General features: G+C 65.6%; 200 protein-coding genes and 6 pseudogenes (2 of these 206 cut by a window edge). 106 read left to right on the top strand and 100 right to left on the bottom strand.

Annotation, left to right across the window (positions count from 1 at the left end):
* The 6 genes in view from ACAM57_RS33665 to ACAM57_RS33640 are tightly spaced (at most 43 nt apart) and all read left to right on the top strand, a layout consistent with a single transcriptional unit that may run on beyond the window.
* Positions 1-1,087 carry the 3' portion of a hydantoinase B/oxoprolinase family protein gene (locus tag ACAM57_RS33665; protein WP_369662543.1) on the top strand. The gene continues 701 nt to the left of window position 1, outside the view, so 1,087 of the gene's 1,788 nt are visible here — the last part of the coding sequence; the start codon falls outside the window, past its left edge; the stop codon is at positions 1,085-1,087.
* Between the two features lie 8 nt (positions 1,088-1,095).
* Positions 1,096-1,464 (top strand): hypothetical protein, encoded by a 369-nt coding sequence (locus ACAM57_RS33660; RefSeq protein WP_369662542.1) that lies wholly within the window; start codon positions 1,096-1,098, stop codon positions 1,462-1,464.
* A 2-nt stretch (positions 1,465-1,466) separates the two neighbouring features.
* On the top strand, positions 1,467-2,537 hold the full coding sequence (locus tag ACAM57_RS33655; protein WP_369662541.1) for a GTP-binding protein: 1,071 nt from the start codon (positions 1,467-1,469) through the stop codon (positions 2,535-2,537).
* Between the two features lie 43 nt (positions 2,538-2,580).
* The gene (locus tag ACAM57_RS33650; RefSeq protein WP_369662540.1) at positions 2,581-3,993 is read left to right on the top strand and encodes an MFS transporter; all 1,413 of its coding nucleotides are present in this window, start codon (positions 2,581-2,583) and stop codon (positions 3,991-3,993) included.
* A gap of 32 nt (positions 3,994-4,025) precedes the next feature.
* A complete protein-coding gene (locus ACAM57_RS33645; RefSeq protein ID WP_369662539.1) occupies positions 4,026-4,982 on the top strand; it encodes a Bug family tripartite tricarboxylate transporter substrate binding protein in 957 nt (318 codons plus the stop codon).
* 43 nt (positions 4,983-5,025) lie between these two features.
* On the top strand, positions 5,026-6,315 hold the full coding sequence (locus ACAM57_RS33640; protein ID WP_369662538.1) for a porin: 1,290 nt from the start codon (positions 5,026-5,028) through the stop codon (positions 6,313-6,315).
* Between the two features lie 124 nt (positions 6,316-6,439).
* Here ACAM57_RS33640 and ACAM57_RS33635 read toward each other — a convergent pair whose 3' ends face one another.
* From ACAM57_RS33635 to ACAM57_RS33625, 3 genes are read right to left on the bottom strand one after another with little or no spacing between them, the layout of a single operon-like run.
* A complete protein-coding gene (locus tag ACAM57_RS33635) occupies positions 6,440-7,891 on the bottom strand; it encodes an APC family permease (protein ID WP_369662537.1) in 1,452 nt (483 codons plus the stop codon).
* A gap of 41 nt (positions 7,892-7,932) precedes the next feature.
* Positions 7,933-8,310: a nuclear transport factor 2 family protein gene (locus ACAM57_RS33630; protein WP_369662536.1), complete on the bottom strand. Its 378-nt coding sequence runs from the start codon at positions 8,308-8,310 to the stop codon at positions 7,933-7,935.
* 59 nt (positions 8,311-8,369) lie between these two features.
* Entirely contained in the window at positions 8,370-9,725 is a 1,356-nt protein-coding gene (locus tag ACAM57_RS33625; RefSeq protein ID WP_369662535.1) for a flavin monoamine oxidase family protein, read from the bottom strand.
* A gap of 327 nt (positions 9,726-10,052) precedes the next feature.
* On the opposite strand from ACAM57_RS33625, the gene ACAM57_RS33620 reads away from it, so the two are divergent.
* Positions 10,053-11,375 (top strand): aspartate aminotransferase family protein, encoded by a 1,323-nt coding sequence (locus tag ACAM57_RS33620; protein WP_369662909.1) that lies wholly within the window; start codon positions 10,053-10,055, stop codon positions 11,373-11,375.
* 34 nt (positions 11,376-11,409) lie between these two features.
* Here ACAM57_RS33620 and ACAM57_RS33615 read toward each other — a convergent pair whose 3' ends face one another.
* Positions 11,410-12,150 carry an IclR family transcriptional regulator gene (locus tag ACAM57_RS33615; RefSeq protein WP_176666459.1) on the bottom strand — a complete coding sequence of 247 codons (741 nt, stop codon included), beginning with the start codon at positions 12,148-12,150 and terminating at the stop codon, positions 11,410-11,412.
* A gap of 158 nt (positions 12,151-12,308) precedes the next feature.
* Here ACAM57_RS33615 and ACAM57_RS33610 point away from each other — a divergent pair, with 158 nt between their 5' ends.
* The gene (locus tag ACAM57_RS33610; RefSeq protein ID WP_369662534.1) at positions 12,309-12,863 is read left to right on the top strand and encodes a GNAT family N-acetyltransferase; all 555 of its coding nucleotides are present in this window, start codon (positions 12,309-12,311) and stop codon (positions 12,861-12,863) included.
* 18 nt (positions 12,864-12,881) lie between these two features.
* On the opposite strand, the gene ACAM57_RS33605 is transcribed toward ACAM57_RS33610, so the two are convergent.
* Positions 12,882-14,354 carry an APC family permease gene (locus ACAM57_RS33605; protein ID WP_369662533.1) on the bottom strand — a complete coding sequence of 491 codons (1,473 nt, stop codon included), beginning with the start codon at positions 14,352-14,354 and terminating at the stop codon, positions 12,882-12,884.
* 154 nt (positions 14,355-14,508) lie between these two features.
* A complete protein-coding gene (locus tag ACAM57_RS33600; RefSeq protein ID WP_369662532.1) occupies positions 14,509-15,471 on the bottom strand; it encodes a helix-turn-helix domain-containing protein in 963 nt (320 codons plus the stop codon).
* Positions 15,472-15,764: 293 nt separating this feature from the next.
* Here ACAM57_RS33600 and ACAM57_RS33595 point away from each other — a divergent pair, with 293 nt between their 5' ends.
* The 6 genes from ACAM57_RS33595 (at position 15,765) to ACAM57_RS33570 (ending at position 24,770) form a co-directional block, all read left to right on the top strand.
* Positions 15,765-17,219 carry an aldehyde dehydrogenase gene (locus ACAM57_RS33595; protein ID WP_369662531.1) on the top strand — a complete coding sequence of 485 codons (1,455 nt, stop codon included), beginning with the start codon at positions 15,765-15,767 and terminating at the stop codon, positions 17,217-17,219.
* A gap of 38 nt (positions 17,220-17,257) precedes the next feature.
* Positions 17,258-17,887, top strand: a complete 630-nt coding sequence (locus ACAM57_RS33590; protein WP_369662530.1) for a cytochrome b — start codon at positions 17,258-17,260, stop codon at positions 17,885-17,887.
* Positions 17,888-18,159: 272 nt separating this feature from the next.
* On the top strand, positions 18,160-19,560 hold the full coding sequence (locus tag ACAM57_RS33585) for a DUF1329 domain-containing protein (protein ID WP_369662529.1): 1,401 nt from the start codon (positions 18,160-18,162) through the stop codon (positions 19,558-19,560).
* A 46-nt stretch (positions 19,561-19,606) separates the two neighbouring features.
* A complete protein-coding gene (locus ACAM57_RS33580) occupies positions 19,607-21,271 on the top strand; it encodes a DUF1302 domain-containing protein (protein WP_184641825.1) in 1,665 nt (554 codons plus the stop codon).
* Between the two features lie 179 nt (positions 21,272-21,450).
* The gene (locus ACAM57_RS33575) at positions 21,451-23,721 is read left to right on the top strand and encodes an RND family transporter (RefSeq protein WP_369662908.1); all 2,271 of its coding nucleotides are present in this window, start codon (positions 21,451-21,453) and stop codon (positions 23,719-23,721) included.
* Between the two features lie 20 nt (positions 23,722-23,741).
* Positions 23,742-24,770 (top strand): WD40/YVTN/BNR-like repeat-containing protein, encoded by a 1,029-nt coding sequence (locus ACAM57_RS33570; RefSeq protein WP_369662528.1) that lies wholly within the window; start codon positions 23,742-23,744, stop codon positions 24,768-24,770.
* Between the two features lie 27 nt (positions 24,771-24,797).
* On the opposite strand, the gene ACAM57_RS33565 is transcribed toward ACAM57_RS33570, so the two are convergent.
* From ACAM57_RS33565 to ACAM57_RS33510, 12 genes are all read right to left on the bottom strand, one after another.
* Entirely contained in the window at positions 24,798-25,388 is a 591-nt protein-coding gene (locus ACAM57_RS33565; protein WP_184641823.1) for a nitroreductase family protein, read from the bottom strand.
* Between the two features lie 117 nt (positions 25,389-25,505).
* Positions 25,506-26,957: an NAD-dependent succinate-semialdehyde dehydrogenase gene (locus tag ACAM57_RS33560; protein WP_369662527.1), complete on the bottom strand. Its 1,452-nt coding sequence runs from the start codon at positions 26,955-26,957 to the stop codon at positions 25,506-25,508.
* An 11-nt stretch (positions 26,958-26,968) separates the two neighbouring features.
* The gene (locus ACAM57_RS33555; protein WP_369662526.1) at positions 26,969-28,420 is read right to left on the bottom strand and encodes an NAD-dependent succinate-semialdehyde dehydrogenase; all 1,452 of its coding nucleotides are present in this window, start codon (positions 28,418-28,420) and stop codon (positions 26,969-26,971) included.
* A gap of 77 nt (positions 28,421-28,497) precedes the next feature.
* Positions 28,498-30,180, bottom strand: a complete 1,683-nt coding sequence (locus ACAM57_RS33550; protein WP_369662525.1) for a bifunctional 3-(3-hydroxy-phenyl)propionate/3-hydroxycinnamic acid hydroxylase — start codon at positions 30,178-30,180, stop codon at positions 28,498-28,500.
* 47 nt (positions 30,181-30,227) lie between these two features.
* Positions 30,228-30,524 carry an NIPSNAP family protein gene (locus tag ACAM57_RS33545; protein ID WP_369662524.1) on the bottom strand — a complete coding sequence of 99 codons (297 nt, stop codon included), beginning with the start codon at positions 30,522-30,524 and terminating at the stop codon, positions 30,228-30,230.
* A 27-nt stretch (positions 30,525-30,551) separates the two neighbouring features.
* Complete coding sequence (locus tag ACAM57_RS33540; protein ID WP_369662523.1) at positions 30,552-31,403, bottom strand: alpha/beta fold hydrolase; 852 nt, start codon at positions 31,401-31,403, stop codon at positions 30,552-30,554.
* A gap of 20 nt (positions 31,404-31,423) precedes the next feature.
* A complete protein-coding gene (locus ACAM57_RS33535) occupies positions 31,424-32,026 on the bottom strand; it encodes an amino acid synthesis family protein (RefSeq protein WP_369662522.1) in 603 nt (200 codons plus the stop codon).
* A 55-nt stretch (positions 32,027-32,081) separates the two neighbouring features.
* Positions 32,082-32,600 (bottom strand): VOC family protein, encoded by a 519-nt coding sequence (locus ACAM57_RS33530; protein WP_369662521.1) that lies wholly within the window; start codon positions 32,598-32,600, stop codon positions 32,082-32,084.
* A gap of 16 nt (positions 32,601-32,616) precedes the next feature.
* Positions 32,617-33,654, bottom strand: a complete 1,038-nt coding sequence (locus ACAM57_RS33525; RefSeq protein ID WP_369662520.1) for a WD40/YVTN/BNR-like repeat-containing protein — start codon at positions 33,652-33,654, stop codon at positions 32,617-32,619.
* A 25-nt stretch (positions 33,655-33,679) separates the two neighbouring features.
* The gene (locus ACAM57_RS33520; protein ID WP_184641816.1) at positions 33,680-34,474 is read right to left on the bottom strand and encodes an SDR family NAD(P)-dependent oxidoreductase; all 795 of its coding nucleotides are present in this window, start codon (positions 34,472-34,474) and stop codon (positions 33,680-33,682) included.
* 43 nt (positions 34,475-34,517) lie between these two features.
* Entirely contained in the window at positions 34,518-36,077 is a 1,560-nt protein-coding gene (locus tag ACAM57_RS33515) for an acetolactate synthase large subunit (RefSeq protein ID WP_369662519.1), read from the bottom strand.
* A gap of 50 nt (positions 36,078-36,127) precedes the next feature.
* Positions 36,128-37,114 carry a Bug family tripartite tricarboxylate transporter substrate binding protein gene (locus ACAM57_RS33510; RefSeq protein ID WP_369662518.1) on the bottom strand — a complete coding sequence of 329 codons (987 nt, stop codon included), beginning with the start codon at positions 37,112-37,114 and terminating at the stop codon, positions 36,128-36,130.
* A gap of 582 nt (positions 37,115-37,696) precedes the next feature.
* On the opposite strand from ACAM57_RS33510, the gene gstA (ACAM57_RS33505) reads away from it, so the two are divergent.
* The 5 genes from gstA (ACAM57_RS33505) to ACAM57_RS33485 are packed head-to-tail and all read left to right on the top strand — an operon-like array spanning position 37,697 to position 42,074.
* Complete coding sequence (gstA, locus tag ACAM57_RS33505; RefSeq protein WP_369662517.1) at positions 37,697-38,323, top strand: glutathione transferase GstA; 627 nt, start codon at positions 37,697-37,699, stop codon at positions 38,321-38,323.
* A 31-nt stretch (positions 38,324-38,354) separates the two neighbouring features.
* Positions 38,355-39,002 (top strand): glutathione transferase GstA, encoded by a 648-nt coding sequence (gene gstA, locus ACAM57_RS33500; protein ID WP_369662898.1) that lies wholly within the window; start codon positions 38,355-38,357, stop codon positions 39,000-39,002.
* A gap of 32 nt (positions 39,003-39,034) precedes the next feature.
* Positions 39,035-40,012 carry a Bug family tripartite tricarboxylate transporter substrate binding protein gene (locus tag ACAM57_RS33495; RefSeq protein ID WP_369662897.1) on the top strand — a complete coding sequence of 326 codons (978 nt, stop codon included), beginning with the start codon at positions 39,035-39,037 and terminating at the stop codon, positions 40,010-40,012.
* 35 nt (positions 40,013-40,047) lie between these two features.
* Positions 40,048-41,031, top strand: a complete 984-nt coding sequence (locus ACAM57_RS33490) for a Bug family tripartite tricarboxylate transporter substrate binding protein (protein ID WP_369662896.1) — start codon at positions 40,048-40,050, stop codon at positions 41,029-41,031.
* 38 nt (positions 41,032-41,069) lie between these two features.
* A complete protein-coding gene (locus tag ACAM57_RS33485; RefSeq protein WP_369662895.1) occupies positions 41,070-42,074 on the top strand; it encodes a Bug family tripartite tricarboxylate transporter substrate binding protein in 1,005 nt (334 codons plus the stop codon).
* Between the two features lie 18 nt (positions 42,075-42,092).
* Here ACAM57_RS33485 and ACAM57_RS33480 read toward each other — a convergent pair whose 3' ends face one another.
* The gene (locus tag ACAM57_RS33480; protein ID WP_369662894.1) at positions 42,093-42,911 is read right to left on the bottom strand and encodes an IclR family transcriptional regulator; all 819 of its coding nucleotides are present in this window, start codon (positions 42,909-42,911) and stop codon (positions 42,093-42,095) included.
* Positions 42,912-43,347: 436 nt separating this feature from the next.
* On the opposite strand from ACAM57_RS33480, the gene ACAM57_RS33475 reads away from it, so the two are divergent.
* A complete protein-coding gene (locus tag ACAM57_RS33475) occupies positions 43,348-44,367 on the top strand; it encodes a YihY/virulence factor BrkB family protein (RefSeq protein ID WP_369662893.1) in 1,020 nt (339 codons plus the stop codon).
* A gap of 240 nt (positions 44,368-44,607) precedes the next feature.
* Here the strand turns inward: ACAM57_RS33475 and ACAM57_RS33470 are convergent, their stop codons facing one another.
* Together ACAM57_RS33470 and ACAM57_RS33465 are read right to left on the bottom strand one after the other, a co-directional pair.
* The gene (locus ACAM57_RS33470; RefSeq protein ID WP_369662892.1) at positions 44,608-44,808 is read right to left on the bottom strand and encodes a hypothetical protein; all 201 of its coding nucleotides are present in this window, start codon (positions 44,806-44,808) and stop codon (positions 44,608-44,610) included.
* Between the two features lie 74 nt (positions 44,809-44,882).
* On the bottom strand, positions 44,883-45,122 hold the full coding sequence (locus ACAM57_RS33465; RefSeq protein ID WP_369662907.1) for a hypothetical protein: 240 nt from the start codon (positions 45,120-45,122) through the stop codon (positions 44,883-44,885).
* A gap of 1,067 nt (positions 45,123-46,189) precedes the next feature.
* Between ACAM57_RS33465 and ACAM57_RS33460 the strand changes: the two genes are divergently transcribed.
* Complete coding sequence (locus ACAM57_RS33460; protein ID WP_369662891.1) at positions 46,190-46,396, top strand: hypothetical protein; 207 nt, start codon at positions 46,190-46,192, stop codon at positions 46,394-46,396.
* Here the strand turns inward: ACAM57_RS33460 and ACAM57_RS33455 are convergent, their stop codons facing one another.
* From ACAM57_RS33455 to ACAM57_RS33430, 6 genes are all read right to left on the bottom strand, one after another.
* Entirely contained in the window at positions 46,397-47,572 is a 1,176-nt protein-coding gene (locus ACAM57_RS33455; RefSeq protein ID WP_369662890.1) for a branched-chain amino acid ABC transporter substrate-binding protein, read from the bottom strand.
* A gap of 163 nt (positions 47,573-47,735) precedes the next feature.
* Positions 47,736-49,169 (bottom strand): NAD-dependent succinate-semialdehyde dehydrogenase, encoded by a 1,434-nt coding sequence (locus ACAM57_RS33450; RefSeq protein ID WP_369662889.1) that lies wholly within the window; start codon positions 49,167-49,169, stop codon positions 47,736-47,738.
* Between the two features lie 82 nt (positions 49,170-49,251).
* Positions 49,252-49,797: a 3-hydroxyanthranilate 3,4-dioxygenase gene (locus tag ACAM57_RS33445; RefSeq protein ID WP_369662888.1), complete on the bottom strand. Its 546-nt coding sequence runs from the start codon at positions 49,795-49,797 to the stop codon at positions 49,252-49,254.
* Positions 49,798-49,823: 26 nt separating this feature from the next.
* Complete coding sequence (locus ACAM57_RS33440) at positions 49,824-50,627, bottom strand: aspartate dehydrogenase (protein ID WP_369662887.1); 804 nt, start codon at positions 50,625-50,627, stop codon at positions 49,824-49,826.
* A 29-nt stretch (positions 50,628-50,656) separates the two neighbouring features.
* Positions 50,657-51,619 (bottom strand): dihydrodipicolinate synthase family protein, encoded by a 963-nt coding sequence (locus tag ACAM57_RS33435; RefSeq protein WP_369662886.1) that lies wholly within the window; start codon positions 51,617-51,619, stop codon positions 50,657-50,659.
* Positions 51,620-52,075: 456 nt separating this feature from the next.
* Positions 52,076-52,546 (bottom strand): Lrp/AsnC family transcriptional regulator, encoded by a 471-nt coding sequence (locus ACAM57_RS33430; protein WP_369662885.1) that lies wholly within the window; start codon positions 52,544-52,546, stop codon positions 52,076-52,078.
* Positions 52,547-52,655: 109 nt separating this feature from the next.
* Between ACAM57_RS33430 and kynU the strand changes: the two genes are divergently transcribed.
* The 6 genes from kynU to ACAM57_RS33400 are packed head-to-tail and all read left to right on the top strand — an operon-like array spanning position 52,656 to position 59,191.
* Positions 52,656-53,909: a kynureninase gene (gene kynU, locus ACAM57_RS33425; protein WP_369662884.1), complete on the top strand. Its 1,254-nt coding sequence runs from the start codon at positions 52,656-52,658 to the stop codon at positions 53,907-53,909.
* Between the two features lie 51 nt (positions 53,910-53,960).
* Positions 53,961-55,358, top strand: a complete 1,398-nt coding sequence (locus ACAM57_RS33420; protein WP_369662883.1) for an FAD-binding oxidoreductase — start codon at positions 53,961-53,963, stop codon at positions 55,356-55,358.
* A 49-nt stretch (positions 55,359-55,407) separates the two neighbouring features.
* Positions 55,408-56,397 (top strand): tripartite tricarboxylate transporter substrate-binding protein, encoded by a 990-nt coding sequence (locus ACAM57_RS33415; protein ID WP_369662882.1) that lies wholly within the window; start codon positions 55,408-55,410, stop codon positions 56,395-56,397.
* Positions 56,394-57,281 carry an alpha/beta hydrolase gene (locus ACAM57_RS33410; protein WP_369662881.1) on the top strand — a complete coding sequence of 296 codons (888 nt, stop codon included), beginning with the start codon at positions 56,394-56,396 and terminating at the stop codon, positions 57,279-57,281. Before ACAM57_RS33415 ends, ACAM57_RS33410 begins: the two co-directional genes overlap by 4 nt.
* Before the next feature lie 17 nt (positions 57,282-57,298).
* Positions 57,299-58,237 carry a tryptophan 2,3-dioxygenase gene (locus ACAM57_RS33405; RefSeq protein WP_369662880.1) on the top strand — a complete coding sequence of 313 codons (939 nt, stop codon included), beginning with the start codon at positions 57,299-57,301 and terminating at the stop codon, positions 58,235-58,237.
* A 33-nt stretch (positions 58,238-58,270) separates the two neighbouring features.
* Positions 58,271-59,191 carry a LysR family transcriptional regulator gene (locus ACAM57_RS33400; protein ID WP_369662906.1) on the top strand — a complete coding sequence of 307 codons (921 nt, stop codon included), beginning with the start codon at positions 58,271-58,273 and terminating at the stop codon, positions 59,189-59,191.
* A 351-nt stretch (positions 59,192-59,542) separates the two neighbouring features.
* On the opposite strand, the gene ACAM57_RS33395 is transcribed toward ACAM57_RS33400, so the two are convergent.
* From ACAM57_RS33395 to ACAM57_RS33320, 16 genes are read right to left on the bottom strand one after another with little or no spacing between them, the layout of a single operon-like run.
* Complete coding sequence (locus ACAM57_RS33395) at positions 59,543-60,598, bottom strand: NAD-dependent epimerase/dehydratase family protein (RefSeq protein ID WP_369662879.1); 1,056 nt, start codon at positions 60,596-60,598, stop codon at positions 59,543-59,545.
* Positions 60,595-61,797 carry a glycine C-acetyltransferase gene (gene kbl / locus ACAM57_RS33390; protein WP_369662878.1) on the bottom strand — a complete coding sequence of 401 codons (1,203 nt, stop codon included), beginning with the start codon at positions 61,795-61,797 and terminating at the stop codon, positions 60,595-60,597. Before kbl ends, ACAM57_RS33395 begins: the two co-directional genes overlap by 4 nt.
* A gap of 19 nt (positions 61,798-61,816) precedes the next feature.
* Complete coding sequence (locus ACAM57_RS33385; protein WP_369662877.1) at positions 61,817-62,770, bottom strand: homoserine kinase; 954 nt, start codon at positions 62,768-62,770, stop codon at positions 61,817-61,819.
* Positions 62,771-62,777: 7 nt separating this feature from the next.
* Positions 62,778-64,172, bottom strand: coding sequence for a threonine synthase (gene thrC / locus ACAM57_RS33380; protein ID WP_369662905.1), 1,395 nt, complete (start codon positions 64,170-64,172; stop codon positions 62,778-62,780).
* The gene (locus ACAM57_RS33375; RefSeq protein ID WP_369662876.1) at positions 64,172-65,347 is read right to left on the bottom strand and encodes a M20 aminoacylase family protein; all 1,176 of its coding nucleotides are present in this window, start codon (positions 65,345-65,347) and stop codon (positions 64,172-64,174) included. The genes thrC and ACAM57_RS33375 overlap by 1 nt, the downstream gene beginning before the upstream one ends.
* 3 nt (positions 65,348-65,350) lie before the next feature.
* Complete coding sequence (locus ACAM57_RS33370) at positions 65,351-66,277, bottom strand: 2-hydroxyacid dehydrogenase (RefSeq protein ID WP_369662875.1); 927 nt, start codon at positions 66,275-66,277, stop codon at positions 65,351-65,353.
* Between the two features lie 2 nt (positions 66,278-66,279).
* Positions 66,280-66,636: a cupin domain-containing protein gene (locus ACAM57_RS33365; protein ID WP_369662874.1), complete on the bottom strand. Its 357-nt coding sequence runs from the start codon at positions 66,634-66,636 to the stop codon at positions 66,280-66,282.
* A gap of 30 nt (positions 66,637-66,666) precedes the next feature.
* Positions 66,667-67,995, bottom strand: a complete 1,329-nt coding sequence (locus ACAM57_RS33360; protein WP_369662873.1) for an NAD(P)/FAD-dependent oxidoreductase — start codon at positions 67,993-67,995, stop codon at positions 66,667-66,669.
* A gap of 9 nt (positions 67,996-68,004) precedes the next feature.
* Positions 68,005-68,994: an ABC transporter ATP-binding protein gene (locus ACAM57_RS33355; protein ID WP_369662872.1), complete on the bottom strand. Its 990-nt coding sequence runs from the start codon at positions 68,992-68,994 to the stop codon at positions 68,005-68,007.
* Positions 68,994-70,055 (bottom strand): ABC transporter ATP-binding protein, encoded by a 1,062-nt coding sequence (locus tag ACAM57_RS33350; RefSeq protein ID WP_369662871.1) that lies wholly within the window; start codon positions 70,053-70,055, stop codon positions 68,994-68,996. Before ACAM57_RS33350 ends, ACAM57_RS33355 begins: the two co-directional genes overlap by 1 nt.
* Positions 70,056-70,066: 11 nt before the next feature.
* Positions 70,067-70,954 (bottom strand): ABC transporter permease, encoded by an 888-nt coding sequence (locus ACAM57_RS33345; RefSeq protein ID WP_369662870.1) that lies wholly within the window; start codon positions 70,952-70,954, stop codon positions 70,067-70,069.
* On the bottom strand, positions 70,951-71,907 hold the full coding sequence (locus ACAM57_RS33340) for an ABC transporter permease (RefSeq protein WP_369662869.1): 957 nt from the start codon (positions 71,905-71,907) through the stop codon (positions 70,951-70,953). The genes ACAM57_RS33345 and ACAM57_RS33340 overlap by 4 nt, the downstream gene beginning before the upstream one ends.
* A gap of 14 nt (positions 71,908-71,921) precedes the next feature.
* Positions 71,922-73,607 (bottom strand): peptide ABC transporter substrate-binding protein, encoded by a 1,686-nt coding sequence (locus ACAM57_RS33335; RefSeq protein ID WP_369662868.1) that lies wholly within the window; start codon positions 73,605-73,607, stop codon positions 71,922-71,924.
* 30 nt (positions 73,608-73,637) lie between these two features.
* Positions 73,638-74,807 (bottom strand): NAD(P)/FAD-dependent oxidoreductase, encoded by a 1,170-nt coding sequence (locus tag ACAM57_RS33330; RefSeq protein ID WP_369662867.1) that lies wholly within the window; start codon positions 74,805-74,807, stop codon positions 73,638-73,640.
* Positions 74,804-76,189, bottom strand: coding sequence for an FAD-dependent oxidoreductase (locus ACAM57_RS33325; RefSeq protein ID WP_369662866.1), 1,386 nt, complete (start codon positions 76,187-76,189; stop codon positions 74,804-74,806). Before ACAM57_RS33325 ends, ACAM57_RS33330 begins: the two co-directional genes overlap by 4 nt.
* Entirely contained in the window at positions 76,171-76,497 is a 327-nt protein-coding gene (locus tag ACAM57_RS33320; RefSeq protein ID WP_369662865.1) for a (2Fe-2S)-binding protein, read from the bottom strand. The genes ACAM57_RS33325 and ACAM57_RS33320 overlap by 19 nt, the downstream gene beginning before the upstream one ends.
* Before the next feature lie 509 nt (positions 76,498-77,006).
* Here ACAM57_RS33320 and ACAM57_RS33315 point away from each other — a divergent pair.
* Entirely contained in the window at positions 77,007-77,924 is a 918-nt protein-coding gene (locus ACAM57_RS33315; RefSeq protein WP_369662864.1) for a LysR substrate-binding domain-containing protein, read from the top strand.
* Here ACAM57_RS33315 and ACAM57_RS33310 read toward each other — a convergent pair.
* Positions 77,905-78,756: a GNAT family N-acetyltransferase gene (locus ACAM57_RS33310; RefSeq protein ID WP_369662863.1), complete on the bottom strand. Its 852-nt coding sequence runs from the start codon at positions 78,754-78,756 to the stop codon at positions 77,905-77,907. The two genes, ACAM57_RS33315 and ACAM57_RS33310, sit on opposite strands and share 20 nt — an antisense overlap.
* A 129-nt stretch (positions 78,757-78,885) precedes the next feature.
* Here ACAM57_RS33310 and ACAM57_RS33305 point away from each other — a divergent pair, with 129 nt between their 5' ends.
* Genes ACAM57_RS33305 through ACAM57_RS33280 form a run of 6 tightly spaced genes read left to right on the top strand, consistent with a single transcriptional unit; the run spans position 78,886 to position 86,088 of the window.
* Entirely contained in the window at positions 78,886-80,346 is a 1,461-nt protein-coding gene (locus ACAM57_RS33305; RefSeq protein WP_369662862.1) for an aldehyde dehydrogenase family protein, read from the top strand.
* Positions 80,347-80,375: 29 nt separating this feature from the next.
* Positions 80,376-81,095, top strand: a complete 720-nt coding sequence (locus ACAM57_RS33300; RefSeq protein WP_369662861.1) for a cupin domain-containing protein — start codon at positions 80,376-80,378, stop codon at positions 81,093-81,095.
* A 19-nt stretch (positions 81,096-81,114) separates the two neighbouring features.
* A complete protein-coding gene (locus ACAM57_RS33295) occupies positions 81,115-82,440 on the top strand; it encodes an NAD(P)/FAD-dependent oxidoreductase (RefSeq protein ID WP_369662860.1) in 1,326 nt (441 codons plus the stop codon).
* A 24-nt stretch (positions 82,441-82,464) separates the two neighbouring features.
* Positions 82,465-83,913: an NAD-dependent succinate-semialdehyde dehydrogenase gene (locus ACAM57_RS33290; RefSeq protein ID WP_369662859.1), complete on the top strand. Its 1,449-nt coding sequence runs from the start codon at positions 82,465-82,467 to the stop codon at positions 83,911-83,913.
* A 15-nt stretch (positions 83,914-83,928) separates the two neighbouring features.
* Positions 83,929-85,092 carry a DSD1 family PLP-dependent enzyme gene (locus tag ACAM57_RS33285; protein ID WP_369662858.1) on the top strand — a complete coding sequence of 388 codons (1,164 nt, stop codon included), beginning with the start codon at positions 83,929-83,931 and terminating at the stop codon, positions 85,090-85,092.
* 15 nt (positions 85,093-85,107) lie between these two features.
* Positions 85,108-86,088 (top strand): ornithine cyclodeaminase family protein, encoded by a 981-nt coding sequence (locus ACAM57_RS33280; protein WP_369662857.1) that lies wholly within the window; start codon positions 85,108-85,110, stop codon positions 86,086-86,088.
* Between the two features lie 39 nt (positions 86,089-86,127).
* Here the strand turns inward: ACAM57_RS33280 and ACAM57_RS33275 are convergent, their stop codons facing one another.
* From ACAM57_RS33275 to ltaE, 4 genes are read right to left on the bottom strand one after another with little or no spacing between them, the layout of a single operon-like run.
* The gene (locus ACAM57_RS33275; RefSeq protein ID WP_369662856.1) at positions 86,128-86,799 is read right to left on the bottom strand and encodes a 4-hydroxythreonine-4-phosphate dehydrogenase; all 672 of its coding nucleotides are present in this window, start codon (positions 86,797-86,799) and stop codon (positions 86,128-86,130) included.
* Positions 86,800-86,810: 11 nt separating this feature from the next.
* Positions 86,811-87,809, bottom strand: a complete 999-nt coding sequence (gene pdxA, locus ACAM57_RS33270) for a 4-hydroxythreonine-4-phosphate dehydrogenase PdxA (protein WP_369662855.1) — start codon at positions 87,807-87,809, stop codon at positions 86,811-86,813.
* A complete protein-coding gene (locus ACAM57_RS33265) occupies positions 87,809-88,912 on the bottom strand; it encodes a four-carbon acid sugar kinase family protein (protein ID WP_369662854.1) in 1,104 nt (367 codons plus the stop codon). Before ACAM57_RS33265 ends, pdxA begins: the two co-directional genes overlap by 1 nt.
* Positions 88,905-89,951, bottom strand: a complete 1,047-nt coding sequence (gene ltaE, locus ACAM57_RS33260) for a low-specificity L-threonine aldolase (RefSeq protein WP_369662853.1) — start codon at positions 89,949-89,951, stop codon at positions 88,905-88,907. Before ltaE ends, ACAM57_RS33265 begins: the two co-directional genes overlap by 8 nt.
* A 124-nt stretch (positions 89,952-90,075) precedes the next feature.
* Here ltaE and ACAM57_RS33255 point away from each other — a divergent pair, with 124 nt between their 5' ends.
* The gene (locus tag ACAM57_RS33255; RefSeq protein ID WP_369662852.1) at positions 90,076-91,557 is read left to right on the top strand and encodes a PLP-dependent aminotransferase family protein; all 1,482 of its coding nucleotides are present in this window, start codon (positions 90,076-90,078) and stop codon (positions 91,555-91,557) included.
* A gap of 291 nt (positions 91,558-91,848) precedes the next feature.
* Positions 91,849-92,414 (top strand): annotated as a pseudogene (locus tag ACAM57_RS33250) (efflux RND transporter permease subunit); the annotation flags it as partial.
* Positions 92,415-92,686: 272 nt separating this feature from the next.
* Here the strand turns inward: ACAM57_RS33250 and ACAM57_RS33245 are convergent.
* The 5 genes from ACAM57_RS33245 to ACAM57_RS33225 form a co-directional block, all read right to left on the bottom strand.
* Positions 92,687-93,973 carry a sensor histidine kinase gene (locus tag ACAM57_RS33245; RefSeq protein WP_369662851.1) on the bottom strand — a complete coding sequence of 429 codons (1,287 nt, stop codon included), beginning with the start codon at positions 93,971-93,973 and terminating at the stop codon, positions 92,687-92,689.
* Positions 93,963-94,631 (bottom strand): response regulator transcription factor, encoded by a 669-nt coding sequence (locus ACAM57_RS33240; RefSeq protein WP_369662850.1) that lies wholly within the window; start codon positions 94,629-94,631, stop codon positions 93,963-93,965. The genes ACAM57_RS33245 and ACAM57_RS33240 overlap by 11 nt, the downstream gene beginning before the upstream one ends.
* Positions 94,632-94,895: 264 nt before the next feature.
* The gene (locus tag ACAM57_RS33235) at positions 94,896-95,234 is read right to left on the bottom strand and encodes a hypothetical protein (RefSeq protein WP_369662849.1); all 339 of its coding nucleotides are present in this window, start codon (positions 95,232-95,234) and stop codon (positions 94,896-94,898) included.
* Between the two features lie 5 nt (positions 95,235-95,239).
* Positions 95,240-96,049 (bottom strand): MipA/OmpV family protein, encoded by an 810-nt coding sequence (locus tag ACAM57_RS33230; RefSeq protein ID WP_369662848.1) that lies wholly within the window; start codon positions 96,047-96,049, stop codon positions 95,240-95,242.
* Between the two features lie 91 nt (positions 96,050-96,140).
* Positions 96,141-96,431, bottom strand: coding sequence for a hypothetical protein (locus ACAM57_RS33225; protein WP_369662847.1), 291 nt, complete (start codon positions 96,429-96,431; stop codon positions 96,141-96,143).
* 196 nt (positions 96,432-96,627) lie between these two features.
* On the opposite strand from ACAM57_RS33225, the gene ACAM57_RS33220 reads away from it, so the two are divergent.
* From ACAM57_RS33220 to ACAM57_RS33195, 6 genes are all read left to right on the top strand, one after another.
* On the top strand, positions 96,628-97,233 hold the full coding sequence (locus tag ACAM57_RS33220) for an isoprenylcysteine carboxylmethyltransferase family protein (protein WP_369662846.1): 606 nt from the start codon (positions 96,628-96,630) through the stop codon (positions 97,231-97,233).
* 217 nt (positions 97,234-97,450) lie between these two features.
* Positions 97,451-97,918 carry a hypothetical protein gene (locus tag ACAM57_RS33215; protein ID WP_369662845.1) on the top strand — a complete coding sequence of 156 codons (468 nt, stop codon included), beginning with the start codon at positions 97,451-97,453 and terminating at the stop codon, positions 97,916-97,918.
* Positions 97,919-98,056: 138 nt separating this feature from the next.
* Positions 98,057-98,641 (top strand): phosphatase PAP2 family protein, encoded by a 585-nt coding sequence (locus ACAM57_RS33210; RefSeq protein WP_369662844.1) that lies wholly within the window; start codon positions 98,057-98,059, stop codon positions 98,639-98,641.
* Positions 98,638-99,705 carry a glycosyltransferase family 2 protein gene (locus ACAM57_RS33205; protein ID WP_369662843.1) on the top strand — a complete coding sequence of 356 codons (1,068 nt, stop codon included), beginning with the start codon at positions 98,638-98,640 and terminating at the stop codon, positions 99,703-99,705. Before ACAM57_RS33210 ends, ACAM57_RS33205 begins: the two co-directional genes overlap by 4 nt.
* Before the next feature lie 23 nt (positions 99,706-99,728).
* Positions 99,729-101,288: an ArnT family glycosyltransferase gene (locus ACAM57_RS33200; protein WP_369662842.1), complete on the top strand. Its 1,560-nt coding sequence runs from the start codon at positions 99,729-99,731 to the stop codon at positions 101,286-101,288.
* Positions 101,281-102,174 (top strand): ChbG/HpnK family deacetylase, encoded by an 894-nt coding sequence (locus tag ACAM57_RS33195; protein WP_369662841.1) that lies wholly within the window; start codon positions 101,281-101,283, stop codon positions 102,172-102,174. Before ACAM57_RS33200 ends, ACAM57_RS33195 begins: the two co-directional genes overlap by 8 nt.
* A 75-nt stretch (positions 102,175-102,249) precedes the next feature.
* On the opposite strand, the gene ACAM57_RS33190 is transcribed toward ACAM57_RS33195, so the two are convergent.
* From ACAM57_RS33190 to ACAM57_RS33175, 4 genes and pseudogenes are all read right to left on the bottom strand, one after another.
* A complete protein-coding gene (locus ACAM57_RS33190) occupies positions 102,250-102,735 on the bottom strand; it encodes a hypothetical protein (RefSeq protein ID WP_369662840.1) in 486 nt (161 codons plus the stop codon).
* Between the two features lie 156 nt (positions 102,736-102,891).
* The gene (locus ACAM57_RS33185; protein ID WP_369662904.1) at positions 102,892-104,040 is read right to left on the bottom strand and encodes a HEAT repeat domain-containing protein; all 1,149 of its coding nucleotides are present in this window, start codon (positions 104,038-104,040) and stop codon (positions 102,892-102,894) included.
* Between the two features lie 54 nt (positions 104,041-104,094).
* Positions 104,095-104,425 (bottom strand): annotated as a pseudogene (locus ACAM57_RS33180) (IS3 family transposase); the annotation flags it as partial.
* Between the two features lie 120 nt (positions 104,426-104,545).
* The gene (locus ACAM57_RS33175) at positions 104,546-105,475 is read right to left on the bottom strand and encodes a LysR family transcriptional regulator (protein WP_369662839.1); all 930 of its coding nucleotides are present in this window, start codon (positions 105,473-105,475) and stop codon (positions 104,546-104,548) included.
* 186 nt (positions 105,476-105,661) lie between these two features.
* On the opposite strand from ACAM57_RS33175, the gene ACAM57_RS33170 reads away from it, so the two are divergent.
* The 14 genes and pseudogenes from ACAM57_RS33170 (at position 105,662) to ACAM57_RS33105 (ending at position 115,442) form a co-directional block, all read left to right on the top strand.
* Positions 105,662-106,198 (top strand): cupin, encoded by a 537-nt coding sequence (locus ACAM57_RS33170; protein ID WP_184641791.1) that lies wholly within the window; start codon positions 105,662-105,664, stop codon positions 106,196-106,198.
* A 61-nt stretch (positions 106,199-106,259) separates the two neighbouring features.
* On the top strand, positions 106,260-107,294 hold the full coding sequence (locus ACAM57_RS33165) for a tripartite tricarboxylate transporter substrate binding protein (protein ID WP_369662838.1): 1,035 nt from the start codon (positions 106,260-106,262) through the stop codon (positions 107,292-107,294).
* 90 nt (positions 107,295-107,384) lie between these two features.
* Positions 107,385-108,305, top strand: coding sequence for a dioxygenase (locus tag ACAM57_RS33160; protein ID WP_369662837.1), 921 nt, complete (start codon positions 107,385-107,387; stop codon positions 108,303-108,305).
* 49 nt (positions 108,306-108,354) lie between these two features.
* A complete protein-coding gene (locus tag ACAM57_RS33155; RefSeq protein WP_369662836.1) occupies positions 108,355-109,344 on the top strand; it encodes a zinc-binding alcohol dehydrogenase family protein in 990 nt (329 codons plus the stop codon).
* 84 nt (positions 109,345-109,428) lie between these two features.
* Positions 109,429-110,415, top strand: a complete 987-nt coding sequence (locus ACAM57_RS33150; protein ID WP_369662835.1) for a Bug family tripartite tricarboxylate transporter substrate binding protein — start codon at positions 109,429-109,431, stop codon at positions 110,413-110,415.
* A 34-nt stretch (positions 110,416-110,449) separates the two neighbouring features.
* On the top strand, positions 110,450-111,472 hold the full coding sequence (locus ACAM57_RS33145) for a porin (protein WP_369662834.1): 1,023 nt from the start codon (positions 110,450-110,452) through the stop codon (positions 111,470-111,472).
* 53 nt (positions 111,473-111,525) lie between these two features.
* Positions 111,526-111,885, top strand: a pseudogene (locus ACAM57_RS33140) (SDR family oxidoreductase); the annotation flags it as partial.
* 143 nt (positions 111,886-112,028) lie between these two features.
* A pseudogene (locus ACAM57_RS33135) lies at positions 112,029-112,213 on the top strand (transporter); the annotation flags it as partial.
* Positions 112,214-112,317: 104 nt separating this feature from the next.
* Positions 112,318-112,617 carry a prevent-host-death protein gene (locus ACAM57_RS33130; protein WP_369662833.1) on the top strand — a complete coding sequence of 100 codons (300 nt, stop codon included), beginning with the start codon at positions 112,318-112,320 and terminating at the stop codon, positions 112,615-112,617.
* Positions 112,541-113,188 carry a CcdB family protein gene (locus ACAM57_RS33125; RefSeq protein ID WP_369662832.1) on the top strand — a complete coding sequence of 216 codons (648 nt, stop codon included), beginning with the start codon at positions 112,541-112,543 and terminating at the stop codon, positions 113,186-113,188. The genes ACAM57_RS33130 and ACAM57_RS33125 overlap by 77 nt, the downstream gene beginning before the upstream one ends.
* Positions 113,189-113,229: 41 nt before the next feature.
* Entirely contained in the window at positions 113,230-114,165 is a 936-nt protein-coding gene (locus tag ACAM57_RS33120) for a hypothetical protein (RefSeq protein ID WP_369662831.1), read from the top strand.
* 99 nt (positions 114,166-114,264) lie between these two features.
* Positions 114,265-114,405 carry a hypothetical protein gene (locus ACAM57_RS33115; protein ID WP_369662830.1) on the top strand — a complete coding sequence of 47 codons (141 nt, stop codon included), beginning with the start codon at positions 114,265-114,267 and terminating at the stop codon, positions 114,403-114,405.
* 222 nt (positions 114,406-114,627) lie between these two features.
* The gene (locus ACAM57_RS33110) at positions 114,628-114,837 is read left to right on the top strand and encodes a hypothetical protein (protein WP_369662829.1); all 210 of its coding nucleotides are present in this window, start codon (positions 114,628-114,630) and stop codon (positions 114,835-114,837) included.
* 65 nt (positions 114,838-114,902) lie between these two features.
* Entirely contained in the window at positions 114,903-115,442 is a 540-nt protein-coding gene (locus tag ACAM57_RS33105) for a hypothetical protein (RefSeq protein WP_369662828.1), read from the top strand.
* 24 nt (positions 115,443-115,466) lie between these two features.
* Here ACAM57_RS33105 and ACAM57_RS33100 read toward each other — a convergent pair whose 3' ends face one another.
* Positions 115,467-115,988, bottom strand: coding sequence for a helix-turn-helix domain-containing protein (locus tag ACAM57_RS33100; protein WP_369662903.1), 522 nt, complete (start codon positions 115,986-115,988; stop codon positions 115,467-115,469).
* 306 nt (positions 115,989-116,294) lie between these two features.
* Here ACAM57_RS33100 and ACAM57_RS33095 point away from each other — a divergent pair, with 306 nt between their 5' ends.
* Positions 116,295-116,567, top strand: a complete 273-nt coding sequence (locus ACAM57_RS33095; RefSeq protein WP_369662827.1) for a helix-turn-helix domain-containing protein — start codon at positions 116,295-116,297, stop codon at positions 116,565-116,567.
* A 274-nt stretch (positions 116,568-116,841) separates the two neighbouring features.
* On the opposite strand, the gene ACAM57_RS33090 is transcribed toward ACAM57_RS33095, so the two are convergent.
* The gene (locus ACAM57_RS33090; protein WP_369662826.1) at positions 116,842-117,036 is read right to left on the bottom strand and encodes a YqaE/Pmp3 family membrane protein; all 195 of its coding nucleotides are present in this window, start codon (positions 117,034-117,036) and stop codon (positions 116,842-116,844) included.
* A gap of 198 nt (positions 117,037-117,234) precedes the next feature.
* Positions 117,235-117,723: a helix-turn-helix domain-containing protein gene (locus ACAM57_RS33085; protein ID WP_369662902.1), complete on the bottom strand. Its 489-nt coding sequence runs from the start codon at positions 117,721-117,723 to the stop codon at positions 117,235-117,237.
* 286 nt (positions 117,724-118,009) lie between these two features.
* On the opposite strand from ACAM57_RS33085, the gene ACAM57_RS33080 reads away from it, so the two are divergent.
* Positions 118,010-118,255: a helix-turn-helix domain-containing protein gene (locus ACAM57_RS33080; protein ID WP_369662825.1), complete on the top strand. Its 246-nt coding sequence runs from the start codon at positions 118,010-118,012 to the stop codon at positions 118,253-118,255.
* 258 nt (positions 118,256-118,513) lie between these two features.
* On the opposite strand, the gene ACAM57_RS33075 is transcribed toward ACAM57_RS33080, so the two are convergent.
* From ACAM57_RS33075 to ACAM57_RS33060, 4 genes are all read right to left on the bottom strand, one after another.
* Entirely contained in the window at positions 118,514-119,023 is a 510-nt protein-coding gene (locus tag ACAM57_RS33075) for a hypothetical protein (RefSeq protein WP_369662824.1), read from the bottom strand.
* A 62-nt stretch (positions 119,024-119,085) separates the two neighbouring features.
* Complete coding sequence (locus ACAM57_RS33070; RefSeq protein ID WP_369662823.1) at positions 119,086-121,047, bottom strand: ATP-dependent endonuclease; 1,962 nt, start codon at positions 121,045-121,047, stop codon at positions 119,086-119,088.
* Between the two features lie 586 nt (positions 121,048-121,633).
* Positions 121,634-123,061 carry an SEFIR domain-containing protein gene (locus ACAM57_RS33065; protein WP_369662822.1) on the bottom strand — a complete coding sequence of 476 codons (1,428 nt, stop codon included), beginning with the start codon at positions 123,059-123,061 and terminating at the stop codon, positions 121,634-121,636.
* A gap of 25 nt (positions 123,062-123,086) precedes the next feature.
* Positions 123,087-123,647: a hypothetical protein gene (locus ACAM57_RS33060; RefSeq protein WP_369662821.1), complete on the bottom strand. Its 561-nt coding sequence runs from the start codon at positions 123,645-123,647 to the stop codon at positions 123,087-123,089.
* A gap of 170 nt (positions 123,648-123,817) precedes the next feature.
* On the opposite strand from ACAM57_RS33060, the gene ACAM57_RS33055 reads away from it, so the two are divergent.
* A complete protein-coding gene (locus tag ACAM57_RS33055) occupies positions 123,818-124,828 on the top strand; it encodes a restriction endonuclease (protein WP_369662820.1) in 1,011 nt (336 codons plus the stop codon).
* Positions 124,829-125,378: 550 nt separating this feature from the next.
* On the top strand, positions 125,379-128,435 hold the full coding sequence (locus tag ACAM57_RS33050; protein ID WP_369662819.1) for a TrlF family AAA-like ATPase: 3,057 nt from the start codon (positions 125,379-125,381) through the stop codon (positions 128,433-128,435).
* Between the two features lie 174 nt (positions 128,436-128,609).
* Here ACAM57_RS33050 and ACAM57_RS33045 read toward each other — a convergent pair whose 3' ends face one another.
* The 11 genes from ACAM57_RS33045 to ACAM57_RS32995 all read right to left on the bottom strand — a co-directional run bounded on the left by ACAM57_RS33045 (position 128,610) and on the right by ACAM57_RS32995 (position 152,389).
* The gene (locus tag ACAM57_RS33045) at positions 128,610-129,299 is read right to left on the bottom strand and encodes a PIN domain-containing protein (protein WP_369662818.1); all 690 of its coding nucleotides are present in this window, start codon (positions 129,297-129,299) and stop codon (positions 128,610-128,612) included.
* The gene (locus tag ACAM57_RS33040; protein ID WP_369662817.1) at positions 129,296-131,113 is read right to left on the bottom strand and encodes a 3'-5' exonuclease; all 1,818 of its coding nucleotides are present in this window, start codon (positions 131,111-131,113) and stop codon (positions 129,296-129,298) included. The genes ACAM57_RS33045 and ACAM57_RS33040 overlap by 4 nt, the downstream gene beginning before the upstream one ends.
* A gap of 276 nt (positions 131,114-131,389) precedes the next feature.
* Positions 131,390-132,169 carry a hypothetical protein gene (locus ACAM57_RS33035; RefSeq protein ID WP_369662816.1) on the bottom strand — a complete coding sequence of 260 codons (780 nt, stop codon included), beginning with the start codon at positions 132,167-132,169 and terminating at the stop codon, positions 131,390-131,392.
* Positions 132,169-134,166, bottom strand: coding sequence for a phospholipase D-like domain-containing protein (locus ACAM57_RS33030; protein ID WP_369662815.1), 1,998 nt, complete (start codon positions 134,164-134,166; stop codon positions 132,169-132,171). Before ACAM57_RS33030 ends, ACAM57_RS33035 begins: the two co-directional genes overlap by 1 nt.
* A gap of 700 nt (positions 134,167-134,866) precedes the next feature.
* Positions 134,867-135,931: a hypothetical protein gene (locus ACAM57_RS33025; RefSeq protein ID WP_369662814.1), complete on the bottom strand. Its 1,065-nt coding sequence runs from the start codon at positions 135,929-135,931 to the stop codon at positions 134,867-134,869.
* Positions 135,932-136,238: 307 nt separating this feature from the next.
* Positions 136,239-137,804, bottom strand: a complete 1,566-nt coding sequence (locus tag ACAM57_RS33020) for a hypothetical protein (RefSeq protein WP_369662813.1) — start codon at positions 137,802-137,804, stop codon at positions 136,239-136,241.
* 355 nt (positions 137,805-138,159) lie between these two features.
* Positions 138,160-146,559 (bottom strand): putative Ig domain-containing protein, encoded by an 8,400-nt coding sequence (locus ACAM57_RS33015; RefSeq protein WP_369662812.1) that lies wholly within the window; start codon positions 146,557-146,559, stop codon positions 138,160-138,162.
* Positions 146,560-146,579: 20 nt separating this feature from the next.
* Entirely contained in the window at positions 146,580-147,431 is an 852-nt protein-coding gene (locus tag ACAM57_RS33010; protein WP_369662811.1) for a hypothetical protein, read from the bottom strand.
* 47 nt (positions 147,432-147,478) lie between these two features.
* On the bottom strand, positions 147,479-148,951 hold the full coding sequence (locus ACAM57_RS33005; RefSeq protein ID WP_369662810.1) for an HlyD family type I secretion periplasmic adaptor subunit: 1,473 nt from the start codon (positions 148,949-148,951) through the stop codon (positions 147,479-147,481).
* Complete coding sequence (locus ACAM57_RS33000) at positions 148,948-151,200, bottom strand: type I secretion system permease/ATPase (RefSeq protein ID WP_369662809.1); 2,253 nt, start codon at positions 151,198-151,200, stop codon at positions 148,948-148,950. Before ACAM57_RS33000 ends, ACAM57_RS33005 begins: the two co-directional genes overlap by 4 nt.
* Positions 151,201-151,753: 553 nt before the next feature.
* Entirely contained in the window at positions 151,754-152,389 is a 636-nt protein-coding gene (locus ACAM57_RS32995) for a hypothetical protein (protein ID WP_369662808.1), read from the bottom strand.
* 360 nt (positions 152,390-152,749) lie between these two features.
* Between ACAM57_RS32995 and ACAM57_RS32990 the strand changes: the two genes are divergently transcribed.
* Both ACAM57_RS32990 and ACAM57_RS32985 read left to right on the top strand, forming a co-directional pair.
* On the top strand, positions 152,750-152,995 hold the full coding sequence (locus ACAM57_RS32990; RefSeq protein WP_369662807.1) for a hypothetical protein: 246 nt from the start codon (positions 152,750-152,752) through the stop codon (positions 152,993-152,995).
* Between the two features lie 94 nt (positions 152,996-153,089).
* Positions 153,090-153,209 (top strand): annotated as a pseudogene (locus tag ACAM57_RS32985) (metallophosphoesterase); the annotation flags it as partial.
* 144 nt (positions 153,210-153,353) lie between these two features.
* Here ACAM57_RS32985 and ACAM57_RS32980 read toward each other — a convergent pair.
* Positions 153,354-154,385, bottom strand: a complete 1,032-nt coding sequence (locus ACAM57_RS32980; RefSeq protein ID WP_369662806.1) for a hypothetical protein — start codon at positions 154,383-154,385, stop codon at positions 153,354-153,356.
* A gap of 522 nt (positions 154,386-154,907) precedes the next feature.
* Entirely contained in the window at positions 154,908-155,312 is a 405-nt protein-coding gene (locus tag ACAM57_RS32975) for a hypothetical protein (protein ID WP_369662805.1), read from the bottom strand.
* 465 nt (positions 155,313-155,777) lie between these two features.
* Here ACAM57_RS32975 and rrtA point away from each other — a divergent pair, with 465 nt between their 5' ends.
* Positions 155,778-156,371, top strand: coding sequence for a rhombosortase (gene rrtA, locus ACAM57_RS32970; RefSeq protein ID WP_369662804.1), 594 nt, complete (start codon positions 155,778-155,780; stop codon positions 156,369-156,371).
* Positions 156,372-156,655: 284 nt separating this feature from the next.
* Here the strand turns inward: rrtA and ACAM57_RS32965 are convergent, their stop codons facing one another.
* The gene (locus tag ACAM57_RS32965) at positions 156,656-159,424 is read right to left on the bottom strand and encodes an endo-1,4-beta-xylanase (RefSeq protein ID WP_369662803.1); all 2,769 of its coding nucleotides are present in this window, start codon (positions 159,422-159,424) and stop codon (positions 156,656-156,658) included.
* Positions 159,425-159,734: 310 nt separating this feature from the next.
* On the opposite strand from ACAM57_RS32965, the gene ACAM57_RS32960 reads away from it, so the two are divergent.
* Complete coding sequence (locus tag ACAM57_RS32960; RefSeq protein ID WP_369662802.1) at positions 159,735-160,679, top strand: LysR family transcriptional regulator; 945 nt, start codon at positions 159,735-159,737, stop codon at positions 160,677-160,679.
* A 616-nt stretch (positions 160,680-161,295) separates the two neighbouring features.
* Positions 161,296-162,102 carry a transglutaminase family protein gene (locus tag ACAM57_RS32955; protein ID WP_369662801.1) on the top strand — a complete coding sequence of 269 codons (807 nt, stop codon included), beginning with the start codon at positions 161,296-161,298 and terminating at the stop codon, positions 162,100-162,102.
* An 83-nt stretch (positions 162,103-162,185) separates the two neighbouring features.
* On the opposite strand, the gene ACAM57_RS32950 is transcribed toward ACAM57_RS32955, so the two are convergent.
* Positions 162,186-162,380, bottom strand: coding sequence for a hypothetical protein (locus tag ACAM57_RS32950; RefSeq protein WP_369662800.1), 195 nt, complete (start codon positions 162,378-162,380; stop codon positions 162,186-162,188).
* A 15-nt stretch (positions 162,381-162,395) separates the two neighbouring features.
* A complete protein-coding gene (locus tag ACAM57_RS32945; RefSeq protein ID WP_184641722.1) occupies positions 162,396-162,608 on the bottom strand; it encodes a hypothetical protein in 213 nt (70 codons plus the stop codon).
* A 369-nt stretch (positions 162,609-162,977) separates the two neighbouring features.
* Here ACAM57_RS32945 and ACAM57_RS32940 point away from each other — a divergent pair, with 369 nt between their 5' ends.
* The 7 genes and pseudogenes from ACAM57_RS32940 to ACAM57_RS32910 all read left to right on the top strand — a co-directional run bounded on the left by ACAM57_RS32940 (position 162,978) and on the right by ACAM57_RS32910 (position 169,291).
* Positions 162,978-163,193 (top strand): hypothetical protein, encoded by a 216-nt coding sequence (locus ACAM57_RS32940; protein ID WP_184641721.1) that lies wholly within the window; start codon positions 162,978-162,980, stop codon positions 163,191-163,193.
* Positions 163,194-163,221: 28 nt separating this feature from the next.
* Positions 163,222-163,488: a translation initiation factor IF-1 gene (infA, locus tag ACAM57_RS32935; RefSeq protein WP_369662799.1), complete on the top strand. Its 267-nt coding sequence runs from the start codon at positions 163,222-163,224 to the stop codon at positions 163,486-163,488.
* Between the two features lie 61 nt (positions 163,489-163,549).
* Positions 163,550-163,825: pseudogene (locus tag ACAM57_RS32930) on the top strand (RNA recognition motif domain-containing protein); the annotation flags it as partial.
* 18 nt (positions 163,826-163,843) lie between these two features.
* A complete protein-coding gene (locus ACAM57_RS32925; RefSeq protein WP_369662798.1) occupies positions 163,844-164,164 on the top strand; it encodes a hypothetical protein in 321 nt (106 codons plus the stop codon).
* 266 nt (positions 164,165-164,430) lie between these two features.
* Positions 164,431-164,748 (top strand): hypothetical protein, encoded by a 318-nt coding sequence (locus ACAM57_RS32920; RefSeq protein ID WP_369662797.1) that lies wholly within the window; start codon positions 164,431-164,433, stop codon positions 164,746-164,748.
* 422 nt (positions 164,749-165,170) lie between these two features.
* Complete coding sequence (locus ACAM57_RS32915) at positions 165,171-166,190, top strand: TRAP transporter substrate-binding protein (RefSeq protein WP_369662901.1); 1,020 nt, start codon at positions 165,171-165,173, stop codon at positions 166,188-166,190.
* On the top strand, positions 166,187-169,291 hold the full coding sequence (locus ACAM57_RS32910) for an EAL domain-containing protein (RefSeq protein WP_369662796.1): 3,105 nt from the start codon (positions 166,187-166,189) through the stop codon (positions 169,289-169,291). Before ACAM57_RS32915 ends, ACAM57_RS32910 begins: the two co-directional genes overlap by 4 nt.
* A gap of 37 nt (positions 169,292-169,328) precedes the next feature.
* Here ACAM57_RS32910 and ACAM57_RS32905 read toward each other — a convergent pair whose 3' ends face one another.
* Both ACAM57_RS32905 and ACAM57_RS32900 read right to left on the bottom strand, forming a co-directional pair.
* Positions 169,329-169,481 carry a LysR family transcriptional regulator gene (locus tag ACAM57_RS32905; protein WP_369662795.1) on the bottom strand — a complete coding sequence of 51 codons (153 nt, stop codon included), beginning with the start codon at positions 169,479-169,481 and terminating at the stop codon, positions 169,329-169,331.
* Between the two features lie 650 nt (positions 169,482-170,131).
* A complete protein-coding gene (locus tag ACAM57_RS32900; RefSeq protein ID WP_369662794.1) occupies positions 170,132-171,205 on the bottom strand; it encodes a serine hydrolase domain-containing protein in 1,074 nt (357 codons plus the stop codon).
* A 185-nt stretch (positions 171,206-171,390) separates the two neighbouring features.
* Between ACAM57_RS32900 and ACAM57_RS32895 the strand changes: the two genes are divergently transcribed.
* The 4 genes from ACAM57_RS32895 to ACAM57_RS32880 all read left to right on the top strand — a co-directional run bounded on the left by ACAM57_RS32895 (position 171,391) and on the right by ACAM57_RS32880 (position 176,774).
* Positions 171,391-172,320 (top strand): Ku protein, encoded by a 930-nt coding sequence (locus ACAM57_RS32895; protein ID WP_369662793.1) that lies wholly within the window; start codon positions 171,391-171,393, stop codon positions 172,318-172,320.
* A gap of 48 nt (positions 172,321-172,368) precedes the next feature.
* A complete protein-coding gene (gene ligD / locus ACAM57_RS32890; RefSeq protein ID WP_369662792.1) occupies positions 172,369-174,903 on the top strand; it encodes a DNA ligase D in 2,535 nt (844 codons plus the stop codon).
* Between the two features lie 96 nt (positions 174,904-174,999).
* Positions 175,000-175,932, top strand: coding sequence for a Ku protein (locus tag ACAM57_RS32885; RefSeq protein WP_369662791.1), 933 nt, complete (start codon positions 175,000-175,002; stop codon positions 175,930-175,932).
* Positions 175,929-176,774: a tetratricopeptide repeat protein gene (locus ACAM57_RS32880; RefSeq protein WP_369662790.1), complete on the top strand. Its 846-nt coding sequence runs from the start codon at positions 175,929-175,931 to the stop codon at positions 176,772-176,774. Before ACAM57_RS32885 ends, ACAM57_RS32880 begins: the two co-directional genes overlap by 4 nt.
* Before the next feature lie 206 nt (positions 176,775-176,980).
* Here the strand turns inward: ACAM57_RS32880 and ACAM57_RS32875 are convergent, their stop codons facing one another.
* A complete protein-coding gene (locus tag ACAM57_RS32875; RefSeq protein ID WP_369662789.1) occupies positions 176,981-177,877 on the bottom strand; it encodes an oxidoreductase in 897 nt (298 codons plus the stop codon).
* Positions 177,878-177,962: 85 nt separating this feature from the next.
* Between ACAM57_RS32875 and ACAM57_RS32870 the strand changes: the two genes are divergently transcribed.
* Both ACAM57_RS32870 and ACAM57_RS32865 read left to right on the top strand, forming a co-directional pair.
* Positions 177,963-178,847, top strand: coding sequence for a MurR/RpiR family transcriptional regulator (locus tag ACAM57_RS32870; protein WP_369662788.1), 885 nt, complete (start codon positions 177,963-177,965; stop codon positions 178,845-178,847).
* Complete coding sequence (locus ACAM57_RS32865) at positions 178,847-179,707, top strand: EamA family transporter (protein ID WP_369662787.1); 861 nt, start codon at positions 178,847-178,849, stop codon at positions 179,705-179,707. The genes ACAM57_RS32870 and ACAM57_RS32865 overlap by 1 nt, the downstream gene beginning before the upstream one ends.
* Before the next feature lie 113 nt (positions 179,708-179,820).
* On the opposite strand, the gene ACAM57_RS32860 is transcribed toward ACAM57_RS32865, so the two are convergent.
* The 6 genes from ACAM57_RS32860 to ACAM57_RS32835 form a co-directional block, all read right to left on the bottom strand.
* Positions 179,821-181,611: an acyl-CoA dehydrogenase gene (locus tag ACAM57_RS32860; RefSeq protein ID WP_369662786.1), complete on the bottom strand. Its 1,791-nt coding sequence runs from the start codon at positions 181,609-181,611 to the stop codon at positions 179,821-179,823.
* A 107-nt stretch (positions 181,612-181,718) separates the two neighbouring features.
* Positions 181,719-182,255, bottom strand: a complete 537-nt coding sequence (locus tag ACAM57_RS32855; protein WP_369662785.1) for a MarR family winged helix-turn-helix transcriptional regulator — start codon at positions 182,253-182,255, stop codon at positions 181,719-181,721.
* Between the two features lie 74 nt (positions 182,256-182,329).
* Positions 182,330-183,136, bottom strand: coding sequence for an alpha/beta fold hydrolase (locus ACAM57_RS32850; protein ID WP_369662784.1), 807 nt, complete (start codon positions 183,134-183,136; stop codon positions 182,330-182,332).
* Entirely contained in the window at positions 183,133-184,338 is a 1,206-nt protein-coding gene (locus tag ACAM57_RS32845) for a 2Fe-2S iron-sulfur cluster-binding protein (protein WP_369662783.1), read from the bottom strand. The genes ACAM57_RS32850 and ACAM57_RS32845 overlap by 4 nt, the downstream gene beginning before the upstream one ends.
* Positions 184,339-184,344: 6 nt before the next feature.
* Complete coding sequence (locus ACAM57_RS32840) at positions 184,345-185,196, bottom strand: xanthine dehydrogenase family protein subunit M (RefSeq protein ID WP_369662782.1); 852 nt, start codon at positions 185,194-185,196, stop codon at positions 184,345-184,347.
* Entirely contained in the window at positions 185,193-187,574 is a 2,382-nt protein-coding gene (locus ACAM57_RS32835; RefSeq protein WP_369662781.1) for a xanthine dehydrogenase family protein molybdopterin-binding subunit, read from the bottom strand. Before ACAM57_RS32835 ends, ACAM57_RS32840 begins: the two co-directional genes overlap by 4 nt.
* Positions 187,575-188,004: 430 nt before the next feature.
* On the opposite strand from ACAM57_RS32835, the gene ACAM57_RS32830 reads away from it, so the two are divergent.
* The 13 genes from ACAM57_RS32830 to ACAM57_RS32770 all read left to right on the top strand — a co-directional run bounded on the left by ACAM57_RS32830 (position 188,005) and on the right by ACAM57_RS32770 (position 199,757).
* A complete protein-coding gene (locus ACAM57_RS32830; protein ID WP_369662780.1) occupies positions 188,005-188,322 on the top strand; it encodes a non-heme iron oxygenase ferredoxin subunit in 318 nt (105 codons plus the stop codon).
* A complete protein-coding gene (locus ACAM57_RS32825; RefSeq protein ID WP_369662779.1) occupies positions 188,319-189,590 on the top strand; it encodes an NAD(P)/FAD-dependent oxidoreductase in 1,272 nt (423 codons plus the stop codon). The genes ACAM57_RS32830 and ACAM57_RS32825 overlap by 4 nt, the downstream gene beginning before the upstream one ends.
* A gap of 9 nt (positions 189,591-189,599) precedes the next feature.
* Positions 189,600-190,910, top strand: a complete 1,311-nt coding sequence (locus ACAM57_RS32820) for a Rieske 2Fe-2S domain-containing protein (RefSeq protein WP_369662778.1) — start codon at positions 189,600-189,602, stop codon at positions 190,908-190,910.
* Entirely contained in the window at positions 190,907-191,422 is a 516-nt protein-coding gene (locus ACAM57_RS32815) for a nuclear transport factor 2 family protein (RefSeq protein ID WP_369662777.1), read from the top strand. Before ACAM57_RS32820 ends, ACAM57_RS32815 begins: the two co-directional genes overlap by 4 nt.
* Positions 191,423-191,439: 17 nt before the next feature.
* A complete protein-coding gene (locus ACAM57_RS32810; RefSeq protein WP_369662776.1) occupies positions 191,440-192,435 on the top strand; it encodes an amidohydrolase family protein in 996 nt (331 codons plus the stop codon).
* A gap of 23 nt (positions 192,436-192,458) precedes the next feature.
* Positions 192,459-193,502 (top strand): peptidase M29, encoded by a 1,044-nt coding sequence (locus ACAM57_RS32805; protein ID WP_019657120.1) that lies wholly within the window; start codon positions 192,459-192,461, stop codon positions 193,500-193,502.
* Positions 193,499-194,143, top strand: a complete 645-nt coding sequence (locus ACAM57_RS32800) for an isochorismatase family protein (protein ID WP_369662775.1) — start codon at positions 193,499-193,501, stop codon at positions 194,141-194,143. The genes ACAM57_RS32805 and ACAM57_RS32800 overlap by 4 nt, the downstream gene beginning before the upstream one ends.
* Positions 194,144-194,234: 91 nt before the next feature.
* On the top strand, positions 194,235-195,413 hold the full coding sequence (locus ACAM57_RS32795; RefSeq protein ID WP_369662774.1) for an ABC transporter substrate-binding protein: 1,179 nt from the start codon (positions 194,235-194,237) through the stop codon (positions 195,411-195,413).
* A 15-nt stretch (positions 195,414-195,428) separates the two neighbouring features.
* Entirely contained in the window at positions 195,429-196,298 is an 870-nt protein-coding gene (locus ACAM57_RS32790) for a branched-chain amino acid ABC transporter permease (RefSeq protein ID WP_369662773.1), read from the top strand.
* The gene (locus ACAM57_RS32785) at positions 196,295-197,308 is read left to right on the top strand and encodes a branched-chain amino acid ABC transporter permease (protein WP_369662772.1); all 1,014 of its coding nucleotides are present in this window, start codon (positions 196,295-196,297) and stop codon (positions 197,306-197,308) included. The genes ACAM57_RS32790 and ACAM57_RS32785 overlap by 4 nt, the downstream gene beginning before the upstream one ends.
* Positions 197,305-198,072: an ABC transporter ATP-binding protein gene (locus ACAM57_RS32780; RefSeq protein ID WP_369662771.1), complete on the top strand. Its 768-nt coding sequence runs from the start codon at positions 197,305-197,307 to the stop codon at positions 198,070-198,072. The genes ACAM57_RS32785 and ACAM57_RS32780 overlap by 4 nt, the downstream gene beginning before the upstream one ends.
* A complete protein-coding gene (locus ACAM57_RS32775) occupies positions 198,053-198,775 on the top strand; it encodes an ABC transporter ATP-binding protein (protein WP_184642426.1) in 723 nt (240 codons plus the stop codon). Before ACAM57_RS32780 ends, ACAM57_RS32775 begins: the two co-directional genes overlap by 20 nt.
* Positions 198,776-198,884: 109 nt before the next feature.
* Positions 198,885-199,757, top strand: coding sequence for a LysR substrate-binding domain-containing protein (locus tag ACAM57_RS32770; protein ID WP_369662770.1), 873 nt, complete (start codon positions 198,885-198,887; stop codon positions 199,755-199,757).
* A gap of 18 nt (positions 199,758-199,775) precedes the next feature.
* Here the strand turns inward: ACAM57_RS32770 and ACAM57_RS32765 are convergent, their stop codons facing one another.
* The 6 genes from ACAM57_RS32765 to ACAM57_RS32740 all read right to left on the bottom strand — a co-directional run bounded on the left by ACAM57_RS32765 (position 199,776) and on the right by ACAM57_RS32740 (position 205,154).
* Positions 199,776-200,759, bottom strand: coding sequence for a Bug family tripartite tricarboxylate transporter substrate binding protein (locus tag ACAM57_RS32765; RefSeq protein ID WP_369662769.1), 984 nt, complete (start codon positions 200,757-200,759; stop codon positions 199,776-199,778).
* A 113-nt stretch (positions 200,760-200,872) separates the two neighbouring features.
* Entirely contained in the window at positions 200,873-201,649 is a 777-nt protein-coding gene (locus ACAM57_RS32760) for an enoyl-CoA hydratase/isomerase family protein (RefSeq protein WP_369662768.1), read from the bottom strand.
* A 13-nt stretch (positions 201,650-201,662) separates the two neighbouring features.
* Positions 201,663-202,823: a CaiB/BaiF CoA transferase family protein gene (locus tag ACAM57_RS32755; RefSeq protein WP_369662900.1), complete on the bottom strand. Its 1,161-nt coding sequence runs from the start codon at positions 202,821-202,823 to the stop codon at positions 201,663-201,665.
* Between the two features lie 42 nt (positions 202,824-202,865).
* Entirely contained in the window at positions 202,866-203,645 is a 780-nt protein-coding gene (locus tag ACAM57_RS32750) for an SDR family NAD(P)-dependent oxidoreductase (protein WP_369662767.1), read from the bottom strand.
* A 9-nt stretch (positions 203,646-203,654) separates the two neighbouring features.
* A complete protein-coding gene (locus ACAM57_RS32745) occupies positions 203,655-204,791 on the bottom strand; it encodes a thiolase family protein (protein ID WP_369662766.1) in 1,137 nt (378 codons plus the stop codon).
* A gap of 6 nt (positions 204,792-204,797) precedes the next feature.
* Complete coding sequence (locus ACAM57_RS32740) at positions 204,798-205,154, bottom strand: Zn-ribbon domain-containing OB-fold protein (RefSeq protein WP_260319635.1); 357 nt, start codon at positions 205,152-205,154, stop codon at positions 204,798-204,800.
* A 187-nt stretch (positions 205,155-205,341) separates the two neighbouring features.
* Here ACAM57_RS32740 and ACAM57_RS32735 point away from each other — a divergent pair, with 187 nt between their 5' ends.
* Both ACAM57_RS32735 and ACAM57_RS32730 read left to right on the top strand, forming a co-directional pair.
* A complete protein-coding gene (locus ACAM57_RS32735) occupies positions 205,342-206,505 on the top strand; it encodes a 2-methylaconitate cis-trans isomerase PrpF family protein (RefSeq protein ID WP_369662765.1) in 1,164 nt (387 codons plus the stop codon).
* Positions 206,502-207,281, top strand: coding sequence for an SDR family oxidoreductase (locus tag ACAM57_RS32730; RefSeq protein ID WP_369662764.1), 780 nt, complete (start codon positions 206,502-206,504; stop codon positions 207,279-207,281). Before ACAM57_RS32735 ends, ACAM57_RS32730 begins: the two co-directional genes overlap by 4 nt.
* Before the next feature lie 17 nt (positions 207,282-207,298).
* Here ACAM57_RS32730 and ACAM57_RS32725 read toward each other — a convergent pair whose 3' ends face one another.
* On the bottom strand, positions 207,299-208,081 hold the full coding sequence (locus ACAM57_RS32725) for a helix-turn-helix transcriptional regulator (RefSeq protein WP_369662899.1): 783 nt from the start codon (positions 208,079-208,081) through the stop codon (positions 207,299-207,301).
* A 279-nt stretch (positions 208,082-208,360) separates the two neighbouring features.
* Here ACAM57_RS32725 and ACAM57_RS32720 point away from each other — a divergent pair, with 279 nt between their 5' ends.
* The 6 genes from ACAM57_RS32720 (at position 208,361) to ACAM57_RS32695 (ending at position 214,935) form a co-directional block, all read left to right on the top strand.
* The gene (locus ACAM57_RS32720) at positions 208,361-210,319 is read left to right on the top strand and encodes an FUSC family protein (protein WP_369662763.1); all 1,959 of its coding nucleotides are present in this window, start codon (positions 208,361-208,363) and stop codon (positions 210,317-210,319) included.
* Positions 210,316-210,522, top strand: coding sequence for a DUF1656 domain-containing protein (locus ACAM57_RS32715; RefSeq protein ID WP_184642437.1), 207 nt, complete (start codon positions 210,316-210,318; stop codon positions 210,520-210,522). Before ACAM57_RS32720 ends, ACAM57_RS32715 begins: the two co-directional genes overlap by 4 nt.
* Before the next feature lie 26 nt (positions 210,523-210,548).
* Positions 210,549-211,532, top strand: coding sequence for a biotin/lipoyl-binding protein (locus ACAM57_RS32710; protein ID WP_369662762.1), 984 nt, complete (start codon positions 210,549-210,551; stop codon positions 211,530-211,532).
* A complete protein-coding gene (locus tag ACAM57_RS32705) occupies positions 211,529-212,983 on the top strand; it encodes an efflux transporter outer membrane subunit (protein WP_369662761.1) in 1,455 nt (484 codons plus the stop codon). Before ACAM57_RS32710 ends, ACAM57_RS32705 begins: the two co-directional genes overlap by 4 nt.
* Before the next feature lie 27 nt (positions 212,984-213,010).
* A complete protein-coding gene (locus ACAM57_RS32700; protein ID WP_184642440.1) occupies positions 213,011-213,943 on the top strand; it encodes a LysR family transcriptional regulator in 933 nt (310 codons plus the stop codon).
* 707 nt (positions 213,944-214,650) lie between these two features.
* Positions 214,651-214,935, top strand: coding sequence for a hypothetical protein (locus ACAM57_RS32695; protein ID WP_369662760.1), 285 nt, complete (start codon positions 214,651-214,653; stop codon positions 214,933-214,935).
* 137 nt (positions 214,936-215,072) lie between these two features.
* Here ACAM57_RS32695 and ACAM57_RS32690 read toward each other — a convergent pair whose 3' ends face one another.
* Positions 215,073-215,957 carry an MBL fold metallo-hydrolase gene (locus ACAM57_RS32690; protein ID WP_369662759.1) on the bottom strand — a complete coding sequence of 295 codons (885 nt, stop codon included), beginning with the start codon at positions 215,955-215,957 and terminating at the stop codon, positions 215,073-215,075.
* A gap of 36 nt (positions 215,958-215,993) precedes the next feature.
* Between ACAM57_RS32690 and ACAM57_RS32685 the strand changes: the two genes are divergently transcribed.
* Positions 215,994-217,364, top strand: coding sequence for an MmgE/PrpD family protein (locus ACAM57_RS32685; protein ID WP_369662758.1), 1,371 nt, complete (start codon positions 215,994-215,996; stop codon positions 217,362-217,364).
* A 13-nt stretch (positions 217,365-217,377) separates the two neighbouring features.
* Here the strand turns inward: ACAM57_RS32685 and ACAM57_RS32680 are convergent, their stop codons facing one another.
* The gene (locus tag ACAM57_RS32680; RefSeq protein ID WP_221297855.1) at positions 217,378-218,124 is read right to left on the bottom strand and encodes an IclR family transcriptional regulator; all 747 of its coding nucleotides are present in this window, start codon (positions 218,122-218,124) and stop codon (positions 217,378-217,380) included.
* A 155-nt stretch (positions 218,125-218,279) separates the two neighbouring features.
* On the opposite strand from ACAM57_RS32680, the gene ACAM57_RS32675 reads away from it, so the two are divergent.
* From ACAM57_RS32675 to ACAM57_RS32650, 6 genes are read left to right on the top strand one after another with little or no spacing between them, the layout of a single operon-like run.
* Complete coding sequence (locus tag ACAM57_RS32675) at positions 218,280-219,737, top strand: FAD-binding oxidoreductase (protein ID WP_369662757.1); 1,458 nt, start codon at positions 218,280-218,282, stop codon at positions 219,735-219,737.
* Between the two features lie 15 nt (positions 219,738-219,752).
* Entirely contained in the window at positions 219,753-221,114 is a 1,362-nt protein-coding gene (gene purB / locus ACAM57_RS32670; protein WP_369662756.1) for an adenylosuccinate lyase, read from the top strand.
* A gap of 56 nt (positions 221,115-221,170) precedes the next feature.
* The gene (locus tag ACAM57_RS32665) at positions 221,171-222,163 is read left to right on the top strand and encodes a Bug family tripartite tricarboxylate transporter substrate binding protein (RefSeq protein WP_369662755.1); all 993 of its coding nucleotides are present in this window, start codon (positions 221,171-221,173) and stop codon (positions 222,161-222,163) included.
* A gap of 55 nt (positions 222,164-222,218) precedes the next feature.
* On the top strand, positions 222,219-223,076 hold the full coding sequence (locus ACAM57_RS32660; RefSeq protein ID WP_369662754.1) for a sulfurtransferase: 858 nt from the start codon (positions 222,219-222,221) through the stop codon (positions 223,074-223,076).
* A gap of 45 nt (positions 223,077-223,121) precedes the next feature.
* Positions 223,122-224,099, top strand: a complete 978-nt coding sequence (locus tag ACAM57_RS32655) for a Bug family tripartite tricarboxylate transporter substrate binding protein (RefSeq protein ID WP_369662753.1) — start codon at positions 223,122-223,124, stop codon at positions 224,097-224,099.
* A 9-nt stretch (positions 224,100-224,108) separates the two neighbouring features.
* Positions 224,109-226,397 (top strand): molybdopterin-dependent oxidoreductase, encoded by a 2,289-nt coding sequence (locus tag ACAM57_RS32650; protein WP_369662752.1) that lies wholly within the window; start codon positions 224,109-224,111, stop codon positions 226,395-226,397.
* 189 nt (positions 226,398-226,586) lie between these two features.
* On the opposite strand, the gene ACAM57_RS32645 is transcribed toward ACAM57_RS32650, so the two are convergent.
* Both ACAM57_RS32645 and ACAM57_RS32640 read right to left on the bottom strand, forming a co-directional pair.
* Positions 226,587-227,012, bottom strand: a complete 426-nt coding sequence (locus ACAM57_RS32645) for a heme-binding protein (protein ID WP_369662751.1) — start codon at positions 227,010-227,012, stop codon at positions 226,587-226,589.
* Positions 227,013-227,020: 8 nt separating this feature from the next.
* On the bottom strand, positions 227,021-227,249 hold the final stretch of the coding sequence (locus ACAM57_RS32640) for a thiamine pyrophosphate-binding protein (RefSeq protein WP_369662750.1). The gene runs 1,523 nt beyond the window's last position; only the last 229 of its 1,752 coding nucleotides appear in the window; the start codon falls outside the window, past its right edge; the stop codon is at positions 227,021-227,023.

The raw sequence follows: 227,249 nt of genomic DNA, 5'->3' as shown, positions 1-227,249 counted from the left end.
AGACGGAGTCTATGAAGCCGAGTCGTTCATGGATGACGACGGCCTGGAGATCGGCAAGCGCATTCCGATCCGCGTCAAGGTGACGGTCGCGGGCGACGAGATGACCGTGGACCTGTCGGACGTCAGCAAGCAGGTGCGCGGTTTCTACAACTCCGGCTTCACGACCGGCATCGCTTGTGCGCAGGTGGCCTACAAGTGTCTGACCACGCCCACCGACTACCCGGTCAACGACGGCAGCTTCCGGTCACTCAAGGTGGTCATGCCGATGGGCACGGTGATCAGTGCCGAGCGGCCATACCCGATGCGGGTGTGGATGACGTTCCCGATGACGGTGATCGACACCATCTTCAAGGCACTCGCACCAGCCATTCCCGACCGCTCCATTGCCGGCCACCATGCCGACCTGGTGTTCCCCAATATCCACGGCATTTCGCCGGAGGATGGGAGACTGTTCATCGTGGGCATTGGCCCGCTGGGCGGCGGCTGGGGTGCCAAGAGCACCGAGGACGGCGTCTCGGTCACCGTCTGCATCAACGATGGCGACACGCACAACAGCCCGACCGAGCAGCTGGAAGCCAAGTACCCGGTGCTCGTGGAGAAGTACGAGATCCGCAGGGACAGCGCCGGCGCCGGCAAGTACCGTGGCGGGCTGGGCGCCGAGATGGTGGTGCAGGCGCTGTCGCCGTTCACCGTCACCACGCGCATCGACCGGGTGCATTGCAAGCCCTGGGGGTTGGAGGGCGGTGGCGATGCCATGGGCAACGGCCTGGCGGTGCGCCACAAGGGCGAGTGGAAGACCGACCACCTGAACGCCAAGATCTTCAATGTGCGGCTGGAGCGCGGAGACGCCTACAAGATGCTGTCGGGCGGCGGCGGCGGCTTCGGTGACCCGTTGGAGCGTGACGTCGACCTGGTGGCCGAGGACGTGCGCGAAGGCTATGTGAGCGCGGAAGTCGCCCGCGAGGTCTACCGTGTGGCGCTGGATTCGCGCGGCGAGGTGGACAGGAACGCCACGCAAGGTCTGCGCCGCGCTCCTGGGAAAGCCGCGAGCATCCCGTCGCCTGCGGTCGCCTGGGACGGTCAGTGATCGCAGTCATGGCCGACGAGGTCTCGCAGCGCGCCGACCGCCTGTTGTCGCTGTGGAGCGAACTGTCGATGCTCCATGTGGCGTTGGGCGGTGCCTGTGCTTGCGGCACAGGCGGCATCAGCCTGCGGCTCGATGACTTCGAACTCGACATCGTCGGCTACCTCGAAGACAACGGCCTGCGGTCAGGCATTGCGGAGGTGATCGATTTCTTCAGTGACCTGCAGAAGGCAGGGATGCCGTCGCAACCGTTGCGCCAGATTCTGGAAGACGCTCGCAACGACCAGCTCTCGGCGGCGGTGGCCGAATGGCTCCTGCCCAGGCTGGAGAAGACCTTGCGCTCCTTCGCAGAGCTGCACGGACCCAAGGCGCGGGGCTGACCATGGGCGGACATTTCTCCTCCTTGCTGGCCGAGCCTGAAGCGCTTGCCGCCCGGGTGCCGGTGACCGTGCTCACGGGTTTCCTCGGCAGCGGCAAGACCACGCTGCTGAACGCGCTGCTGCGCGAGCCTGAGCTCCATGGCGTCGCCGTCATCGTCAACGAATTCGGCGAAGTGGGGATCGACCACGACCTGATCGCGCAAGCCCATGACGACACCCTGCTGCTCGCCAACGGCTGCCTGTGTTGTGCCGTACGGGGTGATCTTGTCGACGCGCTGGGCCGGCTCGTCGCGCGAACGGATCGCCCATTGCGCCATGTGCTGATCGAAACCAGCGGCTTGGCCGACCCCGGTCCGATCATCCGTACGCTGACGGGCGACGCCGGAATCCGCGCGCGATTCGCACTGGGTCGGCTGGTGTGCACCGTCGATGCGGTGCTGGCCATGGGGACGCTGGACCGTCACCCGGAATCGGTTCGGCAGATCGCGATCGCGGATGACCTGTTCCTCACGAAGACAGATTTGCTGGAAGCCGCAGCACCTCCAACGGCCCTGCTCGAGCGCGTGCGTGGCATCAACGCCGCGGCGCCTTGGCGTACCAGCCGTGAGGAACAGCTGCGTTTGCTCGCTCATCTCGTTCGCACGGCCTCAGGCAGCAATGAGGATGTGAGCGACACGCCTTTCTACAGGCCGGCAGCGCAGGCCGCGCAGCCTGCCACACGGCACAGGGATGGCATCTCGTCGTTCATGGTGGTTCGCGACGTCGCGTTGCCGCGCGCTGCGTTTTCCGCCTGGCTGGACATGGTCATCGCGATGCGCGGGGAGGACCTGCTGCGCGTCAAGGGGCTGGTGCACCTTGCCGACGAGCCCGATCGCCCCATGGTCATCCACGGCGTGCAGCACCTCTTTGCACCGCCGCAATTTCTTGCGGCCTGGCCCAGCCCGGACCGGCGTACGCGGATCGTCTTCATTACCCGCGGCGTCGATGCGGAGTCTCTGGACGAGACATTGGACGTGATGGTGCGCCGGCATATCCGGCGAGACGGCCCCGGGTTGGCAGGCGCGCCGCCCTGATCCGCCGCTCCAACACTCAAACAGAAAAGATTCCGGAGACAAGATGACAGTCGATTCGACCCAGACGGGACAGAGCGGGGGCGCCATTCAACAGGCTGCCGGACTGCTGTTTCGCATCGAGAACGTGCCGTTCAGCCGCTGGCACACCAAGGCCCGCATCATCATGGGCAGCGCCACTTTCTTCGACGCGTTCGATGCGCTTGCATTGGCGTTCGTGCTGCCGGTCCTGATCGGGCTCTGGCACCTCTCGCCCCTGCAGGTGGGCATGCTGATCGCCTCTGGCTACGCGGGTCAGGTCATCGGTGCTCTCCTGTTCGGATGGCTCGCGGAACGCTACGGCCGGGTGCCGAGCGTCACCGCGACCGTGGCCCTCATGTCGGTGATGAGCATCGCATGCGCGACGGCCGGCAGTTTCGACGTGCTGTTTGCACTGCGCTTTTTGCAAGGGATCGGCGTCGGCGGCGAGGTGCCTATCGCGGCCGCCTACATCAACGAACTCTCCCAGGCGAAGGGACGCGGCCGCTTCTTCATCCTCTATGAACTGATCTTTCCTTTGGGGCTGCTCGCGGCGGCCCAGGTCGGCGCATTCGTTGTGCCTCGCTTCGGCTGGGAATACATGTTTCTCGCCGGCGGCATCCCGGGGCTGCTCATCCTGGTCTTCATGGCGCGTCTGCCGGAATCTCCCCGCTGGCTCACCTCGAAGGGAAGATTTGCCGACGCCGAGCGCGTGATCGCCGGCATCGAGGCGAGCACCACGAAGAGGAGCCTGGACATCACGCGAGAGAAGGACCAGGTCGCGGCGCGCGTTGCCGCCCTCGAGACCGGGTTGGCCAACACCCGAAAGGGATCGTGGAAGGAACTGTTCTCACCGCTGTACCGACCGCGCACGCTGGTCGTCTGGGTGCTGTGGGCATCCTCCTACTTTGTGGCCAACGGCATCAACAACTGGTTGCCCACGCTCTACCGCACGGTCTATCACCTGCCGCTTCAGGAGTCGCTGCGCATGGCGTCCCTGACGAATGTTCTCAGTACCTGCGCCGTGTTGGCATGCGCCTTGATGGTCGATCGCGTCGGCCGGCGCCGATGGGCGACCTCCAGCTTCCTGGTCAGTGGCCTGTTGCTGGGCCTCCTCGCCGCGATCGGGGCCGGCAGCCCTTGGTCGGTGGTGGTGCTGGCGTCCACGGCCTACGCGGTGATGGGAACGACCACCGTCCTGCTCTATCTCTACACGCCGGAGATCTACCCGACCCGGATGCGCGCGATCGGAACCGGACTGGCGACATCGTGGTTGCGCGTGGCATCGGCTACCGCTCCCGCCATCGTCGGGATCGTCCTGACTTCCCATGGCATCGCGACGGTCTTCCTGATGTTCGCGCTGGCCAACGTGGCCGGCTTCTTCGCGGCGCAGCGCATGGTCGAGACGGCCAACCGAGCGCTCGAGGAGATCTCGCCGTGACCAACCCAAAACCAAAACGAACTGGAGACGTGATGAAAATCCCAAGCCTGATTGCCCTCGCTGCGATCTTTGCGGCACCCGCGGGCGCGCAGACTGCCAAGTTCCCGGATCGAATGATCCGGATCATTGTTCCCTTTGCCGCAGGCGGCGGGGTCGACTCTACGGCTCGGCTGGTCGCCAACAGGTTGCAAACCCAGCTCGGTGTCTCGGTGATCGTGGAGAACCGCGCCGGCGCGAACGGTGTGCTTGGCGGCAAGGCAGTGCAGACAGCGGCCAACGATGGCTACACGCTGCTGTTCTCGGCGGCCACCCATGTCCTCGCCAAACAGGTGCTGAGCAACGCACCTTACGACCCGGTCGTCGATTTCGCCCCCGTGGCACGCGTCGCCGAGGCGCCGTTGATGCTGGTGATCGCGCCGCAACTCGAAGTGCAGAAGCTGCCGGAACTGCTCGCCGCCGCGAAGCAGACGACGTGGACGGCCGCGATCCCGGCGGCTGGCGCGCCGAGCCACCTGGCCACGCTTCTGCTGGCCAAGCAGGGCAACGTCACCTTCAGCCTCGTTCCCTACAAGGGCACGCAGCCCGCGCTGGTCGATGTCGCGGGTGGCCATGTGCAGCTGATGCTGGACTCGATGATCTCGGTGCTGCCGCTGGCGAAAGCCGGCCGCGTCAAGCCCGTCGCGATCACCTCGCCGAAACGCAGTCCGCTCGCGCCGGAGGTACCGACAGCGCAAGAAAGCGGGTTGCCCGGCTTGACCTATGCGTCCTGGTACGGCGTCTGGGCGCCGAAGGGCACGGCACCGGAGCGCGTGCAACTTCTCAACAAGGCGATCAACGCCTCGGTCAACGAGCTCACCAGATCCGGCGCATTCGCGGGCCTGGGCATCGACCCCGTGAGCCAGGACGCGGACCAATTCGCTCGGTACATCACAGGGTACGTAACCCAGAGCGCCGACCTCCTGAAAAGCGCGGGCTTCAAGCCCGAGTGACGTCCCTCTTGTTTTTTCCGACCACCAGAAAAAGGAGACATCCATGAAGACCGCCTTCGTGGCAACAGCGCTGCTGTCCTCTGCCGCCGCTGCTTCCGCCCAATCGTCCGTGACGCTTTTTGGCGTTGTGGACGCTGCCATCAGTCACTACACAGCTCGAAGCGAGTTCTACAACGACTCCGGCCGCATCGTGCCGCTCCCCGCAAATGGCAATGCGGTCACCCGCACTCAAACGGTCCTGTCCAATAGCGCCAACTCGAACAGCCGGCTGGGATTGCGCGGAACCGAAGACCTGGGCGGAGGCCTGGCCGCCAGCTTCTGGCTTGAATCTCCACTCGCCAACGATTCGGGTGCTGGCGGACTGACCAGCTTCTCGCGTCGCTCGACAATGAGTCTCTCCGGCGGCTTTGGTGAAGTCCGGCTCGGGCGCGATTTCACGCCGACCTTCTGGAACGACTCGGTGTTCAGTCCGTTCAGCACGATCGGCGTCGGGGCAAACGTCGTATCCACGGTAGGAACGAATCTGGCCATCGCCAGGGGACCGGGTTCCGCTGTCGCGGCTTCCGACAACTACCTGCGCGCCAGCAACAGCATCGGCTACTTCCTGCCGCCCAACCTCGGTGGCTTTTACGGCCAGCTGCAATATGCGCTGCACGAGAACGTTGCGCAGAGCGGCTTGCCTGGAAGCCCGACACGAAAAGGGCAGTTTGCCGGCGGGCGTTTCGGCTATGCCTCCGGACCTCTCGATGTCGCTGTGGCCTATGGGCAAAGCACCGCGGCGGATGCCACTGCCGTGAATGCGCTCGGACTCCCCACCGGCGTGGGAGCGAACGAAAAGATCAAGACGTTCAATCTCGGAGCCTCCTACAACTTCGGGGTTGTCAAACTCTTCGGTGAACTGTCGCGGGTCAGGGATCAGTCGACCACGACAGCGCCATCTGGTTTGGGGGCCCTGCTCATCGCCCGCGACGTCGACAAGTACAACGGTGGTCTCGTCGGGGTCACGGTTCCGGTGGGCCCCGGGTTGATCAAAGCAGCCTATTCCCGGGTCAAGTTCGACAACGACCTGGGGCCGCTGGCGACGCCATTCATGCCGCGTCGCGACGCTTACGTCAGCAAGCTCGCGATCGGATTCGAACATAACCTTTCAAAGCGGACCACACTGTATGCAACGGTTGCCTGGATCCGGGCAAAGGATGCGCAGAACAATGCCGCGATCATCGGCGCCGCCACCGGAACTGCGCCCTATCTGTCGACCGGTGCGGCGGGTGGTTCGGGCTACGCACCGAGCCGGTCTACGGGATACGACTTCGGGATCCGGCACGTGTTTTGAGGTGCGCCGACATTTGGGTGCGTTCCACAGTCACACTGGTCGGCTATCGATCGATCTCGAGTTCATCATTCGCATGCTCATCACGCTGATCTATAAGTTCCTTTCGGACCCAGTTGGCATGGCATCACTGCAGCCGGACCAGCGATGACAGCTGCGCAAACCGCTGCGGAGATCGGAAGCGCAGATGGAGCGCATAGATCGCCGCCAGCAATCCGGCTGCCAGCACGCTGAAGGCCAATGCGTAGCTCGGGCCGGCCGGCAGCCCTGACAGGAGCTGGACGTGGGTGATCATCTGCCACAGGAAGAACGTCAGCACGGCCGCGCTGATCACCGGTGCAAGCAGCGATCGCCACCGCGAGACCTTCATCGGATGCTTCCGGAAGAACGCGATGACGGCCAGCGCGGCGAGCACCTGGCAGGTCAACACGCCGATCGCCGACGGGACGCTCGCCCAGGGCAGGGCCTGGAGCATCGGATCCAGGCCCGCCATTGCACACAGCAGAACCAGCATCACCGATATGCACAGCGTTGCGGCGGACGCCACGTGCGGGGATCTGTGCCTGTGGTGCGTGCGGGACAGCCGGCTCCAGACAAGGCCGCAGACGGCGAGCGCGTGCCAGTATCTCGCCAGCACGTTCGTGAAACTCAGGACGGCGGCAAAGAGGCTGGTGATGACCAGCACCGCGCCGATCCTGGCTGCGGTGGGTCCGGCCAGGGTCGAGAACATCGACAGCCACATGCCGCCGGGGTCGCTTGTTGCCACGACCACCGCCTGCGAGAGGCCGAAATGGTTCAGCATCAGCAGGATGGACCCCGCATACAGAATGCCGATGAATGCGATCGACAGGTACATCGCTCGAGGCACCGAGCGTCGAGGGTCTCTGGCTTCCTGCGAGTAGATCGCCGCGGTTTCGAAACCCATGAACGATGCGACGACGAAGATCAGCGAAGGCCCGAACCCGGGGGTGAACACGGCCTGCGGCGAGAACGGCGCGAAGGACAGCGCGTGGCCGGCGAGCAGCAGGTTGAAGACTTCGAGAAGGTCCGCCAACAATATGGCGCCGACCTCCGACAGCATCAGGATCAGGAGCAGCCGCCCGCTGAACTCGATGCCGCGTACGCAAAGCAGGTGTGCGCCCACGGCGCAGCCCATTGCCCAGGCCCACCAAGGCGCGTCAAGGCCCAGTGAAGCCATCGCCATGTGGACGAAGTGCCCCAGCATCGCATAGCAGGCCAGCAGGATCGCGATGTACGACAACACCGCAATGCATGCGCCCCCGATGCCCGGAATGGTGCCCAGGCCCTTGGTGATGTAGGCGTAGAAGGCTCCGCCGTTCTCCACATGGGGACTCATGGCGCAGAAGCCGACGGCGAAGAGCAGATACGCGGCACAGACGATGGCGTAGGAGCCCGGAAGGCCGATGCCATTGCCCAGCGTGATGCTCACGGGTACACCGCCGCCCATGGAGGTCAGCGGACCATTCGTCGTGATCACCATCAGGAAGATGCCGAACCAACCGATCGCATCCCGCTTGAGGCCCGTGTGTTCCGCTGGCGGACTCGCTGGTTCAGACATCGCATGCTCCTTGCACATAAATCAGGGGTCTGGCCGCCGGCCTAGGAGGTACCGAAATCGCCCATGCCATACATGTCGGCCGCGATGACCCAGGAAGCCCCTTGCCTGCGCCAGGCCGTGAGAGATCGCAATGCGATCACCTCGCCGGCCGGCCCGTCTGCCGGCGGGGAAGTCCACTCCAGCCAGGTGACCGCCGCGCCTTCCGAGAGCTCCATCGTCCGCACGGAGCGAATCGAGAGCTTGGGCGTCATCTTGAGCATTTCCGTGAGCGCTGGCAGCAAGTCGGCACCCACGGTGATGCCGGGAGCGCCCTCGCCGCTGACGCTCGCGTCCGGCGCGAACATCTCCTGCTGCAGCAAACGAGCGTCGCCTTGGCGGCACAAGCTCTGAAGTCTTTCGATGGCCTGTTCCAGTGTCATTGCTTTGTTTTCCTTTGAAAAATGGTGTGTCGGATCGTGAGCTCTTGGGACTCTTGTTGCTACTGCGACCGCAAGAATTCGAGTGCATCCCTGGCACCTCGAATCCCGTCCTCGATCGCGCCGTCGATGAATCCTCTCCAGCCGGTGGCCCAATCGGTGCTGGCGAAAAAGAGCGGCGGTGCCTGGGTCTGGAGCGTTGCCAAAACCCTGGAGGTCTGGTTTGGCGAGAACCAGGTCCAGCCTCCCTTGGCATACGGGTCGTGCGTCCAATCGTGCGCAACGACCTCCTGCACATTGATTTCCGGTATGAATTTGCGCAGTTCTGCTTCGACCACGCGGATGTCCCGAAGGTCGACCGCATCGTCCGGCCCGAAGCCGACCAGGACGGACTTGCCGTCGACCTCGCGATCGGCAACCACCATGGTCAGCGGATTGGGATAAGGCGCAAAGCCGACCCACGCGCCGACATTGCGATCGACACGGGCGATGAATTTCGTGCCCGCGCAGACATGTCGTTCGCGATGTGCAGCCGAGCGTGGCTCCGGCAGCTTCGGCACGAAGTCGATGTCGCTCAACACGTTCATAGGAACCGCGGCGATCACCGCCTTGCATCCGACGGAAAAGCTCTTCGCCTGGATCCGGACCTTGCCTTCCACCGTTTCGATGCTGGAGACCGGCTCTCCGAGCGCCAGATCGGCATTCGAATCCTTCAGCAGCGCAAGCGCCAGTGCGGACGTGCCTTTCGCGATCTTGTAGCGCCCCAGACGCTTGAGCAGCGAGTCCGCCGAGTAGTCGCCCAGCGCCCACCAGCGCAGCTGGTCATACAGGCCGCCTTTTGCGGGATCGGTCGCGGCGTTCATGGAGATGAACGAGAGCAGCAGGTCGCGCTGCCGTCCGGAGACGGGCATGTCCCTGAATCGATCCGCCAGGCTCTGGCCATCGAAGTCCGACAGCAGGTTGGTGGAATCGACATGAGGGTTCGCGAATGCGATCCGGCCGTTCGCTCCATCCACATTGCAGTACGCGCTCAGCGCTGCGTCGAGGTCATTGCCCATCGCTTCCGCGGAGTCCGTCACCAGACCCTCGGCAGTCAGCAGGCTGATCGAATCGGCCGTGCCGCTGACGGACTCGGTGGTGTCCAGCCCGTATCGATGCAGCTCATTCCAAACGTATGGCTGGCCCCAGTGAACCCAGGTGCCGCCGACTTCGAATTTCTGGCCGTCCTGCTCCGCGGTGAAGGTCCGGCCACCGATTCGATCGCGCGCCTCGATGATGGCCACGCGCAGGCCCCTCAGGCCCAGCTCTCTGGCCGCCGTCAGGCCGGCAAACCCGGCGCCGATCACGACCACGTCGTAGTCGTCGTGCGGCAGGCCTTTTGCAGAAAGCGCCGCGGGCGAAGTCAGACCGCGGCTCAATGGGAGTCCTGGCTTGATGTTGAATCCGTCTGAAGTTTTTTTCACGGGATGAATGGATGGTGTTGTGTCGGGAATGGGCGCAATGATTGCGAATCCCGCCGGGTGCAAGTAGCCGAAATCGGCAAGCGCTGCGGGGCGCGTTGCGGGCCATCGGCAGGGCAGCGGACTTGCCGATTCGGGCTAACGGACTCCGGTGATCGATGCAACCATGACTGCAGCCGGCGTGCTGAACGCGCCAGCACTCAAGCACCCAGAGACTCAACGAGGCATGTTGTGACCGACATCGAATCCATTCTTGAAACCCTGCACTTCCCGGACGCACCGAAGATGGTTGCGGGCCCCTATCCCGGACCGCGCGCGGCCGAAGCCCTGGCGCTGTCTGCGCGCACCGAATCCATGGCGCGCGGCGGCGGCCGCATGCCGGTCGTGATGGACCGCGCCTTCGGCGCCACCTTCAAGGACCCTGACGGCAGCACCTTCATCGACCTGTCGGCCGGCGTAGGCGTGAGCAGCGTGGGCCGCTGCCATCCCAAGGTGCAGAAAGCGATCGTCGAGCAGTCGCAGCAGCTGATGCATGCGATGGAGGTCAACAGCACCCGCCGCACCGAGCTGGCCGCGCGCCTGTCGGCCCTGATGCCCGAAGGGCTGCGCGACGACTGCATCACCTTCTTCGCGCAAAGCGGAAGCGATGCGCTCGAAGCGGCGGTGAAGTTCGCGCGGCGCGTGACGGGCCGCCACCAGATCATCGCCTTCCACGGCGGCTATCACGGTGTGTGGCATGCGTCGAATGCGCTGACCACGGGCACGGCCTACCGCAAGGGTTACGGGCCGTTCATGGGCGGCGTGATCCATGCGCCCTACCCGTACGCCTATCGCTTCCCGTTCGACACCACCCACAAGTCGGCGGAACAGATCGCCGGCGAATACGTGGACTACCTGCTGAACACGCCCTACACGGCCGCCGACGACGTGGCCGCCGTGATCGTGGAGCCGGTGCAGGGCGAAGGCGGGTATGTGCCGCCTTCACCCGAGTTCCTGCAACTGCTGCGCAAGGCGTGCGACCGCAGTGGTACGCTGCTGATCGTGGACGAGGTGCAGTGCGGCGCGGGCCGCACGGGCCGCATGTGGGCGGTGGAGCACACGGGCGTCAAGCCCGACATGCTGACCTTCGGCAAGGGCATTGGCGGCGACGTTCCCATGGCCGGCATCGCCATGCGCAGCGACCTGGCCGCGCGCATTCCCGATGGCTCGGTCCCCAACACCTTCGCGGCGAACTCGCTGTCGGCCGCGGTGGCGCTCACCAACCTCGAGATCCTGCACGACCCCGAACTGGGGCTGATGCCGCGTGCCGAAGCGCTGGGCCAGGAGGTGCAGGAACGGGTGCGCGGCTTCCAGAGCCCGTACGTGGGCGAAGTGCGCGGCAAGGGCCTGATGATCGGTATCGAGCTCGTCGAGGACAACACCACCAAGGAGCCGCTGGCGCCGGAGAAAGTCGGCCGGATCATGGAGTACGTGCTCGGCCACGGCGTGCTGATGGTGCCCTGCGGGCGCTATGGCAACGTGATGCGCGTGATGCCGTCGCTGACCATCTCGAGGCGGCTGCTGCACCGCGCGCTGGATGTCTTCGGCGAGGCGCTGGCCTCGCTGTGAACCGGCCGTGCCGCGCACGGCTTGTCCGCTTCGCCTACTGCTGGGCGATGCGGGCCGTGAGCTCCGACGCGGCGGTGGTCACCAGCGTGCACAGGTAGCTTTCCTGGAAGGCCCTGAAGCGCTCGTTGCGTCCCACCAGGGTCATGCTGCCGAGCACACGCTGCTTCTCGTCGAAGATCGGCGCGGCCACGCCCGTGCGGCCCGGATGCAGTTCGCTTTCGCTGATGCAGTAGCCCTGCTTGCGGATCGCCAGCAGGCCCTTGGAAAAAGACTTCCATTCAAGCCCCTGCTGCTGCCCCTCGGGCGTGCTGGCATGGGCATCGAAGACGCGGCGGATCTGCCTCGGCAGCAGGTAGGCCAGCACCACGCGCGAGGTCGCGCTGTGGAACAGGTCGATGGGGCGGCCGCGGCCTCCGCCCACGGGCCCGGGGTCGGGGCCGCGCCGGATCAGCACGTTGACCACCGAGTCGCCGTACCACTCGCTGATCACGGCATCCAGGCCCGTCTCGGCCACGAGCTTCTCGACGAGATCGCGGCTGCGCACCAGCACCGGGTCGTAGTCGGTCATCTGGTGCTCCAGCGCGATGATGCGCGGCCCCAGCGCATAGCCGCGGGGCAGGCGCACGAGGAGGCCGGCATCGCCGAGTTCGCGCAGGTAGCGGTAGGCACTGGCGGGCGTGTAGCCGAGCTGGTTGCAGATGATCTCGACGTCGATGACCGGCTGGTCGGGCCGGAAGAGATCGAGGACATCGAGCATGCGGCGAAGGCTGTTCATCGTCTGGGAAGGCTGCGGTCGTGAAACAAGAAATCGTACGGGCACGCGAAGGCGTGGCGCCCTTCATTGTCGGGCACCATCCGTGGACCTGATCGAGGCCCGCGGCGGTGCCGGATCCCCGAGGCACAGACACCTGAGACAGGACGCAAGTAAAGACCATGCCCCTTGACCTTGAGAAACCCATCCACACGCCGAGGCTCGTCCTCCGGCGCTTTCGCGAGCAGGACGCGGCGGACCTGTTCGACTACCTGCATGCACCGACCGCGAGCTGCTTCCTGTCGCTCGCGCTCGCGGACCTCGAAGCCGCGCGGGCCGAGGCCCGAAGACGCAGTACCGACGGCGAGCACGTGGCTGTGTGCCTCCAGGAACCGGGTCAGCTCATCGGCGATCTGTTCGCCATGCAGGAGGAAGACACTTTCTCGGTCGGCTGGAACCTCAACCCGCGTTTCGGTGGCAGGGGCTACGCCCAGGAGGCAGCCTCGGCGCTGTTCGCCCATCTCTTCACTGCCCGCGCCGCCCGCCGGCTCTATGCCTACGTGGAGGACCACAATGCTGCCTCCCGGCGGCTGTGCGAGAAGCTGGGCATGCGCGCCGAAGGGCTGTTCCTGGAGTTCATCTCGTTCCAGAACGACGCGCAGGGCGAGCCCATCTACGAGAACACCATGCAGTACGCGATCCTGCACAAGGAATGGCTGCGCGCTTCATCGGCTTGACGGGCGCCACGCCGGCGCTCAGCCGCGGTCCTGGCCCAACGCGGCAAAGCGCTGCGGATCGCGTCTCGCCAGCCGCGATGCGGCCAGCCAGCCGGCCGCCGCGGCCAGGAGCACGGTGACCACCAGGGCCGCGGAAATACCCCGGCTCGCGCCGGTGAGCACATGGAAGTTGCCGACGGCCAGCACCAGCACCACCAGCAAGCCCGCGCACGCCAGCAGCGGCAGCACGCGGATCCGTAGTCGGCCATAACCGTGCGAGTCGGCCCGGAAGAAGCGCACCACCGCCACGGCCGTCGCGATCATCAGCACCAGCAGGCACAGCGTGGCCAGGTTGCTGAGCCAGGCGAATTGGGTCAGTACCGGGTCGGCGCCCAGCAGCGCGAACAGGCCCACCGCGACGGCGCTCAGCACCGTCTGCAGCACCGAGGCCACATGCGGGCTGCGGTGGCGCGCATGCGTCCAGCCCAGGCGAGCGGGCATCAACCCCTCGCGGCCCATCGCGTAGAAATAGCGCGCGCTGGAGTTGTGGAATGCGATGAGCCCCGCATAGATGCTGGCGATGAACATCAGGCGCAGCAGCGCCGTGAGGCCATGGCCCGCATAGGTGTCCGACAGCAGGTACAGCAGGTTGGTCGGATCGGCCAGCCCGGTGATGGTGGTCACCACCCGGTCGCTGCCCGCACCGAGCACCAGGCACCACAGCGAGAAGGAATAGAAGCCCCCCACCAGCAGCAGCGCCGCATAGGTGGCGATCGGAATGCTGCGCTTCGGGTCCCTGGCCTCCTCGCTGTAGATGGTGGTCGCCTCGAAGCCGATGAAGGCCGCGAAGCAGAACAGCAGGCCGATGAAGGGGTTGCCGCTGGTGAAGGCCTCGGGAGTGAAGGAGTGCGCATCGATGCCGTGGGCGCCGCCTTTCGACAGGATCAGCACGTCCAGTGCCAGCACCGCCAGGTATTCGGCCACCACGAAGCCCGCGAGCACCCGCGCCGAGAAGTCGATCTGCCGGTAGCCGAAGACCGCCACGCTGGCCAGGGCGGCGAAGGCGCAGGCCCACCACGGCACCGCCAGGCCGAACTGCGCCTGCAGCGTCTCGGACGCCACCGCGCCCAGCATGCCGTAGAGGCCGAACTGCAGCGTGACGTAGCCGAACACGGCCACCATGGCCGCCGCCCCGCCCGCCCTGCCGCCCAGGCCGCGCGCCACCATCGCATAGAAGCCTCCGGCGCTGGTCACGCAGGTGGCCATGGCGGTGTAGCCGGTCGCGAACATCAGCAGCAGGCCGAGGGCCACCAGCACGAGCACCGGCGTGCCGGCGCCGTTGCCCAGCATCATCCCGATTGGGAAGCCGCCTGCCACCACGCTTAGTGGACTCGCGGCTGAGATGACCAGCAGCGTGATGAAGCCCGCGCTCAGCGTGCCGCGGCGCAGGCTGGTGGCGTGAGGGGGGCGCGTTTCCTGGGCAGGCGTCATCGCGGGGGTCAGCGTTTCCATGGTGCGTCGCAATGCATGCCGCGCGCGGACGCGTGCAGCGGGGAGAGAGAAAGAAGGCCGTGCACCAGAGTGCTGGCCGCCGAGAGGGGCAGTCTAGGAAGGCATGCGTGCGCAGCGGTATCCCGGATCGGCAATCCGGACGCTTACGCCTTCCTCAGGCGTCATGCCACTTCGCCGCCCGCGGCGTCTGCGACGGCAATTCGCCGAAAAGCTCCTGGTATTCGGCCGCGAAATGGCTCAGGTGGAAGAAGCCCCACTGCCCCGCCGCATCGCCCACGGTCAGGTCACCGGCGCGGCTGCCCATCAGGGCGCGCCGCACCCCGTTCAGGCGCACCGAGCGCAGGTAGCTCAGCGGCGTGGTGTCCGCCACCGCGCGAAAGCTGTTCTGCACCGTGCGCCGGCTGACCTGCAAGCGCTCGCACAGCTCCATCACGCTGGGGGCGCTCATGGTCTCGGCCATGGCCATCCGGTGGCACTTCTCGACGATGAAGTCCTGGGTGGAACTGCCGCTGCGCTGGTGCCGGTCGCAGGCCGGATCCATCACCAGCCGCAGCAGCTCGCCCAGCAGCGCGTGTTCCAGTTCGTCCTGCCGCGCGGGCGTGCCGCTCATCTCATCGTTGACCAGGGCCTCGGAGAATATCGCCAGCAGGCGCTGGCGGCATTCGACGAAGCGCTGCTGCGGCACCTTGATGACGGGCTGGCGCAGCAGCCGGGCGATGTCGTCGGCGAACGGCACCTCCCGGAGCGTGGCGTCGAAGAAGGCTCGGTCGAAGGCGATGGACAGAAGGTCCATCCCGGTGGGCATGTGGCACATGAACTCCTCGCCGCCGCGCAGGAAGTAAAGGCTGCTGCCGTCCGCATCGCGCCCCTGCATCCGGACGGTCCCCGGCATGGAGATGGGGACCGCAAAGCACACGCTGTCGCGGGGTGCTTCGCCCTGCTGCACAACGCGCTTGTTGATGCGCTCGCGAAAAGCGTGGCAGTGTTCGCTGGACAATTGCTGCAGCGAGCTCTCCAGTGCGCCCGACGCGAGCTGGCTGTAGACGAGCTGGCTCCAATGAGCGACTGATGCGGCATGCGCATGCACGTCCTGGAAGTGGTGGATGCTTCGGTTCATGGTGCGGAGTCCTCGATCTGGAAGGGCTGCGTCGATCAACAGATATGCACTTTTCTCAGATAGGGAAAATTCTGCATTTTTCATGCCTGACGCCAGACAGGGGAAACCCGATGGATCCCGCCGCGAAGCTGATCTTCTGCTTGCTTGATTTGTTCACAGCAACAATCGTGCACACATGCCGCAAGCCAACTGCACCCTTGCGGTGCGTCGTTGTCGCGCACCGTTGCTGATTTGGGCTAACGCCGCACGGCGCCCTCCCGGACACTGCGGCCGCTCGAACATCCGCAGACACCATGACCCAGAACCTCAAGCATTTCATCGAAGGCGCCCACGCCGAAGCCTCTGACGGCGCACGCATGCGCCTTGTCAGCCCCGTGGACGAACATGAATACGGCAGCGCCGCGCGCGGCACCGCCGAAGACGTCGACCGCGCCGTGGCTGCGGCCCATGCCCAGCTCGAAGGCGGCGCCTGGAGCCGGCTGCACGCGGGCCAGCGCGCCCAGCTGCTGCTTCGCCTTGCCGACCTGGTCGAGCGCGACACGGCCCTGCTTGCCGACATGGACGCCAACGCCATCGGCCGCTCGCCGATGGAGCCGCGCATGATGGACGTGCCCAACGCCGTCGCCAACCTGCGCGCGGCCGCCGGCTGGACCAACCAGCTCGAAGGCCGCACGGTGCCCACCGGGGGCTACATGGGCACGCCCACGCTGTCGTACACGCTGCGCGAGCCGGTAGGCGTGGTCGGGGCCATCGTGCCGTGGAACTCGCCGCTGATGATCACCGTGTGGAAGCTCGCCGCCCTGCTCGCCGCCGGATGCACCGTGGTGGTCAAGCCCGCCGAGGAAACGCCCCAGTCCGCCCTGCACCTCGCGCGGCTGGCACAGGAAGCGGGCTTTCCCGATGGCGTCATCAACGTGGTGACCGGCTTCGGCGACGTGGTGGGCCGCGCGCTGTGCGAGCACCCGCTGGTCGCCAAGATCAGCTTCACCGGCAGCCCCGAGGCCGGCCGCGCCATCCAGCGCATCGCCGCGCCGCTGTTCAAGCGCGTCACGCTGGAGCTCGGCGGCAAGAGCCCGCAGATCGTGTTCGACGATGCCTCGTTCGACGACGCGCTGCGCGGCTGCGCCATGGGACTTTTCGTCAACCAGGGGCAGGTGTGCGCCGCGGGCTCGCGCATCCTGGTGCAGCGCAGCCTCGCGAAGCCTTTCGCGCAGGCGCTGGCCGAGGCCGCCCGCGCCGTCACTGTCGGCGACCCGCGCCAGGCCGGCGTGCAGATGGGGCCGGTGGCCAAGAAGGCGCAGTTCGAACGCGTCAACCGCTACATCCAGCTCGGCCAGGACGAAGGCGCGGTGCTGCTGGCCGGCGGCGTCTCCCGGCCTAAGAAGGGCTGGTTCGTGCAGCCCACCATCTTCGCCGAGGCCACCAACCGGATGACCATCGCCCGCGAGGAGATCTTCGGGCCGGTGGGCACCGTGATTCCCTTCGACACCGAGGAGGAAGCCATCGCGCTGGCCAACGATTCGTCCTACGGGCTGGCGGCCACTGTGTGGACCACGCAGCTCGCGCGGGCGCACCGCGTGGCCGCGCGCGTCAAGGCCGGTGCCGTGGGCGTCAACTGCTGGAGTCCGCTGGACGCCAACCTGCCCTGGGGCGGCCTCAAGACCAGCGGCATCGGCCGCGAGGGCGGGCTGCCCGGCGCGCTGGCGTACACCGAGGAGAAGGTCGTCACCGTCCTGCTGCCGGCCTGAGGCCCGGCCTCACAATGCACCAGACAAGGAATCCTGACATGGGTTGGCGCAACACGATCGACGCCTGGGGCCGGGCCTCGATGCTCTTTCACTGGGCCACGGCCGCGGCCTTCATCACTGCCTACGTGGTCGTGTACTACGTGATCTGGTTCGTCGATCCGCAGACCAGCATCAAGCCGGCGCTTTTTGGCACCACACCCAATGCCGAACGGGTCGTGCCGCTGCTCAACATCCATTGGGTGCTGGGCCTGTCCATCGGCTTTCTCACGCTGCCCAGGCTCGTGTGGCGCATCGCCGGCGGCGTGCCGCGGCATGTCGCCGGCTCGCGCCTGGAGCGCTGGTCGGCCGACGCGGCGCACTGGGCGCTCTACGCCATCCTGATCCTGATGCCGCTGTCGGGCTACATGACGACCTACGACCCGACCGACTTCGGGCTGTTCGTGATCCTGGCCTGCCGCGACACCGCCTTCGCAGCCGCAATTCGCGGCGCATTCGACCTTTCCGTGGCGCAGCTGGAAGATGCGGCCTGGGCGGTGCACAGCTTCATCGGTGCCTGGCTGGCCTGGCCGCTGGTGGTGCTGCACGTCGGGGCCGCGCTGCTGCACCACTTCGTGCGCAAGGACGCCGTGCTGCGGCGCATGCTGCCGCTGCGTCGCAGCACCGGCTGATCCACCCCCCTCCGCTACCCGACCCGCACCACGACACACCGCATTGCGGTGCGTTGCGTTGCGGCGTGGTGCGGCGTCGTGCAGCCACGCCGGGAGCGGCGCGATCGCGTGGCCGCAAGCAGATGCCGATCTCGGATAACGGCCAGCGCCGCCTCCCTTCGATAGTCCAAAGACCCCACTGCCGGTTGGTAAAGCGGGCATCGGCGCAGCCCGGTCACGGTCCGGGCGATCCGGATCCACACACCTCGCCTCTTCATCTTTCAGGAGTTCCCATGACCCAGCACTGTGCAAGAACCCTTCGCCCTTTCGCCCTGGCGGCGGCCATCGCCGCCGGCCTGCTCTGCCCCGGTTTCTCCGCCATGGCCGCGCCCGACGCGGCCCAGCTCGACAAGCTCACGCCCTCGGGCGCCCAGCGCGAAGGCAACGCCGACGGCAGCATTCCCGCCTGGCAGGGCGCGGAGCCGCCGCTGGCCGGCTGGGAGTGGGGCAAGCTGCGGCGCGACTTCTGGAAGCACAAGGACGAGAAGCCGCTGTTCACCATCGATGCGGCCAACGTCGACAAGTACGCCGACAAGCTCTCGGCCGGCCAGGTCGCCATGCTCAAGCAGCGCAAGGACTACCGCATGGACGTCTATCCGTCGCACCGCACCTGCGGCGTGCCGGACTTCGTGGCCGCCAACACGCGCAAGAACGTGGGCACCGCCCGTCTCAACGACGACGGCTGGAGCCTGAAGGAGGCGACGGTGCCGGGCTATCCATTCCCCCTGCCCTCCAATGGCGTGGAGGCGATGTGGAACTCCAAGATGCGCTACCGCGGCGTGGGCGTCGACTACAAGGGCACCATCACCGCCGTCTCGCCGCGCCGCGGCAGCACGGAGTGGATCCGCGCCGACTCGGAGCAGACGGTGTTCATTCCCTCGGGCGCCAAGGGCTCGCAGCAGCTGTCCTCGCTGCCGCCGGTGGAGTTCTATGTGTACTTCGGCTACACCTCGCCCGCCGCGCTGGCCGGGCAGGCCCTGGCGATCACCCAGTACATGAATCAGGCCGAGAACGAGACCTTCTACTACTTCCCCGGCCAGCGCCGCGTGCGCCGCATGCCGACCTACTCGCACGACTCCCCGCAGATCGGCATGGAGAACCAGTACACGCTGGACGAACCGCAGGTCTTCAACGGCGCGCTCGACCGCTTCGACTGGAAGCTGGTGGGCAAGAAGGAGATCTACGTTCCCTACAACGCCTTCGGCGCCTATGACTTCAAGGCCAAGTTCGAGGACGTGGCGCGCGACGACTTCATCGCACAGTCGCATCGCCGCTACGAGCTGCACCGCGTGTGGGTGGTGGAGGCCACCGTCAAGGCCGGCATGCGCCATTCGGCGCCCAAGCGCACCGTCTACCTCGACGAGGACAGCTGGGCGCCGCTGCTGATGGACGACTTCGACGGGCAGAACAAGCTCGCCAAGATGCGCGAGGGCTTCCTCATCCCGGTGTACGAGACGGGCTCCTGCGACGCGATGGCCATGGTGCAGAACAACCTGGCCGAGGGCCGCTACGTCTTCGACACGCACACCGTGGGCGTCGGCAAGGACATCCGCTGGTTCACCGAGCCGACCGGCCCGCGCATGCGTTCGGGCTTCTACACGGCCGACAACCTGCGCGCCATCAGCGAGCGCTGAGCGTCGCGCTTCGAACGACGACAACAAGCCCCGAGGAGAAGAACCGATGAACTTCACCGCCCGCCCCTCCAGCACCCTCGCCCGGCTGAGCGCCGTGCCCGCCGCCTGCCTGCTCGCCGCGACGGGGGCCGCTCATGCCTTCACCTTCGAGACCGACAACGTTCGAGGGAGCTTCGATTCCACCATCACCATCGGCACCGGCATCCGCGTCAAGGACCCCTCCTGCACGCTCGTCATCCAGGGTGCGGTGGGCGTCGGCGCACCCGCCGGCTGCCTGGCACCCACCTCGTCGATGGGCGACCAAGGCAACTTGAACTACCGCAAGGGCGATGCCTTCACCACCTACGTCAAGGGCAGCCACGAGCTGCTCCTGAAGATGCCCGATGACATCACCTTCCTCGGGCGGGTGAACTGGGTCCGCGACCTCACGGCCACCCACACCACCGGCTACACCAGCGCCGCCGCGACGCAGTACCTGCCCGACGGCCTGGCCAGCGACGCGCGCAGCGACCTGCGCTTCAAGGCCCGGCTGCTGGACTTCTGGGTGAGCAAGACCTTCCAGCTCGGCGGCGAAACGGCGCGCGTGCGTGTGGGCAACCAGGTGATCAGCTGGGGGGAAAGCCTCTTCCTGCCCGGCGGCATCAACGCGACCAACGCGCTGGACATCATGCGGCTGTCGCAGCCCGGCACGCAGCTGAAGGAGGCGGTGCTGCCCGCGCCCATCGCCAGCTTCGCCACGGGCCTGGGCCACGGCCTCAACTTCGAGGCCTACGTGCAGGCGCGCTGGAACGGCAACTACATGGCACCCACCGGCTCCTACTGGTCTGTGGCCAACGGCATGGGCAAGGGCCACGACGCCTACGGCCTGATCGAGACGAAGCCGAAGAACGGCGGCCAGTGGGGCACCGCCCTGAAGTGGCAACCCGAGGGCACGCAGCTGAACCTGGGTGCCTACGTGATGAACTACAACGACAAGTCGTTGAACTTCAGCACCAATGCGGGCGGCACCGGCCGCGCGGGCTGGGCCTACCCGGAGAACCGCCGCCTCTACGGCCTGAGCGCCAACATGCCGGTGGGCGACTGGTCGGTGGGCACCGAGCTGTCGTACCGTCCGCGCGATGCCGTGGCACTGAACCCGGCGGCGAGCGGCTGCTCGTTCAACCACGGCAACTGCTGGGTCGACGAGAAGAAGCTGCAGTGGCACCTGACCGGCATGCTCAGCCTCACGCCGAGCAATGCAGGCGGCGTGCTGCGCGCCCTCGGCGCGGACACCGCGACGCTGATGGCCGAGGCCGTGGTGGTGCGCTATCCCAACCTCAAGAAGTACTACGGGTCCGATCCGATCGCTGCCGGTGCATGGGGCTGGGGCCAGGAGTTCAGCGCCGCGGGCACGCCGCAGCCGGTGGGCTCGAAGACGGCGTGGGGCTACAACTTGGACTTCAGCTGGGTCTACGACGGCTCGCTGATTCCAGGCTGGCAGGTGATTCCCGAGGTGTACTACTTCCAGGCCGTGAAGGGGCGCACGCCCAACGGCGCGGGCCAGCTGATGGAGGGCGCCAAGTCCGTCAACCTGGTCGTGACCTTCGTGCAGAACCCGGCGAAGTGGCAGGCCTCGATCAACTACGCGGCCTTCTTCGGCGGCAAGCGCGTGTTCGACCAGCCCTATCGCGACCGCAACTTCGTGGGCCTCACCCTGTCGCGCAACTTCTGACCCGGCGCGCCGTGCACCGCCCGCGCGGCGGTGGCGGCGCCGCCTGCTGAAAGCAATCCGTGTCCGATTCCAACCACGCCCCTGCCTCTGCGCTGCAGCGAACCGTGCAGCGCCTCGAGGCCTTCTGCTTCTCCCATCGTCGAGGCATCCTGATCGCGCTGGCTTTATTCACGCTGGCTATGGCGTGGTTCGCGGCGCAGCTGCGCATGGACGCCGGTTTCGACAAGCAGATGCCCTCGGGCCACGAGTACATCCAGACCTTCCAGGCCTACCGCGAGGACGTGCTGGGCGCCAATCGGCTCAACGTGGTGGTCAGGGCCCGCCACGGCACCATCTGGACTGCGCCGGCCCTCAAGCGCCTGTATGAGGTGACCCAGGCCGTCACCTACCTGCCAGGCATCGAGCGGCTGGGCGTGCAGTCGATGTGGACGCCCAACAGCTTCGTCAACGAGATCACCGAGGAAGGGTTCCGCGCCGATCCCCTGATAGACGCCACCATCACGCCCGATCGGCTCACGCCGGAGATCATTGCCGGCATCCAGCGCGCGGCCGCGCAGGGCGGCTTCATTGGCACGCTGGTCTCGCGCGACCAGACCAGCGCGATGGTCACGGCCGAGCTGGCCGAGTACGACGCGCAGGGCCGCAAGCTGGACTACGTGGCCTACAACCACCTGCTCGAAGAAAAGATCCGCGCTCGCTTCGAGGACGGCGACTTCGAGGTCCAGATCATCGGCTTCGCCAAGCAGATCGGCGACATCGCCGACGGCGCGCAGTCGGTGCTCAAGTTCTGCCTGGTCGCGCTGCTGCTCACCGCCGGCGCGGTGTATTGGTACTGCCGCTCGGTGCGCTTCACGCTGCTGCCCATCGCCTGCTCGCTTGCCTCGCTGGTGTGGCAGTTCGGCACGCTGCGGCTGCTCGGCTTCGGGCTCGATCCGCTCGCGGTGCTGGTGCCCTTCCTGGTGTTCGCCATCGGCGTGTCGCACGGCGTGCAGCAGATCAACTACATCGTGCGGCGCATCTCGCAGGGCCATACGACCTACGAGGCCTGCCGCGACAGCTTCGGCGGCCTGCTGATTCCCGGCACGCTGGCGCTGGTGACGGCCTTCGTGTCCTTCGTCACGCTGCTGATGATTCCGATCCCCATGGTGCGCGAGCTGGCCATCGCGGCCTCGCTGGGCGTGGCCTACAAGATCGTGACCAACCTCGTCATGCTGCCGGTGGCCGCCTCCTTCTTCGAGGTGAGCCGCGACTTCGCCGACCAGGCCCTGCTGCAGCGCGAGCGCCGCTCGGGCTGGCTGCGCGTGCTGGCCCGGCTCGCCCAGCCGCGCGCGGCGGCTGTGATGCTGCTGGTCACCGCGGTGGTGTTCGGCGCCGCCGTGTGGCAAAGCCGCGACCGCGTGGTCGGCACCCTGCAGCCCGGCGCGCCGGAGCTGCGCGAGGACGCCCGCTTCAACCGCGACGCCGCGTCCATCGCAGGCAATTTCGATACGGGCCTGGACTGGCTGACGGTGGTCTTCGCGGCACCGCCAGAGAGTTGCGGCAACGTGAACATCGGGCTCTACCAGGACCGCTTCGTCTGGGCGATGCAGCCCGTGGAGGGTGTGCTCTCGATCTCGTCTTACGCCGGACAGCTGCGGCTGTACAACGAGGGCTACAACGAAGGCAACCCCAAGATGGCCGTGGTGCCCATCGACTCGGCCAACTACGCCGCCCTTTCCACCGAGATCGCTCGCATCCGCGGCACCATGCGCAAGGACTGCAGCATGACGGCGGTGAACCTCTTCCTGACCGACCACAAGGCCACCACCATCCAGCGCGTGATCGACGCGGTGAAAGCCTTCCGCGACGGCCACCCCATGCCCGGCGTGAACATCCGCCTGGCCGCCGGCAATGCCGGGGTACTGGCGGCCATCGACGACGAGGTCGAGAAGAGCGAGCTGCCGATGATGCTGTACGTGTACGCGGCGATCGTGGTGCTGGTGTTCCTGGTTTACCGCGACCTGCGCGCCGTGGCGGCCTGCTGCCTGCCGCTCACGGTGGGCACCTTCATCGGCTACTGGTTCATGAAGGAGCTGCAGATCGGCCTCACGGTGGCGACCCTGCCGGTGATGGTGCTGGCGGTGGGCATCGGCGTGGACTACGCCTTCTACATCTACAACCGCCTGCTCATGCACATGGCCGCGGGCCAGACCATCGTCAAGTCCATCGAGCACGCGATCCTGGAAGTGGGCACCGCCACCATCTTCACCGCCATCACGCTGGCCGTGGGCGTGGCGACCTGGTCGTTCTCGCAGCTGAAGTTCCAGGCCGACATGGGCAAGCTGCTGGCCTTCATGTTCATGGTGAACATGGTCATGGCGATGACCGCCCTGCCCGCCATGGCGGTATGGCTCGAAAGGCTCTTCCCGCGCCGCAAGCCCGTGCGAGCGACCGGACTGCAGCAGCACTGACATCCATCTGACGATCGACGATGAAACCGACCTCCCTTCTTGCGCGCTCGGCATTGGCCGGCGCCCTCATTTCACTGTCGCTGGCCTGCGCGGCACAGGCACCTCACGCAAAAGAAGCCACTGCCGCCACCGATGGCACCCCCGTGCTGGTTCCCGCGGTTCGCGCCGCGCATGCCACCCGCGCCACGATGCTCGCCAGCACCCGCGCGGGCGAGCGCATCGTCGCCGTGGGCGACCACGGCGTGGTGCTGCTGTCGGACGACGGCGGCCGCAGCCACCGACAGGCGCGCCAGGTGCCGGTGGACGTGGCGCTGACCTCGGTCTCCTTCATCGACGCCCGGCAGGGCTGGGCCGCAGGCCACTGGGGCGTGATCCTGCACACCACGGACGGCGGCGAGAGCTGGCAGGTGCAGCGCAGCGATGCGGCGCAGGACCGGCCGCTGTTCGCGGTGCACTTCTTCGACGAGAAGCAAGGCGTGGCCGTGGGCCTGTGGTCGCTGGTGCTGCGCACCGACGATGGCGGCGCCCACTGGCAGCCCGTTGAACTGGCCCCGCCGCAGGGCGGCAAGCGCGCCGACCTCAACCTCTTCGGGCTGTTCGCCGACGCGCGCGGCCAGCTGTTCGCGCCGGCGGAGCGCGGCATGGTGCTGCGCTCCGACGACAGGGGCCGCAGCTGGACGTACATGCCGACCGGCTATGCGGGTTCCTTCTGGAGCGGCACCGCGGGCCCCGGCGGCACTTTGCTGGTGGCAGGGCTGCGCGGCTCGATGTACCGCAGCGTCGACGACGGCAGCAGCTGGCAGCGCGTGGACACACACACGGAGTCGTCCATCACCGCGCTCGCCGGCGCCGGCAAGAAGATCGTCGCTGTCGGCCTCGACGGACTGGTGCTGAGCAGCGAAGACGGCGGCGCGAGCTTTGCCGCCCATATGCGCGAAGACCGCCTGCCCCTGACCAGCGTGGCACTGGACGGCCAGGGCCACGCGACGATGTATTCGCGCCAGGGCGTGGTGGCTGGCGCGGGTGCCAAGGATCCGTCGGCGCGCTGAGCGCCTCGGACCCGGCAGGAACGCAGGCTACTGGCGGAACACACCCTCGGCGGCCGTCTCGGCGAGCGCCCGGCGATCGCTGGGCGCTTCGAGCTTGCGCACGCCATCGGGCAGCACGGCCGGATCGCCCTTCCTGCCCACGGCCACGACCGTCTCGATCGCATAGCCCTGCGGCAGCTGGATGGCCGCGCGCAGCTTCTCGGCGTCGAAGCCGGCCATCGCGTGGGCCGACCAGCCCGACAGCGTGGCCTGGAACGCGAGGCTGGCCCAGGCGGCGCCGGCATCGAAGGAATGCCACTGGTTGGGGGCCGCCTCGGCGCGACCCGGGAACAGGGCCTCGCGCTGCGAGACCACGACCACCAGCGCGGCGGCGCGCTTCGTCCACATCTGGTTGAACTCGACGAGGCTGTCGAAGATGGGCTGCCAGGCGGGCGTGTCGCGGCGCGCGTAGATGAAGCGCCAGGGCTGCACGTTGTACGCCGAGGGCGCCCAGCGGGCCGCTTCGAGCAGGCTCATGAGCGCGGGCTCGGCGATGGTCTCTTCGGCGAAGGCGCGCGGCGACCATCGGTTGGTGAACAGCGGATCGATGGGGTGGGCGGATTGGCGGGGATTGCTCATTGAAGACTCCAGGGGGACGACAAAGGAAGATGCGGCACGGCGGTGCCGCGCAGGGACGCGCCGCGAAGACGCCGCGCGGGAAAACGAAGGCGCAGGAGAAGGCGCTTCAGCCGCGCATCAGGCGATGCCGGCCATGTTGATGTACTTGATGACCAGGTAGTCGTCGATGCCGTGGCGCGAGCCCTCGCGGCCGAGGCCCGACTGCTTGACGCCGCCGAAGGGCGCGACCTCGTTGCTGATGAGGCCGGTGTTGACGCCGACCATGCCGTACTCCAGTTGCTCGGCCACGCGCCAGACGCGGCCCAGGTCGCGTGCGTAGAAGTAGCTTGCCAGGCCGAACTCGGTGTCGTTGGCCATGCGCACGACCTCGGCCTCGTCGCGGAAGCGAAAGAGCGGCGCAAGCGGGCCGAAGGTTTCTTCGCGCGCCACCGTCATCGCCTGCGTCACGCCGGTCAGCACGGTGGGCTCGAAGAAGCTGCCTCCCAGCGGATGGCGGCAGCCGCCGCTGAGCACCTGCGCGCCCTTCGCCACCGCATCGGCCAGATGCTCCTGCACCTTGCGCACCGCGGCCTCGTCGATCAGCGGGCCGATGCGCACGCCCTCCTGCTCGCCGGGGCCCACCTTCAGCGCGCGCAGCGCCTCGGACAGCTTCTGCGCGAAGGCGTCGTGGACGCGCTCGTGCACGTACAGCCGGTTGGCGCACACACAGGTCTGCCCCGCGTTGCGGAACTTGGAGACCAGCGCGCCTTCGACTGCCGCGTCGAGGTCCGCGTCGTCGAAGACGATGAAAGGCGCGTTCCCGCCCAGCTCCATCGACACCTTCTTGACCGTGGCCGCCGTCTGCTGCATCAGCAGCCGTCCCACCTCGGTGGAGCCGGTGAAGCTGAGCTTGCGCACCACGGGGTTGGTGGCCAGCTCGGTGCCGATGTCGCCGGCCGAGCCGGTCAGCACCGACAGCACGCCCGCGGGCACGCCGGCACGCTCGGCCAGCAGCGCCAGCGCCAGGGCCGTGAGCGGCGTCTGGCTCGCAGGCTTGACCACCATCGTGCAGCCGGCTGCGAGCGCGGGGCCGGCCTTGCGCGTGATCATGGCCGCGGGAAAGTTCCAGGGCGTGATGGCGGCGCACACGCCCACCGGCTCGCGCACGACCACGATGCGCTGCGACGCCACGGGCGAAGGGATGGTCTCGCCATACACGCGCTTGGCTTCCTCGCCGAACCACTGGATGAACGAAGCCGCATAGGCGATCTCGCCGCGCGCCTCCGCCAGGGGCTTGCCCTGCTCCGCCGTCATGATGCGGGCGAGGTCTTCCTGGTTCTGCAGGATGAGCGCGTGCCAGCGCGCGAGGATGGCCGAGCGCTCGTGCGCGGTGCGGCGGCGCCACTGCGGCCAGGCGGCCTCTGCCGCCTCGATGGCGCGCCGCGTGGCGGCGGCGTCGAGCCGGGGCACGTGGGCGATCAGCGCGCCGGTGGCGGGGTTGGTGACGGCGATGGTCCGCTCGGCGGAAATCCATTCGCCTGCCACCAGGCATTGCGCGCGCAGCAGCGAGGGGTCGTCGAGTTTCAGCATGGGGTTCCGATTCAGATCTGGGTGATGAGCTTGGTACTGAGAAAACTGTCGAAGGACTCGGTGCCGCCTTCGCTGCCGAAGCCGCTGTCCTTCACGCCACCGAAGGGCAGCTCCGGATGCGCCATGCCCGAGTGGTTGATGTTCACCATGCCGGCCTCCAGGCCGTCGCTCACGCGGGTCGCGGTCTGCAGCGAACGGGTGAACAAGTAGCTCGCCAGGCCGAAGGGCAACGCATTGGCCTGCTGCAACGCCTCGTCGACCGTGTCGAAGCGCGACAGCGCGGCGACGGGGCCGAAGGGCTCTTCGTGCATCACGCGCGCGTCGGCGGGCACGTTGGCCAGCAGCGTCGGCGCATGGAAGTGGCCTTTGGCTCCAATATGCGCGCCAATCCGCCCGTCGATGTGCCCGCCGCCCGCCAGCAGCTCGGCGCCGCGCGCGCGGGCATCGTCCACCAGCGCCTGCACCGCCTGGAAGCGGCGCTCGTGGATCAGCGGGCCCATCTGGACGCCATCGTCCAGGCCGTGGCCCACCTTCACCGCGCCGAGCGCATCGGCGAAGGCGGCCGCGAAGCGGTCGTGGACGCCCGACTGCACATGGAAGCGCGTCGGCGACACGCACACCTGGCCGGCGTTGCGCGTCTTCAGCCGCGCCAGCAAGGCCACGGCGGCGTCGACGTCGGCATCGTCGAAGACCAGCACCGGCGCATGGCCGCCCAGCTCCATCGTCATGCGCTTCATGTGCTGGCCGGCCAGCGCGGCCAGTTGCCGGCCCACCGGCACCGAGCCGGTGAACGAGACCACGCGCACCAGCGGCGACTCGATGAGCTGGCGCGAGATGTCCGCCGGCACGCCCCACAGCAGGTTGAACACGCCCGGTGGCAGGCCCGCATCGTGGAAGAGGCGCGCCATGGCCACCAGCCCACTGGGCGACTCCTCCGGCCCCTTGAGCACGATGGGGCAGCCGGCCGCGATGGCGGCGGCGGCCTTCTTCATCGCCTGGCCGAAGGGAAAGTTCCAGGGACTGAAGGCGGCGCACACACCGACCGGCTCGCGCACCACCAGCTGCCGCACGCCGGGCTGGCGCGCGGGCACCACGCGGCCGTAGACGCGGCGGCCCTCCTCCGCATGCCACTCGACGTGCTCGGCGGCGTTCAGCACCTCGGCCACGGCATCGGCCAGCGGCTTGCCGTTGTCCTGCGTCATGGCGCGGCCGATCTCCGGCGCGCGCTCGCGCGCCAGCGCGGCCACGCGGCGCAGCAGATCCGAGCGTTCGAGCGGCGACACGCGCCGCCAGCCCGCGAAGGCCGCATGGGCGGCCTGCACGGCGGCCTCCACGTCCTCGGCCTCGGCCCACGGCAGCAAACCCAGCGGCTGCTGCGTGGCGGGATCGTGCACGGACTGCGTGCGCCGGCCCTGCGCGTCGATGAAGCGGCCGGCGATGTAGAGCGAGAGTTCTGGGTACATGGTGGGAGGGCCCGCGGCGCGGGTATGTGGGCGCGGGTATGTGGGCGCCGGTATTGGGGCGCGGTTCGCGTGAGGCTTCAGGCCGCCAGGGCCTCGGCCTGCACGAGGGATTGATAGGCTGCAGCCTGTGGTTGCGCCGTATCGGCTGGGGCCAGCACGGCTTCGCAGAAGCTCTCCAGTTCGGCCGCGGCGTCGGCCCGGCGGCCGACGGCGGCGATGAAGCGGTCGGGGCGGATCAGCACCCAGTCCACGTCCTTGCCGTGGAACCAGAAGTGCAGCGTGTTCTCCAGGTCCTCGATCACCGTGCCCGAGAGTTGCCCGGGCATCGGCGAGCCGGCCTCGTTGCCCATGCTGCGCGAGCGCACGGCCACATAGTGGTCGCAGCCCAGCCGGGCGAGCTGCGCGTGCAGCGCGGCAGGCGCGCCGGCCAGCGCATCGCAGCGCCAGCTCAGCAGCGCGAAGCGCGCGCCGACCACGTCGTCGAGCTTGCGCGGCAGGCCGCGCTCCTGCTCCACGTTGGGCTGGATGAACATGCGGCCCACCAGCGCATCGCGCCCGGCCACGCCGGTGTTGCGCACGATGCCCTTCGCGAAGCGCGGCATGGGCTTGAACTTCATCTGCAGCACGTAGTCGCGCACCTTCGGAATGTTCCGGATCGCCATGAAGAAGCGATCGCGCGCCCAGGCCAGCAGCGGGTTGCGCTGCGACAGCACGGCGCCGAAGGTGTCGGCCAGGTCGATCATGGCTTTGGCATGTGCATGGCGTTCGTCGTGATAGCTGGCCAGCAGCTCGGGCCGCAGCCGGCCCTGGAGGACCCAGGCGAGCTTCCAGCCCAGGTTGAACGCATCGCGCAGGCCGGCATTGAGGCCCTGCCCGATCCACGGCGGCGTGATGTGCGCGGCATCGCCGGCCAGGCAGACACGGCCCGCGACGAAGCCGCCCGCCACGCGCGAGTTGTGGGTGTACACGCGCGCCCGGATGACGTTCAGCGCCGCCGGGTCGGCCACATGCCGGCCCAGCAGCTCGCGCACCTTGTCGGGCGCGAGCATCTGCTCGCCGTCCTCGCCGGGAAAGAGCATGAACTCCCAGCGCCGCAGGCCGTAGGGCAGGCGCAGGCAGACATAGGGGCGATCGGGTTCGCAGTGCAGCGCGGTGTAGGGCGCGTCCAGCGGATCCTGGTCGCATTCGATCACCACCCACTTGGCCGGGTGGGTGCGCCCCTCGTAGGGCAGCCCCAGCATCTCGCGCACGGTGCTTCGACCGCCGTCGCAGGCCACCGCATAGGCGGCGCGCACCTGCTGCTCGGCGCCGGCCTCGTCGCGCAGGGTGGCGGTCACGCCTGCCTCGTCCTGCACCAGGCCCACCAGCTCCAGGCCGAGGCGCAGCTGCACATGGTCGAAGCGCGCCAGGCCGCGGCGCAGCGTCTTCTCGCCAAGGGGTTGCGAGAACAGGTTGCGGCGGAACCAGCCGAACTCGCGCGTGCTCGGCAGGATCTCGGCGAAGCACTGCTTGCGCGCGGTGTACATGCGCATGGGCACGTTCTGGATCATGTCGCGCAGCATCTCCTCGGCCAGGCCGGTGGCCTGGAAGGTGCGCAGTGCCTCGTCGTCCAGGCCCACGGCGCGCGGGAAGTCGAACACCGCCGTGCTGCGCTCGACCACCAGGGTCCGCACGCCGTAGGTGCCCAGCAGGTTGGCCAGCGTCACGCCGACAGGTCCGGCGCCGATGATGAGGACGGGGGCTTCCACGGAAGCGCTCATGAAAACTCCTTGGGACTGAGAGGGGAACGGCGGCTTGCGCGAGCGCCTCAGGCGGCCGAGAGCAGCCGGCTCTCCTGGCGCACCAGCAGGTGCCGCACCTGCTTGCGAAATTCAGAGAAGGCCGGGTCGGCCATCAGCGCGGCACGGCGGCGCGCACGTTCCTCGAGGCTGTCGAAGGCCCAGTGGAAGACCAGCTGGTTGATGTCGCCGCTTTCCGGCGTCATCAACGCGACCAGTTGCCCGAGCGTGCGGGTCTGCAGCGCGCGGCCGCACTCGTTGTAGATGCGCAGGTAGTCGCGCACGCCGCCGGGCACGAGGGTGTAGGTTCTGAGTTCGTGGATCATGGATGGGACTGGCCTGCGGCGGCCGCATCAGGCCGCGTCAGGCCGCTTCAGGAAGGTGGTGACGGCCTCGGCGAAGAGCGCCGGCTGGTCGTCGTGGACGTAGTGGCCCGCATCGGGAATCTCGAGCGTGGAGATTCGCGGGTTGAGCGCGCGCATGTGCCCGGCCATGGCCGGCTGCAGGTAGTCGGAGCGGCCGCCGCGCACCACCAGCGTCTCGCACTGCAGCTGCCTCACGTATGCGGCAAGGTCCACCTGGCGGGCGGGATCCGGGTTCAGGCGCGTGGCGGCGATGCCCGCATGGTCGTAGCGCCAGGTGAAGCCGCCGCCACTCATGGGCTTGAGCATGCTGTGCAGCCGCTGCTGGCGCGCTTCCTCCGTCACCGTGGGACGCAGCGCGCGCATGAACGCGGCGGCTTCGTCCCAGGAATCAAAGGCGGTGGGCGTGCTCGCCAGCTCCCTGCGGATGCGGGTGGCACCGTCGCTGGTGTCGAAGGCGCCGGGGCCGGCGTCCTCGATCACCAGTCGGCGGACCCGGCCGGGATGGTGCGCGGCATACACGATGGCGTTGATGCCGCCCATCGAATGGCCGAGCAGGTCGAAGCGCTGCAAGCCCAACTGCGCCACCAGCGCCTCGACGTCGGCGACATAGGTGTCGGTGTAGTAGTCGTGCCCCGGGTCCCAGTCGGTCTCGCCACGGCCGCGCTGGTCGAAGGCGATGACGCGGAACCCGGGCTGCAGTGCGGCAGCCACGCCCACGAAGGTCTCGGCATAGCCGCGGATGCCGTGCAGCATCAGCACCGGCCAGGCATCGGGCTCGCCCCATTCGGTGACGTGGAAGCCCAGGCCATCGTGGCGCAGGCGGTAATCGCGGCGCTGCATGTGCGTTGCTCCGGCGGCGCTCAGACGAGGCCGTCCTCGCCCTTGATCTCCGAGGCCTTCAGGCCGCCCAGCCGCGCATTGAGCCGCCCGCGCGTGGCGAAGGCCCAGATCAGCACCACCTCGTCGCGGTTGGGGCCGTCGCCGAACATGGCCGAGACGGTGTCGTAGTGCGAGCGCACGTACAGCGCGTCCTTGTGCGCCAGCGGAATGTCGATGACGGTGCCGGGCCCACCGCGCTTGCCGGTGGAAGGCACCCACGACTTGCCGCCGCCCACGCCCTCGCGCACCGGGTTGGCGGCGGGGTTGGTCAGCAGCGCGTTGCCATGCTCGTATTCGCCGTCGATGCCCACCAGGCAGGCCTTGCCGTAGCTCTCGATGGCCTGCCCGCCCGCGGCCTCGCGGATGCGGCGGCCGAACTCCTTGCCCAACTCGGGCGAAGGCGCGATCCAGGACGACAGGTCTTCGACGTAGCGGCCCGCGAACGGGTTGCGCAGGCAGGCGGCGATGATGATCTTGCGCAGCGGCTCGCCGTCGGCGGGTGCACCGGTCTCGCCGGCCAGGGTGTCCTCGATCTGGAGGTACCACTTGCGGATGTGGAAGGCGCTGAGGTCGGGGGTGCTCATGGTGATCTTTTCCGGGAATGGGGGTGGATGGAATGGATGTGCCGCAGGCGGCCGCTCACAGCGGCTGCAGGTCCAAGGCGTTGCTGGGCGCGTTGTATTCGCCCAGCAGGCGCTTGGCTTCCTCGTCGTCGTGGACGAGCTCGAGGAAGAACTCGAAGCGGTGGCCGTCGGGGTCGTGGAAGTACAGGCCGTAGCCCACCTTGTGGTCGGTGGTCTTGACCACCTCCACGTTCTTGCGCAACAACATGCCGTAGAGCCGGCGCAGGTCGTCCAGGCCGCCCTCGATCTCCAGGCCGTAGTGCTGCATGTTCACGGTGCCGCGGGTGGCGGCCTCGGGCTCGTCCACCTGGATGAGCGCGATGTCGTGGTGCTTCTGTCCGAAGGAAAGGAACACCCAGCGCGCCCCGCGCGCCGTGACCTGCATGCCCAGCACCTCTTCATACCAGGAGGCGGAGGCAAAGGGGTCCTTCACGAACAGCGCCAGGTGCGTGCGGCGGATGCGCGGGCGAACCTCTTCGCCAGTGCTGCCGGTGTTGCCGGCGCCGTCGGTGGAAGCGGGGTCGCGGGTGTTCATGGCCGGCCTCCGTGCTTCAGTGGATGGACTGCGGATGCGCGTGCACCGGTGCCACGAAGGGCGTCCAGGCCACCGAGGTGATCTCGCTGAAGTCGCGCCACTCCTTGAACCAGCTGCGCCCGCCGTTGGTGGAGCGCAGCAGGTGGCCGTACTTGGTGCCCGCAAAGAGCAGCCCTCGGTTGCTCGCATGCGCGCCGAAGGCCCACACGGTGGAGTTGGGCGCGGTGTTCAAGAGCGTCGGCACCCAGGTCTCGCCGCGGTCGGCGGAGCGATAGATGCGCGTGCGCGAACCCGGCGTGCCGTCGCCGAGGGCCAGCAGCAGCTCGCGGCCATCGGCATCCAGCGGCTGCACCGTGCGGGTGTAGTACAGGCCGTCGAAGCGGTCCTTGGACGGGTGGCAGACGAAGCTCTGGGCATCGTCGATGCTCTCGCACACCGAGTTGACGGTGACCACGATGTGCTTGGCCGGCGCATCCGGCGTGGCCGGCAGCACCGAGATGGCGTGGATGTCGGAGTTGTTGATGCCGCGCCCGGGCGTGTCGATACGCTCCCAGCTGTCGCCCGCATCGCGCGTGCGCCAGGCGCCGCCTTCCTCCACGCCGAACCAGGCCTCGCCTGCGCGCTGCGGGTGGAAGGCGATGGTGAGGATGCGCGGGCGGTGCACGCCCGAGCAGAACTCGGGCAGCTCCACGTCCAGCAGCTGCCAGCTCAGGCCGCCGTTGCGCGAGCGGTACATGCGCGAGCGCGAAGGTGCGCCGGTGCCGGCGAACACCAGCTGCGGGTCCAGCGGGCTGAAGGCCAGGGCCCACACGGTCTGGCCATCGGCCGGCGAGGCCATGCGCTGGAAGTGCGCGCCGCCGTCGGTCGACAGGCAGATGCCCGCGTCGGCGCCCGCCAGCACGCGGCTGGGGTCCGACGGGTCCACGGCCAGCGCGCGCACCGTGCCGTCGAATTCGATGGCCTCCTTCAGGCCCAGGCGGTGCCAGGTGGCGCCGTCGTCCACGCTGCGCAGGATGCCCTGCCCTGCCGTGCCCACGAGAATGGTTCCGTTCATGTCTGCGACTCCTTGGATGGATGGCTCAGAGGAAGATGCCGCGCGTGATGCCGCCATCGACCGCGATGGATTCGCCGGTGATGGCCGCCGCGCGGTCCGAAGCGAGGAAGAGCACCGCGTCGGCGATCTCGCCCACCTGCAGCACGCGGCGGATGGGCGTGGCCTTGGCGTAGTTCGCCTCGACCTGAGCCGGCGTGAGGCCCTGCAGCTTCGCTTCCTTCGCGTAGAGCTCGTGGATGTGCGGCGTCTCCACCACGCCGGGGTGGATCACGTTGACCGTGATGCCCGAGGGCCCGAGCTGGTCCGACAGCGTCTTGGTCATGTGCGCCACGGCCACGTTGCGCATGCCCGAGAGCTGCTTGCTGCCGCGCCCGGTGAGGCCGCCGATGTTGATGATGCGGCCCCAGCCGCCCTTGCGCATGTGCGCCGCGCAGGCCTTCGCGAAGCGCATGTAGCCGACCACCTTGATGTCGATGTCCTGCAGCAGCCCTTCGGGGTCGGCGTTCTCGATCTCGCTGCGCACCAGGCCGCCCGGATGGGCTGCGCCGTTGACCAGGATGTCGATGCGGCCGAAGTGCGCCGCCGCCTTGTCGACGGCGGCTTGCACCTGCGCGGTGTCGCTCACGTCGGCGGGGGTGGCCAGCACCTCCACGCCGGTCTTGGCGGTGATTTCGCGCGCGGCCTCCTCCAGCGCGCCCTGGCTGCGCGCCACGATGGCCACGCGCACGCCCTCGGCCGCGAAAGCTTCCGCCACCGCCCGGCCGATGCCCAGGCTGCCGCCCGTCACCACGGCCACTTTGCCCTTGAGTCTGAGATCCATGTTCGATTGCTCCTTGGATGGGAAAGGCGCCTGCCTGTACGGCTCAGAGCGCCATTTCGATGAGGGCCGGCCCGCGGCGCCCGAAGGCCTCGCGCAGCTGGACCGAGAGTTCTTCGGCGGTGGCGGCCCGCGTGGCCGGCACGCCATAGGACTGCGCCAGGCCCACCCAGTCGATGCGCGGCGAGTCGAGCGCGGTGAGCGCCTCGGCGCGCGCGCCCAGCGCGGCGCCGCCGCGGCGCAGTTCGTTGCGCAGGATGGCGTACTGGTGGTTGGCGGCAATGAGCACGACCACGTCGAGCTGCTCGTGCGCCATCGTCCACAGCGACTGGATCGTGTACTGGGTGCTGCCGTCCGACAGCAGCCCCACCACCCGCCGCTCGGGGCAGGCGATGGCCGCGCCCACCGCCACGGGCAGGCCCTGGCCGATGGCGCCGCCGGTGTTGGTCAGCGTCGTGTGCGGTGCCGCGGCGGCCGACGCCGCATAGAAGGGATAGCCGCAGGTGCCGCCTTCGACCGAGACGATGGCGCCTTCGGGCAATGCGCGCGTGAGCACCGCGCCGATGGCCGCGGGCGTGAGCGCGCCGGCGGGCTCCGCCGGCAGCGGATGCACCGGCGCCTCGAAGGCGGGGGCCTGCAGCGCATCGGCCAGTTGCTCCAGCGCCTCGGCCACCGGATGGCCGGGCTCGCCCAGGCTCAGCAGGCGAGCGGCTTCGACCATCAGGCTGGGATGGCCCGCGTAGCCGAAGTAGGTGACGGGCGGCAATGCGCCGGCCAGCACCACCAGGTCGGCGGGGTCGAGCACGGCGCGCGCCGGCTCGGGAAAGTAAGGCAGCCGGTCGAAGGCCGGCAGGCCCTGGCCGCGCTCCGCGCGGGCCGGGAAGGTCTCGGCATAGGCGGTGGCGTCCAGCGCCGCGCACAGCCGCGCGGTGGCGTGCTGCGCGCGCACGCCCAGGCCACCGAGTTCGCCACCGCCGCCCAGCAGGAAGACGATGCGGCGCGCCGAACGCAGGCGTTGCGCGCAGGCGGCGATGTCGACGGGCGCGGTTGATGCCGCGTCCAGCGCCGGCGTGCCGGCGGCGGCCGCCGCACCCTGCAGCGGCTCGGCCTGGTAGTCCGCCGGAAAGATCAGCGTCGCACCCTGCCCGCCGTTGGCCAGCGACTGGCGCACGGACTCTGCCGCGGCACGCGGCGCATCGGCCGTGCTGGCGATGCGGTGCACCCAGCCCGAGACCGGCCGCGCCAGCGATTCGATGTCCGAGCTCAGCGGCGCATCGAAGGGCAGGTGCCAGCTGGTGTGGTCGCCGATCAGGTTGACGATCGGCGTGCGCGCGCGCCGCGCGTTGTGCAGGTTGGCGATGCCGTTGGCGAAGCCCGGGCCAAGGTGCAGCAGCGTGGCGGCGGGCCGCCCGAGCATGCGGCCATAGCCGTCGGCCGCGCCGGTGCAGACGTTCTCCTGCAGGCCGATCACGCAGCGGATCGAATCCTGGCCTTCCAGCGCGCGCACCAGGTCCAGCTCCGTCGTGCCGGGGTTGGCGAAGCAGGTGTCCACCCCTTCGCCGGAAAGCGCCGCCCACAGGGCCTGCGCGCCAGTCTGCTCAGTCATCGCCGATGTCCTCTCGTTGCTTCTCTCTGTTGGGAATGCCGCGACCGGCGTCACTGCACCTTGATGCCGCGCTCGCGCACGAGGCGGCCGATGCGGTCGTTGTCCACGGCGATGCGTGCGTCCAGTTCCGCTGGCGTGGAGGCGCCGGCGCCCAGGCCGCGCTCGGCTGCCCAGCGCTTGAGCTCGGGCTGCGCCAGCACCTTGGTGAGTGCCGCGTTCATGCGCGCCAGGATCTCGGGCGGCACGCCGCTCTTCGCGTGGAAGGAGTAGGAGGTGGACAGCAGCATGTCCGAGCCGCCCGCCTCCACGATGGTGGGCACGTTCGGCACGATGGCCTGACGCGTGGGCGCGCCCACGGCCAGCAGCTTGAAGCTGCCCTTCTGCACATAGGGCAGCATGGCCTCCACGCCGCCGGAGGTGACTTCCACCTGGCCGCCCAGCATGGCCGGGATCACCTCCGCCAGCGCCTTGTAGGGCACGTGCAGGAACTTGACCCCGGTGCCCGATTCGAGCAGCTCCATGTTCAGGTGCATCACGCTGCCCACGCCGCCCGTGCCGAAGGTGACCTTGCCCGGGTTGGCCTTGGCATAGGCGATGAAGGACTTGAAGTCGTTGGCCGGCAGCTGCGCGCTGGTGACCAGGTAGAGGTTCACGTCGGCGATGTTGCTGACGGAAACGAGGTCCTTCTTCGGGTCGTAGGGCGGCTGGTAGAGCAGCGGGTTGACGGTGAGCGTGAGCCGGTCGACCAGCAAATAGGTGTAGCCGTCGGCTGGCGCCTTCACCACCTCGGCGGTGCCGATGATGCCGTTGGCCCCGGCCTTGTTCTCCACCACGACCGAGGCCTTCAGCTCCTTGGAGAGCCCCTCGCCCACGAGCCGCGCCATGACGTCGGGACCCGTGCCCGGCGGGTAGGGCACTTCGATGCGGATCGGCCGCGAGGGCCAGCTGCCCTGGGCCGAAGCCAGCGGCGACACCAGTCCGCATGCCGCCGCCAAGGCGACGGCACCACAGATCTGCAGGACGGACTTTCTTTTCATTGCGCGATTCCTAGGCACCCCTGCGAAGACGGGGCCGACACCAGGAACCAGAGGGGATGCACCTGGGCGGCAATGGACGACTGACGACACCGAACACTCATCGGCCACCGAATCATATGCTGTTTTGTCGAATAAGCGAAATTCAGCAAATAAAACGCCTGTTAGTGGTTTCCCTTAGGATCAACTTTCGTCCATGTGACGCCCGAGCAAGCAATCGGCGTTCCAGAAAGTTTTAGCAACGTTGAGGCGGCTATTTACTGCATAGTGATAAGTTGCGATTCATGACAGTCGCCAAGGAGAGGAAGAGGGCCTTGAGATCGTCGAAGTAGCACCAAAGCCAACATTTGCCAGCGATCCGAGTAGTTCTACCGACGCGCTCGGGCCGAGTCGAATGGCATATTTATCGCATAGAAATAATTTGATTACCATGTTTTCGACCCTATGCAACAGAACGGGGCGCCGTTGCACCAGAACGCTGCGCAAGCGGCGGGCCGGCACCGCAAGAGCGCCCGCATCGGCGTTCGCCTCGGGCCTGCCGACGCGCAGGCCTGCCTCTCCATCCCCAGAAAGCGCCTTCCCGCCATGAAGCTCTATCTCACTCCCAGGACCTGCGCGCTGGCCGTCGACATCGTGGCGCGCGAGATCGGCCTCGCGCTCGAGCTCGTCTGGGTCGACGTGCGGGCCAAGAAGCTCAAGGACGGCGGCGACCTCCACCGCATCAACCCCAAGGGCCAGGTGCCGGCGCTCGAGACGGACGACGGCCAGCTCCTCACCGAGGGCGGCGTGATCATTCAGTACCTGTGCGACCGACACGGGGCGGACCACCTGCTGCCTCGCAGCCTCGACATGGAGCGATACCGCGTGCTGGAGTGGATGAGCTTCATGAGCTCGGAGCTGCACAAGACCTTCACGCCACTGTTTCGTGCCAGCACGCCGCCGGCCTACCGCGACATCGCCATCGAGAACCTGCTGCGCCGCTTCGCCTGGCTCGACCGGGTGCTGGCCACCCGGGGCTTCCTGCATGCGCAGCGCTTCACCGCGGCGGACGCCTGCTGCTTCACCATCGTCATGTGGGCCGAGCTGCACGCCATCGACCTGGCGCAGTGGCCGCACCTGCATGGCTACCTGCAGCGCATCGCGGCGCGCCCCAGCGTGCAGGCGGCGCTGGCCGCCGAGCGCGACGAGCTCGCCACCCAAGCCGCGGCCTGAGCCGCCGGCACCCCCTCGATCCGGAGAACCCATGAAGCTCTATCACGAAGTCCGCGGCTGCTCGCTCGCGGTGGACATCGTCGCGCGCGAACTGCAGCTGCCCCTCGCCCTCGAATGGGTCGACATGAAGACCAAGCGGCTGGCCGACGGCCGCGACTATTTCAGCGTCAACTCCAAGGGCACGGTGCCCACGCTGGAGATGCCGGACGGCCAGCACCTGAGCGAGGGCTGCATCGTCATGCAGTACCTGGCCGACCAGTGCCCCGGCAACACGCTCCTGCCCGCGTCGGGACTGCCGCGCTACCGCGTGCTGGAGTGGATGAGCTTCATCGCGGCCGATCTGCACAAGGGCGGCTTCATGCCGCTGTTCAAGGCTGTCACGCCGCCCGAGTACAAGGCCATCGCGCGCGGCATCGTCGAGGCCAAGCTGCAGTGGATCGACGAGCAGCTGGCAGGCCGCGCCCACCTCACCGGCGACACCTTCACGATCGCCGACGCGCACTGCTACACGATCGCCATGTGGACGCGCGCGCATGCCATCGACACGTGGCGCTGGCCCCACCTGGAGGCCTACCTGGCGCGCTGCGGCGCCCGGCCCAGCGTGCGCGCGGCCGAGGCCGCCGCGGCCGCGCAGGGCGAACGCGAGCGTGCGGCAGCGGCAGCCGCAGTCGCGCACTGAGCCCGTCTTCGCCACCCTCGCAAGGAACGACCATGCCCATGCTCCGACGCCTCCTGCTGCCCTGCCTGGCGGCCCTCGCCGGCCTGCTGCCGGCACTGGCCTGCGCCCAGGCCTCTCCCTCGGCCCCCATCCACCTGGTGGTCGCCTTTCCGCCCGGCGGCGGCACCGACGGCGCGGCGCGGCTGATCGCCGAGAAGCTGGCGCCGGAACTCGGGCAGTCGGTCGTGGTGGACAACCGCGCGGGTGCCGGCGGCACCATCGGCGCGCAGTCGGTGGCACGCGCCAGGCCCGACGGCCAGACGCTCCTCTTCGGCACGGGCGCCGAACTGCTGATCAACCCGGTCACGCGCAAGACCGCACCCTACGATCTCCTGAAAGACTTCGTCCCCATCACCGAGGTGGGCACCGTGAGCTTCGTGCTGGCCGTGCCCGCGGGCTCGCCGGTGCGGGACGTGCGCGAACTCATCGCCACCGCCAAAGCGCAGCCTGGCAAGCTCAACTATTCGTCCTTCGGCATGGGCGCGACCAACCACCTGATCGGCGAGCTTTTCCTGAAAGCCACCGGCACGCGGGCCGCGCATGTGCCCTTCCAGGGCAGCCAGCAGGCCATGACCTCGCTGCTGGCCGGCGACGTGGACTTCACCTTCGACACCACCGCCGTGGTGCTGCCGCAGGTCAAGGCCGGCAAGCTGCGCGCCCTGGCCACGCCGTCTCCCAGCCGACTGCCGGGCCTGCCCGATGTGCCCACGCTGCAGGAACTGGGCTACGGCGGGCTGGTGGCCGAAGGCTGGATGGGCGTGTTTGCGCCCGCGGGCACGCCGCCGGCCGCGGTGTCGACCCTGGCCGCCGCGCTGGACAAGGTGATCCGCACGCCCGACATGGCATCGCGCCTCGCTGCGCGCGGTGTGGCGGTGACGGCGGCCGACGGCCCGCAGTTCCGCACCAGGCTGCAGGCCGAACTGGACAAGTGGCGTCGCGTGGCCCGCGAGGCCAACGTGTCGCTGGACTGAGGCCGCCATTGCGCATCTTCCCAAGGAGCCCTGCCATGCCGATCCTTTTCTCCATCCGTCGCCGCGCCGCCCTCTCCCTCCTGGCCGCTGCATGCCTGCTCGGCGGCACTGTCGCCCGTGCCGACGCCTGGCCCTCGCGCCCGATCACGCTCATCGTCTCCTTCGAGCCGGGCGGCTCCACCGACATCTCGGCGCGTGCCGTCGCGCAGGCACTGTCGGTGGAGCTCAAGCAGCCCGTGGTGGTCGAGAACCGCGCGGGCGCGGGCGGGCGCATCGGCACCAAGGCGGCGGCCATGGCCAGGCCGGACGGCTACACCCTGCTGTGGGGCAGCGGCAGCAGCCTGACCGCGGCACCGGCGATCTACCCCAACCAGGAGCACGTCGCCACGCTGGTGCCGGTGAGCCTGGGCGCCACGCAGGCCTTTGTCTTCGCCACGAATCCGGGCCTGGGCGTGCGCACGGTGCAGGAATTCGTGGCGCTCGCAAAGCGCGAGCCGGGCAAGCTCAACTTCGCCTCGGCCGGCGCGGGCTCCAGCAACCACCTGCTGGGCGAGATCTTTCTGGCCGCCACCGGCGCGCCCGTGGTGCACGTGCCCTACAAGGGCGCCATCATGGCCAAGGACGCGGTGATCCGCGGCGAGGCGCAGTTGATGGACGAAGTCACCTCGCCCCTGATCGGCGCCCTGCGCGCCGGCCAGCTGGTGCCGCTGTTCATGACCGGCGAGCGGCGCGACCCGGCCTTTCCCGACATTCCCACCGCCGCAGAGGCCGGCCTGCCCGAGATGACGATCCAGGGCTTCTTCGGCCTGCTGGCGCCCGCCGGCACGCCGCCGGAGATTGTGGCGCGGCTCAACGCGGCCATGCGGGCCGCACTCACTTCCGAGCCTGTGACCAAAACATTCGGCAACCTGGGCTTCACGACCGTCTACAGCACGCCCGGGCAGATGGCGGCCCGCATCGCCGAGGGCCGCACAACCTATGACCGCATCGTCAAAGCGCGGCAGATCCGCGTCGACTGACGCACAGCCCTCTTCTTCTCCAGTTTTCCCGCCACACCATGACTTCAGCTTCGTTCCATCGCGAACTTCTCGTCCATCGCCGCAAGGTTCTCGGCACACTCGCCGCGCTGGTCGCCTGCGGCAGCGGCCCGGCATGCGCCGCCACCTGGCCGGAACGGCCGATCAACCTCGTGGTGCCTTTCGCAGCCGGCGGCGGCACCGACACGGTGGCCCGCCTCATCGGCCAGAAGCTGCAGGGCGCACTGGGCGGCACGGTCGTGATCGACAACAAGCCTGGCGCCAATGGCCTGATCGCCGCACGCACTGTGCTGCAGCCGCCGGCCGACGGGCACATGCTGATGTTCGGCAGCAACTCCACGCATGTGATCGCCGCGCTCGCCTCGAAGCAGCAGGTGGCGCCCGGCAAGAGCATGCAGGAGGCCTTCACCATCGTCAGCGTGATGGCCAATGCGCCGCTGGTGCTGGCCGTGCGCGCCGACAGCCCGGCCAGGGACTTGCGCGCCTTCCTGCAGCAGGCCAAGGCCGGCAAGCTCAGCTACGGCAGCTTCGGGGCGGGCTCCTCGGCCCACGTGATGGGCGAGGTGCTGGCCGGATCGGCCGGCGTCGAGCTGCTGCACGTGCCCTACAAGGGCTCGTCGCCCGCCATCACCGACCTGATGGGCGGCCAGGTGGATGCGGTGTTCCTCACCGTCGCCGCCGTCGAGGCCATGGTGGCGGCCGGCTCGGTGTGCCCGCTGGCGGTGACCGGCCTGCGCCGCGTGAGTTCGCTGCCCGCGGTGCCCACTTTCGAGGAGCTGGGCGTGCGCGACATGGGCAACGCCGGCTGGTTCGCGGTGTTCGCTCCCACGGGTACGCCGGCCCCGGTCGTGGCCAGGCTGGCGGCGGCGCTGCAGTCCATCGCGGGCGATGCGCAGGTGCAGTCGCGCATGGTGGCGCTGGGCCTAGAGCCGGTGGTGAGCACGCCTGCACAGGCGTTAGAGACCTGGCGCCGCTCGCTGGCCGCGGCCGCGCCCATCGTCAAGAAGGCCAACATCGTCTTCTGAACGAGCTGGCTGGCGCGTCTACAGGTGCCCGTCGGCCGACAGGCGCACGCTGATCATGTGCGCGGTGCGCTTGACCAGCTCGGCGATCGCCTCCGCATCGAAAAGCGCCAGCCGCGCATCGCTGCCCAGCGCGGTGACGCTGGCGACCACGAGCCGGCCGCGCCCGAAGATCGGCGCAGAGACGCCGGTCTTGCCCTCGTTGAGTTCGCCCGAGGTCCGGCAGTAGCCCTCGCGGCGGATGCGCTGGGCTTCTTCGTAGAACGCATCCCACGGAGGGGTGTCGGCCGCCTCGCCGGCCATTTCCTGGTGCAGCTTGCGCAGCCGCGCGGCCGGCAGGAAGGCCACCAGGGCCTTCGCGCTCGCGCCGCGCGACACCGGCACCGGCCGCCCGCGGCCATAGCGCAGGTGCGGCAGCGGGTCGTTGAACTCGGTGTGCACCGTGATGATGGAGTGGCCATAGAGCTTGGACAGGAACACATCCAGGCCCGTCTGCTCGGCCAGTTCGCGCATGGGCGGTGCGGCCGCGCGGATCACCGGGTCGGACTCGCGGATACAACGGTCCAACTCGATGATGCGCGGACCCAGCGTGATGCTGCGGTCCAGCCGCACCAGCAGGCCCACCTTCGACAGCTCCTGGATGTAGCGGTAGGCCGTGCTCTTGGGCACCTTGAGGCGGGTGGCGATCTCTTCGACCGTGAGCGAGGGGCTGGCCGTGGAGAAGAGCCCCAGCGTGCCAAGCAGGCGCGAGAGACTCGACTCAGGCGCGCCGCGCGATCCCCCATCGAGCTCGTCGGCCGCCGCCGGCGCGCCTGCATCGGCACGCGCCCCGCGTTCCATATTTTCCATCCGGCGCGCCCCGCGCCCGCCCTCTTGCTTCATCGAACTGATCTTAGTGGATGCGATTCGTGGGAAACAAGTAAGGTTGCGCGAGCAGGTCGGGAACGCATACCACACCGATGTCCGCCAGTGCTGCGCCGATCAACACGCTCGCCTCGTTCGCGTCCATCCGTCCGCCAATGGGAACGTTGTACGGCCGGCCGTCCACTGCCCGACGCCCACTGCCGCCGCTTTCCTACTGAACGGCCGCCTGAACTGCGCATCATGCCGCCATGGACCGATTTCAGCGCCACGCGCCATACACAGCGAAGGGCACCGGATGACACGAGCGCGTCTCTCAGCACCCGATGCTTCAGGCAGCCACCCTCGCAAAGTCCGCCTCCTGCCTCTGTGCAAGGAGGCGATCAGTGCATGGATCGACGATCTGGCGCCCAGCATGGGAGCGGCGATCGCGTACTACACGATGTTTTCGATGGCGCCGCTGCTGGTCATCGTCATCGCGGTGGCAGGCGCGCTGTTCGGCACGGAGGCCGTGCAGGGCCAGATCGCCGCACAGCTCTCGGGCCTGGTGGGCGAGGAAGGCGCACTCGCGGTGCAAGGCCTGATCCGAAGTGCCAGCGAGCCCTCCCGAGGGCTGATCGCCGGGGCAATCAGCATCGCCGTGCTCGTGGTGGGCGCAACGACGGTTTTTGCGGAGCTCCAAAGTGCGCTCGATCGCATCTGGCACGTGCCGGAGCGCGCGAAGCCTCACGGCTTATGGGGCGTCCTGCGCGCGCGCGTGCTGTCGTTCGGACTGATCCTGGGTCTGGCCTTCCTGCTGATGGTTTCCCTCGTGGTGAGTGCCGCCCTGGCCGCGCTCGGCACCTGGAGCGCGACCCTGGTGCCGGGATGGGAGGTGATGCTGCAGGGCCTCAACCTGCTCGTGTCGCTCGGCATCCTGACGGTCCTTTTCGCGATGATCTTCAAGTTCATGCCAAGCGCCCCCATCGCGTGGCGGGATGTCTGGACCGGCGCGGCCGTCACGGCGGTGCTGTTCGAGATCGGCAAGGTGCTGATCGGTCTGTATCTCGGCAAGAGCGGTGTCAACGAATCATTTGCAGCGGCAGGCTCCCTCGTCGTCCTGCTGGCCTGGGTCTATTACGCGGCGCAGATCTTTTTGCTCGGCGCCGAGTTCACCAAGGTCTACGCCCATGCGCACGGTTCTGTGGCGGCGGCCAAGGCGCAAGCCGCCACCCAGGAAACAGCGCACAAGGCCGAAGCAGGAACGGACGACGTAGAAGGAGCACCCAGGGGCCTGCGCAAGCCTTCTGAGGCGCACGCGGCTCTGGAGCGCAAGGACCTGATCGTGGCGCTCGCTGGGCGGCTTGTCGTGGCGGCGGGTTTCGCGATGCTTCACTCGCTGCTCAACGGCAAGCGCCGCGCTCGACCCGACCGGCATCGGCGAGGCCGGAGCTGAACTCGGCGCTGCTTGCTTTCGAGGACTGGACCTGAAGGGAGATATCGCTCAGGCTGGGTCGCTGGGACGGGCGAATCTGCTCGGATGAGCATCGGGCCGGCAATGCGCTCCGCAAGGGGCCAGGGGCCACGCATGAGCAAGACCGTCGGGCCGGCACCACCCCGCACGGCGGCGAACATGGTTCCTCCGTGGAATAGGTCCTTGCCGGCAATGCACGTGGCCGGCCCGGCAACCATGCAGCTACTTCAAAGTGGACGGACCCGCGGTGTCCTGCGGCAGCGTCGCGGCGCCTCGGGCAGGGACATCGCCGGGTGCTTTTTTCGGCGCGTGCATGCCATAGGCGAAGAGCAAGCTGACAGCGCTGACCACGGCTGCCGCGAGCAGCGCGGCCAGGAGGCGGCGGCCGATGCGCACCTTCGTGTCCCGATGTCTGCGGTGCATGTGGGTTCCTAGTGCGTCATTCACAGTGCTCGCCCGGCAGTTCAACAAGCCGCAGCATGAGAGATGTGGAACGCCTACCCCGAAGGCTCTGTCTTGAGCAGCCCCCGCATGTTGAGGGCCGCCAGGCAGACCTGCAGCGCGATCAGTGCATAAGCAGAGCGGTGCCAGCCCCACGCCGTCCACAGCACATTGCTGAGCAAGAACACCCAGAACCCCCAGTTTCTGCGCCGCCTCGTATCGGATGCAACCAGCCAGGCCGCAGCGAGTGACGCCAGAAAAGCCGGCCACTGAATCAGATCCAGCATGTTGTCCATGACGATTGTTCTCATCGCAATTTTTGGACCGAACGCAACGACGCCGATCATCGGGGCCCTCACCCTCGGGAAGGACTTCGCGACAAGGTAGGCAGACTGCACGCCGCAGCTCGTCGGCTGGTCCCTCTCACGGTTGTAGGAGGAACCGCGAGGCGCGGGCCGGCCCGGCGGCCCTGCTGGCGGTGGTCGCTGAAGGCGCTCGCGCGGGTTCGCAAACGACCGCCCCTGTTTCTGCAGCCCCGCCCGGGCATCGCCCATGAGAGGCAGCACCGGGACGAGACAAACCCGTGGCCAGGACTTTAAAGCTGACCTTGACCACCGTCGGCGAAGACGGCTTCCCGAGCGTCTCGGACTACGACGTCAAGTGCCGTTGAATCCGCACCACCTTGGCGGGACCTCATCGAACCCAAGGAACGCGCTGACTGCGACGCTATTTTTGCGCGCCTGTAGTGCCAGCCTGCGCGCCGTGGTGGCCTGCCGCAACGAAGGAAGCTACGCGGAGCGCACTGCGGCTTCCTGAAAGCTTGCTCAAGGCAATGGCGCGCTGGATGCGCGATCGATCGGCGGCAGCGTGCCCCCGAGGCGGACGACAAGGGCCCGCTCGCGTGTTGCCCGTCTGGCCGGCAACCCGCAGGGCTGAACGAGGAGACAACCTCGATCATGCGGGTGGATGGTGCAAGGCGACACCGGCCCCGTAGCCGGACGCTCGACCCGCGCCCCGCACCATGCCCTGGTTCGTATCGACCTTGATCATGTACGGCTGGCCCAGGCCCTGAGCGCCATCCGCCAGACCGGGGCCACGCGAAACCAGTGACGACCGGCGATATCACCGGGCGACGGGCCGCATCAAAGCAGTGACCGCCGATCCGATCGGCCGGTCAGGCGTTCACCGATGCATCTTGCGCGGGTCGCAGTGCGAACCCTGCGCCGCGACGGCGAGTCATTGCGCGAAGAAGATCACGCCGTGATGGAAATGGAAGTCAAAAGCGCTTCATGGGCGGCCTATTTCTACAGCCAGCCGCCCTGGAGGTCCAATGCCCCCCTCCTCACCTCCACCGGACCTCCGCATGGCCGACATCCATTTCCCGAAATCCGTGGCCGTTGCGAGGACGGTAAAGCGCTGGCTCGGCGCCGCCATCGCATGCGCCGATGTCCTGGTGCTGATCGTGGAAGGAATGCAGCTTGCCCGGTCGGGCTTCGCCACTGGTGCGGCGCTCACCAGCGTGTGCATCGGCGTTGGCCACTGCACTCGGCACCGTGCCCGACCCATCTAATCATCGAACCACGGCTATCTGCGAGCGGATTCCGCCCTTGTACGTGAACAAGGTCAGCGCGCCGTTCCTGATGTCCCCCTTTTCGTCGAAGGCGATGGTTCCGGTCAACCCCTCGTATTTCACCTTGCTCAGTTCAGGCAGGTAAACGGAAGGCTCCGCCGAGCCGGCCTTGACCATCGCATCGGCCAACACGCCTATCGCGTCATAGACATACGGTGCGTAGATCTGCACGTCTACACCGTTCTTTTCCTTGAATCTGGTTCTGAACTCCTCCAGTGCTTGCTTGGCGCCGTCATCGACGCCCCCTGCCACGGCGCACACAACCGCCCCCTCGCCCGTGGCATCCCCGGCGAGCTTCGGAAGTTCGGTGCTGCACATTCCGTCGCCGCCCATGAATTTCGCGTCAATTCCGAGCTGCCTGGCCTGCTTGAGCATCGGGCCACCGACGGCGTCCATGCCGCCGAAGAACAGCACGTCGGGCTTGGCAGCCTTCAGCTTGGTCAAGATGGCGTTGAAGTCGGTCGACTTGTCGGTGGTGAACTCGTGGCCCACGATGGTCGCGCCAGCGGCTTTGGCCGACTTCTCGAACTCCTCGGCGACGCCCTGGCCGTAGGCGGTGCGGTCGTCGATCACGGCGATGTTCTTGCCCTTGAGCGTTTCGACGGCGTACTTGCCCAGGGTGCTGCCGAGTTGCATGTCGTCAGCCACGACGCGGAAAGCGGTCTTGAAGCCCTGGCGGGTGTACTTCGGGTTGGTGGCCGAAGGCGAGATCTGCGGAATACCGGCGTCGCTGTACAGCCTGGAGGCGGGAATGGTAGTGCCCGAATTCATGTGGCCGACCACGCCTTTGACGTTTTCGTCGATCAGCTTCTGGGCCACCGCGGTGCCCTGCTTCGGATCGCCAGCGTCGTCTTCGGGAACCAGCTCGAACCTGGCGACCTTGTCGCCGATCTTGAGCTTCTTTGCATTCAGGTCTTCGATCGCCATCCTGGCACCGAGCTCGTTGTCCTTGCCGAGGTGGGCGATGGGACCGCTGGTCGGGCCGGCGTGTCCGATCCTGACGATCAGCACGCCTGCGTCCGGAGCCGTTGCTGCGGATGCCGCGGCTTCTTCTTTCTTGCCGCAAGCAGCCAGGGTGAGTGCGGCCAACGCGGGCGCAATCCATTTAATTTGCATAAAAGCTCCAGAGCATGGTGGGGAAAAAAGTCGAAAACTGTTGTGCGATTCGGCGTTCAGGCCGCACAAGCTTCTCGCCGCTAACCAGCGGCACCCTCGTGTTTGCCTGGCGTCGTTGACGAAGGAGCCGATTGAAAGACGCTGCTCAAGCGCAGCAGCCGTATCAGAGCGCCATCTTGTGAGACACGGTCTTCACAACGGTGTAGTGCAGAAGACCTTCCGCGCCGCCTTCACGGCCGAATCCGCTGGCCTTGACCCCGCCAAAAGGCGTTTCGGCAACTGATGCTTCCAAGGTATTGAAGGAGAGATTTCCCGTCTCGATTCCGTCGATCATCCGGTCCACGTTGGCCGCGGAATGCGTGAGCCCGTAAGCGGCAAGGCCGAACGGCAGCGAGTTCGCCTTTGCAATGGCCTCATCGAGGGTGGAGACCCTGTTGATGATGGCGATCGGCCCGAAGGGCTCCTCCTGCATGACCTTCGCGTCGTCAGGAACGTCCGCCAGGACCGTTGGCGCGAAGAAGTACCCCTTGTCTCCGATCCGGTGCCCCCCGGTAAGGGTTCTCGCGCCTCTGGCAGCCGCATCTTCCGAAAACGCCGTCAGTGCTTCGATTCGCCGGCCGCTGGCTACGGGCCCCATCTCGGTTCTCTCCTCGATGCTGTTGCCAACCACGATTGCCGCCGCGTGCTCGACGAAAGCATCGGCGAAACGATCGAAGACTCTCTCGTGGACGAAGAAGCGCGTTGGCGAAGTGCACACCTGCCCCGCGTTGCGCATCTTCCTCGTGGCCGACAGCACGCCGGCCTTGTGGGGGTCCACGTCGTCGCAAACGATCACCGGTGCATGGCCGCCCAGTTCCATGAGCACCGGCTTGCCGTGCTGTGCGGCGAGCCCAGTGAGGTGCCGGCCGACGGCCGTCGAACCCGTGAAGGCAACCATCCGCACCTGGTCATGCGGGATCAGATAACTCGAAATCTCGGCCGGAATGCCGAACACCAGGTTCAGGACACCGGGCGGAAGCCCAGCATCATGGAAGGCGCGTGCAATGTGCACAGCACCGCCCGGGGTTTCTTCGGCCGCCTTCAGGATGATCGAGCAACCCGAAGCCAGGGCGCCTGCCACCTTTCGAGCAGGTTGGCTCATCGGAAAATTCCATGGCGAAAAGGCTGCGACCGTCCCGATGGGCTGATGCACCGTCATGTACCGGATCCCCGGCTCGCTTGGAATGACGCGGCCATACATGCGCTGCGCCTCGCCGGCATCCCATTCAAAGAATTCGCAGCCACGGATCACTTCCATGCGCGCCTGCCTGATCGGCTTGCCTAGCTCCGAGCTGATGGTGTAGGCGATCTCCTCATTGCGCTCACGCAGGAGCGCACTGGCGCGCATCATGATTTCAGCGCGTTTGCGCGGTGCGGTACGGCTCCACGTCTTCAAGCCTTTTGCCGCGGCTTCGAGCGCATCGTCGAGGTCCGATTGCCGCGCAACGGGCAACGTACCGATGGTGGATTCGTTCGAGGGGTTGATGACCGGCATCGTATCGGACGCGCAGCGCCATTGTCCGTCTATGTACAGTTTCAGATCGGGATAAGTAGGCATGGTGTGCTCGGCAGATGGAAGGCCCGCAGCTGCCGAATGAATGAGTGTTGAATGGATGAACGATGAAGCCGAAGCGCGGCGCTCAAGCGCCGCGCGCCGTGTGCCACGCTTGCCAATCCCGTCCCGGATGCACCGCGCCGCACGAAGGGCAGCGCCTTTGCTCCGGCGCCGCGCCGTAAAAGCTTTCATAGACGCGCGGCAGGTCGTTGACGATGCTCTGAAGCTGGATTTCGGTGCGGTTCACCAGGTGACCGCATTCCGCGCAGTACCACTCGAAGGCATCGATGGTGCCCGGCGGCCTGGTGCGCTCGATCACCGTGCACAGGCTGTTGGGCTCGGGACGCTGAGGCGAGTGGCGAACATGGGCGGGCAGGAGGAAGATGTCGCCCTCGTGCAGGTCGATGCGTTCGAACTTGCCGCGGTCTGCCACCAGCAGGTGTGCATTGCCTTTGAACTGGTGAAAGTATTCCTCGAAAGGATCGTCGTGGAAGTCCGTGCGCTGATTGGGGCCACCGACCACGGTCACGATCAGGTCCGTGTCTTTCCAGATCTGCTGGTTTCCGACCGGAGGCTTGAGAAGGTGCTGGTTCTCGGCAATCCACTTGGGGAAATTAATGGGTTTCAACATGGAGTCTCCATAGGAACAAAGGGCGCTCAGATCGCCATGGCGGCACTACGGTTCAGGATGGTCCTGAGCACGCTGTGCGCCGTCATGACGGAGGTGCGTGCGTTGCCGGCGTCGGGTTGACCGGCGATTCGAGTGACCATGCTCCCGCCCGCCGACGCCGCCTCGATCTCATGCACGTTGACGGACGCACCCGGGTCTGCGATCAATTCGACTTGCGTTGCGTCCAGGCCCAGACCGGCTAGCGCCACGGTGGCTGCAACATTTGCGTTTCGGGGGTAGAGGGCGGCGGCTTCGCGCGCGCTGCCTTGAAAAAAAGCCGTCGGGCTGGCAAGCGAAGCGAGGTCCACGCTTCTTTCCGCCACACTGCCAGCCCACGCCTGCGACGGCTTGGACGCGCGATAAACCACGCGCGTGAGCCCTGCCGTGCGCGCCGCGCCGAGCCAGTCGATGCCACCGATTGCGCCCGGCGGCACGAGGATCTGGCGGCCCGCAGCGGCGGCCGCATCGCGCAACCGTTGTTCTCGCGAGGCATCCGCGAGGGCGCCGCTCGAGACCAGCACCAGATCGATGCCTGCATGCAGGACGGGGGCTGCGTATGTGTCCACCGCCTGATGGCCCGCGCATTCGACGACCATGTCGAGACCGAAGTCCAGCATGGTTTCCAGGTCCTTCGTCACCGCGAGCGATGAACTTTGGGCATGCGGTTGAACGGATGCGGGCGTGGAGACGAGGATGGCGGTCACTTCCACTGAAGCTTTCGCATGCGACAGCAGAAGCTGATGCAGCGCGCGACCGATGGCGCCATAGCCGATCAAACCAATGCGCTGCATTCAATGCCCCTTTTCTTCCATGGTCCGGCTCAGGCCTGCTTGAGACCGCTGCGGGCGAACGCTTCGCGTGCTGCAGCCTTCTGCCCTTCGGTCAAGTTCAGCAGAGGCCGGCGCACCGGGCCTCCGACCTGGCCCAGCAACTCCAGCCAATACTTCGTGTACGCCTGGGGTGTGCCGCTCGGGCGTGCCGAACGAAAAGCGGTGCGTGCGGGTTCCAGGCTGTCGCGTATCGCACGAGCCTCGGCCAGCTTGCCGTCGAATGCGAGTTGTGTGTAGGCATTGATGCGCTGGTCGACTGCGGTCTGCAGCAGGAAGGGCGGGGTGGAGCACAGGTACAGCTGCCAGCCGAGTTCGACGATGTTTTCGAGCCACTCCTCTTCCGAGGCCGTGCTGACGAGGATCCTGTCGCCGGCCAGCCGTGTCAGTTCACGGTACAGCGCGCGATCGACGCTGTACTTGATGGCAACGATGTTGGGCAGCTCGGCGATGCGCGCGCACAGCTCGGGGCTCATCACATAGCCGCAATCCGGGTGATTCCACAAGGCGATGCCGATGTCCAGCTGCTCGCTGAGGTAGCGGTAGTACTCGTAGACCGTTTCTTCGACGTCCTGGTGGAAGTGCAGGACGGGGCTGTGCACGACGATGTAGTCAGCGCCGATGTCCTGGGAATGGCGAGCCAGGGCAAGCACAACGTCCAGATTGACATCCGAGCAGGAAGTCACGATGCCGCAATGGCCCGCAGCTTCCTCGACGGCGATCTCGAAGCTTCGTTTGCGCTCTGCCAGCGACATGGAGAAGAACTCTCCCTGCTTGCCAGTGACGAACAGTCCACCCAGCCGCAGCGTGTGCACCCAATGGCGCAGATTGCGGCGGAATCCCCCTTCATCGAACGACAGGTTTTCGCGGAACGGCGTGACGGTCGCGGCCCAGACGCCACGGAAATGTTCGCGGGCATAGGCCTTGGCATCTTGCTTGCGGTACTTGCGGTTCATGGAGCTGCTTTCTTGAAAAGGGTTGGTGCCTATCGCACCGGATGTGTTGCGTCGGCACAGAGCGCATCGGGACGAAGTCGACCGGCGGCATGGGAATTTGCCCCGCCAGGCGGCGGAGCCGGGGCCACGCGCTGCTTCCTTTTTCCTGCTCCGGACCCTTGGTTGCGATGGGTCGGATTTGGCCGTCTTGCAGGCGCCAGAACAAGCGAAATACTTTGAAGGATTGCTCAGCGTTTCTGCAAAGTCGCCAAGGTTTGTCTCGCCTCACGCGTCGCATTCACCGTGATGTCGGGCGAGACGGGTGGATGCTGTCTCGATGCGTGCCCGATGCATGGCGCATGACGCGGGCGAGACCAGCCGCCGGCGTCGCCATGCCCGCCGGTCGTCGCGCGCTGCCGCGAGGGCAGGCCCCTCAGTAACGAGCCGCTCCCATCCCGGCCCGCATCGGCAATTTCCTTATTCGGGAATCGGAACGCCGATCGCCGCTTTCACTTCCTGCATGGCGAAGCTGCTGCGCAGCATCTTCACGCCCGGCAGTCGCCTCAGCTTGTGCTGCATCAGCGTCGAGTAGCGCTCCAGATCCTGTGCGACGACAAGCAGGATGAAGTCCTCCGGACCGGACACGCCGTAGCACGCAATCACCTCCGGGATGTCTTTCACGCTTTGCTCGAACAGCATCGAGTGCGCTTCGTCCTGGCTGTCGATGCTGATCGTCACGAACACAAGCACTCCCCACCCAAGCGCTCGCCGGTCCAGCCTTGCCTGATAGCCCGCGATGACCCCTGCTTCTTCCAGCCGCCGGACGCGCCGCCAGCTCGGTGATTGCGAAAGATGAGTGAGCTCCGCCAGCTCCGTGCTGGTCAGGCGGCCGTTCAACTGAAGCTCCCGCAGCACCAGGCGGTCGATTCGATCCAGCTCTATTTGCATGATTTATCCAATCGTGAAGAGATATTTGGGTTGATTAGTCGCGAGAGGCGGCATTAAGGCGCCACAAAGCCTAACAAATGCGCATCGTGCTGCATACACTTTCTTTCTCATGAACACCCCTGAACCTACGAAATCGATCCCTTTGACACGAGAGTTCTGCCTCGGGTTGGACAGCGAAGACCCGTTGTCCGCGCACCGTGCACGCTTTCAGTTGCCGCAAGGCGTGATCTACCTGGACGGCAATTCGCTGGGAGCCCTTCCCAAGACCGTTCCGCAGAGGCTCCGTGAGGCCGTGGAGGTGGAGTGGGGGGATGGATTGATCCGCTCGTGGAACGACGCTGACTGGTATCCCGCCCCGCAACGCGTGGGCTCCCGGATCGCGCGTCTGATCGGCGCCGGAGCCCGCGAAGTCATCGCTGCCGACTCGACATCCGTGAACCTGTTCAAGGTCTTGTGTGCGGCTCTACGGATGAGGCCGGGGCGCAAGGTCATCCTGGGAGAGAAGGACAACTTTCCTACCGACGCATACATCGCCAGCGGCGTGAGCAGCCTGATGGGCGCGCAGTTTCGTGCGGTCGAGGCTTCGGATGTCCTCGACGCCATCGACGAGACAGTCGCCATTGTTTCGCTCACCCACGTGAACTACCGCACGGGGCGTCTCTATGACATGGCGGCGATCACCGCGCGCGCCCACGAGGTCGGCGCGCTGGTGGTATGGGACCTGTGCCATACGGCCGGAGCGATGCCTTGCGACCTGAATGGCTGCGGTGCCGACTTCGCGGTCGGCTGCGGCTACAAGTACCTCAATGGTGGCCCGGGCGCTCCGGCGTTCGTCTTTGTCGCCGAACGCCATCAGGAGGCTTTGGATCAGCCGCTGTCGGGTTGGCACGGCCACGCGAAGCCTTTCGAATTTGTCCAGCAGTATCAGCCGGCGACGGGCATCGACCGGATGCTCGTCGGCACGGCGCCTCAACTGGGGCTGATCGCGCTGGAGGAAGCCCTGCATGCCTTCGACGACGTCGACATGGCCGCACTGCGCCGCAAGAGCGAACGGATGACCGAGCTCTTCATCGAGCTTGTAGACCAGGAGCTGGACGGTTTCACCGTGGCGACGCCGCGCGAAGCGGCGCTGCGCGGCAGCCAAGTGTCGCTGGCGCACGAACACGGCTACGCGATCATGCAGGTCCTCATCGAGCGAGGCGTCATCGGCGACTTCCGTGCACCGAACATCCTGCGCTTCGGATTTGCGGTGCTCTATCTGCGTTTTGCCGACGTGTGGGACGCCGTGGCGCAGATCAAGGATGTGATGGCTACAGGCGCGTGGAAGAGCGACCGGTACATGGTGCGCAAGGCGGTCACCTGAACTTGCGCCATCCGTCTCTCGTGTGTTCTTTCCATGTCCTGCGTTGCAGCGATGAACAATGACTTTCCAGCTCGGCTGGTCGATCTCCTGGGAGCGTCGGCCGTCAGAGTCGGCGACGCCGTTCCGCCGCATCACGCGACGGATTGGAGCGGCATGGCACCGGTGAAGCCCCTTGCACTCGTCATGCCATCCAGCACCGAAGAGGTCGCCGGCGTCCTGCGGCTGTGCCATCGTTTCCGCACACCCGTGGTGCCGCAGGGAGGGCTCACCGGCCTGGCCGGCGGTGCGAGGCCCGTCGGCAACGGCATTGCGCTTTCGCTGGTGCGGATGAACGCCATAGGCCCCATCGACAAGCAGGAGTCCTGCGTGGAGGTTCAAGCGGGCGCGACGCTTCAGGCCGTACAGGAGGCAGCGCAGGCCGAGGGGCTCTCGTTCGGGATCGATCTGGGTGCGCGCGGCTCCTGCCAGATCGGCGGCAACCTGTCGACCAACGGCGGTGGCATGGGCGTCATCCAGTCCGGAATGATGCGCGAACAGATGCTGGGCCTGGAGGTCGTGATGGCCGATGGCCGCATCCTGAACATGCTGCGGCCCATGTTGAAGAACAACACCGGCTACGACCTCAAGCAACTCTTCGTGGGCGCCGAGGGAACTCTCGGCGTGATCACGCGCGCCTTGCTCAAGCTCCGTCCCGAGGTGCATTCCAGGACGACCGCTTTTCTCGCGCTCCCTGACTACAACAGCGCGATCGTGTCATTGAGACGGCTGCAGACCAGCTTTCCGGGCGCCGTCGCGGCGTTCGAGCTGATGTGGGAAGACTTCCATCGGCTCTCCATCGCCTGGAACGCCATGGCGCCTCCCTTTCCCGAGCGCTACCCTCTGTTCGCCTTGATCGACATCGATGGCCATGAGGACGCTTCGACGACCGCGCAACTGGAAAGCGTCCTGGCTTCGCTGATGGAAGCAGGTGCGGTTGCGGATGCCGTCATTGCCCAGACCAGCGCGCAATCGCGCGCGCTCTGGCGCGGCCGCGAGATTCCGGCCGAGTTCCATTCGCGGATGCATCCGATCAGCTTCGACATCAGCCTGCCGGTGTCGAAGCTCGGCGATTTTGCGGAGAACTGCGTGGCAGCAATGTCCCAACGGTGGCCTGGCCATCGAACGGTGCGCTTCGGCCATCTGGGCGATGGCAACTTGCATCTGACGACGGATGCGAGATCGATCGACGCCCCTCCCGAAGAAGCCGAACGCATGGTGGAGCACTTCGTTTTCGATCTCGTGGCGCAGATGGGAGGCAGCGTGTCCGCGGAGCATGGGATCGGGCTGTTGAAAAAGCCATACCTCCGCTTCAGCCGCACCGAGAGCGAGATCGCCGCGATGCGTTCGGTAAAGGCGGCATTCGATCCACTGAATCTGCTCAATCCCGGAAAGATCTTCGATCTGTCCTGAGCCCCTTGCCTTTGTCCCTGTTCGACCTAAACCCACCGAGAAAAATCAGATGAAATTTGCGGCCCGGCTTGTCCAGCAACTGAGCGTATCGGCATTGATTGCATTCGCGCTTTCGCCGACTTCGACATTTGCGCAGAACGATTCCCCCATCCGGATACTGGTGGGTTTCTCTCCGGGCGGGAGTACCGACATGATTGCCCGTCACCTGGCCCTTGGCCTTCAGCGGGAGCTGGGGCGGCCCGTGGTCGTCGACAACAAGCCGGGCGCGGGCGGACAGATCGCGGCCCAGGCGCTCAAGCAAGCGAAACCCGACGGCCTCACGATCTTCCTGTCCAACAGCCACGCCATTTCGATGATTCCGCTGACAGTACGGCAGCCCGGCTACGACCCCGCCAAGGATTTTTCTCCTGTGGCGCTCGTTGCGCTCATCCCAGACGTGCTTGTCGTAAGTACCAGGGGCGTGCCGGGTTCGACGCCGAGCCTCAAGGATTTCGCTGCCTGGGCCAAGGCCAATCCCGGCAAGGGCAACGTCGGCGTTCCGGCCCCCGCCAGCGCGCCGGACTTCGCGGTATCGATGATTTCCGCCGAGATCTCGGCGCAGCTCGTATCGGTGCCTTACCGCGGCGAAGCGCCGTTGATCCAGGACTTGATCGCAGGCCAGATTCCGGCGGGCATTGGCTCCATCGCCGCGACGCTGCCGGCCGCAAAGGAAGGCAAGATCCGGATCGTCGCGATCAACGGGATGGCGCGCTCGCCGAGCTTGCCCGACGTGCCGACCTACGGCGAACTCGGCATCGCTGGATACGAGACAGTCGGATTCACCGCGCTGTACGCACCTGCGGGAACATCCGACGCACTGGTGAAAGCCTATGCTGCCGCAGCTTCGAAGGTCGTGGGCTCGAAGGATTTCTCCGAGAAGATGACCGCCCTCGGTGCCACCGCGGTGCAGGGTGCGTCCGAAGACGTAAAGAAGCTGATGCACGCCGCCGACACCAGCTTTGCATCGATGGTCAAACGCACGGGGTTCCAACCACAATGAGTACGGACATCGAATACCCCATGACCTTGGCTGACCGGGAGCGGGAATACTCCCCCAGCTCTTGCATCGGAGGCAACTACCAACCGTTCCTGGACGAATACCAGGCCCGTAGCGAAGAGGCCCTGCAACGGCATGCGGTGGTACTGAATCTCTCCTATGGCGAGAAGGCATCGAATCGGCTTGACTTCTTTCCTGCGCCTGCAGCAGCGATCTTGCCGCCGTTGCTGGTGTTCATTCACGGGGGCTACTGGCAGGAGCTGACGAAGGCGTCCTCGCTTTTCCCCGCGAATGGTTGCGTGCCCGAAGGCATCGCTTTCGCTGCCATCGACTACACGCTGGCCCCGGAAGCCAGCGTGCTGGACATCGTCAGGGAGTGCAGGGCCGCCCTGCGCTGGCTGCATGCGCAAGGCGCCGCACTCGGCTTCGACCCACAGCGCATCGTGATCGCTGGCAGCTCGGCGGGTGCCCATCTCGCGGCCATGTGCTGCCTTCGAGGTTGGTCGAGCGACCCAGACCTCCCGCCTGGATTGCCGCAGGCGGCGGTGCTGGTCTCGGGCATCTACGTGCTCGAACCGCTCATCGGCACATCGATCGACGCGGCCTTGTCGCTGACTCCCGATGAAGCAGCACTCGTCAGTCCTGGATTGCTGCCGTTGGACGGATTTCCGCCCGCGTTGGTGTGCTGGGGCGAATTCGAGACAAACGAGTTCAAGCGTCAAAGTACGGAGTTCGCGTCGCGCATTGACAGAGCACGATCGGGTCCTGGCACTGGCGTCAGCGCCTTCGAAGTGCCGTCGCGCAATCACTTCGACGTCATCCTGGATCTAGCCCAACGCGACACGCCGCTCGGCGACGCTGCCCTGGCGTTGCTCGCCCGCCCCTGAATCATTGGAGAAAAACGATGCCCGCTTATCGCCCTCAATTCCCACACATCGTCGACATCAGCGGCGTCAATGCCTCCGCTGAAGCGCGGCCGATGCCCATGACGACGGACACCAGCCGGGCCGAAACCGCCCAGTCGACCGGGGGCGCACCCCTCGTCGACTTCGCTGGCAAGAGCAACCCCTACGTCGACTACCAGAGTATCGATCTGCTGCTGTCCCTGCAGCATCCCCGCAGCCCCGGCTATGACGAGACATGTTTCTTCATCATGGGACAGGTCAAGGAGTTGTTGTTCAAGGCCTTGCATTTCGAGCTGTACAACGCGCAGCTGCAACTGACGAAGGATTGCGTGGACAACGCCTGCGAGATCCTGGTGCGGGCCAAGGCATATGCGCAGTACATCACCAGTTCGTGGGACGTGCTTTCGACCATCTCACCCGCGGGATTCAATGAGTTTCGCGACTACCTTGGCACGGCGTCGGGCCAGCTTTCGTTCATGTACCGACACGTCGAGTTCGTGCTGGGCAACAAGAGCGCGAGGCTTGCAAGCGCCTTCAAGAACATGCCCCATGTCTGGCCCGGCATTCACGCCGCCTTGCACTCGCGCAGCCTCTACGACGAAGCCATCGCGCTTCTTTCCAGGCGTGGTCACGCGATCAACCAGGCGGCGCTCGAGAGGGATTGGTCGCAACCCTACAGCGTGAATGCTTCCGTCGAACAAGCCTGGAGCAAGGTTTACGAAGACCCCGCCCCCGGCAACGACCTTTATCGGCTCGCAGAAGCACTGGTTGCGTTGAGCGACCAGATCAGCCAGTACCGCTGGAGGCATTTCGTTTCGGTCCAGCGGCTGATTGGATTCAAGGCGGGAACGGGCGGCTCTGCTGGCGTGGGCTGGCTCCAGCACGTCACGGAGCATCGCCATTTTCCCGAGCTGTGGTCGATTCGCACGGATTTCTGACGGATAGCGGGTGCGAACAAGGTGAGCGTGCGCATGCCGTCTTTTCCGCAGTCGGCAGTGACCATCCGGCAATTGCGCGCATTTGTCGCGGTTGCCCACGAGGGCAGCATTACGCGCGCGGCGCAACGCCTGTATCTCACGCCTTCGGCCCTGTCCATGTTGATCAGTGCGCTGGAAGGCGAACTCGCTGTTCGTCTGTTTGACCGGACGACACGCAAGATCGCACTCACGGAGGCAGGCCAGGAGTTGTTGCCATCGATTGAACGCGTATTCGAGAGTCTCGAGAGCGCGTTCGAGGGCCTTCGTGGTTTCGTCGACCGGCGCGCGCATCGTTTCGCCGTCGCGACCTCCCCTCTGCTTGCATCCACGCTGGTTCCATACCTCCTGGCGAGTTTCAAGAAGCGTTTCCCGCAGGTCAGGGTGGAGATACTCGATCTACCGGTGGACAGCGTTGCAGCCGCAGTGCGTAGCGGGCAGGCAGCCTTCGGCATATGCACTTCAGATCTGAACGCGCAGGATCTTTCGACCACGGCTCTTTGCCAGGATCGCTTGATGCTCGCTTGCCCGGTAGGTCACGCGCTCGCCTCACTGCGTGAAGTGCGATGGTCCGATCTGTGCGATGAACCTCTTGTGCTGCTACGCCAAGGCAGCGGACTGCGCGTACTCGTCGAGCAGGGTTTCGCCGAAATCGGAGAAACGTTCAAGCCCGTCTATGAAGTAGCGCAGGTAACCACCGCCATCGGACTTGTGCAGGCCGGCCTCGGCATATCGATACTTCCGTCCTTCGTACTGTCGTGCGCGTTGCCAGCCAATGTCGTGTGGATCCCCTTGGTGGATCCGGTGATAAAGCGGGCCGTTGTAGCGATTTGCAGGGCCGGGCAAAGCCTGCCCGAATCCAGCGAAGCATTCTTGGCGTACTCCTGCCATGAATCAAAAAAGATATTCAGCTCGTGACGGGGAAAAGTACTGGCTTGGTTCTGGCAACCCGGAAGGCCATCGAGCTGGAGAAGAGATGTTCGATCTGGTGTGACTTTGCTGATGAGAACGGCCAGCCGGTGCGCTGTACTACCGGCTCGCCGCGCAGCGGCAGATGGTGCCCGAGGGCTCAGCTACTGCTGAGGCCATCGACTACAGCTTCAAGCGCCGACGTGCGCCACGCGCTACATCGATGACGGCGGTCCGCCAACGGACGACATAACTGGGCGGAAACTAGACCAAGCCGATTGCCATCGACAGATCCATCTAGTTGCTCGCAGGATCGCGTCGGCGGCCCAGCGCGCCGCGGACATCATGACCTTGATCAAGTCAGCGAAGTTCAACGGACCCGATCTCTACGTCTACATCCCGAGATGTGCGAGCCAGCTTGCCCCCACCCCGCCAGCCTTTTAGCTCCGCCTTGCTCAAGGTCCCCCGCCCAAAGGTTCGAGAGAGATTCTTCAACATCTCGTTCACCAATTGCGAGAGGTCATATCGGTGCCGCCACCCCCAATCGGACCGCGCGCACCGGTCATCGATGGAGTTGGGCCAACTGCTGGCAATGGCTTGGCGAAAATCTGGCTCGTACACGATCTCGAAGTCAGGCAGGTGCTTGCGAATCTCCGCCGCGATTTCCCTGGGCGTGAAGCTCAAGCCTGCAAGGTTGTAGCTGCCGCGTTCCGTAATATCGGTTGTGGGAGCTTCCATCAGTTCCAGAGTCGCGCGCACCGCGTCGTCCATGTACAGCATGGGCAGGTACTCATCAGGCTCCAGGAAGCAGGTGTAGCGCTCGCTCTTCAAGGCGGCATGGAAGATGTCGATCGCGTAATCCGTCGTACCCCCTCCGGGGCTCGTCTTCCAGGAGATGAGTCCCGGGTAGCGCAAGCTTCGCACATCGACCCCATGCTTCTCGAAGTACCAACGGCACCAGCCTTCGCCGGCAAGCTTCGATATGCCATAGACCGTGCCGGGCTCCATCACCGTTGTCTGCGGCGTGCCGTCTTCCGGAGTCGTTGGGCCGAATGCCGCAATCGAGCTCGGCCAGAACACCTTGTCCAGCTTGTAGTGGCGGGCCGCTTCCAGGACGTTCAACAGGCCATCCATATTCAGCTTCCATGCCCACGCCGGCCGCGTCTCTCCGCTCGCCGACAGAGCTGCCGCCAGATGGTAAATCTGGGTAACGCGATGCTTTTCGATCAGCCCGGCAAGGCGCCGGGTGTCGGTTACGTCAAGCGTTTCGTACCGCAGGCTTTGATGTCGGCCACTCTCGAGCCGATCGCTCACGATCACGTTCTCCGCGCCATGGCGCTCGGCGAGCGCGACGGCAAGCTCCGTCCCCAACTGGCCATTGGCACCGACGACGAGAATGCGAGGCGCATCGCTCATGCGATCACCCCCGTGTCCCTACCTGCTTGCTCGAACGCGCACAGGGCTTCATCCAGTTGGCCCCGCGTGTGCTGCGCACTGATCTGCACGCGGATGCGGGCTTGGTCCTTCGGGACGACGGGGTAGAAGAAGCCCGTCACGTAGACGCCCAACTCCAGCAGCCGCCGTGCAAAACGCTGCGACAGCTCTGCGTCGTAAAGCATCACGGGCACGATGGGGTGCTCGCCCGGCTTCACCTCGAAGTCCCGCGCGACGAGACCTGCACGGAAATAGCGCGTGTTGTCTTCCAGCTGGTCACGCAGGGTCGTGTTCGCCTCCAGCACATCGAGCACCTTGAGCGTGGCGCCGACGATGGCCGGAGCCAGGCTGTTGGAAAACAGATAGGGACGCGAGCGTTGCCGAAGCAACTGCACCACTTCCCGCTTCGCGCTCGCGAATCCTCCTGACGCGCCGCCCAGTGCCTTGCCAAGCGTGCCCGTAATGATGTCGACCTTGCCAAAGACGCCGCGGTACTCGTGGCTACCGCGCCCCCTCTTGCCTAGGAAACCGGTGGCGTGCGAATCGTCCACCCCTAGCAATGCACCGAATTCGTCGCAGATCGCGCGCATCTCGTTCAGGCGAGCAATGGTCCCGTCCATCGAGAAGACCCCGTCGGTGAACACGAGCTTGTGCCGCGCCCCGGCCTCGTCCGCTGCCTCCAGCTGCACGCGCAGGTCCTTCATGTCGTCGTGCCGGTAGCGGTAGCGCTTGGCCTTGCACAGGCGGATGCCGTCGATGATCGAGGCATGGTTCAGTTCGTCGCTGATGACCGCATCCTCCGGACCCAGCAGCGGCTCGAACAATCCACCGTTCGCGTCGAAGGCTGATCCGTACAGGATGGTGTCCTCCATGCCCAGAAAAGTGGAGAGGCGCGCCTCCAGCGCCTGGTGCAGATCCTGGGTTCCACAGATGAACCGGGCACCGCTCATGCCAAAGCCGCGTGCGTCGAGTGCCGCGTGGGCGGCCTGCAGGACGTCGGCGTGTGACGACAGACCGAGGTAGTTGTTGGCGCAGAGATTGATCAACGCCGGCGCACCGGCAGTGGAAATTCGACTGCCTTGCGGTGACGTGATGGCGAGTTCGACCTTCAGCAGGCCGGCCGTCTGGATCTGTTCAAGTTCCTGCCGCAACGCGGCGTAGTAGTCTTTGGTGGTTCCCATGAGATCGTCCTTGTTGGGTCTAGAGAATCGCTTCGGCGTCGCTCGTGCAGTGACGCAGAACATGTTCGAATTGCCGCGGGTCGTGCGCCTTCAAGACTGCGGCTGGCCGCGGCAGATGCAGATCGCGCAGGCGTGACAACCAGAACCGAAGCGCGGCGGCGCGCCGCATCGCGAGCAGAAGGCCACGCTCCGGCGGCTGTAGCGGCCGCACTGCTTCGTAGGCCGACAGCAAAGCGGCTTCATGCGCTGCATTGCCTTGCCCGCTATCCAGGTCAACGCACCAGTCGTTGAGGCATACGCCGATGTCGTACAGCCACGTGTCGCAGCCGGCGAAATAGAAGTCGAGAACGCCCGTGAGCCGCTCCCCCTCGAACAAGACGTTGTCGCGAAACAAGTCACCGTGGATGGGGCCACGGGGCAGAGCCGCGTAGTCATCCGATGCCGCGATGCGCTTCTGGCAATCCATTTCACGCGTAAGTAGCGCTCGCTGACCATCGTCGAGGTACGGCATGACCAGGGGGGCGGTTTCGCTCCACCAAAGCAAGCCTCGCAGATTGGGCTGGTAACGTTCGTAGCCCCTGCCAGCCAAGTGCATTCGGGCGAGCACCGCTCCGACGGCACTGCAGTGCGCGACGGAAGGTTTCAGTTCACTCCTGCCATGCAATCTGGTCACGATCGCGGCGGGCTTGCCCTTCAGGCGATGCAGGATGCGTCCTTCGCGGTCCGGCAACGGGTCGGGCACAGGAATTCCCTGTCCCGCCAGGTGTTGCATGAGGTGCAGGTAGAAGGGCAGCTCCTCGTCTGCCAGTCGCTCGAACAGCGTCAACACATGAGGGCCCGCATCCGTCGCCACGAAGTAGTTCGTGTTCTCGATGCCCCCGGAACAAGCGAGAAGGGCCCGCAATTCACCCTGCTCGAACTTGCGCAGGAACATTGCGACCTCGTCGAATGAAACTTCGGTAAAGACAGCCATGGGACGATCAGGCCACGCGGGCAGCGATGTAGGCCTTTACCTGCTCAACCTCGGCCGGAAGCACCGTGACGCGGCGCGGCAGCTCCTCGATAGCTTCGAACTTGGCCGGTCGATCCGGGGCGCGTCCCAGCGCCTCCGCGACCGTGGCCGCAAATTTGATCGGCAGCGCGGTCTCCAGCACGACCATGGGCGTCCCCTTGCGCACATGCTCACGCGCCACCTTGAGACCGTCGGCCGTGTGCGGATCAACCATCGCGCCGAAGCGATGAAAAGTATCGCGGATGGTCGAGACACGGTCTGCATGCGTGCTCTTGCCCGACACGAAGCCGAACTTGGGATCAACCGCGAGTTCGAAGCGACCCTGGCTCGCCAGCTGTTCGCCAAACAGGCGCTTCACCTTCGCCGCGTCGCGCCCGACCAGGTCGAACACGAAGCGCTCGAAGTTGCTGGCCTTGCTGATGTCCATCGACGGGCTGGAGGTCTCGTGCGTGTCGACGGCGCCGCGCACGCGGTACACGCCGGTGCGGAAGAACTCGTCGAGCACGTCGTTCTCGTTGGTGGCGACCACCAGCGTGTGGATCGGCAGGCCCATCATGCGCGCCACGTGGCCCGCGCAGACGTTGCCGAAGTTGCCCGAGGGCACAGTGAAGCTCACCGGCTTGTCGTTGGCCGCCGTGGCCTGGAAGTAGCCCGCGAAGTAATAGACGACCTGCGCCAGCAGCCGCGCCCAGTTGATCGAGTTGACCGTGCCGATGCGGTACTTGCGCTTGAAGGCCAGGTCGTTCGACACTGCCTTGACGATGTCCTGGCAGTCGTCGAACACGCCGGTGATGGCGATGTTGTGGATGTTCGCGTCCTGCAGGCTGAACATCTGCGCCTGCTGGAACGGGCTCATGCGGCCGTCGGGCGAGGTCATGAAGACGCGCACGCCCTTCTTGCCGCGCATGGCGTACTCGGCCGCGCTGCCGGTGTCGCCGCTGGTGGCGCCCAGGATGTTGAGCTTGGCGCCGCGGCGGGCCAGTTCGTACTCGAACAGGTTGCCCAGCAGCTGCATCGCCATGTCCTTGAAGGCCAGCGTGGGGCCGTTGGACAGGGCTTCGAGGTACACGCCGTCTTCGAGCTCGCGCAGCGGCACGATCTCGTCGGTGCCGAACACTTCGGCCGTGTAGGTCTTCGCGCAGATCGCCTTCAGGTCGGCCGGCGGAATGTCGTCGATGTACAGCGAGAGGATCTCGAAGGCCAGCTCGGCGTACGGCAGCTTGCGCCACTTGGCGAGCGTGGCGGTGTCGACCTGCGGGTATTGCTCGGGCAGGTAGAGGCCGCCGTCGGGCGCGAGGCCTTCGAGCAGGATTTCGCAGAAGCGCTTGCGGTCGGGGTGGCCCCGGGTGGATAGGTAGAGCATCATTTCTGGGAAGGAGTGGACGTGTCCTGCAGCGCCAGCTGCGCAACGGTCACAAACCAGCGCACACCGAAGGCCAGCACGTCGTCGTTGAAGTCGTAGGAGGGGTGGTGCAAGGGCGCAGGGTTCGTGCCCGCGCCTTGGCCAAGCCAGAGATAGGCACCCGGCCGTTGCTGCAGCATGAACGCGAAGTCTTCCGAGGTGAAGGCGGGTGCTCCAGCCGTCTGCGCTTCCAGGCCGGCGCGGCGTGCCGCTTCGAGCGCGAGCTGCGCGTGCGCCGGGCTATTGATGGTGGCCGGGTAGTAGCGCGTGTACTCTACGTCGACAGTGGTGCCGCTCGCGCGCGCAACACCTGCGGCGATGTCGCGCAGGGCCTGCTCGATCATGTCCTGCACCGCCCCGTTGAAGCTGCGCACCGTGCCTGTCAGCTCCACCGCTGCCGGCAGAACGTTGTGCGACTGGCCGCCACTGATGCGGGTGACCGAGAGCACCGCGTTCTCGGTGGGCGGCACACGCCGTGACACGATGGTGTGTAGCTGGGCCACCAGCGTGCTGGCGGCCAGCACCACATCAGGTGTGTGGTGCGGCTGCGCCGCATGCCCGCCACGCCCACGCACCACGATATCGAAACGATCCGCTGCGGCCATGATGGGGCCGGACCGCGTCGCCGCCGCGCCCAACGGGAGGTCCGGCCAGTTGTGCACGGCGAACACGGCTTCGCAGGGGAAGCGCTCGAACAGACCTTCTAGCACCATCTCGCGCGCACCGCCTCGTCCTTCTTCGGCCGGCTGGAAGATGAAGGCGACGCAGCCCTCGAATGCTTCATCGCGAGCGAGTTGCCGGGCTGCGCCGAGCAGCATCGCTGTGTGGCCGTCGTGCCCGCACCCGTGGTGACGGCCGGGGAAGCGACTGACATGCGGCCGCTCACCTTGCTCCACAAGGGGCAGAGCGTCCATGTCTGCACGCAGGCCGACCATCCGTGGCGAGCTTCCTCGGCGCAGAACGCCGACCACGCCCGTTCCACCGATGCCCTCATGCACCTCCAGCCCCGCCTCACGCAGCACCGCTGCGACGATGCCAGAGGTTCGGCGCTCTTCGAACGCCAGCTCGGGATGAGCGTGCAGATCGCGTCGCAGCGCAATCAGATCGGGCAGAAGATCGTCAATGCTTGCACTCACGGCTCAATACCCCCTGTCGCGGCTCACAAGACCGACCAACGGCTCGCCTGCTTGATGGCGCCGTATGTTCTCCAGTACGAGATCAACCGCTGTTTCCGGCTGGGTCATGCTGGCGATATGCGGCGTCAACAGAATGCGCGGATGTGACCAGAACCGGTGGTTCGCAGGCAGCGGCTCGGGTGCCGTGACATCGACCACGGCGGAAGAAATCCACCCGCTGTCGAGCGCGTCCAGCAAGGCTTGGTGGTCAAGCTGTGCGCCACGCCCCACATGCACCAGAGATGCACCACAGGGCAAAGCATTGAGCAGCGTCGCATCGAGAATGTTGCGCGTCTCGCTCGTCAGCGGCAGCAAGCAGACCAGGATGTCCGTGGCAGCCAGCATCCCCAATAGCTCGCCCTCACCCGCGTAGCAAGTCACGCCTTCGAACTCATGGCGCGTCCGGCTCCAGCCCGCAAGCTGGAATCCAAAACTTCGAAGCTGCGTGAGGACCGCCCGACCCAACACTCCCATGCCAAGAACGCTCACCCGTCGCTTGGCGGCAGGATGGACGCGGTGCGCGGCCCATTTTTCTTGCCGCTGCTGCTCGATGTAGGCTGGCAGGTCCCGGTGCAAAGCCAGCACCGCCATGGTGGCGTACTCCACCATGCCCGCCACCACGCCAGGCTCGGCGAGGCGCACCACAGGCAGGGCCGGCGGCACCTTGCTCAGGTCGAACTGGTCCACGCCGGCACCCGTGGAGAACACCAGTTCCACGTTGGGGAACTGCCGCTCGAAGCCTTCTGGCAGCGTCCACGCTGCGAGATAGCGCACGCGTTCGGGCGGGCCCATGTCGGGCCAGATGTGAAACGGAATCTCGGGCGCTTTGGCGGCGAACAGGCGTGCCCATTCCGCCCCGCGCACGGGGTCGGCCTTGTAGACGAAGGCCATGGCTACTTGTTGTAGACGACCCAGATCTTGCGGGTCGTTTCGATGCAATGCCAGATGCCCGTGAATTCGGGTCTCATGACGAAGGAATCTCCCGCGCGCACCCGCACGGGCTCCTTTCCGTCCTCTGTCACTTCCGACAGGCCCGAGAGGATGTAGCAGAACTCCCAGGTACCACCTTTGATGGATCGGTAGGTACCAGGCGTGGTTTCCCAGACGCCAGCGCGGACTTTTTCGTCGTTGGAACGGTCCACGTCCCAGTTCTTGAACTTGGCAGTGCCTGCGAGGACGCGTTCCGACAAAGGTCCGCCCTCGCGGGCCGTACCCAGATCGTCGAACTTGAAGAAGGTGAGATTGTTCATGAAGATGGTTTCCGTACTTATCGAAGCTGCTCAGATAGCGCCGACCTTGACCTTCGAGCCGTCGCCAAAGCGCGAGTAGCGGAAAGGCGTGGGATCCACAGGAGGCGCGTCGCCCGTGACCATGCTCGCTGCCAGTTGCCCTGCCCCAGGCCCCAGACCGAAGCCATGGCCGCTGAAGCCGGCGGCGAGCACGAAGCCCTGGATGCGGTCCACAGGCGAGATGACGGGCACCGCGTCCGGCGTGCTGTCGATGTACGCCCCCCAGGCCTGGGACACCGTGATCCCAGGCAGCGCCGGGTAGAGCCGCTTGAAGCTGTCCAAGAGGTAGTTGATCGCCTTCTGGTCGGGCACTGGGTCCAGCACACGGATTTGCTCGAACGGCGATTTCTCGTCGAACTCCCAGCGGTTGAGTGCCTCGGGTCCACGGAAGAAGGAACTCCCTACGCCGATCTCCACCGCTTTGAGCCGCTTGACGAACATGGGCATGAAGTCACGCGCGTACCGCAGACCCTGGGGTGTTAGCTCCAGCGTCCCTTTTCCGCTGATGGCGACGATGTAGCCGCCATCGGGGCGGCGCGTCAGCGTGCACTCCGGGGTCGCCAGCGCTGGTGCAAGACCTTCAATGGGCGGTGTGCGCAGCACGGACGCACGGACACTCGCCTGCGGGAAGGAGATGCCGTGCCGGCGGCAGAACCCAGAGGCCCAAGCACCCCCAGCGCACACGACGGCGCCCGTCCTGACCAAGCCTTTCTCGGTGAACACGCCGCTTATCGCGCCATTGGAAATGTCAAGCCCGCGGGCCGCGCAGTCCTGATGGATCGTGGCACCGAAAGCACGGGCTCCTTCTGCGATGCCAGGTGCCGCCAGGGCCGGATCCGCAGTGCCATCGTCCATGGAGTGCACACCGCCCAGCCACTTGCGAGTGCTGCTGCCTCGCATCACGCTTTCGGCCTCTTTGGCGTCGAGCATGCGTGTGCGCACACCAAAAGGACGTCCATGCTGCGCTCCCCAGGCTTCCCAGGTGGCGAGCTGCTTCGGGTCGTCACTCGCGTAGTACAGGCCGCAACGCTGGAAGCCGAGGTCACGCCCGATGTCGCGTGCCATCTCATCCCACAAACGCATCGAGAGACCCGAAAGCGGCAGCTCGCGCGCATCGCGGTTTTGCTGGCGGCACCAACCCCAGTTGCGGCTGGACTGCTCACCGCCGATATAGCCTTTTTCCAGGATGACCACAGAAAGGCCACGCTGGGCCAGGAAATACGCCGTAGAGACACCGACGATGCCACCGCCGATGATCACTGCATCGGCTTGCTCGGGCAACTTGTCGTCGCTGCGAACGCGAAGGATAGAAGGAGACATGGATTGGCGTCAGATGTCGTCGCGGATGCACGCGGTCGCGTGGTTCCGCTCAACAAACCTAAGTTCAGGAACGGCGTTCGCGCAAGCAGGCTGGGCATGCGGGCATCGCGTGCGAAAGGAGCAACCCGAGGGCGGCGCCAGCGGACTGGGGATGTCGCCCTTGAGCAGCTCGCGCGGGCGCCGCTGCTGCGGGTCGATGTTCGGAACCGCCGCCATCAAGGCGCGCGTGTAGGGATGCCGAGGATCGTTCAGCAACGATTCGGCGTCGCCGATTTCCACCAGCCGGCCTAAATACATCACCGCGATGCGATCGGAAATGTGGCCCACGACAGCGAGGTCGTGGCTGATGAACAGCATGGTAAGACCCAAGCGCTGCTTCAGCTCCAGCAGCAGGTTGATCACCTGCGCCTGCACCGAAACGTCGAGCGCGGACACCGGCTCGTCAGCCACCAACAGCTGCGGCTCGGTCATCAGCGCGCGAGCGATGCCGATGCGCTGTCGCTGGCCGCCCGAGAACTCGTGCGGATAGCGGGCGCGATGCGCGGGGTTGAGTCCCACTGTCTTCAATATGGCGTCGATCCTGTCGCGGCGCTCCTGCACGGTGAGCTCCGGCATGTGGATCTGCAGCGGCGCCGACAGCAACTCCTCCACCGTGTGCTTCGGATTCAGCGACGAGTACGGATCCTGAAAGACCATCTGCATCGCGCGCCGCAGGGGCCGCATCTGGCGGCGCGTGAGGCCCACCAGGGGCTTGCCGTCGAATCGGACCTGACCCGCCGTTGGCGCATCGAGGTTCAGGATCGCGCGGCCGATGGTGCTCTTGCCGGAGCCGCTTTCGCCCACCAGGCTCAACACCTCGCCCCGGCGGATGTCAAAGTTCACGCCGTCGACGGCCTTCACGGTCTGAGCTGGCTTGCCCAGCCAGCCCCCGCCGATCGAGTACCACTTGCGCATGCCTTCGACCTGCAATAGGGCGGCAGCGGTATGTTCTTGCTGCATCACACGGCTCCTTGAATTTCAGGCCAACGCACGCACCGGACCAGGTGGCCAGGCCCGACGCCCTCGAGGTCCGGCACTGCGACATCGCAGCGTCCCGGCTCGAAATGGCTGCAGCGCGGCCCGAAGGTGCAGCCCGGCGGGTGGGACGTCGGGTCAGGGACGTTGCCCGGGATTGCGAACAGCGGGGTCTTGCGGGCGCGATTCGAGTGCAGCCGTGGAACAGACTGGATCAGTCCGCGACTGTAGGGGTGGCGCGGCTGTGCGAACAGCGACACCACGTCCGTCGTTTCCACGATGCGGCCCGCGTACATCACCATCACCCGGTCTGCGATCTCGGCAACCGTCCCGAGGTTGTGCGTGATGTAGATCATCGCCATGCCGTTGTCGGACTGCAGCTTCTGCAGCAGCTCCAGGATCTGCGCCTGGATGGTCACGTCCAGCGCCGTGGTAGGTTCGTCGGCGATCAGCAGGGACGGTTCGCATGCAATCGCCATGGCGATCATCACGCGCTGGCGCATGCCGCCGGACAGTTCATGCGGGTAATTCGCGAGCCGGCGCCTGGGATCGGAAATACCGACCTGGTTCAGGAGTTCAGCGGCGCGCTCCGTGGCGGCGCGGCCTTTCATCCCCAGGTGAAGGTGCAGGCTCTCGCATATTTGCGCCCCGACGGTGTGCACCGGGTTGAGCGAGGTCATCGGCTCTTGAAAAATCACCGAGGCGGCGCCTCCGCGCACCTGCCGCATCACACGCTCGGGCGTACCCACGAGCTCGTAGGTTTTGCCATCGCGCGCCGCCAGACGGGCAGAACCGCTGATGGCGCAGTGCGGCGCAGGTGGGGTGAGGCCGAGCAGGCCCAGGCAGGTCACGCTCTTGCCCGAACTGGTTTCTCCCACCAACGCCAGGTTCTCGCCCCGGCGCAAAGTAAAGCTCACATCGCGCACGGCCCGCACGGGTCCGCCAGGTGCGCGGAACGTCACGTTCAGGTCACGCACTTCCAGAATGTTGTCCACTTCCGCGCTTTCGGCAGCGGGCACGAAGTGCAATGGCTCGAGATGGTCCATGGCAAGCATCCTTAACGATCCAGTTTGGCGTCCAGCGCATCGCGCAGGCCGTCACCAATGAAGTTGAAGCTGGTCACCGTGAGCGTGATGGCGACCCCCGGTACGATGGCCAACCACGGCGCATTCGTCAGATAGCTTTGCGCGTTCTCGAGCATGTTTCCCCAGCTCGGCGTCGGGGGGTGGATGCCGAAGCCGAGAAAGCTGATGTAGGACTCCGCCAAGATCGCGTTGGCGATGTTCAGCGTTGCGGCAACGACGATGGGTCCCACTGCGTTCGGCAGGAGCTCGCGGAACATGATCCTCAAGTCGCTGGCGCCAAGCGACTCTGCCGCAACCGCGAAGTCGCGTGAACGCAGAGAGCGGACCTGCCCCTCGACCACGCGCGCCACCTCCATCCAACTGGCCGCAGCGATAAGTACCACAATGGAAATGACCGAGGGCTCTATCAGCGCCGCGACCGCCAGCAGCAGGAAAATCGTCGGAAAGCACAGCATGGAATCCACGAAGCGCATCAGTACGGTGCCAATTGCGCCGCGATAGAAACCCGCCACCAGCCCCACCAGTACGCCAATCACCATGGACAGCAACGTGGCGGCGAAGCCCACCGACAGGGAGATGCGTCCTGCGTACATCAGGCGCGCCAGGATGTCGCGGCCAAGGGGATCCGTGCCGAGGATATGGACGCCCGCAAAGGGAGCAACCAGGCGGTTCCGGATGTCGGTGTCCGTGGCGTTGAACTGCGTCAGATAAGGTCCGACGAAGCTCAGCAGCGTCATGAGTCCGATCACCACCAGTCCCAGCATGGCAAGACGGTGCCGCATGAAGCGGCGGATCGCAGGATGCCGTTCGCTGAAGGACCGACGAACGAGCGGGAGGGATGTTGTATGTACGGCGCTCATTGAACACCAACCTTGATGCGGGGATCCGCAACGGAATAGAGCAGGTCGGCTAGCAGGCTGCCCAGCAGCACCATGCATGCAGTGAACATGAGCATGCCCATCACCACTGGATAGTCCCGGTTGCCCACACTGTCCAGGAACAGCCTTCCCATGCCGGGCCAGGTGAAAACGGTTTCGGTCACAAGGGCGCCGCTCAGCAGCGTGGACACGTGCAGGCCGGTGATGGTGATCATGGGCAACAAGGCGTTGCGTAGGGCGTGGTGGATGAGAATGCGCACCGGAGCGACGCCCTTGGAGCGGGCCGTGCGGATGTAGTCCTGATTGATCACATCCAGCATCGAGGAACGCATGTATCGGCTCCACACTGCCGTCGACACCAATGCCAGCACGATGCAGGGCAACACCAGGTGCTGCATGCGATCGAGCACAGAACCATCGCCGATGGTTTCCCGTCCGCCGGCCGGCAGCCATCCCAGGTTCACGGAGAAGACGTAGATCACCGCCAACCCGAACCAAAAGGTGGGAATCGATAGGGCCACCATGGCGCCGATGGTGGCGAGGTGGTCGAAGAATGAATACCGCCTTACGGCACCGAGGATGCCGATCATTCCACCGATAAACATCGCCAACAGCGTGGAAGAGATCATCAGCTCGAGCGTGGGGCCGACATGCATGCCGATCTTCGTCAAGACCGGCAGGTCGTCACGATACGACCGGCCCCAGTCGCCTCTTAGCAGATTGCCGGCCCAGTCAAGGTACTGGAGAGGCAGCGGCCGGTCCAGGCCGTACTGGGCCATGAGCCGTTCAATGTCCTCCGGCCCCAGGGTCCCGGTGGCCAGAAACTGCGACAGTGGCCCACCGGGCGCCAGGTGAAGGATCGCGAAAGCGATCATTGAAACCAGCCACAGCAGCAGCAGTGCCTGCAGCAAGCGGCTCAGGAGATATCGGCTCATGACGGCACCCGCTTTCAGGCAGTCCAGCGCCAGCTGGCTGCGTTCCAGGCATTGGACAGCGCGTTCACGTTGCCCGCATACCCGTCCAGCCCCGCTTTCGTGCCTTCAACCTCCACAAGGTTGAACAACGGCAGAAAAGGCAGGTCGTCCATGATCAGTTCCTGGACCTTGGCGTAGATCTCCTTGCGCTTGGCCAGGTTGTATTCCTGGCGGCCTCGGGCAAGCAGCGTGTCCACCCCAGCGTTCTTGTAGAGACTCACGTTCGAGCCCGACTTGGTTTCCTTGGGAATGGCTCCCGAACCGAAGCGATGGGTGACATCCGGATCCGAGGCGATGGTGTAGGTCGGCGCTGTCATCAGGCTGTCGAACTCGGAGTTTCGCCAGAAGTCGGCCCACAGCACCGCCGCCACCATGTTCTTGATCAGCATCTCGACGCCGATCTTCTTGAAGTCGTCAGCGATGAGCTGCTGCGTCTGCTCGCGCAGCTGGTTGCCCGTGACGGTCGAGTTCGTGAAAGACAGCCGCACGCCATTCTTCACGCGGATGCCATCGGCACCCTTCACCCAGCCAAGTTGGTCAAGCGTCGCAGCAGCCTTCTTGGGGTCGTACTCGAACTTGGGCAGACTGGCGTTATAGGCCCAGTGGCCAGGGACCAGGAAGCTGTTGGCGGGCTTTGGCAGGCCGTAGTAGACGATGTCGCAGATCGACTGGCGGTCGATGGCCATGTTCAGTGCCTTCCGCACGGCCTTGTCCGCCAGCGCGGGGTGAGCCAGATTGAGCGTCAGGTTCTCAACCGCGGAGCGCGCCGCAGGATAGACACGGCGACCGCGCAGCGCCGAGGCTTCCTTGTAAAAATTGGCCGGTATGCCCGCCAGACCGACGAAGTCGATCTCTCCCGTCTTGAACTGCGTGTACATCGCGTTCAGGTCCGGCACATACTTGAAGATCAACCGATTGACGACGGGCACCGTCCCGAAGTAGCCGGGATTCGCCTCGAGCATCACGTAGTCGCCGGTCTTGCGGCTCACGAAGCGATAAGGGCCGGTGCCCACAGGTGCGGCCGCGAACTTCGGAGAGTTGGGATCGGGGTCCTGCGACAGGACGTGCGCCGGGACGATGAAGGTCCAGCTCAGCGTGGAGGTGAGCGGCGCATAGGGCTCCTTCAGTTTCCACGTGATCACATGAGTGCCCTCCACGGCAACGCTCGCGATCATGTCGAAGGCCGTTCGGTTACGGGCGCGGAAGGCCGGGTTCTTCATCAGGCCGATCGAATAGCGCACATCCTCCGCCGTCAACGGTTTGCCGTCATGCCACTTCACGTCGTTGCGCAGTTCCACGCGCCAGCTCAGGCCGTCGGCCGAAATGCCGCCGTTCTCCAAGGTCGGAACCGACTTGGCCAACACGGGCACGAAGTTGCCTCGAGCGTCGATCAGCCATAGAGGGCTGAACAGGTTCCACCAGACGCCCTGATCCACTTCGTTGGACGTCATCAGCGGATGCAGGACGGTGACTTCCTGCGAGAAGCCAAGAATGGCTTGGCCCGTCGGCTTCGTAGCCGGCGCCGCAGCGCGTGCACTCACAGCTAAACCAAGCGACCCGGCCGCAAAGGCCGCCGCACCGGCGAACATGGCGTCGCGCCGTGTCAGATTGCCCAGGCCTGGGTGGCTGGTGGGGCTTGAATTATTTTTGTGGTCAGTCATGGTTGTCTCCTGTGCTGGTTTGCAGGGTGGTTACACGGTGGCGAGACTCGCCTGCGGCGCGCCGATGGTTTCGCCGAAGCGGCGGACGCTGTAGGGAGTCAAGTCGATACTGGTCGTACCGCGGTCGATGAGTTCTGCCATCACGTCCCCGACACCGGGTCCGGTCTGGAAGCCGTGGCCGCAGAAGCCGAAGGCGTAATACAGGCCGCTCACGCTCTGGCTGGGTCCCATGACCGGCAGGTCGTCCGGGAAATAGCTTTCCACGCCGCTCCAGGTGCGAAGTACGTGAAGGTTGGCGAGCGCCGGAGCGATGCGCCTCAGATGCGGCAGCTGCAGCAAAGTGTTGCCGGGCCTGGGCTGCGCGCGGCGCTCGTCAAGATAGGCGTCGTTGCGCACGCTGCCGCCGAACACGATGTTGCCCCGCTTGACCTGGCGGAAGTACATGTCGTCAGCAGGGTTGGAACTCTTGACGCCGACCACCGGCAAGATCCCGTAGGGCACGGGTTCGGTCACGCCCATCGTGGGACCGCGTTGCACCAGCGGCACCGGCTCTCCGAAGCACGCGCTGAATTTGCCGGCCCAGGCTCCCGCGCAGACCAACGCCACAGGCGCAGTGACGCGGGTTCCATCCTTGACCGTGACATGAAAGTCAAGTGCGCCCTTCTGCAGGTCCAGAACCTCGCAATTTTCCAGCACGGTGGCGCCCGCCTTGCGCGCCGCGCGACCGAACGCCGGTGCCGCCAGGCGGGGGTTGGCATGGCCGTCGTTCGGAGACAGCGAGCCGCCGACCACGTCTGGCCCAAGGAAAGGAAACCGCTTGTGAACTTCGGAGTGACCGAGGATCTGCAGATCGAGGCCCCAAGGCCGCGCATCAGCGGCATACTTTTCGATGGCGGCCATGCCGTCCGCGTCGTACACCACGCGCACGTGACCGGTGACAGTGAACTCGGCGTCGTGGCCGATCAACTCCGGCAATCGTCCCCAGAGTTCGCGCGAACGGTGCGCCAAAGGCAGCTGCGGCAGATACCGCCCCTGCCGACGCACGTTGCCGAAGTTCACACCGCTGGCCTGCTGGCCCACCAGGCCACGCTCCAGCAACACGACGGAGAGGCCTCGCCGGCGCAGGAAGAAGGCGCCGGCCGCACCGACGATGCCACCGCCGATGATCACGACGTCAGCGGCGAAATGCCTGCTGTTCATTCGGCACCTCCGACGGCCAGCGCCGACACGGAAAGCGGCTTCACCGGGCCCTGGCCGCGGATGCGCCCGACCTGCTCTAGAGGAATTCCGGCGGCATGCGCCACGATCTCCGCAGCCGCGTGGCCGCAGTATCGGCCCTGACAACGCCCCATCCCCACGCGGCACAACGCTTTGGCGCGGTTGATCTCGCAGGCCCCGAGTTCGCTGACTGCTGTGCGCAACTCGCCCGCCGTGACGACTTCACAGCGACAGACGACGGTGCTGTCCGGCAATGCGGCCGCCGCGCGGTGCGGCCAGGGAAACGCCTGCAGCAGGCCCAGCCGGAAGCGCTCCATCTTGTCGAGGGCTGCGCGCAGTTGCACCACTTCCGCACGATCAGAGCGCTCAATGCCGAGGTCTGCGAGGCAGGTCAGCGCCGCCAGACGGCCCGCGGCTTCCGCACCATCCGCACCGGAGAGACGCACGCCGTCTCCCGCGAGGTACATGCCCTTGACGCTGCTGCGGCCGTCCTGGTCGACGCGAGGCAGCCATTGGCGCGACGCGGCATCGAACCGGAACTCGCATCTGGCGATGTCCGCAAGCTGGGCTTCGGAGCGCAGGTGATAGCCCAGCGCGACGGCGTCGCATTCGAATGCATGTTCGCGTCCACGTCTGTCGCGTACGCGCATGCCAGTCACACCGCGTTGAGGCGAACCGCCGATCTCGACCGGCGTGACGCCGGTCATCACGTGCACGCCCGCCCTCCGCAGCGAGGCCACGAGCCTCAAGCCGTTGAGCAGCACGCTAGGCCGCGCGGCAAGCCTAGGCAGCGCTCGCAGGCGCAGTACCGAAGCCGATGTGTCCAGGACCGCTTCCACCTGCGCGCCCGCGGCCACGTACTGAGCGGCGACGAGATACAGGAGCGGCCCAGTGCCCATGAACACCACGCGCCGGCCGATCGCGCAGGCCTGCGACTTGAGCGAAATCTGCGCGGCACCCAGGCTATAGCAGCCCGCCAAGTCCCAACCCGGCATCGGCATCAGCCTGTCCGTAGCGCCGCTGCAGACGATCAACGCGTCGAAGGGCAGGACTTCAGCTTCACCATTGCGAACGACATGCAACGCATGAGGCTCGATGTGCCAGGCCAACGTCTCGGCGCGCCATTCGATCCGGTGCTGCAGTTGCTCGAAGCTGCGATGCAAGGCTTGCGCCTTGTCGGCTTCCGTTCCGTACAGCTTGGCGTAAGGACGCTTGAACCCATCCGGTTGCCGGCGGTAGATCTGCCCGCCGTCACGGCGGCTCTCGTCCACGACGACCGGCCGGACTCCGCGCTCGACCAGCGCTTGCGCCGCGCGGACCCCCGCAGGGCCGGCGCCGACGATGACTATGCGAGCCTGGCCCATTCGACCTCCTGTGCGGAAGTGAGGATGCGCATGCCGTCACGGGCAGGCGTACTGCAGGAGCGTAGGCGTTGCCCCTGCTCGTCCCGCACCCAACAATCCTGGCACGCGCCCATCAAACAGAAGCCGGAGCGCACGACGTCTGAAAACTCGGAATGGCGCAAGTGGCTCGTGCTGGACAGAAGCGCCACGAGCAGCGTGTCGCCCTCGAGAGCATGTACGGGTCGGCCATCGATCCAGACCTGAATTGCACGTCTCTCGGTTTCGCCGAGTCGCACGAAGCGGCGTTCTGGCGGATTCTTGCTGTCCATTCGTTGCCTCGTTGCGTCACATGAAGGATTGGCCGTCTTCAGTCAGTATCGAAGGGACACTGCATGCGGTCAAATACAAGTTTTAGGTCACTTGATGCACTTCGGATATGTACTTTCGGGTGCCACATGGCACTGTCGCTTCCACTCACAGTGGGAGTTCATTGCAGGGGTGCCAACTCCCGGTCGACCGTCACGAAAGCGCAAAAGCGTTCCTCGCGGATGCAACCACTCGAACCCGGTCCTTGCCGTCACACGGGGAGTCCTATCAGCAGTGACTCAGGAACATGGACTGGAAGTTCCGGCCCGCCGTTGGACGACTTGGAATTGATCGTTGTCGCGACCTGTGCGCTGCGCTCATTCGGCAACTTCGCCCTGTTGACCGGCGGCAGGGCATTGACCATGCAGTGCCGTCATCGAGAGACTCCTTCAAAGTGCTGGATTCCCTCGGTGTCGACACGCGATTTCATGCAGCCAGACAGAAGTTCCGTCGAACTTCATACACTACCGACATGAACCTCCGCCAGATCGAATGCTTCCGCGCCGTCATGCACACAGGCTCGATGACGCTTGCCGCCACGCAGTTGCACACCTCGCAACCCAACGTGAGCAGGGCCGTCGCGCTGCTGCAGCGCGAAACGCAGATGAAGCTGTTCGAGCGCGTCGGACTGCGGGTTCTTCCCACGCCCGAAGCGCACGCATTGCTCAAGGAAGTGGACCGCGTCTACGTGGGCTTGGAATCCATCGGCGCGGCGGCGGAGCGCATCCGCACGCTGGGCGTGGATGGCCTGCGGATCGCCGTGACGCCGGCCTTGGCCATCAACCCTGTGCCACGCATCCTGCAAGTGTTTCGCGGCATGCGACCGCACGTGCCCATCGTGGTCACCACAGCGGACTCCGCAACCATCTGCAAAGGTGTGTCGTCGCGCTACTACGACCTGGGGCTGGCGCCCTACGTAGCGCTACCGCAGGAAGTCGACAGCGAGCTCGTCCTTTCGCAGCGTGCCGTCTGCATCGTGCCGAAGGGGCACCGGCTGGCGCGCCGCCGCAAGGTCAATCCGGGGGACTTGGCTGGGGAGTCTTTCATCTCGGCTTCGCCCCCTGACGTCGCACGTGCGGAGATTGACAAGGCCTTCGTTCCCGAGGTCCGCAAGCTCGAGATCGAGACGACGCTGGCCACCACGATGTGTGCCATGGTGGCTCGCGGGTTGGGCGTCAGCATCGTGAATCCGGCAGTTCTCACCGATCTCGGTCTCGCGGGCGTGCATGCGCTGGAGTTCGAACCAGCCATCCACTTCGATTGCTACCTGATACGGGCCCATCAGCAGCCGGAGCAAGCGCTGGTTGCCGACTTCGTCGAGGCGCTGCGGATCGTGGTGCGCGGCAGCGAGAACGCCGCGCGCAAGAGGGTCAGCCGATCGCCTGGGTAAACACAACCCAGCCGCCGCGCGCCGGTCCCCGCTCGAAGACACGGCCGCGGACCATGACGGTGCCGCCGCCGACGCACGGCAGCCCTTGCGTCTGCAGCCACTGCGACAAGCCATCATCGGCGTGTACGTCGACACGCAGAAACCCGTCGACGTGCCGACAGCAGTCCGATATCAGCAGGCTCGCGGCTTCGAGGTCCGGAGCGGCCACGGGGCCGATCGCCTGACCGCGACCGTAACGCCGCAAAACTGCGAAACCTGCGGTCTGGCCGCCTCGTTCCAGGACCACGGTCCTGTCTTCCGCAAACGCGCGCCGAAGTAGTTCGGTGCGGAGCATGCCTGTGGCCCGAGCGTCGAGGGTGATGAGAGATTCGATGTCATCTTCCTCGAGTGGCCGCAGGTGATCGCCCTCCCGCCGGTGCGGCTGCGGTGAACGCTCGAGCATGCCCTGGTGTTGGCAAACCTCGCCCATAGCGACGAAACCCAGCCGCTCATAGAGGCCGCGTCCTGCTTGCGTCGCGTGCAGCAGCACATGGCGCGCACCCAAGCGGTCGAGCAGGGCCTGCATCATGCGGTTGCCAATGCGCTGACCCTGCAGTTCGGGAGCGACGATCACGAGTCCGATGGTGGCGTAGTCCGCGCCCCACTGCCATGACAGCGCTGTGCCCAGCACCTTCCCATCGCGTTCGGCGACCACACCTTCACCCAGGGACAGCGCGAACTGCCAGTCCTCGGGCCGGTGCGGCCACTTCAGATCGCTGGACAAGACGTGCGCCAATCGCACGTCGCCGGGCCTGAATGGGCGTAGGTTGATGGTGCTGATGCCTTGCTTCATACCTCTAGTCCTTTCCTGGGAGCCTGAAGTATGCGGTTGGAGGACTCAGATCATTCATATCAAACTAGCATGAACACGGGCAATATTGGAATTTGACTGCATGAACTGCCGTTTCGATACTGCGCCGTCATGACACGAACGGACTCTTTAATCGTCGAACGCCTCGACGGCCGGTTGGACCGGGTTTTCATCGGAGGCGAGTGGGTCAGGCCCCATGGGCAGGCGCGTTCCATCGTGATCGACCCATCCACGGAAGAACCCCTGACGGACATGGTGCTGGGCGACGCACGGGACGTGGCCGATGCGGTCGCGGCCGCGCGGCGCGCTTTCCCCACGTGGTCGGTCCGTCCGGTCCACGAACGGGCTGCGTTGTTGGACCGCATTCACAGCCTCATCCTGGAGCGCGCCGAGACATTCGCGCAAGCGATCTCGCTGGAGATGGGTGCCGCCATCGCCTTCGCACGCAGCACGCAGGTCCCCGTCGCGGCAGAGCACATTCGCGTCGCCCGGGACAACGCGACGAGCTACCCCTTCCTCTCGCAGCGCGGTGACTTGGCCATCCAGCGCGAGGCCATCGGCGTGTGCGGCCTGATCACGCCCTGGAACTGGCCGCTCTATCAGATCACCGCGAAGGTGGGCCCCGCGCTGGCCGCGGGATGCACGGTCGTGCTCAAGCCCAGCGAGCTGTCGCCGCTGAGCGCCCTGCTCTTCGCCGAGTTGATGCACGACGCAGGCGTACCTCCTGGGGTGTTCAACCTGGTCAACGGCACGGGGCCCGAAGTCGGCGCAGCGTTGTCGGCGCATCCGGACGTGGACATGATCTCCATCACAGGCTCGACCCGCGCGGGGGTGCTGGTTGCTCAGGCGGCGGCGCCGACCGTCAAACGCGTTGCACAGGAGCTCGGAGGCAAATCGCCTAACGTGTTCTTGCCGGATGCGGACTTGGCGCGGGCCGTTCCCCTTGGCGTTGCAGCCGGCATGCGCAACGTCGGCCAGTCGTGCAGCGCTCCCACACGCATGATCGTCCCCCGCGAGCGGCTCCAGGAAGTCGAACGGCTCGCGGCGGAAACGGCGGCGAGTTTCGTGGTGGGCGATCCACGCTCCGCGCAGACCACGCATGGCCCGGTGGCCAATCGCGCCCAATTCAACCGGGTGCAGGAAATGATCGCGACAGGCATCGCCGAAGGCGCGCGGCTCGTTTGCGGAGGGGCCGGCCGCCCGGACGATCTGCGCCGCGGCTTTTACTGCCGGCCCACAGTGTTCTCCTCGGTCGGTGCCCAGATGCAGATCGCGCAGGAAGAAATATTCGGGCCAGTGCTTGTCGTGCTCCCTTACGACAGCGTCGACGAGGCCGTGGAGATCGCGAACTGCACCGTCTACGGCCTCGGCGCTCACGTGCAGGGCAAGGACATCGTGGCGGCACGCGCCGTGGCCCAGCGCATTCGTTCCGGCCAAGTGCACATCAACCATCCGGCCTGGAGCCCCCATGCGCCTTTCGGTGGCTACAAGCACTCCGGCAACGGACGCGAGTACGGCATCGAAGGCCTGGAGGAGTACCTCGAAACCAAGGCCATTCTCGGCTTTCACTAAAAACAGCGCACAACGCGCAGGAGCAATCAATGACCGTAGCCCTCGTGCTGCATCGCGCCAACGGCGCACCCGTTTCCACGTCGTTCCGACGGGCCGCCTTCGGCAAGGATGATCCCTTCACGCGCCATCGCGAGATCGCCTGGGAAGGACCCGACGCCATGGCCGTCGGTCGCACCAGCTTCATCGGCGAACTCGAGGTCGTCAGCTTTCCCCACGTCGAGACGCTAGTTGTCGTCGAGGGCGAACTGACGCTCACGGCAGCAGGTGCTGCGCCGCTGGTGCTCGGGCCCCACACGGGCGCAGTCATCGGATGCGGCACCTCGCTGCACATCCAAGCCAGCTCGCGGGTGCAGATGTCCTTCTGCGCGGCAGCCTGCGACAAACCGACGCGCAGCGGCATCGCGCGGCTACGCGCCGACGCCGATTTCAAACCGTCGCGATCGCTGCCACCGGAGGTACTGTTCGGCTCGGCGCCGGAATGCCGCAGCGACAACGTCTTCACCGAAGATGCTGCCCGATTCACGTCGGGCACCTGGGATTCCACGCCCTACCACCGCATCGTGCGACCGCACGGCTCCAACGAGTTCATGCACCTGGTGGCCGGCAGCGTGCGATTCGCAGCGCCGGATGGCAGCGTGCTGTCCCTCGCCACTGGCGACACGTTCTTCGTCCCCCTGGGCGCATCCATCGGCTGGGAAAGCCACGAGCGCGTGGCGAAGTTCTACGCCACCCAGACCCCTCAGGCCTGACCATCGTGCCGGCTTGATCATGTCCCCTCCCCTGCAATACATCGAGACGCCACAAACGCCGCCACTCTCGGCGGACGCCGTCGTCATCGGCGGCGGCATCGTCGGCGTTTTCGCGGCCTACTACCTGGCACAGCGCGGCTTTTCGGTGACCCTGGTCGAGAAAGGCCGTGTCGGCGCTGAGCAATCCAGCCGCAACTGGGGCTGGTGCCGCCAGCAGAACCGCGACGCACGCGAACTGCCGATGGCCAGCAAGAGCCTCGACCTCTGGGACCGATTCGCCGCCGAGACCGGCGAGGACACCGGCTTTCGCCGCTGCGGCCTGCTCTACCTCAGCAACGACGACGCGGAACTTGCGCATTGGGCGAGCTGGCGTGATTTCGCGAAGGGTGCGGGCGTCAACTCCATCATGCTCAATGGCCGGCAGGCCGCCCAGCGCGGACAAGCGACGGGACGCGAGTGGAAAGGCGGCGTCTTCTCTCCCAGCGATGGCACGGCCGATCCGGCCAAGGCGGCCCCCGCCGTGGCCCGGGCGTTCATGAAACTGGGCGGCAAGGTGCTCCAGCAGTGCGCCGCGCGCGGCATCGAGCTGGAGGGCGGCCGCGTCAGCGCCGTGGTGACCGAAGCCGGAGTGATCCGAACCCGAACGGTAGTGATGGCCGGCGGGGCCTGGGCTTCGTCGTTCTGCCGCCAACTCGGCATCCGTTTTCCGCAGGCTTCGGTCCGACAAACCATTCTCAGCGTGTCGCCAGTGGACGGCGCCTTGCCCGATGCCCTCTTCACCAAAGACGTGTCGGTGACGCGCCGCAACGACGGACGCTATGCGCTGGCCATCAGCGGCCGCGCGCGGGTGGACGTGACGCCGCAGTTCATGCGGTTCGCCACCCATTTCGTCCCGATGTTCGCCAAGCGCTGGCGCAGCATGATCCCCGGCGGCCTGGAAGGCATCCGCGGCGGGCACGAGACGCTCAAGCGGTGGCGTCTGGACGCACCCACCCCCATGGAGCGGGTGCGCATCCTCGACCCCAAACCCGATCTGCCCACCGTCAGGAAGACGCATCGCCGCGCGGTCGAACTGCTGCCGCAACTTCGGCCGGCCCAGGTCACGCACACGTGGGCAGGCTTCGTCGACTGCACGCCGGACGGCGTTCCGGCCATCGGCGAGGTAGCGTCCGTGCCGGGGTTCATCCTGGCTGCGGGTTTTTCCGGGCACGGCTTCGGCATCGGCCCAGGGGCGGGCCACCTGATCGCGGACCTGGCCACGGGCGCCGCGCCGATCGTTGATCCCCGTCCCTATCACCCCAGCCGGTTTAGCGACTCGTCCTGGGGCAAGGTCGCCGACTTCTAGGTGACGCACAACCACTGACCTGACATGAAAACACTGAACCACATCCATGGCCAATGGCAGCCTGCCACGAACGGCCGCGTGTTCGACGTGCGCAACCCGGCCGACGAGAGCCTCGTCGCGCAGGTGCCCGACAGCGGCGTGGAGGACGCCTCGCGCGCGGTCGATGCCGCTGTGGCTGCACTCGCGAGCTGGAAGTCGAAGGCTGCGCAGGAGCGTGCCCAAGTGCTGAAGCGCTGGCACGCACTCATCGTGCAGAACACAGAAGCCATTGCAGCCTTGATCTCGCGCGAGCAGGGCAAGCCGCTGGCGGAAGGCCGTGGTGAAGTCGCCTACAGCGCAGGTTACGTCGAGTGGTACGCCGAGGAAGCCGTGCGCGCCAATGGTGAGATGATCCCGGCCCCGGTGGCGAGCAAGCGCTTCTTCGTCCTGAAGGAAGCAGTCGGCGTGGTGGCCGTGGTGACGCCCTGGAACTTCCCGGCCGCCATGATCGCCCGCAAGATCGCGCCCGCGTTGGCCGCCGGCTGCACCGTCGTAGCCAAGCCTGCCGAGGACACGCCGCTCACATCGCTGCTGCTGGTCGAGCTGGCCGAACAGGCCGGTGTTCCGCCGGGCGTGCTCAACATCGTGACCGCTTCGCGCGAGCGCACCCCAGAAGTGGTGGGCGTATGGCTGGCCGACGGCCGCGTACGAAAGATCAGTTTCACCGGTAGCACGCAGGTGGGCAAGCTGCTGGCGCGCGAATCGGCGGGCACGCTCAAGAAGCTCTCGCTGGAGCTAGGCGGGAATGCGCCCTTCATCGTCTTTGAGGACGCCGACGTGGCTGCCGCTGTCGAAGGCGTGATGGCCGCGAAATTCCGCAACGGCGGGCAGACCTGCGTGAGCCCCAACCGCGTCTACGTGCACGACGCGGTGCACGATCGCTTCGTGGACAAGCTTGCCGCCCGCGTCGGCGCGCTCAAGGTGGGCCCCGCCACCTCGCCCGAGGCACAGATCGGCCCGATGATCAATGGCCGCGCGGTCGAGAAGATCGAGCGGCATGTAAAAGATGCCGTGGCCAAAGGCGCCAAGGCGGTGGTCGGCGGCCATCGCGTGCGCAGCGAGATCGCGCAGGGACCGAATTACTACGCGCCGACCGTGCTGATCGATGCCACGCGAGACATGGAACTGTCGTGCGAAGAGACGTTCGGCCCTGTGGTGCCTGTGTTCCGCTTCGGGAGCGAGGCCGAAGTGATTGCGCTGGCCAACGATACGCCGTTCGGCTTGGCGGGCTACTTCTATTCCAATGACGTGCGCCGCATCTGGCGCGTGGCGTCGGCACTGGAGACCGGCATCGTCGGCATCAACGAAGGCGCGATCTCGGCGCCGAGCGCTCCTTTCGGAGGTGTCAAGGAATCGGGTTACGGACGCGAAGGCTCCCATTGGGGCCTGGAAGACTACATGCACACCAAGTACCTGTGCCAAGGCAACCTGTGAACGCAGCAAGCTGAAATGGAATACACCCGCACTGATATGGCAGTAGCCACGTTGAACGATTTGCCGACGCCCTGCCTGGTGCTCGACGCGGACCGCATGGAGCGCAACATTGCCCGCTTGCGCCAGCGGCTGGATGGACTGGGCGTGGCGCTGCGCCCGCACCTGAAGACCGCCAAGTCGGTGGAGGTCGCGCGGCGCGTGATGAGATCGCCAGCGGGCCCGGCCACCGTGTCGACCCTCAAGGAAGTGGAGCAATTCGTGGCCGCCGGCGTGCGGGACATCATCTACGCAGTGAGCATCGTGCCCACGAAGCTCCCACAGGTGCTGGCGCTGCGCGCCAAGGGTGCCGACGTGGCTGTCGTGCTCGACACGGTGGAGCAGGCGCAAGCGGTGGCGCGGGCCTCGCGCGAGACGGGAGCACGCATACCCGCCCTCATCGAGATCGACTGCGATGGCCATCGCTCGGGTGTGCGTCCCGACGATAGGCAGCGCCTGATCGACATCGGACGCGCCCTGGCGGATGGCGCGGAACTGCGCGGCGTGCTGACCCATGCGGGCGGCAGCTATGCCGCGCGAGGCGCGGCCCTGCGGCAATGCGCGGAAGACGAGCGGCGCAGCGTGGTCGATGCAGCTGCGATCCTCCACGAAGCGGGCCTAGCCTGCCCCGTGCGCAGCGTGGGCTCGACACCGACCGCGCACAACGCGGCGGATCTCGCCGGCGTCACCGAGGTGCGGGCTGGCGTGTTTGTGTTCTTCGACCTGGTTATGGCGGGCGTGGGTGTCTGCGGCGTCGACGATATCGCCCTCTCGGTACTGGCGACCGTCATCGGCCACCAGCGCGAAAAGGGCTGGATTCTCACGGACGCCGGTTGGATGGCCATGTCGCAGGACCGGGGCACGCGCAAGCAGGAAATCGACCAGGGCTACGGCATCGTCTGCGACATCGCCGGCCAGCCGCATGCCGACTTGATCGTGGCCGATGCCAACCAGGAACACGGGATCATCACGGTGCGGCCCGGATCGGGCGGCGTGCTGCCCGACCTTGCCATCGGCGACCGCGTTCGTGTCCTGCCGAATCACGCCTGCGCCACAGCCGCGCAGCATGGGCACTATCACGTGGTACGGGGCAGTTCCAGCAAGGTGGAAGCACAGTGGCCGCGGTTTGGTGGCTGGCAATAGCGGCGGCGGGCGAGGATGAATTCCCATCCTTCCGAAGCGACCCTCCTCCTGCTGGACAAGGGCGCAGTTGAACAGCTGCTCACGCCCGCCGAGGTCACACAGGCGGTGCGTGAGGCCTTCGTGCTGCACGGGCGGCATGAAGGGCGCGTCTTTCCGCTGGTGCGCGAGAAGCTCTCCACCGGCGGCGTGTTTGGTATCAAATCCGGCGACGTGCCCTCGCAGGGCTTGCTCGGCTTCAAAGCTGCTGGTTTCTGGCCGCACAACCGCGAGCTGGGCGGCGAGCCGCACCAGGCGACCATTCTGCTGTTCGATCCGGCCACGGGCCGGCCTCGGTGCGTGATCGACGGCAATGCCATCACCACGGTACGTACCGGCGCAGCGGGCGGACTGGGGCTGGAACAACTCGCCCGCCAGGACAGCACGCGCCTCACGGTTTTCGGCACGGGGGTGCAGGCGCGCTCGCAATTGCGCTTCGCCTTGCGTGTACTGCCCCGCATTGCCACTGTTTGGTATGTGTCCGTCGACCGGAAGGCCGACCCCGCCTTCGAGGCCCTGTTTGCGGACCAGTGCGACATGCACTGCGCCCAAGATGCCGACCGTGCCGTGACCGAGAGCGATGTCGTCATCACCGCGACGCCGGGCGGAGGGCCACTTTTCGACGCCAGCGCGGTACGCCCAGGAACTCACCTGAACTGCGTAGGCGCCGATACTGCGGGCAAGCGCGAACTGCCGCCGGGCGTCCTGGAGCGCGCACGGCTGGTGGTCGATGACCGCGAGCAGGCATCGCAGCTGGGCGAGATGCAGTGGGCGCGTGAAACCGCCTGCGTGGAGCTTGGCTCCCTGCTGCTGGGCGAAACGCCGTTCTCGCGCGCGGCCAGTGACATCACGGTGTTCGACATGACGGGTCTGGCGCTACAGGATCTGACGGTGGCGCGCCTCATCTACGAGCGCGCGTGCGCTCAGGCGCTGGGGCACCGGATCGTCTGGCCTTGGTGAATGCATGCGCGGCAGCTCGGGGCTGCCGCGCATGCTGCGTCACGCCGTGACGCCTTCCAGCTTCAGGATGTTCTCGATCTGCTGGGGAACAGGTTCGCGCAGGAAGTCTCCGTCGAAGACGGCGCTGCCCACGGTGAAGCCCCACACGCCGCAGCGACGCATGGTCTGCACGCGTTCGTTGCCGTCGATGCTGCCCGCCGCCAGGACCGGGACCTTGACCGATTGAACGACTCGCGCAGTCAATTGCTCCACATCGCCGGCAAAGCGGTAGGCCAGCAGATCCAACCCATGCACGCCCGGCAGCGAAGCCAGGCGCTTGGCATCCTCCACGATCTCGTCGATCGTTCCTACCAGCCGCGTGGGATGGCCTTCGGTACGGCCCGCGAAGGGGAAGTACTGGATGTCGGTGCCCTGAAGGATGCGAACCGCTTCTTCCGCGTTGCGGCCGCCAAGCAGGTAGTCCACACCGATCTCCCGGGCTGCCTCCACGGAACGCATTTCCGCTTCGCGGCTGGTGCTCACAACTTCCAGCATCACCTTCTTGCCGTCCCGCTTCATGGCGGCGGCCAGGGACACCAGTTCCGCCACGGGCAGGCCGATGTCCTTGAATCCGACATAGCGAAGCGGAGTGCGCGCCAGGTCTGCGTAAATCTTGGCGGCGTCGGGGACCGTGCGGTCCTCCTTGGTGAGCATGAAGACGAAGTGGGACATGGTGATTTCCTTCAAATGGTTGCCGCAGAGGAACTGCGGGCGAGTTGGTGCGCGGTGGCAAGCGCGGTCTTGAGGCTGGATGGATCGGCGATGCCCTGACCGGCGATGTCGAACGCGGTGCCGTGGTCCGGGCTGGTCCGCACGAAGGGAAGGCCCACCGTGACGTTCACGCCGTCCTCCACGCCCAGAAGCTTCACGGGGATCAATCCCTGGTCGTGGTACTGGGCGACCACGATGTCGAAGCGGCCTTTGCGGGCCTGCATGAACACCGTGTCGCCGGGAAGCGGACCGACCGCGTTGATGCCTTCCTGCCGGGCCTGGGCCACCGCCGGCGCGATCAACTCCATGTCTTCGCTGCCGAACAGCCCGCCCTCGCCCGCATGGGGGTTCAGGCCGGCCACCGCAATGCGCGGTTGGGCGATGTCCATGCTCTGCAGGCTCCGATGGGCCAGACGGATGACCTGCAGTTCGCGCTCGACACTGAGCTTGCGAACCGCGTCCAGGATCGAGCAGTGCACCGTCACCAGCAGGGTGCGCAGGTATGGGTTGGCCAGCATCATTCCGTAGTCGCTGGTACCTGAGAGATCGGCCAGCATTTCGGTATGGCCGGGGTAAGGTACGCCTGCGGCAGCGAGCGCTTCCTTGTGAATCGGCGCCGTGCAGATGGCGCTCACGCGTCCGTCGTTGGCCCATTCGATGGACTGGCGGATAGCGCCAAAAGCTGCTGCCCCGGCCGCCGCGCTGATTTCGCCGTGTTGCAGGTCCGCGGGCAATCCACTCAGACTGACCACCTGCATTCGCCGGGCGGCGGGTGCGTATTCCTCAGGGGCGAAGATGGGCTCCACCACCAGCGAGGAACCCCAGCGCGCCGCGGCGCTCTTCATGATGCCCAGGTCTCCGACGACGAAGGCGGGATACTGTTCCATGAACTCGGTGTCGGCGAAGGTCTTGACGACGATCTCAGGGCCGATGCCCGCGGCGTCGCCGAAAGTGACCACGATGGGCTTCATCAGATTGCTCCTTCCAAAGATTTGAGGCAACGCTTGAAGACGTCGTCGTCCCCAAAACCTCCTGCCTTCGTGACCAACGGAAACTCCCCTTCGGGTGTCCGCATCAGGCACAAAGGAATACCCGGCTGCACTTCACGCAGCACCACGATCTCGAATGCTTGCAGACGGCGAGCGATGTGCTTGGCCGTTTCGCCTCCCGTGACGGCAAGGCCGTCGCAGCGACCAGCGAGCACCGCATCGCAGACCCTGTCAACGAGATCGGCCGTCAGCGCCGCTGACGCACCCCGCTCATCCGGGGTGGCCCAGACAAGGGCGCCGCAGGCTTCGGCGTGACGCAGCTGAGCGCGTGACCTGGGATTGAAGCTGCCAACCACGATGCCGGGGCACTGCGCGCCCTTCCAGGCCGGCGCGACCTGCTGCCGGTCGGGCAATGCAACGGCCAGTGCGCGCAGCAGTCCGGTTGAGCCGGCCCAAAGAAGATCTCTTCTTTGGCTGGTGGCAACAATCAGCTCTTCCAGATCGGCTTCGGTGGATGCGTCCACCACCACCGCATCGACCCTGTCCAGAAGGCTGATGGCCTCGGCCGCATCACGGGCAACGTGCAGTCGCTGACCTGCGGCAGCGAACAAGCCGGGCACGCTGCTGACTCGCACCGGTAACTGAGGGTCACGGGAAAAGTCAGTCTCCGCGACAGGAACCCCGTCGACCCACACCTCGCCGTTGACCGTGGTACGGCCGGCGGCAGGGAAAGCCGGCGCTACCAGCAGCTTCCCGCGCCCACTGGCCCGCCATGCGGCGATCACTTCGCAGGCAACGGGGCCCCTCAGCGTGGAATCGAACTGTTTGACCAGGATGTCCGCGTCACGCCACTGGCGCGCCCAGGCCGCGACCCGCCCCCCCGCGCTGGCGTCGTCCAGCGTACGACTGTCGGTGTCAGTGCTCCAGACCTCTGGAAGCACCGGAACGGCAAGCCGTTCTCCAAGTACCACGCGAGTGCGCCATCCCCGCTGCGCGAACGCGGGCAGCGCATCCGTTGCGCTGGTGAAATCATCGGCGATTACCCGGATTTGTCTTATCCCGGCGAGATGCTGCGCGTCAGGCATGGAAGAACCTCCGCACCGCCGCAATACAGCGGTCGATGCCTTGGGCATCGACACCGAGATGGGTGACGAAGCGCAAGCGATACAGCCCCCATGCCAGCACGCCTTCGCGCTTGAGCGCTTCCAGCAGTTCGTCCGACTTGTCGCGCGCCGGACCGTGAAGGTCGACGAATAGGATGTTCGTGTCAGGCTCCTCGACTTGCAGGCCCTCGATGCCACGCAAGCCTTCGGCCAGCCGCCTCGCGAGCGCGTGGTCCTCCGAGAGCCTGTCGATATGGTGGTCCAGTGCATGCGAAACCGCGGCCGCCAGGAAGCCCGCCTGTCGCATCGCGCCGCCCGCCATCTTGCGGGTGCGCCGTGCACGAGCGATCAGTTCCCGTGAACCACAGAGAGCCGAACCTACCGGCGCGCCCAGCCCCTTGCTGAAACACACCGAAACCGTGTCGAAGTACCGCGCAATCTTCCTGGCCTCCGCCTTGGCGTCACCGCCTGTGCGGCGCGCCTGCTCCACGGCCGCATTGAACAAGCGCGCGCCGTCGAGATGCGTCGCAAGTCCCTTGCTGCGCGCCAGGGCGGTGGCTTCCGCGATGTAGTCCAGCGGGATCACCTTTCCCATCATCGTGTTCTCGAGCGCCAGCAGCTTGCTGCGCGCGAAGTGCTGGTCGTCCGGCTTGACCGCCTCCGCGATGTCGGCCAGCGCGAGCGTCTTGTCAGGCTGGTGCGCAATTGGCTGGGGCTGCACGCCGCCAAACACGGCCGCATTGCCGCCCTCCCAGCGATAGCAGTGCTGTAGCTGGCCTGCGATGAATTCGTCGCCACGCTGGCAATGCGCCAGCACGGCGCACAGGTTGCTCTGCGTGCCGGTCGGCACGAAAAGCGCCGCCTCGAAACCGAGCAGTGAGGCGATTTTTTCCTGCAGCGCGTTCACGCTGGGGTCCTCGCCGAACACATCGTCACCCAGCGGTGCGGCCATCATCGCCTCGCGCATGGCATGCGTCGGTTGCGTAACGGTGTCGCTGCGGAGGTCTACTAAGGGGTTCATTTCGCCTGCTCCGAGAAGTTGCGCAGCATGGCGTTGCCACACTCCGTGGGGATGGATTCCAAATGCCTCATGCGTAGCCTTCTTCTTGGTTGCTCCGAGTCAGGTCCGCGACGGTCCGATCTGCATGCTCGAAAGTTTGCGTGCTCATTGGTTGCTTGTTAAGCTCCAATTTCTTCCTAAATTGAGCAACCAATTGATGCCGAACATCGCGGCTTCCGTGCTCCCGACACTGGAGATGTCCAACACATCCCAAGCTCGGAATACCCAATTGGCTTTGGCGCTTTCGCAAGCGATACGCGATGGGCGCCTGCCTCCCGGCTCTAGGCTGCCTCCGACGCGGGATGCCGCAAGTCAGCTTGGACTGGGTCGCAACACGGTGGTGGACGCTTACGCCGACCTCACGGCGGAGGGATTGCTCGAAAGCCGTGGACGGCTCGGCACCTTTGTGGCGCGGCAAGCCAAGGCTGTCCTGCAGCCAGCAACCTCGCTTCCTCGCATCGTGCGGCGCTTGCCCTCAACGTCCACCACGCCCGGTGCGGTGTCGCAGGACTGGCGATTGGGTCAGAGCGGCACTCAACTGCTCCCCTTGGATGTGTGGCGTTCAGCGTGCCGCGAGGCCGGGCGGAATCTTCCGCCGTCGGGGTATGGGGATCCTCAAGGTCTGTTCACACTGCGTGAAGCGATCGCTGCATGGCTGCGCAGGCACCGCGGTACGCGACACGAAGCGACGCAGATCGTGATCACTCAGGGCACTGGAAGCGCGGTGGAGTTGCTTGCGCGGACGCTCGTGCGGCCGGGAGACCTTTGCGCCGTGGAAAGCCCCGGCTATTCGCGCGCGCTGGACGCGTTTGAGTTAGCGGGCGGCACCATCGTGCGCGTGCCTATCGACGAGCAAGGCGCGATCGTCAAGGAGGCTTTCGCGAACACCGCTCCCAGCGTTTTTCATCTGACGCCCGCGAATCAATACCCGCTGGGCGGGCGCCTTTCAGGGTTGCGCCGCGCGGAGCTTGCAGCTCTTGCTTCGAAGGCGGGAACGCTTGTCATCGAGAACGAGTACGACCACGAATTCATCTACGAAGGACAGAACCACGCTCCGCTGGCCGCGACCCTTGCTGGTCAAACCGTTTTGGTCAGCACGTTCGCCAAATCCATCAGCCCAGCATTGAGGATCGGATTCATCGCCGCCCCACAGCGCGTGGCAGATGCGCTGGCGTCATCTATCGCCGCACAAGGCTTGCACGCGAGCTGGCCCGTGCAGGCGTCGCTGCAGTGGATGCTGGCCTCTGGAGAGCTTCAACGACATCTGCGCCGCGTCAGGCGTCACCACGCCACCCAACGTGATCGTCTACTTGCCGCCATTCGCCAATCATGTCCTGAACTGCAAGTGCGCGGCACTGAGGGCGGACTGCATTTCTTATTGACGCTCGGGCGTAAGGAGTTGGATCGGAAGCTAGCCAAGGAGCTGAAAGCGCGAGGGGTCGTGCTGCAAACAGTCACCGACTTCGGCGGCGAAACCGCCGAGGTCCTGATAGGCTACGGCCATATGGAAAGGACGGAGACTCAAGCGGCAGCCGATCTGCTTCGCGGTGCGTGCGCGGCCATCTGACGATAGTTGCCGAGCATTCGAACAGATCAACCTCCCATGGGTTCGGCTGGTCAGAGGGACTCATCGCATCGGTGCGAACCACCACAGGATCTAGCGCCGCCAAGCGGCGCTGTTGATGTGAATCTCCGGCACGTGGTCGGCGCGATGTCGCCGGGGATAAGTTTTGCTTCGTCGGGACGATCCGCCATTGCGGCTCCTGACTCGTTAAGCGACGCAGCATGCGGACCAGGTCGGTGCTTAAGCGGCCCGGTCCATGTACGGGTTCGTCGGCCGATGGCGGGATCTGAATCCCAGCTTCCGCCCGGCGTCATGCGCAGTGAACTCGGCGAAGCCGAGGAGATGAAGGAGCTCGCGGCTGGCTTCGGAATGGCGATGCTGACTGGCGTGCTGTGCATCTACATGGTTTGGCGCTGCTGCTCAAGGACTTTGTACAACCGGGAACGGTCCAGGCGGCTCTGGTGCTTTCCGTACCAGGAGCGATGCTCGCGCTATGGGTCACCGGCTCCGCGCTGTCAATGCCTTCCATGATCGGCCTGATCATGTTGACGGGGATCGCGACGAAGAACTCGATCCTGCTCGTGGACTACATCATCCTTGCACGACGTGACCGCGGCATGGATCGCACGGAGGCCATTCTCGATGCCTGCCGCAAGCGCTCGCGCCCCATCGTCATGACCACGACGGCCATGGGCGGCGGCATGATTCCGGTGGTCTTGGGACTGGGGGGTGATCAGAGCTTTCGCGTTCCCATGGCCGTCGTCGTCATCGGCGGGTTGATGACCTCGACCTTCCTGAGCCTGCTCGTGATTCCGGCCGTATATAGCTTCCTGGAAGATGACATGCAATGGTTGCGGCGGCGCTTCACGCCCGCTCAAAGGCGCTCGATTAGTTGGGGCAGGCTTCGCCATGAGAGCTCACGCTGCGGCCACTACGCCGACAGGCCGCAAAGCGCAGGCAGATCGCGCTCAATGCGCTGCCCGGATTTTCGCTGTCCTGTGGAAAACTTCCCCGCGGTGGCTTGCTCATCTGTCCAGCCTGACCACGATCGGAGACCAATCTCGCAGGGTTATGCAACAACGCCCCCATCGGCCCCAGGTTCAGGTGTGACTGCTGTCACACCCTTTCGCACTCAATCCCCGTGCGTGAACGCGATGCGCATCGTGTGCGCTGCATCGCCCTGTTCGCGCGTGTACGTCCATTGCTGCCGCTCGCAGAAGCGAGCAACGATCTGCAAGCCGTAGCCGGTGGACGACGGCACATCGCGATCGACATCGTTGAAGATCTCCAGCGCACCGTGCCGCAGCGATATCCGGATATGCGTCGCCGCATAGGCCACCGCATTGCGCAGCAGGTTGTCGACCAGCACGGTGAGCAGCTCGGGCGGCGCCGACACGGTCGCCTCGCCGTCCCCGTCGAGCGCCACCGTCAGCCGGCGTTGCCGGATCACCGGCGCGAGATACGCCAGCGCACGCTCGACGTCCGCCTGCAGCCGCAGCTGCCGGCTCTGGAGCGTGCCTTCCGACGCCTCGCGGCCGAGCGCGAGAAAGGTCGCGACCAGGGCCTCCATCTCTTCCGCGCTCTGCGCCATGCGCGACAGGGCCCGCTCGCGCACCGCCGGATCGCTGGTCACGCGCAGCAGCGAAAGGTTGTTCTTGAACACCGCCACCGGCGTGCGCAATTCATGGCTTGCGAAGCGCGTGAACTCCCGCTCGCGCTGCAGGAAGCCGCTGAGCCGGTCGACCAGGCCGGTAAAGCCGCGGCTCAGCGCACCGATCTCGTCCGCGCGCTGGATGCCCGAGAACACGGCAGGCCCTTCACCGTGCGCATCGATTTCCTCTGTCAGCGTGACCAGCGGCTGCGCCAGCTGGCGCGCCAGCACCTTGCCGGTGAACCCGCCCAGCGCCGTCACCGCGCCGCCGATCAGCAGCAGCGCGACGAGCAGGTACGGTTCGAGCTGGTCGATGTCGAGCAGGCCGTCGCCGTCGACGATGACGTAGAGCGCATCCTGGCCACCGTCCAGCGATGCGACGCCGACCATCGAGCCGTCGGCGTCGACGTCCAAGCGCCGGTGGATGCCCGGCGCATGGTCGCGCGCCCAGGCCGGCAGGTTAGGCGACGCGCGCACGTAGAGGCGGGCCACATCCTCGGCCAAGGTCGGGCGGGCCGTGCCGTGCGACTCCCTGGTGAGGACCTGCAGGCGCTCCAGGTTGCTCGCCCGCGGCAGGCCGGCCGCCGGCTGTTGCGCCAGATCCTTCATCGCCCACTCGAGGACCGCACCCACGTAGCGCCGCAACAGAAACTCTTCGGTTGCTTGCGCGACCACGTAAACCAGCAATCCGTAGAGCAGGCTCGTGACCGCGGCGAAACTCACGAAAACGCGCGAGAGCCGGCGTTGAAAATGCAGATTACGGGACAAACCGCCACCCCCTGCCATGCACGGTTTCGATCAACGGCTTCTCGCCAGGTGCAGACAGCGCGCTGCGCAGGCGATAGATGTGGGTGCGCAGCGGATCGCTGTCGGGCACGTCTTCACCCCATATTTCCTTCTCCAGCAAGCTGCGGTCCACCACGTCGGGCGCGCGCGCCACCAGGATCTTGAGCACCCGCAGCTGGAGCTCGTGCAGCTTGATGCGGCGTCCGTTGCGCGCGGCCGTGCCGGCGCCGTGGTCGATCACCAGGTCGCCGATCGTCTGCGTCGACACCTGCGGCCGCCGCCCGCGCGCGGTGACCGCCTGGATGCGACACAGCAGCTCTTCCATCTCGAAGGGCTTGACGAGGTAGTCGTCCCCGCCGCGCGCAAAGCCGGCCTTCTTGTCCTCCAGCGTATCGCGCGCTGTCAGGAAGATGACGGGCGTGTCGTCGCGGTGGCCACGGCGCAGTCGCTCGCACACCTGCAGGCCGTCGATGCCAGGCACCGCGACATCCAGGATGTAGGCATCGAAGGTCGCGGCCTGCGCGATGTCGAGGAAGGCCTGGCCGTGAAAGGCCAGGTCGACCTCGCAGCCCTGCACCTCCAGGTAGTCGGACAGGGTGCCCGCCAGGGCCGGGTTGTCTTCCAGCAAAAGAACTCTCATGAAACACTTTCCTCGGTGCGAATGCGCGATGCGCCCGGACTTTGCAGCCAATCGCAGCCCCTGGCAACGCAGACCCGACCGCACGGGAATGGGCCTGCACTGCGGCACCACGAGGTAGCTGGGCGGGCTGGGCCGGCGTGGCTCGTGACTTCGGCCGGCGCGCTGCCCCCGTTGGAGGCCGGTGCCACGCCGCCAGGCCTGCAGGGGCCCGCCGGAGCGTGCGTGAAATTCACCATGCCGGCCTGCTCGCTGCCCGCCGCTCGGTCATCGAACGCGGCATGTCGGGCCAGGACACCAGCAACATCGCAATCGCCGCATCGCGATTGGCCGCATCGCGATTCGCCGGATCGGCCAGCCGGCCGGCCGCGCGGCCATCACCTTGAACGCGGTGCCCGTCGCGCCGGGGCCCTTGAACACACCCGGCGCGAAGGGAACTACGGGGGCGATCACCGGTGCCGCAGGTGCGGGTGCAGCGGCCGGTGCGGGGACCGACGCAGGCGCGGTGACAGGAGCGAACGCCTGCGTGATGCCGCCGCCGGATCCGCAACCCGCCAGCAGCGCCGCCGCCAGGATGCCGGCGCATGGCTTGAACGACGACGGCATGTCGATCAGAACCTGTAGAGGTAGCCGAGCTTGACGCTGCTGGTGCTGGAGCGGTCGACCAGCGGGCTGTTCTTGATGCCCTTGCCGAGCGAGGTGACGCTCACGTCGAGGAAAACGCTCTGCGCCTTCGGCACGATGTCGTAGGTCATGCGCAGGCCGAGCTCGGCCTGTGTGACGGCGCTGCCGGCGTAGGCCGGCCGGTTGAACGCCGCTTCTTCGCGGCGCACGCCGTAGTAGTAGTCCACATACTTCTTGTCGTACCGCACCACGCCAGCGCGGGGCGTGAGGCTGAAGGTGCTGGTCACCGGGAAGTCGCGCTCGACGGACAGCTTGAGCGTCTGGCCCTTACTCTGGCTCGAGGCACGCAGCCATTCGGCCGAGAAGGTCGCGACGTCGGTGCGCCAGAGCGCGGCCACGCCCAGCCAACCGGAAGACTTTCTTTCCGCCATGCCCCGAAGGACCACGGCGTCCGTGGCCTTGTAGCCGTCCGAGACACCATAGGCCGCGCGCAACCGCAGCGACAGTCCGTTGACGGCATAGAGCTTGAGGTCGGCGCGCGGACCGGCGATGCTGAGCCAGTTGTTCTCGACCGCAAGGATCGGCAGCGCGCCGGTGTCGTTGCCGAACTTGGCATACGGCTTGGTGTTGGCCATGAAACCGAGACCGAGGCCGAACCGGGTTTCCTTCGGCCCTGTCTGCTCGCCCAGCAGGTCGGCCCATGCCGAGGGCAAGGCCATCAGTGATGCCAATGCAACCACGCCGTGAACGAGGCGCGGAACGGGCCGCAAGGCAACGGTGGAACTGAAAACGCTCATGAATACTCCGGTGGGTAAAAAAGAGGACGCCTCGTGGAATCGAACGTGGGCCCGAGGTGGCAGATCCGCGTCCAGGCATGGGTTGAAAGAATCAGGGGGTGCGTCGGCTCAACCCGGCCTGGGTTTCGTCGACGCGGGCAAGTGCCTGTGCGAGCGCAGGGCTGCCGGCCAGTGCCGCATCGACCAACGCATCGACGGCGGGATCCTGCAGGGCGCGCCACCTGTGTTCGTCGGGTGCATTGCCTGAGCCCTCGGCGGCCCCGATCGGCCAGGGAAACGGCGCGTTCAGTGCGGGTGGCGGATGCGCCGGCTGCGGCGCGCAGCCGATCGGCGCGAAGGTACTGGCGATGGGCAGGCGCCACCGGGTACGGGGAAGGTTCATGAGGTCAGGGCACGGCTTGGCAGTAGAAGGGGCCGCGATCGTAGGAAGCCTGGCGTGAAGCAAATGTCAACGCACAAACCCCCAGGGGCATCAGCGCGGCACGTTGATCTTTCGTTCACGACCGTATGCCTAGCATCCCGGCCACTTCCTCCTTCCACCCCCTTCCACCCCCTTCCAGCCTCTTCCAGCCCACGCCATGCCCCTTGCCGTCTTCATCGCCCGTCACCACAGCGCCATCTCGCGGCTCTTCTGGCTGCTCGCACTGGTGGCGTTGCTCCTGACCGAGCGCGTGTTCGCCGACCGGCTGATGGGCAACGTGCTGCTGACGATCGGCCTCATGCTGATCGGCTTCGCGATCGTCGGAAGACTCTGGTGCGCGCTCTACATCGGCGGCCGCAAGAACGACGAACTGGTGAGCGAAGGGCCCTACTCGATGACCCGCAACCCGCAGTATTTCTTTTCGCTGCTGGGCTTCCTGGGCCTGGGTCTGTCCACCCGCAGCGTGAGCTTCGCGCTGTCCGCGGGGCTGTTCTTTGCGGCGGTGTATCCCTGCGTGATCGCCAGCGAGGAAGCCTTTCTGCGCAACAAGTTCGGCGCCGCGTTCGAGGCATACTGCGAACGCACGCCCCGCTTCTTTCCCTCGATCGTTCTCTACCGTGAACCCGACGCCTGCGAGGTGCGGCCGCGGCATTTCCATCGCACGGCCGGCGATGTCGTCTGGTTCGTGTGGCTCGTGGGCGTGGTCGCGCTGGCCGATGCGCTGGGCACCCGCCTGGTGACGCCGATGTTCGTGCTCTTCTGAGACGTGCGCGGCGCCATGAGCATCCGTCCTCCGTCCCTCGCCCCGACCGGACAGCACGCCGGCCTGCAGCTGAACATCAGTGTCCCCCGCAACCTTCAAGAGCGGCTGCTGCACGCCTTGCATGCGCGAATCCACGCAGGGGTGAAGGCGCTGCCAATGGCATCAGAGCTGCGGTACGTCAACGACGGCAGCAGCGACGCGATGGTGCCGGGCGGGCATGGCCCGGGTCGTGCTGTTGCCTTCCATTGCGGCGCACTACCGTTGCGACGGCCCGCGGGACGAGCCGATGCTCAGGCTGCACGTCGCCAGCGAAGCCGTGCGGTTCAAAGCCGGCGATCGCGCCGACCATGCCTGCGGCCGCGAGACCATCGGGTTCGCGCAGACTTCGGCGAGCATCGACCATCCCGACGCATTCAGCCTCGCGCTGAACAGCCTCATGGCCATGGGGCTGGCGATGCTGCCACTGGTGCTTGCAATGGCGCGGCTGGTCGTGCCGATCGTGCCGATCCTGCGCGCGACCGTGGAGCACCGACGCACGGCGGCGCTGCGCCTGTCGCGATGCGCTGGAGGCGACTGCCACCGACCACGGCACCACCTTCCGCCAACTGAGAAGCGAGCGAACGACGCCGCGCGCGTCGCACCGGCTCGCTGCGCGATCCCGCACGACAACGCCATGGCCTCGTGACGCGTCCCGTCGCAGCCGCAGCCTGGCGGTCCTTCCTCATCGAAAGGTCTTGACCATGTCCAGTTCCCGCAGGTGCGCATGCCGCACCGGGTGCCCTCCTGCGCCCGTCTTTTCGTTCCTCCGTTGCGGAACAGCGCCATGGATGCGCTGAACCTCACGCTCTTTCACTGGCTCGCCGCCGGCAGCCGTCCCACGCCGTGGGTGCTTTCCATCGCCTCGGCCTTCGCGCTCTGGGCCAGCTGGCCGGGCGCACTCATCGTCGCGGTCGCGCTGTGGCGGCATCGCGGCGACCGCGCCTACCTGTGCATGGTGGCCGCTGCGGCAGGATTCACGTCGCTGTTGTCGCACGCCATCGCCGCGTCGCTCGATGTGCCCCGCCCCTTCGTGCTGGGGTTGGCGCCGGTCTACATCGCGCATTCCGCGCGCGGCTCGCTGCCGAGCACGCATGCGGCGGTGATGTTCATGGTGGCGTTTGGCTTCATGCTGAGCCCCAGCTTGCGCAAGCCCGGCGTGCCGCTTCTGGCGCTGGCGGCCATCACCGGATGGGCTCGCGTGTATGTCGGGGTTCATTTCCCGCTCGACATCGCCGCGGGTCTGGTGCTCGGCGCCGCGGTGGCCGGCATCGCTGCCGTCGGTCGCCGGCTCTTTCGCCTCCTCACGCTGCGGGCGGCCCCCGGTTCGCTCACGCATCAGGCGTCGGGTTCGTCATGGAGGCATTCATGATCTCGCCCACGAAGACCGAAGCCGCAGGCGTCGCGGCCGCCAGGGCCATCGGGGACACCGACGCCCCGAAGGCACCTTCGCAGGCACGGTCGCAGGCACGTGCGCCATTGGAGCTGCAGACGCCTGGCATCTCCTGCGTCATTCCCTGCTTCAATGAAGGCGCCAACCTTCGGCACCTGCTGCCCCGCCTCGAGGAAATCCTCTGGGCCACCAAGCTGCGCTGGGAAATCATCGTGGTGGACGACGGCAGCACCGACGACACCGCGGAGGTCGCACGCGCCTGGTGCGAGCTCTCGGGTTTTCGCTGCATCTCGCTGTCGCGCAACTTCGGCAAGGAAGCCGCGCTCACCGCAGGCCTGGCGGCCGCTGCCGGCGATGCGGTGGTGCTGCTCGACGGCGATCTGCAGCACTCGCCCGATCTCATCCACAAGATGATCGCCCAATGGACGGCAGGCGCCGAAGTGGTGTACGCGGTGCGACAGGAGCGCGGCGACGAAAGCCGCTTCAAGCAACTGGGCAGCAAGCTCTTCTATCGCCTCCTCGACACCTCGGACCGCTTTGCCGTTCCCAAGGACGCGGGCGACTTCCGCCTGATGGACCGCAAGGTGGTCGATGCGCTCCTGAGCCTGCCCGAGCGCAGCCGCTTCATGAAGGGCCTGTATGCCTGGGTTGGCTTTCGCGCGGTGGCGATGCCGTATACGCCAGCGCCGCGCGCGCAGGGCACGAGCACCTTCAACGCACAGCGCCTGGTGCGCCTGGCCATCGACGGCCTCACGGCCTTCACCACCTGGCCACTGCGCTTGGTCAGCGTGGTCGGATTGCTGTTTTCCTTGTCCGCCTTCTGCTACGGCCTCTACGTGAGCATCGACTACCTGCTGTTCGGCAACCCGGTCTCCGGCTGGACCACCATCGTCGTGAGCCTGATGTTCTTCATCGGCGTGCAGATGATCTCCACCGGCATCGTCGGCGAGTACATCGCGCGCATCTACGAGGAAGTCAAGGGCCGACCGCTGTACGTCGTGAGCCGCGAGCACGGGAGCGGCCTGCGCGCCGGCAAGCCATGAAGCGCGCGAGTTCCGCGAATTGGATGTCACCCCGGCCGCTGTGGCTCCTCCTCGCGCTCTTCGCATGGCTGCTGGCCACCGCGTGGGTGCGCCCCCTGATGGCACCCGATGAGGGCCGCTACGGCGGCGTTGCGCTGGCGATGCTGCGCTCCGGCGACTGGCTGGTGCCACGGCTGGACGGCCTGCCCTTCTTTCACAAGCCGCCGCTGTTCTACTGGATCGGCGCCGCTGCGATGTCGGTGACGGGGCCGGTGGAATGGGCGGCACGGTTGCCTTCGGTGTTGGGTGCAGTCGCCGGTGCAACGGCGCTGTACCTTTTCCTTCGCCGCTGGTCGGCGGCGCATGTCGCGCTGCTGTCCACCGTGGTGCTGGCGACCATGCCTTTTTTCTTCCTGGGCGCGCAGTTCGCCAACCTGGACATGCTGGTGGCCGGGTGTATCGCGTGCACGGTGCTGCTCGCGGCGGGCGCGGCATTGAGCAGGGAGCGCGAGGAACCATGGCGCATGCTGCTGGCGGGCGCCTATCTGTTCGCGGCGGCCGGCCTGCTGGCCAAGGGCCTCATCGGCCTGGTGTTGCCCGCGATGGTGATCGTGATCTGGAGCAGCGCGACACGCCGGCTGCCGCTGGCACTGCGGCTCGCGTTGTGGCTGCCCGGCTGGGCCGTGCTGCTCGCCGTGGCCGGCCCCTGGTTCCTGACCATGCAGATGAAGTACCCCGATTTCTTCGACTACTTCGTCATCAAGCAGCATTTCCGGCGCTTTGCGTCGTCGGGCTTCAACAACGAAAACGGCTTCTGGTTCTACCTGCCGGTGCTGGCGGGGCTCACGCTGCCGTGGTTCGGCTGGCTGCTGGTGCCGCGCGGCAAGGACGACGATGCGCATTCCGGGAACAGCGACGTCGATCGGCTCATGTGGATCTGGCTCGCGGTGATCGTCGTGTTCTTCTCGATGCCGCGCTCCAAGCTCGTGGGCTACGTGCTGCCGGCGCTGCCGCCGCTCGCGTACCTGATCACGCGGCGCGTGTCCGCCGGCCGCTCGCCCGATGCGTTGCGGACCCCGCTGCGCGCGACCGCGCTCGCGTCCGCCGCGGTGTGCGTGACCTGCGTGGTGGCCATGGCCATCTATTCCGTGCCGCCGGGCACACGGCTGCGGCTGCCGACCGGCATGTCGATCGCGCCCGGAGAGCGGGTGCTGATGCTCGAGCGCTACTTCTACGAGATTCCCTTCTACTGGAACTTGCGCGAACCGGTGCTCGTGTCCGACGACTGGCAGGCCGCGGCCCGCGACACGCGCGACAACTGGCGCAAGGAGTTCTCCGACGCGGGCCGCTTCGAGCCCGCGCGCACGGCGGCAACGTTGTTGGATCGAAGCAGGCTCTCCCCCTGGCTCTGCGTGCCGCGCCCCACCTGGATCGTCGGGCCGAACACCGCGCATCTCACGAATGCCTGGCTGGCTCGCGCCCAGCTGGTGACGGTCAACGATGCCATCGCCGCATGGCGCTTCGCGGGCAGTGCCACCAGCGATCCCCATTGCCTGGGCTCCTCGTCCGCGGCAACGGCTTCCGCAGCCATCGGCAATGACTGAGGCCACGGAGGTTGCGGCGACCGTCATGCAGGAAATCTGCATCTGCGCGGACGATTTCGGCCTGAGCGCCGGCGTCAATGCGGCAGTCGTCGACCTGGCCCAGCGCGGCAAGATTTCCGCCACCAGCGCCATGGTGCGCCGCAGCGCCTGGCTGAGCGGTGCGCGGACGCTGCGCTCGCTCACCCCGGCACGGCTGGACGTCGGGCTGCACCTGGATCTCACGCGTCCGGCGAGCGCCGATGGGCCCGAGCCCGGCCTCGCGCGCCTGCTCGCGCAGGCCTACACGCGAACGCTGTTCGCTGCGGGACTGCGGGCCGACATCCGCGACCAGCTGACGCGCTTCGAGGACGCCATGGGACGCCAGCCCGCCTTCATCGACGGTCACCGGCATGTCCATCAATTCCCGGTGGTGCGCGAGTTGCTGCTCGAGGAAATTTCCAGGCGCTATTCGACCTCGCTGCCCTGGCTTCGCAGCACCGCGCCGGGCGGCGCCTTGCGCAGGGAGGGCCTGAAGGCCCGGGTGATCCACGCGCTCGGTGGGCCAGCCCTCCAGAGAAGAGCGTGCGCTCGCGGCATTCCCCACAGCCGCGGACTGCTGGGCGTGTACGACTTCGGCGGCAATGCCGACGCCTACCGCGCGCGGCTGTATGGCTGGCTGCGCACCGCACGCACTGGCGATGTGCTGATGTGTCACCCCTCCGCGGCCTTGCTCGCAGACCCGCACGCGCATGCCCGCATGCGAGAGTACGCAGTGCTGCGCGCCATCGACTTCCCCTGGCACGGCGATGCCTGCCACGTTTGCCCAGTACCGCTGACGGAGTTGCTGCAGCGCGGTGCAGGTGTGCCGTGGCGGAGTCCGGGGCCGAGCCAGCCAGGCAGGCCCTGAACGACCTCGGTAAGGCCGTCATTCATATCCATCCCTTCTGTCCCGCGCCTGCCCGCACGCATCGAAACCGAGTTCTCAATCCTTCATCGGGAACGAGACCAGAACCGTCTTTACCGCCAATTCATCGTTGTAGTCCACCTTGACCTGCCGGCCATCCTTCATCCAGATATCCCAATAGACGTCGCCGTCTTCTTCCTCGGTTTCCTGCGGTTCCCCGAAAGCCGCGAGCGCCTCCTCCCGGCTCCCGACCGAACCCGTGGCGAACGGAATGGATCCCAGGTATGCGGACACCTTGGCTGCTCCATTCGGGTAATAGAACACGCCACTCATCGCATACGGACCAGACCCCATCGGATCTCGATAGTTTCGAGAGAAGAATTCCTTTGGCGTGAATGCGAGCACAACACCCAGATCATTCAGCTGGACGAAGTCGATCGTCAACTCCTTGAGCTTCTTCGGAGAAAGCGCATCGATGGACCCCCCATTGACCTTGATCGCATCGATCACGTCATTGTCTGTATCGGTCATTCCAACCAGCGTAAACAGTCGATCTGCATTCATGCCTTACCTGCCTTCTCTATGGTTCCGGATCATCATCTTCTCGAGCCGCTCGTACCAATCGTCATTTCTCATTGCGGACAGTGTCTTCGCGGCGTCACTGCGTGGCAAAACAGTTCCAACGACTCATCGCAACCTCGCTCGATTCGTTCGCCGGGCTTATTCATATTCTGTGGCTCCCAACCGAACCAGACGCTGACACCTCGGACCCGAAGAACCATCACCTTCTTCCAATTCGTACTCGCGCTCGCGGCGCAGTAGCTCGCGCGCTGGCGCCGGTAACCGACGAAGCAGGGGCACGCGAGATAGCAACGCACGAACCTGGGCTGGCGTAAGCGTCTCCAGCAGCGCCTTGGCTGCGGTACAGGCCACGTCGGGCGCAGGGTCCGACAAGCTCCCGGTCAATACCGGCATCACACGCGTTGAGGTGAAGAAACTCAACGCCCACACGATGCGTCGACGCACGTAAGGCTCACGTCTGTCCAAAGTGCGGATCAGCGGCTCGATGGCTTCGCCATCGCCAATCGCAGCCAGCAGCGGAAGCGAAGCAGCGCCAGGCTGCTCGTCGAACAGAGGGGCTAGCGAGCGGACGGCCCGCTCACGGACTTCCCCATCGGTATCCGCCAGCATCAACGAAACGAGTTCAAGCCGATGCGCCTCAGGCAGCGAGCGTGAATCGCCAAGCGCCATTGCAGCGGCCAACCGGAGCCTCAAGTCCTCGGCGCGAGCAGCCAAGCGGAGCACATCCAATGCCTGGGTCCCATCCAGGTAAGCCAGTGCATGGAGCGCATTCTCTCGAACCTCCAAGTCGAGATCGTGGTGGAAAACGCGGATCAATGCCTCGAAGATGGACGGGACGGGCAGGTCGAAGTCCTTGAGAGCGATCACGACGTTGCTGCGCACATCGGCCTCCGTATCGCGCAGTGCGACCAGCAGCGGTTCGATCGCAGCGGGGTCGCTGAAACGCAGACCTTGAGCGGCGGCGGCGCGCACGCAGGCATCCACGTCCCGCAAGCCCGCCGTCAACGCCTCGAATGCCGCCGTGCCGACGCCCCTGTCCTCCTCGTCGCCGAACCACCACATGGCTTGACATCTCGCGGCTGGAAGGGGATCGCAGGCGGCTTCGACGAACACCTTCGTCACTGCATCCCCTCTTGATCGAGAATCTGCCAAGGCAGACAAGGCGGCACTGCGCGTTTCTTCATCCCCGTCGGCCCACAGCGGCAACCAGGGGGCAAGTCGCCCGGCGATGTCAGTCGCTTGTTCGGCCTCTTTTTCCGCGGCCTCTACACGTGCTTGGTCCAGCATTCCATAGCTCATTTTTGTGAGGCTGGCGCGGCCGAGCGAATTTCTTCGCTGCCGACCAAGGTTCCCACGGTATTCGATGGGGCCGAGAGAGATTTCGATCCGCTTCTGGTTGCACCCACGGATGCAGGAACCCACCGCTTCCATGAATTCCTCAACGGTGGTGCTCGCCCAGTACCGAGGATAAAACAGTTCGGTCTGAGGTCGACCGAAGAGCCTTCGCGGGCCGCGTTGTCAGGCGAGCAGGCTTTGCAAGGCGTCGAGCGAGTGAGATGCGCGTCGCTCATTCTTGTTAGCCAGCCTGGCCAGCGTAGTGGTCACCACGATCGCGGTGCGCCACGGGCCAGTCGGTGGTTTCGGCCACGGTCTCAATGGCAGCATCCAGCATCTTCGTGCTGGGCGTACATGCTTGAAGTAAAAGAATTTTCACTCGCGAAAATCCGAAGTACTCAGAATTTCCGAAGATGCCACCGCGAGTGTCGACATCGTCCAACTGGCGTGGCGGCGCTCAGCGGTCCAGCATCGCATGCGGCCAGCGTCCCGAATCCACGCGCTCCTGCACCACGGCCCGCAGGATGTCGATGAGCACTTCGGTCGCGCGCGATGGCGGCCGGTCGGAAGCGCGAGCCAGCACGCGCCGCAAGCGCAGCCCCTCGATGGGAATCGCGACCAGGCGTCCGGCCTCGATCTCGTCCTGCACGACCGCGGCGAAGTGAACCGTGAGGCCCAGGCCTTCTTCCACCAGGCGAGCCGCCACGCTCAAGGTCTCGACCTCGACCACAGGGTTCAGCACCACGCCCGCGCGCGCCGCTGCCGCTTCCAACTCGAGCCGCACGCCCGACTTGGACACGCCCGTCATCACCAGAGGCAGGCCGGCCAGCCGGGGCAGCTTGATCTTCGTCATGCGCATCAGCCGCGCGTCATCGGTGCGCCCGATGAGGCACAGCGCTTCGGTCATGAGTGGCGTCGCCAGCACGTTGGTCAACTGCATCGGCCCGTTGAGGATCGCGATGTCGACCGCCCCCTGCTCCAGCATGCCCAGCAGAGACTGCGAGAAGCCTTCGACGATGCGCAGCCGCACATCGGGAAACTGCTCGCGCACCGCGCGCGCAACTGGCACGGCGAGCAGCAGCGCGAGAGCGGGCGACAAGCCGATGGCCGCCGGGCCGCTCGGGTCGCGTTGACGCGCCGTCATGTCCTGCTTCATCTGCTCGGCATAGCGCAGCAGGAACGATGCGCGCTCCATGAGGAACACAGCCTCTTCGGTCGGTGTCGCGCCGCGCGCGTGCCGCTCGAAGAGGCGCACGCCCAGTTCTTCCTCGAGCAGGCGGATCTGCCGGCTCAGCGCTGGCTGCGCGACGTGCAGCACGGCAGAGGCGCGGCCGTAGTGCTGCTGCGTGGCGAGTACCACGAAATACCGAAGCTGTCTGAGGTCCATGCAGGGGGTCCAAGTCGTTGCAGCAAGAGTGGTCGATGGGCATCGCACTCCCCATACCGAAATGTTATCGAGCCGCTCGAAAAATGGTAATGGACGCACGAATGACCGTTGCCTACAGTGGGCCTCGCAGAACGTAATCCGCTGCTTTTTCAACGAATCCGAACATCATCGCATCAAGGAATAGACATGGACCCCACCCTCCAGGAAATGGAATCCACCCGCATCGCCCGCTGGGGCAAGGTCACGCCCTACGGCGAGACCTTCATCGAGAGCCGGCTGCCGGGCATGAAGAAAAACATCTACAAGATCATGAACCGCGGCGTCCTGGAGAACAAAGGTGTCCAGCCGGCGATTCCAGGCAACCACCGCTTCGGTGTGACCTTCATCGAAATCCCGGTGGGCCAGGGTGCCAGCCTTCACGCACACAAGACCGAGGAAGTCTTCTGTCCGCTGAACGGGCAGATGGAGGTCATCTGGGGCGAGAAGGGCCAGTACTCCGTGATGCTCAACCAGTGGGACGTGATCTCGTGCCCCATCGGCGTGATGCGCGGTTTCCGCAATCCGAACGATCACGCGCTGGTGGTGTATTCGGTCGTCGGTGGAACCGACGAAGAATGCGGGCGCATCGCCTGGCACGAGGATGTCGTCAGGGCTGCAGAGGCCACCGGCCTGGTCTACGGAACCGACGGCTATATCAAAGAGACGGCGCCAGAAAGCAAGTAGTCGCCGCGCCGACCGCCCGAACTGCGCAAGGCTCATAGGCACCGCCCGAGGAGACAAAAAAATGACGATCCCCCAGGACTTCCAGGCCGCATGCCGCATGCCGACGTGCGGCGTGGCACACGGCATGAACCGGCGACACGCCATCGCCGCTGCACTCGCGGCGCTGGGCGCCGGCCTTGTTCGCGCCCAGCCGACCTGGAGCCCCAAAGGCCCTGTGCGCATCGTCGTTCCGTTCGCCGCCGGCGGCACCTCGGACATCATCGCGCGCATCGTGGGCGTGCGGCTCGCCGAAGCACTGGGTCAGCCGGTGCTCGTCGACAACCGCGTGGGCGCCGGCGGCAACATCGGCATCGCGTCGGTGGCACGCGCCGCACTCGACGGCCAGACGCTGCTGCTGGTCTCGTCCGCGTTCGTGACCAATCCGGCCTTGTTTGCCGACAAGCCTCTTTATGACCCGCTGCGCCAGTTCGCACCGGTGTCGCTCGCCGTCAGCTCACCCGACGTGATCGTGGTGTCGGCGACGAGCCCACTTACCAGCCTGTCGGCGCTGATCGACACCGCTAAACGCCGACCAGGCGCGCTCACCTACTCGACGCCCGGCAAGGGCAACAGCGTGCACCTGGGCGGCGAGCTGCTGTGGCAGCGCGCCGGCATCGAGCTGCTGCACGTGCCTTACAACGGCGCGGCCCCTGCCGTGCAGGCCGTGCTCGGCGGACAGGTCGATTGCGCGCTGACCGCACTGCCGGCTGCCAAGGCCCACATCGCGGCGGGCACGCTGCGGGTGCTGGCCGTCGGCAGCCGCGCGCGCTGGGCCGAGCTGCCGCAGGTGCCGACGGTGGCGGAGTCGGGCTTTGCCGGCTACCGCTCCGAAACCATGCAGGCGCTGTTCGCGCCGGCGGGCACGCCTGTCGCCGCCATCGAGCGACTGCACACCGAGGTGCGGCGCATCCTGGCGCTCGACGACGTGCAGCGCCAGACCCGAGAACTCGGCTTCGAGACGGTCGCAAGCCTGCCCGCCGACCTCGCTGCGCGCGTCGCCGAAGACGTGCCGCGCTGGACCGCCGTCGCCACCCGCGCGCGCATCCGCGCCGACTAGCGGCCCCACGCCCCTTCAGCCACAGCGGTGCGCCGATGCGCGCCGGCGGCGTCGTGCCGATTTCATTTTCTTCACTCTCCAGGACTTCCCATGATTTCTGCCACCGAGACGCCCACGGATACCGAGGCACCGCCTGCGCAGCGCTCGATTCCCGCCAACGCCCAGGCGCTGCTGCAGGCCGTGCTGGACGCCAACCAGGGCACGCGCGACGCGCGCACCCGCACCGTGCTCGACGCGATGATCCGCCACCTGCACGCCTTCGCCTCGGAGGTGACGCTGACCTATGAAGAGCTCTTCAAGGGCCTGGACTTCATGGTGCGCATCGGCCAGGCCACCGGCCCGAGCAAGCACGAAGGCATCCTGCTTGCCGACATCCTCGGCCTCGCCACGCTGGTGCTGCTCATGGACGCAAAGGCCGTGCTCGCCGCGGGCGGCACCGAGCCGGCGCTCATCGGCCCCTTCTGGCGCGCGAACCAGCCGGTGAGGCCCAACGGCGTGCGCATCGCGACCGACGACACGGCCGGCGAGACGCTGCATGTACGCGGCCGTGTGCTGTCGCTGGACGGCACGCCCCTCGCGGGTGCCCGCATCGAAACCTGGCAGGCCGCGCCCAGTGGACTGTACGAAAACCAGGACCCGGAGCAGGAAGACATGAACCTGCGCGCAGTCTTCGAGACCGACGCCGACGGCCGCTTCTGGTTCGAGAGCGTGCAGCCCTCGGGCTATGGCGTGCCCACCGACGGACCTTGCGGCGAGCTGCTGGCGCTGCAGAACCGCAGCCACATGCGCCCGGCGCACCTGCACTTCATCGCCATCGCGCCGGGCCACAAGGTGCTGACGACGCAGATCTTCGATGCGCGCGATCCGTACGCCTACAGCGACGCGGCCTTCGGCGCGGTGGGCTCGCTGCTGCGCGACTTCGAACCCGACAGCGCGGGCCACTTCCACCTCGACTTCGAACTGCGGCTGGAGCCCGGCGAAACGTGCCTGCCCACGCCACCGCTGCCCTGAACGCACACACATTTTCTTCACTTCACTCCGTACCACGAGACATAGCACCATGAGGACACCACCGCGCGCCCTTCGCCTCAGCGCCAGGGCCCCGAGCTCCGATGCACTGAACCCCGACCTGGTTGACATCGCACAGCCCGAGACACCGGCCGGCTGCGCCATCGTCGAAGTCCTTGCCGCGGCGATCAACCCCAGCGACGTCAAGGCGGCACTGGGCTTGATGCCGTATGCCATCTGGCCCCGCACGCCGGGCCGCGACTACGCCGGGCGCGTCGTCGCCGGTCCGTCGGAATGGATCGGCCGCGCCGTGTGGGGCACCGGCGGCGACCTCGGCATCACGCGCGACGGCACGCACGCGCGCTACCTCGTGCTGCCCGTGGCAGCGCTCGTCGCCAAGCCCGAGCGCATCGCCATGGCTTCGGCCGCCACGGTGGGCGTGCCCTTCGTGACGGCATATGAAGGCCTGCGCCGCGCCCACCTCGCGGGCCCCGGCCAGACCGTGCTGGTGCTCGGCTCGAACGGCAAGGTCGGCCAGGCCACCGTGCAGTTGGCCACGCGCGCCGGCGCGCGCGTGATCGGCGTCGAGCGCGGCGCCACCCGGTACACGGGCCACGCGAGCGCGCAGGTCGAGGTGATCGATGGCACGCGCGACGACATCGCACAGGCAGTCCTGTCGATGACCGATGGCAAAGGCGTCGACATTGCCTACAACACCGTCGGCTCGCCGTACTTCGCCGCCGCGCTCGCATCGCTCAAGGTCGGCGGCACGCAGATCCTGATCTCCACGCCCGACCGCAACGTGTCCTTCGACATCATGGCCTTCTACCGCCGCGACTTGCACATGCTTGGCGTGGACAGCCTGAAGCTCACGGCCAGCCAGTGCGCGGACGTGTTCCGCACGCTGCTGCCGGGCTTCGAAGACGGCAGCCTGCAGGGCTTCGACGTGAGCGACGGCTCGGTGCTGCCGCTGGACCGTGCGCGCCAGGCCTACCTGCAGGTGCTCGAAGGCTCGATGGAGCGGCTGGTTTTGGCGCCCTGAACGTTCCCGGGGCGCAGCCCCGTTCATCACTTCGAGGCCTGCCCGGCAGGTAGACCCTCCCCCACGCACAACAAGGAGACAACGATGGACATCCATCGCAGGACATTGCTTCGCCTCACAGCATCTGCAGGCGGCATCGCCGGCCTTCCCACCACGCTCTTCGCGCAGCCCGCCTACCCGAACCAGCCCGTGAAGCTGGTCATTCCCTTCACCGCCGGATCGACCACCGACGTGGTAGGCCGCATCGTCGGCGAACGTCTGCAGCAGTACCTCGGCCAGCCTTGCGTGGTCGACAACCGGCCCGGCGCGGGCGGCACGCTCGGCGCCAGCGCGGTGGTCAACGCCGCAGCCGACGGTCACACGGTGCTGATCCACTCGACCGGCCACGTCGCCAACGCTGCGCTCTACCCCGGGCTCAAGTACGACACGCTGAACGACTTCACGCCGGTCACCATGCTGGCGTCGATGCCCAATGTGCTGGTGGTGCCGCCCGACCGCGGCTTCACTTCGCTGCAGGACCTCGTGCGCAAGGTGAAGGCAGGCCCGCAGAAGTTCGTGTACGGCTCTTCGGGCAACGGCAGCGCCTCGCACATCGCGGGCGAGAAGTTCCGCATCGCCACCGGCATCGAGGCCGCGCACATCCCCTACCGGGGCACGCCGCAGGCGCTCACCGACCTCATGGGCGGGCGGCTTGACTGGTTCCTGGCGCCGCTGGCGCTGGCCGCCCCACTGGTCCAAGGCGGCAAGCTCGCCGCGCTGGCCATCGGCGCGCCGCGGCGTTCGCCACTGCTGCCGCAGGTGCCGACCACCGCCGAAAGCGGTGTCGGTGACGCGGACCACCTGTTCTGGGTCGGCATGTTCGTGGCCGCCAGGACACCGGAGCGCACCGTGGCGCATCTGCATGCCGAGACCGTGCGCGCCCTGAAGACCAGCGAGGTGCGCGCGCGCCTGGACAAGCTCGGCGCCGACGCCGCACCGATGCCGCAGCAGGCCTTTGCGCAGCAGGTGCGCGAAGAGGTCCTGTCGACCACCGCGCTCATCCGGCGCGCCGGCATCCGCATCGACAGCTGATCACCCCTCGACCGCTGCGCTTCGAAAGAAAGACATGAGACAACAACTCAAACTTCTGCTTGCCCTTGCGGCCATGGGCGCGTTCGGCGCCGCCCAGGGCCAATCGTCCGTGACGGTGTTCGGCAGCATCGACCTGAACTTCACCTACTCGAAAGCCGGCCACGCCTCGACCAAGGCCATGGACCAGGGCGGCTACCTGCTGCCCAGCCGCCTTGGCTTTCGCGGCGTGGAAGACCTGGGCGGCGGACTCGCGGCCGGCTTCTGGCTCGAGACCGCCGTGCTGCCCGACACCGGCGTGACGCAAGGCGGCTTCGGCCGGCGCTCCACCGTGAGCCTGATGACCAAGGACCTCGGCGAGCTGCGGCTGGGCCGTGACTACACGCCCACGTTCTGGAACGTGTCGAGCTTTTCGCCCTTCGGCACGGTCGGCGTGGGCGGCAGCAGCAACATCGTCGAAGGCTGGCCGCTCGGCCTGGGCCGTGCACGCACGCAGGCCCGCGCCAGCAACTCGGCTGGCTACATCCTGCCGCGCGGCCTCGGCGGCCTGTACGGGCAGTTCATGTTCGCGGCGGCCGAAGGCGCCCAGGGCGCCGGCTACCGCGGCGGCCGGCTGGGCTACGAGTCGGGCCCGCTCAACGTAGCGGCCGCCTACGGGCAGACCGCTGTGGGCGTCGACGACTACCGTACCGTGACCGTCGGCGGCAGCTATGACTTCGGCGCGGTCAAGGCCTATGCCAACCACCTGCGCCATCGGCTGGGACGCGAGCGGCAGACGAACGCGCTGATCGGTGCGTCGGTTCCCGTGGGCGCGGGGCAGATCCGGGTATCGTTCGCACGCTCCGAACGCTCCGGCCCGGGCCCCGGCACCGGCGGCACCGCCCGCCAGTTCGCCATCGGCTACGCACATAACCTGAGCAAGCGCACCACGCTGTACAGCGCCTACTCACGCATCAGCAACCGCGGTAATGCTGCCTACGTGGTAGCCGACTCGTCGCCCGCCGGTGTGGCGGGCCGCCGCTCGTCGGGCCTGCAGCTCGGCGTGAACCACGCCTTCTGAACGCAGCCCATGAACCGACCGATACGATGTCTCGAGCGAAAGCACGGTGCAGACAAATGCTCACCGAGATGATCCACCACGGCATGGCGAAGACCGCGCAGCTCGCTGTGTCCCGCGGCCCGGCGGAATCGCTCGCTGGTACGAACATCACGGTGAACAGCGTACTTCCGGGCCCGACGAAATCGCGCGGCGTCGGTGACTTCGTGGAAGGCATGGCGCGCTCGAGCGACAAGAGCTTCGAGCAGGTCGAGGCGGAGTTCTTTGACCACATCCGCCCGACCTCGCTGACCAAGCGCTTCGCATCGCCACAGGAAGTGGCCTCCCTCGTGGTCCACGTGGCAAGTCCACTCGCTTCGGCGACCATGGGGGTGGCCCTTCGCGTCGACTGCAGCATCGTCAAGAGCGCCTTCTGAAGGCTTGCCTGGACCATCGGTCAGGTCACTTCTTCGAACGCGGGCCTTCGAATTCGTGCGGTATTCCCAGCGCTGCCTTCGAGCTGCTCGCCCCGCTCATATGAAAAAACGACATCCACCAGGAGCGAGGCAGACCATCCGCGCTTGCCTACATCCTCGTTCTCACCGCCATGCTGGGCGCGCCGGTGGCTCTGATCGCGCCGCCGCGCGAGTCGTCCATCGTCGTCGGCGCTTTCCTCGCGTGCTGGCTCTTCCGCGAGGACCATCTCGCGCGCCGCATGGCCGGGGAGTGATCGTGCTGGCCGGGATCGCGGCGATCAGTCTTTGATGTTTGGTCTGGAGGGTGGCCTCGCAACCAGCGCACGCCATGGGCGCGTTGCACGCAACGAGCCAACGGGAATGCCAAGGCATTCTTGCTGAAGAATGGCCAAAATGGCTGATCACTCTCACCCGAGTCCCATCATGCAGGCCAACGCCACCGATGCCAAGAACCGCTTCGGCGACTGCCTCGGTCAGGCCGAGCGCGAGCCCGTGCAGGTCATGAAGAACGACCGCGTCGCGGTTGTGATGGTCTCGGCTGCCCGTTACGCCGAACTCGAGGCGCTCGAACGGACGAAGACGCCCGGCCAGCGCAAGCGCGAATTCAACGAGACCTATGCCGAGTGGATTGCCGCCCAGAACGGACTGGTCGAACGCGTGGGTGTTTTCGGCGAGGTCTACCGTCCTTGGTGATTGCAGGATGGCCCAGTTCGACGTTTACGCCAACCCCTCCAAGGCCCAGCGCGGCGAGATCCCCTGGATGGTGGAGATCCAGAGCGAGATCCTGGACAAGCTCCCGACCCGCCTCGTGATGCCGTTGGCACCGCGTACCCACATGGCGGCGATGCCGCGCCCCCTCTGTCCGACCATTGGCTGGAACGGTAGCCGCACTGGATGCAGTGATCAGCGGAACCTGAGTCGAACCTCCGACGCGACGCTTCCAGCGCGCCGCACCCGCGCCAAAGCGAACAGCGCGCGATCTCGGCGAACGCCCAAACGACCGGCAGCCACCACGGCCCCACCGGCCGACACCGAGCCAGGTGCTTCAAAGAAGGCATGCCGTGCCCCGCTCACCATTCGATTGCCAGCCAGCAGTTCAAGTACCGACAGCCGATCCTTGGTGAAATCCAAACAGTTCCAGTCGCACTGCACTTGCAGTTCTCGAGGCTGGAACATCAATCCCGCAATACCTCTTATGGACCATGGGAGGCGCAATATTTTTGCGGGTGACGACCGTTTGACGAATCTGTCGCGTCGCCGCTAAAGTTTGCGCCGCCAGCACTTCAAAGCACGGGAGGGACTTTCGTGATTCAGCGAGGCGACATCATCTTTCGGCAAGGGGCGTTCCACCACACGATGTTGGTAACTGACCCCAAGAACTTCATCAGTCTGGACAGCATATTGCCGGGCGATGCATCTCAAGAAATTGAGGTCATTCATGCTGCTTCCAGGGATACGGCCGTCTATCGAGAAATCATCGACATCGACAAGAGTGAAGCCAGCGGAAATTGGTTCACCGTCTATCGCCCGGCGCCTCATTCCGTCGAGCTGTCAAACGGATTGCCCTTTGCCAGGCTTTGGGCCCACCTCAGGACCGCGACGCAAAAGCAGACAAAACAAGGGCCTCTGACAACCTACAGCATCAAGAAAGACGGCGCCCGGGGCAAACTGACCCCGTATTCTTATGGATTGTCCGAGTCAGGCATCGACATAAGCCGCTATTACGGGGTTCAGAATTCCCTGCGAACAGACATCAATCCGCCATTTGGATTCGATGCACTATATCGAGCTTTCAAGTGGGCTGCCCGCCAGCGAGCGGGTTTTAGTGAGAATCGCGGAACCACCTGCTGCGCTTTCGTCACCGCATGCTTCCAGGCATCTTCGGTTGATTTTCATATGGGCGGTGATCACAAGAAAGTTTCCAAAGGCCTCATGCTGCTCACGGAGCTTCGTGGAGAGAAGCTTCCCAGACCCGCCCGCTACGAAGCTTTTGTCGAAGTCGGAAGAGAGAAAAAGAAGGTGGCGCTCGCCACATATCAAGCATCGAATCCAGGAGGTTTTCACAAGGCATTCGGCGTGAACGACTACTGCAAGTTTGTCACCAAGGAAGTATTGGGCAGAGAGATGACGATTGAAGATTTGTTCCCGCCCGCTCTTCTGGTCGACGCGAAATACAACTACAGCAGGAATTTCGAGCGAATGGTGAAAGCACCGGGCAGTGGCTTCGTCAAGGTCCTGTAGCGCCGGCCCTATGCAACTTCAGAATTAAAAGCCCAGCAGCGCGGCAGCGCATGCCGGCGACTGCCTACCGTCGCCGGCACCAGAAACTGCGCGAGCGGCATGGCGCTGATCGGTGCGGCCAACGGTGTGGAATGGCCGCTCATGGTGGACGGGGCGCTGTGCCTGCTGGCCTTCCTCGTGGTTTGGGCGGCGGTGCCGCCGGACGCCAGCCGGCCCATGGGCAGGAAGCCCCGCCCGTGAATCCGGTCGCGCCAGGGCTGTGGCCGTGGAGGGTGGCAAGCCCGATGTCGTGAATCGCCATCGTCACCATCCAGATCATCGCGGGCTCCCACTTCCAGGACCGGCTTGGCCTCGAGACGGCGCAGGTCGGCCCGAGGCTGGCCATGGCGCTCACGACGACGGGCTGGCCCTGTTCGGCACGCAGATGCTGCACGCCAGGTTCCTCGGACGGCCGGCGCATCATTGGCCGTGCCATCCGAGCGGCAAGGTGCCGTCGCGGGCCTGATCGCCACGATGCAGGGTGTGGCGCTGGTGGTGACGCCGGTCGTCAGCACCGCGCTGTACGGCATCAGCCGATCGCTGCCGTTCGCCTGCCTCGCGGCATTGCTGTGCGTGCTGGCCGTTTTCTTCGTGCTGCCTTCGTTCCTCGTGGCACGGCGCGACTGGCACTGAGCAGGCCCGTCCGGGTCGCGGCCGCGCGCGGCACAATGCCTCGCACTCAGCGAGGAGAAGCCACCATGAAAAAACGCATCCTGATCGCGGCGGTGGCCGCCTGCGCCCTCGCCCTGGCGGGCTGGAACTACGTCGCAGCGCACCGGCCCGTCAGCGAGCGTCTCGCGCAGGACGCGCGCAACCAGAAGGTCTCGCTCTGGGCATACCACCGGTACGGCGTCATGCCGTCCGTGCTGGTCATCGACCTGCGCAGGGTCGACGCCGACGCGGCGACGGTGGATGTGCTAAGGGCACTTTTCCAGAGCGCGCAGTCCCACAAGGCCAGGCGCTTCGACAAGGTCCTCCTTGCGCACAGAGGCACGGCGAAGTTCTCCCTCGACGGCGCGTACTACGCGCAACTCGGCCAGGAATTCAGCGAACAGAATCCGGTGTACACGATCCGCACGTTCCCGCAGAACGTGCGCAAGCTCGACGGCACGCCCGCCTACGAGACCTGGACCGGAGGCATGCTGGGGGTCCTGAGCAGGCAGATGGAGGACGTCAACCAGTTCGCCAGGGACTGGTTCATCGCCGACCTCGCGAAACAGGAAGGCGCGCAGCGCTGACGGCCCAGCGGTCGGCACACCGCCCTATTCCCTCAGCGTGAAAACCACCGAGAGGTACGACACCGGCCCTGAATGGATCAACTCGATGCCGTGCAGCGCCGTCGCATCGAACAGCAGCGTGTCCCCTGCCCCCACCTCCACCGCCTTTGCGCCATAGCGGTAGGTGACCACCCCTGACAAAAAGTACAGGAACTTGAGCCCCGGGTGCTGGAAGGTCACATACGACTCGGCCTCGGGCAGCAACGTGACCAGATAGGGCTCCACGAACAGGTTGCCCGACAGCGAATGTCCCAGCAGCTCGTAGCGATAGTCCGCCACTGCCCCCACCCGATCAACAACAAGCCCCTGCCCTGCCCTCACATGGCAGAAGTCCGTGCGCCGGGCCTGATCCCCGAAGAAGCGAGACACCGGCACGTGCAAACCTTCCGCGAGCCGCTCCAGAGTCTCCACCGAGGGCGAAACCAAGCCGCGCTCGATGCGCGAGAGCATCGAGGCGGAGATTCCCGACGCCAACGCGAGTTGCCCGGCCGACAGTCCGGCCGCCATGCGCAGCGCCCTCACCTGAGCGCCGATGCGCGACGCGGACGAACTGCGAGCGACAGGTGCCGGTCGCCGCGGCCGGACGCGCGTCACCGAGGCCGGCAGACCCAGCGGACGTGCCGTAGGCAGGGGCGAGGCGATGTGGCGACGCGTCATTTGGATTTCGTGCCCGCAAGGAAGGCCTGAATGGGAGAGTTCTGGCCGAGTTCTCCGACGCCCCCTGCGATCCAAATTCGATACGGAGGGAGCCGCGCCTCATTTTGTACCATACAAGCGGGTGCATAAAGAAGACCGCGCGATGAGAGTCATCGCATGCGATCGACGCAGGATCCCGCACTGCTGAAAGCCTTTGCGGCCGAGCTGAAAGCTCGGCGGGCAGTGCGTGGCTTCAATCAGGAGGAGCTGGGATTTGCGTCGGGACTCAATCGCACGTTCATCGCGAAGCTCGAGACCGGCACCTCCAGTCCTTCGCTGACCAGCCTCGTTCTCCTGTGCAACGGACTCGAAACAGATCCGGCAGAGCTCATGCACTCCCTCATGAAGCGCTACCGGAAGGAACTCCGAGCCAAGCCGGCAACCAGGTGAGGCTTCAGAACACCTCAACTTCCACGATCAGGCAGAACAAGCAGACACGGATTCCCGCGCGCAGCTACCCGATGTTCGGCATGCCGAACATCAGGGAAGAAAGGGATGCATCGCGCTGCCGCTGCAATAGCGAGCCATCGACCGGACCACGCGCAACGGCACCAGGGAACGCCGACCTTCCTCCAGGCCAGCCGTGCTGCTGACCGATCCTCAAGCGATGTGCGCGGCCAGCATGGAACGGGCGCGCGCAGCCTTCCGGCGCCCGCCGCCTTGGTCAGGCCCTTTGACGGAGCGCCTTTTCGATCTTCTTGTCGGTCTTGTACTGCCCCAGTCCATACACAGCCCAGATCGTCGCCGGCAACCAGCCAATGATCGTGAGCTGGAGAATGAGGCAGATCACACCGGCAATCGGCCTGCCGATGGTGAAGAATGTCAGCCAGGGCAAGATCAAAGCAATCAGCAGGCGCACTTTTTCTCTCCTAGATCGTCGGACAGTCATTCAACCCGTTGGGATCTCAAGCCCCGTGCGACCAGCTTGACGCCGAGCCACGCGCTCATGACTTTCAAGCAGCGATGAAACCTGTTCGTCCGAACTCGAGACCAACGACCCGAAGCATGATCACACCACATTGATGAGAATCAATGTAGAGGCGGAGCCAACTTTGCGTCACTCGCGCAGCGTGGACACCACCGAGAGATACGACACCGGCCCCGAATGGATCACCTCGATGCCGTGCAGCATCGTCGCATCGAACATCAGCGTGTCCCCTGCCCCCACTTCCACCGCCTTCGCGCCGTAGCGGTAGGTGACCGACCCTGATAAAAAGTACAGGAACTTGAGCCCGGGATGCTGGAAGGTTACGTACGGACCTGCTTCCGGCAGCAGCGTGACCAGGTAGGGCTCCACGAACAGGTTGCCCGACAGCGAGTGCCCCAGCAGCTCATACCGGTAGTCCGCCACCGCCCCGATGCGATCGACCACAAGCCCCTGCCCTGCCCGCACATGACAAAAGTCCGTGCGCCGGGACTGATCACCGAAGAAGCGAGACACCGGCACGTGCAAGCCTTGCGCAACCCGCTCCAAAGTCTCGACCGAGGGCGAAACCAAGCCCCGCTCGATGCGCGAGAGCATCGAGGCCGAGATTCCCGATGCCAACGCCAGCCGCCCGGCGGATAGGCCGGCCGCCATGCGCAGCGCCCTCACTTGAGCCCCGACGCGAGACACAGACGGATTGCGCGCCACCGGAGTCGGCCGCCGCGACCGTGCACGTGTGACTGCGGCCGGTAAGCGCAGTGGGCGAGCCGACGGCAAAGGCGAAGCTGTGTGTCTGCGCGGCATATGACAACAAGGCCGTCCCCATAACAACAGAACTGCGCGGGGGCGACGAAATGTGGAAGATCGTCCGTGGTGTGATCGTACACAAGGCGGGAGCATTTTGTCCATGCCAATCGCCTCGCCAAAACACGCGCTCGACCCAGCGCTGTTGGCGCTCGGCACCGCCATCAAGGCACTGCGTAAGGCTCATGGAATCTCGCAAGAAGAACTTGCGCATCGCAGCCACATCGACCGCTCCTATATGAGCAGCATCGAACGGGGATTGCAAAATCCCGGCGTGATGACGATTGTGCAGATCGCCGCGGGCATTGGTGTCTCTGTTGCCGACTTAGCGGCCAAGGCGCGACTCTGAGAATTCAAGAGCGCACAGGTGAGACGCTAGGGCGAGCGACCTTGGATGCCCGAGACGCAGCGTTTGCGGACCTTCAACTCCCACAGGCGTACGTGCGTAAAGAAGCACTAACTGGTCGTACAAGGACAAGCGACCATTCTCCTGCGTCGAGCACATCCTGGACGGGGACCTGCGGAAACCATCCCGGACTTCGCGATCAACCCTGAGGCATCTGATAGTAGGCCTCGTCCCAGGCAGCGTCTTCTAGGCTGTGCGATCTCAGCTCGAACTCTGCAGGGTCTTCTCGGTAGGTTCGAAAAGGAACAGGGCGAGCTTGGCCGAGTTCTGTCCCGACGGCCACTCTGCTCCAGTCCGCTTGAATCCTTTTCCTTCGAGCGTGGCGTGCATCCACGGGTTATTTACCCTAGAAGTTGCGAACATTCCACGACCAGGGGCGTGCAGAACGAGCGCCTCGCACAGCATTTTGGACTTCCCGCCGCGTATGCCCGGACACACGTAAACCCAGCCAAGCTCGAACGGATACCGATCAGCGGGGATGCTGGTCAGCGCCCCTTTCATCACCTTCGCGCGGTAGCCCACGCTCGGCTCCTTCAATCCCGCGACACCCAGGATTGCGCCCTCGTCCAACAGAAACGCGAGAGCGACAGCGCACCTGATGCGCCCAGCCAACCCTATGGGGTCGACCTCACCGCCCTCTAAGACGAGCGCTTCGAACTGGACGAGCTCTTGCGGCGAACACTCGTTTGGCGATTTGGCTTTGACGTCCATGATGTCCGCCCGTTATTGAGCACGGTTCTCCGAAGCTGATCCGCCGGTTTCTGAGACGACGATCAGGGAAGCAGCGCATTGAATGCGATGAAGACCTTCTCGGCCTTGTCGAGCGTCGCCTTGACGGACTCAGCGTCGCAGTGGAAAAGCTCGGGGTGCTTGAGCAGCCATTCGGCCGCACGCCAGTGCCCGAACTCGGGTACTTCCGGCGGCATCAGCTTGAACAACGCCTCGGCCTGCTTAACGATGCGCGGCGTCGTCTTGTCCGCCTCGCGCAGCTTCTCGATCGTCACGGTGTGCGACGACGGCACTTTGTATGCGGCATTGAGGATCTCGATGTAAAGAGCCGGATCGAGCAAATCCTCGACGTCGGCCTCGGACTGACCAGCGAAGTCGGCGGCGGTGAAGAAATGCCCTGCCTTGAGGATCTCCTCGCGTTTGAGCTTCTCGATCTTGTTCGCATCCCCCTTGCCGATGTCGGAGAGGACGGCCAAGTTCATCTTGTTGCCGCCGAAGAGGCGCACGAACGGCGCGATCTTGTCGATGCCGCCGGAGGGGCAGACGACCCAGCGCTTGTCCATACCGGCTCGGCCCCACCGCTTCAAGCCCTCGGAGAGCGCGTTGAGATAGACGATGTCACTGGGACCCTCCACGAGCCAAGTGTTCTCGCCGATGAAGAGCGACTGCGTGATCTCATAACCCAGAGCGCCTTGCAGCGGGAAGAGCGTGTCGTCGTCGACTTGCAGCACGTCGGAGCGCACCTTAGTGCCCTTCACCACGGGCCGCGGCCCGCCTCGTTCGATGACGTCCTCGACGATGCGCACGTCCGCCAAACGGCTCGTGGGCACCATGAAAGGAGAGTGGGTGGTGAAGATCACCTGGTGGTCCGGCAGCAGGCGCTCCTCGATGTATTTGAGGAGGTCGGCCTGCGCTTTGCCGTGCAGCGTTAGGCCCGGCTCATCGAGCAAGAGCACTGCGCTTCCTTGGGTCTTTTTCAGCTGCTTGAACTGCGCCAGAAACGAGAAGAACCAGACGAAGCCGGCACTGCGTTCCGAGAGGGCGATCTTAGCCTTGTGATTGGTGTTTCGGATCTGAATCGAGGCGACCGTACCGGTGTTGAACGGCGGCGAGTCGCCGGGCTTGCCCGCGTCGAAGTCGATGGTGACTTCGAGCGCGTTGTTCTGCGACCAAAACTGGAAGATCTCCTCGGTGATCTCGTTACCGGCCGCTTCGAGCCGCGCTTTCAACGCTGTGCGCTTGTCTACGGAGACGAGCTCGTCGATGTCGGTCCCCGCGTAGGCCAAGAAGTCCAAGAAGATTTTGTCGCCGGTGTCGACCTTCTTCTGCGAGACGTCGCGCTGCAGCTGTTCCACCGATACCTCGCCCGACATGCGCTCGAAGTGCGAGGTGTAGAAGAAGCTGGGCATTCTCGGCGAGAGGATGTCGATCGCGCAGAGCGTGAAGTCCGATTCGCGGCACTTCTTGATGTCCTGCAGCAAGGCTTCCTGCTTCGGCGTGCGATTGGCCAAGCCCGACAACGCCTTGTCCGCGCCGCGGCCATTGGTCACACCGTGCAGGATGTTGCGGTCCGTAGCGTCGAGCGCGTGAGCGCTCGTGAGGTGGTCTAGGCACTTGGCTTGGTCGATCCGCAGGGTCCAGATTCGCTTGTCCTTCTCGTAACCGAAGCCGAAGTGGACCTCGAATTCGTCGCCGAGGACCACTCCCGACCCGAAGCGGGCCTCGATCTTCGCGATGTCAACCGCGTCGAGCCTCCACCAAGTGCGGATCACCTCCGAGGTGCCGTCATCGTGGCGCTCGTCGAATCGGTTGAGGAAGCGGCGCGGGTAGTCCTCCGTCTTGTCGAACTCAAAATCGTCGCTGGGGCGTAGGCCTCGCAGCGCGCTGAGCAGTGCCGTCTTGCCCGCCTCGTTCTTGCCGACGAGGCACGTGAGCTCTCCAATGTCGAACTCCCCAGAGTCTTCCACCGAGCGGTAGTTTTGAACCCGTGCCTTGATGAGCTTCATGTCGTTCCTTTCCGTCGCCGGTCCGCGCCGTCAGATCTTTGACAGATTATCCATGTCTGAAGGAAGAGCACTGGATGGGCAGACAGCGTACCCGCCGCGAGATTCCACGTGACGAGCTCCGCCGCTCTACAAACCTCCATTCAAACGACCGGAAACTTGCGACGCCTTAGGAACCTAAGCCGAAGATTGATCCGCACATCGGGGCATTCGACAAGGATGGGCGCAATCCGGGCGGCCAATCGCCCTGTAACCGGCTTCACCGAGACGGAGCGCTTAGCCGTCCTTAGCTACGAGGTCACGCTGGTCGCTCCTCAGGCATTCAGAGCACAGAGGCGCGCGGAGTCCAGGGAGCGCAGCGGTCTCGTGAAAAAAGAAGATTCGAGCAGACTGACATCAGGAGTTTGGAGCTAGCGTCCTAACGACCGCGGACAGTCTTTGCCGGCTTCTCGGAATAATGCAGCGCGAAGCGATTGGTGTGCTGGAAGGCATGAGCCGGCACGATCCGGCCAGATTCTTCCTTGTGCGCGGGGAAGGCCGAGTGCCCAAAGCGGTCGATCGCGGCGCTCGATCCAGCCGAACCTCCAGTTCAGCGACGGGTAGCTATTGCATCTGGAAGCATCAAGGCAGCATAGCTCAGCACGTTGGAGCCGAGCCGAATCCGTCGGTATCCCATTGGACCGTTGCTTGTTACGAGCTCCCGAATCGGGTCCAGCGATTCGATGCCGAGAACCTCCTTCAACTGTCCGAAAAATTGCTCTGACTGAGCACGGACGAAGACTTCGAGCGCTCGGTGGTGACTCACATAGATCCATGTCAGTGGGTACCAGCGGTCATCGCCGTTTGCGAGTTCAGCACGAAGATGGATCAGCAGATCCGCCTGCAGAAACTGGTCTCGAGGCAACACTCCTGATGAAGTTCGCTCCTGGAGCGTCTGCCCGAAGGGGGTGAGATATTCGGAACCTTCAGGCGTTCTGAGCTCTTTGAGGCGATCATCGCCCTGCCAAAACACGGCGTAAGAATCGCGTTGGCCACCGCGATACCCGTTCTTGATCGCGCCGAAGTAGGGCGCGGCCAGAAGACTCTTCGCTAATTCGAATTCTTCGCGCCAGATAGCTATGCCTACGACGGACACGAAAAGCTCGTGAGCTAGCAGCCTGAAGTGATCGGTCGACTCTCGGTCTCTCTTCGCCGGGTAGCACCGTGCCAAAAGATCGTCAAAGAAACGGACAAGATGCATTGACAGCTTCTGTCGTGAAACGGACTCGTGATCGACGGCGTCTAAGACAACCCTCACGAACTCATCCTTCGCTTGCCTGAGGGCTTCAAATTGCTTCACGACCAGACTGTTTGTCGCACGAGGATCCAAGATGGCAAAGCGATCAAGGTTGCGACAAAAGCACTCCAAGTACTCTCGGAACAAGTTTGCAGAGTTCGCGCTGCCGCCCCTGGCCGCGCGACGAAACTGACTCGCGGTGAACTCGGTACCAAGACCGATTTCAGGTTCATCGGTCAAGAATGACGGCCTTGCCCCCAAAGGTGGGCGCTGATGAAGGGGCTTGTCGAAAATCCAGCGCAGCAATTGCTCCAGGTTGCTATCAGCTAGTTCATCAGTGCTCATGTCGATGAATATTCGCCCATGGTAGTAAGTCGGCACGAACGGCTCGCCACTTTCGGAGCGCTCTCTGACGACAAGCGCAAAGCGACCTTCGTCTTTTCCAGAATAAAGCTTGGGGGAGATGATTTGGGCTTCAGTCCCCGCTCCGCCGCGGCGGTCATTGGACTTTTCAGCATAGGTTCGATCCGAAATGATGATGACTTTCCTGATTTCGGAGTCATTAACAATTCGCTCCATGAACTGGTAGGAGTTTTGCCCCTCCCTTAAGTCCCATTTGTCGAGAATGATGTCGACGCTGGCCTCCACAAGGCGCTGGCAAAGATTCAAAACCCACTGCTCATGATCAGGACTTGACCAAGCGTATGAGACGAAGACCTTTGGACTATCACCGGAGCTCATGACACGTTCCTCATTTTCGATCCCCTCATTTTGAGCGAAATACACGGGATTGGGATCTTTGGCAGATCGAGGAACGCCACGTTGGCACTGGCCCTGTAGTCCCCATCCAGCGGCCCAGCGCCCTGAAAGCATCGTGCAATTTCGATTCCAGCTTGACTCTGCGGTCGCTTTGGCCGATGCCATCATCTTGACCGCTGTCGCGGTCAGCGCAGCGCAGACCTTCCTCAATCTCGATGATGTCGAGGGCCTGGCCCTGACGGTGACCCGGGGCGCAGATCGCTTGGCAAGACTTTTTGAGCTTCGGGCCCATCATGGCAGCCATAGCGGCGGTGGTGCTTGTGCCGGCGTTGACTGGTGTTAATGCCTGACCCGCGAATAGGCTGTACCGCTGGTTGGGAACGACGAAGATCCAGATCACTTCCGAGGGCGCCGTCATCGCGACCGCCACCCTCGACGAGCACGCCAGCGCGCGAGACGTCGCGGCGCTTTGCTGCGCTTCGCGACGAAGCAACAAGTGACCGATTGACTGCGGAAAGCCGTCGTCGATTTCAACGCTTGCAAAGAGGCAGAAAGCCCAAGTTTGCAAACAAGGATGCCGAACCAGGACTTTTTTCTGCCCGGCTCCGCTAATTCTGAAGCAAGCGCACCGGCAGGTGTGCCCCTTCGTAAGCTCCCCCGTCAAGTAGGTAGCCCATTCCCGAAGTCTGCGGCGGTGTGGCTGTATCCTCTCGGTCACCACAAAAACTGGGGGCGCAGATGGGCAGCATTGTCTTTGGACCAAAGGTTCTGCCAGACAACCTGACCGAGATCGCCGGCTATAAGGTCGGCCTCGCAATGTCGATTGAAGAGATCTGTGACCATCTGACCGGTACTTCGTTCCCAGATGCCATCCGCAATGGCGAGACATCGGGCGTTCGGCTCAGGTCAGAAGAGTACGAAGACCTTTACTACAACCTGCTGCACCGAATCGGGTACACGAGAGAGCTGTATCAAGGGCCCAGCATCGAGCAGGCGAGGCTATTTCATCGCTTCAAAGCTAATGCTGCGGAACTCGACTTGTACATGCAGGTCAGTTCGACGATGAATCACCTCATGAGGGTCGGAATTCAAAACGGCGATCCAAAACCGACTGACCCCAAGGTGATCTTGCCTCAAGTCAAGAAGATTTTCGGCGTAGCGGGCATCAAGATCGCAATTGAGATGTACGAGATCATCAATCGCGGGATTCGGATGAATCCGCATCAGGGCATCGGCAACGAATGGATCAACCCTCTTGACCTGAAGGGGCTGTTCAAGGGCACAGACCAACAACCTGAGAAGGCGCGGTTCATTGACCAGCGGTACATCGACTATCTGTCGAACAACCAGGATCGCATTGGAGATATGCACTGGCGGCAATTTGAGAAACTGACTGCCGAGTTTTACGAGCGCGACGGATACAAGGTCGATCTTGGTCCTGGCAGCGGAGATGACGGTGTCGATGTCCGTGTGTGGAAACCGGATGCAAGTCCCAGCGATAGCCCGCTGTGCATCGTTCAGTGCAAGAGGCAGAAAGACAAGATCGAGAAGGTCGTCGTCAAGGGCCTTCACGCCGACGTTCAGTTCGCGCGGGCGGAGTACGGCGTCATCGTCACTACGTCGGAGCTAAGCCCTGGCGCGAAGACGACGATCTCGGCGCGTGGCTACGACATCCAGGCCGTCGAGCGAGAGGGTGTCAAAGGTTGGCTGACAAAGCTTCGAACGCCGGGAACCGGTATCGTCCGGTAGCGCGCTAGTCGGGACAAGGCATAAGTTTTAGGCTGCTCACATCGATAGGATCACTGGCATCATCAATTGCAGTAGCCGACGATCTGATTTCGCCGGCGGTTCCGGGTCTGAAGTGTCAGCTGAAACTAGGCCGAACCGGTCATCCCAAGTTGGATCGGTCGTTGTGCCCAATCAAGTACCCGGTCCCGAAGCGATCATACGAGCCACCTCCCATCGGGTGTCGGTTGACGAACGCAGCGGTCGCCCAGATCGACTGCCGCGAATGACTCTGGCCAGTCTGGAGCGAGCATACTTGAAGGGCGGCTACGCAACGGCTGCCGCCGATGCGACGCATAGGGCGAGCGATCGGTCTGGGCCAGGTGGCGGTCGCTGATGCCTCTGTAGTTCGCATGATGGCTAAGCTGGCAGCCGATGCAGCAAACGGGGCTAATCCCTTCTTGCAGCCGATACACTTTAAACATCGCAGCTCGAAAGGCGCGGGGATGCCTGGAAGACGAAGAGAATGCTCGTCCACCTGGCTGGTTAAATCACTTCCGGGGAAGAAGACGACATGAACCAGGGCGCAACCTGGGGCAAGTGGGATCTGCACATCCACACGCCTGCCTCGTACCAATGGAGCGGCAAACGCTTGCGCGATGCCGCCACAGCTGCCGACCGAGACGATTTGCTGAAGCAAGTCGTTGCCGGCATCAATGACAGTGGCTGCGCCGCCGTTGCGGTCATGGACTACTGGACCTTCGACGGCGTCCTCGCCCTGCGTGAATACCTCGGCCGACCGGGAGCGACGAAGTGCAAGGCGACCATATTCCCGGGCATTGAGTTGAGGATGGTTTCCCCAGGGAGCTTCCGGCTCAACATGCATGTGCTGCTCAACCCCGAGTTGCCGGACGACAAGCTGAACGCCTTCAAGACCCAGTTGAAGCTAAGCATGGGCGGGAAGCCGTTGACCGACAGCTACCTTGTGGAATGGGCGCGCCAGAACTTGAGTGACGAGCGCTTGTCTACGCTTGGGATTTCTCGCGCAACCCTCAACAGCGATGAAGCGGCGGCGCTTCAGGCTGGCTCAAAGTGCGCAGAGGTGACCGCCGAATCGGTTGGGGAAGCTTTGCGTACTTTTGGCGAGCGTGACGCCATCCTGTTCGTGCCATTCGACACCAGTGACGGAGTGAACAAAATCCGCTTCCGGGAACACTACTCTTTCCCGCGCGAGGTGCTCGCGATGGAGGCAGTCTTCGAGGTCGCCAACCAAGCAACCCGGAGCGCCTTCAATGGGGTCAAGACTGCGGACAACGACAGCTTCTTCAACGATTTCCAAGCGGCTATCAAGCACCCAAAGCTTGCCGTTCGCGGCAGTGATGCGCATCGCGTCGCGGACTACGGAAAGTTTCATGGAGGCAACCCCACGTGGATTAAGGCGCTTCCGACGTTCGCGGGGCTTCTGCAGGCTTGCCGGGAACCGGCAAACCGGTCGCACGTCGGAGCGTTGCCGCCCAAAGTCGACTTCGTCCAGAAGAACCCCCAGCTCTTCATCAAGAACGTCCAGGTGCGCAAGCGCGCTGGCGCCCCCGAGCCCGGCGCGTGGTTCGATAACACCACGCTTCCCCTGAATCAAGACCTTGTAGCACTAATCGGCAGAAAGGGCAGCGGCAAAAGCGCCCTTGCTGACGTTATAGGTGTACTCGGTGACACACCGAACGAAAGGTACTTCTCTTTCCTCTCCGACCAGCGATTTCGGTTGGCGAAGGACAATAAGGCCAGCTCGTTCGAGGCACAACTCGAATGGATTAAGGACTCGAAGGATCCAGAGTGGCGCGCTCTGTCTGACAGTCGATCCAGCAGTTCTGTACCGCGAGTCAAGTATCTGCCGCAGCGGTACTTCGAAGAGCTGTGCAACGACCACGTCAAAGGCGACGACAGCTTGCTGCAGGGTGAGCTCCGCGCCGTCATCTTTTCCCACATCCCCGTCAGTGAACGAGATGGGGCTGACTCGTTGGATGAACTGATAGCGCTTCGCACTGACGTCATCGAGCGAGAGGCATTGGCCATTCGAGCCGACCTGAAAGCGACAAACGCTCGCATCATCCAGCTCATCGAGCAGGTGGACCAGCCTGCGCAGGACCGTGCGCGGGAATCGGTTCGTCTTTCGCTTGTCGGTCTCCACGCCTTGCGCGACAAGAGGCCCGCGGTTCCGCCGGCGCCGCAGGCCGATGACGAGCCCGCTAAAGTCGCGGCGGCTGTCATTGCGGACTTGAATGCTCGCATCGCGGCAGTCGAGACACAGCAGACGGCGGCCCAGACTGAAGCCGACCTGCAGCGAACGCGCATTCGCGCCATAGACGATGTGCTTCAGCGTATCGCCGCTCTTCAGAAGGTACTCGAGGACAGCAAAGCAGACCTGTCGAAGCGCCTCACTGTACTCGGCCTGAAGCTGGAAGACGTTATTCAGCTTACCGTCAATACGGTGTCCTTGAATGAACTGCAGACAGCGTCAAAATCCAAGCTGTCCGAACAGGAAGCATTGCTTCAACCGGGTGTTGAAGGGACGCACCCGACACAGCTGGCCAAATTCAAGGCGGAGTTAGCCGCAGAGCAGTCCAAGCTCGACGGTCCGATGAAAGCGCACCAGGAGGCACTGTTTGCTCTGCGGGTCTGGGAGGAGGAGTGGGCGGCAGCGACTGGTGCTGCTGACAAAGAAGAGTCCTTCCGTGGCAAATGGTATAGGCTGAAGAACATCCCGGCTCTGCGCGCCGAGCTGCTTCAGCTGCGCAAACAGCGAGTTCAGCTTTCGCTGGCCATACTGGGGACATTGCGCAAGCGCGGTGACGTGCTCAAGAGCCTCTTCGCCCCCGTGCAGGCGCTGGTAGACGACGAGCCGCAGATTCGTGAAGCACTGGGCGTCCAGTTCTCGGTGCGCTTGTCGTTCGATGCCTTCGTCGCGCGACTCTTCGACTTCATCAAGCAGAGCGCAGGGTCGTTCGTAGGATTTGAGGAGTCCAAGGCTCTCGCCAGCAAGTTGCTTGCGGCGCATGACCTCACTACCGATGCGGGCCTGACGGCGTTTCTTGCCGACGTAGACGATGCATTGACCTTCACTGTTCGTGGCGGTCAACGCCGTGCCGTCGCCACGGCAACAATTCTCAAGTCCGATAGGACAGCAGCACAGCTATACGACTTCCTCTTTGGGCTTGAATACGCTAGTCTGAGTTATGGCTTGATGCTTGGAAGCGTCGAACTGGAGCGGCTCTCGCCCGGTCAGCGAGGCGCGTTGCTGCTCATCTTCTATCTGCTGGTTGACCTGGACCGCATCCCCATCATCCTCGACCAGCCTGAAGAAAACCTGGACAACGAGACCGTCTACAACCTACTGGTCGGCGTCATCACCCGGGCCAAGCAACACCGTCAAGTTGTAATGGTCACCCACAACGCCAACCTCGCCGTGGCCTGCGACGCCGAGCAGGTCATTGTCTGCAGCATGGAGCGCGACGGCTCAAACAAAATTTCCTATGAGGCTGGCGCCATCGAAGAGCTGAACCTGAACCAATCGGTGGTGAATATCCTGGAAGGCACCAAGCCGGCGTTTGAGAACCGGCGCCGCAAGTACGTTTGAACAAGACCCGTCGAAATTCACCGTCGACGTTTGCAATGGCCGTATAGCGAGGATGACGCATGGCTCTGAATAGTGTCTACAGGGCGTGGGGCGACCCACTGAGTGGCAGGTTTCGCGCGCGGCAGCCGCTCAGCTATGAGATCTCAAGGTCAGCAGCCAGTCTAAAGCCGCCAGTCATATCTGATCGCCTCGGTCCCTGTACTCGACCGTCTCATCTGCAATCTTGATCGCGCCCTTCATCACCAGAGCAGCCTTCACACTGGCCACTTTCTCAGGCACCGGTTCAGGCCCGAAGCGCGATTGAATTCGCCTTTCGAGCGCGCTCAATGACCTTGGCTTTCCCGCTTCGCCAAAGTCCCTGAGCATCAGCGACAAAACCTGGTCGACGGATTTGGATCTCCTGCTCTTTGGAGCCAAGGGAGCGATCGCTTTGCCGACCGGTGGATGCGCCACTTCCGCTGGCTGCGGCAACAGAGCCGGTCGGACCAACGTCGGCTTGACGTCTATCAACGCTGGTCCCAGGACCTCCATACGCTCGACTTGTCGTCCCTTCGATCGCGCATGCACGATCGCGGGATCGTAGTCCCCGTCTGCGGCGACGATCACGAAGCGCGCCCCCGGCTCATGCCGCCCGACCAGATAGCCCAGATACAGAACCAGATGGAAATCCAGTGAGTTCTTGCCCGGCCTGGAGATATCGACAAGAGATACCCGATCGCCCAGTTCCATGTACGGCGCGAGCAGTCCGATCTCGTGCTCACCATAGAAAATCCAGGCCTCGCCATTCGAGCCCATCCACAACGCGACGTCCTCCGGCGGCGGGTGCCGGTTCTGCAAATCGATCAACAGATAGGTCTTGCTCACTGTCCGACGGCATTGGCAATCATGAGCCGCGCCGTCGCGCGCGTCGCACCGACGTAGAACAGCCGCATCTCTTCCAATGCGTCGTGGCCGTCCTTCACGCCCTCCTCCTGGCCCGCAGCGGCCTGGCGAGCCCCCATCACTGCAACCACCGGAAACTCCAGCCCCTTGCTGGCATGCAAGGTCATCACCTTGATGGTGTCCGCGCCCGGGTCGAAATCATGCGTGCCCTTGCGCACCTTGTGCGGCAGGCGGCGGCGCCCCAGCGCCCGGGCACATTCGTCCATCAGCGCCCAGCTCCGGCACAGCACCGCCATGTCGCCCCAGGCATGCCCCTCGTTGTGCGCACTGGCCATCAGTTCCGCAATCCGGTCGGCCTGCGCCCGGGTACTCGGCAGATCGATGACGATCGGCTCCGGCCCTTCCCTGCCGCAGCTCACCGGCTGGACCAGCGGGACGCCATCGTCGTCCTTCTCCTGGGGCTGCAAGAGCTCGGTCGCCATCGCACTCGCCGTCTGCAGGATCTGGCGGGTGTTGCGGTAGTTGATCCTCAGGATCGTCGTACGGCCCTGCGCCTGCACGCCCACGCTCTTGAAGCTGAAGGGCTTGCCGCTGCGCTTGTCGTAAATGCTCTGGGCATCGTCGTACAGCAACAGCAGGCTGTTGGTCGCTGGGTCGACCATCTGGGTGACCAGCTTGAGCCACTCAGGTGCGAAGTCGTGGCCTTCGTCGACCAGCACCGCCAGGTACTGGCCCGACGGGATCATCTTGCGGTCCACTCCCTCGATGACGTTGCGCACCATCTGCTCCATCTTGGCGCCCACCGGAAGGTCGTTGGGCGGCAGCGGCTGGCCGAACGCCACGAGCTGGTCCCGGCACCATTTGTGGAAGTGCCGGACCTGGACACGCTCGGCCAGTCCCTTGGCCTGCATGGTGGCCTGCAGCTTCACCGCCAGCGGTTCGTTGTAGCAAAGCACGAGCACCGGCTTGTGCGAATCCACCGCGGCCTTGGCCAGGTACTCGGCGCGGTAGCCCAGGATCATGGTCTTTCCCGATCCCGCGACACCGTGGATGACGCGGTGGCCGTCGCCCAGGCTGCGCGCCAGTTGCTCCTGCTGCAGGTCCATCACGCGCAGGAGGTCGGGGATCGTCGCCGTGTCGTCCGCGTCGTCAAAAAGAGCGCCCTGCTCCGGCACCCGCACCTCGGGAAACAGGTTCCAGCGCACCCTGTCGATCTGTGGCAGCGACAGCGTGCCGCGCATGAGCACCGGGAACATGTCCCAGAGCCGGCTCTGGAAGTCCTCCGGCTCGGCATCCTCCAGCATCTCGTCGGAGCAGACCACCCGGTTGGGCTCGATCGCGCTCCCGAGCCCCGCGGCCTCGAACTGCTTGCGCGTGATGCGCGTGAGCACAACCCCGTAGCTCCACGGGAAGGTGAGCATGCCTTTCCACTTGCCCTCGTGCTGGATCAGCTGGGCGTCGCGCTTGAGGGTATCGACGACCTGCAGCGCCTGGTGCCGGGCCTGCTCGATCGGATTGGGAACGCTCTTGGCCACCCCATCCGGCGCGATCAGCCAGTCGCCGCGGCTGGCCTGCTGGATGGTGTCCAGGCGCCAATCCTTGGTCTCCAGGATCAGCAAACCCCGGCTGGGGTGCAGCACGACGAAGTCCGGGTGACACTGCCTGGGACCGATCGGGACGTCGTACCACAGCAGGTAGTCTTCGTCGAGCTTCTGCTGCAGCCGCTCGGCCAATCGGCGCTCGCCCGAGGTCATCCGGGCGACGCAGGTACTCAACGCAGGAATCAGGACAGCCATTGAAGATGCGATCGCCTGGATCGGCCGGAGCAAGGATGGATCGCAACGTAGCGTAACGGGCGGATACCGTCAATCACATGGACCGTGAGCGACAAGGCCAACGTGGCATGGACACGGCGCAACGACGCCGACTGTTTGGCCGAACAGCACGGCGTCTGTGAGAGGCAAAGGAGGTGCTTCCTCCGTATGCGTGTCACCAAGCCCTGGCGTTGACATCCGCCGACCAGCATCAACACGCGGACGACATGCCGCAACGTCGCTGCCGCTCCCCCAACATCACTTGCACGAGCCGATGAGCCAGACTTCCTGTGGCGATTGCCGCCCCTCCGGGAGCTCGACAAAGCGAGGAATGATGGGCGGAGACAACGGGCAGCCTTTTGAAGCGAAGAATTCCTTGGTGGCTTGAGCGAGCGACGCGGCGCGCGCTGCCTCCTGCGGGGTGTTCGAGAAATACCTGACCTCGTTCTTCTGGCCGCGGTTGATCCGCTCGGCCCTCGGAGGGTTGAAACCGGCGCTGCGCAGCACGCCACGGTAAGCGTCAATGAGTTCTCTTGAGAGTTCACCAGCAAACTGCACATAGACCACAGGCTTCGCAGCCGCATCGAACTGGGCGAGCGCCTCGCCCGTGACGGAGGGCTTGACGGCCTGCAGGGCATTCTGGGTCTGTGCCAAGGCGTCATTGGCCTCCGCAAGCTGCCTGCGCCGGAGCTCGAGCGCGTCGTTGCTTTCACTCAGCTCTCGCGATTGGCGCTCGGTTTCGGCCTTCAGCTCGTTCAGGCGCGTCAGGTTCGACGCCACTTCCTGGTTGGCTTTGAGTGCGTCGTACTGCGCCTTGGGCACACCGATGTAGACGCTCCATACCGCAAGCAATACGGCCAGCACGCTGATGACGACCTTTCCCGTCAACTCATAGTTCCAGCCCTTCAGGTTGCGCAGCTCCGCCTGCAGCTTCTCCAGCTGCACTCTCTTGATCTGATCGTCGAGCGTATCGTCTGACGGGGGATGTGGGGCATCTGCCTGCGTATCGGCCCCATGCGCGTGGACCGGGTTTCCCATCAGCCTGGCTCCCCGGCGGTGCGGCCGCGCGCGAAGTAACGCATCAACGCACCTCGGCGTCCTTCTGCGTAGCCATCGAGCCAGGAGTCGTCCGTGTCCAGGAAACCGGACCAGCCCTTCTTGTGCTGCTCCTTCTGTTCGGCCTGCACGGCCCGGAAACGATAGTGGTCGTAGACATCGAGGATGTGCACGGCGTAGGCCTCGGCCAAGGCCTGATCGCCGCTGACGATCACCATGTTCTCGTCATTGCAGTACGAGGCCTTGAAGCCCAGGTTGTGGCTGCCGAGGATGACGGTGCAGTCCGGCGACAGCGGATCGATCACGACGATCTTGTCGTGGATGATGGCTCCGATCCCGCCCTTGGCGGTCAGTTGCTCCACGCCGAAGTCCACGAGCATCGTTTGGTCGTCGATGCGTGAGGCCCGCACGATGGAGACGTTGTCCTCGAAGAAGGTCCGTGGCGACTCGCCGGGTTCGTCGTCATCTTCGTCATCGGGATCGTTTTTCTTGCCCGGCACGTAGTTGGGCATGGCCTGGGCACTGGAGACAGCGCCCGTGACGATCAACTGCCCGTCCTTGCGGCCAATCTCGATGGCCTCGCCGATGATGCAGTCGTTCCCACGCTGACCAGGGTAGAAGGCCAGGAATAGGATCGCCTCGCGCGCCAACCGCATGCGTCGATAGACCTCTTTCAGGTCTGGTGGCGTCTTCGTTCCCTTGGTGCGTCGTTGCATGTTGGGCGAGAACCAGAGTTCGATCTGCGCGCCACCGGCCAGCGCGACCCGTTCCGGGCTTTCGTTGGAGCGTCGGAATTCAAGGCTTTGCTGGTTGTCCGGCATCGGAGCGCCAAACGGTTTTGGATTCGTCAGCACATCCGCATGCATTCGCCGCCAGTACTCCATGAAAACGTTCGCAACCGCGTCGTCCTCGATCAAGAGCGCATTGTTGGTCTGCCCCGCCACCCCGGTGGATGTCCAGTTGGTGCTGCCCGTGAAAACCGAGCGCGTCCCGCCGTCCAGGGGATCGTGCACAACGAACTTGTTGTGGCCGATGTGCGTGTCGTTGTTGAACATCCGGTGTTGAATGCCGACGCCCGCAGCGATCAGGCGCTCCCGCGCCGCAGCGTTCCGGCCGTCCCACTCTCCGTGATCCTTGCCAGTATTGGCCAGGATGAGATGAATGCGCTGCGCATTTACCAGCAGGAGGTCGACCAGTTCCTGGTCGTCCAGTTCGTAGAGCGCAAAATGAAACTCGCCGGGTCTGGCAAACAGTTCGTGGAGCAGCGGCAACACATCGCCGGCGAGGTACTTCCGGTGGGGATCGTCCGGGTTTGAGATCTTGTCGCTCAACTCGTTCGGCACGATCTCTCCGTCCTCCATCAGCACATTGCGCATCCACTGGGCGGCCAGGATGCCATTGGTGAAGGTCGAACGGAAAACACCGCGGTGGCTCGTCACCCGGACCTGCGCGGTCGACACCGCCGGCCCCAGATAGCCGAGAGGGCGAGGCTTGCCGTCGTAGGCCTTGACGGACGTTTTGACAAGCTTGCCTTGGGCATCTCTGACGGGGTGTCCCTGCTCGTCCCGCTTCGTCACTCGCACCATCGTCGGTGCGGGGTCGGGTGCGGGCTCCATGCCGGCTTCCAGGTCACCGACGGGTCGGATCTCGTACCGGACGAAGACCTCCGCAGGCCTGCGGTCCAATGCATCGCGCCTCTTGCGCAGCGTGACATCTCTCCACGAGAGTTTCTGCACCGGCCAGATCCCGGTATGCTGCGGCAGCCAGTGGGGGTTGCGCTGACCGGCGAAGCCAACCCAGCTTGCGCAACGCACCCGATCTTCGCTGCCGTCGTCGCGCAGGGCGACGCTGCCATCGGCATTCAGGTAGACGCGCGTGACCTCAAAGCCGAGGCAGCCCTCGATTTTTCCATCCACATCCCAAGCCACGTAGGCCACTTCGTTGTTGGCGTAGGCGGCGGCACTGACAACTTGTCCCATGGCTGTCCTCCTTGGTGGCGGGCGAATGCCTTCGTGGGCCGAGCAGCGGGCAAGCTAGCCCCGCGAGATGACGAGTGAATTGCAGCGAAATGAACGAACGACGCTTGCGCGCTCGCGGATTTGAGCGCCACGACCGCAAGAGCACATCCCCAAGATTGGGGATCCAGGTAACGTCGTCTCGTCGCTACACCCACCGTTTTGGCCCATCCTCACGGGCAGCGGAGTGAACAACGCGTACCCGCAGAAAGCCTCTGCCGCCTGGCGCATCGGGGCCGGACGCCCCGCTGGTTGGCTGGACAGACAGGCGATCCACACTGAAATGCCCTGCCCTATCCGGCGCGGATCGGCGTGGCCAACGGCGATCTCATCAGCGCCTCGCGGGCCGCGCTCGCCAACGACGCACCGGAACTCAACATCGCCAGGAGTTCGCAAGCCTTCTCGTGGCGGCAGGTCCCATCCCTCTCGCTCCGCCAGTGGGTGCGAACCAAATCGGCTCTGCAAGAGAGTGCCACTGTCCCCCTGTGGGGCCGCGTTGATAGTGTGTTAGGTTGGACTGTTCAAATTAACAGCACTGTATACAATCTCATGTGCAAGGCGCCTGCCTTCCGGCGCCCGCAGCTTTGGTACGTGTGAAGGCAAAGGGTGGAACATGCCCAAGAACGTCAAGCAAACCTCCCCGGCGGTACCAGCCTGCGAATGGCTAGATTCGAAGGCTCGCACGCTCCCTGAATATCGCGGCATCCAGCCGACCCAGGTAGTCCGGCTGCCCAGCCGCTGGATAGCAAGCGGCCCAAAAGGCCCGTGCCACTCCCAATGCATCCTCAAGAGCTTCTTCCGCGCGCTTCAGCCACTCCTGCGGCGTGCAGACGATAGGCGCCTTGGATGGACCAAAATGCATGCTGGCATCACGCACCTCTTTCGTCTCGGTGAGGAAGCGTCGGAATGGTTCTTTGCGTTGCACTTCGTCGATGACCCGCAGAGGACTCTCGCCGTCGGCCCTGATAAGCGACGGATACTTCTCGAGCTTGTACTCAAGGCTCAGATATCGGCCCTTGCGCATGCCATGCAGTTGTTCCACCACAGCCGGGTCAAGCCCGCTCATCGTTGATGCGGCATTGCTCCCGACACTGTTCGTGAACGACTCCACGAACGCGACAGCGCTCAGCACCGTGGAGCGGGCATAGGTGGCGACGTTCATGTTCAGCCTCGTCAGGGATGCATGGACCGGGATCATTTCGGCAACCGTCGAGGGCTTCGCCACCTTGAGTCCTTCGCCGAGCATGAGGTCATTCGCCGCCCGCGTCAGCTCGTTCAAGAAAAATGCATCTTCCAGCAGCGTGCTCTCCTCCGTGGATACGGAGCCCGCGTGAACCCCGAGGCCTATGCGGGCGTGGACAGGTAGATCGGCTGGCAGGCCCAGCAGCGGCGGCGCGAATCTTTCGAGAATCCACCCAAGCGTGATGCCATATCGCCAGACGTCGTAGTCCTTGCCAAGACCGATGAAATCGTGCCCGATGGCTTCACGGGACTGGCGAGCAGTCATCCCCGGGCGCGCAGGGGTTCCGCGTTCGAGGATCGAACAAAGCATGGATCCGCGAGCAAGCAAATCGGCCGCCGTTGCGCCTTTGATGAACTCACCCACGTCATCGAGCATCTCGCGCGTCCTGGGGTTGCGGGCACCGAGCGGCCCGGGGTCCAAGCCCCAGTACAGGCCCGCATAGGCATGGATAAATGCGAGACGTTGCTTGATCTTCTGGGTTTTCATTGAGAACAGGGCAAAAGAATCTCAAGGGATGTCGGCGGGACCTCCCTGTACACGCCGAGCGCCGGCGGCCAAGGGTGGTTGTGCGGCGAAGGTTCCACGAACCACGATATCGAGTTGTCCCCTGCACTCCCCTTGGCGCAAGGCTACTCCTCGGCTTGGGTTCCATCGTCACGGAACCCCGTATGAACCGTCGATCTCATGGCGCAATCGCGTCATCTTCTCGGTGAGCGTGCATCACAGCATGGACCTACGATCTCCTTCCCAAAGATGCCCTCCGATCACCCCATCCGCCCCAACCGGACCAGCCTCAGCTCCGTGCGTGCTTTTTGTAGGCTGGCGCGAGGGGTTTGAACTTCGAGCTGACGTCGTAGAGCGGCTCATCAAAGATGCCTCTGATCAGGCCGATGATGGCGTCGCCCTTCTGCCTCTCGCTCAGTTGAACCTGATTTTCCTCATACCAAGCGATGGCTTGGGCTGGTCGCTGCTTTGCGAAGGACTGGACGAGATAGACCAAGTCGGGAATGTAGCCATCGTCCTTACCCTGCCCCTCCAAGTGGAGCCTGATCCATTCGGGGAAATCGAAAGAAGGGCCGGCGAGTTCAGCGATCTCTCTCCAATACGGTGGCCAGAACCTGTCGCGCTTCAATTCCCGACGGCCATCATGCAAGCTCGCGTCATCCAGCAAGATCCTGCGTGCCTCCATGTCCTCATTCGCTGCCACCAGTGCGAGCGCCACGGGGACGGTGGGCATGGTGTAGTAGTAGCTGGTAGCTCCAGCCCGCCAGGCTAGCTGACGAAACAGCGGACCTTCACCCCGCATCGCTGCGATGCTGTACAGCTCAGCCGCCGTGTAGCGCTGGGCCAGGCGTTGCGATGCAACCGGCGGAACGAAGCTGTAGAGCTTCTCGCACTGCCCCAGATCGGCCAGGTCGATAGAGCGAAGATAGGCCCCCTCCATGGCGGCCAGGGCTGCGCGTTGACATACCGTCATCCAGGCCTGGTGCTTCCGCGCACGCGAAAAATCCCCGCTTGCTTCGACATAGTTTCGCAAGAGCACACCACGATACGAGGCGGGCGCCTGCACCACCAGTTGCCAGGCGGTGTCCGCATCGCCGTCCTGGGCGAAAGCGTAGACAAGCCCTGCGCGCGCCGAGAAGTAGGGAATTTCGTTGGGGATGGGCCGGAGAAATGGCCGCATCAGGGCCCAGGCCGTTCGCCGCCGGCCCAGCCGATAGTTGGCGTAGGCATAGCGCAGCTCCAGCATGCCGCTGTCCTGCAGGACTTGGGGGTCCAACCGCCTGACCAGTGCAACAGCCCGCGCATAGTCCCGCTTCTTGTACAGCAGGTTGAACGCCTCCTCCGATGGAAGGTCGTGTGCATCGGGCTTCGGCGTCCTGCGCGCGTACCTTTCCAGCAGCCCCGCATGCCGGGGAGCGACCAGCAGTGGCTCGACAAGGTGCTCAAGCCCGCGGGCTTCCAGCAACGCATAGCCGGCCACATCGACTTCGCCACTGCGGCGCATGGCGCCTGCAGCCGCATAGGCCGCACCCTTCTCCGTCGCCATGGCAGCGGCTTGGGCTTGCTCTTCGCAACCTGCACGGGCATACCAGTACGGCTTCAGATACGCAAGCCGCGACGTGCGCGCTGCCGGATCCCAATACATGGGCCCATGATCCGAGCCGTCGGATTTGCCGTCCCAGTTCTTGACGGGAGGGATCTGCTCAAGCAGTTCGACAGCGCGCAGATCGCAGGCCATGGCCAATGACGGACAGACTGTGGCGATGGCGCAAAACGCCCACGGCACCGCCCGACGTCGCATCTGGATCCATGCGCTACGACAGAGATCGCGTGTGAACCTGATGATCCCGAACATCCTTCCCTCGCTTTTTTGTCCCGCCGGTTCGCCCACGCTCCCTGCAGGGCTTGCCGTCACTTTACGGGTGCCGATCGACGCGCAATGGGCAATGCAACCAGGTGGAAATTCAGGTGCACCATGCAAGCTGCTCCCGATCGTTGCTTCCTCGACCGACAGAAGTTTCCAAGACGGTCGACCACCCGCGAACGCCCGATCTCGCGAGGCCGTAGCCCGGCAACCGCCCCATGCCAACCAACCCCAACCGGAGTGCAAAGCCGGACGAGCCGTTGCCCGGATCAATGGGGTTGTATCAGACGCGGCTCCCCAGAGACGGCCCTCCGCTGAACGAGGACTACCTCTCAGGAGCACTTCATCACTGCCAGTTCGCAGCAATCACGGCATTCAGGCTGCTCTGGTAGTTGGGCGGCAACGTGGTCTGCCCCGCTGCCGGTGGCGAGAAACTTGCCATCGCCTGCACCAGGTTCTGCACGTTGCTGTCGCTCAGCACATGGCCATCGCTGGTTCGGAACTGCTCCACGTGGTACTGGCTGCCCAGGTACCAGTTGTTCAAGGTGAACTGGTCGGAGGAGCCGATCACGCTGACCTCGAGGTTGTTGCCCACTTGTCGGAACCACAGTTGGTCCGTCGCGATGTCCGCTCCAAAAAGCGCCACGTCGGTATTCCCCGCCGTGGTGTCGTTCTCCACGATCGTGTCGCTCCCCTGGCCCCGGCCCATGCGGTAGGTGTCGTTGCCCGCGCCGCCCGTCAGCGTGTCGCTGCCCGCGCCACCATCCAGCACGTTCGCGGCCGCGCTGCCCGTGAGGGCGTCGTTGAAGGCGCTGCCCGTGAGGTTCTCGATGTTCTGCAGCGTGTCGCTGCCCGAGCCGCCCGTGGCCTGCGCGCTGGTCACGGTCAGACTCACCGTCACGGCGGAGCCGGCATAGAGGTACGAGGCGGTGTCCGTGCCGCCCAGCCCGTTGAGCGTGTTGTTGCCAGCCCCGGCAAACAGGATGTTGTCGAGTGTGTTGCCCGTGCCGTTGATCGCACCCGTCGCGTTGAGGCGCAGGTTCTCCACGTTGGCGGCCAGCGTATGCGTGAGCGTCGAGACCACCGTGTCGGTGCCCTCGCTGGCCAGTTCGGTCACCACGTCCGAGGCATTGTCGACGTAGTAGGTATCGTCGCCCGTGCCGCCCTTCATGGTGTCGGCGCCGCCCAGGCCGTCCAGCACGTCGTTGCCGGCATTGCCCGTGAGGGTGTTGGCTGCGCTGTTGCCGGTCAGTACGTTGTCCAGGGCGTTGCCCGTGCCGTTGATCGCCGTCGTGCCCGTCAGAGTCAGCCTCTCGACGTTGGCGCCCAGCGTCCAGGTCACGCTCGACTCCACGGTATCCACGCCCTCGCCGGCATTCTCGTTCACGATGTCGGAGGTCGAATCCACAACGTAGGTGTCGTCTCCGGTTCCACCACTCATCGTGTCGTTGCCGGTGCCGCCGATCAGGCGGTCGTTGCCCGCATTGCCGATCAGTGTGTCGTTGCCCGCCTTGCCGTCGATGGTGTCGTTGCCCGAGCGCCCCGTCAGCGTCTCCGCCGAGGTGGTGCCGTTAAGCGTGAGGTTCTGCACCGTCACCACGATGTTGAACACATCCTGCACGGCAAGCCCCCCCTGGTCCGTCGCGGTCACGCGCACGCTCAGGGAGTCCAGTGCACCAATGGGCACCGTGCCGGTGAACCTGCGCGTGCTCGCGTTGAAGCTGAGCCACGACGGCAGCGCCGAGCCATCCGCGAGCGTGGCCACGTAGCTCAGGCTGTCGCCAGCGTCCGGATCGGTGAAGGAGCCGGACGGAATGGTGTAGTTGATCGCGGTACCCTCGGCCACGCTCTGGTCGGCCAATGGCGTGGCGATGACCGGGCTCTGGTTGGGCGGCGTGACGCTCAGGTTGACATAGAAGCCCGTGCCGGAGCCGTAGTTGTCGGTACCCCAGAGCACGAACTGCAGGCTGCCGACGTTGGCCGAGGTCGGCGTCCCCGAGAACGTGCGCGTCTGGGCATCGAACGACAGCCAGGACGGCAGCGGATCACCGTTGGGCATCGTCGCGCTGTAGATCACAGAATCCCACACGTCCGGGTCGGTGATGGTGTTGAGCGGCACCACATAGGTGAACAGGGTGCCCTGGCTTGCTCGCAGCGTCGGCAAGTTGCTGTTGACGGTCGGCGCGTGGTTGTTGTTGGCCCGATCCACCACCGTCTGGATCATGGCCTGGCCCCACACCGTGCCGTTGGCGAACTCGACGCGGTCGATCTTGTGGTCCATCGTCACGCCGCCGCTCTGGGTGTTCGCGCCGTAGTAGTCGAGGAACGCGATCTGGTCGGACGTGCCCTTGATCTTGAAGAAGATGTGGCTGCCCGACTGGAAAGCTAGCACATCGTTCTCGCCGATGCCGGCACCGAAACGCAGCGTGTCGACCGAGCCCAGCGCGTCGGTGTTGTCGATGGTGTCCTGGCCATCGCCCGCGTTGAACACGTAGACGTCGTCGCCCGCCCCACCCGAGAGGAAGTCGTTGCCCTGGCCACCCGTGAGGACGTTGCTGCCGTCATTGCCCCAGAGGCCGTTGGCCAAGCTGTTGCCGGTGGCGTAGAGGTCATCCGCACCGTCCAGGGCAAGCCGCTCGACGTTGGCACCCAAAGTCCAGCTGATGGAGGAACGCACGAAATCGTCGCCCTCGCCCGCGTTCTCGACGATGGTGTCACCGGCGTCGTCGATCTCGTAGTAGTCGTCGCCGGTGCCGCCGATCAGCAGGTCCAGGCCTTCGGAGCCGAACAGCGCATCGTCTCCACCGCCTCCGATCAACGTGTCATTGCCGCCCAGCCCCAGCAGGTTGTTGTCGGCATCGTTCCCGGTGATGACGTTGTCGAGTTCGTTGCCGTTGCCCCGGTAGACAGAGCCCGCGAGCGTCAGGTTTTCGACGTTGCCTTCAAGGACGTAGGTGGTGTCGAAATTCCGCACGATGGTGTCAATGCCTTCGTCCTGGTGCTCCGTGATCCAGTTGTCGTACTCGTCGACGATGTAGGTATCGTTGCCTGCACCGCCCTCCATGACGTCATCCCCGAGGCCACCGTCAAGCACGTTGTCTCCGGCATTGCCGATCAGGACGTTGGCGCCAACGTCGCCCGTGGCATTGATGTTGAGCGTGCCGGTCAGGGTCACGTTCTCGATGTTCGCGATCTCCGAGACCGAGAAGGTCCTGCCGATCTCCACCGTGTCATAGCCTTCGCCCTCGAGCTCGACCACGACATCGCCAGCACTGTCAATCACGTAGGTGTCGTCGCCTCCGCCGCCCTCGAGGCGATCCTCGCCCCCGCCTCCATCCAGGCGGTTTTCGTACTCATTGCCCAAGATGACGTTGTCGCCGGCATTGCCGGTGCCATTGCGCGCATCCTGGCCGACCAAGGTAAGGTTTTCCAGGTCCGCACCCAGCACATAGCTGATCGTGCTCTTGACCGTATCGGTGCCGCCACCCGCGGCCTCCACGATGACGTCCTGCGCGTTATCGACCACGTACACGTCGTCGCCGTCGCCGCCGTCCAGCACGTCGGAACCGCTTCCGCCATCCAGGATGTCGTTGCCCGTACCGCCGACAAGGGTGTCGTCGCCGCCTTCGCCATGCAGCGTGTTGTCCGACGCGTTGCCTGTGATGACGTTGGTCAGCCCGTTGCCGGTGCCTTCCAGGGCGTTGGGGCCCACGAGCGTCAGATTCTCGACGTTGCTCCAGAGCGCATGGTCCACGGTAGCGAACACCGTGTCGGTGCCGCTTGCGAACGCTTCATTGACCTGGTCCCCGACGTCGTCCACGTGGTACTCGTCGTCGCCGGCAGCACCCGCCAGGATATCGGCGCCTTCTCCCCCATCAAGCAGGTCGTTGCCGGCGCCTCCGTCGATGATGTCGTTGCCCGCCATGCCCAACAGCGTGCTGCCGAGGACGTTGTTGCCCACGATGGTGTTGTCGGCGGCATTGCCGGTGGCGTGCGTGGCCTGCGAGCCCTGCAGGATGCGCAGGTCTTCGAGGTTCTCGGCCAGCATGTAGTCGATGCCGGTGAAGACGACATCGCGGCCCTCACCTTGCGATTCGCTCACGGTATCGCCGGCATCGTCGACGTGGTACTCATCGTCGCCCGCGCCACCCGTCATCGCGTCTGCGCCCTGGCCACCGTCGAGACGGTCGGCCCCGCCGCCACCATTCAGTTGGTCAGCGCCGATGCCCCCGAGCAGCACGTCATCTCCCGCGCCCCCCTCAAGAACATCGTTGCCCGTGCCACCGTCGAGGTCGTCGTTGCCGTCTCCACCATTCAAGGTATCGACACCATCGCCTCCTAGCAGCTCGTCGTTGCCGGCCGCGCCAAGGAGCACATCGTCACCGCTTCCGCCGAGAAGGTTGTCGTCGCCCGAGCCACCGTCCAGAAGATCGTCACCTGTGCCGCCCTCCAGGCGATCCTTTCCGGCGTCGCCGTAGAGCTGGTCATTACCTCCGGCGCCAAGAACGAAGTCATCGCCGTCGCCGCCGCGACCGATGTCGTTGCCCTCGCCAAGATCGAGGGAGTCGTTGCCTCCCCTGCCGTCGACCACGTCGTCGCCGGCCAGGGCATGGATGACCTCGCGGCCCGAAGTGCCGCGTACCACATCGGCGAGTTCCGTCGTTGGAATATCGATGGGCACGGCATCGAGCAATTGCGCGATGGACATCGTCACGCCGTCGGAGAACCTGATTTCCTGAACAGGCGAGGTTCCGGCCAGGTCGTCATAGTCGACGCCGTCGAGGTGAATCTCGGTGGTGCCCGTCGCATCGCCGATCACGAGCGAGCCGAGCGAGAGCCGGACCAGCCCAAAGTTGAACCCGCCTTCGAGCACCAGCACGTTGTGCGAGCCGTCATCCACGTCGGAAATATGCTTTGCCCCGCTGCCGAGAGCGACGTAGTAGAAGTCCGCCCCTTCCCCGCCGTTCAGGGTGTCGTTGCCAGCGCCCGAGCGGATGAAGTCGTTACCACTGCCGCCGAGCAGAACGTCGTCGCCCGCGCCCCCCCACAGATAGTCGTCACCCTCGTCGCCGGACAGGTAGTTGTTGCCCGCGCCTGCGACCAAGGTGTCGTTGCCATCGCCCCCATAGAGCGCATCATTGCCTGTCAGCGTTGTTGTCGAGAACGTGCTCTGCTGGTCTTCCCCGGAAAGAAAATCGTCCCCGGCACCACCGATGAGCACATCGTCGCCGCCGCCGCCGAAGAGAGCATCGTTCCCATCGCCGCCGTCGAGATAGTCGTCACCGTGGAACTGCGCGGCGAGCTCGGATACCTGCCCGTCGCCCATGAGCAGGTCGTTGCCGGCACCGCCAAGCAGCGTGTCGTCCTTCCCCAGCCCGAACAGGCGGTCGTTGCCTTCTCCACCGTCCAGCGTGTCATCCCCGTGGAACTCGCCGGCCAGTTGCGCCTCGACCAGATCACCGACAAGTTCGTCTGCACCGTCGCCGCCGATGAGCGTGTCGTCCTTGCCGCCACCGAACAGCAGATCGTCGTCCGCGCCGCCGTCCAGGTAGTCGTTGCCGTGCGCTGCGCCAGCCAATTTTTCCGAGCTGTCGTGGTCACCCCACATGCGGTCTTTTCCGGCCCCACCGTAGAGGACGTCATCCTTGCCACCGCCGACCAATTGGTCGTCCCCGGCACCACCATCAAGGTAATCGTCCCCATGGAACTCTGAAGCCAGGTCGGTCTCGTTGTAGGAATCGCCGAGCAACGAGTCGTCTCCGGCGCCGCCGAGCAGGGTGTCGTCCGAGCCTCCACCGGTCAGCTCATCGTCGCCATCTTCCCCATCCAAGTAGTCCGCGCCATGGAACTTGCCCTCCAGCTGACTGGCATCGTCGTCGCCAAGCATGACATCGGCGCCCGCACCGCCAAGCAGCGTGTCGTTCCCCCCACCGCCGATCAGCTGATCGTTGCCATCCTCGCCGTCCAGGTAGTCATCCCCGTGGAATTCGCCGGCCAGCTTGTCTTCGGAATCGTTGTCGCCCCACAGGTTGTCGTTGCCGACGCCGCCGAAGAGCACGTCGTCCTTGCCGCCACCGACGAGTTGATCATCTCCGGCCTCGCCGTCCAAGTAGTCTTCCCCATGGAATTCGCCAGTGAGCTCGTCCTCGCTGCGGGTATCCCCCCACAGCAGGTCTGCTCCCAACCCGCCGTACAACACGTCATTGGCACCGCCGCCCGTGATGTCGTCATCGCCCGCGCCACCGTCGAGAAAGTCATTGCCGTGCTCGGCGTCAGCCACAGTCTGGTAGTAGCCCGAATCCTTGATCCCGTCACCGTTGAGTGCGTCGGCGCCGTCCCCGCCCAGAACGACGTCATCGCCGCCGTGTCCCCAAAGCGCATCGTCACCGTCACCACCCTGGATGTGATCGTTGCCGCGCCCCGCAATGACGATGTCGTCGCCGTCACCCGCGTCGACAAAGTCCCCGGCGGTGTCCATAAAAATAGAACCACCGCCCTCGATCGTTCGGCCACTGCCACCGCTGGAATAGACACCCCAGTTGCTGCCCTGGATCCAGGTGGTCGCGCCGCCCGGCGGCGCCCATTCGTCATCCGGCTGACGGGCAAACACGCTCAAGCCGGTGGCGCTCAGGATCACATCCTTCCCGGCGCCGCCCCGGATGGTGTCGCTACCCGCCCCGCCGGCAAGCAAATCATCTCCCACGCCGCCATCTAGTACGTCGTCACCGGCTCGACCATCCAACGCATCGTTACCTCCCAGGCCGTTCATCCGATCCTTGCCATCGCTGCCATAGATGACGTCGTTGAAATCCTCCTCGACGATCCCCCCAACGAGCGTCCCGTCCACAGCCCACTGCGTGGCACCCCAGTTGTAGGTATTGAAGGCAGGATCGCCCGGGTGCACATTGAAGTCTGCTTCAATGCCGCTGATCAGGGCCCGTTGGTCGCCGTTGAATGTCTTGACGGCATCACCTCCGTCACGCAGTTCGATCCCCCAGGCGTTGGAGGTGACATCTCCATCCAATCCATGCAGGGTTGCCGTGAGATTTCCGCTGCCATCCTCATCGACATCGCCGACCTGAATCAGTGCAACGGACACAGAGGTCTGCCCCTCTTTGAGGACGATGATCGCGTCGCCAATCGGGACCGTGCTGTCGCCCAGCACGACCTGAAACTTGCCCGCCAGCTCCGAGAGCGAAAGCGTCAGCGTCTCACCCGCACGAGCAGGACGCCCCAAGTAAAAGGATACCGTCTTGCCCGCACCTTCTTGAACGATACTGCTGCCCGCCACCGAAGCCGGATCAAAGTCGGGGTCCTCCAGCGGGTTCGCTCCTGTCCCCTCCATCGCAACGACCGTGCTCTTGGCAAGCTTGATGCCCAGGTAGGGATTCTCCAGGGCGGATGCCAAGTTGAATTTCTCGATGACGACGCTGTTCTTCGTGTCGCCATCCTTGGTGATCACCAGTTGAGATTCCGTGCCATTGGCTGCGGCTCTCAGCTTCAGTCGATAGGTGCTTCCCCCTTGCTTTAGGACCCACTCCCCAGAGCCGGACCTGCCACTGGCTCGGGCCGTACCGCTCAGGGTCACGCCATCGATCTGGATGCTGCCCGAGCCATCAGAATCCCGGACAGTGTCCTTTCCGAATGCGCCGTTGAAGATGTAGGTATCACTACCCTTCCCGCCTTCAAGCACGTCGGCACGACCGTCACCGTTCCCGCCGTTCAGCACATTTCCCACGTCATTCCCGATGATGTGGTCTTTCCCCTTCCCGCCGGTAGCATCCTCGATCTGGCTTCCTTCGTAGATGGCAACGTTGTACTTGCCCGCGCCCACGCCGATCGAACTGAAGTAAGCCTTTCCGGTATTGAAATCCGTGGCGCGCAAATCGATTTCGTTGTCGGTGGTCGTTGCGCTTGCATCGATCTTGTCGTGCTCACCGCCGTTGTCTATGAGGAGCTTGCCCTGATCAGCGTTGGAGAAGCTGTAGACGCTCCCGTCGCCAACGTTCACGTTTTCCTTGAGCAATCCGATTGCTTCAAGGCCCAGGGCATCGAAGAGCATGGGCGTCATGGGCAGGAATCCGCCCAAGATCGTCCCGTATGACATGGCTGCGTATTGCTGCTTCCCGTACTCACTTGGCAACGGGCCATCGAGTGTCGGATGTGAGAGCCCCAGTACATGCCCGAACTCATGGAACATTGCCGACAAAGCTTGGTCTGCGGTGAGCCCTTGTGCCAACGCCGACATCGACGTGTTCAAGAAGACATCCCCGAGCCGCGGCCTATCAGGGAGCGAGCCTGGAGAGAAGTTCATGTTGACATTACCCGACAAGCCCACGCGAACATCTGCCTGTGCGGGATCAGACACGAGCTCAAACGTGACATTGGCGTACGTGGACTGCCATGCCTTGATGGCTTGATTGAATATCGCTTGCCGCTGCTCGACAGGAATAGAGGCAAAGCCGTCCTGTATCAGCTTCGCATCTCGATACTCGTTCTGTATGTATTGAACCCACTCGGGGCTGGCGTTGCTCCGATTGACCTGAGGAAAGTATTTAGCCCAGTAGGTTTCCAGCGAACCGGTCGCATAGTCCGGAGGAATGTCCAGAAAAGCCACCTTGATCGTCTGACCGGCCTCCACTTGGCGCCTAGGTTGCAAGCGAGTGATTGCATCCGCAATCTCAAGGCGGGTCAGTTGCCGCGACTGGCCTGTCACCGGATCAACGACTGTCAGTTGCTTCTCCATTCCCATGCTCCTTTGGTATTTCAGTACGGTTGACTAAAGAACTGGCTGACTCGCGATCGCCATGGCTGAGCCCTGATCTTTCTGATCCGATCAGCTTCACCTTGGCTCTGCTCGACGCCACGGCCGCCGGCGTACAGCAGTTGCAACGTCCCCAGCGAGCTGTCAGCGCAAGCGTTGTGCATCGCGATCTGGCACCACTTGAATGCGGCTTTGTCGTCTCTGGGCTGGCCTCGGTCGAGGTTGCCTTCCGCGGCCGCTTTACATAGCCATTCCTGGGCGGCCGCGTTACCCCCCTCCGCAGCTATTTCTGCCCATTTGCGAGAGGTAGATGCGGGTAGAACCGCTTCATCGGCACACTTGCCATCGGCGGTCCATTCCTCTACGCAAGCCGTTGGTCTTGCCCCTCCCCACCGCCCATTGGTCAGATTCATCAACTCCGTCGCCGCCCACGGATTCCCTTCTACTTCCGCCGCGGCAATCGCGCTGCGCAGGTAGAACTCGTGCGATATCTGCCGCCGCTTGATTTGGGCTAGTTCCCAGGCGGCAGATTTACTTCCTTGTGTCTGCGCCTTTTCCAACCACTGGATGCTGTAACTCTGGTCCTCAGGCGCACTCCAGTTGCCATCACGCGTTCTCCGCACCAACCCCAGGCGAAGCTGCGCCCCGATGTCCCCGCGCTTCGCGAAGCCCTCGAGGTTCCGGAGTTCGACCAGACTGCCCATCGTTTCAAAACGACTTCGATTCGCCCAATCGGCCTCGCATGCAGTACCGCCAGGTGTCGGCACCTGCCCGTTCGCAGGAACGAGGAATACGGCGTGGATCAGGCCGGCCGCCAAGGTCAAATAGAAAAAATTGATTGGTTTCATACTCATGTCATGTTGTTGTTCACTTGTAGAGGTACGCGCGTCGTAGGCTTTGTCTACCTCTCTCTCAGACTCTCGTTCGTAGCTCTCTGAACCGGACTCAGCAGGAACTCGATGATTCGCCGCTTGCCCGTCTTGATCTCCGCCGTGAGATTCATCCCCGGACTGAGCTTGATCGGCCTGCCATCCACATCGATCGTTGTTGAGTTCAGGTTGAGCGTGACGGGGAAGATCGCCCCGCGCTTCTCGTCATTGACCGCATCCGCCGTCACCGTCTTCACGGTCGCGTTCACCGTCCCATAGCGCGTGTACGGAAACGTCTCCAACTTGATGGCCGCTTCCTGCTTCGGACTCACGAAGCCGATGTCCTTGTTCTCCAACGTCACCTCGGCCGTCACCTGTGCACCATCGGGCACGATCACCATGAGCGGCTGCGCTTCCGTGACCACCCCGCCTTCGGTGTGCGCCGCAAGCTGCTGCACCGTGCCCGCCACCGGCGCCTTGAGCGTGGTCAGCCTCTCCCGCTGCCCCGCCTTGGCCAAGTCCTGCGTGCCTTGCTGCCGCTTGAGTTCAGCCGCTGCCTCCCGCGTCCTCAGGCTGTGCTTGGTCTCGGCGATGTAGGCCGACCTCGTGTTCTCGCTCTCCCTCAGGGTCGCATTGGCTTCCGCCAATCTCGCCCGCTGCGTCGCCAGATCCCGCTCCATCTCGATGCGCTCCCGCGTGCGGTCCTGGTTCGCATGGCTGGACATGAAGCCCTGGTCCGCCAATTGGCGGAAGTCGGCCTCTCTTTGTCTTGCGATGGGGAGCGTGGTCTCCAGCTTTGTGACCACCTCGCGCGCGGTGGCGATCTCTGCCTGTCGACGGTTGATCTCCGCCGCAGCCTTGGCCAGCTTGGCCGTGATGTCGCTCCATTCGTCGTTCAACTCTGCACGGGCTGAATTCAGGTCTTCATCCGTCCAGCCTTGGGGAATCGTCTTGCCCAGATCCGGAGCACGTGGCTCGGATGAGTTCAGGGCATGCAGGAGCGCTCTGGTGCGCAGCACCTCAGACTGTGCCGCCTTCAGCTGCTCGTTGACGTTCGTTCTGTCGGCCGTGGCCATCGTGGGGTCGAGCTCGACCAGGGATTGACCCGCTTCGACATGGTCTCCGTCTCTCACCAGCACCCGCTTGACCACGCTCACCTCCAGCGGCTGGATGATCTTGGTGCGCTCGCTCACGATGATCTTGCCCGGCGCCACCGCCACGATGTCGACCTGCCCGAAGATGGACCAGGCCAGCGCGATGAGGAACAGCGCAATCAGCGCATAAGCCAGTCGCCTGGGGGCTGGGTGTACGGGGGTGTCTTGCAGGCTGAGGGCCGCAGGCAGGAACGCCGCTTCATCGGCCAGTCGCTTCGGACCGGCCAGTTCGTTGCGGTGCTTCCAGGCGGCCTTGAAGATCGCGCCATAGCGGCCCAGCAACTCGAAGACCGGGTGACGAACGCTGGGCGCATTGGCCGCAGGTGCGGTGGTGGAGACTTCTAGTGTCATACCACCGCTCCCGATCCAGCCCTGTCATTCGTCTCCGTAGGATGCCCACCACCCTGCATGTTCCACAGGTGCGCATAAATGCCCTTGGGCCTGCTCAGCAGGCTCTCGTGCGTGCCTCCTTCGACGATCTTGCCCTTGTCCATCACGATGATGCGATTGGCATGGCGTACCGCGCTCAGGCGGTGGGCGATGATGAAGACCGTGCGCCCCCTGCAGATGTGCGCCATGTTGCGCTGCACGATGGCCTCGCTCTCGTAGTCCAGCGCGCTGGTGGCCTCGTCGAAGATCAGGATGCGCGGGTGGGTGAAGAGCGCCCGCGCGATGGCGATGCGCTGGCGCTGTCCGCCTGACAGGCTTGCCCCCTGTTCGCCCACCACGGTGTCGTAGCCCTCGGGCAGCTCACTGATGAACTCGTGGGCACCTGCCAGCTGGGCGGCGTGGATGACGGCATCGAGCGGCGCCGCCGGATCGACGATGGCGATGTTCTCGCGCACGCTGCGGTTGAAAAGGGTGTTCTCCTGCAGCACCACGCCCACCTGCCTTCTCAGTTGCGCGGCATCGATCAGGCTGATGTCGATGCCGTCGACGAGCAGGCGCCCTTGCTCGGGCGAGTACAGCCGCTGGATGAGCTTGGTCAGCGTGCTCTTGCCCGAGCCAGAGCGCCCGACGATGCCGATGACTTCGCCAGGACGCACGTCCAGGCTGACGCCGTTGAGCACGGGCGCAGCCTCGGGGCGGTAGCGGAAGCTGAGGTTGTCCAGGGTCACGCGCCCCTTGAGGGCGGGCAACTGGGCCGCGGTGCTTGGCGGCACCTCGGTGCGGGTGTTGAGGATGTCCCCGAGCCGGGCCATGGAGATGCCGGTCTGCTGGAAGTCGGTCCACAGCTGGGCCATGCGCATGATGGGCTGCGACACGCGCTGGGCGAACATGTTGAAGGCGACGAACTGGCCGACGGTGAGGTCATTGTTCATGACGAGGTGCGCGCCGTACCAGAGGGTGGCGGCGTTGACGAGCTTGCCGATGAGGTTGACGCCCTCGTGCGCCCAGCTTGCGAGGTTCTGGGTCCGGAAGCTCGCGGAGATGTAGGCGGCGAGCTGGTTGTCCCAACGCCGGCCGAACGCAGGTTCGAGCGCGGTGGCCTTGACGGTCTGGATGGCGCTGACGGTCTCCACCAGCATGGCCTGGTTCTCCGCGCCGCGCGCGAACTTCTCGTCCAGGCGCCTGCGCAGGATGGGCACCACCGCCAGGCTCAGCCCGAAGTACAGCGGCATGCTCGCGAGCACGATGAGGGTCAGCGGCACGCTGTAGAACAGCATGACGGCAATGAAGACGATGGAGAAGACGACGTCCAGCAGCACGGTCAGGGCATTACCGGTCAGGAAGCTGCGGATGTTCTCGAGTTCGCGAACGCGGGCAACCGAGTCGCCGACGCGCCGGGCCTGGAAGTAGGCCAGGGGCAGTTGGACCAGATGACGGAACAGCCGTGCGCCGAGCTCGACGTCGATGCGGTTGGTGGTGTGGCTGAAGACGTAGCTGCGCAGGCCGTTCAGCAACGACTCGAAGACGACGACGACCAGCAGGCCGATGACGAGCACGTCCAGCGTGGTGAGGCCGCGGTGCACGAGCACCTTGTCCATGACGACCTGGAAGAACAGCGGGCTGACCAGCGCGAAGAGCTGCAGGATGAAGGAGATGAAGAGCACTTCACCGAGCAGCTTCCTGTGCTTGACCAGGCTGGGGATGAACCAGGAGAAGTCGAACTTGGCGAGTTCGCCTGCGAGGCTTGCGCGGCTGGTGATGAGGACGAGTTCGCCTGTCCAGTGCGAGGCGAAGACTTCCAGGGGTTCGATGACGGGGCGGCCGTTCGAGGAAGAGGGGTCTTGGAGCAGGACGCGCTGGGCGTCGCACTGGGCGAGGATGACGAAGCGTTCCTGGCCGGATTCATCGCGCAAGACTGCCAGGGCCGGCAACGGCGTCAGCGACAGGCGATCCAGCGTGGTGCGGGAGGACTTGGCCTTCAGGCCCAGGTGCCTGGCTGCGCGCAGCAGCGTGGCGGTGTCGATGGGTTCAGAAGCAACGAGGCCCAACTGATGCGACAGCAGCGACGCATCGGCTGCGATCTGGTGGAAGCGTGCGAGGGTGCACAGGGCAATGAGTGAAGAGTTCGCGGCAGTTCCCGCTCCAGGAGCCTCCTGCAGCGGCGCGCCATCCTCCCCGTGCTGCTGCACGGCCACCTCCACCATTCCCATCTAGGGCCCCTCGGATGTTCTTTTGAAACATCAAGATACCTGAGTAGGAACTGACTGACAATCTCAATCTCGCGACAGTACTTTCAGGCTACATGCGCCTCGGTTGCGTTCCGAGAGCTACCGCATGCCCCTCGTTGATCGCACAAATGCCGCCGCATGATTTGCGCCTGCGCGCCGATAGGCCGGGCACGCGGTGGGTAAGAAAGACGCCAGTCTGCCCGCCTGTTGATCTCCACCCAGGGACGACCCGCTTTTTCACGGAGCCTTGACCCGCATGATGTTGGACACACGCGTGTCCGAGCAAAGGGGTGAAGGCAATACGCTGGGTCGGCGCTTGATGGAACCGTGGGTCAAATGGGAGCGGAAATCTACGCCTGCTGGCTCAATGAGACGATCAAGAACGCGCGAAGAAATAAATTGGCATCGGCTGCAGTTTTTTGCCGAGGGGGAGCCGAGGCGGAAACGCGTCGTCCAGCCGGGGCAGACTGCCTGGGGGGCAGGGCGAATTCGACGCCACCGAAGCCGTACAGTGGCCCGGATCCGCCCGACTACGCTACGCAATACTGACTGCAACCCAGCGATTGAACGGATCAAGCGATCCCGCACTGTCCATGTCATCTGGATGCGCAACGACGTCCAATCCCTTCGATGGAATATCGACGCCGAAACTCGTGCGCACCCACTCCTGGAATTCGAGGTTCGGCACAGCCTCGAAATCCGAATCGGGATTGGCCTTCGGCGGCTCGGAGAACTGCTCGCCCCAACAGAGCTCCTCGTAGCCTATCGCGAGTAGCCGCAGGAAATCGACGGCATCGTCACCGAGCACGCAGACCATGGTCGAGCCCGACCCGGAGCCGATGTGGACGATCTTCTGCCGCCCCTGCTCGTCAAGCCAGAACGTGGCCATTGACCCGTCGCCACCAGTGTTTGCAAAGAGGCACAGACGATTCAGCACCTCGGGGCGGTCATGGCCGAACCAGTGCCGGAGGTCTCCGTTGCCTTCGGCGTGGAAGCTGATGTTCGTGCCTACCGACGGGGCGGCCGGCGGGGACAGGAAGCCCACGCGGCCTTCCTTGTGGTCGACGTATTGGCCACGTGCCTCGATCCATGAAAAAAGCTGCCTCAGCGGTTCGGGAATCGTCATCCGGGGCGGCAGTATCCGAGCGAGCTGTTGTTCGAGTTGAGACATGTTCCAGAGAATTGTTTTCGGACGGGATTCTGTCGCATGGCCGGCCGCCCTTGGCTAAGAGAGCGCAGGAGGCATCGACCTGCCCGCAATCTGCAAGACCTTCACCACCTCCACCAAGCACCCGCGCCTGTTCCGCGCTGCGGCTGCAAGACAGCGGACTGCTCGACCAGGCTGGCGTTTTGCTGTGTCATCTCGTTGAGCCGCACGGTGGCCTGGTCCATCAGGCCGATGCGGCCGCCCCTGTTCGGTGTGAACGCGCTCCCTCCGCAGCTATCTTCGCATGAAAGGTATGGAGCCAGCCGGTATCAGCGCTCTCGCAGTGCGCAGTAGAGGACGCTTCAGGAGGCTCGCATCGCGGCGATGAAGGACCGACAGGTCACGCTGTTCCATGAGCAAAGCAAACAGCGCTTCAACGTGCTGTATGCGGCCGTCGTGCCGGTGATGAACAGCAGGCAGGCACGTCACTCTCGCCGCCGGAGATTCATCACAAAACAGGACTTCCGCGTCGGCCAGCGTGTGAGCTTCACCGATCAAAGCTTGAAGCGTCATGTTGGGGAAATCGTTCGGATCAACCAGCGCACCGCCAACGTTCACTGCGATGGCTAGGCTTGGCGCGTGGCGTTCGCTCTGCTCCAGCACATCGTCGACGTCTCGCCATAAACTCTTCGATCGTCAACGGTGGCCTTGGGCGGACTATTACTCGGAACCGCTCGCCGGCCCGACAGTGGTGGTGACGCACCACGCGCCTCATCGCGGTTCACTGGCGCAACGCTACGCCGACGATTGGGCCTCGGGCGCCTTGGTCACGGAGCTTGCGCAAGGCTTCTTTGATATGCCTGTGCTGTAAATCCAAGGTCACGCGCACCAGCGATTCGACTATCGAGTGCACTCCTGCAGCGTACGGCACGGCTTTGTGCGAGTACGTACGACCCGGTGAAAGCGCATCGAGGAGCACCAAGGACATTCATTTGGAACTGAGCCAAGGCAAGATCAACTCCTTTGTTTTGTAACCTAGCAACGTCAGAATCAAGATAGTCACGGCAAGATGCGTGGTCGCACGAGTCGCGCGCAACAAGTAGCCGCTGAGCGGGCTGCTGGTCCCCGGATAGAGCTGAGGCATGAGAATCGACGCCTCCGGTCCCGCGATGGGGTTCTCTTCGGAGATATAGATGTGATTCCCTAAGGCAGTGGGCCCCAGGAACACGTTCCCTACGATGGTAGTGGTTGGAGGTCCTCGGCGACCACCACCAGTGCGAACTAGCGGGTACGTCGTAAAGTTCTCACCCCACACATTGCTGACGATGGAGGTCTCCACAGACAGGGTTGCCTGAGAGAAATCGTGCCCATTTAGCCAGCCAATGAAGTAGGCGATCAGATCGAATTGTCCGCGCTGAAGTCGAGGCGCCAGTGCCCGCCCGAGTTTGTTGTCTGTTGCACCATGTCCGACGCGCAAGTTGGACACGGAATTGGAAAGCAGAGTGGCCAGCCTCGTTCCATGTACAGCTTGCGCTGCAGGTGATTGCGCACGAGCCTGAGAGGTCAGAACAATAAACGCGGCGATAAGAGATCTGCCCCACTGCGCATAGATCGTGAAAATGCGCGGTGTCAAAAGGACGTCGATCCAGCTGGTGAGGTAGAGCGAGCCGATGCGATCCATCAGCGTCGACAGCGAAATGTATTCGTTCATGTAGTCGCAAACCATCTGCTGAATCCGACTGTCTGCGACGTGATGCGCGCGCATCGTCCCTTGGCCGCCGGCTCCTTGATGCGGCCGGCTCGCGTCGTAGCCACGCTCGACCGGACCAAGAGGATCTCGGCCTACTGCTGCAAAGCCACGGGTGACAAGCTGCAATGCACTCGTTCCCCGGTCGACGGCCATCCTGGTGAACGGCGCGAATGGTTCACGATCGTCAACGATGAATCTAGGTGTTGGCCTGCCGTGTGTCGCAGGTTGGTGGCCCGGTTGACCTACAGCGGGGTTAACGATGATAGGCATACGAGGATACTTTCGATTTATATGTCGATCATTGACAAGCCTGGAAGGTCAGCTCGACCTCGAAGAGCAATCAAGTTACTGGCAGCACCCTCCGCATGCAACCACATGAACTCGGGATGTGCCCAACCTGCTGATTTCCACCCAGGGGCTTTGCTTTTTCACGGAGCCTTGGCCCGCATGCTGTCGAACACACGCGTGTTCGAGCAAAGGGGTGAAGGCAATTACGCTGGGTCAGCACTTGATGGAACTGTGGATTAGGTGGGGCGCGAAAACCTACCGCGAGACCTGACCAAGCGAACGCCTTCTCGGCGGTTCGGACGCCCTGCCCTCCTACCGGCCCCTCGACGGAACCCAGCAGTAGCGGCCGCACCCCGCCTTGCCAGCGAGACGAGCATGCCGACGACCTGTGCGTGCTGCATGTCGGCGCACACCACCGAGGCGGGCTCCCTCGGCTGGCAGCCGCCCAGCGCCATTGCGGCAAGGACCTCAGTCGCGACGGCAGAAGCCCCACTGGGGTTCCTACTATCTCAGGGGCTGCGTCCTGCGAAGCCGCACCGCCATGGCATCCAGGTGCGCCATGACGCCCGTCATCGGATCCTTCGCGCACTGCGCGTCGAGAAACGCAGTGATCACCGACAGGTCCGGGATGACAAAGGCGTTCCCTTGCCGGGGCACGCCGTCGAACTCGCTGTTCTTGCCCGAGAGATACCCCTGCGCCCAGCTGATCGTCATCAGCTCGCCACGGCTCATGGGCGTGCTCGGCACGCGGCGCACCTCCAGCCAGTGTCCGCACGAGTCCCGGGCGGTACCGACACCCGCGTAGGCGCTGTTGTCCTGCTGAGCCCAGGCCTGCGACGCAGGACAGCCGGCAGCGACAACAAGGACGATTGCGGCGGCGGCGCAGCGGAGGATGGACGTCGTCGTCATGGCAGAGGTTCCCTTCTTTCTCTGGATATGTTCGTTCCTGCGCGTCGATTCTCGCGGCACTTGCTTAGACCAGGAGCTCGACGCCTGTGGCAACGGCGGCCGCGTGAGGCCGCAACCGATGCCGAGAAGACGCGCAGCAGGAGCGTTGATACGAAGCGTATCGAGGCGGTTGGCGCACTGCCTGTTGATTTCCATCCAGGTGGCGACCCGCCTTTTCACGGAGCCTTGACCCATATGCTGTTGGACACATGCGTGTCCGAGCAAAAGGGGTGGAGGCAAACACGCTGGGGAGGCGCTTGATGGAACTGGCGGTCAAACGGGCGCTGAAATCTACAGAGGAGAGCTTCAGTCCCTTTTTGAAAGTGCTGCACAGCCTCGGCGATACACTTGGGCGCCCGCAGTTCGCATGCGGACACACTTCCCTCATGGGCAACTACCCGAATCTCTGAATGGGCCGCGCCCCGCATGCGACCTCTCTCACAGCGGTCCTTTGCCAATTGGCTTGTTCCCATCGCGCTCGCCTGTCTGGTGCTGGTTTTGCAGGCGGGTGGTGAGCCGGTGTACGAAGCGCTGCGCTACGAACGCGCGGCCGTGCTCGGTGGACAGCCCTGGCGCCTGCTTTCGGCGCATGCGGTGCATCTCGGCTGGGGGCACTGCCTGATGAACGCTGGCGGGCTGGCATTGTGCGCCGCGTTCGCGGCAGGCACCCGCAGCTGGCGCGCCTGGGCCACCGCGATCGTTGTGCTGGCCCTTGGCGTGGGGATTCTGCTGGTGGCCGCCTCGCCCCAGGCCACGAACTACGCGGGCCTCTCCGGCGTGCTCTATGGGCTGTTCATCTGGGTGCTGGCGCCGCGCGCCTGGCGTGGCGATCGCGTGGCCTTGATCGTCCTGGTCGCCGTCCTCGCACGCATCGGCTGGCAGATGTTCCATCCGCCTTCGGAAGCGCAGCGTGCGCTGATCGGCGGCGACGTGATGGTCGAGGCGCACCTGTACGGCGCGCTGTGCGCGCTGGCGCTCTGCCTCTGGCAGGAGGTTTGGCCGCACTTGCGGCGGGCCTGAGCCGACCTCGTTGGTGCCCTTCCTCCCGTTCTGACGGGAAGGGGATCACGACCATCGCCGGCTCTGCATGGCCAGATCGATCGACGCTCCACCAGCACCGCATCCTTTCAGGATCAAGCTGGCGCGCCGAGTGCACAGGACGGCGGCAGCGATTCGGCTCTTGCATTCACGCGACTCGCCACACCATCGACATCTGACTCACCTTGCCGTCAAGGCGGGCCACGAGAACGCATGAGGGTGCGCCTGCGATGCAGCCGCGGCCGAGGCCTGACCCGGCGCCGGCTTCACCGCCGACGGCGGCGGGCGACCGCAAGCGCCGCGAGACCGGCCAGCGCCAGGGCAAGGTCGCCCGCGTCCAGCGATCCGCCGTTTCTGCGGAATGGAAAGGCGATCGGCATTGCCGGTGGCGGCGTGGAGGGAGGCTCCGTCGTAGGCGGATTCGTCGTCGGCGGCGGTTCATTGTCGGGCGCGTAGGACTCGATGTCGTAGGCGTAGAGCCTGACACTCGTACCTTCCTTGGGACTCTCCGCCTGCATGGCGACGAACCCGCCCACGGCCCCCTGCCGCTGGCTGATGGCGTTCCCGGCGTCCCTGTTCGGCGTCTCGCCATCGCTCACTTCCTTCAGGACATGATGTTGTTTGGCACCATCCTTGTCGGTGTACAGGAACATCTTCATCTCGCCGGTCTTCGGGTCGATGGGCGTGTTGAACCACACCGCCTGGTCCAGCGCTCTTTCGGCGATCTGCGAACCCTCCTGGCCGTTCGTCTGTCGCGTGATCAGCGAGTTCTGACCCGCCACGACGGTGCCAGTCGCCCCGTTGCCTCTGAAGACGATATGCGGGTAAGCGTTGGTGCCATGGATGAAGCTCTGCATCGTGTGCCCTTCCTGCGCCGCGTACGGTCCTGCGGCAGGGCTCTTCGCCTCCTCGAAGACGAACTTGAGGTTGTCCTGCGCCAGGGCGGGCTCGCTCGCGGGCGCATTCGAATTGCGCAATGGCACAAGGATGTCGCCACGCAGGACGACGGGCGTGCGCGACAGCGATTCCGGCGATGACGTGGTCGCGGGCTTGCTCCTGTTGGTCAACGCGGCGGCCTGCGCCTGTCCGTTGGAAGCCGACTCCGCGGACACGACCATGTACGTCCTGCCGGGCTCGAATCTCGTGACGAGTCGCCAGGCTTTCTGCGTCGACGCATTCTTTTGCAACCTCAACCCGAACGGGCCGACGATCGGGTCCTGCGGCTGCAGGACGAGCGTGGTGCGACCATGTTTCGGCACAGCCTTCGTCTCCACGACGCCGGACGCTCTCGCCATCCCGTCGCTTCCATACGAGGTCTTGTACTGCTTGAATGCGGTCACGCCGTCGCTGAAGCGAACCTCCGCATAGGACAAGGGTGCCTCCAGGGCGTTGGCGGCATCCATCCACCCGACGGTCATCTTTCCAAAGGACAGTACGAACGTCGCCGTGTTCTCGACGGACGCAGTGGCCGGTGCGGACCCTCGCGCGGTCACCGTCACATGGCACGGCTTCCCGGGAACCACGGCGCAGTCGGGCGGGTTGAACTTCATGCTCTCGACGGCAAATCCCGCGGGCAGCGAGACGTTGGCGGCGGTGAAGACTACGTTCTTCGTTCCCACCGGCACGTTGATGTCGAGCATCGCCTGAGCGTTCCTGCCGCCCCAGGTCCTGGCCGTGAAGCTTTCTCCGCCATAGCTGAAGGTCGCGGTGACTCCGTTTGGCGGCAAGCCCGCATCGATGAGGTACTGCTCGGGGTTCGTCGTCGCCCAGTACGCCTCCTTCGGCTGGCCGACGGCGGACCACGGATATCCGTTGGTGTGGTAGCCCGGGTCCGTCATCCCCCACCAAGTCACCCGGTGCACGCCGCCCTTGTACTCGGGGTGACGACCTCCCGGGCCGGCGGCGTATTCCTTGAGCAGGCTGAAAAGCTTCGCGTACTGGATGCCCTGCTCCTTGAACAGGGCCTCCATCTCGGGGCCGTTCTGGATCCGCTGGCCCTTGTCCAGCCCCAGGAGCGGTGCGAGATCCAGCTCGGTCAGATCGACGTTCACCCCGGTTTCGAGATAGGTCTTGATGGTCCTCTCGAAGGCGTCCAGGTTGAGCCGCATGTCCCAGTGCCCCTGCGTGCCGATGACGTCGACCAGCGGCCTGGGGTTTCCCTTGGCATCCAGGAGGATCCGCCCCTTGCCCGCGGCCGATTCGGCCGCGTACCGTTCATTGAACTCCTTGACCATCGAGGCGATCGCGGTGGCCTTCGAGGCTCGCTCGTTGTCGTTGAAGTCGTTGTAGTTCAGGATCGCGGTCGTGTTCTGGCGCGCCGCGTGGAAGGCGTCATACATGTAGTCCCAGCTCTTCCCACCCTTGGCGTAGGCCTGGGCCCATCGGGAGGGGCGTTCTTCGGGGCTGTAGCCGGTTCGCAGGGCGTTCCTCCAGTCGGCGGGGTTGTCGGGGTTGTCCTTGAACGCCTCGTTGACGACGTCCCAGGCGTAGGTCTTGAACGGTTCCTGATCGAAATGCCCGGCCACGGTCCGGATGTAGTACTCCAGATTCGTCTTCGCCGTTGCGTAGTCCCACGGGGTTTCCCATCCGCCATTCGCAGTCGCGACGTTGGGAGCAGGCCATTGGGCCGACTGGTTGTGCCAGACCAGCACGTGCCCGGTGACCTTGACGCCGCGCGCATTGGCCGCGCCGATGTCTGCGTTGATGCCCGAGCTCAGGTTGGTGAGGAAGTTGGGGGTCGGATTGCTGATTCCCCCATTCCAGAACTCCGGCTTCATCGCGTTGCCGGGCGTCACCACGTTGAAGTGCTTCACGGTCATGGCAGCGACCGAGTTTTCGCCCGGCACCACCTCGGCGCCGAAGTTGCGCGCGTCGAGATTGGTGCTGCCGATCAGGAAGTGGTTTTTGTACACGTCCTTCAGCGCAGGCCAGTCGGCGGGGTTCGTTGGCCGATCGGCCGCCAGGGCGGCGTTCACGATCACAAGTCCGGCTGGCAGCGCAATCAGGAGGCTCTTGATGTCCAGTCTGCCGAACATGATCCCGGTCCTCCTGGTGGTTCCGGCGATCGGGGAGTTCTCGTTGCACGTGTTCCTTGATCTGCGCCAAGGCGAACCGGCCAATGCGACCCGCAGTGCAGTCGCCAGACCCAGTGATCTGAATTTCATGATGTCTCCGGAATGGAATATGCGGGGTGCGGCGAACTTGCCGCGACTCGCCGGCTCTCTGCGGAGCCCTGGTTGACCGACACGAAGGCTAGGTGAGCGCCCCCTGCCGGTCCACTGACTTTTTCGCTAGCATCCATTCCAAATGCTGATGAGTTCAGGCAAGACCCCTGGTAAATCGCTGATGCTGGCCCAAGTCTCGCGTCTGCGTTTCCGGCATCTGCAGTTCCTCGACATCCTCGGAAAGACACGCAACCTGCGCCTGACTGCCGAGCAGATGTACATCACGCAGCCGGCGGCCACCAAGGTGTTGATGGACATCGAGGAGATGCTGGAAGCGCGGCTTTTCGATCGCCTGCCGCGCGACATGCAACCGAACGAGCTGGGACTCTTCACCTTGCGTTATGCGCACTCGGCACTGGACGGCTATCGCAAGTTCGTGGACGAGTTCAGCACCCTGAAGCAGGGCGGGCACGGCCATCTGTCGATCGGCGCCATCTCGGGTGCGGCGCATCTGCTGATTGCCGCGGTGGCCGAGTTGCAGCGCCTGCGGCCGTTGCTGGTGGTGAAGGTTCTGGAGCAGAGCAGCGACCAGCTCATCGTGTGGTTGGCCGAGCGCAAGATCGACGTGATGATCGGCCGCTTCACCGACGAATCCCAGCGCGACCAGTTCCACTACGAGAACCTGAGCAGTGAAAGCCTGCAGATCGCCGCGGGCGTGCACCATCCGTTGCGCGGGCCGAACGCCCCTGGGCTGAGGGAGCTGTCCAACTGGCCATGGATCCTGTATCCGGCGTCCACCGCGCTGCGCAAGGTGTCGGATGACATCTTGCGCAGCACAGGCCTGTCGCTCACCTCGGGCATCGTCGAGACGCCGTCGTTTCTCTTCGCGCTGGAGCTGATGCAGAGCACGACCATGCTGTCGCTGCAGCCTGCCGCGCTCGTGGACAAATATGTACGGCGCGGTCTGCTGACGCGCATCGCGACAGAACTCCCCACCCGCATGCCCGACTTCGGCCTGATCACGCTGCAAGGCGAGCCGCCCAGCACGGCCGTGCTGGCGTTCATGGACGTGATCCGCAACATGGCGGACCACGAAGCCGAAGCGGCGTCGGGCATCCTCCGCTGATGGCGATTGCACTGGCGCTAACAGCCGCCCTATTCCACCAGTCGAATCGCGTATCGAAGGGCGCCTGTCGCATTGCGGGCAGCAGCTGAGCACCGACTGGCCGTCAAGGCGAACTCACCTGGGCATTGACGTTCGTGCGACCGTCTGCTTCCAAGATCCAGTTCAGGCAACGTCGCTTGAAGGATTCAAGATCGGTTTCAACCCAGGATCGTGGAAGGACCAACGTCAATCTGCAGCGATGATTGCCGTCCAAGGTGACCTCGGCGCTGGCACACAGTCCGCCGCTTTCGATGGGTTGACGAACGGTAGAGCACGCCCAGAGTCCCAATCTTCCTTCGTGGACAAGACGCTCGCTCCCCATGGTGGTCTCCGGACGGCTTCCCACGGGTACGACATCAAGATCGATGGTTGGCGCGAGCGGCAAGTCAGCAGACGTTAACGCCTCAGCGGCGATGTCGTGTAGGACGGCGTGCCGTCCCTAGGGATCTGGGCCCACACGCTTCGGAGGTGGCGCCTGTCCCGAAAGCCGAACAACCTGCGATGCAACGGGCAAGGGCCGGAGTTCAGGAATTACTTATTCTTCAACGAAGCATCGAATCAGGGTGCATGATGTGCCATGAACATCCAACTCGGCTTCGAGATCGCCTACAAGTTTCCTCGGCCGACTCCGATGATTCTGAATCTCAACATCCACTATTCAAGAGCATCGGACCTCCTGCGTCCAGATCATCTGCTCACGCATCCGGCGGTGTCCACGACGGCTTACCGAGACCTGTTTGGGAACTGGTGCACGCGCCTGGTCGCTCCCGCAGGGCGCTTCGTATTGAGCACGGATGCCTTGATCCGCGACAGCGGCTTGCCGGACAGTATGGCCCCTTCTGCTTCGCAGACAGCGGTGGAACGCCTGCCCGAATCCACCTTGGTGTATCTGTTGGGCAGCCGTTACTGCGAAACCGACTTGCTGTCCGATTTTGCTTGGCAGCGTTTTGGGAGCGGACCCAGCGGATGGGCGCGCGTGCAGGCGGTGTGCGATTTCGTGCACCAGCATATCGAGTTCGGCTATCAGCATGCTCGACGTACCCGTTCGGCCCTGGAGGCTTTCAAGGAGGGGAAAGGCGTGTGCCGGGACTATGCGCATCTGGCCATTGCTCTATGTCGCTGTTTGAACATTCCAGCCCGCTATTGCACTGGATACCTGGGCGATGTCGGAACTGCGCCACCCTTCGGTCCAATGGACTTCGCAGGTTGGTTCGAGGCGTTCCTGGGTGACCGTTGGTACACGTTCGACGCGCGCAACAACGTGCCGCGCATCGGTCGCGTGTTGATTGCACAGGGGCGGGATGCCAGCGACGTGGCGTTGTCCTGCACCTTCGGACCGGATCAATTGGAGGGTTTCAAGGTCTGGTGCGACGAAGTTCAATGAGCCCCAAAGGCACCGCGAATCTTCGCTGTGCTACCCGCTGTCGCCTGGGAGCGGGCGGGACGAGACGGGCTGGCAGCCGTTGGCTATCTCGGGCCGGCCAGTGACCAGATCGTCGCGCCCAGACGCATCAGGTCGGTCGCTTCCTGCTGAACGCCCTCGCATGACATGTCCAAGCCCGCGACTTTCGCCGCGACCAGTGATACAGCCTCGTCTGCGGGAAGTGCCCCACCAATGCGAGCCATCTCCACGATCTTGAGCATCACGTCCGTCTGGTTCATGGCTCAGGCACATTCCTACTTCGGCTGCTGCTGGCGGCAGATGTTCACACCTGTGGTCGTCAGCTGAAGCGATCCGCCCAGCCATTCGAGCCAGGACAACGAAACCATATCGTCGATCACCGCCTCATCGATTTCACCCGCACGCCGGTGGTGCAGCAGATCGGCCACTTGGGGCAGATCCGCGCGAAGCGCTTCCTGCCGAGAAAGGGAGAGAAGCGCCTGAGTCATGCGGGTCCTTCACGCGAATGGAGCGAGTCAGCGTAACACTGGAACACCGCCTGCGGGGCATGAAAAACCACCGCGCCCCGAAATCACCTACACTAGGTGCATCGATTGCGGCGTGCTCGTTGCCTCAATCCCTGATTGGCACCTCGCGGCAGTCGCCTCCCGCAAAGGCCTCAGCTCTCCGACAAGGTGGCCCATTTTCGCCACCCTCGCCGGAGCGCCATCCCCCTCAGCGAGCTTCATCTTCGGTCCGTTCAATAGAGAACATCCCACGGACCGTTTCCTTCACGGTTTCACTTCGTGCGCCTGACCGGTCCAACGCCGGCACGCGTCCACTCGGCGCGCCCTCAGGGCAAGCGCTCGCTTTATCACATGCAGATTCCACAGGCCCACGAGGTGGGCAGATACCTCGTCACCCCCATGACCAAACTCACGGATACCGGGCAGTACGCAGCCTCGGTTTCCATCCGCCGTGGCATGCATGACCGGGTCTTCCGGCTCATTCCGCGTTTCGACAGCGCCGCGCGAGCGGCGCGCTATGCACTGATGCAAGGCCGTCATTTCGTGCTGAACAACCAGCTGGCCTGAGCATCCGGCCAATCACTGAAGGAGCGTCGTGGGCAAGGAAGAACTGATTGAAATGCAAGGCCGGGTGCAGGAGGTGCTGCCTGATTCGCGCTTTCGCGTCACTCTCGACAACGGGCACAGCCTGATCTGCTACTCGGGCGGAAAGATGCGCAAGCACCGCATCCGCGTGCTCGCGGGCGACAAAGTCTCGCTGGAGATGTCACCCTACGATCTCAACAAGGGACGGATCACGTTCCGTCATCTGGAGCCTCGCACCCAGAGCGGCTCTTCGCTCGTGCGGCGCCCTGTTCGGTAGGCCTGCGCGCCGACTCCCATCCATTTCATACCGAATTTCGGTTCACTCAAGAAAGCAAATCATGGACAACAAACTCTACGTCGGCAATCTCTCATACGCGGTGCGCGAAGACGCGCTGCAGCAACAATTTTCGGCCTTCGGTCATGTCTCCTCGGCCAAGGTCATGATGGAGCGCGATACCGGTCGCTCCAAGGGTTTTGGTTTCGTCGAGATGGGCTCGCCTGCGGAAGCGCAGGCCGCCATCGCAGGGCTCCATGGCAAGGAAATCGACGGTCGTGCACTGACCGTCAATCTGGCGCGTCCGATGGAGCCGCGTACCGGTGGCTTCGGCGGTGGCTATCGCAACTGAGCCACCATGACGATCAGCCCCTCTTTCGTACTGGGCTTGACAGAGGCAGACAACGCAGAGTCCATTGCGCATGTTGCCTTCCTCCGGAGCATCGAGCATGCGGTCTTTCCGCTGACCATCCTCAAACCCGAGGAGGTTTCCTTCACGGGGGCGCTGAATGCGAAGAAATGGGTCCTTCTGCAAAACGCAGGGTCGAAATCTCGTCCAGCAGACACGGCCGATCCCCTATCGGTCGTGATCGAGGACATCACCGCAGAAGGACGCGCCGAGCTGCGGCGCCGGCAGACCTTCGGGCCCTGGGAGTGGCGCAAGAAGTCGCAAGCCTGACAGGCATCGCGCCCAACTGGCTCAGTTGCCGACCGGTGGGCGCGCACGTTGAACGTTGCCTAGCGGATGCATGGCGCGCAGCAGCGTCGCTGCACAGCGTGTTGTCGTCCGGGCCGTGCGTTGCCGTCTCGCTCGGGAACTTGCGATACAGCGGATATTTCGATTCATTCGCCCAGTTCTCGCAATGAGATACGAGGCATGGCCGCGGTGGTGCATCAGAAAGACGCACTGTAGGCAGCGGCCGCCCGACACGACACGACCAGCGCTTGCATCAAGTCGTCCCCCTCGTCCCGATCGGCACAAGGAAATCATCACAAGGCAAGCCTCCAACTCAGCGTGGGGTCGGTGGGCAGGTCGAACATGGCCTCATCGCCGAGCCATATCAAGACCGCATCAACTTCGCGCGGCCTGCCGCCAGAACCCGCCAGGCTTGGATGAGGCTGCGGCGCGGAATGGTTTCCGGCAAGGAGTTGTTCCACGAGTTTGTTGAAATCTTTGTGGATAACTCGGGGACAACATCGGTGTTGCAAGCATTGATGCGGGTCGCCGCCAGAGTGCCTGCGTTCGAGGCAGTCGCCTCTTGACTTTTCGCGCAACAGGCTAGGGAGAGCCCGGTGGATCCGGATATCTGGATGCGAGCTTCCTTGCCGCACTGAGTCCGCATCACGCCTTCGAAGCCGAACCGCGACCGCAGCCGCTGGAGTTCGCGATTGCCCCCGTTGAGGGCCTTGCACGAGTGGACGGCCTGCGTCGGCAAGCTTGCAGCGCAGGCAGGAAAGGATCCGCCTGCCGATGGCCCCGAAAGCCCCTGCGCGCCCGTCTTGGCGGCCACACCGGCCTGGCCAGGCTGGCAAGCGTGCCCGGCGCGCAACACGGGGGCCCCCAGACATGCCGCCGTCCGGCGCTCCTGTGCCATGATGAAGTTCGCCGATCCACTCCCTACACCCGGGCTTTGCCCCGCCCTTGCTCGCACAGCGTCATCTTGGCCTACCTCGTCGCACTTCTGATGTTCGTCGCATCGCTGTGCCATGCGCAGACGGCGCCTGTGCAACGCCTGCGCATCGTCGGAGGGCTGGGCGGGGTCACCCAGTACACGGGGCAGGAGGAGCAGTTCTGGACGCGTGACCTCGCGGCGCTGTCCGGCGGCCGCTACACCGCCAGCATCGTGCCCTTCGACCGTGCCGGGGTGCCCGGCCAGGAAATGCTGAGCCTGATGCAACTCGGCGTGGTGCCCTTCGGCACGGCGCTGCTGAGCCAGGTTTCCACCCAATTTCCGGAGCTCGGCGCGCCCGACATGGCCGGACTGAACCCCGACATCGCCACGCTGCGCCGCGTGGTCGGCGCGTTCCGCCCCTACCTGACGCACGCGTTGCGCGAGCGCTATGACGTGGAACTGCTGGCGGTCTACATCTACCCGGCGCAGGAGGTGTTCTGCAACAAGCCGATGCAACAACTCGGCGACCTCGCGGGCCGGCGCACACGCGTATCCAGCTCGACGCAGGCCGACTTCGTCACGGCGCTGGGCGGCACGCCGGTGTACACCGAGTTCTCGCAGATCATGGCGAACATGAAATCGGGCAACACCGACTGCGTCATCACCGGCACCATGTCCGGGCACACGCTCGGCCTGCATGCAGTGACCAGCGCCCTCTATGTCATGCCGCTGAACTGGGGCGTGGCGGTGTTCGCGGCCAACCGCGAAAGCCTGAATGCGCTGCCGCCCGAGCTGCAGGCGCTGCTGCGCAAGGAACTGCCGCGGCTGGAAGCCGCCGTCTGGGCCCAGTCGGAGCGCGATACCGAGGAAGGCATCGCCTGCAACACGGGCACCGCGGGCTGCAGCAAGGCCCTCAAGGGGCGCATGGTGGCCGTGCCGCCATCGCCGCAGGACCACGCCCGCCGCCGCGAGATCCTTGCGACCCGCGTGCTGCCCGGATGGGTGCAGCGCTGCGGTCCGGTGTGCGCCACGACCTGGAACCAGACGGTCGCGCCGGTGGTCGGCATCCAGGCCCGGGCAGCAGCACCGTGACGGCGCGTTTTCCCCGCCGCATCACCGCCATCGTCCTCGGCGTGGCGCTGGTCTTCCTCGCCACCGTGGGGGCCGTGGCCTCCCTCATCGTCTGGGAGTCCAGGCAGAAGGCCATCACCGATCACGAGAGCCAGACGGTCCGCTTCGTGACCGGTTCCGAGGCGGCCCTCAATCGCGCGCTGCTGAGCGTCGACATGCTGCTTGCAGGAGCCAACGAACTGCTGCGCGGTTCGAGCGCCGCAAGTGCCGGCAACGACGCAAGCAGCCCCGGGCCACACCAGCTGCTCGGCAACATGGTGCGGCAGAACCTGCTGGTGCGCCACGTGGCCTTCGTCGATGCGCGTGGGGCCGTGGTGGCCTCGTCGGACCGGCGCGGCGAACACCTGCCGCTCGCTCTGCCCGCGGGCTTCGTGGACAGCGTGCTGGCCAAGCCGGTGTCGACGCTGGCGATCAGCGCGCCGGCCCTCAGCGCAGTCACCTCGCAGAAGGTGCTGTATTTCGCCCGCGCCGTGACGCTGGCGGACAGCTCTCGCATGCTGGCGGTGGCCGAGGTGCAGCTGTCGCTGCTCGCGACGATCATGACGCAAGGCAGCGGCTTGCGCGACCTGGAAGTCACGCTGGAGCGCGACGCCGGCCCCCTCCTGGCGAGCCTGCCGCCACGCGACGACCTGGCCGATCGGCAGATCGAGCCGCCCCTGCACGAGCAGACCAGCGATGGCAAGCCGCGGCGGATGGCCGCGCGCCTGAGCGGTGAGCCGGCCATCGTGGTGGCCCGGCCCACGTTGCACCGCAATCTGCTGATCGTGGCGAGCATGCCGCTGAGCGCTGCGCTCAGGGACTGGCGACGCGAGCGCGATCTGATCGCCTGGACCGGCGTGGCCATCGGCTTGATGATCCTGGCGGTGGCGTGCTTCACGCACATCCAGCTGCGCCGCCAATGGCGCTCCCGGATGGAGCTGATGCGCTCCAAGGCCACGCTGGACCAGGCATTGGGATCGATGGTCAACGGCTTCATCCTGCTGGACGCCGAGCACCGCGTGCTCACCTGGAACCGCAGCTTCGTCGCGATGTTCCCGTGGACCGAATCGATGATCGCGCCACAGTTGCCCTTTCGCCGCATCATGGACGAAACCGCCCGGCACGTGGTGCACAGCCAGGGCCCCGCCGGCTGGTCGGCCTTGAATGCGCCGCAGATGGTCCAACCGCATTCCGAGCAGGAAGCACTGTTGGAGAACGGCCAGGTGATCCGCGCCACCCGCAACCGCACGCCGGACGGCGGCATGGTCTGCGTCTACCAGGACATCACCGAGAAGCGTCGCCACACGGCCGCCATCATCGAGAGCAAGGCGCAGTTGCAGGCCACGCTCAATGCCCTGCCCGATCTGCTGCTCGAAGTCGGCCTGGATGGCCGCTGCCATGGCTATCACGCGCCGCGCGTGCCCTTTCCCGCCGCCGACATCGGAGATCCCGTGGGCCGCACGCTGCAGGAGCTGCTGCCGTTCGAGGCCGCCTCGCAGGTGATGGCGGCGGTGCGCGAAGCGCAGGTCAAGGGCTATTCGGCCGGGCGCCAGTTCGAGCGACGCGACAAGGGCGAGCGCAGCTGGTTCGAGATCTCTGCATCGCGCAAGTCGGTCGAGGTGGTGACCGATGAAAGAGCCAACGCACCGGCCGAAGCCTCGCTCGGCCACGGCGAGGAACGCAGTGCGCGCTTCATCGTGATCCTGCGCGACATCACGCAAAGCAAGCGCGCGGCTCGGGAGATCGAGCACCTGGCTTTCTACGACACGCTCACCGGCTTGCCCAACCGCCGGCAGTTGCTCGATCGCCTGCACCATGCCATCGGCAATGCCGCGCGGCAGCCGGGGCTGTGCGCGCTGCTCTTTTTGGACCTGGACAACTTCAAGACGCTGAACGACGCGCTCGGCCACGACGTGGGCGACCAGTTGCTCAAGCAGGTGGCGCAGCGACTCAAGCGCTGCCTGCGCGAGGGCGACATCGTGGCGCGTCTGGGCGGCGACGAGTTCGTGGTGATCCTGGAAAACCTGAGCGACCAGCTCGCTGGGGCCACCTCGCAGACCGAGACCGTCGGTGCGGCCATCCTCGCGCAGCTGAACCAGCCGTACCAGCTCGGTGTCCAGCATCATCACGCCACGTGCAGCATTGGTGCCTGCCTGTTCGATGCCCGGACTGCCTCGATCGAGGAGGTACTCAAACAGGCCGACATCGCCATGTACCGCGCCAAGACGGACGGCGGTAACGCGATGCGCTTCTTCGAGACGGAAATGCAGACCCGCATCACCGCGCGCGCCGCGCTGGAAAACGAACTGCACGCCGCCATTGCGGCGCAGCAGTTCGTGCTGCACTACCAGAGCCAGGTCACCGGCGAGGACCGGGTGGTGGGCGCGGAGGTGCTGGTGCGCTGGAACCATCCGACGCGCGGGTTGCTGATGCCAGGCCAGTTCATCGACGTGGCGGAGGACACCGGGCTCATCATCCCGCTGGGCCTGTGGGTGCTGGAGACCGCCTGCAGGCAGCTCACGGCATGGCGCGGCGATCCGCGGAGGCGGCACCTGCAGCTGTCGGTCAATGTGAGCGCCCGGCAGTTCCGAGAGGCGGATTTCGTCGACCAGGTGAGCCGAGTGCTGGTGCAAACCGGCGCCGATCCGGGCAGGCTCAAGCTGGAGCTCACCGAAAGCCTGCTGCACGAGAAGGTGGCCGACGCCATCGGCAAGATGGAAGCCCTGGCCGCCTTGGGCATCCAGTTCTCCATGGACGACTTCGGCACCGGCTATTCGTCGCTGTCCTACATGACCCAGTTGCCGCTGAGCCAGGTGAAGGTCGACAAGTTCTTCGTGCACAACATCGGGCTCGACCCGAAGGTGGAGTCGATCATCCAGGCCATCATCGGCCTGGCGCGCAACCTGGAACTGGAGATCGTGGCCGAAGGCGTGGAAACTCATGCGCAGCGCGAGTTCCTGATGCGCCAGGGCTGCGACGTGTGCCAGGGCTACCTGTTCGGCGTTCCCCAGCCCCTCGAAAGCTACGAGCGCGAGCTGGATACGAAGCTTCCGTCATCGAACCCGGTGGTCATACAGCAGTGAACGGCTGCCCGGCATCGCGGATGGATGCCTTCGGGGCTCACAGACTCCGCTCCCCCGACCGCACCCGCGTCCCGCCCATCCAGCGTTGGAAACGGCTCAACTGGATCTGCCGATGGCCGCGAATAACCAACGTCTGGCCCAACTGAGCTTCGAGCGCAGCGACGTGTCGGCTTACGGCGGATTGAGCCAAGCCTTGGTCGCGTGCAGTGGCTGTGAAGCTCCTGCAGCGTGCCAATGCCTAGTACGTTCGGAGTGCCGATAACGGGGTGTCGATAACGGGGTGTCGATCATGGCTTGAGCGCAACTCGACCGATGTCGCGGATATTTCTCCCTCGCATGCGCCCGGCCGAACTTTCAGGCGCCGCTCCAGGTTCATCGGCCATCGCTCGTCGAACTGCCCCGGCACATCGCCTCACGCCACAAAGCAGCGCCCGCCTGACGCCCCGGCGTTGATTTCCCCAGGGGCAACTCGTTTTGTCACGAAGCCTTGACCCGCATGCTGTCGGGCACACGCGTGTCCAGGCAAAGGCGTGGAAGCAAATGCGCTGGCTCAGCGCTTGATGGAACTGTGGGTCAAACGAGCACGGAAATCCACACCCGGTCAGCACGGCAACATCTGACTTCGACCAGGTTCCCCAATGTCGTCTCCCATCCGGCCGGCAAGAACATTCCACTCGTGGATTCTTGTTTCTTTCGCCTGGGCTCGCTGTGAAATCTGATGAGCTTTTCAGGCCTATTTGGGAGGCAAAGCCAGTCGCCGCTGGGCTGCCTGAAACACAGGGCCTCGCGCGAGCCTCAGGGCCTGCCCGCGATGCGCGCTATCCGGCGAAATCGTGGATGTCACGGCCACAACCAAGCCGAGAGGTGAGTGGACCCAGATGAGCTGCCCAGCGTAGCCGCTGGCGAAGAAGGTGGAACCCGAAGGCACCCACCAGAACAGTCCATAGGCAAGTGAGCGGGCGGCCCGCCTGAACTTTGAGGCTTGACCATCTGGGCTACGAAGCCCGGAGGCAGCAACGGGGCGCCAGCCCAGGTGCCATCCAGCAGCATCAGGTGCCCCAGCTTTGCCATGTCCACGGTTCTCATGGAAGCAATGCCGTCACGAGAGTACGCAGGCTGCCGCATTTCAAGAGGCGTCACGAGTTGCTCGCGCACGAGGTCTGCCATCGGACGTCCGGTCACTCGTTCGAGGACGGCTCGAACCATGGGGGGTCCACTGTTGTCGTAGGCGAAGCGTTGCCCTGGCTCTGTCTGAATTGACCTTGCCCAAGCGGAAGTCGGCGTGAGCGGCGCTGCAGTTCCTGAACGGTCATCTACCGCAAATCCAGCAGTCATGGCCATCAGGTGTCGCAACGTGATGCTCTGCGCGCGAGGGTCCGAGTTGAGAGCGCGCCACTCCGGCATGAGTTCGACAACCGGCAGCTCGAGAGAAGACAGTTGCCCTCGCTTCAAAGCAGTGCCTACCAGGAGCGCCAAGGCGCTCTTGGTGACGGATTGGGTGTCCCGCAATGCGTTCGGGTCGCCATCGCGGTAGTACTCGTATACGGTCCGACCTTGGAGGACAACGACCAAGCTCTGGACATCGCCCAGTTCCTGCTCGATGTCTTTGTCGAGGTTCTTGAAGGCAGCGGCGTCCAGGCGCTGCTCTTCCGGCGTAGACGTTCGCCAAGCCGGCAACGCCTGCGCAAAAGCTGTGGACGCAACCATCGCACAAAGCCAGACGATGAATCTCCGCATCTTGTCCCTCGCGCTGCTTGTTGAAGGGCGTCGCCGCTGAACGACAGCCCAGCCTCCATTCTGCCGGCGAACCGTGACCGGGCGGCAGCACGAATGCCCCTTCAGTGCAAAGTTGCCGGATACCTCGAACGGCTGCTCCTGGCCGACCTCAGCCCTCAAAACATGGCCGCGGTTCATGGGGGGCGCGGAACTTCGCCAAACGCGGCAGCTAGCACGCCGCGCACAGAGATAGCACTTGTCCTCCCCGAGAGACCGCCGATGTCCCACAAGGCCCGAGGTCCCTCGGCGGGAAGGTCTGACCCCTAGGTGGCTATGCCACGACGATCTTCCGCGCGACCGAGGACTGAGAAAAGGCAATCGACATGGCAACTGGCAGCAGAACCCTTTGGAAAGGCGCCATCACCTTTGGCCTGGTCCATATCCCCGTGGGCCTGCACACCGCCAGCATCGAGCAGGGTATCGATTTCGACTGGCTGGACAAGCGCAGCATGGACCCGGTCGGCTACAAGCGCATCAACAAGAAGACGGGCCGGGAGATCGACAAGGACAACATCGTCAAGGGCTTCGAGTACGAAGACGGCAAGTACGTCGTGATCTCGCCCGACGAGATCGAAGCCGTCTATCCCCGCACCACGCAGACGATCGAGATCCAGCGCTTCATCGATGCCCAGGAGCTGCCCTTCCTGTATCTGGAACGGCCCTACTACGTTGCGCCGATCAACAAGGGCCAGAAGGTCTACGCGCTGCTGCGCGAGGTGCTTCTGAAGACGGGCAAGATCGGCCTGGCCAAGGTGGTCATCGCCACCAAGCAGCATCTGGCCGTGCTGGTGCCCTCCGGCAAGGCGATGGTGTTGAACCTGCTGCGATGGGGCGACGAAGTCAAAAGCCTGGAAGGCCTCGACCTGCCTCCTGCAGGGGTCAAGGGCGCCAAGGTGAGCGCGGCAGAGATGAAGATGGCCGAGCAATTGGTCGACAGCATGTCAGGCAAGTGGGATCCGGAAGACTTCAAGGACGAGTTCAAGAGCGCCGTCATGAAGATCGTCCAGAAGAAGGTCAAGGCCGGCGATACCGAGACCGTCATCCAGCCCGAGGAAGAAGCCCCGGAAGACAGCTCAAACGTGATCGACCTGACCGAACTGCTCCAGCGCAGCCTCAAGGGCGGCAAGTCTCCCAAAGCGAGCGATGCGGCAGCCAAGAAGCGCAGCAGTGCCAAGGCGCCGGCCAAATCCGCCGGAACCGCGCGAAAGACGGCTTCGAAGAAGGCGTCCGCCAAGACCCGAAAGGCGGCTTGAGGAGGCGCCACGGGTGCCTCGCCGCCCGGCCCTTGAGAGGGACGCCCGATGGCCAAGAGCGACGCGCTGTCCACGTACAAGGCGAAGCGGAACTTCGCTGTCACTGCGGAGCCCGCCGAGGGAGGCCGGCCGAGCCCGCATGCGCTCACCTTCGTGGTGCAAAAGCATGCCGCTTCGCGACTGCACTACGACTTCCGGCTCGAACTCGACGGCGTGATGGTGTCCTGGGCCGTGCCCAAGGGCCCCAGCTTCGATCCGAAGGAAAAGCGGATGGCCATCCACGTGGAAGACCACCCGATCTCCTATTCCTCGTTCGAAGGCACCATCCCGCCCAAGCAGTACGGCGCAGGAACCGTCATCGTCTGGGACAACGGCACGTGGGAGCCCGTCGGCGACCCCCACCAAGGCCTAGCCGCCGGGAAGCTGCTGTTCCGCTTGCACGGCCAGAAGCTCGAGGGGCTGTGGGAACTCGTGAAGATCGCCAAGGGCGGCGAGCGCCAGGAGCCCTGGATCCTCTTCAAGAAGAAGGATGCCTTCGCGCGCGCCCACGCCGAGTACGACGTGATCGCCGCCCTGCCCGACAGCGTCATCGCCAAGCCTCTCAAGCAGGCCGCGCCTGCGGCGAAGCCGGCCGGCAAGGCACCCAGCCCCTCCAGGCCTGCGCGCAAGGCGGCCCTGCCCGCCGAGATCAAGCCGCAGCTGGCCACCCTCGTTGCGGGCATCCCCTCAGGCGGCGAATGGCTGTTCGAGATCAAGTTCGACGGCTATCGGCTGATGGCCCGGTTCGACAAGCGCAAGCTTGCGCTCATCACCCGTGGCGGACACGACTGGTCGGCCCGCATGCCCACGCTGGCGCGGGAGCTTGGCAGCCTGGGCCTTCATTCGACCTTTCTGGACGGAGAGATCGTCGTGCTCGGGGAGAACGGCGCGCCGGATTTCAATGCGCTGCAGAACGCCTTCGACCGCGGGCAAGGCGCCGACCACATCGTGTTCTTTGTCTTCGACGTCCCGTTCTTCGAGGGGCACGACCTGCGCCCTCTTCCCCTGGCGCAACGCCGCCAGCTGCTGCGGGACTTCCTCGCGGAAAAATCCACCGACCACGTGCGCTTCAGCGACAACTTCGAAGCCGATCCCGCGTCACTGCTGCGCTCCGCGTGCCAGATGCAGATGGAAGGCGTGATCGCCAAGCGCGCCGATGCGCCGTACGTCTCCCGGCGCAGCGAAACCTGGCTCAAGCTCAAGTGCAAGCTGCGCCAGGAGTTCGTGATCTGCGGCTATACCGACCGGACGGACCGCTCCGACCAGGTCGGAAGCCTCCTGCTGGGCATTCATGATGCCGGCGGCAAGCTGGTGTCCGTGGGCAGCGTGGGCACCGGCTGGAGCAGCGAAGAAGCCTGGGAGGTCAAGCAGAGGCTGCTGCCGCTGGCTGCCGCGAAGTCCCCCTTCGAGAAGGGCGACGCGAGGCCGGGCCGCTGGTCCAGGGGCAAGGCCGGCAGCGAGCGCTGGGTGAAGCCCCGGCTGCTGGCGGAGGTGAGTTTTGCTGAGTGGACGCCGGACGACCAGATACGGCATGCGTCCTTCATCGGACTGCGCGACGACAAGCCCGCCAAAGCCATCGTGCGCGAGCGGCCCAAGCAGCTCGGGCCATCCGCCGCGCCGGCCGAGGGGAAGGCCGAGGGGAAGGCCGGCCGATCGTCGGTGGCCTCCGTCAAGGTCAGCCATGGCGAACGCGTGATCGACGAAGCCACGGGCGCCAGCAAACTGGACCTGGTGCGCTACTACGAGTCGGTCGCGCAGTTCATCCTGCCGCACCTGAAGGGGCGGCCCTGCTCCCTCGTGCGCGGTCCCACGGGGGTGACCGGCGAACTGTTCTTCCAGAAGCACGGCGAGAAGATCGGCATTCCCGGCATCACCGAGCTGCCTGAAAACCTGTGGCCGGGCCATGCCGCCCTGCTCGAGATCGCAAGCGCCAAGGCGCTGGTGGGGGCCGCGCAGATGAACGTGATCGAGTTTCACACGTGGAATTCCACTGCGAAGAACATCGACAAGCCCGACAGGATGGTGTTCGACCTGGACCCCGGCGAAGGCACGACCTGGGACCATGTCCAGGAGGCCGCGGCGTTGGTGCGCGCCATGCTCGACGCCCTGGGGCTGCAGGCCTGGCTCAAGACCAGCGGCGGCAAGGGACTGCACGTCGTCGTGCCGCTGGCGCCGCGCTACGACTACGAGACCGTCAAGGGGTTTTCGCAAGCCATCGTCCAGCACCTGGCGCGGACGATCCCCGCGCGCTTCGTGGCCAAGAGCGGGCCAAGCAACCGCGTCGGCAAGCTTTTTGTCGACTACCTGCGCAACGGGCATGGGGCGACGACGGCCGTGGCCTTCTCCGCGCGCGCCAGGCCCGGCCTTGGCGTCTCGATGCCGGTGGCCTGGGACGACCTCGGGCAGCTCAAGAGCGGTGCCCAGTGGAATATCCGGACCGCGCGCGAGTACCTCTCCTTTCAGACGGAGGATCCCTGGAAGGGCTACTGGAAGAAGCGCCAGCCGCTGGCCGAAGCGATGAAGCGCCTCGGCTACAGGAGGTAGCTCCATCGCCGCGGACAGCGAGCAATTGACGGCCTTCACCTCTTTCCGACCCGCCAGAAAAGTGGCATGTTGATTTTTCCTTGCGGAGGTTCATCCATGGCCATCCCTCGCTCGATCGCTTCCCTGTCGCTCGGATTCGGCCTCGTGTCGATCCCTGTGCGCTTGTACACCGCCACCGAAAGCGCGGCCGCGGTGCATTTCAACCTGCTCTCCAGGCAGGGGGAGCGGGTCAAGCAGCAGTACGTGTCCGCGGTCAATCCCAAGCGGGTCATTCCACGGGCGGAGCTGGTCAAGGGGTACGAGTTCGACACGGACCGTTTCGTCGTCTTCCAGCCGGACGAACTGAAGGCACTGGAGGACGGCGCCAGCCATCTGATCGACATCGTCGCGTTCATCCCGGCCGATGCGGTCGATCCGATCTACTACGACAAGCCTTATTTCCTCGCGCCCGACAAGCGGGGAGGCAAGCCCTACAACCTGCTGAAGAAAGCCATGCTGCAAAGCGGGCACTGTGCTCTGGCCAAATGGGCATGGAAGTCGAAGCAGTACGTGGTGCAGGTGCGTGCGCGGGAGGAAGGCTTGATCCTGCAGCAGCTGCTGTATGCGCAGGAGGTGCGCTCCCTCAAGGACCTGCGCATCGAGCAACTCGAGCCCTCGGCGGCGGAGCTGAAGCTCGCGCTGCAATTGATCCAGCAGATTTCCCAGGATACCTACGACCCGACGCTGTTCGAGGACGAGGAGAAGAAGCGCATCCTGGCGGCCATCGATGCGAAGATCGCCGGCGAAGAAGTTGTGGCTGCGGAACATCCCGAAGACGCCGGCTCCTCCGGCCAGATCGTCGACCTGACCCAGATGCTCAAGGCGAGCCTGGAGAAGCGGCCGACGGCGGCACAAAAGCCGCGCACTTCGCCTGCGAAAGGCGCCCAGACGGTCGTCCCGCTGCGAAAGCCGGCTGCCAAGGCCAAGCGCGCTCCGCCGTCCACGACCAAAACGCTCGTACCCGCATCGCGCACGAGAATGAAGAAGTGAAGACGCCGGCGGAATCTTCGCAGACGCTTCGCGCGGTGCTGCAATCGCTGGGGTTGTCGCGCCACGCGGTGCTCAAGCTCATCGAATTGGGGTTCGTGGCGCCGGTCAAGGAGCAGAACCGGGCCTGGAAGTTTTCCTTCCAGGACCTTGTGCTGCTTCGCTCCGCCCACGAGCTGCGTGCCGCGCGCATTCCCACGCGCCAGATCCTTCAAGCGCTTCGCCACCTCAAGGCGAGCTTGCCTGAAGAGCAGCCACTTCAGGGCATGCGCATCACCTCCGAGGGGGACCGTGTGACGGTCAGGTTCGGCGAGGCCCATTGGGAACCTCAGACGGGGCAGTTCGTCCTTGACCTGCAGATCGCGTCCGGCGGCAGCGCCGTGAGCCTTTTCCCCGGCCCGCCCGAGCCCGTCCCCGATGGTGCCCAACTGGATGCACGGTTCGCCCGAGCCGAAGCGCTGGAAGAAACAAGGCCTGAAGCCGCCGAAGCGATGTACCGGGACATCCTCTCGGAAGACCCTTCGTATGCGCACGCGTACCTCAATCTGGGTTTCATGCTCTGCGAATCCGGCCGATGCGAGATCGCCGCAGAGCTTTATGCGGACGGACTGCGCTTCTGTCCTGATGACCCGCTGATGCACTTCAATCTCGCAGTGGCCCTGGAAGGATGCGGCAAAGCTGACGCAGCGCTGGCGGCCTATGAAGAATCGCTTCGGCTGCAGCCGGACCTGCTCGACGCCCACAGGAACGCGGCGCTGCTTTATGCGGACATCGGAGATCAGAAGATGGCGATTCGCCATTTCAGCGCATTTCGGCGCCTCGGTCCGAAGATGCCGCGGGAATGACGTTGCCAGCCATGGCCATGGCCGTGATGTCATCGAAGAGGTGGCTAACGGTGAGCTGCCGGTCCTGACGCATCGGCCCGACCGCATCGAGGAGGACATGGCCTGCCCGCCCACGGCATCCTCCACGGGAGTTCATGTCGACGACCCGCTGAGGATCCCATCGGCCAGGGGCGAGGCGGAAGGACAGCGAGGGCGTAGATGTGGAATCAGCCAGGACCATCGCTCGCTGCCGCGAGGAGCGGGACCAAGACATCACTGATGGGTGTGCGAATGCCGTGGGTCCGGCCGCGACGTGAGACGACACCGTTGCGAATGTCCCATTCGAGCGGCCGGCCGGCTTCGCGATCCGTGAGGATGGACGTGCCCATGTCGGCGGGAGACGCCTGGAACTTGTCGAGGATCGCGTGCGGCACCTCGTCGCCGAGTTGGGCGCCCTCGGCGCGGGCCACCGCCAGACATTCCTGCAGGTACGCCAGAGTGAGCACGGTGATGTCGGATCGAGTGAACATGCCCGAGCGACGATGCGTGAGCGCCATAAGTCCGGCCACCGCGTTCTGCATCAGCTTGCGCCAGGCCAGGGATTTGAAATCGGCCGCCAGCTCGACGACACAGCGGGTGCCTTGCAGCGCTTCGGCTATCACGCGCGAAGCCGGCGTGTCCGGCAAGCTCAGTCGAGCGTCGCCACGCAAGCGCACCGAGCCATCGGATTGCGCCTGCGCAGGAAACCACACGACGGCGGGCGTGATCCGTCCACGCGGGCAATGGGGAGCGACCCGCTCTAGCTGCTCCACGCCGTTTTGCAGAACGCACACGACGGTCTCCGGACCGGTCAATGCGGCCAGCCATGCCGCAGCTGCTTCAATCTGCGTCGACTTGACGGCGAGAAAGACAACGTCGACCGGATGATCGATCTGCCTGGGATCGGTCCGTACCGGACCGGGAATGGAGATCAGGCGGTCGCCATCGCGCAGCGCCAGATGATCGCGGGACGTGCGGCCGCACAGCACCGGCGCGCGGCCGACCTCGTGCAGCACCCCCGCGATCGTGGTGCCGATGGCACCCGGACCCACGACGGCGACGGTTGGACTGCTTTCTGGATTCATGCAACGCGACTCCTGCGACTTGGTTTCAGGGCATCCGCTTGCGCGGCGGTTGACTGCTTCGGATGCGCAGTGTAATGTATTCCAAATGAATTATGACGTTGGTAATGGCGTTTCTTCCAGCGATAAGCAGCTTGGGCAATGGCTGGGGAGCATCCAGGCCCGCTGCGGCGATCTGGCCCCCAGCGAAGCGAAGGTGGTGGCTCTGCTGCTCGCCGATCCCCTGTTCGTCGGCGTCAGCACGACCGCGCAGGTGGCCGTTCGTGCCGGCGTTTCACCGCCGAGCGTCGTCCGCGCGGCACGGGCCATCGGGTTCACTGGTTTCACCGAACTCAAGATCGAGATCGCTCGCGCCCGCGGCACCACCCGGTTCTTCGCGCCGCCTGAAGCGCTCGCTGCGGATGCAACCCCGGCCACTGTGCTCGAGACCTCCATCCGCGCAGGCACCGACGCGCTGGCCGCGCTGGCCGGGGCCGTCGAAATCTCCGCGCTCGATGAAGCGGTCGGCTCCATCCAGTCTGCGCGACAGGTCGTCGCATTCGGTGCCGGCCCATCAGCGACGGTCGCCGCAGACGCAGTCTTCCGCCTGCGCGCAGTCGGCGTAACGACCATCGGCATCCAGGACCACCTGTCGGCCATGATCGCGACGCGTCTGCTCGGCCCCGGCGATGTCGTCATCGCCGTCAGTTCGACCGGACGTACTTCGACGACGCTCGCCATCGCCGATGCAGCATCGTCTGCCGGGGCGTTGCTCATCGCCCTCACCAATCAGTACGGCACACCCCTGGCGACCCTCGCGGATATTGCGCTGGTCGTCGGCGGTGCGCCCCTGCCGGCGCAGATGGCCGCAGCCGGGAGCCGGGTGGCCCAGCTCGTCGTGATCGACGCGCTGGTCGCAATGCTTGCGCTGCGCGACCCCGAGCGCGGCCGCTTGGCGGAGCGGGCGGGCATCGACCTGCCCAGCATCTGCTGATGCGGCCCGGCACCGTCGCGCTCGTGCTTGCTGCGGCGGCAGCCCATGCGCTGTGGAACATCGCCTCGAAATACAAGCGCGGCGACACCTTCCTGTTCGTCTGGGCCTATACCTGCGCCTCGGCGCTGCTGTGCCTGCCGATCGGCATGGCCCCCTTGGCCAAGGCACAACAGCTGCTTGATTGGCGGCTCGCGGTGGGTTCCGCCGTCTCGGCCGCGTTGCACATCGCCTATTCCCTGATCCTGCAGGCCGGTTACGACCGCGCAGAGCTGGGGGTGGTCTATTCGGTCGCCCGCGGTACGGGACCCATGCTGACGATGCTGTTCGCGGTTGTCCTGCTGGAAGAACGGCCCAGCGCGGTCGCCATGCTCGGAGCGTTGCTCATCGTCACGGGCATCCTCGTCGTCGTCGGAAATCTCTTCAGAAGCGGCAGCCACCGTACCGTGCCGGGGATCCTCTGGGGAGCAGCGACAGGTGCCACCATCGCCGCATACACCCTCTGGGACAGCTACGCGGTCACCGCGTGGCACCTGGCGCCCGTGAGCTATTACGCGGGCACGCTCCTTCTGCAAGGCCTGATCCTGACACCCATCGCGCTGATGCAGCGGCATCGGATTCCCGATGTCCTGCGTGCCAACGCTGTGCCGATCCTCGTCGTGGCCGTGTTGTCCCCCCTGGCCTACATCCTCGTTCTCACCGCCATGCTGAGTGCGCCAGTGGCGCTGATCGCGCCGCTGCGCGAGTCGTCCATCGTCATCGGCGCCTTCCTCGCGTGCTGGCTCTTTCGCGAGGACCATCTCGCGCGCCGTATTGCCGGAGGCGTGATCGTGCTGGCCGGGATCGCGGCGATCAGCCTTTGATGTTCATACGGGCGGCCATGGGGTAGCGCGATTGCGAATCGTGGTTTCGGCAGCAGAGAAGAACCACCGGACTTGACCTTCGTCGCGCGGAGGAAGAGGCCTGCATCCTTGCTTCAGAAAGCCTCGAGCGCCAGCGCCGTCACGCTCTCCGCGCCGTCGACGATGCTGTCGCGGATGCCCGGCACCTTGTTGAGGATGTGCTCGGCGTAAAAGCGCGCGGTTGCGATCTTCGCCAGCATGAAGTCGGTGTCGAAGCTGCGCGAGGCAAGGTCCTGCGCAATGATCAGCGAACGCGCGAGCTGCCAGCCTGCCACCAGGTTGCCCGCGAGCATCAGGTAGGGCACGCTGCCCGCGAACACCGCGTTGGGCGAGGCCTTGGTCTGGCCGGCCACGAAATCGACGACTTCGACGAAGGCCTGGCGCGCAGCCTTCAGGCGCTTGAGCACGGCCGCTGCAGCAGGGTTGTCGATCCTGGCCAGCTCGGCTTCGGTCTTCTCGATCTGCGCGGCGATCGCCTTGGCCGTCTGGCCGCCGTCGCGCGCCGTCTTGCGGCCCACGAGGTCGTTGGCCTGGATGGCGGTGGTGCCTTCGTAGATCGTCAGGATCTTGGCGTCACGGTAGTACTGCGCCGCACCGGTCTCCTCGATGAAGCCCATGCCGCCGTGCACCTGCACGCCCAGCGAGGCCACTTCCAGGCTCATCTCGGTGCTGTAGCCCTTCACCAGCGGCACCATGAATTCGTAGAAGGCCTGGTTCTGCTTGCGCGCGTCGGCGTCGGGGTGATGGTGCGCGGCGTCGTAGGCCGCAGCCGCCACGCTGGCCATGGCGCGGCAGCCTTCGGTGTAGGCGCGCATCGTCATCAGCATGCGCTTCACGTCGGGGTGATGGATGATCGGCGCGCTGGCGTTGATGGAGCCGTCCACCGGGCGGCTCTGCACGCGCTCCTTCGCGTAGGCCACGGCGTGCTGGTAGGCACGCTCGGCGATCGCGATGCCCTGCATGCCCACGGCGTAGCGGGCAGAGTTCATCATGATGAACATGTACTCGAGGCCGCGGTTCTCCTGGCCCACGAGATAGCCGATGGCACCGCCGTGGTCGCCATACTGCAGCACGGCCGTGGGCGACGCCTTGATGCCCATCTTGTGCTCGATGCTCACGCAGTGCACGTCGTTGCGCTCGCCCAGCGAGCCATCCTTGTTCACGAGGAACTTGGGCACGACGAACAGGCTGATGCCCTTCACGCCCTCGGGCGCACCGGCCACGCGGGCCAGCACGAGGTGCACGATGTTCTGCGCCATGTCGTGCTCGCCGTAGGTGATGAAGATCTTGGTGCCGAACACCTTGTAGGTACCGTCGGGCTGCGGCTCGGCGCGGCTGCGCACCATGGCGAGGTCGCTGCCGGCCTGCGGCTCGGTGAGGTTCATCGTGCCCGTCCACTGGCCGCTCACGAGCTTCTCGAGGTAGGTGGCCTTGAGCTCGTCGGAGCCGGCCGTGAGCAGCGCCTCGATGGCGCCGTCGCTCAAGAGCGGGCACAGTGCGAAGCTCATGTTGGCCGAGTTGAGCATCTCGCCGCAAGCAGCGCCGATGGTCTTGGGCAGGCCCTGGCCACCGAAATCCGCCGGATGCTGCAGCCCCTGCCACCCACCCGCCACGTACTGCGCGAAGGCTTCCTTGAAGCCCGGCGTGGTGGTGACCGCGCCATCCTTGAACGACGAGGGATTGCGGTCGCCCGCCACGTTCAGGGGCGCGATCACGTCCTGGTTGAAGCGCGCGCACTCTTCGAGCACGGCCTGCGCGGTTTCGAGGCCGGCATCCTCGAAGCCCGGCAGCTTCGCGATCTCGCCGATGTTGGCCAGGTGTTCGATGTCGAACAGCATGTCTTTGAGGGGCGCGACGTAACTCATCTCGATTTTTCTTTCGAAGCAGATCCAAGGTAAATGAAAAGCTCGGCCCCTCCCGAACAGAAGCGCCAGCACACGACAGGACAACGTGAAGCTTCAAGCCAGACGGGCTAGCCCTGCTTCTCCATCTTCTCGTGGGCATCCACGAGCTGAGCCAGCAATTTCATGAAGACGGCGCGGTCCTCGGGCGACAGCGGCTCAATCAGCAGCTCCTGCGAGCGGTGGATGCTTTCCTGCAGGTCGTTGATGAGGTTCAGCCCGTCCTTGGTGATCACCGACAGCCTCGATCGACGATCGTCCGGATTGACGCGAGTCTCGACCAGCCCCTTGTCGACCAGGCGCTTGACCACTTCGGCCGTCGTCGTTCGATCCAGTGAAAGCTCGCGGCCGAGGGCCTTCTGATCGAGCCACGGATTCATCGACAGCGCGGTCAACATGCCGATCTGCAGCGGCGTGATGCTCTCGGACTTGCAGAGATCGAAGAATATCGCCTGGCCGATCTGAGTGAGCCGGCGGATCAGGAAGCCCGGGCGCCGCCACATGACTTCGCGCAGCGGATTGAACGGCTCTGGACCCTTGGGCTTTGCCGCCTCAACCTCGGTGGTGCCACCTGTCTTCTTCCGGGCGGGAGAACGCTTCGTCATCATCTCGAGATCGCCAATAGTGTCAGCCGGCGAGTGTATCGGCTCCCCCATATGCAAAGGAACGAGAACGCCCGCCGCTACAGCAGGTCGACCTCGAGGTACTCGCCCAACAGGCGGTGGAAGTCCAGCTCATCGTCCCATGGGATCATGTGGCCGGCGCTGTGGGCCGTGCACTGCTTCAAGCGGGGTGCGAGGGTTTCGATCTCCGCCAGGTCTTCGGCGAGCACCACGCCGCCGCGCCCTGCCCTCATGAGCAGCCCGGGCGTCTGCAACCTCGCCAGATCGGCGTGGATGTCGTCGTTGTGAAAACCGGCATGCGCCTGGACCACCGCCTCCTCGCTGCAAGTGTGAAGCCATTCGGCGCGCAGTTGCAGTTGTTCGTCCGTCCAGTTTTGCGCGTAGGGACGCAGCTCGTCGGCCGTGATGCCCTGGATGGCCATCCGGATGGAATCCACGTACCATGACAGCGGCACGGGATAGGGTCGGCGGCCGGGGCCGGAGACGGGCGGATCGATCAGCAGCAACCTGTCGAGGCGGCGCGCGTCGCGCGACGCGGCGCGGATCGCGACGCGCGCTCCCATGGAGTGCCCCAGCAGCGTGGCAGACGACCACCCCTGCACCTCCAGCAGATCGAGCACGTCGCCCGCCATGGCATCGAGGCTGGCGTCCATGCCGGGCACGCTCCAGGACAGGCCCCGCCCGCGGAAGTCCAGCACATGGACGTCGAAGTGGCGAGCCAGCCGCTCAGCGACGAAGCCCCATGTGATGGCCGGGCTCGTGATGCCGGGCAACAGGAGCATGCGCGGGCCCTGGCCGCCATAGCGCAGCAGGTGCAGCCGCACCCCGTTGGCCCGCACGTGATAGCCATGAAGAAATGAACTCATTGCGGCCTTCCGAACCAGCCTCGAATGCGGTTCCACAGCACGCTCCACATCATCGCGGCCATGGAGACCGTGGGTTGCGGCTCGTCGACCGAGGCAGCCTGTCCGCTCAGCCGGCGGGAGATCTGCTTGCCGAAGTCCGCCACCATGCGGCGCACGAAATCCTTCACCAGCCCCGAGCGCGAGAACTGCGCGAGCGGCCCCTGAAGGGCGTAGATCATGTCCACGTGGACCCGGGTGCTGTCCGCGGACAGCGCTTCGAGCCGATAGGTGATGTCGCCTTGGGTGCGCGACTTGCTCAGACTGTCCTGGCCCGCGCCTCGAAGGACGGCGCGCCTGGCGGCATCGTCGCGTTCCAGCCGCGCCGCGCCGACGAAGGCTGCGGACATCGGCCCGAACTTGATGGCGATCGTGCCCTTGACCCTTTCGCCCTCGTGCGAGTCGATGGTCGCGCCCGGCAGGCAGGACGCCACCGCGGGCAGGTCGCCCATGAATGCCCACACACGGTCGACCGGATGGGGTACGTCGAAATGGACCTCGATGGCGTTGCCTTTCGCCTTGGCCTTGGCCATTGCCACGGGGGCCACCTCGGGCATGTCCGCCAAGGCGGCCGTATCGGATGCCGCGCTCCGGCCCGGCGACGGCGATGTGATGGGCGTCGCTGCGTCGACGCGTTTCAGCGCGACCGTTCGCGGCGCGACCAGTCTCTGGCGCAGCTTCTCGAACTGCGCGTCGGGGGTGTCGCGCTGCTGCTGGAGCACGTCCAGGATGGCGTCAACGATGCCCTGGTAACCCGTGCAGCGGCACAGGTTGCCCGACAGCTCGAGGCGCACGCGCGCTTCGTCGGCGTCGGGCAGTCGAAGCACGATGTCGCGCGCCGTGGCCAGCATTCCCGGCGTGCAGAAGCCGCACTGCAGCGCATGGTGGCTCGTGAATGCCTGACGCAGCCGCTGCATCGCCGCATCGTCGTCGTAGCCCTCGATGGTGGTGACCTCCCGGCCCTCGCATGCCACGGCGAAGGTGATGCACGAGCGCGTGGGCTGGCCGTCGACGAGTACCGTGCAGGCGCCGCACACGCCGTGCTCGCAGCCGAGGTGCGTTCCGGTGAGGCGCAGTTCGTCGCGCAGGAAATCGCCCAGATGCACCCTGGGCTCGGCCGACCGGCTGATGCTGCGACCGTTCACTTGAATGGAAATCGGGTCCAAGTCTTTTTACTCCGCGTGTTTGGCACCGGCCGGGACGCCGGACTGCTTGAGTGCACGCTCCAGGCAGGCGGTGAAGAGCTTCAGGTCGATGGCGTCGCGTTCCGGTAGTGCGGTGCGTACGGCTGCCCGCAGCGACTCGCGGCCGGCCGCGCCGGCACCGTCGCGCGCGATCTCGGCTGCGAGCGCAAGCAGCAGAAGTGGAGGGCCGTCGGCCGCGCCAAGGACGATCCGCGCACGCTCGCGCGAAGCGTCGAAATACACCGCGGCGCTGGCCTCCGCGAACTCGCCCGGCTTGCGGCAGACCTTGTGATATCCCCAATGCGTGGAGGATGTCTCCGAAGGTACGGCGACCGACACGATCAGTTCATCGGACTCGAGCACGGTCGTGTAGGCGCCGAGCATGAATGCATCGGCGTCGATCGTGCGTTCGCCGCGTGGCGACCTGACCACCACGCGCGCGCCGAGTGCCGCCAGCACCACCACCCAGTCGGCCGCGGGATCGGCATGCGCCAGGCTGCCACCCACGGTGCCACGGGTGCGGATCGCGCGGTAGGCGATCCCGCCTGCGACCTGGCGCATGGGGTGCGCGGCCAGCGGCGGGTGTGTGCCGTCCTCGATCTCCGCATGGGTGACGGCGGCGCCGATCTCGATCCAGTCGCCCTTGCGGCTGACGGTGCGCAGGCTGGGAATCTGCGCGACGTCGACCACCTGAGCAGGCCGCGCTAGCCGCAGGTTGAGCATGGGGCCGAGGGACTGGCTCCCGCTCATCGCCTTCGCGGCGCCTGCGCCTGCCGCCAGTGCAGCGATCGCCTCGCCGACATCGAGGACGCGCGTGTATGCGAACTTCGGCGCTTTCATCGGGCGTGCTCCTCTTCACGATTCGCGCTTTCGAGGGCCGCGAGCAGGCGGCGCGGCGTCAGCGGCGTCATGAGCACCTCGGCAGCGCCGGTGCCGCGCAGGGCGTCGTTCACCGCGTTGAAGATCACCGCCGGCGGCGCGATCGCACCGCCTTCGCCGACGCCCTTGGCTCCGAACTCGGTGTGCGGCGAAGGTGTCTCGAAATGGTCGATGCGGATGCGCGGCACCTCGGTGGCGCCCGGCAGGATGTAGTCGGCCAGGGTGGAGGCCAGCGGCTGGCCCTGTTCGTCATACGGACTCTCCTCGTACATTGCGGTGCCGATGCCCTGTGCGATGCCGCCGATGGTCTGGCCCTCCACGATCATCGGATTGACCATGGTCCCGCAGTCCTCCACGACCACGTAGTCGAGGATCTCGACCTCGCCCGTTTCGGTGTCGACGGCCACCACCACCGCATGCGTCGCATAGGTGAAGGTGCCGGTATCGACGTTGGGCTTGTACGCACGGGACACCTCCAGGCCCCCGAGATGAACGTCGGCAGGCAGGTCCTGCGGTGTGAGGTACCACGCGCCCCCGACCTGCGACAGCGGAATCGACTTGTCGCCGGACACGGCGCGTCCTTCGATCAACGCCACGGTCTGCGCATCCACCCCCATGAGGTAGGCGGCGATCGACTGAATCCGCGGCAGCAGTTCCTTGCACGCGACCGAGATGGCGCCTCCCGACATGACGGTGGCGCGCGAGGCATAGGTGCCCGAAGAAAACGGCGTGAGCGCCGTGTCCCCGTGCACCACCCGGATCCTCGACACCGGAATGCCGAGCACGTCGTTGGCGATCTGCGCGAAGCTGGTCTCCATGCCCTGGCCGTGCGAGTGCACGCCCACGCGCACCTCGAGTCCGCCGTCCGCGGTCATCCTGACGACCGCCTGGTCGAAGCCCGGCACCACTGGCAGCCCCCAGTTCGCGAACACCGTCGTGCCGTGGGCGGACTGCTCGGTATAGGTGGCCGTGCCGAAGCCGATCAGCCGCCCGTCGGGCTCGCCGCGCGCCTGGCGCTCACGCACGGCCTGCAGCCCGATCATCTCCACGGCGCGGCGCAGGCTCGCCGGGAAGTCGCCGCTGTCGAAGTGCTTGTTGGCCACGTTCACATAGGGCATGGCCGAGGCCGGCACCAGGTTCTCCAGCCTCACCTCCCACGGCTCCCGTCCCACCTCGCGGGCCACGGCGTCCATGAGCAGCTCGATCGCGAAGCAGACGCCCGTGCGCGCGACGCCGCGGTAGGCCATGAACCCGGGCTTGTTGGTCGCAACGCAAAGGGTCTCGCACCGATAGCCGCGGAAGCTGTAGGGCCCCGGCAGGTTGCCGATCGCCTGGCCAGGTTCCAGGCCGACGAAGAAGGGATAGTAGGAATAGGCGCCGCCGTCGATGGTGATGACGGCATCCAGCGCCAGCAGCCTGCCCGTGCGGTCCGCATAGGCCGTGAGCCGGTAGTGATGCTGGCGCGTGTTGGCGCCAACGATCAGGTGCTCGCGCCGATCCTCAAGGTAGCGAAACGGCGTGCGATAGGTCTTGGCCAGCCAGGCGACGCAGAGGTCTTCGGGATAGAGCTGTCCCTTGTAGCCGAAGGCGCCGCCGACGTCCGGGGACACGACCCGCACGGCTTCCTCGTTCATCGCGAGGTGCTGGGCGATGCCCACGCGCAGCAGATGCGGGACCTGGGTGGCGCTGACGACCACGAGCTGGTCGGTCTGGAAGTCCCAGTAGGCCAGGACGGACTTGCCCTCCAGCGGCACGATGCATTGGCGCGACAGCTCCACCGTGCGGCTGACCTTCACCTCGGCCTTCGCGGCGAGTTCTTCGAAGTCGCGATCGGCCCGCAGCGTGAGGAAGACGTTGTCCTTCCATTCGGGGTGCATGAACTCCCCCGTGGCCGCGAGGGCGGAGTCCGTGCTGTGGTACACGGGCAGTTCGTCGTACGTGACCTCCACTTCCTCCAGCAGGTCTTCCGCCATGGCGCGCGTGGGGGCCACTGCCATCGCGATCGCCTCGCCGACGTGACGGACCTTGCCCGACGCCAATGGCGGCAGCGCCGAGTACTGGTAGGTGGGCACCGAAGACGGCGACCCGATGTCCGCCGCATCCGACATCATGTCGCGCAGGAACACCTTCCCCGCAAGCGCTTCGGGGATCTCGACGCCGGTGACCACCGCATGCGCGAGCGGGCTGCGCAGGAACGCGACCTCCTGCAGGCCTGGCAGCACGAAGTCGCCCACGAAGTTGCCCTTTCCCACGAGGTGGCGCGCGTCCTCCTTGCGAGGCACCCGGGCGCCGATGCCCTCGCGCTTCAACAGCCTCGCCGGAATGTCTGCTCGGTCCATGCGTTTCCTTTTCCTTGACTGGTTTCCTGGTGCCGGACTTCATCGAATCCGCCCGTGCCCGGCAATGCCCAGGTGATCGACGCGCAAGAACAGGTCCGTTCGCCGAACCCCGCAAAAGGGCCTCGATCGTCAACGTGCGTTTCGACCCCTGCATCGCACGATATGACAGTTCACATGCACAAGTATATGACTGATGCCGGCGTAATGGAAGCCGGCTGCTGTCGATGCAAACCCTAACGACGATACATCTCGAAAGTGGTGCATCTGCATTGGCATATCGCCCTTTATTGGCGTTTGTTCGCCCCTTTTCGAATCCAATCTGGTGCAGCTTCGGACAGTAAAAACCCGTACTTGAAATCGCAGCCACGCCCAACTAATATGACAGTTCACTGACTATTTTTGAAAGGTCCGGAAATCCCCGGATGGAGCCATGAACTGGATCAAAGTCGCTTCGGCGCGAGAGCTGAAAAACGATGAAGCGAAAACCCTCAACGTCGCAGGCCACGGCGTCGCGCTGTTTCGTGTCGACGACGAGTTCTTCGCCACGGACAGCATGTGCACGCATGCCACCGCGCTGCTCTCGGAAGGCTACGTCGAGGACGGCTGTGTCGAATGCCCGCTGCACCAGGGGCGCTTCGACATCCGCACGGGCAAGGCGATGTGCGCGCCGGTCACCGTGGACCTGCGCACCCACGCCGTGAAGCAGGAAGGCGATGACATCTACGTGATGTCGCCGGCCGCGAAATGACTTCGCCCGGCATCGTCATCGTTGGTGCGGGGCAGGCTGCGGCGGTCGCCGCCCATGCGCTGCGCGAACACGGCTACCGCGGACGCATCACGATGCTGGGGCGGGAGCGTCACAGGCCGTATGAGCGGCCCCCGTTGTCCAAGGCCGTGCTGGTCGCGGCCGAGGAGCCGCGCCTGGACGTCCTCGCGCAGGACGCCTGGGCACTCGGCGACATCGATCTTCGAAGCTGCAGCGACGCGGTCGCGCTGGATCTCTCGAAGCGGCAGGTTCGCCTTGCCGACGGTCAGGTGCTCCCATACGACATGTGCCTGATCGCCACGGGCGGCGAGGCCAGCACGCTGGCGTGCGCACCGGCGGGCCGACCGCGCGTGCACTACGTGCGCACTCTCGACGATGCGCGGCGGCTGCGCGCGGCCCTACAGGGCAAGCCGCGGGTCGCGATCCTGGGGGGCGGCTTTCTTGGCCTCGAGATCGCCAGTTCCGCATTGTCGGCCGGTGCGGCGGTGACCGTGATCGAGCGCGCGACGTCCCTGCTCGATCGATTTCTTCCGCCCGAAGCGTCGGCGTGGCTCGAGTCCGGCCTGCGGCAGGCAGGCGCGCGACTGCTGCTCGGCACTGCCCTCGAAGGCGTCAACGCTCTGCCTGATGGCCGTATGCGCCTGTCGACCCATGCCGGCGATCTGGAGGCGGACGAGCTCGTCGTGGCCATCGGCCTTTCGCCCAACGACGCACTGGCCCGCGATGCGGGCCTGCAGATCGCGGCGGGCGGCGGCGTTCTCGTCGACGCGCAGTGCCGCACCAGCGACGAGCATGTGTTCGCGTGCGGCGACTGCACCAGCCAGCAACGCCCGGGGCATGCGGCGCCGACGCGCCTGGAATCCTGGCAGAACGCCAACGAGCAGGCGCGCACCGCCGCGGCCGCCATGCTCGGTGCGGCCGGTCCGGCACCGGCGGTGCCCTGGTTCTGGACCGACCAGGGCCGGCACAACATCCAGATGCTGGGCCTGCCGGCCCCCGGTCTCGAATATGTCCGCCGGGGCGATCCGGCCGCCAGCAAGGTGATGTGGATCGGCCACCGCGGTGGCGTTCCGCTGCACGGCGTGGCCATCAACGCCGGTGCCGATCTGCGCGCCATCCGGCCCCTCTTCGAGCAGCGGCAGCCGCTGCTGCTCGACGAATTCCAGCGCGACGCCACCGATCTGCGCGCATGGGCCAGGCAGATGCGCAGCGGCGCCCCTTCCACCGTTCAACCACCCCTCAGAGCCTAAGGAGCTTTCATGTATCAATCGCAGGCGGTCATCGGCATCACGAATGCCCGAAAGAACCCGCCCCTGGAACAGTGCGTCTGGCCCGCGGACGCGCTCCACAACATTCCGGACTGGGTCTACACCAGCCAGGCCATCTACGACCAGGAGATCGAGCGCATCTTCCGCGGCGACACCTGGAACTTCGTCGCACTGGAAGCCGAGATCCCAAACCCCGGCGACTACAAGCGGGGCTACGTCGGCGCCACGGCCGTGGTGATCGTTCGCGCGGAAGACAACACGATCTCCGTCTTCGAGAACCGCTGCGCCCACCGCGGCGCCGAGTTCTGCCGCTCCAGCCACGGCAACGCGAAGGAGTTCGTCTGCCCCTACCACCAGTGGTCGTACGACCTCAAGGGCAACCTGCAGGGCGTTCCGTTCAAGCGAGGAATCAACAAGGTCGGCGGCATGCCGCCGGACTTCAAGAACGCGGAGCACGGCACCCGGCAGCTGCGCGTGGCCACGCGCAACGGCGTGGTGTTCGCCACCTACTCCGACAAGACGCCGCCGCTGGAGGAGTACATGACCAAGGAGATCGTCGAGGAGTTCGACGTTCCGTTCTCGGGCAGGAAGCTCAAGATCCTGGGCTACTGCCGCAACGAGCTTCCGTGCAACTGGAAGATGTACCACGAGAACCTCAAGGACCCGTACCACGCGACGCTGCTGCATTCGTTCCTCGTGGTGTTCGGCCTTCTGGTGCCCGGCATCAAGTCGATCGTCTTCGCCGACAAGGAACATGGCCGCCATGGCTACATGGCGTCGTCCAAGCCCGACCAGGTCTATGCCACGGTCGCCGCCGACGACAAGGCCGAAATGCGGTCGTTCAGCGACAACCTCCGGCTGCGCGACGAGCGGTTCCTGGACTACGTGCGCGAGTTCGATTCGCCCTGGTCCGCCAACATGATGACCATGTGGCCGAACCTGATCGTGCAGCGCCAGATGAACACGATGGGCGTGCGCCAGATCATTCCGAACGGCCCGAACAGCATGGTGATGCAGTGGACCATGTTCGGTTACGAGGACGACACGCCCGAGATGACGCGGCACCGCCTTCGGCAGGGCAACCTGATGGGGCCATCGGGCTTCCTGGGCCTCGAGGACAACGAGGCATTGAAGTTCGTGCAGGAGGGCATCCGCAATTCGTCCACCGACAACAACGTCGTCAAGCTCGATGCCGGCCACCAGGGAACGGCGCGCAACCTGATCTCGGAGTCGTGCATCCGGTCGCTCTACCAGTACTACCGGGACGTCATGGGCATCCGTGTCGCGGAGGTGGCAGCATGAAGGAGCGGCTCGCCTACGCCAGGTCCACGATCTCGCCGCGCCGCGCGGCCGAGCTGCGCGCCGAGGTCGACTCCTTCCATGTCGAGTACTGCGCCGCACTCGATGCCAACGACATCGAGCGCTGGCCCGAGTTCTTCAGCAAGGACGCGACCTACCGGATCACCTCGCGCCAGAACGCGCTGCTGGACATGCCCGTGGGCCTCGTCTACTGCGAGGGCCTGGACATGATCACCGACCGCGCGCTCGCGGTGGCGCACTCGCAGATGTTCGCGCCACGGCACATGCTGCATGTGCTGGGAATCACGCGCGTGCTGCAGGAGACGGGCGACACGATCAGCTCGCAGACCCCCTTCATCCTGATGCAGACCCTGGTCGAGGGGCCTTGCACCGTGCATCTCGCGGGCATCTATCACGACCGCTTCGTGCGCGACGGCGAACGGCTGCTCATTGCAAGCCGCGAAGTGGTGCACGACACGGAAATTCTCGACACGGCCCTGGCGTACCCGGCCTGAATCCATTGAGGACCCCAATGAATCCAACCCCCAAGATCGCGCTCGAAGAGCACTTCAGCGCCCCCGGCTTCGATGCCTATTCCGCGAAGTACACGCGAGCGCTGCCGGCCGACTTCGTGGCGCGGCTCGACGCCAGGCTCAGCGACTTCGACGACCAGCGCCTGGCCGAGATGGACGCCGGCAACATCGAGTACGCCGTGCTGTCGCAGACGATGCCTGGCGTCCAGGCCGAGACCGACAGCGCCGCCGCCGTGCGGCGCGCACGCGAGAACAACGAGTTCCTCGCCGAGCGCGTGGCGCGCCATCCGCAGCGCTTCGGCGCCTTCGCGCACGTCGCGCTGCAGGACCCGGCGGCCGCAGCGCGAGAACTCGAGCGCACCGTCGTCGAGTGCGGCTTCAAGGGCGCGCTGATCAACGGCCACACCCTGGGCCGCTACTACGAAGGCAGCGAGTTCGACGTGTTCTGGGAGCGCGCCGAGGCACTCGGCGTGCCCATCTATCTGCACCCCAACGCCTTCAGCCAGCCGCCGGCGCTGCTGGAGGGCATGCCCGTGCTTCAGGGGGCCACCTGGGGGTGGGGCGTGGAGACCGCGGGGCATGCACTGCGCCTGCTGTTCGGCGGGGTGTTCGACCGCTTCCCGCGACTGACCCTGCTGCTGGGCCACATGGGCGAGGCACTGCCGTATCAACGCTGGCGCATCGACAGCCGCTTCGCCGCGTACCCCTCGGGCATCAAGCTGGCGCGCAAGCCCAGCGAGTACATCGGCAGCAACATCCTGATCACGACGTCCGGGGTGTGCTCCGCGCCGGCACTGCTGGGCGCCATCGGCGAGCTCGGCGCCCATGCCGTGCTCTTCTCCGTGGACTACCCCTACGAGTCCACCGCCGAAGCCTGCGCCTTCATCGAGCAGGCGCCGCTCGACGCGCGCACCCGCGAGCAGGTGTGCCACGGCAATGCCCGCCGGCTCTTCAAGCTGGGCAGCCCGCAGGACCTTGCGCTCCTGCAGATCTGAAACTTTCAAACAAAGGACGAAAAATGCCAGTCAGCGATTACCAGATGGTCAAGGCCTGGGACGAGGTTCTGAAGCTCAGCAAGGTGGAGCGCGGCCAGAAGGTCTCGATCCTGTGCGGTCCCCACACCCATCCGCAGACGCTGCAGACCGCCACGATCGCGGCGCAGGCCGCGGGCGCGGTCGTCACCAGGATCGAGCTGCAGCCCATCAACGCGGAGAAGGCCCCCAGCCGCGACCTGATGAACTACCTGGGGGAAACGCCCCTTACCAACAACCCGGTCGCGCTCGCGGCCATGAAGAACAGCGACATCGTCCTCGACCTGATGCTGCTGCTGTTCTCGCCCGAGCAGATGGAGATCCTCGAGTCGGGGACGAAGATCCTCCTGGCCGTCGAGCCGCCCGAGGTGCTGGTGCGGGCGGTGCCCACCGAGGCCGATCGCGAGCGCGTGCTCGCCGCGTCGAAGCTGCTCAAGGCCGCCAGGAAGATGCACGTGACCTCGCCGGCCGGCACGGACGTGACTTTCAAGCTCGGTGATTACCCGACCATCTCCGAGTACGGCTTCTGCGAGGAGCCCGGGCGCTGGGACCACTGGCCCAGCGGCTTCCTCTTCACCTTCGCCAACGAGGGCGGCAGCGACGGCACCATCGTGATCGATCGCGGCGACATCCTGCTGCCGCAGAAGAACTACGTCTCGGACAAGATCACCATGCAGCTGCGCGAAGGCTTCGTGCGCAGCATCGAGGGCGACATCGACGCCGCGCTGCTGCGCGAGTTCATGGAGGCCTACAAGGACCCCGAGGCCTACGCCATCGCGCACATCGGCTGGGGGATGCAGCCGCGCTGCTACTGGCACACGCTGTCGCTGGTGGACCGCGAAGCCACGTCCGGGCAGGACGCGCGTGCGTTCGAAGGCAACTTCCTGTTCTCGCTGGGCCCCAACAACGAGGCCGGAGGGCCTCGCACCACGCCCTGCCACCTGGACATTCCCTTGCGCAACTGCACGGTGAAGCTCGACGACGTCGTCGTGGTTCGCGACGGCAAGGTCATCGACGAGGCCTTCCGATGAGCGCCGATCCGGACATCTACCAGAAGCAGGGCTTTGGCAATGCCGTCGCCCCGAAGGCGCCATACGGCCTGCTGATCATCGACTTCGTCAACGGGTTCGCGGATCCGCTCACGTTCGGCGGCGGCAACATCGAGCCGGCCATCGAATGCACCCGCGGCCTGCTGGCCGCTGCGCGCGAGCGCGGATGGCCCATCGTCCACACGCGGGTCGTGTACCAGGACGATGGCGCCGACGCGAACATCTTCACACTCAAGGTGCCGCCCATCCTGGCCCTGCGCGAGGACGCGCCGCAGAGCCAGATCGTCGCGCCGCTGCAGCCACGCAGCGGCGAGCTGGTGCTGCGCAAGATCCATCCGTCGGCCTTCTTCGGCACCTCGCTGGCTTCCTGGTTGTCGCAACGCGGCGTGCAAACCTTGCTGATCGCGGGATGCACCACCAGCGGGTGTGTTCGTGCCAGCGTGGTCGATGCCATGTGCCACGGCTTTCGCCCCCTGGTTGTCACGGACTGCGTGGGCGACCGGTCGCTGCAGGCGCACGAGGCCAACCTCTTCGACATGGACCAGAAGTACGCGACCTTGATGCCTCGCGACACCGCCCTGCAGGCGACCGAAGCAGTGCAGCCACGCGGCGTCCCGGCCTGAAGCCGGGCCGCGCCCCACGACTCCCGACCCACCTCTCGTCAAAACCCGGGCGAATGAACCCGCCAGCGACCCCCACTACCTGGAGAAGAAGATGACCCCCAAACTCATTGCCGCGATCGCGGTTTCACTCGCGACGCTCGCGCTGCAAAGTCGCGCCGACGTCATCAAGGTGGGTGTGATCGCGCCCATGTCCGGACCGTTCTCCGCGGTGGGGCAGACCTGGGAAGGGGCGACCAAGGCCTACCAGAAGCTCAACGGCACCACTGCAGGCGGGCACACGATCGAGGTCGTCTACCGCGACCTGCCGGAAATCAATCCCGCGCAGGCCAAGGCACTGGCCCAGGAGCTCATCATCAAGGAAGGGGCCCAGTACATCGCCGGCCTGTACTTCACGCCCGATACGCTGGCTGTCGCCGCGCTCGCGCAGGAGGCGAAGGTACCCGTCGTGATCTTCAACGCGTCGACCTCGTCGCTTCTCGAGAAGTCCGACTACCTGCTGCGCACCTCCTACACGCTGCCGCAGATGGCCGTGCCGGTGGCCAAGTACGCGCTCGAGAAGAACGTGAAGAACGTCGTGTCGCTGGTCAGCGACTTCGGTCCCGGCCTCGACGCCGAGAAGGCCTTCAACACCGCGTTCGTCGCCGGAGGCGGCAAGCTGCTCGAGGCGATCCGTGCGCCACTGAAGACGACGGACTTCGGCCCGCTGATGCAGCGCGTGAAGGCGCTCAAGCCCGACGCGCTCTACGTCTTCGGACCCGGGGGGCCGGCCACCTACGCAATGATCAAGGCCTACAACGAAGCGGGGTTGAGGGCCGCAGGCGTGCGCTTCCTGGGCACGGGCGAGACAGATGAAGACCAGCTGCGCGCGATCGGCCCCGAGCTGCTCGGCATCGAGACCGGCATGTTCTATTCGGCGACGCACAACTCACCGCTGAACAATGCTGCCGTCAAGACGCTGGCAGAGGTGGCGCCCAAGGCCATCCCGACCGTCCAGCTCGCAAATGCGTACGATGGCCTGCATGTGATCTATCACATGGTCAAGGCAACCGACGGCAAGCGCGACGGGCCCAAGGCCCTGGCCGCCGCCAAGGGCTTTTCGTGGGAGAGCCCGCGCGGCCCGGTGAAGATCGACCCGGCTTCCCGCGAGTTCCTGCAGAACGTCTACATGCGTGTGGTCGAGAAGGACGCCTCGGGGCGCTTCGTCAACCGCGAGTTCCGGACCTTCGAGATGCAGCCCGACTACGGGCGCATCCAGGGCGCGGCCAAGTAACGCAGAGACTGCAGCATGTCTTTCGCGCTTCTCAGCAGCATCCTGGTCGACGGCGTCACGTACGCCATGATCCTGTTCATGATCACCGTGGGCCTGTCGATGACCATGGGCCTGATGCGTGTGGTGAACCTGGCCCATGGCGCCTTCGCGATGCTCGGCGGTTTTCTCGCAGCGAGCATTCCGCAGCGCCTGGGCGTACCCATCGGGCTGGGCTTCGTGCTGGCGATCGCCCTGGTGGCCCTCTTGGCCTTGATCTTCGAGCGCACCCTGCTGCGCCGCTTCTACCGCCGCGACGATCTCGACCAGATGTTGGTGACGATCGGACTGATGTTCGTCGCGACCGCGGCGGTCAACCTGATGTTCGGATCGTCGGTGACCTCCGTCGCGCTTCCCGAGGCGTTCGGCGGCTCGGTGGACCTGGGCTTTCGCTCCATTCCCCGGCACCGGCTCATCGTCGTCGCCTGCGGACTGCTGGTCGTCGTCGTCCTGTGGTTCGCGGTGGACCGGTCGTCCTTCGGCATCCGGGTGCGCGCTGCAGTCGACAACGCGCCCATCGCCCGGGCCATCGGCATCGATACGACGAAGATCTACGCAGCCACCTTCGCGATCGGTGCCGCGCTCGCGGCGCTGGGCGGCATCGCCGGTGCCGAGCTGCTGCCGATGGAGCCGACCTATGCCTCCAAGTACCTCGTGATTCTCCTGGCCGTCGTGGCCGTGGGTGGAAACGGAAATCTGTTTGGCTCTTTCTTCGCAGCATTGCTGCTCGGCATCGTGGAGACCTCGATGAAATACATGGTTCCGCAGCTCGCATCGGCTGCCTTTTTCCTGACGATGATCGTCGTCCTGCTGTTGCGGCCCCAGGGGCTGTTCGGGAGGCAGGCATGAGTGCGGTGATTCCGCCCATGGCGATGGCTGTGCCGCCCCGCGCCCGCCCGTGGACGCAGTTGCGCGCCGAGATCGTCCTGACGCTGGCGGGGCTGCTGGCCTTCGCGTTGTTCCCGCAGGACCTGGGGTTGCTGACCAACATGGCGACGATGTCCATCTTCGCGCTGTCGCTGAGCCTCGTGCTCGGGCAGGCGGGCATCGCGACCCTGGGCCAGGCCGCGCTCTACGGCGCCGGAGCCTACGTCGCGGGCTGGACAGCGCTGTACCTGACGGCCGATCCGATCGTCGGGCTGCTGCTCGGCGGCCTGGGCGGAGGGTTGATCGCGCTGCTCAGCGGTGCCGTCATGCTGCGCTCGACCAAGCTCACGCTGGTCATGCTCACCATCGCCGTGGCGCAGTTGCTGCTCGAACTGGCCAACTGGGCCCGATGGCTCACGGGCGGCGATGACGGACTTGCCGGCTTCGAGGTCGCCCCGCTGTTCGGCATCTGGGAGTTCAACTTCATGGGCCACACCGGCTATTTCTACGCGCTGGGCGCGCTGGTGCTGGTGTTTTTCCTCGTGCGCAACCTGGTCGAGTCGCCCTTCGGCCTGACGGCCAGGGCGATCCGGCAGGACCCGGGCCGCGTCCAGGCGCTGGGCGGGCGCGTGTACCTGCACCTGCTGGCCGTCTACACCGTCGGCGGCGTCGTGGCGGGCCTGGCTGGCGCGTTGACCGCGCAGACCAGCAAGGTGGCCAATCTCTTCATGCTGGACTTCACGACGTCGGCGGGCGTCGTCGTCATGATCGTCCTGGGCGGCACGCGCCGCCTGTCGGGTGCGGTGCTCGGCACCGTCGCCTACATGACCATCCACCACATCGCATCGACGTTGAACCCGTACCACTGGCTCTTCGTGATCGGCTCGATGCTGATCTTCGTGCTCATCGTCCTGCCCGAGGGCCTGATCGGGCTCCTGGACCGGGCCGCGGCGTACGCCAGGCGTCTGGGCCGCAAGGGAGGAGCCCGATGACCCCCCGGCTGCAAACCCACAACCTGTGCCACTCCTTCGGCGGCCTGGCCGTCACGCAGAACGTCACGCTGTCGCTCCCGCAGGGCGCGCGCACGGCACTGATCGGGCCGAACGGCGCCGGCAAGACCACGCTGGTCAACCTGCTCAGCGGCGCGATCCGTCCGAGGTCCGGCGACATCCAGCTCGACGGCCGCTCAATCGTGCAGCTGCCGCAGTACGCACGCGTGCGCAGCGGCATCGTCCGCACGTTCCAGATCAGCCGCCTGTTCAAGGACCTGACCGTGGCGGAGAACGTCAAGGTCGCGGTGCTCCAGCGGCTGCGCGCCTCCATGCAGTGGTGGCCTTCGCCGGCGCGTTCGGCGCGTGTGCACGACGAGGTCCACGAGACGCTCGGCATGCTGGGCCTGCAGCCCTATGCGAACCGGGTGGTGGGACGGCTGGCACTCGGCGAGCAGCGGCTTGCGGAGATCGCGCTCGCGCTCGCCATGAGACCCGAGGTGTTGCTGCTGGACGAGCCCGGCGCGGGCGTGCCGCAGGGAGAAGGCGGCCGCATCATGAGCGCCATCGAGAGCCTTCCGAAGGACCTGTCGGTGCTGCTCATCGAGCACGACATGGACCTGGTGTTCCGCTTCGCCTCGCACATCATCGTCCTGGTTGCCGGCGCGGTGATGGTGGAGGGGTCGCCGCAGGAAGTCGCGGCCAACGAACAAGTCAAGCAAATCTACTTCGGACGAGACGGCCACCATGCCCAGCACCCCCATTGAACTTCGGTTCGACGACGTCACGACCGGCTACGCCGGCGTGCCCGTGGTCGAACATCTGAGCTTCAGCGTGCGCGAAGGCGAGCGGCTGGGGCTGATCGGGCGCAACGGCGCCGGCAAGACGACGACGCTGGCGACCGCGACGGGCCTGGCCGATCTGATGAAGGGGCGCGTCCATTTCGGCGGCAAGGACATCAGCGGCGCCAGCACCTTCGCCCGCGCCCGCGCCGGCTTGGGCTACGTGCCGCAGAGCCGCGACATCTTCCCTTCGCTCACGGTGGAGGAGAACCTGCTGTCGGGTCTCCAGGGGCGCTCGGCCGGCGCGGCGCTTCCCGCGGTCTATGAACTGTTTCCCAGGTTGAAGGAGCGGCGGCGCAACGGCGGCACCCAGCTGTCGGGCGGCGAGCAGCAGATGCTGTCCGTGGCGCGGGCACTCGTCGGGCAGCCGCGCATCCTGCTGCTCGACGAGCCGCTGGAGGGCCTGGCCCCGATGGTGCGCGAGGAGCTGATGGATGCCATCGTCCGCATGAGCGACAAGCTCGGGGTCGGGTGCATCCTCGTGGAACAGCACGTGGACGTCGTGCTCGACTTCTCGACGAACGTCATCGTGCTGGAGCGCGGCGTCGCCGCCTATGCCGGCTCGGCAGCCGCGCTGCGCCAGGACGAGCAACTCCTGAACCGCACCATCGGGATCCAGAAGTGCTAATGCCGATGCCTGCTGCGCGATCGGGGTGCGGTGTGCCATCGCCGGCTCGCGCCTTCGTCGGCAGCTGCAGCGGCAGCAGCGGCTGAATGCGGCACGGCTTCTATCCGCCATGCAGAACCTTCGCGCTCTCCTGAGTCCGCTGCGGGCTTTCGATGCGGTGTACCGGGCCAAGGGAGTCTCGCGGGCAGCCCAGCTGCTTCACGTCACGCCCGGGGCCGTGAGCCAGCAGATCAAGCAGCTCGAGGCCGGGCTGGGCGTGCAGCTGTTCCAGCGGTCCGGTCGCGAGATCGGGTTCACGGCGGCGGGCGAAAGGCTCGCCCACCGCGTCTGCGATGCCTTCGACCGCCTGCAGGACGCACTCGGCGACCTGGCCGAGCATCGGAGTGAAAGAAGGCTTCGCCTCAAGGTGACACCGAGCCTGGCCATCCGCTGGCTCGTTCCTCGCCTGCATGGCTTCTACGCGGAGCACCCCGACATCGCACTGGAGATCGCAACGATCGCCATGGCCGACGACATGCGGCTCGAAGGCGCGGATTGCGCGATCCGCCATGGCATCGGCGAGTGGGCCGACGTCGAGCTGGACCACCTTTTCGACGACGAGTTCGTCCCGGTCTGCGCACCGGGCCAGGCGGGGCCGTTGCAGACACCTCGCGACCTGCTGCAGGCCAACCTGCTGCACTCCATGATGCGGCCGCAAGCGTGGCCGCTCTGGTTCGGCTCCGCCGGTCTTGCGGATCCCGCTCGCTCGCGCGGCATCACCCTGGCGAACGCCGCGTTGTGCTATCAGGCCGCGGCCGATGGCCTGGGCATCGCGATGGCCCAGCGTGCCTACGTGGAAGACGACCTTCGAACCGGCCGCCTGGTGGTCGCCGTCGACCACATGGCACGGACGGAACTCGGCTACTACCTCGTCTGCGACCCGATGAAGGCGGCCACCGCCCCGGTGCGGCTGTTCAGGGAGTGGATCCGGTCGGTCCGCTAGGCGTGCCCCGGGGGCCTGCTAGTCGGCCTTGAAGCCCGAGGCCTTGACCACGGGCTCCCAGAATGCGCGCATCTCTGCGAACCTGGCGCGTGCAGCGGTGGGTGAGCTTCCCGTGTTCACGAAACCGAGCGCGCCGACCTTCTTCGCGAACTGCTCGGTCGAGGCCGCCTTTCGCACGGCGTCGCTCCATTCAGCGACGACGGGTGCAGGCGTCCCGGGTGCCAGGCAGATGGCCAGCACGCCGACCGTGGTGAGTTCCTTGCGGCCGAGCTCGGCGAAGGTCGGCACATCCGGCAGGAGCGCGGAGCGTTGGGCCGAGGTGACGGCAAGCACGCGCAGCTTGCCGGCCTCGTGGTGCTGCGCGAAGTCGCCGACCGTGGAAGTGCCCGCCGCGATGTTGGCGCCGGCAAGGTTCACGATCATCGGGGCCGCGCCCTGGAAGGGGACGTCCTGCAGCGGCGTTCCGATGATCTTGCCGATCTGCAGCCCCAGGAAATGCGTCGGTCCACCCGACGCCGCATGGCCGAAGTTGGCGCTCTGCGGATGCGCGCGCACCCACTGGGCGTATTCGCCGAAGGTCTTCACCGGCGAGGAGGCGGGGACGGCCAGCGCCATCGCGAACTCGACCACCGTCGACACCGGGAGGACGTCCCGCTGCGGGTCGTAGTTGAGCTTGTTGAAGACGAAGGGGTAGATCGACGTCAGGAAGTCGGGGCACAGCATGGCCACGCTGCCGTCGGCAGGGGCGGCACGCATCGCATCGATCGCGATCTTCCCGCCTGCGCCCGGCCTGTTCTCCACCACGACCGTGCGGCGCAGCGAGTCGTGCATCTGATCCGCGAGCGCACGCGTCACCACGTCGAGGGTGCCGCCGGGCGAGAAGCCCACCAGGATCCTGGCCGGTGGCCGGCCGCCTTGCTCAGCAATGGCCGGCGGTGCGCCGACGAAGGCGGCGATGGCGAGTGCGAGGCTGCAGCGCCAGGAAGCAGGCAGTGTCTTCAAGAGATGCTCCAGGAGGAAGCCGGATCGGTCGTCCGGATGCAAGTAGGGCAAGGTGGGGCGGATCGGCTGGAGGCGGCGTCTTCGTCGACGCCGTCGTCCTCCAGTCGAGGAGTTCAGCGGCCTCGGAACACCGGGGCGCGTTTCTCGGCGAAGGCGCGGCGCCCCTCCAGCCGGTCCTCGCTGTCCCTGAGCAGCCCGAAGGCCTGGCGTTCCAGCGCCAGCCCGCCGGCCAGCGGCAGCTCGCGCCCGCTCATCGCGAGCCGCTTGGCCGCCGTCATCGCCAGCGGGGCATTGGCCGCCATCGTGCGCGCGAGCCGGATGGCCGTTTCCTGCAACGCCGAAAGCGGCACCACCTTGCTGACCAAGCCGATGCGCAGCGCTTCGGCGGCGTCGATGCGCTCGCCCGTCAGCAGCATCCACATGGCATCGGACTGGCCTACCGCGCGGATCAGCCGCTGCGTGCCGCCCGCCCCCGGGATGCTGCCGACGCGCACCTCCGGCAAGCCGAACTGGGCGTTGTCCGAACAGATGCGGATGTCCGCCAGCAGGGCCAGCTCGAGTCCGCCGCCGAGGGCGTAACCATTGATCGCCGCGACCACGGGCTTGTCGGTGTGCAGCGTGCCGAAGTTGAAGTGCCGGTTGCCGCCGCGAAAGACTTCCCGCGCGACACCGTCGCCCGACGGCATCGTCTTCTTGAGGTCCGCACCCGTGCAGAAGGCACGCTCGCCCGCGCCGGTGAGGACGAGCACGCGGACGTCCTCATCGTTGCAGACCTGGTCCCAGATGCCGAGCAGTTGCTCATTGGACTCCGGGTCGATGGAATTCATGGCCTCGGGCCGATTCAGGGTGACGATGGCGACGCCATCCTGGACTGTGTAGACGATGGGCATGGTTTTCTGTTCTTCAGGTCTGGGAAGGGCTGGCTGCGGCCACCGAGTCGATGGCGCCGGCTGGCATGCCCAGTGTGGCCAGCACCTCGCGGGTGTGCTCGCCGAGCGTGGGGGCGGCGCGTCGCGCACGTGGCCGCTCGCCCACCGCGCCGAGCACGCTGCGCGTCAGCGTCAACGTGCCGGCGACGCGGTGCTGCACGCTTTCCGCGAGGGACGCCTCGACGAAGGGGGCGGACTGCGCCACCTCGGCATAGTCGTTGATGGGGCCGCAGATGATGTCCACCGCAGTGAACTTCTCCAGCCAGAAGGTGCGCGGATGCGCGAGCATGCGAGCTTCCAGCTCGCGCAGCAGCGCCTGGCGGTGCTGCAGCCTGCTCTTGTTCTCTGCGAAGCGCGGATCGCAGGCGAGCTCCGGTGCACCGATGGCGGCACACAGCGCCTGCCATCGTGCAGGGTGGTAGGCCGCGACCATGATCCACCCGTCGGCGCAGCGCAGGGCCTCGTTGGGCGTCGAATACGGCGCTGCATTGCCTTGCGGTCGGGGCACGAGCCCATCCGCGAAGTAGGACGCGAAACTCACGTGCTGGAGTGCGATGGCGCTGGCGAACATGCTCGCCTCGACGTGCTGACCGAGCCCCGTGCGTTGCCGCTCCTGGAGGGCGGCCAGCACCGAGATGGCCGCCAAAGAGCCGGTGACCAGGTCGACGACCGGCACCGGTACCTTGCACGGCTCTCCATCGGGCGCCCCGGTCACGCTCATCAGGCCGCTCACGGCCTGCAGCACGCCGTCCACGCCGGGCAGATCCTTGCTGCTGCCATGCTGGCCGTATGCCGATACCGAGCAGTAGATGAGCCGCGGGTTGTCCGCGGACACCGTGGCGTAGTCGAGCCCGAAACGCGCCATCACGCCGGGACGGAAGCTCTCGACCAGCACGTCGGCCTGCGCGATCAGTTCCTGCGCGGCCTGCCGGTGCGACGGCTGCTTCAGGTCGAGCACGATGCTGCGCTTGTTGCGGTTCAGCGCCAGGAAGGCGACGCCCTCGCCGTTGACCCATGGCGAAAGGGCCCGCGAGAGATCGCCCGTGGGCGTCTCGACCTTCACCACGTCGGCGCCGAGATCGGCCAGGCACAACGTGCAGGTCGGCCCGGCCATCACCTGCGTGAAGTCGATCACTTTCAAACCGGTCAATGCATTCGCGAGCATGCGATCGGCCTGCTATACCGACGGGCTGCCGAGGCTGCGGCCGCCGCAGACGTACAGGAGCTGGCCGGTGACGTAGCTCGATCCGGGTTCCGCGAAGAAGCGCACCGCCCGGGCGATGTCCTGCGGCTGGCCGATCCGCTCCATCGGCACGGTCTTGTGCAGGCTCTGGCGCACTTCTTCGGTGAGCGTCGCGAACAGCGGCGTCTCCACGATGCCCGGAGCGACAGCGTTCACCGTGATGCCCTTGCGCGCATATTCGAGCGCCAGAGAGCGGGTCAGGCTCACCACGGCGCCCTTGGAGGCCGAGTAGGCCGCCTGGCCGCGGTTGCCCAGCCATGCGCGAGAGCCGATGTTGATGATGCGCCCGAACCGGTTCTGCGCCATCTGCGCCAGGACCGCCTTGGAGCAGATGAACTGCGAATTCAGGTTGATCTCGATGACGCGGCTCCAGAACGCGAGATCCATCTTGGAGACCAGCTTGTCGCCGCCGATGCCTGCGTTGTTGACCAGGATGTCGATGCGTGCGTGCGATGCCAGCAGCCGGGCGACCGCCGCTTCCACCTGGTCCACGGAGCTGACGTCGACCTTGAAGGTCGTCACGTCGGCGCCTTCGCTCGACAACGTCCGCTCGGCCTCGCTCAGCGCGGCGTCGTCGAAGTCCCACAGCGCGATGCGGCAGCCCCCCTGTGCAAGCTCACGGGCGATGCCCAGGCCGATGCCCTTGGCGCCGCCGGTCACGATGGCGACGAGGCCCTGCAGCGAGGCGGGCGCGATGGTGTTTGTCTGGTTCATGGCGGGCCCTCAGAGCGAAAGAATGTTGATCGAGCAGGCAGCGTGGTCCACACCCCAGATACCGCCGCCCGTGACCTGCGTGAGGCCGATGCGCGCGCCCTGCACCTGGCGCGCGCCGGCACGGCCCTGCAGTTGTTCGCAGACTTCCACGACCTGTGCGACGCCGGTCGCACCCGGCGGGTGTCCCTTGGCGATCAGCCCGCCGCTGGGGTTGACCGGCACGCGGCCGCCCAGGGCGGTCGCGCCGCTTTGCAGCAGGCTGGCCGCATCGCCGCGCTTGCAAAGGCCGAGGGCCTCGTAATAGAGCAGCTCGGAAATAGTGAACGCGTCGTGCACTTCCAGCAGGCTGAGATCCTGCGGCCCGACGCCGGCCTGCTCATAGGCCAGCCTGGCGGCACGCGCGGTGATCTCGGCTTCGGTCATGTCGACAGGCGCGGTCTCGAACAGGCCCGACTGCACCACGGACGCCAGCACTCGCACGGGCTTGGCGACGCCCCTGGCGAGCTTGGTGCTGAGCACGAGGGCCGCGGCCCCGTCCACCACGGCGGGGCAGCATTGCAGCAGCGTGAGCGGCTCGGCCACCGGGCGGGACGCCAGCACCTCCTCGCGGCTCGCCAGCTTGGCGAACTTGGCGATCGGGTTCAAGGCCCCGTGTTGGCGGTTCTTGACGGAGATGTCCGCCAGCGTCTCCAGCGCGAGGCCGTGGTCGTGCATGTACCGCTTGGCACGCATGGCGTACAGGGCGGGCATGATCATGCCGCGCCGGTTGTTCCAGTCCTTCTGGCTGAGCTGCAGCGGGCCGCCGCCGAGGCTGCTGAGGTGGTCCATGCCGAACACCACCACGGTGTCGTACTGGCCGACCTTGAGCGCCTGCAGTGCGAGATTCAGCGCGGTGGCTCCGCTGGAGCAGGCGTTGTCCACGTTGTAGACCGCGCCGCCGCCGACATGCAGTTCGCGCAATGCACGCTGCCCCGGCAGCATGGCACCGAGCGCATTGCCGCAGTAGAACGCCTGCACCTCGCCAAGCTTCGTGCCGGCATCGGCCAGCGCATCGAGGATGGCCGCCTGGGCCATCGCCTCTTCGGTCAGTTCGGGGAAGCGGCCGAAGTCAGTGATGCCGACGCCGGTGATCAGTGGTTGCTTCATGGCGCGTCACTCCTGGAATGCATAGTCGGGCGTGCCGTCAGGCAACGCGAAGGGCACCACCCGCAGGCGGGCACCGATGGCCGGCGGCTCGGCGCTGTACAGCAGCCGGCCGAACGCGCGCACGCCGGGTTCGAAGTCGACCATGGCAAGGCCATAGGGCTGCTTGTCCTTGCCCGGGTGAACGATCGTGAAGCTGTAGAGAGAGCCGATGGGTCCGAGCACGATGTCTTCGACTGTCTGGTCGTCGTGGGTGAATTCGATGGGCGGGAACTGGGCCGGTTGGCCGGCCACGCGGGTCGCGACGAGCACCATGCCGCCGGGGGTTTCACGGAAGGGGGATTCCGTTCGCTTGATGATCTTCAAAGGTGTCTCCTGTTCGTGTGGAGCTCGCCACAGCGAAGGAAAGTATCGAGATCCAGGTCCCCGCGGTCATTGGATTTCTGCTGGGCATTCTTTAGCGGAACTGAACGATTCGACGCATGCAGCCCAGCTAAACAATGGTCAGCAGAACTGAAAGGACAGCGGCCAGCGCGATCTGCATACTGAGCCGATGAATGAACAAATTCGTGTACCGGTCACCTTGATGCGCGGTGGCACCAGCAAGGCTGTTTTTCTCTCGCAGCACGACGTGCCCACTGATCCACAAGCGCGCCTCCGATTTCTTCTCGCTTTGTTCGGCAGCCCCGACGTGCGCCAGATCGACGGGCTCGGCGGCGCCGATATCCTGACGAGCAAGTGCGCCATCATCGGGCCGCCGTCGCGCCCGGATGCGGACATCGACTACACCTTCGTGCAGATCGGCATCGACCAGCCCACGGTCAGCTTCGAGATCGTCTGCGGCAACATTTCGTCGGCCACGGGGGTGTATGCGCTGCAGGAGAAGCTGGTTCCGGTGCAGGAACCCGTCACCACCGTTCGGGTGCACAACACGAACACCGGAAAGATCCTCCGAATGGCGGTGCAATGCGCCGACGGCGAGCCGCGCGTGGAGGGCGACAGCGAAGTGGATGGCGTGCCCGGCACCGGCGCAGAGGTGGCGCTGGATTACTCCGACACCAGTGGTTCCACGACCGGCAAGCTGTTGCCCACGGGGCAGGCGCGCGACTGGGTCCACGTGTCGAAGCTCGGCCGCGAAATACCGGTGTCGGTGGTCGACGTCGGCACGGCGTGCGTATTCATCCGCGCGGCGGACCTGGGCATCACCGGCACTGAACTGCCGGGCCAGCTCGGGCCCGAGATCTACGAGGTGGCCGAGGAGGTGAGGCGCTGGGTCGTCGAACGCTGCAATCTTCCGTCGTCGGGGATCCTGACGCCGTACCAGATACTGATCAGCGAAGCGCAGGACTACCGGACCATTGCCGGCGACCGCGTCGTGCAGTCATCGGAGATCGATTTCGTCGCGCGCATGGTGCTCGCCGGTGGCGCCATGCACAAGGCATTCCCTGGCGGAGGCTCGGTGTGCCTCTCGGTCGCAGCGCAGATCGCGGGAACCATTCCCGCCGAAGCGCGGGGCACGCATGCCGGTCCGACGCGCATCCGCATCGGCCATCCGAGCGGGGTGCTCAAGATCTTCGCGAATGTCGAGCACGGGGGCGGAAACGACTGGACGGTTCGCGAGGTGCACTTCACTCGCACGGCCAGGCGCCTTTTCGATGGGACGGCCTATGTGCGGCGGTCGCGCCTCGAAGCGACTGGCGAGGGGACGTTGTCATGAACGCTCCGGATCTTTTCTCGCTGCGGGGCCGCACTGCCCTCGTCACTGGCGGCTCCAGAGGCATCGGACGCATGATCGCCGAGGGGTTCCTGGCGCACGGCGCGCGCGTCTACATCAGTGCGCGCAAAGCCGAGGCATGCGATCAGGCCGCGCACGAACTCGCGAAGTACGGCCACTGCGTATCGCTGCCGCACGACGTGTCCACCGTGGCCGGCTGCCAGGCGCTGGCCGACGCCTATGCCGGGCATGAAACGACGCTGGACATCCTGGTCAACAACGCCGGAGCGGCCTGGGGAGAAGCCTTCGATGCCTTTCCGGAAAGCGGCTGGGACAAGGTGGTCGATCTGAACCTGAAGACGCCCTTCTTCCTGACGAAGGCGCTGTCCGGGCCGCTGCGCGCCGCTGCCCGGACGCGCGTGGGGAAGATCATCAACATCTCCTCCACCGACGGCATCGGGCTCAACCCCCAGGAGAACTACTCCTACGTCGCGAGCAAGGCCGGCCTGATTCATCTGACTCGGCGCATGGCGTTGCGCCTGGCACAGGACAACATCGCGGTCAGTGCCCTCGCACCTGGCGCGTTTCCATCCGAGATGAACCGCAATGCCCGCGACCATGGGCCCGCGTTGTCCGAACACATTCCCGCCAAGCGCATCGGCACGCCGGAAGACATCGCAGGTGCAGCCATCTTCCTTGCTTCACGGGCAGGCGACTACGTGATGGGTGCCACCCTCGTGGTGGATGGCGGCGTGACCCAGGCCCGCGCCTACCGGTGAGGTCGTGACGCGCAGGTTCAAGTCGGCGAGAGCGCAGGCGCGGGTTCGGCCAGCGAGCGCCCCTCGCCTGCAGCGAGCAGCCGGTCGTTGATGTAGGTGGCGGGCGGCTTTCCGAAAGCCTTCTTGAACATCGTGATGAACGCGGAGGGCGATTCGTAGCCCAGGTCGTACGCGACCTGCTGCACGGTCGCGCCGCCGGACAGCTCCCGAAGTGCGACCAGCATGTGCAGTTGACGACGCCAGCGTCCGAAGCTCAGACCGGTCAGCGCCGTGCACAGCCGGTTCAGCGTCCGCTCGCTCATTCCGAGCTTGCCGGCCCAGTCCTTCTGCGTCCGTCGGTCCGAAGGGTCGCGCATCATGGCGCGCGAAACCTTGCGCAGCCGCGCATCCTCGGGCATCGGCAGGAAGATCTCTTCCGTCGGCATGGCACAGAGCTGGTCCAGCAGCACGCGGACCAGCCGGTCGGTCGGCCCGCCAGCCTCATAGGAAGGCGGCTGCCCCGCCAGGTACTGGATCATCTCGCCGAGCATCGGGCTGATGTGCAAGGTGCAGCAGCTCGCGGGCAGCGGTGCGGCATTGGGCGCCACGAACAGATAGAAGATCACGGCGTTCGCGGTGCTGTGGTTGCTGTGCGGCGTCCCGCCCGGAATCCACACGCCGGCCTGCGGTGGAACCATCCACATCGCGCCGGGGACGTCGCACGAGACGGCTCCGCGCAACGCCATGACCAGCTGGCCTGACCGGTGCACGTGGATCGGAATCTCTCGCTCGCGCGCCTCGACATCCACGCGGTGGGCCATCACCGGCACGGACGGTTCGTAGTCCAGGTCGAGGCTCGCGCCAGAGGATGTTCGGTCGGAGCGCGTCACGCCGGGTGGCCAAAAAGAGAAATCATCTGTCCAAGTTTGCAATTCTAGTCTTGCAGGGGCGCCATAGCATTCCCGCATGCAAATGATTCGCAACCATATCGAGGCCGGATCGACCGGATCAGACCTCGTTCCGAAAGGAACCGCGTGATTGCACCACCTCGCTTCTCCAGGCAGGAGTGGCTCTTTTCTCTCAAGAGCTTCGCTGCCTCGATGCTCGCGCTGTACCTGTCCAGCCGCTTCGGGCTCCCCCGGCCCTTCTGGGCCATGATGACCGCGTACATCGTGGCGCATCCCCTCGCCGGGCACGTTCGCTCGAAGTCGCTCTATCGACTGGCGGGCACTTTGTTGGGATGCACGGCCTCCGTGGTGCTGGTGCCATCGCTGTCGGCATCACCGGAGCTTCTGTCGCTGGCCCTGGCGCTGTGGGTCGGGGCCTGCCTCTACCTGTCGCTGCTGGACCGAAGCGCACGCTCGTACGCCTTCATGCTGGGAGGCTACTCCGCGGCACTGATCGGTTTTCCGTTGGTGGAAACGCCTGCGGGAATGTTCGATACGGCCATCGCCCGGGCGGAAGAGATCGCACTCGGCATCCTGTGCGCCAGCCTCGTCCACAGCCTCGTACTGCCGACCGGCCTCGGGCCTTCGCTGCTCGGACTGGTCGATCGCACGCTGGGCCATGTCCGACGATGGCTGGACAATCTCGTTGGTACAAGCGCCGACGAAGACACCGGCGAGCGGCTCTCACAGGATCGACGGCAGCTCGCTGTCGACATCAGCCAATTGCGCTTGGCTGCAACCCACGTGCCCTTCGACACGAGCAGCCTGCGATGGGCCCATGGTGCCGTAAGAAGCCTGCCTGACTGTCTCGCGGTACTGACCCCTTCGTTGTCCGCGCTGGAAGACCGATTCGATGCGCTGCGCGAGGCGACGGGGGAAGTACCAGCCGAGGTCACGAAAGCCCTCGAACGCGATGCTGCATGGCTGGATGTCGCCGCGCTGTCGGGCACCGAGAGCGAAGTGCATGCCGATTTCCATGCGCGAGCGGCGGATCCGAGCGATTCCCCTTGGGTACGGGCCCTGAAGATCGACGTTGCCGCGCACCTCGACGAACTGATCGCGGGATGGCGCCGCTGCAGGACGCTTCGCGACGACATCGCCGCCGGCCTGGATGGCCGCGCATCGCCGCGGCGGCAGCGAAGACTGGCCGCACGGTCGCCGATCCTCCACGTGGACAAAGGCTTGGCGCTGCGTTCGGCCTTCACCGTCGCACTCTCGACCTGCGCGGCATGCGCGGTGTGGATCATCAGCGGCTGGCGATCCGGGTCGTCGATGGCGATGGGCGCAGCAGTCTTCTGCAGCTTCTTCGCCACCATGGACGACCCCGTTCCGGGCATGCACAAGTTCCTGGTCGCACTGCTGTGGTCGATGCCCGTGTCGGCTTTCTACGTGCTTGGCGTGATGCCGCTGGCTCAAGACTTCGGCATGCTGATGTTGTGCACTGCACCTTTGCTGCTGCTGGTCGGTGGCTACCTCGCTCGCCCGGCCAGCAGCCTCGCGGCACTGGGCATGTTCTTCGGCGTGGCGGGCACGTTGGCGCTCCAGGACATCGCGAGCGCCGACTGGACCAGCTTCCTCGAAGGCAATCTGGCCCTCTTCGCCGGTGGAGTGATCGCCGCGCGCACCACCGCCGTCGTGCGCAGCGTGAGCAGCGAATGGAGCGCACAGCGCATCCGCCACAGCGGCTGGCGAGACCTGGCCGACATGGCGTCACACCCCCAACGCGCATCCGAACGCGATGCCTTCAGCGGCCGCATCCTCGACCGCATGGCCCTCCTGGTTCCACGTACCGCTGGAGACCCCGGGCCGCAGGAAGGAACTGCGGCGCGGCTCGCGCTGCGCGAGCTTCGCATCGGGGCCAGCATCTGCGTCCTTCAGCAACAACGGCACCGACTGCCCGAAGCGCCCTCGGCCCGGCTGATGGCCGAGCTCGCTCGCGCGTTCCGCGCCCAGGCCGCCGGTGCACCGGCGCAAGTCGGGGCACTGCTGCCGCAGATCGACCGGCTGTTGTTGCATTCCCTCGCAAATGCCAACTGCGCGCCCGCAGTCTCTGCCCTGGTGGGCTTGCGCAGAGACCTTTTTCCTTCGGCCTCCACCGACCTGCAACCATGATCGAAACAAGCTTCTTCGGCGTCTACGTCCCAGGCCTGCTCCTGCTGGCAGGCGGTGCGATGGCTTTGGCCTGGTGGCTTCGCCGCCTGCTGTCGCTGATCGGCGCCTATCGGTGGATATGGCATCCCGCCCTGTTCGATCTGGGCCTCTACATCGTGGTGCTCCATGCGTTGGTCCGACTCACCGGGGCCATCTCCATCTGACCGATCACTTGTCCTGCTGCACGACCATGAAATCCAAACTATCCCTTCTCGCCGCCTGGACCTCGCGCCCGATCCCTGCCCCCCTTCGCCTGTTGTCGACGGCGCTGGTCACTGCAGCAGCTTGTTGGGCCGCGCTTCAGCTCTGGGATCATTACGAACTGGCCCCATGGACGCGCAATGGTCGCGTAAGGGCCGACATCGTCCAGGTGGCGCCCGATGTCTCCGGCATGGTGGCCGCCGTGGCGGTGCGCGACAACCAGCCGGTCACGGCAGGTGAGCTTCTCTTCTCGATCGACGAAGCTCGCTTCATGCTGGCCCTGCAGCAGGCCGAGGCCGCCGCGGCTGCGCAGCGGATCGTCATCGGCAACCAGCGGATCGCGCTGGGTCAGGCGCAGCGCGAGAGCCGCCGCAACGACGAACTGCAGGGACTGGTCGCCCAGGAAGTGCGCGAACAGGCCCGTTCGCGCTTCGAGCAGGCCCGGGGCTCGCTGCTGGCGGCCGAAGCGGCACTGCGCCAGGCAGAGGTCGCGGTCGACACGGCACGCCTGAACCTTCAGCGCACGCAGATACGGGCACCCGCTTCAGGACGCGTCACCAACCTCGACCTGCGCCAGGGTGCCTATGCGATGGCCGGCCATCCTGCCTTGGCGCTCGTTGCCACCGGTTCGATCTACGTCGAGGGCTATTTCGAGGAGAACAAGCTGGCGCGAATCCAGTTGGGCGACCGCGTGCGCGTGACCCCCATGGACGCGCCAGCGCTCGAAGGCAAGGTCGACAGCATCGCCGCGGGCATCGTCGACCGCGACCGCAGCACCGGTGCGAACCTGCTGCCCAGCGTGAACCCGACGTTCAACTGGGTGCGGCTCGCGCAACGCGTCCCCGTGCGGGTGAAGCTGGACCCGCTACCGGCCGACGCTCGCCTGGTCGTCGGCCAGACGGTCTCGGTGGAGGTGCTGGGTCCTCAGGGAGGGCCCACCGCGGCGGCTCGCGTCCAGGAGCCGCGGACATGAAGCTCGCTCGCGCCTTTGTCCTGGCAACCGCTGCCGCACAGGCTCTGCTGTCCGGCTGCGTCCACGGACCTGTCGGGCCCGACTACACAGCAACGGCTGCGCTCACCGCAGCGCAGGCCGCTTCGAGCGGGCCGTTTCTCTCCGGCGGCGGCGCCACGTCGGAAGCAAGCGTGCCACCGCGCTGGTGGCGCCTTTTCGAAGATCCGCGACTCGACGGCCTGATCGCCCAGGCCTTCGAGCACAACACCGACCTGCGGCAGGCACTGGCCACCCTCGAGCGCGCAACCGCGGTGGAAGCCGAGGTCCATGGGACCGAAAAGCCAGCCATCACGCTGAATGTCGGCCCGAGCTTCGGTCACGTTTCGGGCCTGTCGCTGCTGCAGCGCGACCAGGCGCCGCCGGGCCGGCTCGGCTACAGCATGGGAGCCGCCGTGTCCTACCAGGTGGACCTCTTCGGCCAACTGCGCCGTGCCCTCGAGGCCGCCGAAGCGGATACCGGCGCCACGCGCGCCGCGGTGGACCTTGTGCGCGTGACCGTTGCTGGCGGCACCGCGCAGGCCTACGCCGCGGCGTGCTCCAGCGGCCTGCAGCTGCGCGTGGCGCGCGAATCGGTGCGCCTGCAGGAAGAAGCGCTCGAGCTTGCGCAACGGCTACAGCGTGCGGGCCGGGCTGGGGCGATCGACGCTGTGCGTGCGCGCGCACAGCTGGAAATCCTGCGTGCCGCGATCCCCCCGCTGGAGGCAGTGCGGCAGCAATCCCTGTACCGGCTCGCCACGTTGACCGGCACCGCGCCCCGGGACTTTCCTGGCGCCGTAGGCCGTTGCGAGCAGCCTCCACGCGTCGCTGGACTGCTGCCGGTCGGCGACGGCGCGGCGCTGCTCGCCCGGCGGCCCGATGTGCGGCAGGCTGAACGAAGCCTGGCATCAGCGACTGCGCGCATCGGTGTCGCAACCGGCGACCTTTATCCCAAGGTGACGCTGGGCCTTTCATCGGGCTCTGCCGGCTTTCTCGACCGCTTCGCCAACCGCGAGACCTTCAGCTACAGCCTGGGTCCGCTGCTCAGCTGGACCCTGCCCGAAACAGGTATCGCTCGCGCACGCATCGCTCAGAGCGAAGCGGCGACCCGAGTGGCGGCTGCGCGCTTCGAAGGCACTGTGCTCGGCGCTTTGCGAGAAGCTGAAACCGCGTTGAACGCCTATGCCCGCGAACTCGAGCGCCATGCGGCTCTCGCCGCCGCGCGCGATCAGAGCCTGACTGCGGTCGATCAAGTGCGTGCGCTGCAGATCAATGGAAAGCTGGGGCAGCTCGATGCCCTGGACGCCGAGCGAACGCTGGCTTCCAGCAAGGCGGCCCTGGCCGCCTCGGAAGCCCGGTTGGCAGAGCGCCAGATCGCCGTATTCATGGCCCTGGGTGGCGGCTGGGAGGCCACCCCGACGGCACCGCCCCAATGACACGGACAGCGAGCGACAGGGCGGAAGATGGATGGCTTCGAGCATCTCAGGACCTTCGCGGAAGTTGCCTTCCAGGGCAGCTTCTCGCGCGCAGCGGGCAGGCTCGGCATCTCGAAGGCCAGCGTGAGCAAGCACATCGCCACGCTGGAGTCCCGCTTCAATGTGCGTCTGCTCAACCGCTCGACCCGCTCGGTCTCGCTGACCGATGCAGGCCGCCTGCTGCAAGCGCGCTGTGCATCCCTGATGGAGATGATCGAACAGACCACGAGCGAACTGCAGGCACGCGGCTCGCACCCCAGCGGCCGCCTGCTGATCACGGCGCCGCACGGAATGGTCCAGACCGCATTCCCGCGCCTGCTCGGCGACTTCCTCACCTGCTATCCCGACGTGCAGCTCGACCTGAAGCTGAGCAACCGCATGATCGATCTGGTCGACGAGGGGGTCGATATCGCCTTGCGGTTCGGACGCATCGGCGACGAGAACCTGATCGTGCGCCGCCTGCGGCGAATGGGACTGACCCTTTGCGCAACGCCGCGCTACTGGGCTCGGCGCGGCATTCCTTCGCAGCCCGACGACATGCGAAAGCACGACGTGCTCGCCTACTCGGTCATGCCGGGACCGCCACAAATCGCATTCGAAGTGGATGGCCAACCCTACAACGTTTCCATTCACGGACGCATGGACGCCAACGACGCGAGTGCGCTCATCGGCGCGGCGTTGGCCGACATTGGCGCAGTATGCGTCCCCGACCTGCTCGCGCAACCCTACGTGGAAAGTGCGCAGCTGGTCCCGGTTCTCCAAAACTTCATGCCCAGCGATATATGGCTCTACGCAGCCTACACGCAGCGCCGCCAAAACAGCGCCGCGCTACGTGCAATGCTCGCGATGCTGGAAGTTCGAATGCGGGACAGCCCGACGCCCCTCGCTGTCTCGAGAGATGCTGCACCTGCACCTCTTTGAGGGCGAACCAAGGCCTCTTCGGTTCGACCTGCCGCGGCGGCACGCTCAAAGACCAGGAGATCCTGAGCCGGGTTTCATCATCGGCTGGGGCACCATAGGCCGGCAGAAGCGCAAGGCGGGAGACTTTGGGGTCGGCCGCGTTGATCTTCGTGGCGTCCTGACCCAGCGGGACTGCGGCGGCGGAATTCCGGGACCCGGTTATGCAGCCCTGTGGGCATCGGCATGAAGAAGGACGAGCTCGTGCCGCTGTCCAAGTGAACGCGACCCGCTGCGCTGGAGAAGGCGGGCGAGCTTGACCGCCTCTGGGCCAAATGGCTGGGCCCGAGCACCGAATATAAGATGGTCCGCGAAGAGAAGGTCACGCCACTGACCGAGTCAAGTTCGAGATGCTGCCCTGAGCCCCGGGGCTGGCCGGCCCTTCGCACGGTGGGATCTGCCGCGCCACCGAGCTGCGCCGGCGCCCGGCGGACAACGAGCGCATCAGCGCCGGATTCCGCAAAGTGTGCGCTCGGAACGCGCGCACGCTTCGCAAGAGCGGCGGTGCTCGAAGCCTGGCGCGTCCGCCAGCGCTGTCATGCGGCGGCGGTGGGCCATGCAGACCGCTTGGATCCGGACCGCTGGCAGTGCTATTGCACAGTTGGGCTGTCTATTCCTGGCCTTGCGGAAACGTCTTGCCCACTCACTCCAACGGCACCGTCGGTGCGCGCATGACGCTCAAGCAGTATCTCGCGGCGCGACAGGTGGTGGTGCGCCCCGATGGGCGCGAGCACCTGCTCGAGCAATTCCTGGACGGCAAGCGTTGGCGGCGCAACGTGACGCTGGGACCCTCGCACTTCATGCGTCTGCTGGCGCCGCTGCCGGGCACCGACCTGATCGCCACGGTGCCTCAGGACATCGCCGCCGTCGTGGGCTGCCACCTTCCGCCGCGCGAGATCGCACTGCTACCCGCGGCGAAAACCGGTCGAGGCCTGACTCTTCATATTTTTTGCTAAACCTCAGGAGTGCGTTGTCGGTGCAGGGCAACTCCGAAGTTCAAGGCGCTCGGATGGCCGCAGTCCTCGATGCGACGCGAAGCCACCGCGCGCAGCACGCACCATGGTTTGCCCGAACGTCGGTCTCCGCCAGGCGACTACAGGCGGTCGACCGGGATCTTCAGGTAGACGACGCCATTGGCCTCCGCGTCTGGAAAGCTTCCGGCGCGGACATTGACCTGGACCGAAGGAAGCATCAGCGCCGGCATCGCCAGCGTGGCGTCGCGCGCATGGCGCAGCGCCACGAATTCGTCCTCGCCGATACCGTCGCGCACATGGATGTTGCCCTCCCTCTGCGCAGCCACGGTGGTACAGCACACCGGCTCGCGCGAAGCGGGCGGCGGGTAGTCGTGGCAGAGGTAGAGACGCGTGTCGCCTGGCATCGCGAGCAGCCGCCGGATGGAGCGATAGAGCTGGCGCGCATCGCCGCCGGGAAAGTCGCAGCGCGCGGTGCCTACGTCGGGCATGAACAGCGTGTCCCCGACGAACACCGCCGAAGGTCCGCCCGCCGGGTCTTCGACGAGATAGGCCACGTCGGCTGGCGTATGGCCGCCGACGTGCAGGGCCCTCGCCTGCAGCAGACCGATGCGGAATGCCTCGCCATCGGCGAACAGATGCTGGAACTGCGAGCCGTCCACGGCCAGGTCCTCGGCGTTGAAGACGCCCCGGAACACGCGCTGCACCGCCGTGATGCCGCTGCCCACGGCCAGCATGCCGCCGAAGCGCTCGCGCAGGTACGGCGCGCCCGACAGGTGATCGGCATGCGCGTGCGTCTCCAGCAGCCACTGCACCGTCAGCCCGCGCCGGTCGATCGCCTCGGCCACTGCTTCCACCGGGGCGGCGTCGGTCCGGCCCGAGTTCGCGCGGTAGCCCATCACCGGGTCGATGACGGCACAGGAGCCCGCGCCGTCATCCACCAGATAGGAAAAGGTCGAGGTGGCGGGGTCGAAGAAGTGCTGGATCGCCAGCTTGGCTTGGTTCATATAATGAAAGTAGTTTCATTGAACGAAATAAATTATATGACCCGCGATCCGGAATCGGTCCTGGCAGCCCACCTCGCAGCCATGCAGGGCCGCCCCCTTGCCCAAGCCACGCGCGACCGCCTGGCGCAGGCCATGCTCGACTGGTTCACCGCTGGCTGGTCCGCGATCGGCATGGCCAGCGCCACCGCGCTGCGGCAGCTTGCCGTGGCCAGCATGCCGGGGCAAGGCACGGCCCCGGTCTTCGGCGGCGCCTCGACGCAGCCGCTGGCCGCTGGCTTCGCCAATGCCGGCATCGCTCACCTGCGCGAGATCGACGACGCGCACCGGGCCGCGATGCTGCACCCGGGCGTGGTCGCGATCTCGCCGGTGATGGCGCTGGCCGCGGCGCAAGCGATGCCGATGCGGCGCGTGGCCGACGCGATCATTGCCGGCTACGAAGTGGCGCTGCGCGTGGGCGAAGCGCTGGGCACCCGCCACGCCGCCGGCTTCCACGCCACCGCCACCGCCGGCTGCGTGGGCGCGGCGGCAGCGAGCGCGGTCGCGCTGGGCTTGCCGCAGGCGCAGCTGCATCACGCGATGGGGATCGCGGCGACGCAGTCCGCCGGCCTGTGGCAGCTGGTGGACGACGAAGCGCACGAATCCAAATCGCTGCACCCGGCCTTCGCCGTGCGCAACGGCATGACGGCCGCATGGGCCGCGCAGGCGGGCTTTCCCGGGGCACGCGCCTTCGTCACCGGCCGGCGCGGCCTCTACGCGCTGCTCGCCGGCGACGGCCCGCTGGCCGCGCTCGACGGCGAGCTCGATGCGCCCGAGCGGCTGAACACCGCCACCATCAAGGCATGGCCCTGCTGCGCACAGCTGTTCACGCCGCTGGATGCCACGCGCGAGATCATGGACAGGCACAGCCCCGCGCCGCAGGAGATCGAATCGGTGGACGTGGTCATCTTCCCGCACGCGCTGAAGATCGCGGGCGTGCGCTGGCCGAGCAAGGCGGCGGAGACGCCCTTCAGCCTGCCCTACGTGGTCGCCACGCTCCTGTCGAAGGGACGGCTCGGCATCGAGGACATGGAAGCCCCCGACCTGCACTCGCCCGCCCTGCTCGCGCTGGCCCAGCAGGTCCGCGTGTCCACGGACGACGGCTTCCAACAGGCTTTTCCGCAGAAGCGCCCCTCGCGCGTGACCATCAACATGAAGGACGGGCGCAGCTTCGAAGCATTGCGCGAACTGCGCCGGGGCGACCCCGAAGACCCCTTCGACTGGCCGCAGCTGCAGGCTCGCATGCGCGCGTTCGCGCCGGCAATGACCGATGCGCAGGCCGAGCGCCTCTCCCGCTGGTGCGCCGCATTCGCCGAAGCGGCGCAGGACCACGAGCCCTGCCTGCCGTCGCCCGAGCTCTTCGGCGGCTGACCGTGCTCCGGCGTCAGGCCGGCACCGGACTCCAGCCGCTCGGCGCCTTGCTGGAGAAGCCCTGCAAGGCCAGTTCGTGACGCACGATCTCCGCCGCCTTGCGCTGGGCCGCCACGCTGTGACGCGACGCGAGGCCGATGACCACCATCGCGCCCAGGAAGGTTCCGTCGCCATCGAACACCGGCAGCGCGACGGACGCCATCTCGGCGACGCGCTCGGCGCGCGTCATTGCGTAGCCCTTTTCGTCGATCTCGGCCTGGTGCTCGGTCGCACCGCCAGTGAAAGCCAGGAGGATGTGGGCCGAGGAACCGCCGGCGGAAAGCGCAATGCGCGTTCCCACCTCGACGTGATGCCGCACCTCCTTAGCCGTGTTCTCGCGGTAGAGGCACACGCGCTCCTCGCCGCTGCGGATGTAGAAAGCCACGGTCTCGCCGGTCTGCCGCATCACCTCGTGCAGCACAGGCTGCAGCCGCGTGCCGAGGTCGAAGGTGCTGCGGTAGAGCATGCCCATGTGCAGCAGCGCCGGACCGGGCGCATAGCTGCCGCTCTCGAAGCGATGAATCATCCGGGCCCGCGTGAGCACGCCCAGCAGCCGCAGCAGCGTGGCCTTGTCCAGGCCGGTGCATTCCGCCAGCTCGCGCAGCGACATGCGCAGCCGGTCTTCGCGAAAGCACTCGAGGATCGAAATGCCCCGCTCCAGCACGCCGGCGGGAGGCTTGGGTCCGACGGACGCTGCGGTATCGGTTTCTTGGTTTTTCATGGTGGGCGCTCCGGGCTGCGGATTATCCGGGTTGACAGTTGCCGCCTGCGATCATAAAGTTTCATTCATTGAAGTTTGTTTTATTCATTGAAATGAACACAAACAACGAGACAACCCGCCGCCCCAGCGGCGCAGCCATCGCAAGACCGCATTCGATGTCGAAACCAGCCGACCCATTCGTCGAAGAGCTCCGCGCCATCACCGGCGCGGCCTATGTGCTCACGGACGACGCCGACACGGCGCGCTATGTCAGCGACTGGCGGCGCAACTACCCGGGCGCCGCGCGCGCCGTCGTGAGGCCGGCGAGCACCGAAGAGGTATCGCGCGTGATCGGGGCATGTACAGCGCGCGGCGTTCCCGTGGTGCCCCAGGGCGGCAACACGGGGCTGGTGGGCGGCTCCACGCCGGACGCCTCGCGCCGAGAGATCGTGCTGAGCCTGGACCGCATGACCCGCGTGCGCCGCGTGGACCCGCTGGACAACAGCATGACGCTGGAAGCCGGCTGCACCGTGCTCGCGGCACAGGAAGCCGCTGCCGCCGCCGGCCGGCTCTTTCCCCTTTCGCTGGCGTCCGAAGGCAGCGCCACCATCGGCGGCGTGGTCTCGACCAACGCGGGCGGCGAACAGGTACTGCGCTACGGCAACACACGCGACCTGACCCTCGGCGTCGAAGTCGTGCTGGCCGACGGGCGCGTGCTCGACGCACTGGGCGCACTGCGCAAGGACAACACCGGCTACGACCTGAAGCAGCTGTTCATCGGCGGCGAAGGCACGCTGGGCGTCGTCACGGCCGCCACCTTCAAGCTGCATGCGCAGCCGGGCAAGACGGTCACCGGATGGGTGGCCGTGCGCGACCCCGAGGCCGCCGTCGCGCTGCTGGCCCGGCTGGGCGGCGCCGTCGGCGAACGGGTCACAGCCTTCGAGCTGATCGGCCGCGAGGCGCTGGCCCAGGTGCTCGCCCACGGCACGCCCGGCATGCGCGACCCGCTGCCGGGCAGCCACGCATGGGTCGTGCTGTTCGACGTTTCCGAGGCATCGGCCCTGCTCGACCCCACGCCTGCGGTGGAAGAGGCGCTGGCCGATGCGATGGAGCAAGGCCTCGTGCTCGACGCGGTACTCGCCGCCTCCCAGCAGCAGGCCCACGCGCTGTGGTCCCTGCGCGAGCACGTGCCCGAGGCCCAGCGGCTGGACGGCCCGTCGATCAAGCACGACATCTCCGTCGCCGTGTCGCGCATTCCCGAGTTCATCGCCGAAGCCGGCGCCGCGCTGCAGAGCCTTCTTCCCGGCATCCGTGTGGTCTGCTTCGGCCATGTAGGCGACGGCAACCTGCACTACAACCAGAGCAAGCCCCGCGGCATGCCGGACTCGGAGTTCCGCGCCCGCGAGGAAGCCGTGCACGAGGTGGTGCACGCCGTCACGGCGCGCATGCAGGGCTCGATCTCCGCCGAGCACGGCATCGGCCGCCTCAAGCAGCAGGCCTTCCTTCAATACAAGCAGCCGGTCGCGCTGGAGCTGATGGCGCGCATCAAGCAGGCGCTCGACCCGGCGAACACATTCAACCCGGGGCGCGTGCTGCCCCTTTCCGTCGACGCCCCGCGCCGCTCTTCCATCTAGTACTTCAGGACTCCCATGCCCGTTTCCGTATTCGACATGCAATCGCTCCAGCACCTGTGGGGCACCGACGAGCTGCGCACCATCTTCGGCGAGGAGAACCGCGTGCAGAAGTGGCTCGACTTCGAAGCCGCGCTGGCCGCGGCCCAGGCCGAGCTGGGCATCATCCCGCCGGCGGCCGCGAAGGAGATCATGATGCAGGCGCAGGTGGAGAACATCGACCTCGGCGCGATGTCGGCCGAGATCCGACGCATCAAGCACTCGCTGGTGCCCGCGCTCAAGCAGCTGCAGTCGCGCTGCTCGAAGGAGAACGGCGAGTGGGTGCATTACGGCGCCACCACCCAGGACGTGGTGGACACCGGCGTGGCGTTGCAGCTCAAGGAGTTCCACGCGGTGGCGCTGCGCGACATCAAGGCGGTCGGCCGCGAACTCGCGCGCCTGGCGACCACCCACCGCGACGTCGCGATGGCCGGGCGCACGCACGGCGTGCAGGCGCTGCCGATCACCTTCGGCCACAAGTGCGCTGTCTGGCTCGACGAGCTGGGCCGCCACCACGAGCGGCTGGTGCAGGCGGCGCCGCGCGTGCTGGTGGGCATGCTGGCCGGCGCCGTGGGCAGCCAGGCGTCGCTGGGCCCGAAAGCCGAACAGCTGGAGCGCCTCATGCTCGACAAGCTGGGCCTGGGCACACCCGCCATCAGCTGGGCACCGGCGCGCGACCGCTTCACCGAATACGCCAACCTGCTGGCCATGCTCGGCGCCACGCTCTCGAAGATTGGCAACGAGCTCTTCAACATGCAGCGCAACGAATTCGGCGAGGTGGAAGAAGGCTTCTCCGACGGCAAGCTGGGCTCCTCGACCATGCCGCACAAGCGCAACCCGACGTCGGCCGAGAACCTGGCCGGGCTCTCGCGCCCGCTGCGCTACAACGCCGCGATGATGGTCGAGGGCATGGTGCAGGAGAGCGAGCGCGACGGCATCGCCTGGAAGATGGAATGGAAGGCGCTGCCCGAGTGCTGCATGATCGCCGGCGCCATGCTGTTCCAGGCGAAGAACCTGCTGGCGGGCCTCAAGGTCAACGCCGACGCGATGGCCGTCAACCTCGACCGGATGCGTGGCTACCTCCTGTCCGAGCGCGTCATGCTCGAACTGTCGGAGCGCGTGGGCAAGCAGACCGCGCACGAGTGGATCTACGAAGCCTCCATGCACGGCATCACCTCCAGGCTCGATTTCGCCGACGCCATGCGCGGGCACCCGGGCCTCTCCAAGCTGCTGAGCGACGACGAGATCCGCGACCTCACCGACCCGCTGCAGTACCTGGGCCAGTGCGGCGCGAGCGTCGACCGCGTCGTCGAGCAGCAGAAGGCCTGGCTGCAGGCCTGAGCACGCCGAGCCCGAACCGCAAAGCGGCGCCCACAAGAGCAAAACGGAGACAGTCCATGACAACCTTCGCAAGCGCAACCATGCGCCGCCGCCGCATGGCGCTGGCCCTGGCCGGCCTGCTGAGCCTGGCGGCCATGCCGGCATTCGCCGCCTATCCCGAACAGCCCGTCAGGCTGGTGGTGGGCTTCCCTCCCGGCGGGGGCGGCGACCTGTACGGCCGCTTGATCGCCAACGCGCTCGGCAAGACGCTGGGCCAGCCGGTGATCGTCGACAACCGCGCAGGCGCCGGCGGCAACATCGCCGCCGACGCGGTGGCCAAGGCGAAGCCCGACGGCTACACCCTGCTGCTCGCGATGAGTGGCAACCTGGCGGTGGCACCCGCGCTGAGGCCGCAGGCCATCCCCTACAAGGCGCCCGACGACTTCACGCCCGTCGGGCTGATCCTGGAGGCGCCGCACGGCCTGTTCGTGGCCCACAACTCCCGCTTCAGGACGGCGCGCGAGCTGCTCGACGCGGCCCGCACGCAGAAGCTCAGCTTCGCCTCCACCGGTGCCGGCGCGGCCGCGCACATCGGCATGGAGATGGTCAAGAAGGAAGCCGGCATCGAGATGCTCCACGTGCCCTACCGGGGCTCGGGCCCGGCCATCACCGACATGCTAGGCGGCCAGGTCGACTGCTTCTTCGCGACCGCCTCGCCGCTGGTGGGGCAGGTCCGCCAGGGGCAGCTGCGCCTGCTCGCCATCACGGGCAACGCGCGCAACCCGGCCATTCCCGACGTGCCCACCTTCAAGGAACTGGGCGTGAACGTTCCCGTGACCCAGTGGTACGGGCTGGTGGCGCCGGCCGGTACGCCCACGCCGGTGGTGAAGTACCTGGCCGACCACCTGGGCCGCGCGCTCGCCACGGCGGAAGTGCGCGACGCGATCCGCCGCGACGCGGCCACCGAGCACAACCTCCCGATGGACGGCTTCGGCAAGTTCATCCAGGAAGACATCGCGCGCTACAAGGGCGCCGCCACGCCGGCCCTGCTCAAGGAGATCTCGCCATAGGCGAGGCGCGCAGGCTCCTTTCTTCCGCTCCTTTTTCCTCGACTCTTCCCGATCCATGATCTTCGATACCCTGATTTCCCCGGACCAGCTCGCCGCCGCACGGAAGCACGACCCCGCGCTGCTGCTGCTCGACTGCAGCTTCGAACTCACCGACCTGCAGGCGGGCCAGCGCGCCTACGACGCGGGCCACATTCCCGGCGCCTTCTACCTGCACCTGGAACACGCGCTGTCCGCCGCCAAGACCGGCCGCAACGGCCGCCACCCCCTGCCCTCGCGCGAAGTCTTCGCCAGGACCATGGCCGCGATGGGCCTGAACGCCGGCGCACAGGTGGTGGCCTACGACAACGCCGGCGGCATGTACGCCGCGCGCCTGTGGTGGATGCTGCGCTGGGCAGGGCACCGGCAGGTCGCGGTGCTCGATGGCGGCATCGCCGGCTGGAAGGCCGCCGGCCACGCGCTCAGCACTGAAAGGCCCGCACAGCGACCCGAGGGCAGCTTCAGCCTGAAGGCCCCGCTGGTCGCCACGGTTTCCTACACAGACGTCCGGGCCAACATCGACGGTGCCGAGCGGCTGGTGCTTGACGCCCGCGCGCCCGACCGCTTCCGCGGCGAGAACGAAACGATGGACCCGGTGGGCGGCCACATCCCCGGCGCGCGCAACCGGCTTTTCAAGGACAACCTGGGGCCGGACGGCCGCTTCAAGGCGCCGGCCCTGCTGCGCAGCGAGTTCGACGCCATCACCGGCGGCCGCCCCGCCGCGCAGCTGATCAACCAGTGCGGCTCGGGCGTGACGGCCTGCCACAACCTGCTGGCGATGGAAGTCGCCGGGCTGCAGGGCGCGGCGCTGTACCCCGGCTCCTGGAGCGAATGGAGTGCCCAGCCGGGCGCGCCCATCGCGACCGGCGCGGCCTGAACCGCGCCCCATCACGAGATCACAAGAACAGACTGGAGACACCCCGTGCAAAGAACTTCTTCGATCGGGCGCTGCGTCCGCATGGTGGCCGCGGCCTGCCTGGCAGGCGCTGCAGCGATGGCCACCGCCGCCGGCTACCCGGAGCAGCCGATCCGGCTGCTGATCGGCTTTCCTCCTGGCGGCGGCGGCGACCTCTACGGCCGCACCATCGCCAACGAACTGGGCAAGCACATCGGCAAGCCCGTCGTGGTCGACAACAAGCCAGGCGCTGGCGGCAACATCGCGGCCGAGCTGATGACGCAGGCCAAGCCCGACGGCTACACCCTGCTGCTGGCGATGAGCGGCAACGTCGGCAGCGCGCCCGCGATACGCCCCAACCTGCCCTACAAGGTGCCTGACGACTTCGTCTTCATCAGCCAGCTGGTGGAGACGCCCTACGGGCTGGTGGTCAGCGGCGACTCGAAGATCAGGACCATCAAGGACTACGTCGCCGCGGCCAAGGGCGGCAAGCTCACCTACGCCTCCACCGGCGCGGGCGGGGCGGCGCAGATCGTGATGGAAATGGTCAAGCAGCAGGGCAACCTCGACGTGCTCCACATCCCCTACAAGGGATCGGGCCCGGTCATGACCGACCTCATGGGCGGGCTGGTCGACAGCTTCTTCGCGCCCTACACCCCGCTGATGGGACAGATCAGCAGCGGCAAGCTGCGGCTGCTGGCGGTGAGCAGCGAGAAGCGGATCCCCAGCATGCCCGACGTGCCCACGCTCAAGGAATCGGGCATCGACGTGGTGATGACGCAGTGGTACGGCCTGGCCGCGCCCAAGGGCACGCCCAAGCCCGTCGTCGACAAGATCACCCAGTCCGTGAAGCAGGCCATGCAGGCGCCCGAGGTACTGCGCGTGTACCGCGCGGACGGCGCTCAGGAAGCGACGCGCACCGGCGCCGCCTTCAAGGACTTCGTGCTGAAGGACATCGCCAACTACAAGCGCGGCGTCGAGCGCGGCAACCTCAAGGTGGAGTAGCACAACGCCATGCGCCCGCACAGCGCCCACTGGGGCGTCTTCTCCGCCGGCTGGAGAGACGGCGCACTCGTCGTCCGCCCGCATCCCGGCGACCCGGACCCGAATCCGCTGATCGAGAACTTCACGACCGCCATCCACCACCGCGCCCGCGTCACCACGCCCATGGTGCGCCGCGGCTGGCTCGAACGCGGACCGGGCCCCGATGCGCGGCGCGGCGAGGACGGCTTCGTCCCCATGGCCTGGGACGAGGTGCTGGACCGGCTCGCAACGGAACTGCGGCGCGTGCAACGCGAGCACGGTTGCGAGGCCATCTTCGGCGGCTCCTACGGCTGGTCGAGCGCGGGGCGCTTCCATCACGCGCAGAGCCAGGTCCATCGCTTCCTGAACACCACGCTCGGCGGCTACGTGCGCTCGGTCAACAGTTACAGTGCCGGCGCCTCGGGCCCGATGCTGCCGCACGTCATCGGCACGATGGAGGAAGTGGCACGGCGCAACGTGACCTGGGAGCAGATCGTCGAGCACACCGACGTGGTGCTTGCGTTCGGCGGCATGGCGCTCAAGAACTCGCGCGTGGCCTCGGGCGGCATCAGCCGGCACGTCGAGCGCGATTCGATGCGCGCGGCAGCCGCGCGCGGCTGCCGCTTCGTCAGCATCAGCCCGCTGAAGAGCGACCTCCCCGAGGAGGCCGCCTTCGAATGGCTGCCTGCCGTTCCCGGCACCGACACCGCGCTGATGCTCGCGCTGGTGCACCAGATCGTTAGCGATGGCGCGCATGACCGCGAGTTCATCGCGCGCTGCTGCGACGGCTGGGACAGCTTCGAGGATTACCTCATGGGGCGAAGCGACGGCGTTGCGAAGAGCTGCGAGTGGGCCGCACCCATCTGCGGACTTCCGGCGGCGCGGCTGAAGGCCCTGGCGCGCGAGCTGCCCGGCAAGCGCGTGCTGGTGGTGGTCTCGCATTCGCTGCAGCGCGCCGAGCACGGCGAGCAGCCGGTGTGGATGGGCGCGGTACTGGCGGCCGCGCTCGGGCAGCTCGGCCTGCCCGGCGGCGGCTACAACTACGCGCTGGGCACCCTGGCGCACTACGGCAAGCGCAACAACGCCGTGCCCACGGCCGCGCTGCCGCAGGGCGACAACGGGGTGAAGGCGTTCATTCCGGTGGCCCGCATCAGCGACATGCTGCTGAACCCCGGCCAGCCCTTCGACTACAACGGCCGGCGCCACACCTACCCGCACATCCGGCTCGCCTACTGGGCCGGCGGCAACCCCTTCCACCACCACCAGGACCTGCGGCGCCTGAGCGAAGCCTTCCGCACGCTCGACACCTTCGTGGTGCACGAGATCGCGTGGACCGCCACGGCCCGCCACGCCGACATCGTGCTGCCCTGCACGATGACGCTGGAGCGCGAGGACATCGGCGCCACGCCCACCGATCCGCTGATGGTGGCCATGCACCGCATCTGCGAGCCGCACGGACTCGCGCGCGACGACTACGACATCTTCTGCGACCTGGCGAAGCGCCTGGGCGGACTCGAAGCTTTCAGCGAGGGACGCGATACGCGCCAATGGCTCGCGCACCTGTACGAGCGCACGCGCACGGGCCTCGAATCGCTGGGCCTGGAAGCGCCGGACTTCCAGAGCTTCTGGCAGCGCGGCGAGATCACGCTGCCGCAGCGCGACGACGACGGCGGCATCCTGCGCGCCTTCCGCAACGACCCGGACGGCGCGCGGCTGGCCACGCCCAGCGGCAAGATCCAGGTCAGCTCGCCGACCGTGGCGGGCTTCGGCTACGCGGACTGCCCCGGCCACCCGGCATGGCTGCCGCCGAAGTTCGCGCCCGACACCGCGCATCCGCTGTGGCTGGTGGCCAACCAGCCGCACACCAAGCTGCACAGCCAACTCGACTTCGGCGCCCACAGCCAGGCCAGCAAGCGCAACGGGCGCGAGGTCTGCACCATGCACCCGAAGGCTGCCGGCGCGCGCGGCATCCGCGAAGGCGACATCGTCCGCCTCTTCAACGAGATCGGCGCCTGCCTAGCCAGCGCGCACCTGTGCGCGGACATGCGCGAGGATGTGGTGCAGCTGCCCACCGGCGCGTGGTACGACCCCGTGCTGGACGCCAGCAACAGGCCGATGTGCGCGCACGGCAATCCGAACGTGCTCACGCGCAACATCGGAACCTCCTCGCTGGCACAGGGCTGCGCGGGGCAGCTGAGCACCGTTCAGGTCGAGCGCTTCGACGAGGAGCTGCCGCCGATCCGGGCCTACGAGCCGCCGGCGGCGCAGGAAGCTTGCTGACGGGAACACGACGAACGGCGATCGCGCTTGCGCGCCCCAGGGCAGCATCGCGCTTGAGCGCCGGGCCCGCGTTTGGAAGGCGAGGCGTCGTAGAGCACTGCCGCCGTGTCCTCCACGGCCCCACTTGCCACGGCGGCACGCAAACGCATCGCAGACATGACGGATTCCACATTCACGATGAATTGACGCTCAGCCGTGCTTCAGGCCTGCGGCCTCCGCACCGGCGATGCAGATGAGCTCATCTTCCTCGCCGGTTCCGCCGCTGGCACCGACCGCGCCGATCACGCGGCCGCTCGCATCCTTGATCACCACGGCGCCGGTCTGCGGCAGGAAGCGGCCCTGAGCGGTGGCCGACAGCGACACGAAGAAGTTCGGGTTGTCCTTGGCGCGTTCGGCCAGCGTGCGGCTCGAAGCGCCCATGCCAACTGCACCCCACGCCTTCGCACGGGCCACGTCGAAACGGAACATGCTGGCGCCATCCTCGCTCGCGAAGGCCTTGAGATGGCCTGCGGCATCGAGAACCGCGATCCCCATCGGCTTGAAGCCAGAGGCCTTGGATCTGGCCAGGGCGGCAGCGATGATGGTGTTGGCTTGGTCGAGTGTCAGGCTGGTCATGGTGGTCGTCAGTGGTGGGGTTTGGGTAAAGACGCGTCGGGAGCGGCGAAGCCGTAGCGGTTCATGCTGGCGAACATCGGCATCGCGGGGTGCGGCACAAAGTGGGTGCGGCAGTCGAGCACCGCAGGCAGGCCGCTCGCGAGCGCCCGTCCGATGGCCGGCCCCACCTGTTCCGGTGCGTCGACCCGCTCGCCATGGGAACCGAAGCCCCTGGCGATGGCGGCATAGTCGGTGCCT

The sequence above is a fragment of the Variovorax sp. V15 genome, assembly GCF_041154425.1.
Classification (GTDB): Bacteria; Pseudomonadota; Gammaproteobacteria; order Burkholderiales; family Burkholderiaceae_C; genus Variovorax; species Variovorax guangxiensis.
This window is presented reverse-complemented; position numbering and strand designations above follow the sequence as displayed.

Bases quoted from the DNA above. Each gene is read 5' to 3' on its own strand.
- ACAM57_RS33660 (WP_369662542.1), top strand. From the start codon at position 1,096: ATGGCCGACGAGGTCTCGCAGCGCGCCGACCGCCTGTTGTCGCTGTGG.
- ACAM57_RS33655 (WP_369662541.1), top strand. From the start codon at position 1,467: ATGGGCGGACATTTCTCCTCCTTGCTGGCCGAGCCTGAAGCGCTTGCC.
- ACAM57_RS33650 (WP_369662540.1), top strand. From the start codon at position 2,581: ATGACAGTCGATTCGACCCAGACGGGACAGAGCGGGGGCGCCATTCAA.
- ACAM57_RS33645 (WP_369662539.1), top strand. From the start codon at position 4,026: ATGAAAATCCCAAGCCTGATTGCCCTCGCTGCGATCTTTGCGGCACCC.
- ACAM57_RS33640 (WP_369662538.1), top strand. From the start codon at position 5,026: ATGAAGACCGCCTTCGTGGCAACAGCGCTGCTGTCCTCTGCCGCCGCT.
- ACAM57_RS33635 (WP_369662537.1), bottom strand. From the start codon at position 7,891: ATGTCTGAACCAGCGAGTCCGCCAGCGGAACACACGGGCCTCAAGCGG.
- ACAM57_RS33630 (WP_369662536.1), bottom strand. From the start codon at position 8,310: ATGACACTGGAACAGGCCATCGAAAGACTTCAGAGCTTGTGCCGCCAA.
- ACAM57_RS33620 (WP_369662909.1), top strand. From the start codon at position 10,053: ATGGTTGCGGGCCCCTATCCCGGACCGCGCGCGGCCGAAGCCCTGGCG.
- ACAM57_RS33615 (WP_176666459.1), bottom strand. From the start codon at position 12,150: ATGAACAGCCTTCGCCGCATGCTCGATGTCCTCGATCTCTTCCGGCCC.
- ACAM57_RS33610 (WP_369662534.1), top strand. From the start codon at position 12,309: ATGCCCCTTGACCTTGAGAAACCCATCCACACGCCGAGGCTCGTCCTC.
- ACAM57_RS33605 (WP_369662533.1), bottom strand. From the start codon at position 14,354: ATGGAAACGCTGACCCCCGCGATGACGCCTGCCCAGGAAACGCGCCCC.
- ACAM57_RS33600 (WP_369662532.1), bottom strand. From the start codon at position 15,471: ATGAACCGAAGCATCCACCACTTCCAGGACGTGCATGCGCATGCCGCA.
- ACAM57_RS33595 (WP_369662531.1), top strand. From the start codon at position 15,765: ATGACCCAGAACCTCAAGCATTTCATCGAAGGCGCCCACGCCGAAGCC.
- ACAM57_RS33590 (WP_369662530.1), top strand. From the start codon at position 17,258: ATGGGTTGGCGCAACACGATCGACGCCTGGGGCCGGGCCTCGATGCTC.
- ACAM57_RS33585 (WP_369662529.1), top strand. From the start codon at position 18,160: ATGACCCAGCACTGTGCAAGAACCCTTCGCCCTTTCGCCCTGGCGGCG.
- ACAM57_RS33580 (WP_184641825.1), top strand. From the start codon at position 19,607: ATGAACTTCACCGCCCGCCCCTCCAGCACCCTCGCCCGGCTGAGCGCC.
- ACAM57_RS33575 (WP_369662908.1), top strand. From the start codon at position 21,451: ATGGCGTGGTTCGCGGCGCAGCTGCGCATGGACGCCGGTTTCGACAAG.
- ACAM57_RS33570 (WP_369662528.1), top strand. From the start codon at position 23,742: ATGAAACCGACCTCCCTTCTTGCGCGCTCGGCATTGGCCGGCGCCCTC.
- ACAM57_RS33565 (WP_184641823.1), bottom strand. From the start codon at position 25,388: ATGAGCAATCCCCGCCAATCCGCCCACCCCATCGATCCGCTGTTCACC.
- ACAM57_RS33560 (WP_369662527.1), bottom strand. From the start codon at position 26,957: ATGCTGAAACTCGACGACCCCTCGCTGCTGCGCGCGCAATGCCTGGTG.
- ACAM57_RS33555 (WP_369662526.1), bottom strand. From the start codon at position 28,420: ATGTACCCAGAACTCTCGCTCTACATCGCCGGCCGCTTCATCGACGCG.
- ACAM57_RS33550 (WP_369662525.1), bottom strand. From the start codon at position 30,180: ATGAGCGCTTCCGTGGAAGCCCCCGTCCTCATCATCGGCGCCGGACCT.
- ACAM57_RS33545 (WP_369662524.1), bottom strand. From the start codon at position 30,524: ATGATCCACGAACTCAGAACCTACACCCTCGTGCCCGGCGGCGTGCGC.
- ACAM57_RS33540 (WP_369662523.1), bottom strand. From the start codon at position 31,403: ATGCAGCGCCGCGATTACCGCCTGCGCCACGATGGCCTGGGCTTCCAC.
- ACAM57_RS33535 (WP_369662522.1), bottom strand. From the start codon at position 32,026: ATGAGCACCCCCGACCTCAGCGCCTTCCACATCCGCAAGTGGTACCTC.
- ACAM57_RS33530 (WP_369662521.1), bottom strand. From the start codon at position 32,600: ATGAACACCCGCGACCCCGCTTCCACCGACGGCGCCGGCAACACCGGC.
- ACAM57_RS33525 (WP_369662520.1), bottom strand. From the start codon at position 33,654: ATGAACGGAACCATTCTCGTGGGCACGGCAGGGCAGGGCATCCTGCGC.
- ACAM57_RS33520 (WP_184641816.1), bottom strand. From the start codon at position 34,474: ATGGATCTCAGACTCAAGGGCAAAGTGGCCGTGGTGACGGGCGGCAGC.
- ACAM57_RS33515 (WP_369662519.1), bottom strand. From the start codon at position 36,077: ATGACTGAGCAGACTGGCGCGCAGGCCCTGTGGGCGGCGCTTTCCGGC.
- ACAM57_RS33510 (WP_369662518.1), bottom strand. From the start codon at position 37,114: ATGAAAAGAAAGTCCGTCCTGCAGATCTGTGGTGCCGTCGCCTTGGCG.
- gstA (WP_369662517.1), top strand. From the start codon at position 37,697: ATGAAGCTCTATCTCACTCCCAGGACCTGCGCGCTGGCCGTCGACATC.
- gstA (WP_369662898.1), top strand. From the start codon at position 38,355: ATGAAGCTCTATCACGAAGTCCGCGGCTGCTCGCTCGCGGTGGACATC.
- ACAM57_RS33495 (WP_369662897.1), top strand. From the start codon at position 39,035: ATGCCCATGCTCCGACGCCTCCTGCTGCCCTGCCTGGCGGCCCTCGCC.
- ACAM57_RS33490 (WP_369662896.1), top strand. From the start codon at position 40,048: ATGCCGATCCTTTTCTCCATCCGTCGCCGCGCCGCCCTCTCCCTCCTG.
- ACAM57_RS33485 (WP_369662895.1), top strand. From the start codon at position 41,070: ATGACTTCAGCTTCGTTCCATCGCGAACTTCTCGTCCATCGCCGCAAG.
- ACAM57_RS33480 (WP_369662894.1), bottom strand. From the start codon at position 42,911: ATGGAACGCGGGGCGCGTGCCGATGCAGGCGCGCCGGCGGCGGCCGAC.
- ACAM57_RS33475 (WP_369662893.1), top strand. From the start codon at position 43,348: ATGGGAGCGGCGATCGCGTACTACACGATGTTTTCGATGGCGCCGCTG.
- ACAM57_RS33470 (WP_369662892.1), bottom strand. From the start codon at position 44,808: ATGCACCGCAGACATCGGGACACGAAGGTGCGCATCGGCCGCCGCCTC.
- ACAM57_RS33465 (WP_369662907.1), bottom strand. From the start codon at position 45,122: ATGGACAACATGCTGGATCTGATTCAGTGGCCGGCTTTTCTGGCGTCA.
- ACAM57_RS33460 (WP_369662891.1), top strand. From the start codon at position 46,190: ATGGCCGACATCCATTTCCCGAAATCCGTGGCCGTTGCGAGGACGGTA.
- ACAM57_RS33455 (WP_369662890.1), bottom strand. From the start codon at position 47,572: ATGCAAATTAAATGGATTGCGCCCGCGTTGGCCGCACTCACCCTGGCT.
- ACAM57_RS33450 (WP_369662889.1), bottom strand. From the start codon at position 49,169: ATGCCTACTTATCCCGATCTGAAACTGTACATAGACGGACAATGGCGC.
- ACAM57_RS33445 (WP_369662888.1), bottom strand. From the start codon at position 49,797: ATGTTGAAACCCATTAATTTCCCCAAGTGGATTGCCGAGAACCAGCAC.
- ACAM57_RS33440 (WP_369662887.1), bottom strand. From the start codon at position 50,627: ATGCAGCGCATTGGTTTGATCGGCTATGGCGCCATCGGTCGCGCGCTG.
- ACAM57_RS33435 (WP_369662886.1), bottom strand. From the start codon at position 51,619: ATGAACCGCAAGTACCGCAAGCAAGATGCCAAGGCCTATGCCCGCGAA.
- ACAM57_RS33430 (WP_369662885.1), bottom strand. From the start codon at position 52,546: ATGCAAATAGAGCTGGATCGAATCGACCGCCTGGTGCTGCGGGAGCTT.
- kynU (WP_369662884.1), top strand. From the start codon at position 52,656: ATGAACACCCCTGAACCTACGAAATCGATCCCTTTGACACGAGAGTTC.
- ACAM57_RS33420 (WP_369662883.1), top strand. From the start codon at position 53,961: ATGAACAATGACTTTCCAGCTCGGCTGGTCGATCTCCTGGGAGCGTCG.
- ACAM57_RS33415 (WP_369662882.1), top strand. From the start codon at position 55,408: ATGAAATTTGCGGCCCGGCTTGTCCAGCAACTGAGCGTATCGGCATTG.
- ACAM57_RS33410 (WP_369662881.1), top strand. From the start codon at position 56,394: ATGAGTACGGACATCGAATACCCCATGACCTTGGCTGACCGGGAGCGG.
- ACAM57_RS33405 (WP_369662880.1), top strand. From the start codon at position 57,299: ATGCCCGCTTATCGCCCTCAATTCCCACACATCGTCGACATCAGCGGC.
- ACAM57_RS33400 (WP_369662906.1), top strand. From the start codon at position 58,271: ATGCCGTCTTTTCCGCAGTCGGCAGTGACCATCCGGCAATTGCGCGCA.
- ACAM57_RS33395 (WP_369662879.1), bottom strand. From the start codon at position 60,598: ATGAGCGATGCGCCTCGCATTCTCGTCGTCGGTGCCAATGGCCAGTTG.
- kbl (WP_369662878.1), bottom strand. From the start codon at position 61,797: ATGGGAACCACCAAAGACTACTACGCCGCGTTGCGGCAGGAACTTGAA.
- ACAM57_RS33385 (WP_369662877.1), bottom strand. From the start codon at position 62,770: ATGGCTGTCTTTACCGAAGTTTCATTCGACGAGGTCGCAATGTTCCTG.
- thrC (WP_369662905.1), bottom strand. From the start codon at position 64,172: ATGCTCTACCTATCCACCCGGGGCCACCCCGACCGCAAGCGCTTCTGC.
- ACAM57_RS33370 (WP_369662875.1), bottom strand. From the start codon at position 66,277: ATGGCCTTCGTCTACAAGGCCGACCCCGTGCGCGGGGCGGAATGGGCA.
- ACAM57_RS33365 (WP_369662874.1), bottom strand. From the start codon at position 66,636: ATGAACAATCTCACCTTCTTCAAGTTCGACGATCTGGGTACGGCCCGC.
- ACAM57_RS33360 (WP_369662873.1), bottom strand. From the start codon at position 67,995: ATGTCTCCTTCTATCCTTCGCGTTCGCAGCGACGACAAGTTGCCCGAG.
- ACAM57_RS33355 (WP_369662872.1), bottom strand. From the start codon at position 68,994: ATGCAGCAAGAACATACCGCTGCCGCCCTATTGCAGGTCGAAGGCATG.
- ACAM57_RS33350 (WP_369662871.1), bottom strand. From the start codon at position 70,055: ATGGACCATCTCGAGCCATTGCACTTCGTGCCCGCTGCCGAAAGCGCG.
- ACAM57_RS33345 (WP_369662870.1), bottom strand. From the start codon at position 70,954: ATGAGCGCCGTACATACAACATCCCTCCCGCTCGTTCGTCGGTCCTTC.
- ACAM57_RS33340 (WP_369662869.1), bottom strand. From the start codon at position 71,907: ATGAGCCGATATCTCCTGAGCCGCTTGCTGCAGGCACTGCTGCTGCTG.
- ACAM57_RS33335 (WP_369662868.1), bottom strand. From the start codon at position 73,607: ATGACTGACCACAAAAATAATTCAAGCCCCACCAGCCACCCAGGCCTG.
- ACAM57_RS33330 (WP_369662867.1), bottom strand. From the start codon at position 74,807: ATGAACAGCAGGCATTTCGCCGCTGACGTCGTGATCATCGGCGGTGGC.
- ACAM57_RS33325 (WP_369662866.1), bottom strand. From the start codon at position 76,189: ATGGGCCAGGCTCGCATAGTCATCGTCGGCGCCGGCCCTGCGGGGGTC.
- ACAM57_RS33320 (WP_369662865.1), bottom strand. From the start codon at position 76,497: ATGGACAGCAAGAATCCGCCAGAACGCCGCTTCGTGCGACTCGGCGAA.
- ACAM57_RS33315 (WP_369662864.1), top strand. From the start codon at position 77,007: ATGAACCTCCGCCAGATCGAATGCTTCCGCGCCGTCATGCACACAGGC.
- ACAM57_RS33310 (WP_369662863.1), bottom strand. From the start codon at position 78,756: ATGAAGCAAGGCATCAGCACCATCAACCTACGCCCATTCAGGCCCGGC.
- ACAM57_RS33305 (WP_369662862.1), top strand. From the start codon at position 78,886: ATGACACGAACGGACTCTTTAATCGTCGAACGCCTCGACGGCCGGTTG.
- ACAM57_RS33300 (WP_369662861.1), top strand. From the start codon at position 80,376: ATGACCGTAGCCCTCGTGCTGCATCGCGCCAACGGCGCACCCGTTTCC.
- ACAM57_RS33295 (WP_369662860.1), top strand. From the start codon at position 81,115: ATGTCCCCTCCCCTGCAATACATCGAGACGCCACAAACGCCGCCACTC.
- ACAM57_RS33290 (WP_369662859.1), top strand. From the start codon at position 82,465: ATGAAAACACTGAACCACATCCATGGCCAATGGCAGCCTGCCACGAAC.
- ACAM57_RS33285 (WP_369662858.1), top strand. From the start codon at position 83,929: ATGGAATACACCCGCACTGATATGGCAGTAGCCACGTTGAACGATTTG.
- ACAM57_RS33280 (WP_369662857.1), top strand. From the start codon at position 85,108: ATGAATTCCCATCCTTCCGAAGCGACCCTCCTCCTGCTGGACAAGGGC.
- ACAM57_RS33275 (WP_369662856.1), bottom strand. From the start codon at position 86,799: ATGTCCCACTTCGTCTTCATGCTCACCAAGGAGGACCGCACGGTCCCC.
- pdxA (WP_369662855.1), bottom strand. From the start codon at position 87,809: ATGAAGCCCATCGTGGTCACTTTCGGCGACGCCGCGGGCATCGGCCCT.
- ACAM57_RS33265 (WP_369662854.1), bottom strand. From the start codon at position 88,912: ATGCCTGACGCGCAGCATCTCGCCGGGATAAGACAAATCCGGGTAATC.
- ltaE (WP_369662853.1), bottom strand. From the start codon at position 89,951: ATGAACCCCTTAGTAGACCTCCGCAGCGACACCGTTACGCAACCGACG.
- ACAM57_RS33255 (WP_369662852.1), top strand. From the start codon at position 90,076: ATGCTCGAAAGTTTGCGTGCTCATTGGTTGCTTGTTAAGCTCCAATTT.
- ACAM57_RS33240 (WP_369662850.1), bottom strand. From the start codon at position 94,631: ATGAGAGTTCTTTTGCTGGAAGACAACCCGGCCCTGGCGGGCACCCTG.
- ACAM57_RS33235 (WP_369662849.1), bottom strand. From the start codon at position 95,234: ATGCCGTCGTCGTTCAAGCCATGCGCCGGCATCCTGGCGGCGGCGCTG.
- ACAM57_RS33230 (WP_369662848.1), bottom strand. From the start codon at position 96,049: ATGAGCGTTTTCAGTTCCACCGTTGCCTTGCGGCCCGTTCCGCGCCTC.
- ACAM57_RS33225 (WP_369662847.1), bottom strand. From the start codon at position 96,431: ATGAACCTTCCCCGTACCCGGTGGCGCCTGCCCATCGCCAGTACCTTC.
- ACAM57_RS33220 (WP_369662846.1), top strand. From the start codon at position 96,628: ATGCCCCTTGCCGTCTTCATCGCCCGTCACCACAGCGCCATCTCGCGG.
- ACAM57_RS33215 (WP_369662845.1), top strand. From the start codon at position 97,451: ATGGCCCGGGTCGTGCTGTTGCCTTCCATTGCGGCGCACTACCGTTGC.
- ACAM57_RS33210 (WP_369662844.1), top strand. From the start codon at position 98,057: ATGGATGCGCTGAACCTCACGCTCTTTCACTGGCTCGCCGCCGGCAGC.
- ACAM57_RS33205 (WP_369662843.1), top strand. From the start codon at position 98,638: ATGATCTCGCCCACGAAGACCGAAGCCGCAGGCGTCGCGGCCGCCAGG.
- ACAM57_RS33200 (WP_369662842.1), top strand. From the start codon at position 99,729: ATGTCACCCCGGCCGCTGTGGCTCCTCCTCGCGCTCTTCGCATGGCTG.
- ACAM57_RS33195 (WP_369662841.1), top strand. From the start codon at position 101,281: ATGACTGAGGCCACGGAGGTTGCGGCGACCGTCATGCAGGAAATCTGC.
- ACAM57_RS33190 (WP_369662840.1), bottom strand. From the start codon at position 102,735: ATGAATGCAGATCGACTGTTTACGCTGGTTGGAATGACCGATACAGAC.
- ACAM57_RS33185 (WP_369662904.1), bottom strand. From the start codon at position 104,040: ATGCTGGACCAAGCACGTGTAGAGGCCGCGGAAAAAGAGGCCGAACAA.
- ACAM57_RS33175 (WP_369662839.1), bottom strand. From the start codon at position 105,475: ATGGACCTCAGACAGCTTCGGTATTTCGTGGTACTCGCCACGCAGCAG.
- ACAM57_RS33170 (WP_184641791.1), top strand. From the start codon at position 105,662: ATGGACCCCACCCTCCAGGAAATGGAATCCACCCGCATCGCCCGCTGG.
- ACAM57_RS33165 (WP_369662838.1), top strand. From the start codon at position 106,260: ATGACGATCCCCCAGGACTTCCAGGCCGCATGCCGCATGCCGACGTGC.
- ACAM57_RS33160 (WP_369662837.1), top strand. From the start codon at position 107,385: ATGATTTCTGCCACCGAGACGCCCACGGATACCGAGGCACCGCCTGCG.
- ACAM57_RS33155 (WP_369662836.1), top strand. From the start codon at position 108,355: ATGAGGACACCACCGCGCGCCCTTCGCCTCAGCGCCAGGGCCCCGAGC.
- ACAM57_RS33150 (WP_369662835.1), top strand. From the start codon at position 109,429: ATGGACATCCATCGCAGGACATTGCTTCGCCTCACAGCATCTGCAGGC.
- ACAM57_RS33145 (WP_369662834.1), top strand. From the start codon at position 110,450: ATGAGACAACAACTCAAACTTCTGCTTGCCCTTGCGGCCATGGGCGCG.
- ACAM57_RS33130 (WP_369662833.1), top strand. From the start codon at position 112,318: ATGGCTGATCACTCTCACCCGAGTCCCATCATGCAGGCCAACGCCACC.
- ACAM57_RS33125 (WP_369662832.1), top strand. From the start codon at position 112,541: ATGCCGAGTGGATTGCCGCCCAGAACGGACTGGTCGAACGCGTGGGTG.
- ACAM57_RS33115 (WP_369662830.1), top strand. From the start codon at position 114,265: ATGGCGCTGATCGGTGCGGCCAACGGTGTGGAATGGCCGCTCATGGTG.
- ACAM57_RS33105 (WP_369662828.1), top strand. From the start codon at position 114,903: ATGAAAAAACGCATCCTGATCGCGGCGGTGGCCGCCTGCGCCCTCGCC.
- ACAM57_RS33100 (WP_369662903.1), bottom strand. From the start codon at position 115,988: ATGGCGGCCGGACTGTCGGCCGGGCAACTCGCGTTGGCGTCGGGAATC.
- ACAM57_RS33095 (WP_369662827.1), top strand. From the start codon at position 116,295: ATGCGATCGACGCAGGATCCCGCACTGCTGAAAGCCTTTGCGGCCGAG.
- ACAM57_RS33080 (WP_369662825.1), top strand. From the start codon at position 118,010: ATGCCAATCGCCTCGCCAAAACACGCGCTCGACCCAGCGCTGTTGGCG.
- ACAM57_RS33075 (WP_369662824.1), bottom strand. From the start codon at position 119,023: ATGGACGTCAAAGCCAAATCGCCAAACGAGTGTTCGCCGCAAGAGCTC.
- ACAM57_RS33070 (WP_369662823.1), bottom strand. From the start codon at position 121,047: ATGAAGCTCATCAAGGCACGGGTTCAAAACTACCGCTCGGTGGAAGAC.
- ACAM57_RS33065 (WP_369662822.1), bottom strand. From the start codon at position 123,061: ATGAGCTCCGGTGATAGTCCAAAGGTCTTCGTCTCATACGCTTGGTCA.
- ACAM57_RS33055 (WP_369662820.1), top strand. From the start codon at position 123,818: ATGGGCAGCATTGTCTTTGGACCAAAGGTTCTGCCAGACAACCTGACC.
- ACAM57_RS33050 (WP_369662819.1), top strand. From the start codon at position 125,379: ATGAACCAGGGCGCAACCTGGGGCAAGTGGGATCTGCACATCCACACG.
- ACAM57_RS33040 (WP_369662817.1), bottom strand. From the start codon at position 131,113: ATGGCTGTCCTGATTCCTGCGTTGAGTACCTGCGTCGCCCGGATGACC.
- ACAM57_RS33035 (WP_369662816.1), bottom strand. From the start codon at position 132,169: ATGGGAAACCCGGTCCACGCGCATGGGGCCGATACGCAGGCAGATGCC.
- ACAM57_RS33030 (WP_369662815.1), bottom strand. From the start codon at position 134,166: ATGGGACAAGTTGTCAGTGCCGCCGCCTACGCCAACAACGAAGTGGCC.
- ACAM57_RS33025 (WP_369662814.1), bottom strand. From the start codon at position 135,931: ATGAAAACCCAGAAGATCAAGCAACGTCTCGCATTTATCCATGCCTAT.
- ACAM57_RS33020 (WP_369662813.1), bottom strand. From the start codon at position 137,804: ATGTTCGGGATCATCAGGTTCACACGCGATCTCTGTCGTAGCGCATGG.
- ACAM57_RS33015 (WP_369662812.1), bottom strand. From the start codon at position 146,559: ATGGAGAAGCAACTGACAGTCGTTGATCCGGTGACAGGCCAGTCGCGG.
- ACAM57_RS33010 (WP_369662811.1), bottom strand. From the start codon at position 147,431: ATGAGTATGAAACCAATCAATTTTTTCTATTTGACCTTGGCGGCCGGC.
- ACAM57_RS33005 (WP_369662810.1), bottom strand. From the start codon at position 148,951: ATGACACTAGAAGTCTCCACCACCGCACCTGCGGCCAATGCGCCCAGC.
- ACAM57_RS33000 (WP_369662809.1), bottom strand. From the start codon at position 151,200: ATGGGAATGGTGGAGGTGGCCGTGCAGCAGCACGGGGAGGATGGCGCG.
- ACAM57_RS32995 (WP_369662808.1), bottom strand. From the start codon at position 152,389: ATGTCTCAACTCGAACAACAGCTCGCTCGGATACTGCCGCCCCGGATG.
- ACAM57_RS32990 (WP_369662807.1), top strand. From the start codon at position 152,750: ATGAAGGACCGACAGGTCACGCTGTTCCATGAGCAAAGCAAACAGCGC.
- ACAM57_RS32980 (WP_369662806.1), bottom strand. From the start codon at position 154,385: ATGCCTATCATCGTTAACCCCGCTGTAGGTCAACCGGGCCACCAACCT.
- ACAM57_RS32975 (WP_369662805.1), bottom strand. From the start codon at position 155,312: ATGACGACGACGTCCATCCTCCGCTGCGCCGCCGCCGCAATCGTCCTT.
- rrtA (WP_369662804.1), top strand. From the start codon at position 155,778: ATGCGACCTCTCTCACAGCGGTCCTTTGCCAATTGGCTTGTTCCCATC.
- ACAM57_RS32965 (WP_369662803.1), bottom strand. From the start codon at position 159,424: ATGTTCGGCAGACTGGACATCAAGAGCCTCCTGATTGCGCTGCCAGCC.
- ACAM57_RS32960 (WP_369662802.1), top strand. From the start codon at position 159,735: ATGCTGGCCCAAGTCTCGCGTCTGCGTTTCCGGCATCTGCAGTTCCTC.
- ACAM57_RS32955 (WP_369662801.1), top strand. From the start codon at position 161,296: ATGAACATCCAACTCGGCTTCGAGATCGCCTACAAGTTTCCTCGGCCG.
- ACAM57_RS32950 (WP_369662800.1), bottom strand. From the start codon at position 162,380: ATGAACCAGACGGACGTGATGCTCAAGATCGTGGAGATGGCTCGCATT.
- ACAM57_RS32945 (WP_184641722.1), bottom strand. From the start codon at position 162,608: ATGACTCAGGCGCTTCTCTCCCTTTCTCGGCAGGAAGCGCTTCGCGCG.
- ACAM57_RS32940 (WP_184641721.1), top strand. From the start codon at position 162,978: ATGCAGATTCCACAGGCCCACGAGGTGGGCAGATACCTCGTCACCCCC.
- ACAM57_RS32925 (WP_369662798.1), top strand. From the start codon at position 163,844: ATGACGATCAGCCCCTCTTTCGTACTGGGCTTGACAGAGGCAGACAAC.
- ACAM57_RS32915 (WP_369662901.1), top strand. From the start codon at position 165,171: ATGTTCGTCGCATCGCTGTGCCATGCGCAGACGGCGCCTGTGCAACGC.
- ACAM57_RS32900 (WP_369662794.1), bottom strand. From the start codon at position 171,205: ATGAACCGCGGCCATGTTTTGAGGGCTGAGGTCGGCCAGGAGCAGCCG.
- ACAM57_RS32895 (WP_369662793.1), top strand. From the start codon at position 171,391: ATGGCAACTGGCAGCAGAACCCTTTGGAAAGGCGCCATCACCTTTGGC.
- ligD (WP_369662792.1), top strand. From the start codon at position 172,369: ATGGCCAAGAGCGACGCGCTGTCCACGTACAAGGCGAAGCGGAACTTC.
- ACAM57_RS32885 (WP_369662791.1), top strand. From the start codon at position 175,000: ATGGCCATCCCTCGCTCGATCGCTTCCCTGTCGCTCGGATTCGGCCTC.
- ACAM57_RS32875 (WP_369662789.1), bottom strand. From the start codon at position 177,877: ATGAATCCAGAAAGCAGTCCAACCGTCGCCGTCGTGGGTCCGGGTGCC.
- ACAM57_RS32870 (WP_369662788.1), top strand. From the start codon at position 177,963: ATGAATTATGACGTTGGTAATGGCGTTTCTTCCAGCGATAAGCAGCTT.
- ACAM57_RS32865 (WP_369662787.1), top strand. From the start codon at position 178,847: ATGCGGCCCGGCACCGTCGCGCTCGTGCTTGCTGCGGCGGCAGCCCAT.
- ACAM57_RS32860 (WP_369662786.1), bottom strand. From the start codon at position 181,611: ATGAGTTACGTCGCGCCCCTCAAAGACATGCTGTTCGACATCGAACAC.
- ACAM57_RS32855 (WP_369662785.1), bottom strand. From the start codon at position 182,255: ATGATGACGAAGCGTTCTCCCGCCCGGAAGAAGACAGGTGGCACCACC.
- ACAM57_RS32850 (WP_369662784.1), bottom strand. From the start codon at position 183,136: ATGAGTTCATTTCTTCATGGCTATCACGTGCGGGCCAACGGGGTGCGG.
- ACAM57_RS32840 (WP_369662782.1), bottom strand. From the start codon at position 185,196: ATGAAAGCGCCGAAGTTCGCATACACGCGCGTCCTCGATGTCGGCGAG.
- ACAM57_RS32835 (WP_369662781.1), bottom strand. From the start codon at position 187,574: ATGGACCGAGCAGACATTCCGGCGAGGCTGTTGAAGCGCGAGGGCATC.
- ACAM57_RS32830 (WP_369662780.1), top strand. From the start codon at position 188,005: ATGAACTGGATCAAAGTCGCTTCGGCGCGAGAGCTGAAAAACGATGAA.
- ACAM57_RS32825 (WP_369662779.1), top strand. From the start codon at position 188,319: ATGACTTCGCCCGGCATCGTCATCGTTGGTGCGGGGCAGGCTGCGGCG.
- ACAM57_RS32820 (WP_369662778.1), top strand. From the start codon at position 189,600: ATGTATCAATCGCAGGCGGTCATCGGCATCACGAATGCCCGAAAGAAC.
- ACAM57_RS32815 (WP_369662777.1), top strand. From the start codon at position 190,907: ATGAAGGAGCGGCTCGCCTACGCCAGGTCCACGATCTCGCCGCGCCGC.
- ACAM57_RS32810 (WP_369662776.1), top strand. From the start codon at position 191,440: ATGAATCCAACCCCCAAGATCGCGCTCGAAGAGCACTTCAGCGCCCCC.
- ACAM57_RS32805 (WP_019657120.1), top strand. From the start codon at position 192,459: ATGCCAGTCAGCGATTACCAGATGGTCAAGGCCTGGGACGAGGTTCTG.
- ACAM57_RS32800 (WP_369662775.1), top strand. From the start codon at position 193,499: ATGAGCGCCGATCCGGACATCTACCAGAAGCAGGGCTTTGGCAATGCC.
- ACAM57_RS32795 (WP_369662774.1), top strand. From the start codon at position 194,235: ATGACCCCCAAACTCATTGCCGCGATCGCGGTTTCACTCGCGACGCTC.
- ACAM57_RS32790 (WP_369662773.1), top strand. From the start codon at position 195,429: ATGTCTTTCGCGCTTCTCAGCAGCATCCTGGTCGACGGCGTCACGTAC.
- ACAM57_RS32785 (WP_369662772.1), top strand. From the start codon at position 196,295: ATGAGTGCGGTGATTCCGCCCATGGCGATGGCTGTGCCGCCCCGCGCC.
- ACAM57_RS32780 (WP_369662771.1), top strand. From the start codon at position 197,305: ATGACCCCCCGGCTGCAAACCCACAACCTGTGCCACTCCTTCGGCGGC.
- ACAM57_RS32775 (WP_184642426.1), top strand. From the start codon at position 198,053: ATGCCCAGCACCCCCATTGAACTTCGGTTCGACGACGTCACGACCGGC.
- ACAM57_RS32770 (WP_369662770.1), top strand. From the start codon at position 198,885: ATGCAGAACCTTCGCGCTCTCCTGAGTCCGCTGCGGGCTTTCGATGCG.
- ACAM57_RS32760 (WP_369662768.1), bottom strand. From the start codon at position 201,649: ATGCCCATCGTCTACACAGTCCAGGATGGCGTCGCCATCGTCACCCTG.
- ACAM57_RS32750 (WP_369662767.1), bottom strand. From the start codon at position 203,645: ATGAACCAGACAAACACCATCGCGCCCGCCTCGCTGCAGGGCCTCGTC.
- ACAM57_RS32745 (WP_369662766.1), bottom strand. From the start codon at position 204,791: ATGAAGCAACCACTGATCACCGGCGTCGGCATCACTGACTTCGGCCGC.
- ACAM57_RS32735 (WP_369662765.1), top strand. From the start codon at position 205,342: ATGAATGAACAAATTCGTGTACCGGTCACCTTGATGCGCGGTGGCACC.
- ACAM57_RS32730 (WP_369662764.1), top strand. From the start codon at position 206,502: ATGAACGCTCCGGATCTTTTCTCGCTGCGGGGCCGCACTGCCCTCGTC.
- ACAM57_RS32725 (WP_369662899.1), bottom strand. From the start codon at position 208,081: ATGGCCCACCGCGTGGATGTCGAGGCGCGCGAGCGAGAGATTCCGATC.
- ACAM57_RS32720 (WP_369662763.1), top strand. From the start codon at position 208,361: ATGCTCGCGCTGTACCTGTCCAGCCGCTTCGGGCTCCCCCGGCCCTTC.
- ACAM57_RS32715 (WP_184642437.1), top strand. From the start codon at position 210,316: ATGATCGAAACAAGCTTCTTCGGCGTCTACGTCCCAGGCCTGCTCCTG.
- ACAM57_RS32710 (WP_369662762.1), top strand. From the start codon at position 210,549: ATGAAATCCAAACTATCCCTTCTCGCCGCCTGGACCTCGCGCCCGATC.
- ACAM57_RS32705 (WP_369662761.1), top strand. From the start codon at position 211,529: ATGAAGCTCGCTCGCGCCTTTGTCCTGGCAACCGCTGCCGCACAGGCT.
- ACAM57_RS32700 (WP_184642440.1), top strand. From the start codon at position 213,011: ATGGATGGCTTCGAGCATCTCAGGACCTTCGCGGAAGTTGCCTTCCAG.
- ACAM57_RS32695 (WP_369662760.1), top strand. From the start codon at position 214,651: ATGACGCTCAAGCAGTATCTCGCGGCGCGACAGGTGGTGGTGCGCCCC.
- ACAM57_RS32690 (WP_369662759.1), bottom strand. From the start codon at position 215,957: ATGAACCAAGCCAAGCTGGCGATCCAGCACTTCTTCGACCCCGCCACC.
- ACAM57_RS32685 (WP_369662758.1), top strand. From the start codon at position 215,994: ATGACCCGCGATCCGGAATCGGTCCTGGCAGCCCACCTCGCAGCCATG.
- ACAM57_RS32680 (WP_221297855.1), bottom strand. From the start codon at position 218,124: ATGAAAAACCAAGAAACCGATACCGCAGCGTCCGTCGGACCCAAGCCT.
- ACAM57_RS32675 (WP_369662757.1), top strand. From the start codon at position 218,280: ATGTCGAAACCAGCCGACCCATTCGTCGAAGAGCTCCGCGCCATCACC.
- purB (WP_369662756.1), top strand. From the start codon at position 219,753: ATGCCCGTTTCCGTATTCGACATGCAATCGCTCCAGCACCTGTGGGGC.
- ACAM57_RS32665 (WP_369662755.1), top strand. From the start codon at position 221,171: ATGACAACCTTCGCAAGCGCAACCATGCGCCGCCGCCGCATGGCGCTG.
- ACAM57_RS32660 (WP_369662754.1), top strand. From the start codon at position 222,219: ATGATCTTCGATACCCTGATTTCCCCGGACCAGCTCGCCGCCGCACGG.
- ACAM57_RS32650 (WP_369662752.1), top strand. From the start codon at position 224,109: ATGCGCCCGCACAGCGCCCACTGGGGCGTCTTCTCCGCCGGCTGGAGA.
- ACAM57_RS32645 (WP_369662751.1), bottom strand. From the start codon at position 227,012: ATGACCAGCCTGACACTCGACCAAGCCAACACCATCATCGCTGCCGCC.